Here is a 206,157-nt window from a genome sequence, read left to right as displayed (position 1 = left end):
TACTCATGATGTTCTCCCGTTCATAAATGGTATGGTTAGTATAACGGGGTTTCCAAACATTGAAAATAGAAAAACCCCGAATAGGTCCACTTTTTTTAAAGTGTCCACTATTCGGGGTTCAGTTCAAAATGTCGCAAGAGAGCTTTTTCTCTTAATGAATTTCAACAGATTCTGAAAGTTCTGCTGAAATAAGTGTACCGAGTAACATTGTTATAATGACTACACCTGCTGTTAAAAATAGCATTATGCATGCCTCCCATCTGAATATGAAGAGATTTAATTAACAACAGTTTAGCATTCGTGCGACTTTTAAACTGTGATTTTTCTCACACTAAAAGGCACTCATTTTGACTTTTTTGTGTAGTTTATCTCGCAGATTGGTGAAAACTAATACACAGTGGGATAAAGAAAACTCTGCTGATAATAGACTTTATAACGATTCGATAGCTTTTAGTACTATTTGTGTTGAATGCTTTGCAGCTACTGGTAAAAACTCATCGAAGCTAATATTCGATTCTTTGCCAGCAATATCTGATAAAGCACGAATAACAACAAACGGAGTACCAAATTGGTAACACACTTGTGCAACAGCTGCTGCTTCCATCTCTACTGCCTTCATTTGCGGGAAGTGACGACGGACTGCTTCTACACGAACAGGATCATTCATAAAAGCATCACCTGAGCAAATTAAACCAATACCATATTGGTGCTCTCCAACAGCCTCTACTGCCTCTTCAGCCACTTTCATAAGTTTTTCATCTGATTTATAAGCTGCTGGCATGCCAGCCATTTGGCCCATTTCATAACCGAAAATCGTTACATCTACATCATGATGACGGACTTCATCTGAAATAACTATTGCGCCTACTTCAAGCTTTTCATCATAGCCTCCTGCAGAGCCCGTATTAATGACTACATCAGGTTTGAATTCATGTAATAGAATAGTAGTTGACATTGCAGCATTCACTTTACCAATACCACTTTTTAATAAAACTACCTCGTTCCCTTTGTAAGTTCCTGTTGTATATTCACTTCCTGCAATTGTTGTGCTTTTTGCATTCTCTATAGATGCACGTAAAAGCTCTACTTCCTCTTCCATTGCTCCGATTACTGCGATTTTCATATTTACGTTACTTCCCTTCTTTATGCACTTCAAATCAATTATACCTCGGCATAATTGCGTCCGGGAATCGGATTTGTGCTTAGGCCTGCACGAGGGCCGACACGATGTCGGTCATTTCGGTAATGCCACAGGACGTGGCGTTTTTACCGATGCAGGTCAATTAGCCGTTATCCCATGGATGCGATGATTTTAGGCTAACATCCTTTTTAAGAACTCCTTTCCGATTACCGTGACATCCGCCGGAGGCTTTGGGCCAACATGAAGTTGGTCACTCAGTCGTGTGTTGCTGTCGCTTCGCTTTCACACAGATAAATTGCCACAGGACGTGGCGTTCTTAGACTGAGCTCCTTTATATCAGTGGATGTTTGTACATCTGCTTCTATAAGTTAAAAATAATAAAACGAGTTACTTTCGTCAATAGGCACCATTTAATGTATTTAGTTGCTCAAGTTTGACTGGTAACCAGCCTTCGTTGTCGACCCATTCCATGCTGACACGGTACATTTGTGTCTTATCATTAGTTGAAACTGTTGCAATAGCCGAATTAGCGCCACCGTTATTTTGTATACGCCAAATAATCATATTGTCCTTTTCGATGCCAGTAGCGGCTGTAACTGTGGCCACCTTTTCAGCCCAGTCTACAGATTTATCATCGTAAGAAGACACATGCTGACCTGTTTGTGTTGTAGGTGTAGGCTTCCAGCTTTTATTGGTTACAACCTTATCAACAATTGGGTTGTCTGACGTGGTTTCAGTAGTAGCATCCTGTTCAGATGTTTCAGTTTCATCTGTAGGCTCTTCCTCTGTTTCTTCTTTAGCTGTTTCATCATTATTTTTCTCTTTAGAAGGCTCTTCCTTCACGTCTTCTTTATCGTTCTTCTGCTCCTGTATTGGCTCATCTTTCGCAACTTGCCCTGCATCATCCTGCCATTTAAACACAAATGTGGCTACTATAATAATTAATATCACGACAATACCAATTAATACATTCAATAGTTTATCTAGCTTTTTATTATGAGATGGCTGCAAATGACGACTGCTTCGAGTTTTTCGTTCACTCATGAAGTCTCCCCCTCTCTAGCCAATATTTTATCAAGTTCAACAGCACTTGCAAAATAATTGTGCTCCTATTATATCATAGACAAAACCAAAGACCTCTTAAGGTATTTATTGGATGTTGGCTATTGAATCAATTATGCAACGGCGTTATTGTATACGGAATCGGCTTTTTGCCAACAAGACGTTGGTTATTCAGTCATATGTTGTTGTCGCTTCGCATTCGCACAGTTAAATTGCTACAATACTCCGCATTCATCTCACAACCTATAAAAGTGGGATACTCCTGTATCGTCTGTCGCTACAAATGCCTTTTGCTAAAAGAAGTGTAAAAACTCACATAGATGATAGAATCAAGAACAGTATCGCCTTGGCGGTGCTGTAGATACAATAGATTGTGCTGAATGAAGATAAAAGCAGCTAGCTCTCTTTTACAAAGAAAGCTAACTGCTTGTACAAAAAATTATTTTATTGAAATAATTTTAACTTTCATTTCACCACCAGGTGTTTGTACGACAACCTCTTCGCCTTCAGCACGACCTAGCAAGCCTTTAGCAATTGGTGATTCATTTGAAATACGGAATTCCATTGGATCTGCCTCAGCCGAACCAACAATTGTATACGATTCCTCATCAGTTGATGGTTTTCCATTAATAATTTCTACAAATGTAACCGTTTTCCCTAATGAAACTACACTGTTATCTGATTCGTCCTCAGAAATAATAACTGCGTTACGAATCATTGATTTTAGTGTCGAAATACGACCTTCTAAAAAGGCTTGTTCTTCTTTTGCAGAATCATACTCAGCATTTTCAGAAAGATCCCCGAAATCACGAGCGATTTTAATACGTTCTACGATTTCCTTACGAGTTTCTGTTTCTAATTTCACTAATTCTTCTTCTAATTTTCTTTTACCTTCAGCTGTCATTGGGTACTGTTTTTCGTTTGCCAAAGTTCTTCACTCCTTGTTTTCGTCAATATAAAAACATAAAACTCGATTAAATGCCTTGTAGGATCATTTAATCGAATTTTATTATTTTTAAACGTTTTCAAATTACGCTTTGACCTAATAGTATGCATGCCTTTCTGAAATATGTACAGATATGCATGTAAATATTGTCAATACCACTCTATCTTATTACAATACGTTGTCGGTTTCAAGAATAGTTTTAATCTTCGTTACCATTAAATCGATTGCAACCTCATTATCCCCGCCTTCAGGAATAATAATATCAGCATAACGTTTCGTCGGCTCAATAAATAAATTGTGCATTGGACGCACTGCCGATAAATACTGCTCGATTACAGAATCTGTTGTACGGCCACGCTCTTTTATATCACGCATTATACGACGAATAATACGTAAATCTGAGTCCGTATCTACATATAATTTAATGTCCATTAAATCACGTAAATCTGCATCTTCTAACACTAAAATACCTTCTAGTATAATAACATCTACAGGCTCTACATGAATAACTTCTTTTGCTCTTGTATGCTGCACATAATCATACACAGGCTTTTCAATTGGTTGACGGACCAATAATTTTTTTAAGTGTTCAATTAACAAATCATTATCAAACGCTAACGGATGGTCATAATTTGTACCTAAACGCTCCTCAAACGTTAAATGACTTTGATCTTTATAATAAAAATCTTGTTCAATTACAACTACTGAATGATCGCGGAAAACATCATAAATAGCACGGGTCACACTCGTTTTTCCCGAGCATGAGCCACCAGCGATTCCTATGACGACTGGACGCTTCGCTGCCATTAATTATTCTCCTTTCGCATCATATTATGTGGTTTTAATGGTGTGTCGCATTTAAATTTAACGATTTGTAGTGGATGACGCGCAGCATCTAAGCTATTGCCATCTTCATCCCAAATTTCACCCATTGTAAAACGGAAGTTTTCGATTTCTGGTCCAAAGAATTCTACCTCATCGCCAGGTTTAAAATAGTTACGTTGTTGCATTGTTACCATTTTCGTTTCTGGGTCATGCTCTAAAATTAAACCAGCAAACTCATAAGTCGTTTTACGGCCATGTACACCAAACATTTGCTCCTCGTGACCAGGTGCATCGTGGAAGAATGCTTCTGCAGTGTCACGGTTAGCACATTTATCTAATTCCTCAAGCCATTCACGTTTAATTTTGAAATTGTCAGGGTCCGCACAATAAGCGTCAATCACTTTGCGGTACACTGAAACAACTGTAGCAACATAGTGAATTGATTTCATACGGCCTTCTACTTTTAATGAATCAATCCCAAGCTCAATCATATGTGGAATTGCTTCAATTAACTTTAAGTCTTTCGGACTCATCGCGAAAGGTGCGTGATTATCATCGAAAAGTGCCTTTTCTTCGCCATCCTCTAGCTCATATAAATCATAGTCCCAGCGACAAGATTGACAGCAACCACCACGGTTAGAGTCACGAGCAGTCATATGATTTGAAAGTACACAGCGACCAGAATAGGCGATACACATCGCTCCATGAACGAATGCTTCAATTTCAATATCGACTTTTTCCTTCATCAGCTTCATTTCTTCGCCGCCTACTTCACGTGCTAATACTACACGATGTAAGCCTTCTTCTTTCCAATACTGGACAGCCTTCCAGTTCGATAAAGATTGCTGTGTAGAAAGATGAATTTCAAGCTTTGGTGCAGCTGTACGGCAAGTTTCAATGATCAGAGGGTCCGCTACAATAATGCCTGTAACACCTGCAGATTCAATATCTTTTAAATACTGCTCTAAGCCGTCCATATTTTCATTATGGGCGAAAATATTTGTCGTAACATAGATTTTAGCACCATATTTATTGGCGAATTCAACACCTTCGCGCATTTGTTCAATTGAGAAGTTATCTGCGTTTGAACGTAAACCGAACTCTTGTCCACCGATAAATACAGCATCTGCTCCATAGTGAACTGCTACTTTTAATTTTTCTAAACTACCTGCAGGGGCAAGTAGCTCTGGTTTTTTTGTAATGACACGTTCCCCGTCTACAATCTCACGAATTTTGTCATTTTGTTCTAATGCTAATGCCATGTTCTTGCCACCTCCTAGTAAACTGTTTCCTTGAAGATAAAGCCAGTATCAAGAGGTCTGATGGCAGGCTGAATTTCTTCAATTTTAGCTAGTAAATCATCTTTAATATCTTCATACGCATCTTCTGATTCGTCAAAATATGTGTCAAGTGCTTGACGATAAGCTTCTGTTACTGTGACTACATATTCTGGTGTTTGAAGCACACCTTCAATTTTTAATGCATCTATGCCACCTTCGAATAATTCGCCAAGCTCATCAATAATACACATATCATTTGGACTGAAAATATGCGTACCGTTAGCATCTTCATAAATTGGATATTTATTATTACGCTCATCATCATGAAGGAACATATTGCGATTTTCCTTACGATTTTCAATTTCCATTACTTTATCTTGATATAAGAAATAATGGCCTAGTAATGGGCGTTTTGATTGGAACATACATGTCATTCCATGTACTTGAACCTCAACCTCTATTTCTACATTTTCTTTAATTTCTAGCACTTCATCTAAAGAAAGTTCACGTGAAAGTACTGCGCGAGTTGCTCCGCGTTTCCCCCAATAATTTGCTGTAAACCAGTTCGTTGCAGTCGTTTCTGGATTCCAGTGTAGCGGTATTGTAACACCTTGTTCACGACGGATGATTAATACTGCTGGATCACCATAAATTAAACGGTCAACACCAATACGTTGCATTTCTTTTAAATATTCGGCAAGCGCATCCATTTTATCATTATGGAATAGCGCATTTACCGCAACATAAACCTTTTTACCCGCTGCATGAATCAACTTTGTAGCTTCTTCCACTTCACTAACAGAAAATTCTCCTGCTAGACGAAGACCAAATTGTTGTTCACCAATAACAAAAGCATCTGCTCCAGCCTGTAAAAGTGCTTTTACATGGTCCACTGATTGCGGTGTAACAAGCAATTCAGGTTTTTTCATAATAGTCACCTCTTCAAACATAGTAATAAACCATCACCGACCGGTAAAAATGCACTAGTATAATCAGGGTGCTCCATAATCCAATCGGTAAAGTTTTTTAAATTTCGAATCATTGTACGCTTGCGACGCGGTACATCTTTTAAATCTAAATCTGATAAGCCATGCATATACATATTATCGATATATAGAACTCCGCCAGATTTTACAAGAGGCGCATACTTTTCAAAAAAGCGTTGATATTGTCCCTTTGCAGCATCGATAAAAACTGCATCGAAGGTCGTATGAATTGCTTCATCATTCACCTCTAAGGCGTCTCCTTCAATAACCGTAATACGATCTGAAACTGTAGAACGTTCAATATAAGCCTTTGCTCTCGCAACACGCTCAGTATCTCGCTCAATTGTCACGATATGCACGTTAGGTAAAGCGTCAGCCATTCTTATTGCAGAATAACCAATTGCTGTACCAATCTCTAAAATTTTTGACGGATTTTGAATACGTAGCAGTTGATTTAGTGCATCAATGCCTGCAAGCTGCATAATCGGTACATGATTCTCCTCCGCAAATGCTTCCATTTCTAAAAGCAATTCATTACGTGGTTGAATAAATGATTGAATATATGCATCTGATAATTCCATTTTTAAGTTCACCCTCATATCAATTATGCCTCGGCATAATTGCGTCTGGAATCGGCTTTGTACAAGCACACAGCCGATTTCGTGACATACGCCAGAGGCTTTAACTTCTTTCAGCGGATGCTTGGACATCTGTAGCTGACGCTTCACTTTCGCTACAAAAGACATCTGTAGCTGACGCTTCACTTTCGCTACCAAAGACATCTGCAGCTGACGCTTCACTTTCGCTACCAAAGACATTTGCTGAAAGAAGTTAAAAGGCAACAAGTAATCCTCGTTGTCTGTACTTCATCATTTAACAACAAAAAGAAAAAGACCAAACGTGATGTCTTGGTACTTCGTCATACAAAAATGAGCAATTGTTTTTATAAGCTTTAAACAATTGCCACCACGTATATTTTTCCGCATTAACGGACTGATTGAATTTTTCCCATGCGGATCGATTAAAAATCACAACTTATAATAGCATGAAAATAGAAGGAAAGCTATTTTTCTTTCCTTCTATCCACATTATTACTATTTATTTTTTAATAATATCCAGTATATCTCGGCATAATTACGTTTTTTCGCAGATGTATGGACACCCGCTGAAAAGTAACTTAACATCTCACAAGTTAACAGAAATTACTCTGCATTGCGCAAATATTTTTGCTCTTTCTGTAAGTGTTCATCATATGTTTTCGAGAAGTGATTGACACCCTGTTTATCCGCTAAGAAGAAGAGGTAATCTGTTTCACTTGGATTAAGCACTGCTTCAATTGAAGTTTTCCCAGCACCCGCAATAGGACCTGGTGGTAAGCCTTTATTTTTGTAGGTATTATAGGCATTATCTACTTCTAAATCTTTATAAAGTACACGATCTTTATGAGATCCTAGTGCATATAAAACAGTTGGGTCTGTTTGTAGAGGCATTCCTTGATTGATACGGTTATAGAATACGCTCGCAATTGTTTCTCGATCTGTTTGAGCAGTAGCTTCTTCTTCCAATAATGAAGCAAACGTTATTAATTGATGTACTGACATTTGTTTTTCAGTAAGAACATCGCTGTAATTTTTCACAACCTTGTCCATTGCCCCTACCATTTCATCTACAATCGATTCCAATGTTGGTTTTTCTTCAAAATAAGAATACGTTGCAGGGAATAAATAGCCCTCTAAATCATAACGAATATTATCGGCTAAAACCGCATCCGTTACAAGCTCAGGATATTTAGCCTTCATTTGTTGAACAAATGTATCGCTTGTTACTAAGTCCATAAATTCCTTTTGAGTGTAAGGTGTTTTCTTTTCCACAATATTACCGATTTGTTCAAGTGTTAAGCCTTCAGGAATGGTCATTGCAAAGACTGGCGTACGGTAGACCTTTCCGGTTTTTAAACTTTTGATTAATTCGTCTAATGTCATTGACTGTGATAAATCATATTTGCCCGCTTGGAACTGAGATTCATTTTTAAATTTGGCATAGTATTTAAAAACACGAGCATCTTTAATTAACCCTTTTTCCTCTAATAGAGTCGAAATAGAGCTTAAACCTGAACCGATTGGTACTTCAACCGCTATTGTTTTAGTCGCATCTGGATCTACTGGTTTTAATGCGCTCTTCACATAATTATAGCCAATTAAACCGACTATCCCTAAAATTAGGACTAAAGCAATTGCAACAATAGCAACGATTTTTCTCACAATTTTTACCTCGGATTTTCTTTCTTGCATTTTTGAAAACATTTCTTGTTTTTTTGAACCGTTATTCACGGGTTTCCCCCCTATCACTCCATTATCATACTAGAAATCAACTTTCACGACAAACAGAAATAGATAATTCAGTAGAAAAAGCACACATCAATTATGCCTCGGCATAATTGTGTCCGGAATCGACTTTGTGCTTGCACAAAGAACTCCTTTCCGATTCCGTGACATCCGCCGGAGGCTTTAACTTCTTTCAGCGGGTGTTTGGACAGCCGCTGAAAGAAGTTAAAAATAGCTTGCGACAATAGAATGAGTATAATAAATAAAAGTTGATTCCCTAGAATTAGTAAAAAAAGCTGAGATAAAAACAGTTTTAAAGCATTGATAACATACTAGAGAAAACTAGATAGATAATAATGGGTCGTTTTGATCATTTGGAATGGAAAGCCCCTTTCATAGAAAACAAAAATCTGCCAACAATATTGTTAGCAGACTAGGTAATATTTTTTCCACAATAACGGTTGGAAAACATAAACATAAAGATAAAGTGATACCTATAATTGAAAAGCTCCTTGTTTGACATCGACTAATAATCCCTTTGCAAGCTGTGTTATAACTACATCATCTGCCGGAGGATTAAAGCGACTACATTGAACATCTCGAAATAGTCGCTGTAATTTACTAGTTTTAGACAGACTTCGTCCACCAACAACTTGCATAGCTTTTGTTACGATATCAATGGCATTATTACAAATGACATACTTTGCAATGCTAACATCTTCAGAAAGTCGATCCTTTATCGCAGGATTTTGCTCTACTTGGGCTGCAATACTATACAATGTTCGACGTGCCGTTTGATAAAGTATTTCTATTTCACCAATTTTTTGTTGGACATGACTTGCGTGAGCGATTGTATTTTCTAAACTGTATGAATAAGTATTTTTAGCAAAATCTATTGCATAATCCCTAGCAGCCCCTGCAACCCCTAAGTAAACAGCTGGAATTTCTAATGAATAGACACGACCATCAGCTAAAAAACGGTTTATTTCATTTGGACGATGCTTGTATAGCAATGCCTCTTCCTGAATAAACGTGTCATGAAAAATAATATCATGACTACCTGTTGCACGCATTCCCATTGCATCCCAAGTATTAACAACCTCTACCTGATCATTTTTAGTTACTAAAAATTCTGCTGTTAAATTCTCTTCTTCTATATAGGCGATAATCGTAAATTGTTTTAAAATGGGGGCTAAGGAAGCAAAAGCCTTTTCACCTGTAATGATATAGCCTCCAGGCACTTTTTTTGCAATTGTACCAGGTAAACTTCCACGAGAAATATTACCTTTCCCTCGTTCGCTATTGATAATATTTAATAGAGAACCTTCTTTAACTGCTTTACGACTTAATTCCGCAAATATTGGCTCGGGCCACGTCTTGGCCTCACGAACGTTCAAAAAGGTTAATAAGTGCCAACCAATAGACAATGCAGTAGAACCATCGCCTTTTGCTAATTGTTCCTGTACTAATAACATTTCATAAAGAGAAATTTCCTCACCGCCGTATTTTTTTGGCACGGTTAATTTAAAATAGCCAGCGTCCTCTAAAATTTTAAATTGCTCAAACGGAAATTCTCCACTCTCATCATATTTTCCAGCAGTCTTGTCAATTAGTTGTGCCAATTCACTAGCATATTGAACTAGTTTTTGCTCACGATCGTTACGAATATAAACATCACTCATCAATGAGTCACCTTACTTTTCGTAAATCGATTTTGTGGTTTTTTGAGTCCTAAATGTTCCCTTAGTGTTGAACCTGTATACTCTTTCCGATAAATACCCCGCTCTTGTAAAATAGGCACAACCTTGTTCACAAAGTCTTCTATATCGCGTGGTAATAATGAAAACTGTAACATAAAGCCATCTGCCGCTTCCTCTGTAATCCAGCGCTCCATCTCATCAGCAATTTGTGTTGGTGTTCCAACAAAGGCATCGCGCTTAGCAGGACCAAATAGGCGTGCATATAATTCGCCCACCTTTAAATTTTCTTTTTTGATAATTTCTAAATGCTCATAGAAATGACTTTGAATACTGTTGACTTTAGGAAAATCCACTTCAATTGCAGGTGTATCTAACGAGTATTTAGAAAAATCCACATTTCCCATATAGCCCGAAACAAATTTTAAACTTTCATATGGGTCAACCAACGCCTGTAATTCATTATACTTACGGATAGCCTCTTCCTCAGTATCCCCCACAATTGGCGATATCCCTTGGAACACAAGAAGCTCCTCCTCGGTGCGTCCAAATGGAGCAAGCTGTGCCTTTAAATGACGATAATGCTCCTTGGACTTTTCAATATCGTCCCAATGAACAAAAACGACCTCCGCTGTTCGCGCTGCTAATTTTTGCCCTGGTTTTGAAGCACCAGCTTGAATAATAACAGGCTGCCCCTGAACGGAACGTGCAATATTCAATGGACCTTTCACGGATAAATATTCGCCTTTAAAAGCGGTCTCATGTACTTTATTGCGATCATAAAAAATATTATTATCACGGTCGTAGACAAAAGCATCGTCCTCCCATGAATCCCATAACGATTGAACTACATCGATAAATTCCTCCGCACGTTCGTAACGATGATCGTGCTCCCAATGCTTGTCACGGCTAAAGTTTAAAGCCGTCTCTCCTGTCGCATCTGCTGTTGTCACTAGATTCCAACCTACTCTCCCTTCACTAATATGGTCTACGGACATTAGCTGTCGCGCTAATACATATGGCTCACTATATGTGGTTGATGCAGTGGCACCAAGGCCAATTTTTGTTGTCGCAGCTGCCAAAGCTGTAATCTGTATAAGAGGATCAAAGCGATTTAAAATATGTGGATGTGATTCATGATTGATTGCTAAACTATCCGCAACAAAAGCAATATCAAACTTACCCTTTTCAGCTATTTGCGCCACCTTTTGTAAAGCTTTCATATCGATGCTTGCATTAACTTTTGCTGAAGGATGTTTCCAAGCTGCAACATGCATACCTGCCCCAATTAAATATAATGCAAGCTTTAACTCTTTTTTCTTAGTCATTTTGTCGTCATCTCCCTTTCATATGAATCAATTTCACTATCCATATATAAACAAAGACATTTGGTCAATATAGTGTTGGTCAATGAAGGTAAAATTCCTTCCATGTAGCTAATTCATCTAAAGGCATTTTCACAGGAATATAATTCCCATTGGAAATATCTTTAATGAATTTAGCCGTCTCTTCACGCTGATAAATGCCAATAATTTTTTTCAATGTCTCATTGTCCTTATCTTCAGGTCTTGCCACAATGACATTAATAAAAGGTTTCGCCGTTTCATTTTCATGAATGATTGCATCTTTCAATAGCAGTCCTGCTTCGACAGCAACCCCATTATTAATGATTGCAAAATCGGCATCCTCCATAACCCTCGGTGTCGTCGCACCATCTACTGGTAAAATGTTTAATTTTTTCGGATTATCTTTAATCCGATCCTCTCCACCATTGCCATCAAAATTATCCGTAACCGTCAGTAATCCATTCTCCTGTAACAGCAATAACGCTCTACCCCAGTTAGAAGGATCATTTGGTACAGCAATTTTGGCGCCCTCTTTCATATCATCCAAGGATTTATATTTGTTAGAATATAAGCCTATCGGAGCCATGATCGTTGTGCCAATTGCCTGTAAATCTGTATCGTTACTCGTATTAAATAAATTTAAGTAAGCGATATGCTGAAATGCATTTATATCAACCTCCCCCTCCGCCAATGCTTGGTTCGGGTCATATTGTGCTGAGAATGTCACTAAATCGAGATTTATATCTTCCTTAGCAGCCTGTTTTTTTATATACTCCCATGTTTTCAATTCCGAGCTGCGGATTCCAACCTTCACAGCATCTTTTTCATCTGCTTTTGCACAAGCAACTAGTAGGAATAGTAATGCTATTAAACCGAAAAAATAATTTAGTTTCCTCATATCAATTCTCCTTTATGACACTCTGCGTAATTTTCGTTCAAGACTATTTCCAATACTTTGAATGATTTGTACGAGTACTACTAGAATCACCACTGTGACTAAAATCGTGACATTGTCAAAGCGTTGATAGCCGTAAGTAATGGCTACATCACCAAGGCCACCTCCTCCAACTGCCCCTGCCATTGCAGTCGCCCCAATAAGCCCAATTGTTGCCGTCGTAACACTTAATATTAAAGAGGGGAAAGCTTCAGGTAGTAAAAACTTTTGAATAATTTGAAGTGTAGATGCACCCATTGCCTTTGCTGCTTCAATAATGCCTTCATCCACTTCCAATAATGAATTTTCTATTAATCTTGATATATATGGACCGATATGCAACACGAGTGGCACAATGGCAGCTGTCGTACCTATTGCTGTTCCAACGAGCAAGCGTGTAAATGGAATGATAGCAACAAGCAAAATAATGAACGGAATGGAGCGCAAAGTATTAACGATGGGATTGATGATTGAGAAAATTATTCTATTTTCAAGAATATGCCCTTTTCTCGTCACAACTAAAGTAATCCCTAAAATAAAGCCTAAAATCGCACCAAAAAATAACGAAATACTAACCATGTACAGCGTGTCTAACACTGCGTCGATAATGATTTGTGAGCTCACCTTCATGTGCAATAACCTCCTCTATTTGAATATCTTTCGTTCGAATAAATTGATGTGCCTTTTCTATTTCTTTGTCTACGCCAACTAGTTCAACGATTAAATTACCAAAGGGAATCCCTTGTAGCTCTGTGATATTGCCAAACAATACATTTACATCAACATCAAACTTTTTTGCTACTTGAGAGACAACTGGTTGCCCAACGTCTACACCTATAAATTTCAGGTTATAAATTTTTTTAGAATGATCTATCGTTTTAAGTTGCTCGTAGACAGATTGTGGAATTTCATCTCGAACTACCGATTGTACAAAGTTTTTAGTTGTCCCCTCTTGCGGTGAAGAAAAAACTTCAAGTACATTGCCTGTTTCGATAACTTTTCCATTTTCCATAACAGCTACACGATTGCAAATATCCCTTATGACTTCCATTTCATGTGTAATCATTAAAATGGTAATGCCGTACTCAATATTGACTCGCTTGAGTAACTCCAATATAGATTTAGTCGTTTGTGGATCAAGAGCGGAAGTCGCCTCATCACATAATAAAATAGTAGGCTTTGTGACAAGTGCACGAGCAATGCCCACTCTCTGCTTTTGTCCACCTGACAGTTCATCGATAAAACGCTCGGCTTTGTCCTGTAAACCGACAAATGCCAAAACTTCACTTACTTGATCTTCAATTTTTGATTTTTTTATGCCACTTAATACTAATGGCATCGCTACATTTTCAAAGACGGTTTTAGAACGGAGAAGATTGAAGTGTTGAAAAATCATACCAATGTTTTTCTTTTCCTCGCGAAGCTGCTTTTTACTTAATGTTGTCAGCTCTTTGCCATTCACAAGAACGCGACCAGACGTTGGTTCCTCCAGTAAGTTCACTGTCCGTATTAATGTACTTTTGCCAGCACCGCTAAAGCCGATAACACCAAAAACATCACCCTTTTGAATCGTTAAATTAATATGATTTAATGCCGTTACAACGGTTGTTCCTACCTGAAATTCCTTTGTCGTTTCGATAAATTCAATCATTTCACGTCTACCTCCTTAGCATTTCATTTATTTTTGATACGCCCGACTTAAAATGCTGGAACGACAGCCCCTTTATACTGATCTTCAAAAAAAGTACGCGCCTTTTCGCTCGTCAGCCATTTAACGACTGTTTGAATTGCTGGATCATTTTGCTTTTCTTTTGTCGTCGCAATAATGTTGACATATGGCGATTCGGGTCCTTCGATAATAAGTGCATCTTCCACAGGGTTATAGCCCCCTTCTAAGGCGTAGTTCGTATTAATTGCCGAAGCGTCTACATCATCTAGTGAACGAGCTAATAACTGAGAATCAACACCGATAAATTGAATATTTTTTTTGTTTTTTGTAATATCCTCGATTGTAAAATCATTTTCCTTTGCTTTATTCAATTCGATTAGTCCATTATTCTGAAATAGTAGTAAAGCCCGAGAAAAATTGACGACATCATTTGGAACGGAAACCTTTGCGTTTTGCGGTAAATCATTTATATTTTTGATTTTTTTAGCGTACACACCAAATGGTTCTATATGAATTCCTTTTACACTCACTAAATCTAAATGGCTTTCTTTATTTGTTTGTTCTAAAAACGGAATGTGTTGAAAGTAATTGAAATCTAGTTCACCATCTGCCGTTTGCTGATTTGTTTGAACAGCATCTTTTAAAATGGAAATGTCTAATTTCACGCCATCTTTTTCAAGATCCTTTGCTAAATACTCTAATACTTCCGCATGTGGTACATTGGCTGCCCCTACTTTTAATGTTACTGTTTCGTCTTTACTCGCTTCTCCTTTGTTTGTGCAGCCTACCAACAAACCTATCACTAGTACACCGACTAGCAGTCCCCATATTGTCCTCATTTTCAATTTCCCCCTTTGTAAATAAACTTACTTGGTTTAATGTAAAATAAATCTTATCTGTTTACTTATGATTGGTCAACGTTTGATATCTCACTTTATTTATAGATATTTAAAAATTCAGATAAAATAAAACGCAATAAATTTAATTTTCTCTAGAAAAATATATAAATTAGCTCGAAAATACATAAATTTCATTTTTATATAGAATGTTTTACATAATAGATAGAAATTTTCTATTAATACTTCTCAGGCGTCGCTCCATGTTAATCGTTATTCAATAAAAAAACTCTGAGTAGCAAGTTACTACTCAGAGCTCTAATTACAATTCATTTAATACATCTTCAACAAATGCCCATTCTTCATCTGTTTCAATTGGTAATAAATCTTCAATCGTTCCGTCATTTCCAGATACGTATTGAGAAGCAAAAATATCCCGATCCTCTATTGGCTCGTCCGTTGCTAGAACATAAAGTACATAAGATTTGCCAAATTGTTCTGATGAAAATGTATGAATAACTTCACATACTTGATCTGCCCCATGCTCATCTGTAATTGTAAATTGCTGTGGCCCTTCTTCAAACTCGTCTAGAAGTGTCAGGACTACTTCATTAATCATTTCCCATTCTGCCTCTGTTTCAACAGGCTGTAAATTTGTCATTTCTCCATTGTTATCATCATAATCAAATGTCATAGCAGAAATGTCACCAGGAATTTCATTACCATCTTCGTCGATTAACGAAAACAATACATATGATTTTTCTTCTGCATCGAAGGTGAAAACAACACGACATTTTTGCTCTTTGCCATTCTCTCCAATAATCAGAAATTCTTGCGTTTCTTCGTTCATTTAATTTCCTCCTTAACAGCCTTATGGCTCATTATCATAACGTGTGGTTGATTTCCATTTCGGAACAATATATAGGGCATGTATATAAATGTCCTCCACAACTTTTAGTAATGAGCCAGCTTTATTCTTTCAAAAGTAAAAAAGGAACAAGGAGTGCTTATTGCCATCCTTGTTCCACACTTATCAATTATGCCTCGGCATAATTGCGTCCGGAATCGGCTTTGTGCATGCACAAAAAACTCCTTTCCGATTCCGTGACATCCGCCGGAGGCTTTAACTTCTTTCAGGACACTTGCAGAAAAGTGACTTATAGCCGTATACATCTCTCCACCTATAGAGTTGAGAGATGCATACTGAGAGAAGTTAGTGACTACGATGATGATTATTCTTCGTTTTCATCCTCTAAAGCGTTTAATACGTCTTCTACCATATCCCACTCTGCTTCAGTTTCGATTGGTGTTAACTCACCATCTTCACCATTTTCAGATGGAACAAATGAAGATACGAAGATTTCAACAGAGCCATCCTCATCTTCTTCTGCGCCTACCATAGAGTAAAATACGTATGATTTGCCAAATTCAGCTGATTCATGTACGTGAATCACTTCACAAAGCTGTTCATTTCCGTTCTCATCAATTACTGTAATGTGTTGTACGTGTAGTTCTTCTTCATGGTTATGCTCTTGTGCCATGGCTTGTCACCTCATCAATTAATTTTTGCTATCCAAATAGCCTTGTAAAATCATCACAGCAGCCATTTTATCAATGACTTGCTTACGCTTTTTTCGACTTACGTCTGCTTCGATTAGCATACGCTCAGCAGCCATCGTTGTTAAACGCTCATCCCAAAGCTTAACCGGTAATGAAAATGTTTCTTCTAAAAGCTTTTTATAGTTTTCAGAAGCCTCCCCACGCGGTCCAACCGTATTATTCATGTTTTTCGGGTATCCTACAACAAATTCTGTTATAGCATACTCCTTTACTAGCTCAGCTATTCGCTCAATGCCGAACTCGCCGTTAGCTTCATCAATCTTTACGGTTTCAATACCTTGGGCCGTCCACCCTAAAGCATCACTAACAGCAACGCCAACGGTTTTTGACCCAACGTCTAATCCCATAATTCTCATTTCTAGTCCTCGTTATTCTTTTTAATATAAAACTTAACAAGCTCTTCTAGAATTTCGTCACGCTCAAGCTTGCGAATTAAATTACGAGCATCCTGATGGCGAGGAATATACGCCGGATCACCAGAAAGTAAATAACCGACAATCTGATTGATAGGGTTATATCCCTTTTCCTCTAATGAAGAATGTACTTTCAACATTACCTGCTTGACTTCCTGTTCCATTGATTCTTCTGGAAAATTAAATTTCATAGTTTGATCAAATGAACTCATGACCAGCACCTCGCTTTCAGAAATAAGGAGATGTGCAAAAAAGCTCATCTCCAATTTCTCTTTATTATAACATGTTTTGGCGTATTAATTAAATGGATTTAACATAATCATACACAGAAAGTAGTGCTTCATCAAGTTTTGATGCTTCTTTTGCACCTGCCATCGCCATATCCGGACGACCGCCACCTTTACCACCACATGCTTCTGCTACCATTTTTACGATATTTCCGGCATGGTAATTGCCACCAACTAAATCTTTTGTTACTCCAGCACATAGCATAACTTTTTCGCCATCGACAGCACCAAGAACGATAACAGCCTTAGGCATTTTAGCTTTCAAGTCATCCATCATTTGACGCAGTTGATTGTTGTCCTTCGCTTCAACTTTAGTGGAAAGAACAGTTACATCCCCAAAAGTTTGCGCCGCGTCCACAATAGCTCCTGCTTGTGCGTTGGCAATTTTTTGTGATAATGCTTCATTTTCGCGTTGTAAATCTTTGTAATCAGCTTGCAACGCTTGTACTTTTGTTACAAGATCTTTTGGATTTGCTTTTAATAATGCTGCCGCTTCGTTTAATAAAGCTTCTTCCTCTTTTACGGCTTCATAAGCAACTTTACCTGTCACAGCCTCGATTCGACGAGTACCTGCACCGATACCACCTTCTGAAACAATTTTGAAGAAGCCAATTTCAGAAGAGCGTTTTACGTGTAAACCACCGCAAAGTTCAATAGAGTAATCCCCAATTGATACAACGCGAACGATATCGCCATATTTCTCACCGAATAGTGCCATCGCTCCCATAGCTTTCGCTTCATCGATGCCTTTTTCTTCAATAACGACTTCTATATCATCCCACACTTTTTCATTTACAATACGTTCAATTTGTTGTAATTCCTCTTTTGTCACTTGTCCAAAGTGAGAGAAATCAAAGCGTAAACGGTCTGGTCCTACATATGACCCAGCTTGGCTAACATGGTCGCCTAGTACATCTTTTAATGCACGTTGCATAATATGTGTTGCTGTATGGTTTTTAATAATTAAATTACGTTCATCACGGTTAACTACTGCTTTTACAGCATCTTCAACATGCATTTCTCCTGATTCTACAAGTACAGTATGAAGCGGCTGACCATTTGGAGCTTTTTGTACATCTTTAACAATGGCAGTAAAGCTATCATTAGCAATCACACCGCTATCTGCAATTTGACCACCCATTTCAGCATAGAATGGTGTTTTAGCTAAAATAACTAATGCTTCTTGCCCTTCAGATGCTACTTTTGATACTTGGCCGTTCACAATGATCGCTGCCACTTCTGTTTCTGTCGTTAATGTATCATAGCCTACAAATTCACTTGCAACCGTCAAGTTTGCTAGCACTTCGTTTTGTACTTGCATAGAATCCACATCTTGACGAGCTGCACGTGCGCGTTCACGTTGTGCTTCCATTGCTACCCCAAAGCCTTCATGATCTACCTTCATGCCTACTTCTTCCGCATACTCTTCTGTTAATTCAATTGGGAAACCGTAAGTATCATATAAACGGAATGCATCTGCACCCGGAATATAGTCATGGCCCGCTGCTTTTTGAGCTTCTACCACTTCGTTAAAGATAGCAAGACCACCGTCTAATGTTTCATGGAAGCGAAGTTCTTCATTTTTAATAACACGTTGTATAAACTCGCATTTTTCCGTTACTTCTGGGTAGAAATCATTCATAATTTCACCAACAGTTGGTACTAATTCAAACATAAATGGCTTCTCAATACCAATTTGTTTTGCATAGCGCACAGCACGACGTAGTAAACGACGTAATACATATCCACGACCTTCATTTGAAGGAAGAGCACCATCCCCAATAGCAAACGCCACTGTACGAATATGGTCAGCGATTACTTTAAATGGTGTATTGATATCTTCTTCTGAACCGAAGATTTCACTTAGTGCTACTTCACCTGGACGTTTGTATTTGCGATTTGCTAACTGCTCGATTTTTTCAATAATAGGCATGAATAAATCAGTATCAAAGTTCGTTGGAACATTTTGAACTACCGATACGATACGCTCTAGCCCCATACCAGTATCAATATTTTGCTTCGGAAGTGGTGTATATGTGCCATCAGGATTATGGTTGAATTGAGAGAACACCAAGTTCCAAATTTCTAGATAGCGTTCATTTTCACCACCTGGATACATTTCTGGATCAGTTTCATCTGAACCATATTCTTCCCCACGGTCATAAAAAATTTCTGAGTTAGGACCTGAAGGACCTTCACCGATATCCCAGAAGTTCCCTTCTAGACGGATTAAGCGCTCTTCCGGAATACCAATTTCGTTATGCCAAACGTCATACGCTTCTTGGTCTTCAGGATGGATCGTAATCGATAAAAGTTCTGGATCAAAGCCCATCCATTTTTTATTCGTTAAGAACTCCCAAGCATAATGAATAGCTTCTTTTTTAAAGTAATCACCAATTGAGAAGTTACCTAACATTTCAAAAAACGTATGGTGACGAGCTGTTTTACCTACGTTTTCAATATCGTTTGTACGAATTGATTTTTGGGCATTTGTAATACGTGGATTTTCAGGAATGATACGACCATCGAAATATGGTTTAAGTGTTGCAACACCTGAGTTAATCCAAAGTAATGATGGGTCATTGATCGGCACAAGTGGTGCTGATGGCTCATGATGATGGCCTTTTTCTTTAAAGAATTCTAGATACATGCGGCGAATTTCTACTGCTTTCATTTGAAAAGTTCCTCCCTATATGTTTTGTAAAATTACGAGATGAATCCGCAAATAAACATAAAAAAGCCCTCATCCCCAAAAAGGGACGAGGACTTGTAATTTGTCTCGCGGTACCACCCTAGTTGTAAGTAAAAGTATACTTACCTCTTTAGCACTTGTAACGTAAGTGAACGGCAGGGATTAACTGCACTCTGGAGTAGCTTTCGGTATTCGTTATAGTGAGGATTTTTTCAGCCAAGAAATCCCTTTCTTTTACACGCACAAATACGTACTTATTCCATCATCGTTTTTTACAATTTTCTAACGAGAATTATAAAAAAAATATGTTCTTCTGTCAATTGGCACTATAATTGCTAATCATAACTAAGCAATCATTTTTTTAAAATAAGCCCACATTCCCCAAGTAAAAATGACTAGGAACACACTAATTGTTATTGTTGCTATTGGGGAATCTTGATATGGCAACGGAACATTCATTCCAAAAAAGCTTGTAATTACTGATAAAGGCAACATGATAGTCGAAATGACAGTTAATAAATTGAGCTTTTCAATCGATTTACCACTTATAATAGAAAAATACGTATCTAGCGTACTATTTACCAAATCTCTATAAGTTTCTGTTGATTCTACAATTCGTTCTAGATGGTCATTTAAATCTTTATAGAAAGGTATATTTCCCTCACGAATTTCAAATTTCCACTGACCATTACTATTTGAAAAAATTCTTTTTTGCGGCATAATTGCTTGTCGAATTAAAATAATAGTTCGTTTTAATGCAAGGAATTCTTCTGTAACTTCTTTTGGTTCATATTCATATATTTCTTCTTCAAGCTCATCTATCCGTGCTCTAATTCTTTCTAAAACCGGGAAATATTCATCCGTAATTCCATCGATAATCGTATGCAATAGAAAATCGGAACCCTTATCTAAATACTTTGTACTGTTTAAGCAAACATTCTCTATGTGACCTAGCCATTTAAGTTTCTGTTTATGAACCGTTACAACATAGTTAGGACCCATAAAAATATTTAATTCTACTGTTGTTATTTCATTGCTGCTTTTTTCGTTATAAATTGGTGCATGAAAAACGAAAAATTTATATTCGCCGTAATTATCCATCTTAGGACGTGAGCCTTCATGAAGGCAATCCTCAACTGCTAATGGGTGGAAACCAAATATTTCGGCTATATCATTCAATTCATTGTAGTTGTATGCATATAAATCAACCCATAACAAATCCTCTGTATGAAGGTTATGGTTAAATTTTTTAATATCAAAATTATGCTGTACTGTGTTATTTCCTTTTTTAAAATAATTAATTTTAATCATTGTTCTTCACCTCATGTTTTATTATTTAAGGGAAACAAACAGGTGACGTTATTGATTGTAATTTAGCTTGTTTTAGAAGCATTTCTCATCAATACCCATTTGTTTTGGCGATAAGAAATCGACAATCCTTACTTGTTTACTACTACTTAACATTTTCGTATTCGGTTCAGGGCTACTATCCATTTCTCATCACCTTCCTTAAATAACAAAAACACGCCTTCTACGAATGAAGGCGTGTTGAATACACATAACAAAGAACAGTATCGTTAAAAACACTACTCTGCTTTCTTCCTTCAAACGTTGAGTTTTAGCACTATGCGGCATAGGGATTACACCAGCTACGTTAAAAAACACCTTATTTCGATGATTTCTGTTGACCCATTGGCGTCTCTCGACATTTTTGGGCAGTAGCGTATCTCCAGCATAGGAGCCTCACCTAACGAAGGGATTGCTATTTAGTTATTTTATAGTTCCTGTAAATCATAGTGTAAAGTAAAGTAATTGTCAAACAAATAAGAAAAATAAATAGTATTGCTAGTTCTGACTTCTGGAAAATTAATTGTTATTTTTTAAAAAATTATCTACACGACTAACTAATTCTTCCCTATTGTAAGAATTATAAAGCGCGCTAGCTAAACGGACAGGGTCTCCAAAGAAAAAACGCTCATACAGTGTTTGTCGAGTACCAAAGTTACTCATCGTTAAATCCCACGCTAAACGGAATTTTTCAACGCGCTCCTCTCCACCATCTTGAAAAGACTGCAAATAATGCTCAAGGTCGCTGTCATCCGACGCAAATGCTTTTTCACTTGGAATGGACATTAATCCGCTCGCGCCAAGTAACTGGATAATTTCTGTAAAAGTCGGATACACTTTAGGAAAAATCTGAATAGCTACTTGTACTGTCGCATGGTCAGGTCTTAGAAAACCAAAAGCATCTCTTTTTGCTTCTATTTCAGACTTTAACAGTAAAGCCTTCATCGTTTCTAATGCCACGATAATATCAACAACCTTTTGCTGCACATGTTGGTATTCGCCGATATTTATCGTATTTACAATTGATTGTACAACACCTAAGACAAATTCCGTTTTGGCAATTTGACGTGTAAGAACTTGATGTAAACTATATGTTTGAAAACCACTTACGTTCAAAAAGTTATTGGCAACTTCCACATTCTCATAATAAAAGACGCGGTCCCACGGTACTACAACATTATCAAATACAACGATTGCATCCATTTCCTCGTAACGACTACTTAATGGATAATCAAAAGCCGATTCCCCTCCGACAAATGATTGCCTACATAAAAACTTTAATCCTTTTGTATTACTTGGTATTGAGAAAGCAAATCCTTTACCTTCATCATAGCCATTTGTTGATATAACAAGGAGTTCGTCTGTAATTCCTCCTTGTGTCGCTAGCAGTCTCGCACCTTTAATTACTAACCCTTCACTCGTTTTATCTACAATTTTAGCAGCTATAATAACATCTTCATCTTCATAATAAAATTTTCGGCGATTTACTTGTGGCTCGATGAATGTATGTGTCATAGTTAAATCATTTTCACGGGCATACTCATAAAATTTTAATAAATGCTGAGGGAAACAATTTGGCTTATCTTTTAAATACTCCGCAGCGGATGCTAAAGCCATTAATGTCGTATTCATATAATCCGGACTTCTACCCATAAGGCCATTATTGGATAATGCCCATTGTCGTGCAGCATTACGTCTTTTCACGAGATCTTCGACTGCCATCACCTGAAGAAAAGACATACCAACACGGTTATTACTTGATGGCGAAACAAATGTCATCTCCTCGAACAATGCATCTTCATTCTGTAAATCAAAAAGCCTTGCCTGACTCTTCATAACCCCTTTAAATGCTGGATGCTCCGACACTTTCCCTGTGACAACCTTCCCATCAATCGAAATGTAGGTTTGCAAAGCGTCAATACGGTCAATATATTGCTGTCCTGTAATTACTGGCATGCAGTCACCCCTAAACGTCACAAATGATTTTATACTAATTTAGTATATGAAACTTCCTAATTTAGGTTCCGTCTCAGCAAACTGTATTATATCAGATCTCAAATTTCACAAACTGTACCACTATATAAACACAGTTGAAAATCCGACTTTATTGCATGATTTTTCAGTTACTTTAGAGAAAAACGGTTTCAATCAGCACTTTTTAAACAAGTTCGTTTTTGCGACACATTCACGAAAAAGTCTCCTTTGACTAGTACAGAATTGCTAGATTTTTTATTTATGCAGGTGTAAGATAGCTTCGAAACCAAAACGAAAACATCTTTTAAATAAAAGGAGAATATATATGAATAAACAAATCCTCTCGTACGTAGCTCAAATGGAAGCTGCTTTAATGAACAAAATGGAGGATCATAATGAAGAGAATCTTTTATTTTCTATAGCTTCAGATTTGATTGCCAAAGAAAAAGATCAATTTAAAAATGTGTGCCAAGCATATGAAGTAGTAAAACATCACTTAGTTGGTATTCACTAATCGTACAACAAAACCCGATCAATTCAGAATTGATCGGGTTTTGTATTTTACTCATCTAAGAAATCATATGGTGAGATACCATCCATGCCAATCAATGGATGGATATATGATTCTGTTTCTACAGTTAGCTTGAAATCTATGGCTTGTTTTTCATTTTGTAAATCTTCGTTTACTGGATTCATTTTTACTTCTACAATTTCCTCGGCAATATCCATTGGATTGAGCCTTGCACGTAGAGACGTAAAGCGCTGTAAATCATCTGTACGCTGTAAGCCATCCGCTAGTACATCAGGCTCACCACATAAAATTAAGAAATTTTTCGCACGCGTAATACCTGTATATAGCAAATTACGACGCAGCATTTTAGAATACCCTCGTACAACCGGCATAATAACTGTTTGGAACTCAGATCCTTGGGATTTATGAATAGAACAACAGTAGGCAAGGGTCAATTGATTGAGGTCACTACGTTGATACGTCACTTCAATACCGTCGAATGATACAACAAGTAAATCTTGTTTCTCAATTGTTTCCTTGGCCTTGATAATACTAATTACCTCACCCATATCACCATTAAAAACATTACTTTCAGGTTGATTGACAAGCTGTAAGACTTTATCCTTTATTCGATATGTGACATCCCCAAAGACGAGCTCTTTTCTAGTACCCGTATCGTTTGGATTAATGAGCTCCTGAATCATTTTATTTAAATTATCTATTCCTGCTGGACCTTTGTACATTGGTGCAAGCACTTGGATATTTCTGATTTCTTGACCTTTCGCAACTGCACTTTTCACAACTTGAGTGACAACGCTTGCTACTTGATCTGATGCGGCTTTAATAAATGAACGATCAGACGTTTTTAACGTTAGGTCATTTGTAATATTTCCTCGTTTAATTTGGTGAGCAAGTTCAATAATAGTTGAGCCCTCGGCCTGTCGATAAACATCTGTTAATTCGACAGTAGGTATTTGCTCGGAAGCCAACAAATCCTTTAACACCTGTCCTGGTCCTACTGGCGGAAGCTGATCTTGATCGCCAACAAATACAACTTGTACATCCTCATGCAAGGATTTTAATAATTGATGCGCGAGCCAAGTATCGACCATCGACATTTCGTCAACAATAATGAGTTTCCCTGTAACCTCACGCTCGGTTTCTTCCTCTTTTTCCTGACCAGTAAAGCCTAGCAATCGATGAATCGTCATTGCGGGAAGCTCTGTCGATTCCGATAAACGCTTGGCTGCACGTCCTGTTGGAGCACATAAAATAATCGGAAAAGGCTCTTCTTTTTGTGCATATTCCTTCGGGTTTAATGATAGTCCGTGAAGCTTTGCATACACTTCTACTACTCCCCGAACAACTGTTGTTTTACCTGTACCTGGTCCACCAGTTAAAATCATAACGGCTGAGTTTAGCGCTTGTTGAATAGCATTCGCTTGTGTTTCAGCATATGTAACATTGAGCAGCTCTTCTGTTTCACCAATCGCTTTGCGTATTTCATCCTTACTAAAATGTTCAGCCTTCTTGTTACGTTCGATTAAAGCTACTATTTTTGATGCAATACCTACTTCCGAGAAATATAGGGATGGCAAATAGAGTCTCGTTTCTTCCCCACAGATTTTACTTTCCTCACGCAATTCGATGCAAGCTTTAGAAATAGTCTCAAAGGGAATTTCCTCTCGTTGGCTCTGCTCAAGCATATCTTTTACAAGTGGTAAAACATTTTCTGCATCTAAATACACATGCCCATCCGATAATGCTGCAGTATTGAGAGTATGTAGAATCGCCGCCTTTATACGGTCTGGATGATTGCCTGTAATTCCCAATTTAGAACCTAGTTCATCGGCACGAAAGAAACCTACACCTTCTACATCTTCAATTAAGCGATATGGATTTTCTGTTAATAATTCGATTGCCTCTGTGCGATACGTTTGGTAAATTTTCATGCCGAGCTGTGGTCCGAAACCCCATTCATTAAGTTGAATCATCACTCGTTCTAAACCTAGATTTTGTTCAATCGTCCGATGGATAACCTCTTTTTTTTCAGCAGATAAACGAGGTACAGCATCAAGCGCATTTGGATCCTCTAAAATAAGACGTAACGCATTTGCGCCTAGTTTTTCTACGATTGTTTCAGCAGTTTTTCTTCCGATTCCAACAAACAAATCACTCGATAAGTAATGAATAATTCCTTGCTCAGTTGCTGGCACTTCCTTTGTAAATGTCTCAATTTGAAATTGAACACCATATTTTGGATGTTGTTTCAATAATCCTGTAAAACGATATTGTTCATCCATCTGTAAAGGTGGAAAATATCCAACAACAATTATTTCTTTATCTTCATACTGTAAGTTAGTCTCTTGAATTTTCACACGAATTATCGAGTACATATTTTGTGCATTATGGAAGATAGAGACGATTGGACGTCCGAGTATAAAAAATTTATTTAGTTCAAATAAATCAAGATTATCTGCCATTTTCGGTTCGTCCTTTCCCGTTCATTTCAATCATTATATTTTACCACACCGTAACTTGAAAAATCGTTTAAAAAGAGAATTCACTAAATTTTAATCACGTATGCCTCGATATAATAATTGCTGTCGCTTCGCTTTCGTACAGTAAACAGTGCACCCGAAAGCTTTACTGAAAGAATATTTCGATAACTGACAATTCACAGTTATTATCAACCTATCCATGCTATGATATAGGTGAACTTATTGTACGGAAGGATTGTGAAGCTAATGGAATTTAGACCTTGCATCGATTTACACGATGGCAAAGTAAAACAAATTGTTGGCAGCACACTAGGGCATAAAGATCAAGAAGTTGTCGAGAACTTTATTTCAAATCATGACTCTAGTTATTATGCAAAAATGTTTGCCAAGGATCAATTAACAGGTGGTCACGTCATCATGCTAGGTGATGGAAACGAAGAGGCCGCATTAGCAGCATTAGCAGCATATCCTCAAGGATTGCAGGTTGGCGGCGGCATTACGACAGAAAATGCAAAAAATTTTATCGATGCAGGTGCTACTCACGTTATTGTCACATCATTTATATTCAATGATGGTAAGCTCCATTTAGATCGACTCAAACAATTAGCACAAAATATTGGTAAAAAACATCTTGTCATCGACTTAAGCTGCCGTATGCGCGATGGAAAATGGTTTGTTGTTACTGATAAATGGACAAAGTTTAGTGATTTTGAAGTAAATGCTGAGTCTATTGCATTTATCGAAAATTTCTGTGATGAACTACTTATTCACGCAGTTGATGTGGAAGGAAAAAAAGGCGGTATGCAGGAAAGTTTAGTGCATGATTTAGCTACCTGGACAACGATTCCTACAACATATGCTGGTGGTGTTCGATCTTTAGATGACTTAAAGAGGTTTGAAAATATATCAAATGGTAAACTTCACGTTACAATTGGTAGCGCTCTTTCAATTTTTGGTGGGAATTTACCATATTCAGACGTGGTGGATTATTGCAAAAAAGACGGGGTATTGTGATCAGCTTGATGATGAACAAATGTTACTTAAGTTTTCGAAATCTTTAAATATTGAAATTATCGTTTAACTAAGGGGACTAAACATTCCCCTTTTTTTAATTTTACAATATAAATTTATGAAATAGGAATACTATACATAGATTCAGAGCACTTATTTCTATTTAGTAGTTATTTTTGTTAAGCTAGTATTGAAAATGTTAAATAATATTGCTACTTCATTATGCACATATTATTAAAAGAAAGGATTTTATGAACCATGAGAAATGAACTTGAAGCAACTACTCTAAAAACTTTACAAACAGAATTAACACGCTTCTTTTTAGTCTATAAATTCGCTTTGCAGGAAATAGAAACGAAAATAAATATTTTACAAGAAGAATTTCAGCTAATTCATGAATATAATCCGATCGAGCATCTAACAACTCGAGTAAAATCACCCAAAAGTATATTATTGAAAATGAAGAAAAATAACCTTGAGCCATCTATTGAAACGATTCGTGATAACATTCGTGATATTGCAGGTATCAGAATTACATGCTCCTTTGTAGAAGATATTTATAAAGTGAGTGCGATGATACAGGCACAAAATGATATTGAAGTTGTAGAGGTAAAAGATTATATTGCATCGCCAAAGGGAAATGGTTATCAAAGCTTGCATCTTATAATAAAAATCCCTATTTTTATGTCTGATCGTATGGAGAAGGTATATGCCGAAATTCAAATTCGTACCATTGCAATGGACTTCTGGGCTAGCCTTGAACATAAAATCTATTACAAATACAACAAGGAAGTACCTGAACATATCCGTTTTGAATTGAAGGAAGCTGCTATTCAAGTAGCTGAGCTGGATCGAAAGATGGAAAGACTGAATAAAGAAATTAATATTTTAAAAGCGAACGAAGCAGAACCTTCATTGTTAGATGCTGCCCCAATTGCACATTTAGCACAATATATTTATCAACTACCATTTAATTATCCTCCAAAGGACAATAAAGACTAAAATCAACAAGGATGCTGAAATAATTTTGGCATCCTTTCAATTTATCTACATGGCCACTCCACATTAACGCTTTCCTCGTGCTTGGCTTCGATCTACTCGTCACTCGTTTTGAATTAACATTTCACGTCAGAAGAAACATGCGAATGCACAGAGATAAAAGTTGTTGAATGCTAACTCTGAAAATGCAGTTAACAAATAAATCAAGCAGGTTGTTTTAACGTTGGTGAGAAAACGTTTTTACTTGTTGCAAGGTGAAACTCGTACCGCTAGTTTGCTGCACTCATTTGAAAAAAAAAATAAATAACATCATTATTTTTTAATTCGAAAATTTTTCGTATAAGTATACAGTTCAATACCTAGCATAAAGAGTGTTGCTAGTAAGAATCCAATCATAAAAATTTCATGTACAAGCGCAAAATACGCTATATAAATTACAATAGCAACTAAAAATAAAATTACTAGAAAATGAAACTTTACCGATTTTTCATTATTCACAATTTGCTTTTTTATATTGATGTCACCTTTAATCAAATTATCTAAACTAATATTCATTTCATCGCTTAATAAAATTAAATTTTCAATATCCGGAGCCCCTTTCTCTTGTTCCCATTTTGAAATTGCTTGTCTAGTAACACCAATTTTATTTGCCAATTGTTCTTGGCTTAAATTATTATGTTTACGATAATCTAAAATCGATCTGCTAATTTTCATCTTTATCACTCCTTTTTATATTTGATACCATCACCATACCAAATTTATTTCGATTGCAAAGAAACCAATAGTATCAAGTTGGCAACGCTCCGTTGCAATTCAATTATGCCACGGCAAAATTTCGTCCGCCAGAGGTTTTGGGCCAAAGTGATGTCAGGTCACTCCGTCGTATGTATGTTGCTGCCGCTTCGCTTTCGCACAGACAAAACATGTTGTTGCTGCCGCTTCGCTTTCGCACAGACAAAACATGTTGTTGCTGTCGCTTCGCTTTCGCACAGACAAAACATGTTGTTGCTGTCGCTTCGCTTTCGCACAGACAAAACATGTTGTTGCTGTCGCTTCGCTTTCGCACATAAGCTTCTTACAAAAAAATGTAATTATTATATAATTTAAATAGGAATTAACAAAGTTTATTAAAGGAGCGAAATAATGGATTTCTTCACAATACTTATATTTATGCTTACAATTATTGCTAACATTATAGGATTCGTTGTGTTTATAAAGAAGAAAAGTGTATATTCTGCCGCCTTAACTATATTAGGTTTAGCTATAGCATTTGGTGGAGCAGGAAGTTTATTAGCAATAGCTATTATTAATGATCCTTTTGCAATGTTTTATGGTTTGCAAATAGGGTACATTCTGATGATTAATGGCGTGATTGTATTGTTTATTGCAATTTTAATAACAGTAGTAAAGAAAGTAATAGGGTAAATTTGCGAAGAAATGTACTTATACATTCAGGGGCGTTAGTTGAATAACAGCATTAACTTATTGTTCAGCAACACAAAAGGATGCCAATATATTTTCGGCATCCTTTTCGTGTTTTTAGAACTTTTTTAATTAAAGCGCTGTGCAATCATATCATAAAGATAACGTGCTTGGTCGTATTCTGGCTGTAACGTAAAGGCTTGTTTTAAGTGGTACATAGCATCTTCTGTTTGCTCAGTAGATACCGCATATAGTACACCCAAATTGTAATGTGCATCTGCGTTATTCCAATCCTGTTCGATCAAATAATCTAATTCTTTTTTACCTTCTAGGAACATTTCTAGTGCACATAGCACGATTGCATATGCCAGACGAATTTGTGTGTCTTCCGGTGCAAGCTCTGAAGCTCGTTGTAAATATGGCAGTGCAAGCTTCGGATTTTCCATTCGTTCAAAGCATTTGCCCATCATATAATACACATCTGCGCCTTCAATTTTATGCTTTAGCGCTTGTTCATAAAGCTTTACTGCCTCCGCATATCGTTCAGCGTTATAATATAAATTTGCTAAACCATAATAAGCAGTTGCTGCCGTTTCATCAACAGTGATTGCTTTTTGAAAGAAGCGTTCTGCACGTTCAGTATCCTCTAAGACCGCTAAGAGATTTCCAAAATTCACATAACCAATTGGGTTTCCTGGCTCTGCTTCAATTGCTTGTGTAAAAAGTTGTGCAGCATCCTCGTAGCGCTTTTCTTGAAAGGCTTGAATGCCCTGCTCGTTAAAATTCATCGTTTTTCTTCACCTCTATGTAGCGAAAGACTGCTTTAATTCTATACGCTTTAGAAAAAGTAGTATAAGCAGTCTTTTCGCTAATTAACCTACATATGTTAGTTTTTCGTTATTTTTAAAGACTTCGTCTATTGTACCGCCACCTAAACATTCTTCACCGTCGTATAGTACTACAGCTTGTCCAGGTGTAATCGCACGCACTGGCTCAGCAAACGTAATATGAGTACGTCCATCTTCTAAAATTTCCACTTCTACTGGTGTATCTGTTTGACGATAACGGAATTTTGCAGTGCATGAAAATTTCCCGGGCAATTTTTTTGTCGAAGTATAGCTCATTTTCACAGCAGTCAGCGAAGTAGAAAATAATGAATCATTATTGAAACCTTGTCCAACTAGCAGCACATTGCGCTCCAAATCTTTTCCTAACACGAACCAAGGTTCACCGTCGCCACCAATTCCAAGACCATGACGTTGACCAAGCGTATAGTACATTAATCCATCATGCTGGCCCATTACGACACCATCCATCGTCTCCATTTTACCAGGTTGAGCTGGTAAAAATTGACTTAAGAATTCTTTAAAATTACGCTCTCCAATAAAGCAAATTCCTGTTGAATCTTTTTTCTTCGCTGTAGCTAACCCAGCTTCCTCCGCAATTTTACGGACTTCCTTTTTCTCAATATGTCCAATTGGGAACATTACATGCGACAATTGTTCCTGTGATAATTGGTTTAAGAAATACGTTTGATCTTTATTATTATCAATACCACGAAGCATTTTCACTTCGCCATCACCACTTCGATCAACTCGAGCATAGTGACCTGTCGCTAAATAATCAGCTCCAAGATCCATCGCGTGCTCTAAAAACGCTTTAAATTTAATTTCCTTATTACACATAACATCAGGATTTGGTGTACGTCCTGCTTTATATTCTTCTAAAAAGTAAGTGAAAACCTTATCCCAATATTGCTTTTCAAAATTCACAGCATAGTAAGGAATACCGATTTGATTACATACTTTAATAACATCATCATAGTCTTCTGTAGCTGTACAAACGCCATTTTCGTCTGTATCATCCCAGTTTTTCATAAATATCCCGATTACTTCATATCCTTGTTGTTTCAGTAAATATGCAGCAACCGAAGAATCTACCCCACCCGACATGCCGACAACAACACGAATTTGTGAGGGGTCACGTGTTTCTTTCATTATGGTCACCTTTTCTTTTATTTAAATTCCATTAACAGTGTATTGATTAACCATTCGGATCATCTATTTCCACTAAGGGTTATGCGCTTTCCCGTGGGAAACTTTGCTCTGCGACGAATACGAAGCGACAGGAGCACTCGAGTAGCCCTACGTTACAATCAGTTAAATTGGCCATAAAAAAATCCTTTTATCGCTCAATAATAATCCTATTTTTTCCTAATCAACACGCCTGAATTTTTCTGCAAACTATTTTTTCGCGAGTCTTTTCACAATCGCTGTTGTTTTTTCTGCCGCATGTTGTGCATCAGCTTCTGTTAAACCTTGGCCGAAGCTAAAACGAATCGAGTTACGTAATTCCTCTGTATCTTGACCAAACATCGCAACTAATACGTGTGATGGATCAATGGAGCCAGCAGTACATGCAGAACCGCTAGATACGCAAATACCTGCCATATCCAGATTTACAAGGAATGACTCTACTTCCATACCAGAAAAACTTACATTTAAAACGTGTGGGAGCGTATTTTCTAACTCGCCATTTACATGAAATGCTAGATTTTCCTTCGTGAAAACATCCAGCATAATTTGCTTAAAGCGATTATATAGCGCACGCTTCTCTTCTCGCAACTCATTTGCAATTTGCACTGCAGTTGCAAAGCCAATCACTGCGGGTACATTTTCAGTACCTGCACGACGTTTTTTCTCATGTGCGCCACCTAATGCATAGCTAGTGAATGGTATTCCGGCTTTTTGGTATAGGAAACCAATACCTTTAGGCCCATTAATTTTATGTGCGGAAACACTTAGTAAATCAACATGTAAATCAGCAACATTAATCGACTCTAAACCATATGCTTGAACAGCATCTGTATGGAAAACAGCCTTATGCTCGCGTAGCAAATTACCAATTTCGGCAATCGGTTGAATTGTACCGACTTCATTATTACCGTACATAATCGTTACTAAAATTGTATCCTCACGCAATGCATTTCGCACGTCTTCTACAGACACACGTCCATTTTCATCTACGGGTAAATATGTCACATCAAAGCCATCTCGCTCAAGCTTCTCACAAGTATGTAACACCGCGTGATGTTCAATTTGTGTAGTAATAATGTGCTTTCCTTCAGCAGCCCGTGCATAAACAGTGCCAAAAATAGCCGTATTATCCGCCTCTGTTCCACCACTTGTTATAATAATTTCCCCAGGTTGAGCACCAATAGATTTGGCAAGTATTTCACGTGCATCATCTAAATATTTGCGCGCCTCTCGACCTATCCCATGAATACTTGATGCATTCCCATAAACTTGTTGCATTGCTGTAGTCATAGCGTTTATTACATTGTCATTCATTGGTGAAGACGCAGCATGATCGAGATAAATATATGAATTCATGTTGAAAACTCCTTTGTACGAAAAGCGCTAAAGATTCATCTCCATGCCATTGAGCAAGGAGATGTGCTTTAGCCTAGACATTTTAAATGTAGAACATATAGCCTTCCGCTACATTTTCCTCTGTATATTGTGCTAAATCTTCAATTGTCGTTGTATCTAATACATTTTTCACAGCATCACGAATACGAAGCCATAATTCTCGCTGAGGAGCTTCTTCATTTTCAATACCTTCTACTGGTTGAATAGGACCCTCTAACACACTAATTACATTAGCCGCAGAAATTTCACTTGGTGGATTTGCTAGCATATATCCACCATATGCTCCTCGCACACTTTTCACTAAACCTGAATTACGTAATGGTGAAACTAATTGCTCTAAATATGCCTCAGAAAGCTCCTTTTCTGCAGCAATTTTTCGCAGTGGAATAGGTCCTTCTCCATAATGCTTTGCTAATTCAATCATAATCGTTAGACCATAACGGCCTTTTGTAGAAATTTTCATTTTATCACCCTCAAATAGTCTAGTCAAAATACTACAAACAGTATATCATAATCTCCTCTCGTATAACTCGGAAATACTCTCAGGAGGTTATGATATACTATTAATTGCACCTTAGTATAGTTAGGCAAAATACTATTATCGTTTTATTTTAAGCAAAAAAACATTCAGCAAATCAACTATGCCTCGGCATAATTACATGACACCCGCTGAAATAAGTTGAAAATCAATAAAAACAGTTGAAAGGGGGAATTTTCAATGCATAATGAACCACTCGCTTATCGCATGCGTCCTTTAACCCTTGATGAAATTGTAGGACACCAAGATTTTATCGGTCCTAATACCGCTCTTTATAAAATGATTCAAAATGAGCACGTCCCATCCATGCTACTATTTGGTGAGCCAGGTATCGGCAAAACGTCAATTGCGAATGCCATAGCAGGAAGCTCGAACCTTCCCTTTTTCGCGCTTAATGCTACTCGCGCTGGTAAAAAGGATGTCGAGGATATTGTACAAGAAGCTAGAATCTCAGGAAAAGTCCTTCTTTTTTTAGATGAAATTCATCGTTTTAATAAATTACAGCAGGATGCTTTGTTGCCACATGTGGAAAATGGCTCAATCGTGTTAATTGGAGCTACGACGGAAAATCCATACCATGATGTAAATCCCGCTATCCGCTCACGTTGCGGAGAAATATACCAACTACAACGTTTAACGATAGAAAATATCATCGAACTTATAAAAAATGCACTTTCTGATGAGAAACGCGGGCTAGGTAAACATCATTTTGTCTTAACAGATCCTCAAATTGAACAAATTGCTGAAGCAGCTAATGGTGACGCTCGGAAGGCATTAACTTTGCTTGAATCGCTTTATTATGCAAGTGATGAAGTCGATGGTCGAACAATTGCTGCTGATCATATTCTTAAGCATCTTATCGGGAGAATTGGTGTTTATGGTGATAAAAAGGGATCTCATTTTTATAATTTGCTATCTGCGTTGCAAAAATCTGTTCGCGGAAGTGATACGAATGCAGCATTGTTTTATTTAGCTCATTTATTGGAAATAGGTGATTTAGTAGCTGTTAGTCGACGCTTACTTGTGATGGCTTATGAAGATATAGGCCTTGCCAATCCTGATGTAGGACCACATATGCTTGCGGCTGTACAAGCGGCAGAGCGTTTAGGGCTACCTGAGGCACGTATCCCGCTTGCAAGTGCTGTTATTGAAATGTGCCTTGCATCCAAATCTAATTCTGCAATTGCAGCCATCGATGCCGCTATTGCCAGCATTCATGAAGGAAAAACTGGCGATATTCCTCATCATCTACGCGATGCTCATTATGAGGGAGCAAAAGATTTAGGTCACGTAGGCTATCAATATCCCCACAACAACCCTATTGGCACGTTTGGTGGTTGGGTTGACCAGCAATATTTACCTGATGAGCTAGTAGGCACAGAATTTTATAAACCTGTTATTGCAGGTGAAGAAAAACGAATGGCAGTAATCTACGAAAAGCTTAAATCTTTTCATAAGGATGAAAAGTAATATCTTTACTTGATTATCTTAACTGAAAATCATAATATACTGTTTTTTCATAAAAGTAGGCACCTCAATTTGAACTAGAAGTGCCTTTTTTTATTTCCTTAATTCCTAAAAACAGAAAGAGTCTAAGCAATCATCCTGTAAAAGTCTCCTTATTTGTTGTGTAACGGTTATTGTAAAATCGGTTCAATATATCTTCCATATTTCTAATTGCAGATAATTTAGTCGTCTCTTTCTGCTCATCATGTAAATAATGAAGAAAATTATAAGTTTGATACAGTAGACTAGCAAATTCCTGAGAGTTCTCCCGTACTTCAAAGCGAATTGCTTTTACAGCAATCGCTTGACCTATTGATTGCTCCCTTGTCGGAGAGAGTTGATCCTCCGCATTTTCATCTGTAGTTCTATATAATAATTTTAATGCCTCATTTACTTCCTTGTTATCACTAAACCGTTCCTTTATCCACCGTAAGACAAATTGTACTAGGATAATGGCATAAATAAGTGACAAACTTTCATCACCAATAGATTTTTTCGACAAATGTTTAAAGTACTCAGCTTGTGTCACAAGTTCGAATATGATTAAACGAATTGGATATAGGAGAGCATGTTCACTGTTGATATATAATTTTTCTCCACCTTTATACAATGCCAACCAAAAATCTCTAACTAATGAGATAGATTTTCTTGTCGCGAGAGCTAATTCGCATTGAATAAGCTCATGTTCGAGTGTTTGTTGTATAAGCCGTAGAAATAATAATTCCTCATCCTCACTTACTAATAAGAGTGGATTTTCTAATTTCGCTACATCGATGTCGATACCATTTATTAACATTGAACAGCCCCCTTCCAATCAATTATGCCTCGACATAATTGTGCCGCCACTTCTTTTAACAAAACAATGATGAAAAATCTTACACATAGATTTTCAATTTTTTAACTATATTTCGACAAAAATTTATAAATACCTTTTAAGAAAAAAGTCCTTTTTTTATTTTCATACAACAAAATTTTAACACTTGTATACCATTCTTCTCTCAATAATCTATTAACAGCAACAAAAAAATCTGCAAAACTTTAACAATCAGAAAACCCCATCATCCCTCGCAAAGTAGCGTGCTATAAGGATTAATGGATTAACCGCAAAAAGTAAGCAGATTCTAAACTGTTATTCTATTATCTAAAAGTGATGATAAATCACTCCTATATTATTCTGTAAATTCATGCTCAACAAATAGTTTAAATTGTTGCATACATTGTTTGACTGCACCTTTTTGTTCAAGTACTGCATTTTGCAGTGATACAGTTTTCTCTTCATCTTTTACGACTTCGCTATAAAGTGCGAAAATCGCAGATAATAATTGTTCATTCTCTTCCTGGTCAATACTAGGTAAAGAATAGGCTGCAATTGTTAATAATTGCTCAACTTTTTCAGGTGTTTTTTGTAACTCATTAGAGGAATAATAAGTTGATACCGCTAAAAAATAGCAAAGCTTTGCACAACAATCTATAAACAAATGCCAATATGTATTGGCACTTGGCAATTCTCCTGCCCTATTATCTAAATACTCTTTATAATATGTTGTAACTTGTGTATATAAAGGATTTAGTCCTCTCATAGCCTTTGGATAATTATTAGATGTATCCAAATAGTCAAATACAATATCATTCATTTTCTGCTGAAGTTTTACAATATCTAAATGATCACGAATTACTTGAATCTCCATTTTACCACTCTCCGATGTTCTCATTTGTTTTCTAAACGCCATTTCTACTTCCCTAAGCAGTCGTGTACATTCCAAACAAATTGATCTATTATCTATTGGAATTTATTCAAATTATAGCAATAAACCAAATAGAGAAGTGGTCACATGAAAAAAATAAGACAATTTCGTGAATTAATAGCATTTTAAGCACGTTAGGCGAACTATTCTGGTAAAATTATGTTCTTTGAACATAATCATCAAATAAAGATTGCTCTTCCGTTCGATCAATTATTTCTTTTATACTTCCTTGCGCATATTTTTTTATTCTTTTTTGAGGTATATAAAAATAGGCAGTGTTTGTAATTAACCACTCACTAAGTGTTAGTTCATTACCCGGTTGCTGATTAGTCAATATACGTTTATGTCGGAGTATATCCGCCATTTTGTAAAAACCATCTGATAGCTCGTAAGCCGAAACATCAAAATTAAAAATAGGGCTAACAACCTGTCCAGCATCAAAAATGTGTATTGTTTGCCCTTCTTCATCAATAGCTAATTCTACTGTGCTAATTTCATCGAATAGATTTAAGCCTCTATATTCCATTTGATAGATTTGCTCCATCTTAAAATGCCTCCTTTTATAGGTTCTACAGCAAATATTGGAGGAGTCATAATGTGAAGCTGCCCTAACGTTCAGGCGACCGTCTCTCCCTCATTAACTACCTAACAAATATCTTAGACCTCTTTTTTTACAACGTTCCTATTGTAACATATAAAAAGTAGCTGTCTTCAACAAGACAGCTACTTCCACAAAATGGTTCGTCGGCATAACTAATAGTGATTTTCGTTCTTCCACCGATGCTTAAGGAGATACCATTTTTATTTTTATCGAGAAATTATTTAAGTTTATCGATAGATATTGTTATTTTTACCGATGATCATTTTGAATTTATCAACCAACTATCAAAAGTGCATTAGCCTTGTACACGTGTAATTTTTACATCCTTTACGATTGCATTCACTACCCAGCTCGCTGCAATTAAACCTGCCACTGAAGGAACGAAGGCATTGGAAGATGGCGGCATTTTTGCTTTGCGGATAGCTGCATCCGGTTTTCCGACATGCTCCACTACATCTGGACGAACTACAATCGGACTCTCATCCGAGAAAACAACCGTTACTCCTTTATGAATACCGTCCTTCCGTAATTTCGTACGGATTATTTTAGCCAATGGGTCCGTATGCGTTTTTGAAATATCCGCAATTTGGAAACGAGTAGGATCCATTTTATTGGCCGCACCCATACTAGAAATAATCGGTATATTTCGTTTTAAACATTCCTTCATAAGATGAATTTTATACATCACTGTGTCACTTGCATCAATGACATAATCTATGCCTTGTGCGAAAAATTGCTCATATGTTTCTTCTGTGTAAAACATGTGCATATCAATTACTTCACATTCTGGATTAATATCAGCAATACGCTCTTTCATGACACCTGACTTAGATTTTCCGACCGTTGAAAGGTAGGCAACTAATTGACGATTAACATTTGTAATATCTACATTATCCTTATCTACCAAAATAATGCGACCAATACCACTTCGTGCACATGCCTCAGCAGCAAATGAACCTACACCGCCTACACCAAGAATGGCTACTGTTGTATTTTTTAATTTTTCGAGTCCCTCTGTTCCTATAGCGAGCTCATTACGTGAAAATTGATGTAACATCCTTACACTCTCCGTCTGTTGAATTTTGATTCCGCTTTTAATGAGCACTATATAACTGCCCATAAAAGCACTATTAGTGAAAATGAATAATCAGCGGTAGATAAAGACCTTCCACTGATTACTTCATTAGTAAACCTAGTTATATACTAAGATAAAATCAAACTTATCTTACATTTTATCACGATATTCATCAAGTAAAAATTATAATAAAAAAAATTAAGTATTTCTACTAAATCAATTATGCCTCGGCATAATTGCGTCCAGAATCGGCCTTGTGCTTAGGCCTGCGTGAGGGCCGACACGATGTTGGTCATTTCGGTAATGCCACAGGAAGTGGCGCTTTTACCGATGCAGGTCAGATAGCCGTTATCGCATGGATGCGATGATTTTAGGCTAACATCCTATATTGAACTCCTTTCCGATTCCGTGACATCCGCTGAAGGAAGTTAGAATACTTATTAAGTATGTAAAGTTTGAATTAAGTCCACAAAAATCTATATGTAGGACACGATTTAAAGCTAGATGCCGAAATTTTAAGGCAATTGAACAAAACGTCATTCAATTGCCTTTCATCTTCTCGCTTTTATTCTTGTTCATAATTTTTAGAGAAAGATTCCACAAAATCTGCGCCAAGCTGAACGTTTATTTGCTTGAAAGCCGCAATTACTGCCCCACCAATTGGTTGTAAGATTGGCGCCATAAATTGCAATGGTATTCCGTCTGCTTGTGCAAATTGCTGCAATCCTTGTAAAAAATACGCTTCATTCTTAAAAACGCCTCCCACTAATACAACAGGTACCTCTCCTTCCTTCCAAGCCATATGGGAGTAACATGCTTTTATCGCCACATAATAGTTCTTACAAGCATCCTCCATGATTTTAGTAGCGACACGATCTCCTTTTTCTGCCACTTCAAAAACATATTTACTTAACGGTGCAATCACTGTCCGAGGATGTTCTTCTCCGTATATACACTCTATTAATTGTGGTACTTTTTCCACAGAAAAATATCGTAGTATAACATCTGTCAATGCTGTTGAGTCTCCTCGGCCATCATAGCTTTGAAAAATAGCCTTCAGCACTTGAATACCTAAATCATAGCCACTGCCCTCATCATCAAAAAGATAACCCCAGCCCCCTACTCTATGAAAATGATGCTCATGATCGTAGCCCATTGTGATAGCGCCTGTCCCAGCAATTTGCACAATGCCTGCATGTCCAAGTGTGCCTGCATAAAGTGCAATTAGAGCATCATTATCAACAAAAACATTTGTTGTTTTAGGAACGTATTGGCGTACTATCGTTTCTACAACTTTTTCTGCCTGTAGCTCCTTGACCCCAGCCATGCCAGCAAAACAACTATCGATAGCTGCAAAAACTTGCGAATTTTGTTGTTGTAAATTTTGCAGTATATTATGAATCGTTGACTGAAAATATTGAACATCCATTGCTGTAGGGTTACTTCGAGTCGTTACTACTTTTGTATAAATATTGCCGAGTTCATCACAAATCACTGCTGACGTTTTCGTTCCTCCACCGTCAATCGCTAATACATACATTTTTTTACTCCTTTCTTCTCCATCAATTTCGCCCTGGCTTAATTGTTAGTTGTCACTATCGAAAACATTGTTAATCAAAATAAAAAAGGATCACACCAAAACGTGTGGTTGATTTCCGTTCCGACTGGGCGCTTTATTGTTGCTGTCGCTACGCTTTCGCACAGTTAAAACAATTGTTGCTGTCGCTACGCTTTCGCACAGAGCAAAGCTTCCTGGGGGCGTCGGGGCAACACGATGTTGGTCACGAAGGCGTTATCACAGGATGTGATGCTCTTAGCCTTCGTTCCCCTATCACTCATCCCCTAGGAGTTGCCCAGTCTCCACTCCAATCAACTTATTTTCATAGTATATGTTATAACAAATGTCATCCACGACTTTAGGTGATGAACCATAAAAAAAGAGATTAAGCACTATTAACGAATGGCTTAATCCCTTCTCCTGTAATCATTTCGTAAAGCCAAATGATGCCCATGGCTGAATATGTGCTAATAAAAATTGTTCTTCTTCTACAACTCTAGCCACAACATTTGTTGACCCGGCATTCGGTATTTCCTTTAAAACAATTTGGAGCTCGCCCTTATAACGAACATCTAAATTATTATCGATTGTCACGTCCCCCAATGTTAATGGGCGACTATCGTGTACAGGGAAGTCACCATTTTTATACTTAACACGAGATTGCGTACTACGGATTACGTACTCCGAAACATCACCACGATTAAAATGCGGCTCCTTAAAAAGTATTGCTTCTTCTAAAATTGACGTTTCAACAGACTGTTCAACCTTCAGCTCTAGCTTATGACGATTTAATTGGCCTAATGCACGTAATTCTTCCTCAGAAGCATACATATTGCCAATAATACAATCATCTATTAAGCCAGTGTGCCATAAATCCTTCGCTTGCACAGTAATTGGCAAATGGCGATGTTCTTCTAATGTTGGTAAGCCATGCTCGGTTTCTTCCCAAGGTCCAAACATAGCATGCTGAGATGAGATCATTGCTGCTGTTCGAATATGATTAGCTTTAAATTGTTGAGACGTTTGTAAAAAATGTTGGCGTGATAGACCTGTAAAACGTCTAGGATAAAAATTATGGCAGCCAATAATATTATCTTTATTCGGTTGATAGGATAATATATTTTCTACATATTTAGTACCGTTACTAATATTTAACTCTACTTTCAAATTACTTGCATCGAGGGACATAAACGCTTCTTCCTGGCCCGAAAAACCCATATCTAAGCGCAATGCCGCTAAATGATAATGCTCTTTAAAGTACCCAATATCTTTATACGTTAAGCCTAAACTTTCAAAAACAGCTGGTGCAATATCAGCTGAAATTTCAAAGCCAAGCTGCTGCGCAAATTTGTTTATCTGTTGTAATTTTTGTCGCTCCTGATCGTTATTTAACGACATAAGACATGTAAATATTCGATCAAAACCATTATCATGAGCGAGCCGAACATACCGCTTCATATCTTCTAGTGTACTATGCTGAGGATATAGTGAAATCCCTAATCTTCTCAATTGCAAATACCTCCATTAGTTCACAATTACACTTCTACTTTTTGATTTTCTAATTTTGTAACTTGCTGTTCGTTTTGAGACTCTGATACTGCGACTCGCTGTTCATTCTGCTTTGCGATCCGGTTTGCCATCGAAATAAACGGTAAATAAATACATACTGCGACAATCAGTAAAACAATACTAAGAACAGCTCCTTGCCAAGATTGAGTCGCTAAGAATCCATTAATAATCGGTGGCGTTGTCCACGGAGGAGAAACCGTAGCTGCCGGCACAAAGCCCCACTTCGTTGCAAAGAAAGCAATTGTTACGTTAACCATTGGTGTCAAAATAAACGGTACAAATAACACTGGGTTTAACACGATTGGAAGACCGAAAAGTAATGGTTCATTAATATTGAATAGGCCTGGTGCTGCCGACAATTTTCCGACGGTATTATATTGTTTATTCTTTCTAGCGATAATGAAAATAGCAATTATAAGTGCTATAGTCGTACCTGAACCACCCATATTGATGAAGGCATCAAAGAATGGTTTATTTACGATGTATGGCGCTACTTCTCCAGATGAAATGGCTTTTACATTCGCTTCAATAGCTGGTAAATTGATTGTTTGCATAAATGGTTCGATTATGTTAGCACCGTGAACACCTAATGTCCATAAAAACGTAGGAATGAATGCTAAAACTAAAGCCGCAACCCATGTATTCGTTAAGCCCATAAACGGCTCTTGAATTGCTGTGTAGAATGAACCTACAATATCAGGAATATCAAAGCCTGCCGAAATAATTGTACGAACTAGAGCAAATAAACCAATTGTAATAATTGCAGGTAATAATGCAGCGAATGATTTTGAAACAGCTGGCGGTACACCATTCGGCATTTTAATTAATAGCTTAGGGTTGCCAGACAATCTACAAAATACTTCCGTTGACAGCAAAGCAACAATAATGGCTATAAACAAACCGCCTGTACCTGTTGTTAACCCTGTTAATCCACCTTCAGCAAAAGTTCCAAATGTCATATAACTGGAAAGACTGATGACACCGGCTGATAGTCCATCCTTGTCGTAGCTTTTTGCAAGATTGTAAGCAATGGTAAAGGCTAATAATAGCGAGAGAATTCCAAATGTCGCTCCCCAAATATTGCCGCCCCATTGTGTCCAAGTTTCATGCTTCCAAATAGCATCAAGTGCATTTTGATAAAATTTGATAGGCAAATTATTAACTAGTACCGCAAGTGATCCAACAATTGTCAATGGCATGATTGTAATAAAACCATCTCGAATGGCAACTAAATGACGCTGATTCCCTACCCTAGCTGCAACTGGCACAAATTTTTCTTCTAAAAAACGGAACATTTCACACACTCCCTTTACTTTTTATTGTGACATCAAGGCTTGATGCTACTCCCCTTTGATTCTTTCATACAACTCAATCATTTCTGATGCTAGATCACGAAACGTAATGGCATTCATTAAATGATCTTGCGCATGAATTAACAGCATTGACACTTCTACTTTTTCTCCCCTTGCCTCTTGTGACAGTAAAGCCGTCTGAGAATGATGCGCTTCAATCAATGAATCATTAGCTAGCTGTATTTTTTCCTTTGCTTCCTGAATCTGTCCTTTTTTTGCTAGCTGGATCGCCTCCATACATTCACTTTTCGTATTACCACTGTGCACAATCAGTCCCATAATAGATTCCATCAAAACTGTTTCTTCCATTGCCGCAGCCCCCTTAACCAATCAACTTTAACGCCTGATTTAAAACATTTTCGCCATTCATCATGCCGTAATCCATCATGTTAATAACATCAATAGGAAAATTTTCCTTGTATTTTGTTTCAAATGTTCCTTTTAAGTAACGGACTTGCGGACCTAGTAGCAGCACGTCCGCCATTTTAGTAGCTAATACTTTGTCGACCTCACTTTCAGCAATTGCATAAATATCTGCCTCAATATTTTGTTCTTGCGCTGCTTTCTGCATTTTCGACACTAGCAAACTAGTACTCATTCCCGCTACACACACTAGCATAATGTTTTTCATCTAAACACTCCTCTTTGTAATTTAAGTTCGTCTTTCTAGCGATAATATCTATCAATTACGCCTTGGCATAATTGCGTCCGGAATCGGCCCGAGGCTTGTGCCAACACGACGTTGGTCACTCAGTCTTGTGTTGCTGCCGCTTCGCTTTCGCACAGATAAATTGCCACAGGACGTGGCGTTCTTAGACTGAGTTCCTCTACTTCAGCGAATGTTTGGATTTGCTGAAAGATGTATGAAATCGCTTTCTTAAGTTGAGAATAGCACCTATTGGTATATACCACAATATCCTTTTTACACTATTTTTTTCCTCAAGAAATGGTTTTAAAAACTGGGCTATACCGTTGTTCCAGACTACTGAAAGGATTCATTTAAGTGGTATAGTCCAGAAAAAAGTTTAAAAAAATTTAAATTTTCAGAACCAATTATCCGATAGTTATTCATTCATGAACGCTTTTCTTAAAAGTACTCATAAAATGCTGGTTTAATAGAGGGTAATGCAAGCTGCCATCGATCAATTATGTCTTCAGTCAAATGTTTATTTGTATACATAACCGCATCCTTTACAGTTAAATAGCCAACCATCATTGCTGAAAAAAGATTAATTGTTAATGTTAACATATGCATTTCTGGGATAGAATTAGTCTCTATTATCGAGACATCTCCACTTTTATTTATTTGAAATACGTGTTCATTCCAACTACAAAACGCATCTTCAATTTGAATATATAGCGGCTCCTGAATATCACCCCACGGATAATGTTGCATAAACCTCAAAGCGTCAACGATCCTAACCATCACATCTTGAACGACTTCCTTTTTAAACTGTGGCTCTTTAAAATAGAAGCCAAATTGGTGGTTGTTAGAGGTAACTCCCTTAATGTTACTTACACTCGCCGCATGCGACGTTATAAAACGCCATATCGCTTGTTCTGCAAGTAAATCCTCAGCAATAAAATCATGAATCTCAAACGTCTCATCCTTAATTTTATAACGAATATAACCTGCAATTTTATCATCGTTAAATTATGCCGCAAAATGGCTATCAGGCATCCTTCTCTCTATTCTTTTCCACCACGCATCATTTCGAAGCATACTTCCATTATTGACAAGTGCTTGTGCATTATGAAAATCCTTAATCACCTGAAAAAGATCACGCTCTGGCCATTCAAAGCTCATACGTTTTACAACGTCCAATTGCTTTCCGAAAGCAGGAAACATCGATTGTGGAATCGTGTAATGTAGCTTCTCAAAAAATAATTCCCATCCAAAATAACGATAAAAGGATACAGAAAATGGTGCTAACACAGAAATGCTTTGCCCATTCTCTCGCATTTTCTTCAGTGCCTCTGTCATAAGCTTTTTGATAATCCCCTGTTGCCGATACTCAGGATAGGTTGCAACAAAGCCAATTCCGCCCATATCATAATTTTTACCATTAATTGTCATGTTGAGTGGCAATATTAGGAGCTGTCCAACGACTTTATGTTCATCGTAAGCCCCTAATGTTGTGCTATGCTCAACCCAATAATGAAAATCATCTCGACGCGCACCAGTATACTTATTAGGAAAACAATAATCTCTTAATTGATGTACCTGTAAAAAATCTTTTGGTGGGATTATTTTTATTTCCATAGAAAAAAGACCCCCTTTCCACATTGAATATCTCGCAATTAAAGTTACACTTACAAACTACCGTGATTCTTTATAGTTTGCCCCAAGAGACAACAATGCCTTTAATGTTTAGTATTCTTCTCCAATTCCTTTAGAAATAATTAATTCTGTTACTGTTTGAAAAAGTTTCTCAGCATCAGGCCCATCTGCTGAAATTTCTACAATGCTTCCGGGTGCTACTCCTTGTGCCATAACACCCATAATTGATTTTAAATTGACTGATTTCTCTTTATAAGTTAATTGAACATCACACTCAAATGGTGTGACTGCTGTTACAAGTAAAGCTGCAGGTCTAGCATGTAGTCCCTCCGGCGCTGTTATTTTATATGTTTTCTTCATAGATATCCCTCCGCTTGTCATTTAAATTTTATTCGATGTTGATAATAGGCAATCATAGCCTCATTATGAGACGAATCCGAGTCAACATTATTGCTTTTAAAAACGGGTAATACTTCGTCTGATATAGCTATGATCTCAATGACTTCACTAAATAATATATTTAATATAATTGAACCAATAACTGTAGAGGATGGGGCATACTGTATATCATTGTGATGCAGTAAACCATCTCCTATTGGTATATGCGTATTGATCACTTTATCTACAATTTCCTCTAAGCGCTTCCCACTTTGATGACGTGTCTTTTGCTCGCAATAAGTAAGCGATTGCAGAGACATGACAAGTACTCCCGCTTCTTTCGCTAAAAATGCTACATCTATAGGTGCTTGATTTCTCCCAGATGTTGAAATAACAATGCAAACATCATTTTCATGAAAATCAAAATGATCTTTATACTGTTCAATGATCGTCGGGTCCTTTTCATTTTTTGATGATGTCATTGCTCCTGCATGTAATGTTAGAGGTTCAATAATTATAGGACGTACAGGTACAAGCCCTCCCGCTCGATAAAATGCGTCTTGCGCTAAAAGATGCGAATGGCCACAACCAAATAATTGGACGATTCCTCCGCGTTGAAGCCTTTGTACAATTAATTGTGCGGCTTCTTTTATTTGGGCATATTCTTGCTCTTTAACGATCTGCATTATCTTTTGAATTTCTAGAAAATATGCATCCATAAGATCACCTTTTAATTTCACTAATGAATTTGTATCGATCAGCTCGGTAAGTACTTCGCACAAGCTCAAACGGAACTCCATCAGATAAATAACTTGTACGTTTAATAATTAACACCGGTGCAGTATGATTAATTTGCAAAAATTTACTATCTTCTTTTAGAACAATAGCCGCCTCCATTTGCTGAATAGCGTTTCCAATTTTTTGATGGAACTTTGCCTCAATTAACGCGTATAATGACCCCATTATTTTCTTTTCATCTAATTCAGGATATATTTTTACTGGAATATATGTTCTTTCGATGGCCATTGGCTTGGAATCAGCACTACGAATTCGTACAACGAAGAATACCTCTTCACCAGCCTCTAACATGAGATCTCTAGCAATATCAACTGGTGGTAGGATTTTCTCAAAGCGTAAAACTTTACTGCTTGGTTCCATCCCTCTAGCTCGCATATCCTCTGTGAAACTTGTTAATCCTTTTAACGGTTGTTCTAATTTTGGATTAGCGACATACGTACCTCTGCCTTTTTCACGATACAGCAATCCGCTATTGACTAAATTTGTGATAGATTGACGAACAGTCATTCTACTAACATCAAACTGCGTAGAAAGCTCTCGCTCAGAAGGTATATTTTCACCGATTTTGTATTCTTCTAAATAAATACGTTGTTTAATGATCTCTTCTATTTGTATATAAATAGGTATATGAGAATTTTTATCTAACAAACCTTGTACCATCCTTATCGCCTCTTTACTTTCATTTCTCAAATACAACTTTACCCCGACAAATAGTTTTTTGTACATTTAAATTTTCATCTAGTAATACAAAATCTGCATCATAGCCTTCTGCAATACGACCTTTCGTTGCAAGTTGTAATTGCTTAGCAGCATTCGTAGAGGACATTGCGACAATTTCCTGCAATGAGCAATTGGTGATTGCTTTCATATTTTTTACCGCTTGTTCCATCGTTAGTACACTACCAGCCAAAGCCCCATTAGATAAATGGGCGCCATCCTTAGAAACATGAACGGTTTGACCACCTAAATCATAATCACCGTGATGTAAACCTTTTGCCCGTATCGCATCGGTAATTAAGATAATACCCTTCGCGCCTTTTATACGATACGCTAGCTTAATAGCTTGAGGATGACTATGCACGAAATCTGCAATAATTTCTGTCTTTACTAGATCATTTAAAAGCACTGCACCAACGACACCTGGATTGCGATGATGGAAAGGGCGCATTTGGTTATATAAATGTGTAGCTTGCCTTACTCCCAATACTACTGCCCGATCCACCTCTTCCATGGAAGCGTCAGAATGGCCAATCGAAGCGATAACATTTAAATCCTCTAACGATTCAATAAATGGAAAGCCTCCTTCTACCTCAGGGGCAAAGGTAACTTGTTTAATGCGTTGCTTACTTACTTTATGCCAGTATGCAAATTGCTTCGTAGACGGTAAAATAATATATTCTATTGGTTGTGCGCCTGCCCGTTTTTTCGATATATACGGTCCCTCTACATGTATACCTAATAAGCTTGCCTCATCCTCATTATTTTCAAATTGACCAACATTCTCTAAAGCGCTTTCAATTGCTTCTTTAGATTGCGTCATTGTAGTAGCAAGGAAGCCTGTCACGCCTTCCTGAACTAAAGAGCGTGCCATTTGATGCAGTGCAAATTGCGTAGCATCCATCACGTCATGCCCGGCAGAGCCATGTATGTGCATATCAATATAGCCGGGTAACAGGAACCAATTATTATCTTTGCCATCTATATACCGCTCAGCCTTATCAGACAAATTATGATTTATTTTAATAATCTTACCATCATTAACGTGAATGTCTCCTTTAAACGGCGCTTCATCATGATTGACGATCGTAACATTTGAAATTAAAAGTGTATTCTTCAATAGATCACCCCCTAGCGTTTTTTTGAGGAGCTTGACTGAAGCTACAGGCAACTTCTTTATTCGGTATAGTTGTCTATACCAATTATATGATGCTTTCCTAAAAATAAAAAGTGATTTTTTAATATTTTCCAAATTTTTAATCTAAATCATTATAGCGTGGGGTTGATTTCCGTTCCAGCTGAGGGCGTCCGATGTGCCCCGAGGAGTCGCCCAGCCGCAACGAAGATCAACTTATACACAAAGCATAATGTTTTTTATAAGTATCATTCAATTTTTCTTTCATTAATTGAACAAATCGATTGTACAAATTGCTCTTTATACGATGTATATTCATCTATTCCTTGTAAATTGCTGTTAAGGAAATTTAATTTTAACTTTTCATACTGTCTTTTAATTGATTCCTTTTCATTTAAATAATCTCTAAAAAACAATAAATCACACCATTTTTCTCCTTCATAATTTACTAAGTGTACAAAATGTGTTTTGATTTCGAATGTATCGTCTGTAAATTTTGCAAATACAATTTCTGCCGGTCTTTCTACACGCAGTCTATAAAAACCAGCTTTATTCATTGCTTTTAAAAATGAATCTGAAATAGTATCAATATCATCAACGCCCATTACAATATCAATGACTGGCTTTGCCTGAATTCCCTCAATCGATGTACTACCAATATGTTGAATACGATCAAAATGGATATTTGTATGTTTGATAATCTCGGAACGAGCTCGCATAAATTCATTTTTCCATTCACTATCATATGGTACGATTTTTACTTCATTCTTTTTTAAGCCAAGGATCATCGCCAGTACTCCTCTAATTTTTTTTGTTCTGCTTCTAATTGTTTTTTGAATAACACTAAAAAAGGAGCTATTTAAATGCTCCTTTTTTGCTTAATAACTATGTATGACGAATCCCGATTGTGCCGTTATGCCAAGAAACATTCGTTTTGAACCCGCATTTCGCAGGGGGGTGCCCGCTTTGCAGCTTTAAACGTCCCGCTCCGCATGGGGCTTGTTTGCGACTACAAAATGAAGGCTCCCGATTCTATAGTGTTCGGTCAAAACTGTTAAGTAGAGCTAGCAATTAGACAAACACATCAGGATTCGTATTACAGTTATAATAACACTATATTTCTGATAATTCAAACTATTTTCTTTAAAAAAATCTGTATTCTTGCGAAAACGCAAAAAATACCTAGATTCCCAACAAATTTTGCTAGGGAATCCAGGTATTTAGAAGTACAAATTATTTTCTGAATGGTTTGATGGCTAAGCTTAACTCGCTCAATTGATCAGGAGACACTTCACTAGGTGCGTTTGTCATTAAGCAGCTAGCACTTGCTGTTTTCGGGAATGCAATTGTGTCACGTAAGTTAGTACGGCCAGCAAGTAGCATTACGAAGCGGTCAAGACCAAATGCAAGACCTCCATGTGGTGGTACACCATATTCAAATGCTTCTAATAAGTAGCCAAATTGAGCTCTTGCTTCTTCTTCTGTAAAACCAAGTAAATTAAACATTTTTTCTTGTAATTCACGCTCATAAATACGCAATGAACCTCCACCAAGCTCATAACCGTTTAATACGATATCGTATGCTTGTGCGCGGACTGCAGAAGGATCTGTTTCCATTAATTGAATATCTTCGTCAAATGGACGTGTGAATGGATGGTGTGCTGCTTTATAGCGACCATCTTCTTCAGAGTACTCTAATAATGGCCAATCTGTAATCCATAGGAACGCAAATTGTGATTCATCTATTAAGTCTAATTCTTGACCTAATTTCGTACGTAGGGCACCTAATGAAGCTGCTACAACAGACGCTTGATCAGCTACAAATACTAAAATATCGCCCACTTCCGCTTTCATACGTTCGATTAAAGCAGCTGCTAATGCATCGTCAAAGAATTTTGCAATCGGTCCGTTTAAGCCTTCTTCAGTTACTTTTAACCAAGCAAGACCTTTTGCTCCGTAAATACCAACAAATTTTGTTAGCTCGTCCATGTCTTTACGAGAGTATTTATCTGCTGCACCTTTAATGTTAATACTCTTTACTTGTTTGCCTTGTGCCACTGTATCAGCAAATACTTTGAAATCACAGCCATCAAAAATGTCATTTAAATCAACAAGCTCTAAACCAAAACGTACGTCTGGTTTATCAGAACCGTAACGATCCATTGCTTCTTGATATTTCATTCGTTGGAATGGAGCAGGGATATCAATTCCTTTTACTTCTTTCATAACTGCTTGGATTAAGCGTTCGTTCATTTCAATAATTTCTTCTTGCGTTAAAAAGCTTGTTTCAATGTCAACTTGTGTAAACTCTGGTTGACGGTCAGCACGTAAGTCTTCATCACGGAAGCAACGTGCGATTTGGAAGTATTTTTCAAAACCTGATACCATTAATAATTGCTTAAATAGCTGTGGTGATTGTGGTAATGCATAAAATTCACCTTCATGAACACGTGATGGTACTAAATAGTCACGAGCCCCCTCTGGAGATGATTTTGTTAAAATTGGTGTTTCTACTTCTAAGAAGCCTTCGTTTTGTAAGAAGTTTCGAATTGTACGCGTAACGTCAGAACGCATTTTGAATGTATCAAACATAACCGGACGACGTAGGTCAAGATAACGATATTTTAAACGTAAATCTTCGGATACGTCTGTGCGATCTTCAATTTGGAATGGTGTTGTTTTTGCTGTATTAATGACGATTAATTTTGTTGCTTCAACTTCAATCTTACCATTCGGTACATTTGGGTTGATTTGGTCTTCTGAACGAAGGATTACTGTTCCTTCTACTTCAATTACATATTCACTACGTACTTTATCAGCTAAAGCATGTGCTTCTGCTACATCAGGGCTAAACACTACCTGTGTGATTCCAGTACGGTCACGTAAATCAATGAAAATTAAACCACCTAGGTCACGACGACGTTGTACCCAACCTTTTAATACGACTTTTTCACCTTGTAATACTTCTGAAAGCTCGTTACTAGCATGCGTTCTTGTTGCCATTTATTTAATTCCTCCAAAATTTATTTGCTCATCACCATAACTTAAAGTTGATTTCCGTTCAGACTGGTGCTTTACTGGGGCGTCCAGTTTCAACTTACCCACTTGACATATGTTTTTACAATATGTCATCCCTAACTTTTGATGATGGACCGTTTATTTTAAATATGTAGCATACACTTCCTACTAAGTAGAGAATTAATGCCATGGAAAATTAGCTATCCGTTCATTGTTAAATGAATTAACTGTCCAAAACGACGTAGATATTTGAATCATTTGGACAGTTAATCCTGTAATGATAAAAACGATTTATGTTTTAACAGTTTGTGTTCGTTTATTGTTTTAAAAGGTAATTCACTAATTCTGAGAACGCTACTTTTTGTTGTTCTCCTGATTCCATATGCTTAACAGTAGCTACTTGCTCTTCAAGCTCTGTTTCACCTAAAACAATCGTATATTTTGCACCTAAACGGTCTGCAGATTTCATTTGAGCTTTCATTTTACGATCTAAATAATCCATCTCAGCAGAAATGCCCTTTGCACGGAAGGTACTTGTTAATTCTACTGTTTTTAGCTTCGCATCTTCGCCCATAGCGATCATATAGACATCAAGTCCTGATGCTGTGTCTAATTCAACACCTTCAGCTTCAAGTGCTAGCAACAAGCGTTCAATACTTAATGCGAACCCGATACCTGGTACATCTGGTCCACCAATTTCTTGTACAAGGCCATTGTAGCGCCCACCACCACAAAGTGTAGTAATCGCTCCAAAGCCAGAAGCCGTTGACATAATTTCAAAAGTCGTATGATTGTAATAATCAAGACCTCTTACAAGGTTTGGATCAACCTCATATGAAATTCCCAACGTATCTAAATACGTTTTAACTTGTGCGAAATATGCTGCTGATTCTTCTGTTAGGAAATCAGTTAATGCTGGTGCAGATTTCATTAATGGGTGCTCACGGTCTACCTTACAGTCCAAAATTCGTAGTGGATTTTTTTGCAAACGATTTTGGCAATCCGAACAAAACTCTTGAATTTGTGGTTCGAAGTGTTGTAGCAGTGCTGTACGGTGTGAATCACGTGTTTCTTTGTCGCCAAGTGAATTAATGACTAATTTTAAATCTTTTAAACCAGCTGAACCATAGACATCCATTGCTAGCGCGATTACTTCCGCATCGATAGCTGGATCCGCTGAGCCAATGGCTTCTACTCCAAATTGAACAAATTGACGGTAGCGCCCTGCTTGTTGACGTTCATAGCGGAACATAGGTCCTAAATATGAAAGCTTTACTGGTTGATCAGGTGCACCAAACATTTTATGCTCAACATAAGAACGAACTACTCCAGCTGTATTTTCCGGACGTAATGTTAACGAACGGCCACCGCGATCTTCAAATGTATACATTTCCTTTTGAACAACATCTGTTGTTTCACCGACACCACGTGCAAATAAATCTGTTTGTTCAAAAATTGGTGTACGAATTTCGTTGTAACGATAGACACGGCAAATATCACGGATAACCGCTTCTACCTTCTGCCATTTTTCAGATTGACCTGGCAAAATATCTTGCGTCCCTCGTGGAACTTTAAAACTCATAGAAATACCTCCTTTGTAAATTGCTTATGAGCAAGCTGTCTTCTGGATTTTTATCATTTTAAGTATGAAATCCTTAAAATTTTTCCAATAAAAAAGCCCTCGCCACCTTGCGTAATGCAAGGGACGAGAGCTGTACAAGCTTCCGCGGTTCCACCCTAGTTGACGCATCAAATACATGCGTCCTCCTCCTGATCGGATAACGGCCGATTCCGTTTTTTCCTACTAAGCATTACTTTTCAGAAAAAAGCCTCTCAAGTGTTATTCACGTTATACGTTTTTGTAGGAAAGATTTCAGCCTAGGTCTTTCCCTCTCTTCTCCAATAGAGGTATGCGCTACTTGCTTGGTCATAAGCGGTTAATCATTTTTTGATTACCCTTTATGTTAGTCACTACAAAAGGCAATGTCAACTGTTTTTGTTTTTTTTACATTACATTCGTTAAAATAACAAATTCCGTTACCTTTTTCCCACGAATTCTATTACAAAAGCATGGTAAAATAGAACAAGAATAGGAGGAATCTGATGAGGACAAAACTTTTACATATTCTAATCATCTTCGTACTAGTGCTAACGTTTGCATTTCCAAGTCACTCTGTTCAAAGAGCACTAGCCGACTCCAGTGATTTAAAAGTAACTGGAACGATTCTTCATTTACGTGAGGGACCTGGACTGTCTTATCCAATTATTACGACATTAGATGAGGGTGACCCATTAACCTCTATTAGTCGTGAGGGCGATTGGATACAAGTAAAAGCAGGCAAGTACGAAGGTTGGGTAGCATCCTGGCTAACCGCTTCGATAGACGATAAGCAAGTGGCTAATCAAACGTTGATTTCACAAGTCGATCGTCTAAATATCCGTACTGAGCCTGACATATCTTCAGCAGTTCTTGGACAATTATCAACAGGCGACCAAGCTAACCTTATTGAAAAAAATGGCGAATGGGCGAAAATAGATTGGAACGGGCTAGTTGGTTGGGTATCAACTGATTATGTGACAATCAATGATCTACCTGAAAAAAAGGTAAAAGCTGAAGCTGACGAACCTAAAGTTGAAGTATCCACAAAAAAAGTCAACAAAGATACAACATTTACAGTTTTAGTGGATGCTCTTAATGTGCGCCAAAAGCCAGACTTAAATGCTAGCAAAATAGGAACTGTTTCAAATGGCCAAGCCTTTAAGGTGCTAGCTCAAGAACATAACTGGGTACAAATTCAATATAACAATAAAAAAACAGGCTGGGTTTATAGCTTTTATGGTACTTTTTCAAATATAAAAAGTAAGGCATCAAAATCTTCGTCTGCTTCCTCAGAGCTTGAATCTGTCACAATCATTTATAATGGGACAAACTTACGGACAGATGCATCAACAGTTGCTGATGTTGTTGAACGCGTAGATGCTGGTGAAACCTACCCTATTATTGGCGCTAAAAATGATTTTTATGAAATACAAATAGATGACAAAACTGCTTTTGTAGCGAATTGGGTCGTTACGACTTCTTCGTCGAGCAAAGCTGCTACTCCTACAAAAAAGGAAAAATCGAAACCACGCAAGAAAGGTACTTTAAATGGGTTAACGATTATTGTAGATGCTGGACATGGTGGGAATGATCACGGTACTACGGGACAACGTGGAACCGACGAAAAAGAAATTACGTTGAAAACTGCATCTCTTCTTGCTTCAAAGTTAAGTGCTGCTGGAGCAAATGTTGTCATGACAAGAGAATCAGATGAATATGTCGACCTCCGCAAACGCGTATCAATTGCACACCAATATGAGGCTGATGCTTTTATCAGTATACATTATGACGCAACTGACGATAGCTCCATTAATGGTTTCACCTCATATTATATGAATAGTAATCAACAAGGCCTTGCAGAAGCAATAAATAATGGACTCTCAAATAAAATCGATTTAAAAAATCGTGGTACCCAACAAGGAAATTATTTAGTTCTACGAGAAAATCGTCAAAAAGCTGTCCTTATTGAGCTGGGCTACTTAAGTAATGGTAGTGAGGAACGTGTTATTACAACCGCTAAATACCGGGAACAAGCTACTCTCGGCATCTACCAAGGCGTTTTAGATTACTTTAACGAAAATCAATAAAGTGAAACTTGAATTATTGAGACTGCATAACGTATCGCTTTCGGTACGACTAAATTACTGTCCGTTTGGCAATATAAATAAGCTGCTAAGGAACCTAGAGTTATCATTCCTTTGCAGCTTATTTTTGATTTTCAAACAAATATGACGTTTTCTTTTTAGAAATGTAAATACGCTGATGGAACTGAAGTCGACTAAAAATACGGTGTTTTGGCACTGTATTGTAAATGAATACCGACATTCATTAACTATTAATTACACACTAAAATAAAAAGGGACTCCAACTCATATTTTCTGAGTATAGAGACCTTACTGCGCTTATTTTTTCCTCTTTGCCAACGTAACCCACACAATTTCCTTCATACGAATGAACAACGGAGTACGACTAATCTCTACAACGATATTGTCAGGCAATACAGAGATTAATTTTCCTTGATGGATATTTTTCTCTGTTTGCACTACTATTGCCTGACCAATCATCATATTTAGCGTTTCGAATAAATATGGATTTGATATGCGTTCTCCCTGAGTCACCATTAACACACTTCCCTCCTACAAAACTAACCATACTATTAAATGTATGAAGGAATTATAAGAAATGTACCATTTATTTAGACTCAAGAAGTATCGTAATTGGGCCATCATTTGTAAGTGCAACGTCCATCATTGCACCAAATATTCCCGTTTCCACATGTAAACCGTGTTCGCGTAAGGCATTATTAAAAGCCTCCCATAACGGTTCCGCAACTTCTGGTCTTGCTGCATTTGTAAAACTTGGACGATTCCCCTTTTTTGCATCCCCATACAATGTAAATTGTGAGACGGATAAAATAGCCCCTCCATGCTCTAAAATAGAATGATTCATTTTTCCATCAATATCTTCCCATAGGCGGAGATTAGCTACTTTTTTTGCTAAATATTCAACATTTTCTTGCGTGTCCTCGTGTGTAATGCCCACTAGAAGAACATAACCGCTATCAATAGCTCCCGTTACTTTTCCGTCAACCGTAACAGAGGCTGCTTTACTACGTTGTAAAACTACTTTCATTTTTTAAAACCTCAATTCCTCATTATATGCACCAGAAGTATAATTTTCGGTACATAACAAAGTTGCTACTGCCCAACTATTCATTTAATAAAGAAATCAATTAGTTAATAACCCGTTGTACTGAATATATATCAGGTGTTTGCTTAATACGTTCCACTACTTTATGCAAATGCGAAATATTTGAAATCGAAATCGTTAAATGAATCGTTGCCATTTTATCGCGATCTGCACGACCACTTACTGCTAAAATATTCGTTTTCGTTTCGCTAACAATTTGCATGATTTCATTTAAAATGCCTGGTCGATCGAAAGCTGAAACTTCAATATCAACAGGGTATTCTTTTCTCTCTGGAGTAAGTCCGTGTTCCCACTCTACTTCTATTAAACGCTCCTGCTCATCTTCTACTTGGATATTTGGGCAGTCTGCACGGTGTACTGAAACACCTCTTCCTTTTGTAATGAAGCCTACAATTTCATCTCCAGGAACTGGCGTACAACAACGAGAAAGTCGAATAAGCATATTGTCAATATCTTTTACGATAACGCCCGATTCCGTCCGTTTTTGAGGAATAGGGTTTTTCATTTTTTGTTCAATTTTCTCAAGAGCTTCTTCTTGTTCACGCTCTTTGCGGCGCTTTTCAGCTAGACGATTAGCAACTTGCTGAGCTGTAATTCCATTCATGCCAACAGCAGCATATAAATCTTCTTCATTTGTATAGTTAAATTTTTCGCATACACGCTTCAAATTTTCCGCTGACATTGTTTCTTTCACGTCAAAATCTTGTGCACGGATTTCCTTTTCTATCATCTCTTTGCCCTTGATGATATTTTCTTCACGAAGATGACGTTTGAAAAACTGCTTTATTTTATTTTTGGCCTGTGATGATTGGGCTATTTTCAGCCAATCACGGCTCGGACCAAATGATTGCTTTGAAGTTAAAATTTCAATAATATCTCCCGTTTTTAACGGTGTGTCAAGTGGCACCATTTTACCATTAATTTTCGCGCCAATTGTACGATTTCCGACTTCTGAATGCACACGATATGCGAAGTCGATAGGTACAGAGCCTGCCGGTAATTCAATGACATCTCCTTCAGGTGTGAAGACATAGACCATATCAGAGAATAAATCAAATTTTAAAGATTCCATAAATTCTTCAGCATTCGATGATTCGTTTTGGAATTCTAAAATTTCTCGGAACCATGTTAATTTTTGGTCGACATTTTGTTTTTCATTATCAACTTTTTTACCTTCTTTATATGCCCAATGCGCCGCAATACCGTACTCTGCAATTTTATGCATTTCCTTCGTACGAATTTGTACTTCTAATGGATCACCATAAGGTCCAATTACTGTCGTATGCAGTGATTGGTATAGGTTTTGCTTTGGCATCGCAATATAATCTTTAAAACGGCCAGGCATCGGCTTCCATAATGTATGCACAATCCCAAGTACGGCATAGCAATCTTTAATACTATCGACAAGTACACGAATGGCTAATAAATCATAAATCTCGTTGAATTGTTTCTTTTGTAACACCATTTTACGATAAATACTGTAAATATGTTTTGGGCGACCATAAATATCCGCTTCAATTTCAACCTCTGTAAGTTGTGACTTCATTTCAGTCATGACATTGTCTAAATATGCTTCACGCTCATCACGTTTTTTCTTCATAAGACTGACAATGCGATAATATTGTTGGGGGTTTAAATAACGAAGTGCTGTATCCTCAAGCTCCCATTTAACAGTCGAAATCCCAAGACGATGCGCAAGTGGTGCAAAAATTTCAAGTGTTTCTTTAGAAATACGGCGTTGTTTTTCTGCAGGTAAATGCTTTAATGTGCGCATATTATGTAGACGGTCTGCCAGTTTAATTAAAATGACACGAATATCCTGCGCCATCGCTACAAACATTTTTCGATGATTTTCTGCTTGTTGCGCTTCTTTAGATAAATATTTAATTTTCCCAAGCTTTGTTACACCGTCTACAAGTATTGCAACCTCTTCGCCGAATTCGCGAACTAAGTCGTCGCGCGTAAAATCCGTATCCTCGACAACATCATGTAAAAAACCAGCCGCAACTGTTTCTGGATCCATTTGTAATTCAGCTAAAATACCAGCTACTTGCACTGGGTGAATAATATACGGTTCACCTGAGCTTCGGAATTGCTCAATATGGGCATCCCTTGCTAATTCATATGCTTTTTTCACGAATGCGACATTTTCTACATTCATGTAGGATTTGACTAACTCAAAAACGTCCTCGGGAGTCAAAATTTGCTCTTTCGCCATAACATGTCCACCTTGCTCGTCAAATTTTTCAGATTAGATATAAACTTAATTGTATAAAATTTAATGGGCTATTGTAAAGTAACTGTGTCATTTTGTTTAGTTATTCTCGTGAACAATGTGAAAATTGGAAAAATATACCCTAAAATGAATAAAAAGACCCTTTGCGAATTTTATATTTCGCAAAGAGTCTCTTTTTCTGTACAAAAGTTTATGAGTTTAATTTATTATACGCTACAGCAATTTTCGATCCAACTACTGCATTATTTTTTACTAATGCAATGTTAGCATCAAGGCTTTTACCTTCTGTTAATTCTTTAACTTTTCCAAGTAAGAATGGTGTCACGTTTTTACCTTGAATTCCGTTTTCTTCCGCTTCTACTAGAGCTTTTTCAATGATTTCTGTAATGAATGAGTGCTCAAGCGCTTCAGACTCAGGAATTGGATTAGCAATGACTGCTCCACCTTTTAAGCCTAATTGCCATTTTGCACGTAGCATTTCTGCCACTTCTTCTGGCGTATCAATCTTGAAGTTTACATCAAATCCGCTTTGACGTGTGTAGAATGCTGGCAGTTCATCAGTACCGTATCCAACGACTGGCACACCTTTTGTTTCAAGGTATTCTAAAGTTAAACCAATATCTAAAATGGACTTAGCACCCGCACAAATTACAGCAACATTTGTTTGTGCTAACTCTTCTAAGTCTGCTGAAATATCCATTGTTGTTTCAGCACCACGGTGTACGCCACCGATACCGCCAGTTACAAAAATTTCGATATCAGCTAGCTCCGCACAAATCATTGTTGCAGCTACAGTTGTCGCTCCTAATTTTTTTGTTGCTAAAAGATAGCCTAAGTCACGACGAGATGCTTTTGCTACACCTTGTGAATTACCGAACATTTCAAGTTCTTCATCTGATAAACCGATTTTGATTTTCCCATCAATTAATGCAATAGTTGCAGGTACTGCACCATTATCACGAATTATTTGTTCTACTTCTCGTGCAGTTTTTACATTTTGTGGATATGGCATTCCGTGAGAAATAATTGTTGATTCTAATGCTACGATTGGTAAACCTTTCGCTTGTCCTTCTTTTACTTCTTCTGATAATACGATGAATTCTTTCATGTTGTTATTCCTCCATTTCACTGTTTAACAAATCAACTGATAGCTCAGGTCTTACGGTATATGGCGATGCGAGTGTATTTTTGGCATTTGTTAAGCCTGCATCAATACATGTTGCAAAGGATTTGCCAGTAAGCCAGCTATGGATTACTGCACTGACAAAGGCATCTCCTGCACCTGTCACATCTTCAATTTTTTCTATAGCTTTAGCTGCAAAATGACTTGGCTTCGTTGTAGTGGCAGCTGCATACACACCCTTACTACCAGCTGTAATAATGACATGCTCAGCACCTAATGTAAGAAGTTGCTGTAAAGCCTTTTCGTAGTGTGCAGAGTTTTCGATTTTATGACCTACAATCGTCTCTGCTTCATCTGTGTTGCAAATAAACCATGTTACACCTTGCAACGTATCCGGTAATCGATTCATTTTTGGCGAAGATACCGGTACGATGACAAATGGAATGTCACGAGCAATCGCAACCTGCTGTATGTAAGCCACTGTTTCCTTTGGACAGTTTAAGTCCATAATAAAGCAACCCGCATTCATTAGCATTGCCTCATGTTTTTTTAGCAAACTTGGCAATAAAAGATCATATACTTCCATGTTTGCTACCGCTAATGCTAGCTCGCCCTGCTCATCCATAACAGCAGTATAGGAACCCGTCGAAGCGTCAGGTAACTGCTCTACATAACGTAAATTCATAAATGGCTCTGACGCTTCTTGGATTACTTGCCAATCAGCATCTTTGCCAGCGGTAGTTAGCAATGTTACCTGATGATTTAATCTGCCTAAGTTTTCAGCAATGTTTCGTCCAACACCACCTACACTAAATGAAGAGCTAGCAGGATTGGACGTACCGAATTGGACATTCCCTTTGACATGAAACTTTCGGTCGAGATTGGCTCCACCGATACAAATAACTTCATTTTCCTCAGGCAAAATATATGCACGACCTACAATTTTCCCCTGCTTCGTTAAGCTCGACACTAAATTAGCAAGGACTGGCCGAGATAGTTTCATCTTATCTGCCATCTCTTGCTGAGCCATAAACGGATTCTGGCGAATTAAAGCAAGGACCGCCTGTTCTCTTTCATTCATAGCATCACCTTTTATTATATTTGTTTACATTATAAACTTTTGTTTGAATGTTGTCAAAAAAATTTTTCCATTTTAGATTTATACAAAAAAGTTAAAGCCTATTAAATTTCAACTAATGGTGAAGTTTAGTTGAATATGAGGTTTGTAACATTATTGGATTAGGGTGCAATAGAAAAGTTTGAAAACTTAAATATAAGGAGTGTTAATGATGGGATTTTTCAGAATTCCCATAATGGAGTAACTATGATGAAGAAAAAAATATTGAAGTATATAGATAGCAAATTCCCTAACCTAACTAGTGAATTACGTCTAAGGTTTGAACTAGGTGAGCCATATAAACATGGAACTGAAGATAGATTAAATCAAGTTGTTACAAGAGTTACTACATTATTTGAAGAAGTGTTCAAGCTCGGTGATTCTATTTATATAGATTAGGAAATTACTGATGACTTATGTTTGAAAACACTACTCCTGAATATCTGTATGATCTAATATGTAACCAAAATATAGATGAGGATTATGATGAGGAGGGTACCATTTAATTGTTTTACAACGCTATGCCCATTTTCCTGATGGTACCCCTTTATGCAGTTTTAATTTATTCCCATTCATCAGATTTTTGAAATCTAATTCTATCCTTATTTGTTGGAATCCCATTATTTACTTTTTCCTATATGCCATTTTTAAATATTTCATATTGTTCAAAAGCAAAAGGTAATCCGTTTGCAGTAGCTATATCACTACTATCCATAAGTTGAACATGCAAATGCGGGGCAAAGGAGTTACCTGAATGACCCACTCTACCAATAACTTCACCTTTTTTTATACGCTGACCAACTGAAACTTGAATTGATCCTGTTTGAAGATGAACTAAACCAGCGTATACATTGTTAGTACATTCTATAATGATGTAGTTGTCAGCAACTGATTGAATGTCATCTTTCTTCGGGTCGAAATAATGAGCATTTTTATAAGCTTTTAGACATATCTGAAAGCAATTTCCGTTCTTTATAGCCATCCTCCGCTTGGACAATGACGCCGTCGCAAGGAGCATATACTTCTTGCCCCCAACAATAATAGTCATCTAAGTGAACCCCGAAAAGTAGATATTGCGCCAGACTGACGCGATAGGCGGGCCAGCCCTTTCTTTCCCAATCCACTTGTAAAAAGTCATAAGCATATCTTGATCCTAATTTGTTTGTGCCGTGACTTGGAAAATCTCATATCCCTCCTCTGTCGATTATATTACTGTTTTATAATACATATACTTGTCTACTAAGTAATTGGATTCAACTTTTTAAATTGATTATTGATTTGATTATTAAGTATGTGCTTGATGAGGAGTTTGTTTTTTCACGATGATAACAAATAAACTTGCCAATGCACAGAACATCCCAGCAAGGAAAAAGGCCCAAGTATATGAATTGAAAAACTTATAGATTAGGCCTCCACCAAAAGCGGCAACTGCAGCTCCCGCTTGATGTGAAGCGAAAATCCACCCATAAATAATGCCACTTTTATTTGTACCAAAAATTTGTCTAGAAATACTGATCGTTGGAGGTACTGTGGCAATCCAATCTAATCCATAAAATATTGTAAAGATTGTCAGTAAAGTGAACGACCCTGTCATTAATGCATATGGGAGTAATAGCAGAGACACTCCTCTTAAAAGGTAATACCAAAACAATAACCATCGATTATCAAAACGGTCAGACAACCACCCTGATAAAGTAGTACCTACAAGATTGAACACTCCCATAAAAGAAAGAAAAGTTGCAGCGGTTACTAAAGGAACACCAAAACTTATACAATAAGAAACGAAATGAGTACCAACTAGCCCACTAGTTGAAAGTCCACAAATAAAAAAACTTCCCGCTAATAACCAAAATTCTTTCCTCTTTATAGCCTCAAATAAACCATTAAAAGCAATACTAACCGGATTTTTCTTATGATTCTCTTGTTGGATTTCAAGATTTTCTTCCATTCCATAAGGAAGAATTCCAATATCCTGTGGTGTATTTTTAATAAATATAGAAATAGTGATGAACATAACAAAACTTAGAATGAGAATTAGTCCAATCGCCCATCGCCAAGAATAATGTTCAATAATCATCGCCAATATAGGGAGAAGAATTAACTGCCCTGTTGCAGTACTCGCCGTTAAAATTCCTACTGCCAACCCTCTACTTTTCACAAACCAATTATTAGCTACATAAGGACTTAACACAGTTAAAAAAAGACTTGCTCCTAAGCCAATAATACCGCCCCATATAATGATTAACTGCCATGATTGTGTCATGAAAAGTGTAAGCAACATGCCTATGAATAATGTAGCCATCGCACCTAGCATCATTTTCTTTAAACCGGTTATTTCTAGTAATGCCGCCATAAACGGGCCTGAAAATCCATATAAAAATAGACTCACTGCAAATGCTAAAGCAATTAAAGATCGATCCCAATTAAATTCTTTTTCAAAGGAGTCTATGAACACCCCTGATGATGACATAGTAATTCCTGCAACAATAATCGAGAAAAAGGTTATAATTAAAATAAACCAGCTATAATGAATACGCTTCATCTTAACACCTTCATTTCTTGAAAAATTTTAGATATGCTTTTTAATGAGAAAGATATAATTATATTTACGGCCATTATGTATGTATATGCATATATTTCTTGCGAGAATACCTTTTCAAAATGCATGTATATACATATATTTAATTTTAGGTTCGGCTTTAATTACCGTCAAGAAATATTTTCTAGTTTAACAAAATATATCAATAAGACTACTATAATATTGAACTCACTCAAAAAGGAGTACGGAGCAATGAAGAATATAGATTACACACAAATATGTGTATGTGCAAACCTTCGTAAAAAAACAAGAGTCGTGACACAATTGTATGATAAATTATTACAGCCCACTGGCTTAAAAATTACACAATATTCAATGCTAGCAAATATCGATCATCAACAATCAATCTCCATTAGTCGACTTGGTGAAATTTTGCTGCTCGATCAAACAACTATTACACGTAATATTAACTTGTTAAAGCAAAATGGCTATGTAGATATAACGAAAGATCCGCAAGATGCTCGAACGAAGGTCATTACACTAACTGAAAAAGGGGGTGAAAAATTAAACGAGGCAGCTCCCATCTGGGAAGAAATTCAAGAAAAAATTATTAATGATATTGGCTTAGAGAAGTACGAGGATTTTTACGAAACATTGAAATCTATCCAAAAAATAATTCAATCTTATGATGAAGAATAAAGAAAACCTAAATGTTTTTTTAATTACATTCGGCATAAAGAGGGGGTGATTTTCGTTCCGGCTGGGCTCTTATAAGGTAAGAATTCACCCCTAGCGTAATTCCCCCTATATTATTCAACGAAGCACCCGTTACTTGAAGAACATCTAAAGTGTCCCCTTAAATTTCTCTGGTTTTTCTACATAACTTTCAATTATTAGTCCACATTCAGTACAAATAATATATTCAACATCATACCCAAAGCTTAACTTATTAGATGGATACATAACTGAATAACTACTATGTTGATGACCTTTTCCCAATTCTTTTCCACCACATTTAGGGCATTCTGTTACTTTCATAGTATGTTTCATTTGTAAACCTCCACTTTGGTTTTATATAAATATTATTACGATGTTTCTTATGTAATTATGAATGAACAATAATTTGCTTTCATCTTGAGTGAAATAACAAAAGAACTTTTATAATTAATAAAACCCCATAAAATATACTGACTAAACTGCCACTTTAGCAGTTTAAGGAAAGCCCGTTAAATCCCTATTTTTTTAATAATTAATAGGTAAATGAAGGACTCTAAACAATAATAAACGCTATTTCCAAGGGGAAACTAATAGTTTACACCCTTGCAACGATGCGGTTCTTTAGTTTTTTAGTGCAAATAAATATACTGTGGATAGGAGTTGATCATATGTATTTTTCTTCAAAAATAAAAGAAGAACGTCTAAAGCATAATATGTCACAACAACAGCTTGGAGAAAAACTTAATATTAGTAGACAATCTATTTCCAAATGGGAACGTGGAGAAAGTTATCCTAGTATTGAATTGTTAATTAAGTTAAGTGACATATTTGATATTACTCTTGATGAATTAGTAAAGGAGGATAATTCTTTGAAAGAGAAACTCATAAAAGATAGCCAAAAATTAGTCTATCCACGGTGGAAATTGTTTTTTGATATTCTTCTAATAATTGGATTTTTAATCATACTGGCTAAGATATTCATTATAATAGGTAATAAGTTATTTGATTTAAACATCGTGTTCTTACAGGATTCTCTGTTATTTCAAATTGGACCGTTTTTTATGACTATCATTGGAGCAATTGGCAGCGAATCTCTAGCCAAAAAATACAAATAATCATTTTGGATTTAGAATTATACACTAATATAGGCAAGTCCCTTCAAACTTATCTGAAGGGACTTTTTTCAGTATATATCTTCTTCAACTAATCTCCACCGTCAGTTAAAGAAGAAATTAGTATGATATCAGAAGAGGAGGAACCAAAATTTAGCATGCTCATATGTCTCCCTCATCCTGCCAACTACCTAATAACTCTTCGAAAAAAAATCTCGGTGCAGATTGCTTTTCATTTTGTATATGGCTTTTTGTCACAGCCATAATATTTAACGTAGGAACAATAAATATATATTGTCCAAATAAACCGTTAGCATAGTAATAATCAATCGGGGTGTTAGTGTTAGTATCTTCATAAGTCCATAGCTGATAACCATATCCATATGTTCCGTCTTTTGTAGTATTAACTTGTTTATATGGTCTTTTTACCTGAAGGAGCCAGTTGGATGAAATCACCTGATTTGAATTAAATCGCCCTTCGTTTAAAAATAATAATCCAACCTTCACCATATCCTCTAGATTTAACGAAATGCTGAAACCACCCCCGTGAATTCCTTGTGGGTCCTTTTGCCAAGTGTATTTATTTATCCCTAATGGACGGAATAGATATTTTTCAGCAAATGAAGCGGTAGGAACTCCAGAAATTTTTTGTATTATCGCACTTAGTAAATGAGAGTCTCCTGAATTATACTGAAAAGTTGAACCTGGTTTATGTATAATTGGTTGTCCTAGTATGAATTTAACCCAATTTTTCGATCCTTGGAAATTCCCTACTTTTAAACCCGAAGTCATGGTCAGTAAATGAAATATTGTAATTTCTTTCTTTTGCGGATCATTAGACTCTAATATTTCTGGAAAATAGTTTTGTATAGGTTCGTGAATATTTTTTATTAAACCTTTATCTACCATAATTCCAATTAATATAGAAACGATGCTTTTGGTAATGGAATAAACCTTTGACGGCTTTTCTATAACCTTTTTATTCTTCAAGTATTCGAATATCCGTGTATTCCCGTTATAAATGACAAATGCTTCAATTCTAATACTTTTAAGTTTCTTTTCTAACTCAAAAAAAGATATTTCACTCATATCTCTACCCCCTTCCCAAAACTACACTAAATATTCTCCTTTTATAACTTATTTCCTTCTTTATTACGCTAATTAGTAGAATAGCAACAACCTTTTCGAAAACAGCCCTATAAATAAAAAAACGCCACAAAAATGTGACGCTTTTCATCGCTTTTTTTGCAAAATGAGTTGTTGATTTCTGTTCTGGACAAGAGATTTCCTGGGCATCCAGTGTCTCCATTACAACCAATTCATTTAGCTAGTATCCAATTATTTATTAATATTGAATAAGTGTTTTAATGTCTAGGTCACCAAGTTTTGCACGACCGTTTAGCTCTGTTAATTCGATAAGGAATGCACAACCAACAACTTGACCACCTAATTGTTCTACTAAACGCACTGTTGCTTCAACAGTACCACCAGTCGCAAGTAAGTCATCACAGATTAATACTTTTTGACCTGGTTTAATCGCATCATTGTGCATCGTTAACGTATCTTTACCGTACTCAAGACCGTAGTCAGCACTGATCACTTCACGTGGTAATTTTCCTGGCTTACGAACAGGGGCAAATCCAATTTCAAGCGCATAAGCAACTGGGCATCCGATAATGAAACCACGAGCCTCAGGACCTACCACAATTTCAGCACCTAATTCTTTTGCGTAACTTACGATTTGATCTGTTGCATATTTGTATGCAGTACCGTTATCCATAATTGTCGTAATATCTTTGAAGCTGATACCTTCTTTCGGCCAGTTCTCAACCGTTGTTACGTATTGCTTTAAATCCATGTTATTGTTCCTCCTACGAAACTTTTTCGCATATTAATGTAATCGTTCATCAAACCATTGTTTTAATTCTATATAAGGGGCATATACTAGCTTTTGCTCCATTTCAATCTGTTCTGAACGCTGTTTGTAAGACGGTGCCTCTGTTAATGCCTGTTTTGGTGCATTCACGTTGACAGTCGTCAGTCCACTCTCCATTTTAACAAAATCAAGCTCAAAAAACACCTGTGTCATAAATTTTAATGCATCTAATGGCCAACCTGTATGCTTCGCTAGTTCAGACAAATGCATATTCAGTGGAAAAGCAGGTCGATTTTTTAAAAACTTATAATACCAGGAGAATTGCTCACGCGTAGGCAATCCACTGAAATACTGAGAATCAGGCATGTAAAAATGTGCATAAATACGGGAAGGTACTGTTTTTCGTAAGACATCTTCTAATATTTGAACATTTTCCGGCAAATCTAGTAGTACGATATAATTGGTTTGTTCTACATTTGAAAGCGTAGGATCCACTGCTAGGATTGGCACACCAATTAACGACTGGTAATAGGTCACCGTCTCTGGACGGAAGGCGATGAACGTAGCCTCCTCTTTTGGGACCGTATTTAACCAGCGTGATGTTTGTCGAATACCACGAATATCAAATAATTGCCATTCAGTCGTTTGAACATCCTCTATCATAAATTGTGCTTTTTTACGCCCTTGCCACTCATTTATTTGTAAATCTCCAGTAAATGAAACTTTTATTCCATATGTTAACTCGTCGTGTAAATGTCCTTTATTGAAACCGACGCTATCCAATTTTTCATAGCCATCCGTCAATTCCATTTTTATATGATTTTCTGCTGCTCCAATTTTCCGCATGGAGGATATTTCCACATCCTCGAGCACATAAACAGGCTTCGGAAAATCCGTACCATATGGACCGAGCGTTGAAATTTCTTCAATAGCATCTGCAGAAATCTCATCCATTTTTAGTGGTATATCTATATTGAGAACAGGTGTTAATTGCTCTTCTGATAAACATGCTCTTGCTTGAGTATCTAAGCGTGCTCTTAATTCATCAACATGCTCAATAGGTAACGTCATCCCGGCTGCCATAGGATGCCCACCAAAATGAGGTAATATATCTCGATTTTTCGCTAGTTCATTAAATAAATGGAATCCTTCAATACTACGAGCTGAACCTTTAGCTGTTCCTTTTTCGTAGTCTAGTGACAATACAATGGTTGGACGATAATATAGCTCTACAAGACGAGACGCGACAATCCCTACTACCCCAGCATTCCAGCCTTCTCCAGCAATCACTAAAACGAGTGAATCCCCGATTTTTTTATCTGATTCGATGAGAGCAATGGCCTCATCTGTAATACTCTTTACAATATCTTTGCGCTCACTATTACATGTATTAAGCTGTTTCGCCAATGCTGTTGCTTTAGCATTATCCTCAGCCATTAATAGCTGTACACCTGGTGCCGCTTCTCCAAGTCGACCAACTGCATTTAAACGCGGTCCAAAGTAAAAGCCGATTGTTTCTTCACTGATTTTAGCTTGCTCTGCACTTGCAACTTCACACATCGCTTGTACCCAAGGGCTGAGTGAACGACGCATTTCTTCTATTCCTCGCTTAACTAGGTAACGGTTTTCATCAACTAATGGTACTAAATCCGCTACTGTTCCAACAGCTACATATTCGAATAAATGCGTTGGCAGTTCCCCATATAGAGCATGAGCTAACTTAAACGCTACACCCACACCTGCTAGCTCACCAAATGGATAATGTCCTTCTGGTATACGAGGATGTAAAATAATATCTGCTGGTGGCAATTCATCGCCTGGTTCATGGTGATCTGTAACGATAACATCCATACCTAGTTCCTTCGCGATACGAATCGGTTCCATCCCTGAAATACCATTATCAACTGTAATAATTAATTGAACACCCTCTTCATGTGCTTCACGAAATAGTGCTTCGTGCGGTCCATAACCGTGAATAAAACGATTTGGTATTTTAAACGAAACATCGGCACCGAGATCAAGTAACACATTCAGCATGACTGTCGTACTAGTGACACCATCCGCGTCATAATCGCCAAATACTAAGATTTTCTCTCCGTTTTCAAGCGCTTGCTCTATTCGCGCTACAGCTTCTGCCATACCATGCATTAAAAACGGATCATGAATATTTGCTTCTGTCATATTTAATAAGCTCTCTGCGTCAGCAGTTGTTTCGCAGCCTCGTGCTGCTAAAATTTTTGCTGCAATCGCAGAAAGTTGTAGGTCATTTTGTAATGTTTGGACAAGCTTCGCGTCTGGACGCTCTACTTGCCATCTCTTTTTCGATAGAATCATCTTTTCACTTCCTCACGAAAGCTATTATACCGAAAATCTAGACTATCCGCACTATCTGCTAGAATGATAGTTTTACCTGTAAAGTTGTGGCAATCCGTCGTCGTTCTACTAATCTCTAACAATCTCAAAAGAAAAAAGCCTACTCCGTTAAAGAGTAGACTTCTGAAACGCATCTTTTGAAGCAGATACTAATGCCTCAACCTTCTCCAAATTACCTTCATACAATGCTGTCACGATCGCACTACCAACGATTACACCATCACTAAGTGCCCCCATGCTTACCACCTGCTCAGGAGTTGAAATTCCAAAGCCGGCTAGTACTGGTATTTGGCTTACTTCACGTAAGCGTGCAAAATGATCATGTAAATTATCTGCAAAACTTGCACGGGCCCCTGTTATTCCATTGACTGTCACAGCATAGACAAACCCTTGACTAGCTGCCGCAATACGTGCAATTCGCTCAGGAGGACTTGTTAATGATACAAGCTGAACGATGTCGATACCATGAGGATTTAATGTGTCACGTAAGATCGCACTTTCTTCAAGCGGTACATCAGGAACGATTAACCCTTTAACCCCCCCTGCTACACAAGCTTTAGCAAAAGCCTCTAACCCAAAAGCTAAAACAGGATTAAAATAAGTCATGACAACTAACGGAACTTGAATTTCTCCTCTAAATGAAGCTAATGCTGCAAGCACTTTACGTAATGTTACACCTTCGGCTAAAGCACGTTCACCTGCTTGCTCGATCGTCGGCCCATCCGCTACAGGATCCGTAAACGGTATACCCACTTCAATTCCCGTTACACCCATTTCCTGTAGCTTCAGGATCGTTGGCTTCAAAGTTTCCAGACCCCCATCCCCCGCCATAATATAAGGTACAAATGCTTTATGTCCACCGATTCTCGTTTGTTCAATTACCTGCTGTAGTGTTGTCATTCCACTTCTCCTCCTAATGCTTTTCGGACAGTATGGACATCTTTATCTCCTCGGCCAGATAGGCACACAACAATGATGTCATCTGTAGACATTGTTTTCGCGAGTTTTGCTGTATAAGCAATGGCATGGGAACTTTCTAGTGCAGGTAGTATACCTTCCGTTTTACTCAGTAATTGCAAGCCCTCAAGTGCTTCACTATCTGTAATCGAATCAAATTGAACACGCCCAATATCATGTAAATAACAATGTTCTGGACCTTTCCCTGGATAATCTAGACCAGCTGAAATAGAATGAGCTTCCTGCACAAAGCCATTTTCATCTTGTAATAAATACATGTATGCACCATGTAAAACGCCTAGCTGACCACCGGCAATTGCTGCTGCATGCTTACCTGTCTCAATACCACTGCCTGCTGCCTCTACCCCGTATAGCGCTACAGTCTCGTCGTCAACAAAAGGGTGGAACATACCAATTGCATTACTACCGCCACCTATACAAGCGACGACTGCATCGGGTAAACGTCCTTCCTTTTTTACAATCTGCTCTCTAGTTTCAACACCAATTACACGCTGGAAATCCCTTACTATTTTCGGGAATGGATGTGGCCCTAAAGCCGAGCCTAAAATATAATGAGTATCCTCAACATTTGTCACCCAGTAGCGCAGTGCTGCATTGACAGCATCCTTTAATGTTTTTGAACCTGTTTCTACAGATTCCACTTTTGTACCGAGTAACTCCATGCGAAACACATTCAACTGTTGGCGTTCGATATCCTCTGCGCCCATAAATACAACACATTCAAGATTCAATAATGCGCTTGCTGTGGCCGTTGCTACTCCATGCTGCCCTGCACCTGTTTCTGCGACTATTTTCTTTTTACCCATTCGTTTTGCAAGAAGCGCTTGACCAATGGCATTATTAATCTTATGTGCTCCCGTATGATTCAAATCTTCACGCTTTAAATAAACTTTCGCACCCCCTAGCTCTTTTGTTAAATTTTCTGCGTAATACAACGGCGTCTCACGGCCAACATATTGATGTAAATAATAAGCTAATTCCTCAGTAAACGCTTGATCATTCATCGCCTCGTCATAGGCCGCCTCTAATTCCAACAAAGCTGTCATTAATGTTTCCGGAACAAATTGTCCACCAAATTTCCCATAACGCCCTTCCTTTGTTGGTACACTATTTGCAATTGAGTTTGCCATTATACTCTCCCCTTCTTTACTGCCTGTATAAATGCGGTTATTTTAGCTATATCTTTTACACCGTCTGTCTCCACACCACTTGATACATCTACCATAAATGGCGACACAAGTGATACTGCTTCTCCTATATTTGCAGCTTGCAAACCACCTGCTAACATTAACTTTTCTCGCGGAATCCCTACTTTCTCTAAGAGGGTCCAATCAAACGTATGACCACTACCTCCTTTAAAATCGGTTCCTGGCGCATCAAATAGGTAATAGTCCACATCATAATTAGCAGCAACCTGAACATCTTCAGCACCTCTGACGGACAAAGCTTTAATTGCCGGATAGCCTTGCTGACGAATAAAATCAGGAGATTCCTCCCCATGGTATTGCACATAATCTAGTGGTACACTTTCCATCACAGTTCGTAATTCCTCCGCCCTCGGATTGACAAAAACACCGATTTTTAAAACGCCCTCTGGCACATGTTTGGCTAATTGTTGTGCCTGTTCAATCGTCACTCGTCGTTTACTTGGCGCAAAGACAAAACCAATAGCGTCAGCCCCTGCCTCTACTGCTGCCCGTACATGCTGTTGTTCCTTTAGTCCACAAATTTTCACCCTCGTCATACAGATGCCCCCACCTTATTGACCAGTAAACTTTTTAGTGCAAAACCAGGATCACCACTGCGCATTAATGACTCACCTACAAGAACGCCACTAGCTCCCATAGCCGCCACCGCTTTAGCGTCTTCTTGCGTCCATATCCCACTTTCACTTATTAAAACTTTCTCTTCATCAAGCGGAAAAGCTTCAGCAATTTCACGTGTTCGCTCTAAGCTCACTTCAAACGTACGTAAGTCTCGGTTATTGACGCCAATTAGTTTGGCACCAACTGCAATTGCCCGCTCAAGCTCTTCGAGATCATGCACCTCTACCAATACCTCTAAATTTAAACCTGTTGCATAGCTATACAGATCACGTAATGCTTGATCGGTTAACGCGGCCACAATTAATAAAATAATTGATGCACCCGATGCCTTCGCAAATCGAATTTGCACACGATCGATCATAAAATCCTTACAAAGAAGTGGCGTTTGGACAGCATTTGCAACTGCAGCTAAATCATCAAAGGAGCCTTTAAAAAACTGCTTATCTGTTAAAACGGAAATGGCTGCTGCCCCTGCGTCTGCATAAATTTTTGCTTGTGCTACTGGATCTGTCCCTTCTGCGATTAGCCCTTTTGAGGGGGAAGCACGCTTCATTTCAGAAATAACTTGTAATGTTTCAGTTTTTCTCAATCGCTCAAACAACGATGGACGCGGTTTTTCTGAAAAATTCGCTAATGGGTCGGGCTGTTCAAGTAACGCACCAACTTCCATCTTTTTTTGTTCGAGAATTTTATTTAAAATATTCATTGTTCGACCTCCACTCCTTTAATATGCTCACTATAAGTAACGACTGCCTCTAATTTTTGAAGGGCTCGCCCGCTAAAAATACTATCTTTCGCTATTTCTACACCTTCTTTAACGGTTTCAGCAATTCCATAGCTGAACAACCCAATACCAGCATTCAATAAAACAGTGTCAAAATAAGCACTTTGTTCACCGGCTAATAATGTACGCATAATTGCCGCGTTTTCATCTGCATTACCTCCACGAATAGCCTCTATTGGTGCATAGCTGAGACCCGCTTCCTCTGCAGTTAACGAAAATGGAATTAAGTCACCCTTATCTATTAAAACAAAGGTATTTTGACCAGCTAATGACGCCTCATCTAAACCTAGTGGCCCAGAAACGACCATTGCACGTTCTCGCCCGAGCATTTGTAATACGGATGCATATTCCATGACAAAATTAGGACGATTAATGCCTGTAAATTGCGTCGATAAAGGCACTGGATTTGTAAGAGGACCTACAAGATTAAAAATTGTTGGCTTGCCAAGTGCACGACGAACCTCGCCAATTCGCTTTAATTTCGAATGAACATTTGGAGCATATAAAAAGGCTATTCCTTCTTTCTCTAACAGATCGACAGTTTGTTCAATAGAAATATTCGTATGAATACCGAGTGCTTCCAAAACATCAGAGCTTCCTGATGCCGAAGATATTTTGCGATTGCCGTGCTTCGCCATTTTGACACCGGCCCCCGCTAGTACAAAGGCGCAAGTTGTACTAATATTGAATGTATTAAGTCCATCGCCACCAGTACCGCAATTATCCATATAGACCCCTTCGTTTGCTCGTACGTCTAATGCAAATGAACGCATAGTTGTGGCTAATGCAGCTACTTCATGTGCAGTTTCACCTTTGACAGATAATGCCGTTAAAAAGCTTGCGATTTGATCCTTTGGTGTGTCATCTTGAAACATCCATTTTGCTGCCTGTAGCATTTCCTCATACATTAAATGCTCTCGGCGTTGTACTTTTTCACGAATACCTTCCATTAGTGTGAACCTCCTTCTTTTTCAAGTAGCTGTAAAAATTCCTGTTCATCCCCTTCTACTTGATTCAAAACTTCTTCAACATTTGTATATTTGGTCACCATTACAGTCGATTGCATATGCATCGCTTCATTTTCTATGACAATAGATTTCCCTGTTAAGGCAAAATCAAGATGACCGTTAAAACCAATAAATCCAAGAGCACCTCTAAATATCCCTGTAGTTTGATCAAAATAATCCTTTACCTGACCCTTTGCAACACCTGTTGATGCAAAGGATGGTAATGTCGTAGCTAATACATCAAGTGCATGAAGCATTGGTAGTAGTTGTCCCTCGACTCTCGATGTCATGTGTAATGCATGCTTGGAACGCTCAATTCTCATCGCCTCAATGACTTGAATGGAATCTCGGAAGCATACAGACTGTAGCTCTTGTTGCACAGCAGAAACAAGTACAGCATGCGACTCCCTAATATTTGTGTTTTCATGTAGCTTGCGTTCCTGCTCTAAATCTTCACCTTTTGTGGAACCTCTAGGAAATACCCCCTCTGTTGGTGTGGCAATCACACGCTCACCTTTTACTCGAATTAGACTTTCAGGAGACGTCCCTAAGACAATATGGTCGTCAAATTCTACAAAATACATATAGGGAGCGGGATGTTTTTTACGCAATTGACGATATAAAGCGAAAGCATCTCCTTGTAAATTTGCTAAAATGCACTTTGATAACATAACCCTAGTAATATCTTCATCTAAAGTAGCTTTGATTGATGCAAGGGATGTTGCAAACTGTTCATTCTTAGTCGATTCGAAAGGTTCAAAGCTACAAGCCGTATCCTCATTCTCTCTACCTTTTAAAAGCTGCTCTGCCAACTCTTCTAAATTTGGTTCTTTTTTTTCCGCATCAATATTCGTATAAATTAAAGTAACTTCATCTGTTACATGATCAAACACAATAACTGTCTCATACACATGGAAATGCACATCTGGTAGCTCCGCTTTACCCTTTGCAGTCGAAAATCTTGTCGTTGTACCTTGGCCAACATAGCCAACAGCTCCTCCTGAAAATGGGAATTGTGTCGTATTGGATATACGTGGCATTAATCTTTTCAATAAAACAAACATGTCGCCCTTATGTGTATAGGTGTGTCCAGTCTTATATGAATATTCCTGAATCTCATCTCCAAATCCCTTATATGTTTTTCTTGGATTAGCACCGATAAAAGAAAAGCGTCCCGCTCCTTCATGCTGTGCTGAACTTTCCAGCAAAAATTTATGTTTTCCTTGAAGTCGTCTAAAAATTAAAATAGGTGTTAATGAATCAGCATTAATAGTTTTCATTTTTGTTCTTGAACTCGTTGATAGCATAATGACCAAGCTCCTTTTCTTAAAAATCCACTACCTCTAGACTTACAAATGTTTAGTTACTGAATCAATTCTTGTTGAAAAAAGATCATCATAGCGTAGGGTTGATTTCCATTCCGGCTGGGCGCTTTCCTGGGGGCGTTCGATGGGCCGCTTTTGGTGTTGCTGTCGCTTCGCTTTCGCACAGTTAAAACATTTGCTGCCGCTACGTTACCACTACGCTTTCGCACAGAAAACACCCGCTACACTGCAGGGTCTCGGGCCAGCACGATGCTGGTCACAAAGGTGTTATCATAGGACGTGATGGTTTTAGCCTTCGTTCCTCTAACGCTTATCCCCGAGGAGTCGCCCAGCCTCCATTCCAATCAACTTATATGCAGGGCAGATGGTTTAACAAAATTTCACCCTTAAATTCTGATGATTTAAAAAAAATCACTAGAAATCATTTTGTATGGCAATTTACCAATGTCTGGTATTGATTTCCGTTCCGACAAGATGCTTATCGGAGCCACAGATGTTTTTGGCATGAAAGCGAAGCATTCATCCACCTGCAAATTAAAAACAACAAAAAAAGTCCTCTGCAAAAAGGATTTTTCCTAATTGCAGAGGACGATCATGACCGCGTTGCCACCTCATATTAGAGCATATTTGCTCTCCCTTAAATGCTCAGCTTAGTTCGCCAGATCAATTATGCCTCGGCATAATTGTGTCCGGAATCGGCTTTGTGTTTGCACAAAGAACTCCCTCCAGATTCCGTGACCCTTCAGCGGATGATTGGACATCTGCTGAAAGAAGTTAAATTGACAAATCTTTTGAATTTATGTCAAAAAGATTTGTCTTATCTAAGTCAAAGCGCCCCCTTTAACGTGGGGAATCCGTTCGCTATTATAATTAGCGACTCTCATAAGTCCATTCACATAAGCTGCAAATCAGTTCACACCATCCACTGACTCTCTAAATTGCACACTTATGCTACTACTCTTATTCAACAATTTCTCAGCTATTCTCATCTAAACTAAACTCAGCTCATCTGTTCTAAGGCTGGCCTCGCTCCCGAGACCAACTACCTTGTACCGAACAAAAAAGTTAGCCTTATTCTATGCTAAACTACGATAATTGTCAATCAATTCAGAGAAAAAGGAAAATGTTGAAAGGAGTTTTGAAATTATATAAAAGGGAAAATCGCCTCATAATATACCAATAAAAGGGGATTAAATCACTCGTTTTTATGTATTTATAATGTATTGACCTTGTAAAAATAACAAGTTATAGTAATTCCAGAACATTCATTCTCAAATACATAAAAAAGAAGGTAGGAACGAATATGTCCGTTCGAAAAAAACTAAATATTGGTTTTATTTCTCTCACTTGTATGCTCTTAATATCAAGTATTATTGCATTTTTTCAGTTTAAGTCAGTTGAAGGAGATATAGTTGAGGTACTTGATCATAGAATCGTACAAATTCAATTAACAGAGGAAATACAACAAGAGCTTGCCTCACAAGGGCTATTTTTACGCTCATACGTTCTAAATAGTAAGGATGAGACTACAAAAACAAACTTAGAGCGTTATGAAAAACTATTACCAGAGACGATTCAAGAGCTTTCAGGCATTGTTCGTTCCGATTACACAAAAAATATTGTGAAGCAAGTAAGCGAATTACAACAAGATTTACTAACAAGTTCTAATCAAGCAGTGCAAGCATTAAATAGTGGCAAAACAGATTTAGCTTTATCATACATAAATGGAGAAGTTACTAAAAACAATAATGAAATATATACACTGACAAATGATTTATTAAAATATCATGATGAACAGCTGGAAAAGGTTAAAAGTAATGTTGTCCAAACAGTTGCCAGAGCTATTATAATATCCATTGCCTTACTTGTTTTAAGTGCAATTATTGGTTTCTATTTTATGTATTTTGTAAAACGCTATATCACTCAACCGCTTCGTAAAGTGATTGATGCAGCAGATACATTAGCACATGGTGACTTAACGATTGCTCAGCTTGAACACAACTCAAAAGATGAGATTGGTACGCTTGCCACAGCAGTGAATGCGTTAAAAGAGAACTTATCTGTACTACTTAAAAATGTTCAGGAAAACGCTACACATTTAACTGCTGCTTCTGAAGAGCTTTCCGCAAGCACTGTAGAAGTGACAACTACTTCAAGCGACATTTCCCAGCGAGTACAAGACACGTCAAATCATTTGGCTTCATCAGCTAGTGCCTCTCAGCAAAGCGCTCTAGCAATGGACGAAACAGCTGCTGGTGTACAACGAATTGCTGAAGCTACTCAAAATTTGCATCACAATGCAATAAATATGACACAGCTTTCCAATACGGGCGGGAAAACTATTACTACTGCCAAAGAGCAGATGGATACAATTTCTGAGGCAACTACACGTATTGCTGATTTAACGCAAAAACTAAGTAAGCAATCTGAGGAAATCGGGCAAATTACAAAAGTAATTACTGCTATTACGGAACAAACAAATTTACTGGCACTCAATGCTGCTATCGAAGCGGCACGAGCCGGTGAGCACGGTAAAGGCTTCGCAGTTGTAGCAGATGAAGTACGAAAACTTGCTGAAGAATCCAATCAATCTGCTAGCCAAATTATCGCCCTCACAAAAGAAGTTCAAACGGATACAAGTAATGTAGAAGCTGCCGTATATGAAGGTTTAGCATCTGTCCAGGATGGTGTAACAAAAATACATGAGGCCGGTGATGCATTTGAATCCATTACTGAGTCTGTGCAAGCATTTACTGACCAAATTGAAGATATATCGGCCACTTCTGAACAAATTTCAGCAAGTGCGGAAGAAGTCGCTGCCTCTGTAACTGAAATTGCAAATGGTGCGAGTATTTCAGCGAACAACTCACAAATCATTGCTGAAGCAGTAGAAGAGCAAGCTGCAACCATGCAACAGGTGAATGAGGTAGCAGAGGAATTAAACAATAACGCTCAGCAACTGCAGTCATTACTACTGCAATTTAAACTTTAATGAACGAAAAAAAGAATCTATTTGCTTTCCAAAGAAAGCAAATAGATTCTTTTTTTTAAACAGGGAAAGAAATATTTCCTTCCCTGCTTCATTTTATTGCTTATGATTAATTATGCCTCGGCATAATTGCGTCCGGAATCGGCTTTGTGCTGCACAAAGCACTCCTTTCCGATTCCGTGACATCCGCCGGAGGCTTTAACTTCTGAAAGAAGTTAAACAGTAGGTTCGTCAGTACCCCATTGTTTTTTCTCTTTTTTGTGTATTTGACCATCTGATTTTTTCATTTCACGAACTTTAAGTGAATACCAGATTTGTGCAGCTATACAAATTGAAGAATACATTCCTGTGATTAAACCAACTAATAACGCGATTGAGAAGTTTTGAATCGATGGTGCACCTAAAATAAGAAGTGCCACTGTCACGATAATAACCGTTAACACTGTGTTAACAGATCGACCCATCGTTTGACGTAGTGATTTGTTAACGATATTCGCTAATACTTCACGGTCTTTAATCGTATCATATCGATCTAAGTTTTCACGCATACGGTCAAATGTAACGATCGTATCATTAATAGAATAACCGACAATTGTCAGTACAGCCGCAATAAACGTAATATCAACTTCTAAGCGCATAAAACTAAATACGGCAACAATTAAGAATACGTCATGTAGTAACGAAACAATTGCCCCAATACCCATGCGCCACTCAAAACGAACCGCTACATAGATAATGATACCGATAGCTGCAAGAGATAATGCTTTAATCGCATTTTTCACAAGCTCTTTACCAACGGTCGGAGACACTGTACTTACACCAGGTTCATGACCATATTTTTCGCCTGCTTCTTTTTTGAATTTTATAATTTCTGCTTGCGTTAGGTCATGTTTATAACGGATAACCGCTCCGTTACTCTTTTCACCTGTCAAAACGATATCTTCAGATGAGAAGCCAATACTATCTAGATATTTGGATACTTCTTCTTTATTCAACGTTTGCTCTGATTCAATTTGCACACGTGTACCACTAGAGAAATCAATACCAAGGTTTAAGCGGAAAATACCAAGAACCACTAAACCGGCCACTAAAATAGCTAATGAGAATGTATAAAATTTCTTACGGTTGTGTACAAAGTCAAAACGATCAAATTTCGTTGATAAATCTAATGTTCCGATATTTTCATCCAGGCTATGCTGTTTAGATTTTGGAATACCAAACCATGCTGGATTGTTGAAGTAGCCACTATTTACAAGTATTCCTTGTAATACACGAGACCCCCAAACAGCTGTTAGGAAGCTTAGTAAAATACTAATAATTAATGTTGTTGCAAACCCTTTAACAGAGCTTGTACCCCATTGGAATAATACAGCAGCTGCTAATAATGTAGTTAGCTGTGCATCGACAATGGCTGATAAAGACTCCTTCGAGCCGATTTGGAATGCTTGTTTAACCGAATAACCGACACGTAATTCCTCACGAATACGTTCTGCGGCAAGAATATTTGCATCTACCGCCATCCCTATACCAAGCACGATAGCTGCGATACCTGGAAGCGTTAACACTGCATTAATCCAACTGAATACAACGAGTACTAGGAAAGTGAAAATAGCAAGTGTAATGATGGAAATAAAGCCAGGTAAACGATAGTAGAATAGCATAAATAAGAAAATTATTACTACGCCCACAATACCGGCTAAAATTGTACTTTTCAGTGCTTGGTCACCAAATTGTGCACCAACTGAAGTAGAATAAATTTCATTAAGCTTAACAGGAAGTGCCCCAGCATCTAAAATACCCGCTAGATTTTTCGTTTCTTCAACTGTGAAGTTCCCGCTAATCATAACATCTGTTGTATCTAATCTTTGGCTAACTGTTGCAGCAGATGCATAGCGAGGCTTCGCTTTTTGTGATTCAGTTTTATATGAATCAACACCTTCTTCAAAGTCTAACCATACAACTAGTAAATTTTGGCCTGCTGGTTTAGCAGCAATTTTACTTGTGATATCAGCAAATTTTTCCGCATCCTTTAACGTTAGCGAAACTATAGGTCGATTTTGCTGGTCAAATGACCCTTTAGCGCCACCTGGCTTTAAGTCATTACCATCCAGCAATAAATTGTCATCGACATCACGGAATGTTAAATTTGCAGAAGTAGACAATAATTCACGTGCTGATTCTTGGTCTTCGACACCCGCTAATTGCACACGAATGCGGTTTTTGTCTTCAACCTGAATGCTCGGCTCACTTACCCCGATAGCATTTACACGCTCACCAAGAGCTGTCGCTGTTGCCGATACAACTTCTGGTGTAATTTTTTGTCCCTCTTTTAATTCTTTAACCTCATAAAGAACCTCAAACCCGCCTTGTAAGTCAAGACCTAGCTTAATGTCCTTTAAGACGCCGCCTACAGTCGTACCGATGGTTGCTACAAAAATAACCATTAGTAGTACGAATGCAACTATACGACTTTTAAGTTTCATTTTATAAATCCTCCTCGAATTGGTGTAAGGCAATTCCTTACACTACAAACAAGTATAATAGCAAGTCCTTTTGAAGCGTTTATTCCTCCTTTTCCTATAGAATAATGTTGCCTGTGCTTCAAAAAAGATTGCTCTACTTATTTCGATCGTTCATAACGCGCAAATTTATCCCTGTATTTGAATAGGTGTTTTGCCTCCAAATTTGGAAAAGAACTATTGGGAGGGTTTTGTTAAAAATACTTATACAAATAAAAAAAAGCGCAACACACTCATTATGAAACACGTTGCGCTTGGTGTCAATTCAACACTTTTAGTATTCTATTATTATTTGACAAATTTCACACATTCTTCTTAAGTTTTAACCGGGCCAAGCAGCATTTTTAACTCTTCCGTATTCAATTCTGTAAACCAATCATTACTTTGTAAGAATTCTACTTGATTAAAAGATACGATATCGGACGGTGATACTGCAAAAATAGTGGCGATAACTTCATGTATGCGTAATTGTTCAATATTTTTTCTGCGCCATTTTTTCTCTACACAATAGCGCCATAGTTCTTCTGCTGTAATCGCATTGTATTGATAATATTTAAACTCTTCCATCTTACTATCAATTGCAGGACGGATTTTTTCAAATAGTTGCTCATGCTGCATACTCATTTTGAATCATCTCCAATCAAAGTCGTATCGTAAGACAAGTTTGCATACAAATAGTGTAAATGAATTTTTGTGGCTTGAGAAGGGACGGATGGCATGAGTTCTTTTGTACGTGGAACACTATTTTTAATGTTCGTGATTTTTTTATCGAAACTCTTTGGCTTCTTTTATAGAATGCAATTTATGCGGATCGCTGGTGAAGAGGCAGTCGGCATTTATATGACCGTCTATCCGGCGTTCATTTTCTTCATCTCACTCATTCAACTTGGACTACCTATTGCTGTGGCAAAAATTGTAGCAGAGTTATTAGCAAAAAACAAACGCGAAAGCATCTATGGTGTTATGCGTACGGCTATTTTTTGGTCATTTATTGGAATGATCGTCTTTATGCCAATCGTTGCACTAACTATACCTTATATATCGACTACACTTTTACATAATGAACATACAACATTTACTCTTTGGATTGCACTCTTTGCTGTACCAGTGTCAGTTGGCTCAGGATTATTACGCGCTTATTTACAAGGTATTGCGAAAATCACACCAACAGCTTGGGCTCAAATGATTGAACAAATTATCCGTATTAGCTTTATCACTTTGACGCTGCCTTATGTAGCTGCCTATAATAATGCTGCCGCTACTGCTGCCGCTGCTATGGGTATTACGCTACTAGCAGAAGTCGTTGCTTTCTTGTATTTGTGGATGCATTATATAGTCTCAAAGAAAAAATTATTGACACGAAAAAACAAAATCGAGGGTTATCCTGCCTCCCCAATGTTACGAATTGCCCTTCCTTCTGCAGGAAGCAAGCTATTCGGATCTTTTACTTGGTTTTTAGAGCCTATCATTTTTTTAAAAGCGTTAACTATGGCTGGTTTAACAGCCTCCGCTGCAACAATTTTATATGGGGTTATTTCGGGTGTACTAGTCCCCCTATTATTATTCCCTGCTTTTGTGTCTGCAGCACTTTCAATTGTTCTTATACCAGCTGTTAGTGACGCGGTTGCACGTCAGCATATACCGCTCCTACAGGAACGTATCTCTGTTTCATTGCGACTGTCTTCCTTAGTGGGCTGTGTTGCCGCTACGTACTTTTTCGTTCATGGAGACGAATTAGCTGTGAAGCTCTTTCACTTACAGGAAAATCGTGGTTATGTGAAAATATTAGCTCCTATTTTTTATTTTTATTATATACAAAGTCCATTGCACTCTATATTACAAGCAATTGGTGAAGCACGAGCAGCAATGATGAACTCCATTTATGGTGGTCTTGGTAAGCTCTTTGTCATGTTCGTACTTGCTTCTCAACCGGGTATACAAGAAAAAGGTGCAGTTGTGGCGATCGGCTTTGGCGTTTTACTAACTTCGTTTTTGCATATTGCAACAGTAAGGCAACGTAAAAATTTACGTGCTGGTTTTAGAATGTTTGTTGTTCCTTATGGCTGTTTTATTGCTGTTTGTGTTACCCAGTATTTTCTGATGCAAATAATGCCGCTACCATTTATTTTAAGTAGCTGTGTAACTTTGTTTTTACTATTTACATTCTTACTAGTTTCCAATCAATTACGTATAACTGATTTGCGCTACATTCGTAAATTGGCCAAGAAAGTTTAAGATTCTTTCAGTTGAATATGCAGCCGATCTTCCTCCCAAACACAAAAAAATACAGTATTACTATCCGTAATATTATTTTTAGCAAGCTCTGCCATTAACCAATCAGCATCTTTATGCAATACTTTTAAATGCCTCTCCTGAATATCACCATCAATAATCAATGGGTAAACAAATGCCTTTTCATCTTTTTGGTAGACGGACAAATTGCCAGATGGCTCTAAATAAGCATATGCAATATCTGTCACGGAAGCATTTCCATTTTCGCGTAATTGTTGACACAAATCATCTAGGTTATAGCGTTGCTTGCGCATTTCACTTTCTAAAATGACACCGTCTTTTATAAGTAATACTGGATCACCATCAACTAGATCACGGAATTTTTTATTTTTGAGTGACAAATATGCAGTTGTTATTTGAATTAAAAACAACACGATGATTGGTAAAATCACATTAAATAAAGGACTTTCGAAATCATCAAGTGCAAACGCAGCCACCTCAGCCATTAAAATGGATACAACTAAATCGATTACAGATAATTCGCCAACCTCACGTTTACCCATTAAACGAAAAATTATTAGGATAAACACATATAAAAAGCAGGTTCTTAAAACAATCGCTAAATATTCTTCCATATTGTCACCCCCATACTATTCAAGGTGACCTTACTTATCTTTTTTTATACAGGATGATGTTATATCTTAGCTTTGATTTTTTAACACTTATCGTCTCCTAAAATTTTTCTTTTTTTCGCATGCTAACCTATAAGAAAATCGTGTTTTCAATTAAGACAAAACCTAAAAAACGCACGATTAACATTACAAAACAACAACTCTTAAATTAGGAAATGACACCGTGTAACTTTCGTAAATCAAAAGAATAAACCTTAGTTGTTTGTGTACAATAAAAGAAGCTATAATTCCTGCTTTTGAAGTGGAAAAAACTAAATTTTCTCGGACAGTTAACAGGACGTTTCACAGCTCTCCCAATAATGTAGGTATTGTTTATAAGGTCCTTCTTTTACTTTCGAATTTAGTAAATGATCCACCATTATCCTTTTTAACAAATGAAAACAAGGTGAGAAAATGAAAAGGTTAATAATTTTTCTAGTTATTGTTGCTTATAGTATATTGCTCATTAAACCTTTCCCTATTTATGGATATGAAAATAAGAAGATTCCTGTTCTAATGTACCACCATTTAGATAAACACATAAATAATAATACAATCATTTCCCCAGAGAATTTTGAAAAACAAATTAAAACGCTTAAAGAAAATGGGTACAACTCGATTACAGCCCAAGAATTATATGATTACTTGTACGGTAAAACAGAATTACCTAAAAATCCTGTGTTAATAACTTTTGACGATGGTTATTTAAGTAACTATGAAAAAGCTTATCCAATTTTGAAAAAATACAAAATGCATGCAGAAATTTTTGTAATCACCAGTCACATTCTAGAAAAAAGCGGAAAGAATGTGGATCCAAACGAAATTTCCAAAATGAATTGGGATCAATTAAAAGAAATGAAGGATTATATAACCATCCAAAGCCACACTTGGAATTCACATAATAAATTACAGTCATTCAGCGGCGGAATGAAAGGTGCCATATATGGTCGTAGTTACATTAATGGAAAACTAGAAAAACAAGAAGACTACGAAAAACGGGTTAAAAAAGATTTTATTCATTCTAGGAAAATTATTAAAGAAAAGTTAGGATATGAACCAATTGCCCTTAGCTATCCCTACGGAACTAATTCTGAAGATGCAATGAAATTGGCGAAAGATGCTGGATTTAAAATGGCTTTTGTTATTAAAAATAAAGGTGTCACTATTGGCGATAATGTATTTGCTTTAAGCAGAATAACGGTAAATGGCAATGACACTGGAGCAAAATTAATTAAGAAATTAAAAAATGGTGGCACTTAGCAAAAAGAACATCATGATTATGTCCCGACGTTATTACGTCCTGAATCGGCTTTGCACTTAGGTCTGGATGAGGGTTGATTCAATGACGGATATTCCGGGTGATGCCATAAGGCTTGGAGAAGACTTATCTATTCTTCGCCATCGCTACAAAAACGCAAAAAAAAAGACTTACAACTAATGTAAGTCTTTTTCTCATTATTATTTTAATTGGTCGCCATTTACAACTCGTCCAATTGCTTGACGGTCAAATTTAACGCGCACATTGTCTGCAATTTTTAATGTCACAGCTGTGTCCTCAATTGAGTCAATCTCGCCATGTAAGCCACCGATTGTAATAACTTTATCTCCACGTTGCAAACCACTCTGCATACTTTGTGTTTCCTGCTGTCTCTTTTTAGCAGGGCGGATTAAAATAAACCACATTGCAACGAACATGATTAAAATCATGATTAAGCCAGAATATTGTTCCATCATTCTTGCCCCCTTTCCAATTCTACTTTAGTATAGACTATTCCACCATAAAAAAGCGATGGTCAAGCCCAATTTTTTTCTATATTACTAATATTTTTTCTACGATAGACATTTTTTTGCTAAAAACATTCTTAATTCACACAAATTCGCATGCCCTTTTTACTAAATATTAGAAGTTCTTTGCGTTTGGCCCATTAAAGCCGTATTTCTCGAAAAATTCTTCTCGGAAATCACCAAGACGGTCTTCTCGGATTGCCTCACGTACTTGTTCCATTAGTTTCAATAGGAAGTGTAAGTTATGGTAAGTTGTTAAACGAATACCAAACGTTTCTTCCGTACGAATTAGATGACGAATATAAGCGCGTGAATAGTTTTTACATGTATAGCAATCGCAGTTTGGATCAATTGGTCCGAAGTCACGTGCATATTTTGCATTTTTAACAACTAAACGGCCTTCAGATGTCATTAATGTGCCATTACGGGCAATACGTGTTGGTAATACGCAGTCAAACATATCAATACCTCGAATAGCACCATCAATTAATGAGTCAGGTGAACCTACACCCATTAAATAACGTGGTTTATTTGCTGGCATTAATGGTGTTGTAAACTCCAATACTCGGTTCATAATGTCCTTAGGTTCACCAACAGATAAGCCTCCAATTGCATAACCAGGGAAATCAAGCTCTACCAATGCTTCTGCAGAACGACGACGTAAATCCTCGAATTCTCCCCCTTGAATAATACCGAATAGACCTTGGTCTTCTGGACGTTTATGTGCCTCTTTACAACGTTTAGCCCAACGTGTAGTACGGTCTACTGATTGCAGCATATAGTCATACGTCGCAGGGAAAGGTGGACATTCATCAAAAGCCATCATAATATCCGAACCTAAATCATTTTGAATTTCCATCGCCTTTTCTGGACTTAAAAACAATTTGTCCCCATTTAAATGATTACGGAAATGAACCCCTTCTTCTTCGATTTTACGGAATTGACTTAGTGAGAACACTTGGAAACCACCTGAATCTGTTAAAATCGGGCGATCCCAGTTCATAAATTTATGCAAGCCCCCTGCTTCCTTAACAATATCATTACCAGGTCGTAGCCATAAATGATACGTATTTGACAGAATAATGCCTGCATTCATTTCCTTTAATTCCTCAGGTGACATTGTTTTAACAGTTGCTTGTGTCCCAACAGGCATAAATGCTGGCGTTTCGAAAGAGCCATGCGGTGTATGCACGATACCAAGGCGTGCTCCAGTTTGTTTACAAGTATGAAGTAGCTCATAACGAATTGCTGGTTGTGTCATATTATAAAAATTCCTCTCTTATCTAAAGTAAAAACAGTACTCCGATTTTTTCTTTATTCGCCTTTTGGACGAATAAACATAGCATCTCCAAAGCTAAAGAAACGATATTTTTCTTCTACAGCTTGTTGATATGCACTTAAAATTGTTTCTTTTGTTGCAAGCGTACTAACAAGCATAACAAGGGTAGACTTTGGTAAATGGAAGTTTGTAATTAAACCATCCACAACAGTAAATTCATATCCCGGATAAATGAAAATAGACGTCCAACCTTGTTCTGCCCGTACTTCGCCTCCATATTTAGAGCCGATCGTTTCTAAAGTACGTGTAGAGGTTGTACCAACTGCAATCACTTTACCACCATTACTCTTAACTCGGTTAATGATAGATGCGGTTTCTTCCGTTACACTATAAAATTCAGAATGCATTTCGTGATTTTCAATTGACTCTACACTTACAGGACGGAAAGTTCCAAGTCCCACATGTAAAGTGATAAAAACAACTTCGACCCCTTTTGCTTTCACCTGCTCTAGTAATTCTTCTGTAAAATGCAGGCCTGCTGTTGGTGCTGCTGCTGAACCTCGCTCTTTTGCATAAACAGTTTGGTAGCGATCCTTGTCCTCTAACTTTTCGCGAATATATGGAGGTAGTGGCATCTCACCAAGTTGCTCTAAAATTTCATAAAAAATGCCGTTATATTTAAACTCAAATGTACGTCCACCATGATCAAGCTCTCCTGTACAAGTAGCTGTCAGTAAGCCATCTCCAAATGTTACAACTGTGCCAACTTTTACACGCTTAGCTGGTTTAACAAGTGTTTCCCATTCATCCGTACCCGCCATTTGCTTTAACAGCAGTACCTCTATATGAGCACCTGTTTCCTCTTTTACACCCATTAAACGTGCTGGTAAGACTCTTGTATCATTTAACACAAGACAGTCTCCAGTTTGTAGCTCATCTAAAATATGAGCAAAATGGTGGTGCTCTACATTTGTTGAGCCTGGCGTCACTACCATTAATCGACTAGCTGTACGGTCCAAAAGTGGGGTTTGTGCAATAAGCTCTTCTGGCAATTCAAAATCAAAATCTTCTACACGCATGAAAATACTTCCTTCTTCTAGGTTTGTTGGGGATATTCATATCCAAAATGTTCGTAGGCTAAATGTGTTGCCACACGTCCACGCGGCGTCCGTTGTATAAAGCCGATTTGCATCAAATATGGCTCGTACACATCCTCAATCGTAACGCGTTCTTCACCAATAGATGCTGCCAACGTATCCAAGCCTACTGGGCCACCTCGGAAGCGCTCAATCATATTGGTCACAAGTTTATGGTCAATATGGTCAAGCCCTCTAGGATCAACTTGTAATAGCTCAAGCGCTTGCTTAGCAAGTCCCTCCGTTATCATACCATCTCCAAGCACCTGTGCATAATCTCGTACTCGTTTTAGCAGACGGTTAGCAATACGAGGTGTACCACGTGAGCGCGTTGCCATTTCAAGTGCTGCTATTTGTTCAATATCAACATCAAATAAATGCGCACTACGTACAACAATTTCTGCAAGTGAAGTATTATCATAATACTCCAATCTTAATAATACGCCAAAGCGATCCCTTAAAGGTGCTGATAGTGCACCTGCTCTTGTTGTTGCACCCACAAGTGTAAATGGCGGTAAATCAAGTCGTACAGAGCGCGCTTCAGGGCCTTTACCAACGACAATATCTAAACAAAAATCCTCCATGGCAGGATAAAGCACCTCTTCAATTGCACGAGGCAGGCGATGTATTTCATCAATAAATAGCACATCCCCTGGCTCCAGTGAGCTTAAAATAGCTGCTAAATCGCCAGGACGTTCGATTGCAGGGCCGCTAGTCATGCGCACATTGACATTCATTTCATTAGCAATGACAGCAGCTAATGTAGTTTTCCCAAGTCCGGGTGGTCCATATAACAGCACATGATCTAAACTTTCCTGACGAAGCTTTGCCGCTTCAATGAAAATTTGTAAATTCTCCTTTACCTTATGTTGACCAATATATTGTGCTAATCTTTGTGGGCGTAAAGATAATTCAAAATGTTCATCATAGCTACCTGCCTCACTAGCCATCATACGTTCAGACATGTACTTTCCCCCCTTTCACTATTTTAACTTTAATAGCAATTGTAAAGCTTGTTTCATAAATGCATCTGTTGTTTCAAGCTTGTCGTTATCTTCGAGCTGTGGACGTATTTTTTCTAGTTCTTTTTCAGAATAACCTAGTGCCATTAAGGCAAGAATAGCTTCTTCAAGCTCATGTTTATATGGATTCACACCAAATAATGGTAGCTCATCTTCTGTACTTGGTAGTTCAATAGTATCTAACAATCCGCCAAGTTTACCTTTTAAATCTAGAATCATTTGACGTGCCGTCTTCTTACCCACACCAGGAAACTTTACTAAAAACGATTCATCCTCTCGTTCAATGGCACTGATAACCTGTTGTGGATTCCCAGTAGCTAAAATAGCAAGCGCACCCTTTGGTCCAATCCCTGACACTAAAATAAGTTTACGAAACAACTCTCGTTGGTCTAAATTCGGAAAGCCATATAACACTTGTGCGTCCTCGCGTACATGTAAATGTACATATATTTGTTGTTCGAGTGCTGATGTCCTGAACGCAAATGGATTAGGTGTATTCAACTGCCAGCCTATCCCTTGTTGTTCAAGGACGATATACTCAGGAGTTATACGCTTTATTTGTCCTTTTAAATAATCATACATTCTATAATCCCTCACAATCATCGTCTTCGATTATAGCATATTGCGAACGAATGCTCGACTATAACAAATGCGCTAAAGCGCTGGAGAGCTCGAAGCAAAAGTAAACGATCCACCACTTTTGCCCGAGGAATCGAAGCGACCTCGAGGATGTAGCGCTTTATCCTAGACGAAAACTATGCTCTTGGTTATACACAGTTAAAAATCTATAATTTCCTTATCATTAAGAAATAGTACAAGTAGTCGTTCACAGACAAAAATGACCGCCGAAAGACGGTCATTTCTTTATCATTTTATCAATATCGTACCACAGTTTTGGCCAATATGTGAGAGCTCGTTTTGTAAATGGCACTAAATAATCTAAAAATACCAGCTGCTGATCTAATGGTAAATCTACTGCAAAAAGCCATTCACGTAATAGCTCATTTGGATATTTTAAACGATGAAGCTTTTTTTTATCTAATCGTTTCATCTCTGGTAGCTCTGCAAATATTTTACCAAGGTCATAATTTACAGCTGGCAGTACACGATGCAACCATAAAATATATTCATCATCCGCTTCTCCAAGGTGTGCCAGATCAAAATCGATTAAACGTAATTCGCCATCTGAGCACCATAAAAAATTATGATGTACGACATCTCCATGTAAAAGCGTTATTTCTTTTTCAGGTACATCTTCCTGCGCGATTAACTGTAATGATTTCTCACTATAATGTAAAATTTGATCGATTTCTTCTTTTGTTAAAAATGGCCGAAACTCTTTCCGTCTGCTTTTAAAACGCATAAAACGCATTTGCCATTTTAAAAGCTGTGAATAGGTGTGCAAGCCTGGCACACGTTGCCAAGCAATTTTTTTATGTGTATCATGTAACATATTTAATAACTTCAGTGATTCTTTCCGATCTGTTTTACGAGCAAAATTAGCACCATGACTTCCCTCTTGCCAATCTTGCACGATTAAATACTCGTCATCACTTTTCATTAAAGGCAAAATCAACGAGGGTTCTAGATATCCAAGCTGTCGATGAATAGCCCTTACCTTTTCTGCTATTTCTATCTGCTTTGCCCGTTTCACAAAATAATTATTGGATTGATATTTATACTTCCAAATATTCGGCTTTACTTCTTCAATGATATACGCTTTTTTACCATCGATAAGGCGTCATCCCGCCTGGGAAAAAGTGCGGTGACATCCACGGTCCTACTGACGAATATGGCATTGGGCAATGTGATGGACATGGCGGTGGGCATAGTGGCGGACATGGTGGTTGACAGAAACATGGGTCCATGTGCCAATTTGGCATCATGGCTGGCTGAGCATGACAACCACAAGGCTGTTCCATTTCCGGCATAGCTTCAAATTCTGGTTTCATAGGGAAGAATGGAGATGTACTAGATTCTAAGAAATCCCCTACCCCAGCAACTTTTTCGCATCCCATTCCACATGATGGTTGCTCTGGCATTGTATACGGCTCCATTGGCATTGGCATCTGCATCGGCATTGGCCAATACATATGATGATGCACTGGCTGATGACAGCTTGCACAATGTGGTACTGCTGGCATTTGTGGCATGATAAAAATCGGTTGCGGCATTGGCATTGGTGCTGGCGTCGGTTGGGCTACTGGTTGTGGTGGTGGTTGAATTTGAATTGGTGATACAGTCTGCTCTACACTTGGCATGACAACTTGTTGATTCCAGCTAAGCTCAACTGGCACTTGAGGCATCGGCATCGGCATCGGATAAGGAATTGGAATCATCTGTGGTTCAGGCATTGGTGGTGGTGGTGCAATAATTGGTGGTGGCATTGGTCGTTGTACTTCTTTTTCTTTAAAATGCTTTGTAGGTGACTCCTTATGCATATGTTCTTTGTGCATATGTTCCTTATGCCCCTCTTTATGTGATTCCCTATGCCCCCCCTCTCTATGTCCATCTCTATGCATTCCACGATCTGTTTCTCGATGATGTTCTCTATGTGGTTCTTTGTTTATTTTTTCAGGTAGGATAATTTCCATGCCCGGTACAATATAGTCTGGGTTAGCGAGATGGGCATTAAGCCGCTTCAAATCTTCAAATGAAACTCCGTACTCTTTAGCAATCTTCCACAACGTGTCTCCCTTTTGGACAATATGAATACGCAATTTTTTCCTCCCTTCCTCTCTTCGTATCATATGTTCAATGTTCCATTTGGATACAAAAAATTCACCCATGTTAGAAAGGCTTCATGGTACACTAGTTTTTAAGGAAAACTGCTTCCTTTATTACAAGCAGAGGTGATCTCTTATGAAAAAAATGTTAGGCGAAGAACGCCGACTGCAACTTCTAGCACAACTAAAAAACAGCACAGCACCTATCACAGGGACGGACCTAGCTAAATTCGCTAATGTTTCTAGACAAGTCATTGTCAATGATATGACATTATTAAAAGCTAGGAATGAGCCTATTATTGCTACTAGTCAAGGATATCTTTATATGCATCAGGAACAAATACAGCAGACCGTCGAACGGACAATTCCTTGCTTCCATACAGCAGAGAATGCAGAAGATGAACTAATAACAATAGTTGATTGCGGTGGTACAGTAAAAAATGTTATTGTTGAACATCCTATTTATGGAGAAATTACTGCATCCATTATGGTCTCTAACCGTCATGAGGTAAAAAAATTTATTCAACGTGTCAACGAAACACAAGCAAGTTATTTATCCGAACTAACAGATGGTACGCACCTTCATGTTATTTCCGCACCTTCTGTTGAAATTTTAGATTTAATTGAGCGTACTTTACAAAAAAAAGGCTATTTAGTTGTCGATCAATAAGTCAACAATTTTCCCTTCCATAATGTATAAAATCAAATAATCGATTCAAAGCTGCTAGCCTTCACAGAGACTAGCAGCTTTCTATTTAAATGAATTTATATGATTTACTACAGGTTTATTAATTAACCATTTTTATACATTCTAATTAATTCGAAAGGCTGATTTCCGCTACGGGCTACTCGCTTTGTTGCTGAAGTTCTACTTTCCCACAGATAAAACATTTGTCGCTGACGCTTCGCTTTCCCGCGGGAGTCGAGTAGCCCTACGCTACAATCAGTTAAAATGGGGATATATTAGCAAAATAGCAACAAAAAAAATCCTTATATATCGCTCAAATATAATCCTATTTTTTCTCTATCGACAACCTGATAATATTATTACTTATTTTTTTGAAGCTTATTTCATTAGTTACATAATCATATGGAAAATACTATTGCAATTTCAAAAAAAGAGCTATCCACATTAATTGGATAGCACATGTTGTTGAAAACTATATGTCAATGCATTTCAAAAATGAATGCTATAGTACTTAATCAAACGGAATAAACGTATAACAGTGACACGACTGTAAGACTGCTGTTACTGTATTCTCGACTACGCTTTCGCACAATAAACTTTGCAGAAGTTTGTTGTATGTTTTAAGTGACATGCTAGAATATACATGCTTATGAAATGGTTGATTGGAGTGGAGACTGAGCGACTCCTTGGGGATTAGCGTCACAGATGAGACCCTGCAGCGAGCCTTGCGAGTGAAGCGGGTAGAGGAACGAAGGCTAAAAGCTTCACGTCCTGTGATAACGCCTTCGTGACCAACATCCTGTTGCCCCGACGCCCCCAGGAAAGCGCTCAGTCGGAACGGAAATCAACCCCTCGTTTTGCAGAAGAGCCATACTTTATCTAGCTTTCATCCACATAAATTGGATAGCTTCATAGTTAAAGAAATCTTTTTCGTTGTGAAGGTGTTGGCAATAAACAACTTTCTTTTCGTCCAAAAAGACGATATCTATTTTTAGCAAATAGTCGGTACATTATATTTCGTATAAATGGTGGAATAAGAATGAAAACATAGCAAACAGGCCAAAAACTATTTAATCTCCTACAAATTTTAAGTGCTGCAGTAGATTCAAAATAGACCTTCCCATGCTCAATTAATATGACACTATCTATATTTTCTGGTATTTCGTATTGAGCACGTAACGCCTGCCCTGCATCACTCTGGATGGATGCAAATTGAAAATATGCTGCATGATCATATTTGATAATAAATTGCACACTGCTATCACAAAAATTGCATACTCCGTCAAATAAAATAATGCCGCCCATACAATTTCCTCCTAGCGAAGACAACATTGATTACTCGTCTGATGTTCGATAAGTAAAGTATGTACCAAGTGACTTCACTTTGCAACCAAGTGCAGCTAGTTCTTCCATAGCCCCACGCATCATAGGCTCCTTTTCATCTGCTAAAACATCAATCATAAAGAAATAATCGCCTAAGCCCGTTTTTAATGGGCGTGATTCGATTTTACTTAAATTTAGTTGTCGCCATGCGAAAACTGATAATACTTGATGTAACGCCCCTGAACGATCTATTGGTAATGTAATCATGAAAGTTGTCTTTGCCTGTCCATCTGATAATTCTTGGGGTAATCGTTTATTTTGCTTAGATAATACGAAGAAGCGTGTATGGTTAAAATGGAAATCATGAATATTAGATTGAACGATTTCTAAGCCATATTTTTCTGCTGCCGCTGCATTTCCTACTGCGGCAATGCACTCTTTAGGATTTTCGGATACAAATATTGCCGCTGCTGCCGTTGATGTCGTTTGATGTAACGGAGCATGGCTGAAACGATAAAATAAATATTTATGACATTGGGCTAGAGCATGTGGATGTGAATAAACTCCTATGATTGATTCCCAGTTGTCCTTCTGCGCTTTATTGACCATTAAATGCTGCTGTATTTTTAACTGAAGCTCACCTGTAACATATAAGGTCGCCTCATGAAATAAATAATCAAGCGTTAACGATACCGATCCTTCTAAAGCATTTTCCAGTGGTACAACTGCTAAATCTACCTTTCCCTTTGCTACCGCCTCAATACATTCTGGAATTGTAGAACAAGGGACAAGCCACTCATTCGGAAAAGTTGCCTTTGTTGCTAAGTATGTAAATGATGCCTCAGGTCCTAAATATCCTATTCGTTTTTCCCATTGTTGCTCTGTCATTACATTTCCTCCTGTTCATGGTTTTATTTAATTGGCTCACCACCAAAACGTATGGTTGATTTCCGTTCCGACTGGGCGCTTTGTTGTTGTTGCTGCTGTCGCTTCACTTTCGCACAGATAAAACATTTGCTGCTGTCGCTTCGCTTTCGCGCAGTTAAAACATTTGTTGTTGCTGTCGCTTCGCTTTCGCACAGATAAAACATTTGTTGCTGTCGCTTCGCTTTCGCACAAAGCAGAGCTTCCTGGGGGCGTCCTGCCTTAACGAAGATCAACTTATATAAATGACATACGTTTTAACAAATGTCATCCCTAACTTTTAGCGACAAGCCTCTTTAATTTCACTAATGTAAAAATTCGGAATTTTTAATTCCTGAAAAACTCCTTTTATTCTACATCAAATATTAGGTAAGGCATAATATGAAGCTTCCCAAACGCTCCGGAGCCTCTATGGTCTATCCATTACTCTTCCTATGAATTTTCTCTATCGATATAGAATAAGGAGCTGTCCCATGACGTGATCATTACATCACATGGGACTGCTCCTTTTGAGCTTATTTACATTTTGTCAAAAATTCAAACATGCTGTCAGTCATTACAATGCACCCGAACTAATTACTTCCGCTGACTCTACAAAATCTAACCGTTTAAGTTGCTGTATTAAATCATCAAGTTCACATGTCATACTAGTGACATCTAGCGACAACGTAACATTAGCACGTCCTTGAATCGGTATCGTTTGATGGATAGTCAGCACATTGCAATGCGTAATTGTCACTGTTTCTAAAAGCTTTGCAAGTGTTCCTTTGCGGTCCTGAAGCTGTACAAAGACTGTTAAAATGCGTTCCTGCACAATTGAGTGAAAAGGAAATACAGCATCACGATATTTGTAAAACGCACTACGCGATAAATCCACCTGCTTTACCGCATCCCAAATGGAAGTTACCGTACCACTTGAAAGTAAGTGTTTCGCCTCCAAAGTTTTTTGCATAGCATCCGTTAAAACATCTTCACGAACTAAATAATATCGCTGATTCGCAACATTCTTCATACGCTTCCCCCTAAAACCTATTCTTAGTCGACAAATTCAAATTCGAATTCCAATAAGCGTACAATATCTCCATTTTGAGCACCACGTTCACGTAATGCTTCATCGACGCCCATACCACGTAATTGACGTGCAAAACGACGTACACCGTCCTCGCGGCTGAAGTCTGTCATTTTGAAGATACGCTCAATCGCATATCCACCAAGAATGAATGTACCATCAGGATCACGAGAGATTTCGATTGAATCTGCTTCAGATTGGTGTTTGTAAAGTACCGTTGCATCTGATTCTTCATCTAGATCGTCGAATAATGGGAATTCAGGAGTCACTTCCAGTAAGTCGGCAATTTCAAATAATACCGGCTTTAAACCTTGGCGAGAAACCGCTGATACTGGGAAGATTTTCGCATCTTCGCCCACTTTTTCACGGAAAATTTCTAAGTTTTCCTCTGCATCTGGCATGTCCATTTTATTTGCCACAATAATTTGTGGACGTTCTGTTAAACGAAGATTATATTGTTTTAGCTCATCATTGATTGTTAAGTAATCTTCATAAGGATCGCGCCCTTCCATACCCGACATATCAATTACATGTACGATAACACGTGTACGTTCAATATGACGGAGGAATTGGTGACCTAGACCAACACCTTCGTGCGCACCTTCGATTAAACCTGGTAAATCGGCCATTGCAAAGCTACGATGATCATCCGTTTCAACCATTCCTAAGTTCGGTACGATTGTAGTGAAATGATAAGCACCTATTTTTGGCTTTGCCGCAGAAACAACAGATAATAATGTTGATTTACCTACACTTGGGAAGCCAACTAATCCTACATCTGCTAGTACTTTCAACTCTAATATAACATTTAATTCTTGTCCTGGCTCACCTTTTTCTGAAAGTTCTGGAGCAGGATTGGCTGGTGTTGCAAAGCGGGAATTCCCGCGGCCACCGCGACCAGCTTTTGCGATAATCGCTTGTTGACCATGCTCGACTAGATCCGCAATAACAACGCCTGTTTCTTCGTTCATTACAACTGTGCCCGGTGGTACTTTAACGATTAAATCATCTGCACGTCTACCATGCATCCCTTTACTCATACCATGTTCACCACGGTCAGCCTTGAAGTGGCGTTTGTAGCGGAAATCCATTAACGTTCGCAGACCTTCTTCAACTTGAAAGACAACATTCCCACCGTGACCACCATCGCCACCAGCTGGACCACCATTCGGTACAAATTTTTCACGACGGAAGGCTACCATTCCATCCCCACCGTCGCCACCTTTTACATAAATCTTGACGTGATCGACAAACATTTAATTCACTCCCTGCTTGCACTCAATACATATATCCAAGACGTATTTGTCTCTTCCACTGTTTGAATGTCTAATTGTTTCAAACCTTTTTCGGTGAATGCATCAGCACTCCATAGCCCATTTAACGTGAATGTCACGGCAAATGTATGATCGTCAACACGTACATCGAGCACTAAGCTCTGCTCTGTAAATGGATCTAATGTATCATAAACATGCATAACTGTTTTGTTTAAGTAATCTACAACTTCCGAATCAATAGTATTTGTGACAGGCTTTTTTATATCATTGCTTAGCTTCATTGGTAATGAAGGGTAGCGCCAGCCTGCTGTTTGCAGCCATTCTATTGTTTGGGGTAATTGTAGACGATTAAGGATAGAAAATACTTGTAATTGCTCTGAATACTCTTTAATAAGTTTTTTTGATTCATCAATTCTACCTAAATCTAGATTCATGCGAATAAGCTGAAGCTGATTCACATAATCATGATTTGCAAAACGTATTACTTCACTAATGGTTAGTGATTGATTGTTCATCCCATTCACTCCAATAAAGTTATCCTTACTAGTATAACAAGTTTTGCTGTATTTTTCCCTTAAATCTTCATTGAAATTTAGCCAAAAAAAGGACTGCAATAAATGCAGTCCTCCGCTTTATGTTATCTTATAAAAGATTAAGCTTCTTGTGTTGCTGGGTATACAGATACTTGTTTGCGATCGCGACCTAAACGTTCAAATTTTACAACGCCGTCAACTTTAGCAAATAGTGTATCGTCACCACCACGACCTACGTTTGTACCTGGGTAAATTTTTGTACCGCGTTGACGGTAAAGAATTGAACCACCAGTTACGAATTGGCCATCAGCACGTTTAGCACCAAGTCGTTTAGACTCAGAGTCACGTCCGTTTTTAGTAGAACCTACACCTTTTTTAGATGCGAAAAATTGTAAGTCTAAAGTTAATAATAATTTCATTGTGTTCCACCTCCTACTTGGTTGTAGTTGATTTGGATATATTGTCCATAATTTTGCACCATAGAATACACTTGGGCTGTCATTACTTGGACAATTAACTGTAGTTTTGCATCAATCTCAGGCTCTAAATCTGATGGTAAGACTACCTTAAGATAGCCTCCACCTTCAGCAGCTTGTTCGACTTCTGGCTGTATTTGTAATAGTGCATAAATAGCATTCACCGTACCTATGGCAATGGTAGATGCTCCTGCACATACTAAATCCTTACCAGATTCATCGTATTCCGCATGTCCTGAAAATTCAAATGCTGACACATGTCTATTTTCATTGTGATGAATCGTAACTTGTATCATTCGCTACACCTCATAATTAAGCGTTGATAGCTTCAACAACTAATTTTGTGTAAGGTTGACGGTGACCTTGTTTACGACGGTAGTTCTTTTTAGCTTTCAATTTGAAAACAACGATTTTTTTCGCACGGCCTTCTTTCACAACTTTCGCTGTTACAGTAGCGCCTTCTACGAACGGAGCTCCAACTTTAACGTTTTCGCCACCTACGAATAAAACTTTATCAAAAGTTACAACCTCGTCAGCTTCTACACCTAATTTTTCAACATAGATTTCTTGACCAGCTTCTACTTTGATTTGTTTACCACCAGTTTCAATAATTGCGTACATTTTACTGCACCTCCTCATAGACTCAGACTCGCCTGTTTATAAAGGTGATCATACGATACTTTAACCTTTCCAGAGCGGTTGTAGTAGCACAGGTGCTACAAACAATAACATTAAAATATTACCACGTGATTTCTATCATGTCAATCTTTTCATTACATATTTCTCAAATGCTAAACGATACTTTCGATAATTCCATTCCTTTAACACTTGAAGCCATATAAATAAACATAAAATTGCTATAAAAATAGATTGTGGGAGGTAACATAAAGTTATCATGAATAGTATAAATGCAATTATAAGAGAAAGCCAGTAGTAATATTCAAACGCACGAACACTTGGATTGAATAGATATAGGCACGCTAAAAATATTCTGCCACCGTCCAACGGGATAATCGGTATAACATTGATTGCTAGTAACACAAGTTGCACATTAATAAGCTTGGTCGCAAGCAGCTCTGGCATAAAAAAAGCGAGGCCAATCCCTAATATTGTAGCGATTGGTCCTCCTAAGGCAATCCAAAGGAGTGACGTTGCTGGCACAGCCGCTGGATTTTCAAATTCTATTTCCCCTCCGTAAGGTGTAATAACGCATGATTTTACGCTAACGCCACAAAGCATCGCCATTAACAAATGACCTGCTTCATGCCATAATAACGAAGTTAAAATAATAGCGTAATAAGCAATTTGACCGGTGAAAATCATTAAAAATACGAGAGGGATACATAGAAGATGCAGTTTAATTTTCATTGGACTCCGCTGTTTCAAGCCACTGTACAATCTGCTCCAAATTATATTGTGCCTTGTCTTTCTCAATTGAGATATAGAGTTGCCCCGTCTCTTTCATGCCGATTAAATCGTTTGCCTGCACTGTTGTGTATGGAAGTTGTGCTAAACTATCTAGCATACCATAGGATACAGTTGTACCATCGTCATAGCTGATTGTCATTGTTTTACCAGTATATTTTGTATGACCAGTAAAAACGACAAGACCATTCTTTCCAGCATAAACTGGTAAGCCCATGTCATATTGCAATAAAAAGCCTTCCTTAAAAACTTCCGCATTGGCAAATGTTAATAATTCAGTTTGTCCAACATCACTCGATACTAAAATTGTTGCATCATCTTTATTTAGCCAGCTTTGTCCGAGCTCGCTTAAATAAGTCAAATCAGCTGATGTTGTAACAAGTTTTCGCACCGGTGTTTCCAATACACCTTGATCCTCTAAACGAATGACTAGCATAGTTGCAGCCACGAGCAATATCGCGACCAACCATTTCCATTTTTTAAACAAGCCCTCATCCTTTTTTCACACTATATGAGCTTGCATGTCCATTCATGCACAAAGAAAAAACCTCCTCGTACAAATGCACGAAAAGGTTGATGATTATTTTGAAAATAACGCTTTTAGTTTTGAAAATACACCTTTATGTTCATCTTCAATGGCCATAAGTGGTACAGACTCTCCAAGTATTCTTCGAGCAATATTACGGTAGCCAAGAGATGCTTTATTTGCAGGGTCCATTACTACCGGTTCACCTTTATTGGACGACGAAATAACTCCTTCATTATCTACAATGATTCCTAATAAATCTATAGACAAATGCGTTGTAATTTCATTCACATCCAAAGTATCACCGCTTTTCATCATATGCTGGCGAATACGGTTAATAATTAGTTTAGGTGCCGTAATTTCTTCCTGTTCAAGTAAGCCAATAATTCGATCTGCATCACGCACAGCAGAAATCTCTGGCGTTGTTACTACAATTGCATGATCAGCACCAGCAACCGCATTGCGATAGCCTTGTTCAATTCCCGCTGGACAATCTATTAAAACATAATCATAATCTCTTTTTAATTCTTCTACTAAGCTCTTCATTTGCTCAGGCTTAACAGCATTTTTATCTGTCGTTTGAGCAGCAGGTAATAAAAATAGTTTTTCATCTACACGTTTATCTTTTATTAGCGCTTGATGAATCTTACAGCGCCCTTCAACAACATCTACTAAGTCATAAATAATTCGATTCTCAAGACCTAAAATCACGTCCAAATTACGTAAGCCAATATCTGTATCTACTAAACATACTTTTTTACCTTGTAGAGCCAATGCAGTCCCAAGGTTAGCCGTTGTCGTCGTTTTTCCGACGCCGCCTTTACCTGAAGTTATGACGATCGCTTCTCCCACACTAGCTTCCTCCTTTAGACACATTTAACAATGGTCGAATATTTTTTAACGCGTGAATTTGATCGTACGTAATGCGCCCATCATAGCCAATAAATGCACAAGTCATCTCTTCTTGATTAATCGTTTTTACATGTTCGTCTGACATTGCCTGAACCTGATCAGCAATCATGATATGTGTGGCTTCGAAACAAGATGCTGCAATGATTGCTTCCTTATTACCATGAACACCAGCATGTGCAATTCCTTTAAGTTTACCTAGGACATACACATTGCCAGCTGCTTCTACACGTCCATTCGGATTGACATTCCCTACGATAATTATATCGCCTGGCGAACGTAGAACTTGACCCGATCTGACCACACCTAAATATGTATCTTGTTGACTTTCAATCCTTTTCTGGTTGCTCTCATGGACAGTCAGTACTTCACTTTGCACCTTTGAAACGATTAGTTGCTCTGTTTCCTGAACAATTTTAATAAGCTCTTTGATTTGTTCATCAGAACAGTATCGATAGCCCAAATATAATTGTACATCTACTTTACTATCGATACCGCTCTCTGAAACTTTCTTTTTAAGCTCTTCTACTAAATCGACATACGCACATTGATCGTCTAAATGAAGAACAAATCCATCCTTTGTTCCCTTCATATTAACTAACTGTTTTTTCATGAATGCCTCACCCCACGTTGCTCTTTATTAAGAAACTTCACGTGCTCTCTGTAAGACACGCGCATTAATCAGATACTTGAAGGCCCAACCAAGAATCATTAAAAATAGTGCATTAGCAATGATCGTTGGCAGTAGTCGTGAACGTAAGAAATCCGAAAATGGAATCGTTGTAAAGTCGATAAGATAGAAGAATTGATAAAGTATAAATTCTAAAATTGCTACTAACACAACTGAAATCGTCGTTGTCACAACTAAGTGCTGATGAATAACTTTCACAATTGACCCTGCTAAAAAACATACTAGCGGAAACAGTACTGAATATAATCCAATAATATCAATGTAAAACACATCATACAAGACACCAAAAAAAAGTCCATACATTACCGCTCGTTGACGGCTGTAATAGATGGATATAAATATTAAATATAAGATTAAAAATCTAGGGACCAAATAATAGATATGCCCTTTTACTTCAATCGGTGAAAGCATAGCAAACTCTGGTTCTAGTAAAAATAGTAAAACTGCCACAGAGGGAATAAGAAATCGAATCATTATTCAACCTCCTCGTTACCCTGTTGTGGATGTGTTAAATCTCCGTTCGATGAATTACCATCAGATCCATCTATCACCGTAGAGGAACGTTTAGCAATAACAACATAATCTAAAATTGAAAAATCAGCAGATGGTTCTACATAAGCCATTTTCGTTAAACCATAATCATCTGTACTTACTTCAGTTATTTCTCCGATTGGCACATTTTTTGGGAAAACACCGCCAAGTCCCGATGAAACTACTTGTTGACCTTTTTTAACTGTTAAATCAGAATCGATTCGCTTCATGATGAGTTTATTACGCTCTTTATCATAGCCCTCGATTAAACCGTATGCTTGTTTATCTCCTGGAACCATCGCAGAAACACGATAATTTGGATTATTTGTATATAAAAGCTCTACCTCAGAGGTAAAAGGCGTCACTAAAGTAACTTTACCGATTAAACCTTTCGCTGTCATAACTGCCATATTTTTTTCTACACCGTGTGAAGATCCTTTATCTAAAATAATTTTTTCTTCCCACTGGTCAGGGTTTCTAGCAATAACTGTGGCATGAATCGGATCATATGCTTTTAAGCTTTCCGATTTGTCCATAAGCTCTTGAAACTTTTTAATATCAGATTTCAAATCCGATGCCTCAGCTTGTACAGCAACAAATTCATCTAAGCGTGCTTTTAAACGTTTATTTTCTTCGTACGTGTTTAAGAGGGAATCAATACTATCAAAAACACCCGCAATATAATTCGCCGGCTTCGCAACAATAGATTGTGCGACGCCGACAGTGTCTTTAATAATTTGCTCTGGTAAAGTTGCATTCGTCCGCTCACGTAATGAGAAGCTAATCAATGCCACAAGAAAAACCATGCCCACAAGCAGCAAAATTAATTTCTTATTGAAAAAAAAGTGTGGCATTGCCTAAACCTCCTTACCCTTTAACTTGTTGTTGACGAATTAAGTCAATATGTTCTAGAGCTTTACCTGTACCAATAGCAACACAGTCTAGTGGATCTTCTGCGATAAATACTGGCATATTCGTTTCTTGGCTAATAACTTTGTCTAAGTTTGTTAATAGCGCACCGCCACCTGTTAGAACAATTCCGCGTTCCATTACGTCTGCAGATAATTCAGGAGGTGTTTGCTCAAGCGTTTTTCGAACTCCATCAATAATAGATGCTACCGCTTCACGTAAAGATTCAGAAATTTCCTGTGATGAAATTTCAATCGTTTTCGGTAAACCTGTTAAAAGGTCGCGTCCTCTAATTTCCATTTTTTCTTCTGGACCTTCAGCCAACGCTGTACCAATTTCCATTTTCACTGCTTCCGCAGTACGTTCACCGATTGTTAAGTTATATGTTTTACGAATATACGAAATGATGGATTGGTCCATTGCATCCCCGCCGACACGCACGGATTCACTTGTTACAATACCACCTAATGAAATAACCGCTACCTCCGTTGTACCACCACCGATATCAACGACCATTGACCCTGTTGGATCCCATACTGGTAAGTTTGAACCGATTGCTGCTGCAAATGGCTCTTCAATTGTAAATGCTTCTTTAGCACCTGCTTGGCGAGCAGCATCAATAACCGCACGTTGTTCAACCGATGTAATACCGTATGGCACACAAATCATAACATTCGGCTTTTTCCAATTACCACCAGAATTTTTGCAAGCTTCTTTTAAATAGTATTCTATCATTGCTGTAGTAATATCAAAATCAGCAATAACGCCATCTTTCATAGGACGGATTGCTACGATTGAGCCAGGTGTACGACCAATCATATTTTTTGCATCGTTACCTACTGCAACGATATCTCCAGTTTTTGTATTTTTCGCTACGACTGAAGGTTCGCGTAAAACGATTCCCTTCCCTTTAATAAACACTAATGTATTCGCTGTGCCAAGGTCAATCCCGACATCTTTACTTCCTAATCCAAACAATTTGTGTACTCCCTTTCTATTTAAGCCATACTTTCGTTGACATCAACTTACACCCCGGCGCGTTTACACCCCGAGGTTTTATCTTCATTCACTCGGTGATAGACACCTACTGAAAAAAACTACACACTCAATTATCTCACACCTGTTGGAATGAGAGTCTTTTTCTGAATAAAAATAAAATCATACCGTTCATTATAACGGAAAAACGCAAGAATTTGTAGTGCCACATACCTCATCTCGCTGAAAAGATACTATTTTAATTCCCTCCCAAACAAAAACAGTACGTATAGATTAGCATATAATTTTTATTCTTGTAAGACAACGTGTAATAGGCTACCAATTTTTGTGAATATTATAGACATTTCTACGAATACAATAACGTTTTCTATAAGAAAAGGTTCGTTTTCTTTATTAGCTTTTCGCAAAAAAATACAAAAATTTTTTTTATAAAATAATAAAACGATTTGATTTTTGAGGCAGAAAACATCCGCTTCGCTCCAGGGTCTCGGGCCAACAGGATATTTTATGCGCGAAAGCGTAGTGCTAACGTAGCGACAGCAACGTGTTTTTATCTGTGCGAAAGCGAAGCGACAGCAACACAGCACGATGTTGGTCACGAAGGCGTTATCACAGGATGTGATGCTATTAGACTTCGTTCTTCGATTGTCATCCCCAAGGAGTCGCCCAGTGTAAGAAGATCAACTTATTTACATAGTAGTCGTTTTAATAAAATCTTCTACAACTTTTGGTGATGAACCTGATACTTCAACAAACTCTAAAAATCCCCACAAAAAAACTCTGCAAAATATATTGCAGAGATCCATTATGCCTCGGCATAATTGCGTCCGGAATCGGCTTTGTGCTCAGGCCTGCACGATGCAGGTCAGTTAGCCGTTATCGCATGGATGCGATAATTTTAGGCTAACATCCCCTAAGAACTCATTTCCGATTCCGTGACATCCGCCGGAGGCTTTAATTTCATTCAGCGGATGTTTGGCATCCGCTGAATGAAATTAAAAATATCCTTTTTCTTTCAAACTAATAAACTGATGATCACCGATGATGAGATGATCGATTAAATCAATGCCAATAATATAACCAGCCTCTATAATTCTTCTCGTCACTTCAATATCCTCATCACTAGGTGTTGGTACGCCACTAGGATGATTGTGTGCACAAATTATAGAAGCCGCAGATCTCTTTACAGCCTCGCGAAAAATCTCGCGAGGATGGACAATCGAAGCATTTAGACTGCCTATAAAAATTGTCTTTCTATGAATAATTTGATTTTTCACATTCAAAAAAAGAACGACGAAATGCTCCTGATTCAGTGAGGTCATATCAGGCATTAAATAGGTAGCGGCATCTTGTGGGGAACGAATCGTATATTTTTCATCGCTATGTTTCTGCGCAAGACGTCTACCGAGTTCAATTGCAGCTAATAACTGAATGGCTTTAACCTCACCAATCCCTCTAATAGCAACCATTTCTTCTATTGTTGCATGTTTCAAATGATGTAAACGCTCAAAAACGTTAAGTACGCGATTTGCCAGTACTAGGACAGACTCTTCTTTAGTGCCTGTCCTTAGTAAAATAGCCAGTAGCTCCTGATTCGATAAACTCATAGCTCCTTGTCTACGTAGTCTTTCACGAGGGCGATCTTCTATATGAACGTCTCGTATCATCGTCCCTTGTAAAACATCATTCGTCAAAAAAGCCTCACTCCTTCGCAAATTGGATAATATTGCGTGCTACCAATTGCGTAAACAACGCTGCAAGTGGTAAACCGACAACATTGTTATAATCTCCTTCAATTCGTTTCACTAGGAGGGTTCCAGCAGTTTGAATGCCATAACCGCCTGCTTTATCAAATGGATCTCCTGAATCTACGTATGCTTCGATGAGATCCTGCGATAACTGATGAAAGACAACATTTGTCTCTTCCACAAATGTTGTTTCATGACCGTCAGGCTCAATAATGGCAATAGCTGTCATGACCGCATGACACTTACCTGATAAGCGCAATAAGTGAGAAATTGCCTCCTCACGATTTTTTGGTTTATGGAGTAGCTCATCATCATAAACAACAATCGTATCCGCTCCAATAATCGTTGCATCTGGAGCTTTTTTTGCTACATCACGTGTTTTTAATAGAGCTACGCCTTTTACATAATCTTGCATTGTAGTTGCCTGAACGCTTGTCTCTTCTACTTCACTAGTTATTATGTCGAACGGAAGGGATAGCATAGTTAATAATTCCTTTCGTCGTGGTGAAGCAGAAGCAAGCACTATCTTGTGATTTGTTTTAAACATTGTCTGACCATTCCTCCTTATTAGTTATCATAACGGAGAATTTGGCATTTGAAAATTTTCTAAAAATCAAGATAATGCTTATTTCACTATCTTTTATGCTTAAAATTTCACCTGAAGACAAGCATTTTTCGATTTGTAATGGGCCAAAACTTGTAATCGAATGATGCTGGTATCGCTTGAAATAGACGAGGCTGCTGCTCCAATAGATTGCCAATCAGCAGGTAGCGTAGAATCTTTGGAATTATCCTTAAAATTTAATTTTGTTGCATTTTTGTCAGTTAGCACAGACGGAAGCTCTGCAAGCGTTGCCTCCTTACAACTGTCGCCACTCAAAGTAAATGCTTTTTTAAATGTTGCAGGATCTTTTAAGAAAACAAGTTGACTTTCATCTGTTACTACACTTGTCCAAACGTGAAATTTTCCATCGACCTCGACAATGGCACTTTCTTTTAATGAAGGGTGTTCAGATACAAATGCGCTTGCACTTTCATAATTTGAATAGACCCCTGCTTGACTAGCAAAAAGCATGGGTCCGTTCGTTGCTCCTCCTGCTGTCGTAATGGTTTCCCCTTTGGTATTACTATTACTTTTATTAGCTACCTCATTACTATCATTTTTTATAGAAAATTGATTGCTTGCTTGAAGAATACCTAAAAAAATGCCTACACCAAAAAGCCCTACTACTCCTCCAATAATCATCGCTCGAAATATTTGTTTTCTCATCACTTGACTGACAATTTTCATTCAACCATCACCTCTTTCTTTAACGTATCAAAGTAAATTTAGAAAAGACCAATTTGATATATAAGTATATGTACAAAAGGATGTGTAAATGCGAATTTACTACATTTTGATTTACTAGTTATTTTTGAGGTTTTACTGCAAAATTAAATATTTTTGTAACAAAAGATTTACTAAAAAAAGATGGGTTTTTATTCTACTCTTTTGTATCGCTATCAAAGGAGCCTGCTTTTAACAAAGAAATTTCATCCAAAAAATTTGAGGATGTGCAAGGAAATAGAAAGTAGAACTAGAAATACTATTATTTACAGACAAATATTAATAATGGAGGTAATGAGGTGGAAAATTCCAAAATTATTGGACAAACAAAGACAGTAGGGTTTCAAGTAGGTGTTAGAAGGATGTTCCCGATTTCCCAAGAGGAAGCTTGGAACCTAGTTACTTCACAAGATGGATTAAACGTATGGTTAGGAGAGAGTATGTTCATTATCCTTGAACCAGGACAGAACTATATTACGAAATTAGGGTCAGGAGAAATACGCGTAGTCAAACCTTTACAACAACTTCGCCTAACTTGGCAAAAAGTAGGATGGGAAAAAGCATCAACCGTACAAGTTCGTATTATTCCGGGGGCAAGTAATAAAACTACAATTAGCTTTCATCAAGAAAAACTTTCTGATCAAAATGTACGAGAAGAAATGAAAAAATATTGGGAAAAAGTACTTACGGAACTCAAAGAGAGAATAACCAAATGAAAAAATCAGGTACTCATTTTTTAATGAGTACCTGATTTTTACTGGAAATATACTAACTCATGTTAATTGTTTTTTAATCTACTACGCACTTCCGTTAATAAATACAATGAACCCGATACAATCGTCCTTGATTTACTTGCTGACTGTCGTTTTAAAAATTGCACATAATCTTCTAAAACTGCCTTATAAGAGGCGTTGGACAGCTCAAGCATGTTGTGAGCAGCCATCGCACGGGGATTATCAAAATCAACAAAGTAAAAACAATCACTTACTTGCTCAAATAGTTGCAAAATCTCTTTTACAGCCTTATCTGCAAGAATTCCAATTACAAAAGTAATCTGCTCATCTGGGAACTCCTGCTTAATCGTTTCTATTAATTTCTCAGCACTCGCTGGATTATGCGCACCGTCTAAAACAACATAAGGCATAATTTCTTCAAAACGTCCTAAAATGGTTGCGTTTTTTACAGCTTTTTGAACAGCTTCTTCACTAACTTGTAACTCCAATGAGATTGCTACTTCGAAAAAGGCTGTAATAGCAAGTGCCATATTATTCGCCTGATGTGCTCCCTTTATAGTGCGTGTAAGCTTTGTAATACGGAGGCCATTGTCATTATGCACATAGCACTCTCCATCTTTCTCTTGTTCCACATAAAACTGATGATTTAGCTCAAAAACGGAGGCATGTTTTTTACTGGCTTCCTCGTAGACAATATTTTTCGCTTCTAACGGTAAATCGCCAATAATAACTGGTTGATACGGCTTAATAATTCCGGCTTTATGATAGGCAATACTTTCAATCGTATCTCCTAAAAAATTCGTATGCTCTAATGCGATACTCGGTATGATAGAAGCAATTGGTGTGACCACATTCGTACTATCAAGTAAGCCACCCATACCAGCTTCAATAAGGGCGATATCTACATTACTAGCAACAAAATGTAAAAATGTTGCAACTGTTAAAAGTTCAAAATCTGTTAGTTTGCCACTAAGTCCGGCTACCTGCATTTGTTGGAATACAAGGTTCATTTCAGCTTCTGAAATAGCTTGACCTTCTACTTGAATTTGGTCATGCACGTCCAAAATACAAGGAGACATAAATTTACCAACACGTAAGCCATGTTCCTTAGCAATTGATTCTAAAAAAGTAAGTGTCGAGCCTTTACCGTTAGTCCCTGCTAAATGTACGGTTTGCAATTTATTTTCTGGATTACCTACTCGTGCCAATGCTTCTTCAATCGCAGTTAGACCAGGTTTAATAACATCATCACTCTGAACATTCCATTTTTCCTTATAGCTATTCCATTTCGGGATCATCTTTGTTCCCCCTGTAGCCATTGTCGAACTTCAGCTATAAAATATAAGGAGCCTGTAATGATGATAACATCCTCATCATTTCTTTGATGTAGCATCGTTTGAACCATTTCACACCAATTCGCATTATACATTTTATTCGTATTTGTAGATAATGCAGCTAATTGATCAGCAGGCATAGCATTCGGAAGCTCGATTTGTGTAAATGCAATTGATGTAGCAATACTATCCATTAAAGCAATACTTTTCGCATGATCTTTATCTGATAATGCTGCATATATAAATCGATAGTTTTGTTGCGGATAAACCGTTTTTAGAGTTTGAATTAACGCCGCAGTTCCTTCAGAATTATGTGCGCCATCTAATATAATAGCGCCAGGTAATTGCTCAAAACGGCCTGCCCACTGAGCTTTTGCCAAAGCTTGACGGATTGATGCATCCGAAATATCAACGGCTCCATTCTCTCTTAACGTTAAAATTGCCGAAATCGCAACGCTTGCATTATTTATTTGATGCTGACCAGCCATTTTTAATGGGATAGCTTCCATCTCCACATTTGCTTTACGGTAATTAAAATGTTGCATATCAGTTCCTTGTTCAATATTATCAACCGTAAAATCCTCCCCTAAAACAAAGCATGGGGCATGACGCTTATTTGCTACCTCACGAATTACAGAAAGTGCCTCTTCACTTTTAACACCCACTACAACAGGTACACTTTCTTTAATAATTCCCGCTTTCTCAAACGCTACTTTAGCTAACGTATCTCCTAAAAACGCAGTATGTTCTAATGAAATCGTTGTAATAATTGAAATTAGAGGCGTAACGACATTCGTAGCATCTAAACGTCCACCAAGTCCCGTTTCAATCAACGCAAAATCCACTTCTTCATCCGCGAAATATTGGTACATAATAAGTGTTACCACTTCAAAAAAGCTCGGAAATTCACCTTCATAATGTGTCTCAATAATCTCAACAACTTTGTTCATATAGTGTAAAAATTGTGCATCATTAATTTGCATACCATTAATAGTCATACGTTCATTAACACACTCTAGATGAGGTGAAGTAAAGGCGCCTACTTTGTAGCCAGTAAGTTGCAACATTTCTCTTAGCGCATTCACTGTTGACCCCTTCCCATTTGAGCCTGCTAAATGGATAACACGTAGCTTGTCCTGTGGGTTATTAAGAAAAGCTAATACCTCTCGCATCAAGACGAGCGGAGCACGTTTATGATCAACTGCCTTTAACGTAAAAATAAAATCTGTACATTCTTTCATTGTTTTAAACAAAAGAAACACTCCCTCTTACTACAATTATCTCTATTTTAGTATAAGTAGCGCCTAATACACATACTTTTCGTAAAAACTTACATTTGAATGAAAGAAAAAAACAGCGGATGACGATTACCATCCGCTGTCTTAATCTTACATATTTTTTAGTTCTTCTAAACGTTTTAATACAACCGCATGTTTACTTTCGTAATCGGCTAATTTCTCACGCTCCGCATTAACTAATGCTTCCGGCGCTTTAGAAACGAATTTTTCATTCGATAACTTACCATTCACAAGCTTTACTTCTTTTGCCCATTTTTCTAATTCTTTTTCAAGACGAGCAATTTCTTCTTCTAGATTAATAAGTCCAACAAGTGGTAGGAATAGTTCAGCTCCAGTTACTACTGCTGTCATTGACTGACCAGGTGCTTCTAAGCTTTCTCCGATTGTTAGTGATTCTGGATTACAGAATTTTTCTAAATACGCTTTATTTGCCTCTAGTACTGTAACCGTTGTAGCATCCTTCGCTGAAATATATAGTGGCACTTTTTTGCTCATTGGTGTATTTACTTCCGCACGAATATTACGTACTGAACGTATAATATCCATTAGGAGCTTCATATTGTCTGCTTCCTCTGCAAAATGAAGATCCTCACGAACAGTTGGCCATGCTGCCACTGTAATTGATTCACCTTCATGAGGTAAGTGCTGCCAGATTTCTTCTGTAATGAATGGCATGAATGGATGTAATAGACGCATAGTTTGGTCTAAAACGTAAGCTAAAATAGAACGAGTCGTTTTCTTAGCTACTTCGTCATCACCATATAACGGTAATTTAGCCATTTCAATATACCAAGAACAGAAATCATCCCAAATGAAGTTATACAGCTCACGGCCAACTTCACCAAATTCATAACGTTCTGCAAGAGATGTTACACGTTCAATTGTTTCATTTAAGCGAGTAAGAATCCATTTGTCTGCAACTGATTTTTCACCAGTTAAGTCGATTTCATCATATGTCATACCTTCCATATTCATTAAAGCGAAACGAGAGGCATTCCAAATTTTATTTGCAAAGTTCCATACTGACTCTACTTTTTCAGTTGTATAGCGTAAATCTTGACCAGGTGAAGATCCAGTAGCTAAGAAGTAACGTAATGAATCAGCACCATACTGATCAATAACGTCCATAGGGTCTACACCATTGCCAAGTGATTTACTCATCTTGCGTCCTTCTCCATCACGTACTAAACCGTGAATTAATACATCTTTGAATGGGCGCTGACCTGTAAATTCAAGACCTTGGAAGATCATGCGAGAAACCCAGAAGAAAATAATATCATAACCAGTTACAAGTGTGCTTGTTGGATAGTAACGTTTATATTCTTCGTTCGTCTCATCTGGCCAACCCATTGTAGAAAATGGCCATAGTGCAGACGAGAACCAAGTATCTAATACGTCTTCATCTTGCGTCCAATTTTCTGCATCTGCTGGTGCTTCTTTACCTACGTAAACTTCACCTGTTTCATTGTGATACCAAGCAGGAATTTGATGACCCCACCATAATTGACGAGAGATACACCAGTCACGAATGTTTTCCATCCAGCGAGAATATGTGTTTTCAAAACGAGATGGTACGAAGTTTACTTGCCCTTCTTCATCTTTTTGAAGAGTAAGTGAAGCATCAGCAAGTGGTTGCATTTTTACGAACCATTGTGCAGAAAGATAGGGCTCTACAACAGCACCAGAACGCTCAGAGTGCCCTACTGAATGTGTATGCTCTTCAATACGGATAAGCACGCCAGCTTCTTGTAAATCAGCAACGATTTGCTTACGACATTCAAAACGATCCATACCGTTATACTTGCCAGCAAGCTCGTTCATAGTACCATCTTCATTCATAATAAGAATGCGTTCTAGGTTGTGGCGGTTACCAACCTCAAAGTCATTCGGATCGTGTGCTGGTGTCATTTTTACAACTCCAGTACCGAATTCCAAATCTACGTAGTCATCTGCTACGATTGGAATTTCACGACCTACGATTGGTAAAATAACTGTTTTACCGATTAAGTGTTGATAGCGCTCATCATTCGGGTGAACAGCTACCCCAGAGTCACCTAGCATTGTTTCAGGACGTGTAGTTGCTACTTCCACATATCCTGAGCCATCAGCTAATGGGTATTTCATATGATAGAATGCACCTTGAACATCTTTATAGATAACTTCAATATCTGATAATGCTGTTTTTGCAGCAGGGTCCCAGTTAATAATACGTTCGCCACGATAGATTAGGCCTTTTTCATATAATTGCACGAAAACAGTTTTAACTGCATCAGAAAGACCTTCATCAAGTGTGAAACGCTCGCGAGAGTAATCTAATCCAAGACCAAGCTTCGCCCATTGATCACGAATATGCCCAGCATATTCTTCTTTCCATTCCCATGTTTTTTCGAGGAATTTTTCACGACCTAAATCATAACGTGTAATATTTTCTTCTCGTAATTTTGCTTCTACTTTTGCTTGTGTCGCAATACCTGCATGGTCCATTCCTGGTAACCAAAGTGCATCATAACCTTGCATGCGCTTCATACGAATTAAAATATCTTGCAATGTTGTATCCCAAGCATGGCCAAGGTGTAGTCTACCTGTTACATTCGGTGGTGGAATAACGATAGAATAAGGTTCCTTTTCACTTGTAGGCTGCGCCTCAAAAAATTTCCCTTGTAACCACCATTCATAACGACCTGCTTCAATGGACTGTGGATCATATTTTGTTGGCATTGAAATGTTTTCTGTCATTTTGACTCCTCCTGTTAACTTAATAATTTTTTTAGTGTGAGATAGTACCAATCATCCTTTTTTAAGTCTTAGTAAAAAGACATTAACAAGAAGATTAATAAAAATAAAAAAACTCCTAACGTCAAAAAGGACGAAGGAGTTTAAGTTCGCGGTACCACCTTTAATTCCAGCAGAGGCGAGTTAAGCTATCATACGTTTCATCAGAAAAAAATGTACTACTTGCTTAAGCCTTTACTACTGGCTCTCAATTCAGTAACGGTGTTTAACCGGCTTTAACTACTGTTAGTTCACTAAAGCTGCTCGAGGGCTACATTCAACTAGGTACAAATAGAAACTTTTCAGCTACCGTTTCCTCTCTTAAAATGTACGAATAATTTACTCTTCCCTGTCATAGCATTTGCATTTATATTCAACTTTTTCACATTGTACCCCAAAATCGTGCAATTTTTCAAGTGATTTAGTCATTTTTTAGGAAGCACTACTAGAAAAGGAAGTGAAAATTCAAATGCGACGACGTAAGTATAATCCTTGGCTTTTACCACCATGGCTACGACAATTTCGTTTTTATTGCAAAACGATAATTGTTCCAATTTGTGCTTTTCAGTTTATACGTGTCATCATCATTCCAACATCTGGGGATTTCATCATCTTATTGCTCCTTTTACTTATATGCTATTTACTTTTGAATGAAATCATTTGAAACACGAACCTTTAGCAGTGTATAGTCTTCGGTTAAATCCCAGATCATCGATGGCACTTCATGCCAGGAACTAGATTCACGGACTACAATATTACTTGAGGACTCCCTCAACATTGTTTTTGATGCAGGCTTTTCTTTTTTGTCTGAAGCTATTATTGCTTCAGACTTTTCCTTTTGAACTGCAAATGAAACAGTCTTTGATTTTTCCTCTTGCGCTGAAGCTGCTACAGCTACAGTTTTTTCTTCTTGATTCGAAGCTACTGCAGTTGTAGGTTGTTTTACTTGTGCCGTTTCTTTTGTAAGGTCCCCCTTCTCAATTTGTGCTGAGGCATTGACAGACTGTTTTTCAAAAACGTGCGCTTTTTCTAACGCAAGCTCAGGCTCATTAAAAACACTTGTAACCGTCCACTCGAGCTGACACATCTGATTCCTCAAAACAGGTCGAATATCCTTTACCATTAAATCTTCAATAGCTGCATCCTTTGGTAAATCTACATTTAAAGGAACTGCATACTCAAAATAACCAGTATCTCCTTGAATATCTAGCGTATCGATTTGTACTAATTCATCATCATCCATGTAAGCTTGCATGTCTTGAAAATCAAAGCGAACATGCGCTGTGATATGATAAATACCCATTAATCGTAGAGAGTCTTCTAACTGTGTTGTCTGCCACCGTGGCTTAATTTGTACAGCTGCTATTTCTATTGGGCAGCCATAACCAGGAAAACTAAAAGTTTCACTCATATTCCATGTTTTGTGTTCGATAATAATCCCTCCTCTTGCATCATATGAAGCTCCGAAGGATAGTATGCTATAGGATGATTAATCAATTTCGTCTTGGTGTATATTATGTAGCTGTCTCTTTGATCTCGCGCAAATAAACAATGCAATCGGATTTTGTATAGTGCCAAAGAGAAGCGGCACATCGGGCGCCCCCTAAGAAAGCGCCTGCCGTAACAGAAAAAGGGCATGCTAGAAAAAATTCTCTAGCATGCCTTTTAATGGTGTGCAATTGGTATTATACATTCACCAATTTAATTTTGTTTGCTACACGGTCTGTTAACATTTGTGTTGCTTTTGGTACGATTGGCTTAAAGATTGGATTTAAAACAGGACCAGCTAATCCTCCTGCTGTTACTTCCAAAAAGCCTGTCATTTTTGTATTTTCTGCATCAATACTTTCCGCTAGGAAATAACCGTTTCCTGAAAAGTTATCAGAAATTCCTTTTAATTCGAATGTTACTTTAGAAGGTGCTGTCCATTCTAAAATAGCAATCTCTACTTGTACTGTTTTTTTCAGAACACCAACATTGCCTTTAAACGTCCATGTTGAATGTTTTTCATCAATCATTTCATGTGCATTATAACCTGGGACAAGCTTTGCCCATTTTTCCATATCACTGACGAAATCCCATACATTTTCAATTCCTACAGGTACTTCGACCATATGTGTGCCAGTTGCCATATCAATTCACTACTTTCTTTTACGAATAGCTCTATTATATACGATTTCGCCTACAATTTGGCTATGCTGAAAGTTATAATTTTAATAAAAATTTTTTCAAGCGGTAACGATTCATACATTCTAACGGGCACATAAATATAAGCCTTTACAGATAAAGGGTTCATCACCAAAAGCTGTGACTTTTGTTAAAACATCTAATATGTAAATACGTTGATCTTCGTTACGACTGGGCGACTCCTTGGGGATTAGCGATAGAGGAACGAAAACTAAGAGCATCACATCCTGTGATAACGCCTTCGTGACCAACATCGTGCTGTCGCTGCGCTTTCGCACAAACAAAACCAAAACCTGCTGTTGCTGTCGCTGCGCTTTCGCACAAACAAAACCAAAACCTGCTGTTGCTGTCGCTGCGCTTTCGCACAAACAAAACCAAAACCTGCTGTTGCTACGTTGCAAACACGCTTTCGCGCAAAAGACATCTGTTGGCCCGAGACCCTGGAGCGAGCATCGCGAGTGAAGCGGGTAGAGGAACGAAGGCTAATAGCTTCACGTCCTGTGATAACGCCTTCGTGACCAACATCCTGTTGCCCTGACGCCCCCAGGAAGCTCTGCTCTGTGCGAAAGCGTAGCGACAGCAACAATTGTTTTATCTGTGCGAAAGCAAAGCGACAGCAACAATTGTTTTATCTGTGCGAAAGCAAAGCGACAGCAACAATTGTTTTATCTGTGCGAAAGCAAAGCGACAGCAACAATTGTTTTATCTGTGCGAAAGCAAAGCGACAGCAACAAAGCGCCCAGTCGGAACGGAAATCAACCCCTCGTTTTGCCGAAGAACCAGATAAAGACATATGCATTACTTTAACGATAAAAAAATAGCATGCCAGAAAATACTTCTAGCATGCTATTTTGTAACAGCCTATTATCTTGCTAATTGTGCAAATACTTTATGGAAAGCATCAACTGTTTTTGAAATATGCTCCTCCGTATGTGCAGTAGAAATAAATAAACCTTCAAATTGAGATGGCGGTAGGAAAATACCTTCTTCTGCCATTAGACGGAAGTATTCAGCAAACAATTGCAAATCTGATGTCTTTGCTGAATCAAAATCAATAACATCTTCGTTCGTAAAGAAGAAACCTATCATTGAACCAGCACGATTTACAGTATGCGGAATATTGTATTTCGATGCTGCTTCACGGAAACCAGCTTCTAATTGATCTCCTAGCTTTTTGAAGTATTCATAAGAGCTATGATCTAAGCGAGTTAATGTTTCATAGCCAGCTGTCATCGCTAATGGATTCCCTGACAATGTTCCAGCTTGATAGATTGGACCAGCCGGTGCTACCTGCTCCATAATTTCTTTTTTCCCTGCAAATGCTCCAACAGGAAGTCCACCACCAATAACTTTACCTAATGTTGTCATATCTGGTGTTACATCAAAATAACCTTGTGCACAGCCATAATCAACACGGAAGCCTGTCATAACTTCATCAAAAATTAACAATGTTCCATGTTCCTTTGTTAATTCACGTAAGCCTTGTAGGAAGCCTGGTTGTGGAGGGACAACGCCCATATTCCCTGCGACTGGCTCAACAATTACTGCTGCAAGCTCTGAACCAAACTTTTCGAAAACTAGTTTCGCCCCTTCTAAGTCATTGTACGCTACTGTTAAAGTATTGCGTGCAATATCTGCTGGGACACCAGGGCTATCAGGTAAGCCTAATGTAGCTACCCCAGAGCCAGCCTTAATGAGCAAAGAATCTCCATGACCATGATAAGAGCCCTCAAATTTTAAAATTTTATCGCGCCCTGTAACACCACGAGCTACTCGTAAAGCTGACATCGTAGCCTCTGTCCCAGAAGAAACGAAGCGAATCATTTCCATTCCAGGTAGTCGATCTAATACTAATTTGGCTAATTGGTTTTCTGTGTAGCTTGGTGCTCCAAACGAGGAGCCTTTCGCTGCTGTTTCTGCAATTGCTTGTACAACTTCTGGATGTGAATGACCTAAAATTAGTGGTCCCCATGATAATACATAGTCAATATATTCATTGCCATCAATGTCTTTAATAATAGCACCGTGACCAGATTCCATGAAGATTGGATCCATATTTACGGATTTGAATGCACGTACTGGGCTACTAACACCCCCTGGCATTAGGTTAATTGCTTCAGCATATGCTTGTTTTGATTTTTCATAAGAACGCGTCATTTATTTCTCCTCCAACCAACGTGCAACATCTTTAGCATGATACGTAATGATTAAATCTGAGCCTGCGCGTTTCATGCTAAGTAACGTTTCAAGCACTACATTTTTCTCTTCAATCCAGCCATTAATAGCCGCAGCTTTAATCATTGCATATTCACCAGAAACGTTATATGCAACAATCGGTAATGTATAATTATTTTTCACATCACGAATAATGTCTAAATAACTTAGAGCTGGTTTAACGATTAAGAAATCTGCACCTTCTTCAATATCTGATTCCGCTTCGCGGAATGCCTCCATACGATTCGATGGATCCATTTGGTATGATTTGCGATCACCAAATTGAGGTGCACCATCAGCTGCATCTCGGAATGGACCATAATAGCTAGATGCATATTTTACGGCATATGACATGATTGGAACATTTTCAAAGCCTGCTTCATCTAGACCCGCACGAATAGCTGCTACAAATCCATCCATCATATTAGATGGAGCGATGATATCTGCCCCTGCCTTCGCTTGTGATACTGCTGTACGTGCTAAAACATCTAATGAAGGATCGTTTAAAATTTGATCGCCTTCAATTAAGCCACAATGGCCATGATCTGTAAATTCACATAAGCATGTATCCGCTATGACTAATAGTTCTGGGTAACGAGCTTTAATAAGTCGTGTTGCTTCTTGCACGATACCATGATCATGGAAAGCACCAGTTCCAACTGCATCTTTTTCAGCAGGTAAGCCAAATAAAATAACAGCAGGAATACCTAAAGCAACAACTTCATCAATCTCAGCTTCAAGTTTATCTAATGAAAATTGAAAAACTCCTGGCATAGAAGGGACTTCATTTTTAATATTTTCGCCTTCCATAACAAAAATCGGATAAATTAAATCCTCTTTGTGTAAGTATGTTTCTTTTACCATTGATCGTATAGCAGCATTAGCACGCAAACGACGATGTCTTTGAAATTGTAATTTTGTCATTTTCTTTCTCCTACTTTCGTTATTTCCTCGATGACTGCTTGCATTGTATATACGCTCGGCATAATATCTACAATAGCACCGTGATTTACAATAGCTGCTTCTGTAATATGACCGATTGCTGCTACATGTACTGCCTTCCAACCAATTACCGAAGCTATATCCTTTGCGTATACATCAACAGCAGAAGGACTAGCAAAAATCACTGTGACATCGCTATTTGTACGGATACATTCAATCATTAATTGTTTTTGATCATGTCGCTCAATCGTTTCATAAACTGTCCATTCCTTCAATGTAAAGGGCAGACCTTCCTTTAATGTATTTTTCGCTTTTTCTCCACGAATAAATAGACAAGTAGGATTGCTCCCTGCTACCACATCAGGAAATTCTTGAACAAATACATCTGCACTAAATATGGAAGGCATAAAGCTCACATGGAATCCTAGCTTTTCTAAGGCTGTAGTAGTTTTAGTACCGATAGAAGCAATTTTGCCTTGAAAATACACTGCACTTACATTAAAGCGTTGCATCTTGTTGGCAAAAGCTTCTACAGCATTTTGACTCGTAAAAATGAGCCATTCAAATTGACGGGCAAACTCTAATTGCACATCATCGTTTTTATCGATCAGCTCGCAAGTTTCAATCAATGGGGCAATTACTGCTTGACCACCTAATGCTTTAATGTCATCTATTATGGTTGTCGTCTTAGATGTACCTGTCAAAATAATAGTTTTACCTTCTAAAGGTAAATTATTTTGCATCTTGCTCTGCCTTTACTCGTTGAATTAATTCAAAAGCACCTTGCTTCGTTAAAATCTCAGCAAGTTCTTTCCCTACTGCTTCCGCATCAGAGCCCATAACTGTTTCTTTATAAACAACTGAAGCATCTGGTGCAGCAACAAGGCCAGTTAATGTTATTTTTTCCCCGTTAGACTTTGCATATCCTGCGATAGGCACTTGACAGCCGCCATCCATAGCCGCTAGGAAAGCACGTTCTGCATGCGCTTCTTGCCATGTAATGCTATCTGTTAACTTGCCTAATTCCGTTAATAGTTCTGTATCATCTCCACGGCATTCAATACCCAGAGATCCTTGTGCTACTGCTGGTAGACAATCCTCAACAGATAAAAACTCAGTAACTACATCATCGCTCCAGCCAAGGCGTTTTAGGCCAGCTGCTGCTAAAATAATTGCATCGTATTCTTCAGTTTCAAGTTTAGCTAAGCGTGTATCTACATTTCCACGAATCCATTTAATTTCAATATCTGGACGGACAGTTAAAAGTTGAGCACTGCGACGAAGAGAACTTGTCCCAACAACAGCTCCTGCTGGAAGATCGGCAAATTTCACATGTCCTTTTGAAATAAAAGCATCACGCGCATCTTCACGTGGTGGAATACAGCCAATGACTAATCCTTCAGGCAATACTGCAGGCATATCCTTCATAGAATGGACAGCAAAGTCAATTTCTTTGTCGTAAAGCGCTTGTTCAATTTCTTTTACAAAAAGCCCTTTACCACCTACTTTAGATAGTTGCACGTCTAAAATTTGGTCACCTTTCGTGACAATTTCTTTCACTTCAAATTCAAATGGTACACCAGCTGCTTTTAACTCATTGATAAACCAATTTGTTTGTGTTAAAGCTAGCTTACTTCTCCTAGAACCTACAATAATTTTTCTCAACAGTCTCCAACCTCTCTTCTAATACCATAAATGGAATCGTGATAAACTGCTTCCTAAAAAGAAGTTAACAACAACTAATAGATAAGCGTATATATGTACCCACGCATATGTTGTCCCTGTCAGCTTACTTTTACGATTCGCATACAATATAAAGCAATACAAAATTAAAATAATAAAGGACCCAATAATCTTCGCATCAAAAATCGAAAGACTCTCTAGCGTTAGTAGTGCCCATTCAAACCCTAAAACTAAACTTACAGACAACACTGGAATACCAATGTAAAATGAAACATTCATCCAGTTGCTCGTCTGCTGTAGTGATGGCAACCTTGTCCAGACATGTGACCATTTTTTCTTTTTCAGCAAACGATATAATACTAAGTACAATATCGCAAAAACAAATGTTAAAGAAAACGCTGCGTACGATAAAATGGCAAATGATATATGAATAAAAAGCAATTCCGAAATTAAAGTATCGCTTACTATTCCTGTCGGCCGTTTCGGCATAAAAGTAAAGATACTAGCGAATAAAAATCCTAGTATATTAATAATAAATACCGGTAAATCAACTCGTGCAATACAGTGCAATATAATAGATAGTGTCACGAGCAGCCAAGAATAAAAGAGAATCCCTTCTGACAAGGATAAAATCGGAAAACGCTTCGTTTCCACAAAAGTTAATAAAATAATGGCACTTTGAATTACCCATACGAATGAAACAAGCCAAAAAGCAACTCGCCTTGCTCGTATTTGCTTATAAAAGTAATCAGTAAAGTAAAATACTAGACTGATCGCATACAAGACGATCATTACTTCATAGAGCCTTGTCATCGTCAAATCAGCCAATAGACATCCCTTCTTTATATTGAAAGTACTAAAGTAGTGTACTTTAGCCTAGAACTAGAAAAAAAACGTTTTCGTATCCTTAGTTTACCATACAGATACGAAAACGCCTCATTTAATATCAGTAGAAAATCTCGCTCGCGGGAAAAAGCTCGAAGGACAACATTTCTAAAGTTGCACCGCGAACACATAGACATCTTTAGAAAGAATACTTTGGTTCAGTGGAAGATTGTGACGACTGTAAACGTTCTTTGCGTTCAAGCTCTTGTTCTGTCATCGCAGTAACTTCAGCTTCCACAGCATCCTCAATACCGAAAATTTGTTGGAATAAACGTAACTGTTCATTTGCTTTTGGTGAATTTGCCATTTCTTTAGCTTGTAAAATTGGTTCTTTTAACAATTGATTAATAATAGACTTTGTATGCTTACTTAAAATTTTACGTTCTCGATCCGTTAAATCTGGCATTTTATTCTCGATACTAATCATTGTCTCTTCTTGAATATGATTCGCTTTTTTACGTAAAGCCGAGATGACAGGGACAACGCCAAGAGTCGCAACCCAATCTTTAAATTGCACAATCTCTTTGCCAATCATCAAAGAAATATCAGCAGCAGCACGTTCACGTTCTGCTAAATTTGCTTCGACGATGCCTTGTAAATCATCTATATCATATAAGAAAACATTCGGTAAATCTCCAACACGTGGATCAATATCACGAGGAACCGCAATATCTACCATAAATAATGGTTTACCTTTACGCAAACGTTCAACAAATTGCATCAATTCATAGTCAATCACATAATCTGTTGCACCCGTAGACGTAATTAAAATATCTGCTTCCAGTAACGAACATTGTAGTTCCTTCATGGATTTTGCTTCACCGTCAAATTTAGCTGCTAGGCTTTCTGCTTTTTCGAACGTACGGTTAATTACGGTTACTTTTCCTACACCGCTACCGTAAAGATTCTCAATAGCAAGTTCCCCCATTTTTCCTGCACCTAAAATGGCTACATGCTTACGTTGTAAAGATCCGAATATTTTCTTTGCTAATTCAACTGCTGCATAAGAGACAGATACCGCGTTCTCACCGATAGCCGTTTCATTATGTGCTCGCTTCGCAAATGTCACTGCTTGTTTAAATAGCTGATTGTATACCGTTCCTGTCGTTCCAATCTCTTGTCCATTTAAGAAGCTTTTTCTAACTTGTCCTAAAATTTGAGTCTCGCCAAGTACCATCGAATCAATACCAGCTGTCACTTTGAATAAATGCTCGATTGCCTCATCTTCTTCACGAATTGTTAAATACGAAGAAAATGTCTCCACAGGCAGGTCGAACCAATTTGCTAAAAATTGTTTAACAAAATGTCGTCCAGTATGCACTTGGTCAACTACTGCATATATTTCTGTACGGTTACATGTCGAAACAATAACGTTTTCTAATATACTTTTTTCCTTTTGCAGCGCTTCCATTGCCTGTGGTAGTTCACTCTCTATGAATGATAACTTTTCACGAATCTCAACTGGCGCCGTTTTATAATTCAAGCCTACTACGATGGTATGCATGAATAACACCTCTCACGTTCTAATTAACAAATCTCATTATAGCACAGTTCGACAAGAGTTCATCAATAATTTGTGAACATGTCATGAAGAACTGAAATTCGTCATCTACATTAGAATTATTATAAACTAAGTGTAACAAATTATACGAGCTGTTTCAAATTTAATGTTTACCAGGAGTTTTTAAAAAGAATTCGAACGACCATTTTCATCCACTACTATATACTATGAAACAATGATTTCCGCTACAGGCTACACGCTTCCTACGGGCGAGCGCCGAGCCGCTTCCTACGCTCCGTGCAGGGTCTCGTCTGTCTCGCTTTCCCGCGGGAGTCGAGTAGCCTTCCGCTACAATCATAAAAATGGGCATAACATAAACAAAATAGCTATTTGATAAAGGTCACTTCAAATTGTGTCATTGACTACATACTTCGAATCGGTAAATCGTCCAAAATGAAACGAAGAAAAGATAAACGGTTCTGTTTATTTGTCTTCACCACAAAAGTATCTTTACGGTTAATATTTCCAAGTTTAATATATTTATCAAATAAACGGTTCATTTAGAAGGTTAGTATAAAAATTTTTTTGAAATATATAATGAAGATACGTTGATTGGATTGGAGTGGAGGCTGGGCGACTCCTTGGAGATTAGCGTTAGAGGAACGAATGCTAAAACCATCACGTCCTGTGATAACGCCTTTGTGACCAGCATCGTGCTGGCCCGAGACCCTGCAGCGCAGCGGGTGTTTTCTGTGCGAAAGCGTAGTGGTAATGTAGCGGCAGCAAATGTTTTAACTGTGCGAAAGCGAAGCGACAGCAACACCAAAAGCGGCTCATCGGACGCGCCCAGCCGGAACGGAAATCAACAACACGTTATGCGAATACTATATAAATATTTCACAAAAAAGCTGAACTAATTTTGTCTATTAGTTCAGCTTAATTTTGAGTATTAATCTTTTAATTTGTAATTGTCGTAGTTTTTGTAGCTATGATTTTACCGTCTTTATCATATGCTATAAATTCTATCTCATTATTAACTTTGAAGTCCTGCATTGTTTGCACTGTTTTTGTTAGCATGTAGACATTATCACTACGCTTTTTCAATTCAAACTGCGCATCTCCACTTAAAGAAGGGAATCGTACATTAACCTTTGCAACATTTGAGCAATTACCATCGATTCTTGCATTCATTGTAATATTGCCTTTGCGTAGAGTTACTGTCGCTTCTTCAAATAGATCTTCTGGATTCACGCAACTTGAAGGCGAAGTTTTACATAAAATTGCATCAATAATTTTTTGGAAAACTTGATGTAATTGTAAGTTATCGATTGCGTGGTAATAAATACCACCCGTTTCAGCAGCCAATTGCGTTAAAATTGCATCATTGACTTGTGATTTTTTACCCATACTTACAGTGTAAACCTTAACCCCTTTATTTTTTGCCTCGTTCAACACTTTTGTCATTTTAGATTTACTTGTTTTACCATCTGACACGACAATAATAGCTTTTGACGTTTTTGAGTCATTTGAGAATTTAGACAGTGCCATTTCAATACCTGCAAAAATATCTGTGGCACCTTTCTCTTTCGATGCTTTATACAGATCTTTTTTCAATACATTGTCTGTCGTTCCCTCTCCAAGAACAGTAGCTTTTGTATTCGTTTCAATCACAATATTATTTTTTGCCTTAATTTGATTGATGACTTCCATCATTTTCTTACCACGGTAATTGGTTTGATCAGAAGCTTTCATCGAAGCAGAGTAATCAACTACGTAAGCGACTTCTGTTGCTAAAGAACAAGAATTTTTACTAAAGTAAGGATTTGTAAAAATTTCCTTCGTAAATGTTTTATCCTTTAGATCCTTCAATATTGTTGCATAACGAGGATCTATTTTATTTACCAATGTTGCTTCAGCTTTTGATTTCCCATAAATAACGGAGTCAAAGTACGCAACGGCTGTCCCTGGGCTTCCTGTATTATTTAAGTAATCCGAAGTATTTGTAACAAATGAAGCTGTTTTCTCAACTCCATCAAATTTAATTTTTACTGTTCCTTGATAGTCAGTAATAATTTCTCCACCTGGTCTTACTAAAGTAACCATTACTTTCGTGTAACGATCTTTACCAGATGGTCTTGATGCCGCTTCTTCGCTTTCCTTTAATGCTTCCACTCGTTTTTTATAGGCTTCTACTTGACCTAGTAATTTACCACCTTGGTATTTTAATAATACTGTTCGATCATAGTTACTCAAGCTTGTAAAAATAGCATAAATTTTCATGACACTATCATAGTGCTCGAGTGTCAGTTTTTTTTCATCTGGCATATAGCCCATAAGTTGAATAATAGCACCGACTGGGTTAATATTCTCAACCTGTGAGGCAATCGCATCATCAATTCCTTGAATTCGATAAATTGGACGCCCATCATCTGAAATCATATACATAATTTCAATCGTATCATTAATTGAATCCTTCAAACGTTTTTCAATAATCTCTTCGAATAACCATACGGAAATATTATAGTTTTCAAATTGTAAAATGGCATTTTCATATCCTAATGCAGGGTATTTTTTATCATTTCCACCATATTGTAAATAAATATTTTCAACATTTCCTAGAGCATTCGTTACATTTGTTTGTTGTCCAATACTAAATAGCTTTTCTTCTCTATCAATCCAATGGACGTTCACAATATTTTCTTTAAAGAACTCTGGTAATTTTTCATACGGTACATATGGAGGTGTTACATTTCCATTTTCATCATCCGTATTTGCTGGATCATACACTTGATAATCAATGCGCATTTCCGGCTGAGGTGAGTAACGGACATGTGCATTCAGTTTTTCACCTACAAGACATTTCATACCAGGATCCGTGTTATTAATAAGCTCAAATGAAATTGTATCACGGACAGATTTTGTTAATTTTGGTGCTATAACAATTGCAGAGACAGTAGAACCATCTGATTGTACATTTCGAACAGCTTCACCTGATGTGTCAACGATTTTGGCACCATATGATGAAGTTACACGGAATGTATAAGATTTATCATCAGGTATTGGATCACCGTTACAAGCTTTTAAAGATACAGTAATGAGCGTTGAATCTTGGTCATTTGCGATTAAATCTGGTTTTTCAACATCAATACTTTGTAGAGCATTATTAACATATTCCGGTCCAGTAAAATCATTATTATTATCCTTTGGCTCTTCAAATTCCGTATTGCTAGAGCCCATGAAGCCCGGAGGTAATGTAATTTTGTCGTTATCACGTCCTGCAGCCGTCCGTTTTAATCCTAGTACAGCAAAGTTGCCGTTTTGTACACTTCGGTATAATAATTCAGCACTATCTCCTCGAGTTAGCTTTGTAGAAGGTTGGAAATCAGCAAACGTCTTTTTACCAGTATTTCCTGTTGAAATATCATTCGTGTATAAATATTGAACCGCCTGAGGCTCATCTAAATCTAAACCTCTAAATGCAGCATATATACGTGCAAATTGTCCACGTGTAACAGCTTTAGAACGATTGGCTGTTGTATAGGTACCATTAAACGGTAAATAAAAATCACTATAGAAGTTATAAGCTACACTGTCGTTATATGATAATGCATAGTTTCGATCTAACTTTGCAAACAAGACAACAAGCTCTTGCTCAGTTAGCTGTTCGTTAGGTGAAAAATTATTAGCGCTATCCAATTTGAATAAATCATTATCGACTGCCCATGAAATAGCTTTGTATTTACTATTAGTAGTTGGTACATCCCTAATTGTCGTAGCTGCCTGAGTCACAGCTGGAGTTGCTGTCATCAGGACTAGCACGATACATAGCAGGGATAGAAATGCTTTTTTAGCATACGTCATTTATTGCTCAGTCCTTTCTTTAATTAAAGAACAATATGTCATCTCGATAGTTTTGTTTTAAGTCACTTTCCAAATAATTTAAAAAACGTTCTAATACTACTGATGCTTCTGCACGCGTTAATGGTTGATTCGGATTAAATCGACCTGTAGGGTCACCAGTCATTAAGCCTAACTCATTGACAATGTAAATACCGTCTCTTGCGTAAACTGGAATTTGAGCATCATCCTTAAACTTTGTTAAATAGCCAGGATCTGGCGCCTTATTCTCAAGCCCTAAAGCACGAACATAAATCGTAGCGGCTTGTGCTCGAGTAATTGGATGATCAGGCTTGAAATACTCTGGTGATACACCTTTAATAATTCCTTTATTAACCGCAGACTCAATATAAGCATAATCTTTTACTGTACGTTTAATATCTTTAAAAATACTTGTAGTAGTTTTCGATTTTTTCGTTTTCGATTCTGCCATAACACGCAAGTCAACTGCCTTACCAATCGCAGTCGAGAAGTCAATACGCTTCATAGGGGTATTCGGTGAGAAGAAATTACTTGCATCAGTATAAATACCTAAAGAGTATAATTTTTCAATAGCTTGCTTCGCATAATGATTTGATAAATCACGGAACTTAGGAATAATTAAACGTTCAATTGTCGGCATGTATTCTGTATCTAAGTCAAGAGTACCTTTTTGTCCAGAGGCTAAATCATATGTATATTCAGAAATAACATCCTTTTCACTTACCACCGCATATCCACCATCAAAGCTTCCTAAGCTCCCAAGGTTTTCTTCATAGTTTAGTACACGTGATTTACTTGTAGATAATCGATTTTTCACATGGCTTGTCTTACCATCGCTATAATTATATACAGCTTCGGTAATTTGTGTTTCTGTTGCTCCCCAGAAGTTTTCATAGCCAGCATGACGACTATCAGTATCAATTGTCACAGTATTTTGGACTGCATTTTTTCCAGTCCCAGTTTGATAGGAATACGTTTTTCTCGAAATCACATTACCTGAGAAATAATCAGAGGCTACACGATTGTCCGTTACAGTCCCTTGTGAAAATTGGTAATCAACTAATGTATAGGTAATTTTCCCAGCAACAATTTTCTCTGTATACTTTTTCACAACACCATTCGATGTTTTTTGACCAATCGTAGCATAATCTACAACATCAGATTCATAGGCAATATTTCGTGTCAATGTAGCACCGTTACTTGCTGTTAGCTTTAAACTATATGTTTCAGTTAATCTTCCTTTAGATTCTTTTTGCGTAATTTTAATGTCTTTACTAGTGCCTTTAAATATAATAGGTGTTCCTGTAATGAAAACAGCTTCCTCATATGTATATTCATTTTTTACAGCACCCGTTGTTTCTAATGAAGACGCTGATGCATTTTCTGGGATAGTAGCCCCAACAATCAATACAGCAAGAACTACTAACATTATTTTATATAAATGTTTTCGCATTCTTTTTCTGTTCCTCTCTTTCATTCCATGCATATCCGCATCTGGAGCTGTCAATTATTTAAGATTACAAAATAATCAGGTGTGTTGATGTAAGCAAAATGATAGGAAAACACTCGTAACAAATAATGCTAATTCCCCCCATTCAACGGATCATCACCAAAACGTGTGGTTGAATTCCGTTCCGGCTGGGCGCTTTGTTACTAACGCTTTGGTGATGGACCTAATCAACACACCTAAAAAATTCAAGGTTAAGACTGAATACCTTCGCGGTAAATATACTTGCAGAAAACTCACAGATTTTAATCATTTTGCCTCGGCATAATTTCGTTTTCACAGGATGTGAAGTTCTTAGCCTGAGTTCCTCTATTTCAGCGGGTGTTTGAACACTCGCTGAAAGAAGTTAATCAACTAATATTAAATGAGCTTTGATAAAACGGTCTGATAATACTACTAAACGATCAGAAGGTTTTAAATCAGATGCTTGAATAACTTTACCGGCTTTAATAATTGTTGCTTGGTCAATATTCATATCAATCATTTCTCCAGCTTCATACCATCGACCATTTTGCCATTGACTAACGCTCTTCACATTGATTACAGCTGGGAATTTCGATTTAACTGACTGTAGTTTACCTGTTAACATTAATGGTGCAACAGGTTTCGCTTTATTCAAAATATGAAGTGCCTGTACATGTCCATCCTTCACATAGAAGTATCCATATTGACCTTCATATAAATGAAGTTCAATATCAGGAACAACACTGTATGTTTTGTTCCCATCATCTACTATTGCTTTTGTTGAATTACTAACAGATAGTACAGTACGATCTGTTTTCTTGAAGACATTTGACTCGATCTTCATTGCATCATCAATTTCGATTAAATAGCCATCTGCTTGTGATAAACGTCCATAATATAACTCATGACCTGCTAAGTTTGGTGACATAAAACTATCACTTGTTACTTGCACAACTTGAGCATAATGATCACGTGCAGCACCATCCGAAATAACAAAGGCTGTACCATAAGCTAATAGACCAGTAGGTTCGATTAAACGACCATTTCGAATTAATATCGTTCCATCGTGGAAGTATATTGTACCTGCAGATTTAAGTTTAAATAATTGATATTTAGTATCTACAGAAAGCATAGGCTCGTAGTAAGTTCGCTCGTTGTTTTTCAATACAACAATCTTTTCAATCACTTCTTTGCCAAATTGTTTAACTGTTGCATAATATGCTTCACTGCCAATGTAATTTTTCAACTGATCTTTATTAATTTTTGTGTTTCCAACATATACTGGAACTTTCGATGAAAAATTCATCGTTGATAAAGCCTTTGTTGTATCAGAACCAAACTGCCAATTTATAAAAGCATGTTGGTTTTTTACAGTTAATTTATTTGCATTGGCATTAACCGTTTGTATCTCACCTTTATATAGGTTTTCAACTAATGTACCTGTGTCACTAATTTCGATTTTTGTGACAATGGATGCATTTTGATTTTTAAGACTTAGCTTAACGCGATCCCCTACATATAATGCGCTAATATCGGCTGCAGAGGAGTTTTTTTGGTAGTTTGTATCTTTATTTATATAATAGGTTGTTTCTTTTCCAAAATCCGACTTCAGCATAATGAATAGTCCATTTGGATCGATACTTGTCACTACCCCGGCAAGTGTTTTCGTATTGTGTGCAACTGTTGGAGATTCTGTTTCCTTTGTAGAATCAGAAGTACCTCGAAGCTCAACAACACTTCTAAGGGAAATGTCCGCTTCTACTTTCATCCCCATCTTAAAGCCTTCAATTGTTGTCTCTGTCTTATTAATATACAGGCGGGCATTATTATTTATATTGTATGTAACTTGACGACCGCTATCATTTTGCAAAGTAATTTTACTAAGCTTTTTTTCTATTACTCCATTTGAATTTTCATATTCTGAAAATGTTACATCCACAAAAGTTCCAGTCACCATTTGGGTAGCGTGTGCTGTTTGATTTGATGAAAACCCGAGAACCGCTAGTAACAAAATCATTAGTATGTATGGAATTTTCTTCAACAAATCCCACCTCCTAAAAAAATGTTATTAATTATTAATAAATAGTATATCGTACTATTGGTAGTTTTTACTATCTAAAAAGATACATTTTAGTACTTTTAATTTACTTTATCAATTATGCCTCGGCATAATTGCGTCCGGAATCGGCCGGAGGCTTTAGGCAACACGATGTTGGTCACTCAGTCGTTGCCACAGGACGTGGCGTTCTTAGACTGAGTTCTTCTATTTCAGCAGGTGCCCATCCATCCGCTGAAAGAAGTTAAATCTACCGTTAGACACAAAGATAGAGGTAGCTTCCAATTTCAAGCTACCTTCCTTCATCAAACTTGAACGTCAATTGTATGTCCAGCTGTTGGATGTGGAGCATCTAACATTTCAACTAATTGTTCTGAATTTTGCTGTTGCATCTCCATAGCCTGTTTCGTTACAGCTAGAGATACATTTTGCATTAATGTTGCTTGATTCATTGCCATTGATAAAGCTGCGATATCCATTAAGTCCACCTCCTATTTAATTTATCGGTCAGTTATTTCATTCATCAAGCAATTCCATCCATTTTAATAAAAAAAACATCTACTGTCCTAAATAATAGACGCAATAGATGTTTTCTTATTACATTTTATTTTCAATAGTACGCCAAGCTTCTTCAAAACCAAGTCCTGTTTCTGAAGAAAAGACAATAATAGGATCGTTTTTATCCATGTCTAGCGTTTCTTTCACAATTTTTTTGTGCTTATCCCATTTACCTTTTGGAATTTTATCTGCTTTTGTTGCAATGACAATACAAGGAATATTGTAATGCTTCAAAAAATCATACATCATGCGATCATCAGCTGTAGGTGGATGACGTAAGTCAATAATTTGAACGACTGCCTTTAATTCCTGACGCCCAGTTAAGTAACGCTCAATCATTTTTCCCCATGCTTCACGCTCAGTCTTTGAAACCTTTGCATAACCATAACCCGGAACATCTACGAAAAACAATTGCTCTTCAATTTTGTAAAAATTAAGCGTTTGTGTTTTTCCGGGCTTAGAAGAAATACGTGCTAAAGCTTTACGACCGATCATTCGGTTAATAAATGAGGATTTCCCCACATTTGAACGACCGGCTAGTGCAAATTCTGGCAGTCCATCTTCTGGATATTGGTCTGGTCTTACAGCACTTATGACCATTTCGACGTTATGGACTTTCATTTTCTTAAATACCTCCGTCCAGTGCAATGGCTAATACTTCATCAGCCGATGACACTAGTTTAAATGTTAGTTGTTCGCGTACACTTTCAGGAATATCCTCAATATCGCGCTCATTATCTTTCGGACAAATAATTGTCGTTAAGCCTGCTCGATGCGCACTGAGAGTCTTTTCCTTTAAGCCCCCAATTGGGAGTACACGCCCACGTAAAGTAATTTCACCTGTCATGCCGACCTCACGGCGTATCGGACGGTGTAAAATTGCGGATACAATTGCAGTTGCCATTGTAATACCTGCGGAAGGTCCATCTTTCGGAACAGCTCCTTCAGGAACGTGAATATGAATATCATGTGTTTCAAAATATTCTGCATCCACTTTTAGCTCATCCATTTTTGAGCGGACATACGATAAGGCGGTTTGAGCAGATTCCTTCATGACATCGCCCAGCTTCCCAGTTAGCTGCAATTTTCCTTTACCAGGTGTTAATGATACCTCAATTTGTAATGTATCACCACCCACAGTTGTATAAGCAAGTCCAGTAGCTACACCGATTTGATTTTCCTCCTCGGCTTGTCCATATCGGAAACGATGTTTACCGAGTAATTCCTCTAACGATTTCGAGCTTACTGTTACTCGTTTTTTCTCACCAGAAACAATGATCTTAGCGATTTTACGACATAGGGTTGCGATTTGACGCTCTAATCCGCGAACGCCCGCTTCACGAGTATAGTAACGGATGATATCCACTACTGCTTCGTCTTTCATAATAACTTGTGTTTTTTTCAAGCCATGCTCTTTTAACTGTTTTGGTATTAAATGATTTTTCGTAATTTGCTCTTTTTCAATTTCTGTATAACCAGCAATTGAAATCACTTCCATACGATCTAGTAATGGTCCAGGAATTGTACTTAAATCATTAGCAGTTGCTATAAATAATACATTTGATAAATCATAAGGTTCTTCAATGTAATGATCACTAAATGTATTATTTTGAGCCGGATCTAAAACTTCAAGCATTGCTGCTGCTGGATCTCCCCTGAAGTCATTAGACATTTTATCTATTTCATCTAAAAGGAACACAGGATTAATTGTCCCTGCCTTTTTCATCCCTTGGATAATACGCCCTGGCATTGCCCCAACATACGTACGGCGATGACCACGAATTTCCGATTCGTCTCGTACCCCACCTAATGAAATACGTATAAATTTGCGATCCAAGCTTTCTGCAATCGATCTTGCTAATGACGTCTTACCTACACCCGGAGGGCCAGCCAAACACAAAATAGGTCCACGTAATGATGCTTTCAATTGACGAACAGCTAAATATTCTAATATACGTTCTTTTACTTTTTCTAAACCATCATGATCACGATTTAAAATATTCTCTGCATGTGCGATATTCATGCGATCTTCTGTCGCATTTGTCCATGGTAGTGCTACAATCCAATCAATATAGTTTCGAATTACGCCACTCTCTGCACTAGCTGCCGGTATCTTCTCATAGCGATCCAACTCTTTAAGTACTACTTCTTTCGTTGATTCAGGCATTCCTGTTGCGTCAATACGTTTACGCAATTCAGCGACTTCGCCAGTTTTCCCTTCACGGTCCCCTAGCTCAGTTTGAATAGCTTTCATTTGTTCACGTAAATAATATTCTTTTTGAGTACGCTCCATCGATTGCTTAACTTTTGTATTAATTTTCTTCTCTAGATCAAGTACTTCTTGTTCATCATGTAAACGAATAATTAAATGGTCTAAACGCTTTTTTACACTGAGCATTTCTAATACTTCTTGTTTATCTGCAATCTTGAATGGCAAGTGTGAAGCAATGATGTCCGCTAAACGACCTGGCTCTTCAATGTCTGCCACAGTACTGATGGTTTCGGAAGTAATCTTATTAGAGGCTTTCGCGTATCTTTCAAAATACGTTAACAGCGTCCGCATTAAAGCCTGTGTTTCAATATCCTTATCGATTGTTTCTTCCTTATCATCGATGTCAACAACCGTATATTTTTCTAACGCCCGATAGTTAGACCATGTTGCACGCGCTACACCTTCCACTAAAACACGCAGAGTTCCATTTGGTAATTTAAGCATCTGTTTAACATATGCCATCGTACCAACTGAGTAGAGATCTTGCTCATCAGGCTGTTCATCATGCATTTCTTTTTGTGTTACTAATAATATCAGTTGGTCCTCTAACATCGCTTGTTCTAGCGCCGCTACAGAACGATTTCTACCCACATCAATATGTAACACCATCGACGGGTATACTAAAAGTCCACGTAAAGGCAATAATGGTACATTTGTTGTTTTTTGTATTGTCACCATGCGGGTATTCACCTCCGTCAAAATTTTCTTATTCACTCCCACGCTACTAGTATGTGTCTAAAAAGCTGATTCACACTAGTTAATCAATTGAGCCAAAAATTTCATTTAATTACAGTTGGCTTTATGTATGAATGAATAAAAAGCTGACTGTCGAATGTGCGAATATTGCACAATCGAAGTCAGCTAAATTACTCTTTATCTCATAACAATAGACAGCCACGTCTGTTCGTTATGCTGAAGTTTTTGTGTCGCTACCTTCATCGAGTTCAGTGCCATCTTCAAGAAGCAATTTCGGTTTTTCTTTATCCGTAATTGTTTTTGCCGTAATGATACATTTTTTCACGTCTTCACGTGAAGGTAATTCGTACATTACATCAAGCATTGTTGACTCAATAATTGAACGAAGACCGCGTGCACCTGTTTTTCGCTCAATTGCTTCTTTTGCAATTTCAGAAAGGGCACCTTCATCAAACTCAAGCTCAACACCATCTAATTCAAGCATTTTTTGATATTGCTTAGCTAGTGCATTTTTAGGCTCTGTTAAAATTTGTACAAGCGCAGCCTCGTTTAATTGCTCTAGGCTTGCAAGTACCGGTAATCGACCGATGAACTCTGGAATTAAGCCAAATTTCAATAAATCCTCTGGAATCAGCTTTGCCATAATTGAGCCTTCTTCCACATCAATTTTGTTAGGATCTGAACCGAAGCCAATTACTTTTTCACCCTGACGACGTTTAATAATGGACTCTATTCCATCAAACGCTCCACCCACAATAAATAAGATGTTCGTAGTATCGATTTGTAAGAACTCCTGATGAGGATGCTTACGGCCACCTTGTGGTGGGACACTCGCAACTGTACCTTCTAAGATTTTAAGAAGTGCTTGTTGTACACCTTCACCCGATACATCACGTGTAATGGATGGATTTTCAGATTTACGTGCAACTTTATCGATTTCATCAATATAGATGATCCCTTTTTCAGCACGCTCAATATCGTAATCTGCTGATTGAATTAATTTTAATAAGATATTCTCAACGTCCTCACCAACATAGCCGGCTTCAGTTAGTGAAGTAGCGTCAGCAATAGCAAAAGGAACGTTTAATATACGCGCCAATGTTTGGGCTAATAAAGTTTTACCGCTACCAGTTGGGCCGATTAACACAATGTTCGATTTCGCTAATTCTACATCATCAATTTTACTATTTGTATTAATGCGTTTGTAGTGATTGTAAACCGCAACTGCTAAAGCTTTTTTAGCACGTTCTTGACCTATTACATACTCATCTAAAATCGTTAAGATTTCTTTCGGTTTTGGAATATCTTGGAATTCAATTTCTTCTTCAACGCCCAGTTCCTCTACAACGATTTCTGAACAAAGTTCGATACATTCATCACAAATATAAACACCAGGACCCGCAACTAGTTTACGTACCTGTTCTTGTGGTTTCCCACAGAATGAGCATTTTAAATTGCCTTTTTCATCATTAAATTTGAACAATATGTTTCACCCCTATTCAAGCAACAATCTTACAAGATTATTGAATCATTATCAAATAAATTGTCTGCATCCATTTACACCACGGCGTTTATGGTTCAAGATTTTTGACACTCATTGTACAAAAAACATGAATATTGCCACAAAGTTTCCATTTCATTAACTTAATAAATTCCAGCTCACCATCATAGCGAGTAGTTTAACAAATGTTATCCACTACTTAGGATGAGTCTAAATTCTACTAATCATACCTTTTATTACCACATAAGTGTAAGTAACTGATTCTTCAGATAGCTCTAGTGACCAGAGACCTTACGTTTAGCCAAACTACCTGACCTTCTTCAGTTGGTATTGACTCGTGACTTCACGTTTATACTTAGTAGTACAAGTTACAATTTTTTTAAAATCTATTACATTCGCCAGAGGCTTAACTTCATTCAGAAGAGGATGTATTTCGTTGTTCCTCATTTGGAAGAATTGAGACATCAATCAATTAAACCCTATCTCTGCTGAATAAAGTCAAATTTTAGCATCGTGTGATAAGTCAAACAACACTATGTATTAGAGAAATGTAAAGGCTTTGCCTATCCCTCTTCAAAAAAGCACTCCTTTTGGAGGATGCTTTTGCAGTGAAAGTAGTCGTAAAACTAAACCTAACGTGGAATCTAGCTACACCTAAACACACAATATGTGATAAAACAAGGCACGGTTTAATGCCGTACCTTGTTTTCATTTTTCTATCCAGTTACAAAAAAATCCTATTCAGTAATTTTAGCGTTTTCTACTAAAAATTCAACTGTTTTTTGAATTTTAATGTCGTTTTCAAGAACTGCTGTGCCACCTAAAGCACCAGTAATTTGCTCTTTTGTCATGTTAAATTGAGCAGTCATTTTTTCTAATTCAGCTTCGATATCAGCTTCAGTAGCTTCAACTTTTTCAGCTTCTGCAATTGCTTCAAGAGTTAAAGATACACGTACACGGCTTTCTGCTTCTTCTTTCATTTGTCCGCGTAAATCTTCTTCTGATTGACCTGAGAATTGATAGTAAAGGTCTAAGTTCATACCTTGCATTTGTAAACGTTGACCAAATTCTTGTAACATACGATCAGTTTCAGAGTTAATCATACCAGCAGGTACTTCAAAATCAGCATTTCCAGCTGCTTTTTCAACTAATTCGTCACGAAGTGCTGCATTTGATTCAGCTAGTTTTTGTTCAGCAGTTTGCTCTTTGATTTTAGCGCGTAAAGCTTCTACACCTTCAACTTCTGGGTCTAATTCTTTAGCGAATTCATCGTTTAGTTCTGGAAGAACTTTTGTTTTAACTTCTTTTACTGTTACTTTGAAAGTAGCTTCTTTACCAGCTAATTCAGCTGCATGGTATTCTTCTGGGAAAGTAACAACTACGTCTTTAGATTCGCCAGTTTTAATACCTACAAGTTGCTCTTCGAAGCCAGGGATGAATGAACCTGAACCGATTTCTAGTGGGTAGTCTTCACCTTTGCCACCTTCAAACGCATCTTCACCTACGAAACCTTCAAAGTCGATAACAGCTGTATCGCCTTCTACGATTGCTTCGTCTTCTTTAATTTCTAGCTCTGCTTTACGAGCTAATTGTTCTTGAATTTGTGCTTCTACTTCTTCATCAGTAACTTCTACTGGAAGTTTTGTAACTTCTAAACCTTTGTACTCACCAAGTTTTGGCTCTGGTTTCACTGTTACTTGAGCAGTAAATGTAAAATCTTTACCATGTGCGAAGTTTTCTGTACCAGAAATTTCTGGGTAATCTACTGGCATAATACCAGCTTCATCGATAGCTTTTGAATAAGATTCAGGAACGATGATTTCTAATGCATCTTGGTATAAAGATTCAATACCAAAGCGTTGTTCAAACATATTACGAGGCATTTTCCCTTTACGGAAACCTGGTACGTTAATTTGTTTTACAACTTTTTTGAACGCTTGGTCCATTGCTGCGTCTACTTCTGCAGCAGGTACTTCAATTGTAAGAGTACCGATATTACCTTCTTGTTTTTCCCATTTTGCTGACATGTATAAATACCTCCAAATAAATAATCAAGTTTATTGTTAGACAATTCATTCGTAACTACGATTTTGACAACCATTTTAGTATAACATAGATGCGTATAGTTTCAACTTATTTCATACTTCATGTAGTTCCGTCATTTTTTCTAACATTTGTAAAAAGTCAATGATTTCATAGTTCATTTCCTGTACTTTTCCGAGCATAGATTGTACAAAGTCAATATAACTATAGGCAATATCATCAGCTTCATACTGGTGCCATTCAAACGGATACGTCACAATGGCATGCTTCGCCATTAAATATTGTACCATTTCCAACGTCGATGGGTCTTGCTCTAATTTATTTTCGATTATTTTTTTTACTTCCCTATACTGAGGCAACTGATTTGGTAAGACTAAATTGATAGGGTTAATAATCTTTGTTCCATTAAATTTTGAAACAGTAATCTCAATTGACACTTCTTGTTCCACTAATAGAATTAACGCTAAACTCTGAACAAATGGATGGATTGTAGGACATTCAATAATATCTTTCAATGCTGTCTTTAATTGCCTTACATTCGTCTCCATTAAACGATGCAGTCGAATAGATTGTTCATTTGCCGTTAAGGCACTAAATACCGAAAGTTCATATTCTTGCTCTTCTAACAATCGTTTTGCATCTTCTTTTTTTTGGAGATTCCTTGCAACATCTTGATTCAAGCTTCTTAAGCGTTCAAATTTCTCAAGCTGATCTTCCGGAAGTACATTTTCTTCTATTAATGTCGAAATTAACGACTCTACTTGATGGTATTCCTTTAATTGCATACATACAGTAATATACAGCTCCATTACTTCCACATATAAAGTCGTACCCATAGCGAACAATTGCTCACAAACATTTTTAACTTTATCGTATGCTTTTAATTCATATAAAGCATATGCATAAGCACTTAATGCCATTTCATCCCCATCTTCATATAAAAATGCTTTTTCAAAGCTGGCCACTGCCTCTTCATATTGATAATTTTCCGCATACATATGTCCTTCACGTATTAATGTCTGAACAGCACCAGGAAAAACAACAATATTGTCATGTTTTATAACATGTCGTTTTCGCTTTGTCATTTTTCTCACCTCTTTACGACTATTTAACTTATTAGTTTCTATATGAATCATCAACATATCATGGAGTTGATTTACGAATTTGACCGTGGGCTTAATGAGGAGTTGCGATGAGCTACTGGGGGTTAGTCACAAAAGCGTTATCACTGATCTTTGCGCGTTCCTCTAATGATTCCAACCGTAGTCTCATCTGTAATGCTCCCCTCATTTACTCCAAATCTCATTAGATGATATACGTTTTACATATGTCATTTTTAACTTTCAACGATGACCATATTAATTTACTCCCTACTTATTAAAAAAAATCATTGCTTTAGCATTACATATTTTGTAATAAATTGTATTATAATTAATAATATCTTTCATTTATTACTTTTTACAGGCATTCAGCATTCAGCTAACTACAGACAAAACATGTGTCGCTGTCGCTTTGCTTTCGCACAAAAAACATCTGTTGCTGTCGCTTTGCTTTCGCACAAAAAACATCTGCAGGAATGCACAGAGCTGATTCCTGACGCAATTATGCCGTAGCATAATTGCTGGCAAAAGTTCTTCACAAGGAGTGGAATACATGCAATTAATAGATACAGTTAGTGAATTTGGTAGTAGCATCTCTCCTATGTTTGAGGCACTACCAATTAAAGTTGTTTCGTTTTCTACAGCGGACAATCCTTATCAGAAGGATTACCCGATCGAATTTGAAATACTCACACGAACAAAGATTGATTTATACACGCAAGAAGCAAATACACATATTATAAGTATCCAAGGTTACATTCCTGGCTCCATTTCAATCGGACACCAACATGAGTCACTTTTTATTATTCCCCAAAGTGTACACATTGAATGCAACTATAAACTTCTAAGTATCGACCAAAAAGATATGCAACGAATCTTACAGCACGCCGAACCGAATCTTCATTATAGCGAATGGCTAATCGAAACCATTAAAAATGCAAATATTCTTGTTGAATTAAAAACCAATCAAAATACTTATACTGAATGGCCGCTCGGTATAAAGTCAGCCCTTATATCATAACTAAGATGAGACATACTTAAATAGGTATGTCTTTTTTTGTGCTCCTTGAATAAGTCTTTCCCTTTTTGTTGCTTGTCTATCATATCAACTTTTTGTTGTTTCTGGAATTCCCATTGCGAATATACTTCTATATCACTAGAAAACTTTACAAATCAACAAATTCATCGTTGAAGCGTTATAATAAAAAGACCTAGCTCCATATAAGCATTTTTACTATGTTCTACTAACACTTCGAAAAGAATGCTCTTATAGAGAATTAATTTAACCTCGGGGGAATTACAGATGGATATTAAAAATACATTACAATCATTCTCAACCATGACATCTTCAGAACGACAAGAATTTATGTTACAAAAGGGCGATTGGTTGTTACAAGAAATGTTAACGCACATTGGTTCACCAGATGCCGAATTACGAGACAAATTAATTTATCGAACTTTTATTGATCTACTTAGCGACAATTTACTGAGCAATGAACAGCTACAATATTTATTTGATACTGTAATAGGCGACGATTATTTATTTTTAAACATAGGCGAAGAAATGACAGATAGTGTCTTCACTCGTTCGTTTTCTGCTTTACTTGTAGCAAGTATTCTCGCAAAAGATGCTGAACTACTAATTTTAAAGGATGAGCGTTTACAAATTTTCTTTAAAAAGATCGGTCGCTATTTATTATTGGAAAAAGATACGAGAGGACATGTTCAAGATAAAGGTTGGGCGCATAGCATTGCACATGGTGCAGATTTAGCGGCTATGACAATTAAACACCCCAAATTTGATTTACAACATGCGCCTTTAATCTTGCATGCTTTGAAACTTGTTACTTGGAAAGATACTGTTTTTGTCAACGACGAGGAGGAACGCTTAGTTAATATTATTGAAGCGTTACTAGCTCGAGACTACTCTGAGGAAGCATTAATAGAATTTGCCGAACAGGCATTTGATAAATTTGAAATGCATTTAGTGACTCAAGGTTATAACGAAGCCTTTTTCAGCGGACGAACATGTACATTAAATTTAATGAAAACATTGTATTTTGCTTTAAAGATGCAAAACCTAGCCCCAAATCTTCAAAATACTATTTATGGACAAGTCGCAAAATGGCTAAAACTAGGTGCATAAAATATCTGGCGTAATTAGACGAGCTAAAGCGAATTTCACTTTCTTTCTGCTTCAAACATTTAATTTCGTTCCCATACCAAATTTAGCAAACTAAGAATCCCCTTAGTTTGCTTTTTTTACTTTTCAAGTAAAATATCAAGAATACAATAAATGGAAGTTAGTAATTATATTAACATAATTTATATTCGTTTCCGAAATACCCCTTTCCAATCATCCCTTACATTGAAAGTTTATCCTTATATATCCATAATATTTCTTTTTGTTTACTCACATTTTTTAAAAACGCAACAATAAAGCATTCAATAACCTAATTTAACGGCGATTTTATTACAAAATGACGTCTGAAATGTGAAATGACATTTTCACAAAAAAAACTATTTACATAGTTAAGGATAAGAAACTCAGTGTTTTCAACGTTTGAACAGTGTTTATTATATTAAACACAAAAATACTAATATTGAAATAACGATTTTTGTTCAAAAAATGTTCATATTTATCCCCGGTTTACTATTAAAAATATAAAAAAATAATTTTTTTTCTTTCAAACGGGGCGTATAATCCTATATGCAAACGACGACATTTGTGTCGATCGATTATGACATATTGTTTGAAAATCGATTACACAGATTAATGACTTTGTGAACGCTTGCAATAGACCAATCAAATACTAAATTCAATGTTTCATAGTGAACCATGCCATTGTTAGTATTTCTGATTATTTGATTGGTACAACAATTAAAAGAGGTGACCGTATTACCCACTATTTATAATTTCGAATCTATATATAAACACATGAAATTTATGAATAGCCGTTTTATAGAAAGGAGTCAAACATGAAGAAAAAGTTAAGCTTAATGTTTGTTGCATTTAGTGCGCTAGCAATTCTTGCTGGCTGTGAACCCCTAACAATTTTTGATCCTAAAGGGCCTAATGCCAAAACATTATCAGACACAATTATTTTATCCATTATTACAATGGCCTTTATATTACTAGTCGTGTATGTGCTTTTAGCATTTATGCTAACTAAATATCGTGCTTCAAAATCATCTGCCGATTATGAGCCTCCTCACGAAGAGGGTAGTCATCTACTTGAAATAATATGGACAGTTATCCCTATTATCATAGTGGCATTCTTGGCAGTTGTTACTGTAAGAACAACAAGTACAGTCGAGACAACACCAGAAGGTTATGACAATAAAGAGCCACTTGTTATTTACGCATCATCTTCTAACTGGAAATGGCATTTTAGCTATCCAGAGCAAGGTGTTGAAACTGTAAACTATGTAAATATTCCAACTGACCGTCCAATCGAGTTTAAACTTTACTCTTTCGGACCAATCACAAGTTTCTGGATTCCACAATTAGCTGGTCAAAAATACGCGATGAGTGACATGTTAACAACTATTCACCTTGCTGCAGATGTGCCTGGTTCATACATGGGCCGTAACTCTAACTTTAACGGTCGCGGTTTTGCTGAAATGGAATTTGAAGCAGAAGCTATGACACAAGAAAAATTCGACGAATGGGTTTCTGATGTGAAATCAAAAGAAAAACCATTAACAGAAGAAAAATTTGATGAACTATTAAAAGCAGAACACGTTGGTCGTTCAAGCTATTCATCTACACACTTAGAATTTAGACCTGCTCCAATGGAACACAGTGAACACATGAAAATGGGCGGCATGGATCATAGTGATATGGACATGTCCGAAGATGAAATGGATCACTCTAAAATGGAGCATGGGAATCACTGATTCACAAAAAAATTTTGAAGCAACACATTCACATTAATTTTTACACCTGAAAGGAGCGCATCCAATGAGTATGGAAGAAGTATTCCATCCTATGCAAGAACCGATGATTTTAGCGGCAGCTATTAGTATCGTAGTTGGAGCCGTTGTTATCGTAGCTGGCCTTACATATTTCAAAAAATGGGGCTATTTCTACAAAAACTGGCTATCAACTGTTGACCATAAAAAAATCGGTATTATGTATATCGCTACAGCACTTTTGATGCTATTCCGCGGCGGTATCGATGCACTATTAATGCGTGCACAAACGGCAGTTCCAGATAATGGACTTCTTGATGCACAACACTATAATGAGATTTTCACAACACACGGTTTATTAATGATTTTATTCATGGCTATGCCATTCGTAATTGGTTTAATGAACATTGTAATCCCACTGCAAATTGGTGCTCGTGACGTTGCCTTCCCACGTCTGAATGCAGTCAGCTTCTGGTTATTTGCAGCTGGTTGTGGTTTATTAAACCTATCATTTATCATTGGTGGTTCACCTGATGCTGGTTGGACAGCATACTTCCCATTAGCTGGGACAGAATTCAGTCCAACTGTTGGGAACAACTACTATTCTTTAGCTTTACAATTATCAGGGATTGGTACGTTAATGACTGGTGTTAACTTCATCGCAACAATCATTAAAATGCGTGCACCTGGTATGACATTAATGAAAATGCCAATGTTCACTTGGTCAATTTTAATTACAAACATTATTATCGTATTTGCATTCCCAGTATTAACTGTAGCACTTGCATTAATGATGCTTGACCGTCAATTCGGTACACAATTCTTTGCAATGCAAAATGGTGGTATGGATATGCTTTGGGCCAACCTATTCTGGGTTTGGGGACATCCTGAGGTTTATATCGTTATCCTACCTGCTTTCGGTATCTTCTCTGAAATCATTGCGACATTTGCACGTAAAAACTTATACGGCTATAAATCAATGGTTATGAGTATGGTCGTTATTTCGTTACTTTCATTCTTAGTATGGGCCCACCACTTCTATACAATGGGTCACGGTGTAATGGTAAACAGCGTATTCTCTATTACAACAATGGCAATCGCTGTTCCGACAGGGGTTAAAATATTTAACTGGTTGCTCACAATGAGACACGGTAAAATTCAATTTACAACTCCTATGCTTTATGCTCTTGGCTTTATTCCTATCTTCACAATTGGTGGGGTTACAGGGGTAATGCTTGCAATGGCAAGTGCTGACTATCAATATCATAATACGATGTTCTTAGTTGCCCACTTCCACTATGTATTAATTCCAGGTACAGTATTCGGTGTACTTGCAGGTTACCACTACTGGTGGCCAAAAATGTTCGGTTTCCGTTTAAATGAAAAACTAGGTAAAGCAGCTTTCTGGTTTATCGCAGTATGCTTTAACGTAACATTCTTCCCTCTATTCATTTTAGGTTTAGATGGTTACGCTCGTCGTATGTACACTTACTCTGAGTCAACTGGCTACGGTCCATTGAACATGCTATCGTTCATCGGTGGTATTGGTCTTGCTGTCGGCTTTGCGTTAATCGTATATAACATTTACTACAGCTGGAAACATATGCCACGTAATGAAAAAGCAGATGTTTGGGATGGTCGTACGCTAGAATGGGCTACTCATTCTCCAGTACCAGAGTATAACTTTGCAGTAGTTCCAACGGTTACACGTTTAGATGAATACTGGTTCGCGAAAAAAGAAGGTCGCGATATTACAGCCGGTAAAATTGAAAAAATTCACATGCCTAACAACACTGGCACTCCATTCTGGATGAGCGGATTCTTCTTCCTTGCAGCATTCTTTGCTGTATTCAATCTATGGGTTCCAGCAATCATTAGTATGATTGGTGTATTTGGCTTTATGATTCATCGTTCATTCGAAAAGGATCATGGTCGATACATTTCAGTTGAAGAAGTTATGGCAACTGAAAAAAGCTTGAGAGGTGATAAATAATATGAAAATCGATTCTTCACTTCCATTAGAATATAGTACAGAAGAAAATCGCCTGAAAATTTTCGGTTTCTGGATTTTCCTTGGTGCCGAAATCGTATTATTCGCCACACTATTTACAGTGTATTTCACACTTCAAACACGTACAGGTAGTGGCCCAAATGGCGCTGAGATTTTCGAACTAACACCAGTATTATGGGAAACATTCTTATTATTAACAAGTAGTTTCACAATTGGTCTTGGTGTTCATGCAATGCGCATTGGCAATAAAAAAGCGATGATGGCATTTTTCATCATCACACTTCTATTAGGTCTTGGCTTCTTAGCCATTGAGATCGATGAATTTGTCACATATGTTAATGAAGGTGCAACAATTCGAACAAGTGCATTTTTATCGGCATTAATGACTTTACTTGGTACGCACGGTCTCCACGTAACATTTGGTTTCTTCTGGGGCGTTGCCATTTTAATGCAAGTAGCTAGCCGTGGTTTAAACCCACAAACGGCTAACAAAGCGTTTATCTTCTCACTGTACTGGCACTTCTTAGACGTTGTTTGGATTTTCATCTTCAGCTTCGTCTACTTGAAAGGACTGATTAGCTGATGAAGGAATTATTCCCAAAACAACATGTGATGGGCTTCGGCTTCTCACTATTACTAACAGTTGTAGCTTTAGCTGTTGTTAAATTCGATATGTCTCTTAACATGGCATTTGGTGTTTTACTAGTAACTGCTCTTGCACAAGCAACAGTACAATTAGTATTATTCATGCACATCGGTGAATCTGAAGACAAGAAAACGTTATATACAACGATTTTATATTCAGTATTCGTAGGTGTTGTCACAATCATTGGTACATTATTCGCAATGATCTGGGGCTATAATTGATAAACAGAGCCGAGAAAATGATATCATTTTCTCGGCTCTTTCTTTTTGTCTTACTAATTTCTCAACTCAAAAATACCAATCCTTCTTATGTCTTGCCCCTCACTTACTTATTTACAAACATAGTTGGCATTGATCTGTTAAAAGTTTGTATAGCAGTCTCAAATTTTGAAGAACTCCCATTTACCAAAAAAGCTTTCTGGCTCAGCATGCTCACCTATATGAAACTACTAGCTACAATAGTCCCTTGCTATAACACAAAACCATTAGAAACCTCTATTCAATAACTAATCCACTAATGTTCGCTTATTGCCCCCTAGCACCATTGCTATTTAAATTTAATAACAAAAATATATATGGCGTAAATCTACTTTTTATTTCATATATAAAAGAGATAGCTATATCCTTTAATTAATATTCAAGCACCACTTTTTTTGCGACTTAGGCTAAGTAAGAAGGCTTATAAACAGTAGCATACGTTGGGCATTTACTATTATTTTAATATTAAATTAGTAAATTTTAAAAAATAACGAAACTTTTCCTTTTATAGTCATGTATACTAGTAGATATTGTTTTTACCAAGAATAGGAGATGAAAGTAATGAACAAATTTTTTAAAGTTTTAAGTGTTGGAGCACTAGCACTAACACTGGCAGCTTGTAACAGTAGCGCTACCCCTAAGAAAGACACAACTAATACAAGTAAACTCACTTTAGAGCAAGTGTATGAAAAAGCGGTAGAGCGCCAATCAGACATTAAAAGTACAACTGCAAAAATGGAGTTGACTCAAGATTCCAAAGTTGAAGCAGGCGAACAATCTATGGAGTTTTCCATCAAATCAAATATGGATATGGATGTAGTTACCGATCCAATTGCTATGCACTTATCAGGTTCAATGACAATGCCAGATATGGCTAGTGCAGATCAAAAAAGTACAGAAATACCGATTGATATGTACATGAAGAAAGATCAAGGCTTTTTCATGAAGGATGAAGCAACTAATAGTTGGTTCAAATTACCAAGCGAGCAATTTGATGACATTATGGAACAAACTGCATCATCTGCGGATGCTAAGGCACAATTAGAACAGCTTAAAAACTATATTAAAGATTTCAAATTCGAACAAACTGATAATGCATATATCTTAACTTTAGACGCTAAGGGCGATGAATTTAAAGAACTGATCGATTCTGAAATTAGCAAATCAATGAAAGATATGGGTCTTGAAGAAAATCCACTTGATAACTTAACGATTGATAAAATACACTACGTTCTAGAAATCGATAAAAAGACTTTCGATACAACTAAAATGGATATGAATTTCGATTTGAAAATGAAGATTGAAAATCAAGAACTAGAAACGAAAACAAAATCAGTTGTGACATTCACTGAGTTCAATCACCTAAAAACAATCGATATCCCACAAGAAATTATCGATAACGCACAATCTACCCCTCAATAATAAACATAAAAAGGAATCTGCATACTTTAATGTACGTAGATTCCTTTTACTTTAGGTACTGCTTCAATTAGAACAGCACATTTACCTTATCAGACGAGTCTCTCCGCAATAAACTAATCACTTCACTAAAGGCAATTGGCCACGTTTAAAGCTTATCAACATCGGAAGGATTATCTATAGCATAATGAAGTAATCCTTCAAAATCCTTCAGTTCCGGATTAAGATTTATATACGTATATTCATAGTTCATTCCTAGTTTAGCTACAATTCGTAAAGAGGCCACGTTTTCAGGATGAACGACTGCAATAACCTTAAGTAAACCAATCTTATTGAACGCATAATTCAGTAAAGCTTGTGCAGCCTCATACGCAATTCCTTTCCCTCTATAAGCTTTCGAAATACCATAATAAATTTCGACCTCAGTTTCTTTTACATCATCTGGACCAAGGCCACAATAGCCAATTAACGTTTGCCTCTCCCTATCTACTATGGCTAGATTCAATTTATGTATTTTGGAAAGCGTATTTTTTTTGTTGCATTGAATGGACCACTCTATTATCCGCTGAACATCACCTCGACTAGGTACATCCTCTGGAATAAATCGATAAAAATCAGGCTCAGAAACTACTGCATACAATTCATCCAAATCAGTTAAAGCATATGGCCGAATGATCAGCCTCTCGGTTTCAATATGTAGATTTAAAAACATATTGTTTACTCCTTCAATTAAATTGAAATTAAAAAATCTTCATTCCTTTTGTGTACATATACTAATCCCAATAATTCTTCATTAAATCAGTTGCCCAACTTGGCTGCTTTAATTCACCTTTTGGTAAAAACTCTTTCATGACAGGTTTAATATCAATAATTGGCGTTCCATCAATAGCATCGAGGCCGCTAACGATTAATGTTCTATCTTTTAATTCTAGTAATTCTACAACCGTTACACCTATTTTGTTAGGTCTATTTTTGCCTCTCTGAGCGAAAATACCGACTTCCGGATAATCCTTATTATTTCTCGGATGTCTCGCTTCATATTGAATTTTCTCATCTACAACTTTATCAAAATAAAAAATTATTTCTAAATGAGAAAAATCATCAATCCCTTTTAAAGACGATGCATGTATATCTTTTGTCAATTCAACAGTAGAAATGACGTTACCCCAATTGTCATCTTCAATCATTTTTCGACTATTGCTCACTACAGCTATTGGTTTAATACTGTATACCATACAAAATGACCTCATCTATCGTTGTTTTCACTTGCATATCTTCCGTTTAATTCCAGTATACTCCAACGATTACCGATGTCAATTTTGGGAGAGAATACCTGCTTTTATTCTTTATCTACAGTTTTTTGGGGATTAAGTGTTAGTATACCGAACTTAATCCCTTTTATATTTCCTAGCATTGTAAATACTTCACTACCATGTCCATTTATTATCCTTCATAAAATGAAATCATTTTTATTCCCCTGACGTCCCATAGTCTTTTATCGTTATTTTTACCTCACACTGAATCGGTATCTCGCTAAATGTTTGATCCCAATCTTTTTTTAGCTTTTTCCATACTTTTGGATACTCTATTCTCAATCTTGTTCCAAACCCTGATACGTCCGTTTGATATTCTTTTTGTATCTTCTCTAAAACATTTTTCACAAGACGCTCTACCTCTTTTTCAGTAGCCCTTTCTGCTTTTTTCAAAAACTTATTATCAAATGTTTTCTCAGAAAGTACCCAATGCTCAGCAATTCGCCCTTCAGATTCGATTTTTACATTAAATGAGATATTGTCTCCATCAACATGGGGTGTAATTTTACTTTTCATTGACAATATCTCGTATATAATCGGCTGATCAGTCCCTTCATAAAAACTTGTTACTAAACCACCTTTGCCCTTTCCAGTTATCCACGTAATCCCCTCTAATTCTTTTCCCGTAAGAAAACCTCGCAGTTTTTTTGTGCTACCTTTTATCACAGCTGCTCCGGCAAATCTAATTTCTCCATTTTCTGAAGTTACACTTTGCAACAAAAAACTTGCTCTAGAATTTAATTTTCCTTGTAACTTTGCAAATGTCATCGGTGGTAGTATCTTTGTCGTTCTTTTATGTCCTTTCATCATCTCAACAAGTTGAAACGCAGGAATTTTAGTTGGTTCGTTCGATTCAAGAATATTACTTGCATGATTTTTAGCGATTAGAAGAAGCGCACTTGGTCTCATTTCCAGTTCCCTAAGAAAAAAATCCATTGTTTGTGTTAGATTGAATGCACTTGCAAAATCCTCTCCTAGGACAATGACCTTTGAATGTTCTGCAAAGGCTCGTTTGTCGTTTTTTAACATCATATTACGCAAAGTAGGAAGAATAGCATCTCCGGTTTCTGAAACGTTTTTGTAAGCTTTTTGTTGTTTTTTACCTTCTTTCGCACCGGAACCAGTTGTCTCTGAGTTAACGAATTGATTGGTAATTGTAATCAGCTCTTTATTAGAGTTTCTAGCTTCTTGTTCCTCCAATGCCTCCCTAGAACTACTATCTGTTTCTACATCTAACGAGGTACCTACAACAAGACCTAAGTCTTCAATTTCTTTACTGCTCCAACAACCTGTAAGAATTAAAAGTATAAGAGATAATAGCAAACCTAAACGAAATCGCACCATCATATTGTTTAGTTTCATGTCTTTCCACCCTTCAACCTCGAAATAAAAAGTAAGAGTACTGGAAAAACACCAAATAAGAATAATGCAGCATTCCCAATCATATCACCGAACTTAAAGAGGTCATTGATATTTTTAGGCGTCATAGAAATAATGTAAATAATCGGTAACAAACCAAATATAAAGGGCTGTATGTTCTTTTTAAAGAGTTGAGCTAATCCTAAAGCAGCGGCAAAATAGGTAATAGAAAAGGTGGCGAATATTTGCATAATCCAAATCACGAGTAAAAAAGACTCAAATCGTTCAAAGATTAACCCCGGAATTTCAAAACTTCGCATAAGTTCTAATGTAGGCCATGTTCTCGTGACAACTCCATCGATTGATAAAGCACCTATTACCATTACAACTGTTATGACATAAAAGAATAAGGGAATCGTTAAGCCAACAAGGACGACTTTTACTGCTTTCGTTTTCTCCGACTGCTTCATTAATGCGACAAGCAACAGCATAATTTCAGGACCTAAAAATGCAAGGGTTGCTGTCTTTACTCCTTTTAATACTGGCATGACTCCCAATCCTAATACCGGACGTAGATTATCTATTTCAAATATGCCCAAGCTCATAAAAGCTACCAATAAAAAGAGGACAAACGTAATAGGAAAGATGATTTCAAATAGTCGAGCAATCGAATTGATTCCGCTACTAATCAAATAAAGCCCTATCCACATAAAGGGCAAAATGATAGCCCAAGTTGGCGTACCTTCGAGCAGAAAGAGTGAGGTTACTTCAGCCATTATCCTGACTTCAAATGCTGAAATTGTAAAGAAATAGACTATTATAAGCAAACTCAAAAACCAACCTACCCATTTCCCTACAATATCTTGGCTATATTGATAGAAGGTTTTTTCAGGATATTTTTGGCTTAATTTCACGATAATCACGGCTGCGATTATCGCAATGACGCCTCCTAAAAAAACACTAATCCATACATCCGGTGATTTGACCTTTTCAACAGATGTTCTTGGCAAGGTAAGTATTCCTGTAGCCAAAATATAATTAGCGAGGACAACAACTGCTTGTGAAGCCGTAATTTTGTCTTGTGAATTAATCATCATGCCAGTTTATTTCCTTTCCTAGTGACTAATCTTGACGGCTAGAATCTTTTGTATGCAACATCTTCGGACGACGTTTCATCATCATAAGTGGCATACGAACCATAAAGTCTTTCCAATCGTTTGCTCTATAAGGAACCGTCGGACTAACAAAAGGGATGCCAAAACTCTTCAACTTCACCAAATGACTGCAAAGAAGTAAGAAAAACAGGATAACCCCATATAAACCAAATAAAGCAGCAAAAAACATTGCTACGAAACGAAGCATGCGCAATGAAATTCCCGCATTATATTGCGGAATAGCAAAAGAAGAAATAGCTGTTAACGCAACAACAATTACCATAATGGGGCTAACAATCCCTGCTTGTACAGCAGCTTCCCCAATAACAAGCCCTCCGACTATTCCCATTGTAGGACCAATAGGCTTAGGCAAACGAAGCCCAGCTTCTCGTAAAATTTCAATAGCTACTTCCATAATTAGTGCCTCAATTATTGCAGGAAATGGAACACCTTCCCTCGTTCCCATCATAGACAATGCTAGCTTAGTTGGAATTAAGCCCTGATGAAACGAGACAAACGATATATAGATGGATGGTGCAAAAAGCGTAATAGTTGCAGCTAAATAACGTAATAGACGAATGAGCGTACTTGGCAACCATCGTTCATAATAGTCTTCTGGTGATTGCAATAACATACTAAATGTCACTGGCACGATTAATGCAAAAGGTGTCCCATCTAATAAAATTGCCACTCTTCCTTCCATCAAGGCAGCAAAAACACGATCTGGGCGTTCCGTATTCTGAACTTGTGTAAAAGGGCTGAGATAATTATCTTCGATTAGTTGCTCTACGTAGCCCGATTCCGCAACATCATCAATATTTATTGTTTCAATTCTTTTCTTAACCTCTTCGACCAAGTTCGGGTCTGCAATCTCATTAACATAGGCGATAACCAATTCTTTTTTTGTACGTTTACCTACTTGGAAATTGATAATTGATAAATCACTATTTTCACCATGTTGTCTCAATAGAGCCGTATTATCACTTAACGTTTCTGTAAAGCCTAATCTCGGACCTCGAACCAATGCTTCTGATACCGGTTCTTCAATATTGCGCGATTTTCCTTTGACTGTCCCGAGCATTAATACATTTGGCATTCCATCAATTATCAAGGCGGTCGTCCCTGCTAATATTTTGCCTACAGATTGCTTTACATCATACTCTTCTGTTATGTCACTAACGGAAAGAACTTCATTTTTAATAAATGTCTGTAAAAAGTCTCCTTTTTCATATAAAGACTCCAGATCATCTTTTTGTGAAAAATCCCCCATAAGAGATGTCAAAATATGTTTATCAATCAGTTCTTTATCTGACAGCCCATCAAGAAAAATAATCGTTGCACGTATGTCTGTGTTACTTATGTGAAACTCCCTAAAATGCACATCCCAGTTATGACCAATCTCTTTCTTAACAAGTTCAACATCTAAGTTGTAATTACCCGTATAATAATCAAATGACTCTTGGGAAGATTTCACTGTTTGGTGTTCAAGCTCATCTTTTGGTTTCGCCTGACCTTTTATTTTCACCATGTCATCGTCATTCATCTCTTGTTTAGATACTATCCCATTAAACAATTTGAAAATAATATAGGGAATGAAAAATACAATAAAACCTTGCATAAATACTTTCCATTCTGGAATGTAGGCTAAGATCTTTTCCCACATATTCATCACCCTCTTAAGCTGATAATAAAGCGAATTACAGCTTCACGTTTTATATAGTTCCATCATTATCTAAGCAACAGCATTTTAAACTTATTTCATTCAACATTATTCGCAAGATATGAATAAGGTTGTAATTATGTTGAAAATCTTTTTTGTGTAAAAAAAATCTTTTGCAATTGTTGTGCAAAAGATTTCAGTTACATGGTGATCACTATTAATTTTTAACTACTAATAAAATACATTAAAATATTGTCCTATATATGATATGGTATATTATCTACAATGCTATTTTAGAAGGTGGAAAACATGCTAGAAGTAAGTGAAAGTAAGTTAGCACAATATATTATACATTTTATTGACGATGCACTCGTGTTAGGTGAAGAATCATTAACACAACCAGAGGTCATGCTAGAGGCAGCTTTTACACAGCTAGCGTTTAGCAAAATTGATTTGGAACAGCAATTTGAATTTTTTCATGAAACAAATATTGGGTTAAATGAGGTTTACACATATGTGAGAGCAATTTTTGAGCAGGAAAATAGTTTCCTTGAACAATCAATAAACATTGCTAAACACTTACATAGTGTATCTCAGCACCCTAACATTAAAAGTGGCGAATTGTTTATTGGATTATTTGACAATTGTTTTCTGTCTACAGAAGCTAAAAAAATAATCGCCATCGTTAAAATTGATGAAAAAGAAATGTTTTTAGATGTAAAAAACGACCAAAATAAAATGGTTATCAACGGTATTGATGGCATCAATGTAAAGAAAGTCAACAATATGGCCATCATCGTAGATATGGGGCCGGAACAGACACCTGCTGTCTTTATGAAAACGAAAAGGAAAGAAGATATTATCTATTGGCAAGAACGTTTTTTAAAGATTAAAGCTGCAGATGAACATTATTATAAAACGAATTTAGCCTTAACAGAATGCAAAAAATATATCTTAAAAGAAGAAAGCTTTACAAATACTGAAAAACTAGGTCTTTTAAATAAAACGCTTGATTATTTTAGAAATGAAGATGAATTTCAAGTAAATAATTATATTGAAACGGTGTTTGAAAATGCGGAGCCAACACAAAAAGACATTATCATCAATTCGGTAAAACCTTATGAAACTGTTATTTCTGAGAGCGCACTTGAAAAGGCTGAAAAAAAATATAAACGTAAAATTAAACTCGACTCCAATATTGAAATCCAGGTAAACGTACAGGATATCGAAAAAGTAGATGAACTAATTGAAGTAGGCTACGATGAATCTACAAATCGAAAGTTCTACAAAATTTATTTCCAGGAAGAACTATAAATCAATTAGGCCTTGGCGTAGTTGCGTCCAGAATCGGCTTAAAGAAGTTAAATTCTAAGAGACTTCCCTAGTATACAAAGGAAGCTCCTTACCATAGCGTATGGTTGATTTCCGTTCCGACTGGGCGCTTTGCCGCTGCCGCTTTGCTTTCGCTACAGAAAACATTTGTTGTTGCTGTCGCTACGCTTTCGCACAGTTAAAACATTTGCCGCTGACGCTTCGCTTTCGCACAGTTAAAACATTTTGCCGCTGTCGCTTCGCTTTCGCGCAGTTAAAACATTTTGCCGCTGTCGCTTCGCTTTCGCGCAGTTAAAACATTTTGCCGCTGTCGCTTCGCTTTCGCGCAGTTAAAACATTTTGCCGCTGTCGTTTCGCTTTCGCGCAGTTAAAACATTTTGCCGCTGTCGCTTCGCTGAAGGCAATTATATTAATTACCAATGATTTCGTATTACCTAAAATCCACGGCTTTAAATAGCTCAATAGCTCTTCCATCACCCTAATATCCCCTATTATTAGCTATACATCGAATTTGTTAATATGTTACAATTGAGTTAAATATTTTTATAGATATAGGGGGATCTTTTTAATATGTCCTATGTAAACGATTTACAGTATTATATTGATAGTGCTTCAATCGGAATTTTACTCGAACTTCTTTTGGTGACAACTTGTATTTCAACTATTATTTATTTAGTAACTAAAAACCAATATATTTCGTACCTTTCGTCTGCACCAACATTTTATTTTCTTTCAATAATTTTGTACCACAATTCACACTTCATTCTCCTTGTCTTAGCAATGACAATACAAGCCTTAGTTATTTTATTTATCCAGAAGAAGAATCTACTAAAGGTAATAACAATGAAAGACAAAGCTCACGACAGTATTTAACATGATAAAAAAGGACTTGTTTGTTATGATTTATCAACAAGTCCTTTTACTTACCTTATACTCTTCCATGTTTTAATGCTCTGGTCCCTCATCCTCATTTATTTCATTTTACATTTCCGGAGCGTCCATACCGAAATTTGCCCATTCCTCTTTAGCCGGACCATAAATGCCGGGAACAGTTAACCCCGCCTGTCGCATAAGAACCGTCATTTGTCCCCGATGGTGATTCTGATGTTGAATCAAGAACATTAAAAGTGTACCAATTTGCATGTCTTGACCGAAAAATTGAATGTGCTCGTGAAGGGTTTGATCAGTCCAATTTGTTTTTACCGCTTGCATAAACGCATTATTAGCTTGAGAATAGCTATTTGCAATAAATTGCGCTGAAGTAGGAACAGGATAATCTTTAATTGGAGCATCAAATGTTAAACTTGTATTCGAAGTAATAATGCGAATTGCAGTGACCGTATGCCAAGCAATACGTCCTAAAGTCCAATTTTCAGACGTTATTTCCTGCTTAAGTGATTCATCAGTTAGATTATTCAATAACTTCTGTGTACAATCGGCTTCAAACTCCCAAGACTTAAAAAAACCATTTAATGTCTGATACATAATAATCCTCCTCTTTCTTGCGTTAATAATTTCCTTAAAAATGACGCCAACATATAAATGCTCCCATCGTAAAGGAAGTGATTAATTTACAAATTATTAGAGTTTATCAATATAATCATTTAATTGTTTTTGATTCATCGATCCCTTTATCTTGTTCTTTAATATACCTTTAGAATCGAAAATAAAAGTTGTTGGATATGCCACTACTCCAAATGATTTTTGAAGTGTACCATCTAAATCAAGAAATATAGGGAAATTCAAATTGTATGACTCTTGAAATTCAATGGCATTTTCAATACTATCAACAGAAGTTGTATTAATCGCTAACAGCTCAACATTTTCAGATTTATTATTATAAAAATCCCTAAATTCAGAAGCCTCTTCTTGACAAGGTCCACACCAAGATGCCCAAAAGTTAACGATTAAGACCTTTCCCTTGTATTCTTTAAACGTTGTTGTTGATTCGTCTAATCGTGTTAACTTTGCATCAAAAGCAAGCTGTTTTGTTCCATCTTCATTTTCTACTAATGGGTTAACTGTTGTTTCTTTTAGGAATACATCTTTCAAAACAATTCCAACAAGTAATACGATTAATAAAGCTGAGAAATATAAACCTAAACGCTTTTTAAATTGCATAAATGATCACCTACATTACCCTTTAAATATTATTTTTCTTCAAGCATACCTAGATTGAATTTTGATAAGATACTATTAACTTTTCTTTGGCATTTTGACCAGCTAATCCTGTTTTAAATAATTCAGTAGCATTTTGATGATCTACTATTTTTGTAAATTGTTGTTTTAATAAGTTTTCTATTAAAACATCGAGCATCTCGCCTGCGCTTTGTTCTGTGTCTTGTCCCTTTGGTAATTTGATTTCTTTAATCATTACTCTTTCACCATTTAAATTTGTGACATAATGACGAATATAATCATCTTCTTTTTTAATTTCATATTTCGCTTTACTCTGTTTATTTTTATCTAAAAATAAATTTGGAGATAGTCCATTTAGTTCATCTTTTTTTATTGTATTTATGTAATTATTATTTGTAGATGGGATCATCATTCTATTTACCTCCTTCATTAATTATTATAGAGGATACCCCTTTTATTTGAGTATCAATTATTACTTACTTTTACCATTATATAAATTATTTACCACATTAATCAATTCCATAAATTCGCTCTACTCTATAACCGCAACGAACCCTTTAAAGACCATTTACGCCTCATTATGTAACAATACGAAAAAATTCCCACACTAATATTGACTTCATTTTTTTCTGGTGGTACATTTACTAAACTAAATTTAAATATTTTCCAAGGGGTTGAAATTGATGAAAATAACTAAACATTAAAGGCAAGCATAAGGAAGCTTATCGCTACGAACATTTTTATGATGAAACCCCGTTTTTGGCTTATAGGGGATGCAATGACATCGGAAGTCATGTACAGAAAACGAACGGATATTAAGATCTCTAATCAAGTTTTAAGTGCGGATGGTGGGCTAATTGACCAACGCCTGCGCAAGCTATCACATATTTAAAAGGAAATGGGTTATTAAAACCCAAGAGGGCATAAAAATGGACCAACAAATTTTACATGATGATAAAAAGCTACAGAAAGCTTTTTTTAATTTTCTAATACCTGTAATGCTAGCGAATGTGCTGCAATCTTTAGGGCAAGTCTTTGGCATGTTTATAGTTGGACGTAATTTAGGAGTTGATGCGCTAGCGGCGATTTCAGCATTTTTCCCATTCTTCTTCTTTTTAATGGCATTTGCTATTGGGATTGGCTCTGGTAGCTCGATTTTAGTAGGGCAAACATATGGGGCAGGCAATCATGAGAAGATGAAGGAAGTTGTTGGGGTAACACTAGCCTTCACGACGATTATATCAATTGTCGTCGCAATTTTTGGTGGCTTTTTCATTGAATGGATTTTACGTTTTATGCAAACACCTGCAAACATTTTAGATATGAGTATTAGCTATGCTCAAATTTTATTTTTCACCCTACCGATTATGTTTTGGTATATGGTGTACACTACCTTTATGCGTGGTGTAGGTGACTCTAAAACACCTTTTCTATTTTTAGTTATAAGCGTTATTTTAAATATTGCATTCCTACCACCATTAGTTTTTGGTTGGCTTGGTCTACCTGAATTTGGCTTAAACGGTGCTGCTTATGCCTCTGTTTTATCCAATCTAGTAACGATGTTATTATTATTTGCCTACTTGCATAGAACAAAGCATATTTTGCGCCTAGACAAATCGATATTACAGCATTTTAAATTAAAGAAGGATATTTTAGCTTCATTATTAAAGTTAGCCATTCCAGCCAGCATTAGTATGGTTGCAATCTCTGTAGCAGAAATTGCTGTAATAGGCTTCGTTAATGTTTACGGCTCCAATGCTACTGCCGCTTACGGTGTTGTCAATCAAGTGGCTAGCTATGCACAGGTGCCTGCGATGAGTATCGCGATTGCGACATCTGTATTTGTGGCGCAAGCTTTAGGAGCTAACTCTACAGAAATGATTAAAAAAATTCGTCAACTAGGTGTGCTGATTAACTATATTTTAGGTGGCACGATTATTTTAATTATGTATTTATTTGCGGAGCCTATTTTATCTTTCTTTATTGATCAACAGAATACGGTACTGATTGCAAAAAATTATCTATATATTGCATTTTGGAGCTATTTAATTTTTGGCCATACACAAACAGTTTCGGCTACAATGCGAGCTACAGGTGTTGTCTTATGGCCTACAATTTTCCTAGTTATCGCGATTTGGGTAGTCGAGGTGCCATTAGCGTTTGTTTTATCGCACTACACTACATTCGAGCTAAATGGTGTTTGGTTAGCTTACCCTGCTGCCTTCTGTGTACATTTTGTATTACAATACGCTTACTTCAAGCTAGGCTGGCAAAAACGAACATTAAAAGCAATGCTAAGCGATTAATCATTAAAATTACTGTAGACAAAGCTATACATTACTTTGTCTACAGCAATTTTATAAGTATTTCAAACTTCCACAGGAGGAATTATTCCCCAAACTAATAAGAGAAAGAGTACTAAACCAATTAAAAAGAATATAACTGACGTAATAAATATCGGACCTAGTTGATAAGTGAACTTTTCCCTTTTCTGAATTATACCTGTTTGCCCACTAACTTGAGATGTAAATAACCTAGTCATAGCTCCACCACTACTCGAAAAGTAAAAACTACCCCCAGCAAAAGCTATACCAGTGAAAAACATTATCTCGATAAACCTTACGGAGAAAAATGAAGCAATAAAATACGAAATTAAAACTTCTACAATAAATGCCACTATCATAATAATTAAATTTTTACTACGCATATAAACTCTCCCCCTAAATTTTATACCCCCTATTACTTTGTATACGATCAAACAGGAATTAAGTTCCATTTTTAGTTAAATTTAATTACTATTTTTGTGCATTCTTTTTCCGTTAATAGGAAATAAATTAAATTAATGTTCGATGAGTTGAATTTTGAGATGGAATAAAAATAGGTAGTACTACCCCACTTTTCCACTTTTCCACTTTTCCACTTTTCCACTTTTCCACTTTTCCACTTTCCATCACTTCCTTTTATGCATAAAAAAAAGGCACCCTACTGAAAGGATGCCTTTTTTATGGTTACATCATTAAAATTAAAGTTTTACGATGTTTGTAGCTTGAGGTCCACGTTGACCTTCTTCTACTGAAAATTCAACTTTTTGACCTTCTTCAAGAGTTTTGAAGCCGTCACCTTGGATAGCTGAGAAGTGAGCGAATACGTCATTTCCACCTTCTACTTCGATGAAACCGAAACCTTTTTCTGAGTTAAACCATTTTACTGTACCTTGTGTCATTTGAATGACCTCCATTAATTGTATTAATTAAAATCATATTACCAAAAGAAAATTCACATATTACAAAAAGCATCAAATAAAACACGATTACTCTTTGTAATATGTGAATTTATTGTTCTCTTGAAAACGATTTTATTAATTATACTATATATAAAAAAATCGTATTTGTCTAGTGCAAAAGCTAATTTTTTTAAAATCTATTCTCAAACCAACTTACTACGATACAAAAATCAGTTCAACAAACGCATTGAAGTTGCCATTTAACACCTTTGAAGACGTTCAGCGCGAGCGTTGAATCACCTAGATTAATGAATGCTGATTCCTCTTTGAACTACTTAGCTTCTTTTTAAGATTTTGTACTGCTTTAACATCTCTATCATAATGTGTGCCACAAGAATATGTTACAATGACTTTTGTTTTAGTTATCATTTGAAATGAGGTTTAACAAATGAGTTTTATTAAGCTAATGCATGTCGAAAAAGCATACAATGCCCAGCCACCTGTATTAAAAGATATTAACATAACGATTGAAAAAGGTGAATTCTTTGTATTAGTAGGTCCGTCTGGTTCAGGTAAAAGTACACTTCTGCGCCTTATTGCTGGCTTAGATAAAATGACGACTGGCACAATACAAATAAATGGGGAAACATTAGATATGGCTTCCCCTCAAGAACGAAATTTATCAATGGTTTTCCAAAATTACGCACTATACCCACATCTAACAGTGGAGCAAAATATTTTATTTGGTTTAAAAAGAAAAGGTGTTCATAAACAAGAGCAGCAGAAACGTTTGCAAGAAAGTGTTGAATTGCTAAAGCTGACAGATTATTTACATCGAAAACCAAAAGCTTTATCCGGAGGTCAACGTCAACGTGTTGCTCTTGCACGTGCTATCGTTAGCCAATCTCCACTGTGCCTGATGGATGAGCCTTTATCCAATTTAGATGCACAATTACGAACACAAATGCGGACAGAAATCAAACAACTACAAAAAAAATTGGGCTTAACAACTATTTATGTAACCCACGATCAAACAGAAGCAATGACCATGGGGGATCGAATAATGGTTTTACATAAAGGATGTATTCAGCAAATTGGAACACCTCTAGAATTGTATAATCAACCAAAAAATTTATTTGTCGCAAGCTTTATAGGCTCTCCAGCTATAAACATGGCAAGTGCAGTTTTAGAAGATTCTACGCTCATTATTGAAAATCAATTTTATCTGAAGCTTCCAACCGATGTTTATGCACGTTTACCTCAACATACACCATTATCAGTCTGCGTTCGGCCAGAGCATCTCCAAAAAGGAGACGTTTTGCATCTTCCTATAGTAAATATTGAACAGCTAGGACATGAAACGCATATCATTGTTCGATTGGCAGATCAAACATGGACGATTAAATGGAGTGGCCAACATAGCTTTAAAATCGGAGAAACACTTTCTCTCCAGCCTCAACACCTACTATTTTTTGATGCAGAAACAGAAGTATTATTATAACTATTCCGATCAATGTAAAAAAACTTGCCTTTTCGGCAAGTTTTTTTCATTATTAAAGAGTTTCATATATTACTTGTCCCATTTGACTGACATCATAATCTCCTAAGGCGACTATTTCTGATTGGAAATCTGGTGAATTTAAAATCTCTTTTACCGTTTCAATCAGCAGTTGGTTTTCGGGAGTTTTTAATAGGACAATATCATACCGTTCTCTAACAAGTGGTATAAAGTCTACATCTATAAGTTTTGATATTTTTTCAATGCCTATTCCAATGTCTGCATTTCCATTTGCGACAGCAGAAGCTACATCGATATGGCTCATTTCTTCCTCGTTATACCCTTCAATAGAGGATGGTGATATGTGATGAATGCGTAATTGCTCATCTAGGAAAGTACGAGCACCTGAACCTTTTTCACGATTCATCAATTTGAGTGATTTAGTCTTAAAATCATCGATTGATTGAATTTGCAATGGATTTCCTTTTTTTACATAGAAACCTGCTCGGCGTGAAATCAGATTGATAAGAATATAAGAGTGACTTACAAAAATCTTTTTCAAATAAGGTGTATTATAATCCCCTGTATCACCATCGTACAAATGTAAACTAGCAATATCACTTTCCCCATTATATAGCGCCATAACACCATTAAAGCTACCTTCATGAGAGCGCAATATTTTATTGGATTGTTTTTTCTCTATATATTTTCCTAATAAGTCTAAAGCTAAGTCTTGTCCGCTAATAATAACTTTTTTGTTTGTAGAAGGAATAGTCGAGGTAGTAGTTGCTCCTGACTTGCTCTTTTGTATATATAATTGTAAATCGGTTCTATCTACGCGCATTTGTCGACCTACACGAAAAACAGGTAAATCTCCCTTTTTCACTAAATCGTAGATCGTTAATTTTGAAACCTTTAATAATTGAGCAACCTCTTCAATCGTATAGGAATGTTCATGTGACATGTAAAAAATCTCCCCTTATGATTCTATTGATTCTATAGTAACGTAATTATAATATTTTTGAACCATTACCAAAACGTGTGGTTGATTTCCGTTGCGACTGGACGCTTCGTTGCTGCCGCTTCGCAGCACGATGTTGGTCACGAAGGCGTTATCACAGGATGTGATGGTTTTAGCCTTCGTTCCTTTATTACTAATCCCCAAGGAGTCGCCCAGCCGGAACGAAGATCAACTTATTTACATAGTATACGTTTAACAAAACTCATCCACAACTTTTGGTGATGAACCATATTATTAATATCTTGAATGTTTCTAACGATTTGGTATTCCTTTTTTAGACATAACTAATTATAATTAGTTATGTCTTGTTATAACGAGTTATAAAAGGAGTATAAAAAAGTGAAAAAGTTTTATAGTTTGATAGCTTCATTGCTACTACTGGTCGGCATTTTAGCAGGCTGCGGTAACCAAGAAAGCAACAATAAAACAAAAGAACCTGTTGAATTAACGATTTCCGCAGCAGCTAGTTTACAAGAATCGTTAGAAGAGCTTCAAAAAGCCTATGAAAATGAGCACGATGCTATTAAAATTACATTTAACTTTGGTGGCTCTGGTGCTTTACAACAACAAATTTTAGAAGGTGCTCCTGTTGATCTTTTCTTTTCAGCAGCCGAAGATAAATTTGATGAGCTAGTTCAAGAAGATTTAATCAATAAAAAACAAGGAACAGATCTTTTAACGAACGAATTAGTATTAATTGTTCCTAAGAAAAATGAAAAACAGATTCAATCATTTGAAGACTTAACGAAAGCCGATAAGATAGCCATTGGTACACCAGAAACGGTTCCTGCTGGCAAGTACGGTATAGAAACATTGAAAAACATGAATCTTCTGGAACATGTAGAATCAAAAGTAGTGTATACAAAAGACGTACGACAAGTTCTTACATATACAGAAACTGAAAATGTCGATGCAGGTCTAGTTTATAAAACAGATGCTCTTGTATCAGAAAAAGTCGATGTCGTTGCTACAGCCAAAGAAGATATGCATACACCTATTATTTATCCTGTAGGTGTTATCAAAGATAGTAAGCATGCAAAAGAAGCGGAAGATTTTTATCACTATTTACAAAGTGATGAAGCGATGAACGTATTTAAAAAATATGGGTTTCAAGGGACTCATTAATAGATGAGTACTGATTTCTGGTCACCTCTAAAACTTTCTGTCGAAATAGCTCTTGTGTCAGGAATAATTGTGATAGTAACTGGTATTCTATTTGGTAAATGGATGGCAAAACGTAATTTCAAAGGAAAATTATTTCTAGAAACAGTGTTACTTTTACCACTAGTATTGCCCCCTACTGTAATAGGGTTTCTTCTAATTATTATTTTTGGTAAAAACAGTGTGCTAGGTAACTTAATAACATGGTTTTTTAACCAACCCGTTATGTTCACATGGTGGGCGGCAGTCATAGCCTCTACTGTTGTTGCATTTCCTTTAATGTATCAATCAGCAAAGACCGGCTTTGAATCTGTTGATGAGGACATTGAGAACGCTGCACGTGTTGATGGTGCAAAAGAATGGCAAATCTTTTTCTTTATTTCTATCCCTCTTGCATTAAAATCAATTGTCTCAGGTGGAATTTTAAGTTTCACACGAGCTTTAGGTGAATTCGGTGCAACCTTAATGTTTGCTGGTAACCTCCCAGGCAAAACGCAAACGACGCCACTTGCTATTTACATGGCGATTGGTTCAGGTAACATGTCACTTGCTTGGTCGTGGGTGATTTGTATGATAGGCATTTCCTTCCTTATGCTTCTGAGCGTTCATCTCATAAAGGCATAAAGTAAAACTTTAACCAGTAGAGTGTCTTCCCCTACTGACGAGCTTTTTCTGGATCAATATAATAAAAGATGTAGTCGGTTCACTAAACTGGACCAACTACATCTTTTCTTTTTATCCTCCACTAATGGGTGGAATAAACGCGACTGTATCCCCTTTTTTTACAACCGTTGCATCTGTTGCGAATTCCTCATTTACCGCTGTCATAACATGCTGTAAAGAAACTAGTGGATATTGTATTTTCATCCATTCTTTAATTTGTCCAATTGTTCTATCTGACAGGTCTACACATAATTTTGACTCGCCTATACTTTCTTGTAAGTGAGCAAATAATAATATGTTAATCACAAGATTCCTCCTCACTGATTGATGGATTTCCTTTTGGATAAGGGACATTTTCTAATTGATCACCAATCCATTCGGTCCCATCTTCCCAATACTCTTTTTTCCAAATAGGCACAATTTGTTTTATACGATCAATAGCATATTCATTTGCTTCATAGGCTATTTTACGATGTGGTGATGAAACCGCAATGACTACGGCAATATCCGAAATTTCTAAATGGCCAACACGATGTGTAATGGCTATTTTCGCTTCTGGCCATTGCTCTTGTATTTCTTTAGATATTTGTTCAAACATTTTAATAGCCATAGATGGATAGGCTTGATATTCCAAATGCAGTGTTTTCTTGCCTTTCGTCATTTCACGTACTGTTCCGATGAAAACAGTGATTGCACCAGCATTTCGATCTGTAACTTTTTGTCTAACTTCTTCAACATCAATCGGTTTATCAACGATGTCAAACAACGGTATAGTCATGAATTTCTCCTCATTTCATGTAATCAATTATGCCTCGGCATAATTGCGTCCGGAATCGGCTTTGTGCTTAGGCCTGCACGAAGCAGGTCAGTTAGCCGTTATCGCATGAATGCGATGATTTTAGGCTAACATCCCCTAAGCACTCCTTTCCGATTCTGTGACATCCGCCGGAGGCTTTGGGCCAACGTGATGTTGGTCACTCAGTCGTTGCCACAGGACGTGGCGTTCTTAAACTGAGTTCCTATATTTCAGCAGGTATATGGTTACCCGTTGAAAAATAACTTAAATCCACATTTATCTCATCACTATAAAGGTGGGAGACTTCTGATGAAAGAAATTAAAAATTCCATATATTGTGCTTTATCCTGAATTGAAAAAGTTGGATAATCTAAAGGTTTATTTAGTGGATATGTCGGCCAATAAAGAACACAGATGATATTGCTTACTTTTTGTAGCAAAGATTCATCTTCCGCCTGGCGCAAAAGAACAACCTTCGGAAAGTCTTCATTTTTATAGCCTTCTATGAAAATGATATCCATATTAAATGTTTCATAAATAGCTAGTATATCAGCAAGCTGCCAGTTACTTTGGTGAATACTCATGCGCAAAGTACCTTCTCCCTCAACTGCTGTGACACTTGCACCAGCCTTCTCATGACGAACACTATCTTTTGAACTTTCGATCATAGGGATACCACCATGACCATGGTGCTTGATTGTTCCTACACGAAAACCCTCTGTTGTGGCTTGTGTAATGAGCTGTTCCATTAACGTCGTCTTACCACTATTTTGATAGCCTACGATTTGTAGGATTTTTCGATGTTGTCCCATGGCCACTCACTTCCCTGCAAATCTTCTAACATTAAGACAACAACTTGCATTCCTTTTTCGTATCCACGTGATCCACCTGGTAATACAATAAAGGCATTAGCTTCCGCTAAAGAAGAAACCGCACTAGATTTATCAAAACCAGAAGGAACTGCAACTAATTGACCGTTTTCGAACGAAGCATTAGCACGTACAAAACGAGTAAACGGATTCGGTTTTTTAAAGTCCGCACCTAAAACAGCCTGTTCTCTTCGTAAATGTGGTTGCTTATTACCGAATGCTGTTCGAATAATAGGTCTTATAAATAGTTCAAACCCAACATAGCAAGCTGATGGATTACCTGAAAGTCCAAATAATAATGTACCATTTCGAGCCGCAACAGTTGTTACACTACCTGGTCGCATCGCCACTTTATTAAACAGTACTTGTGCGTCAATGGCTTCATAAATGGCAGGTAAGTAATCGTAATCACCTACTGATACCCCTCCTGTTGTAATCAATATATCTACTTCCTGAAGAGCTTTTTCCACAGCTTGTATACATAAATTTAACTCATCGCTAAATTTACCAAAATATTTGACGGTTGCCCCAGCACGTTCAATTTGAGCCATTATCATATAGGCATTACTATTACGAATTTTCCCTGGCTGCAAAGCATCACTTGGTTCTAACAATTCACTTCCTGTTGCAATAACGCCTACGATTGGTTTTCGAAAAACAGGTACTTGATCATAACCAAAAGTAGCAAGTAATGCGACAACGCCTGGATTGATGTATTGCCCTTTTTCAATAAGGATTGCGCCTTTTTGAACGTCCTCACCCTTATAGGAAATATTTGTTCCTGCTTCATAAGAGCGTTTAATTGACATATAGCGTTGATCGTCTTCTTCAAAAGTTTGCGTTAATTCTAGCATTACGACTGCATCACATCCGCGAGGGATAGGAGCTCCTGTCATAATGCGTACCGCTTCTCGATCACCTACTAAGCCCTCAAATACATAGCCCGCACCAATTTCCCCCACTACTTTAAAGGTTACTGGATTTTCTGAACAGGCTTCCTGACTATCGACCGAGCGAATAGCATAACCATCATATGGTGAGCGATCAAAGGCTGGTACATCTTGGTCTGCAGCAATATCTTCTGCTAAAAAACGTCCGTGTGCTTGCTGTAGTGATACGGTTTCTACTTTTTCTTGGAATGCAAACTGCATGATACGTTGAACAGCTTCCGGAACAGCAATTGGTTTTCTTTTTTCTAACATTTTAGAACACTCCTTTATCCGAATAAACGATAATAAATGGTTTTAGCCTTTTGCATATCTTTTACACCGTGAATAACAACTCGTCCATCTTGGAAAATCACTAGTCGATAATCTTCTGCTTGGCAAGATAATAAATAGGGATTTTGTTGAATATCACCATAAGGACGAAGTTGGATAGCGAGCTGATCCAAATTATAGTGAAGCGGTTTAGGTGGACGTATTTGAATAGCATCCCGACCACATAATACATTTAATTTTGTTTGATTTTCATATGACAAATACGGATAAGTCGGATTTTTCCCACAAGATGGGCAATCATGATTACGAATTTTTTCAACGTTTATTTCATAGTGTTGATTTTGCCAAACATCAAAAGTTAAATAACTTTTTCGTAATGCTTCTTCATTGCCTACTAAATACTTTAATACCTCAGCTACTTGATAAGCTGCTACGATTTGAACAGTCGGACTGATAATTCCTACAGTATCGCATGTCATTCCCGTATTGGGTATCGCTGCTAGCAAACAATGTAAACAAGGTGTTTTACCTGGTACAATCGTATAAGTAGCGCCATAACTACCAATACAAGAACCATAAACCCAAGGAGTTTGATATTTTTGTGCAAGATCGTTCATCATAAAGCGAATATCAAAGTTATCTGTTGCATCTACCATCATATCTACATCTTCAAGCAGTGAAATTAATTGCTCTGTACACGCATCAACTATATATTCGTTGATTTCTACCTCAGAGTTAATGCTTTGTAGTCTTTTTTTTGCAGCGATGACTTTAGGGACTTTTTCTTGTGCATCTTGCTCAGTATATAGTTGTTGTCTTTGTAGATTACTCCACTCTACATAATCACGATCAATAATCGTCAATTTTCCGATGCCTGCCCTTACTAGAGCCTCTGCGCTAGCACTTCCTAAAGCACCAACTCCTATCATTAGGACATGCTTTTGTTTTAGTAATAGCTGCCCTTGTTCTCCGATTGGGCTGAATAATTGTTGTCTAGAATATCTATTATGCATAAACGTTTTTGCCTTTCTTTCTATGAATTTTAGTTTGACCTTTTCATTTATAGCTTTATAATAAAAGCAATGTTTTTCAGCAAAAACAATATCAACTCTTTAAAAAGGAGGCCTTTTATCTTGCATCCTACACATAGTCAACTTCCTATACGAGCTGCCATTTTAACAGTAAGTGACACACGCACGAAGGCGGATGATCATGGTGGTCAGCGTATACAAACATTGCTTCAAGAAGCTTCATTTGAATTAGCAGACTATCAAATATCAAAAGATGAACCATTTGAAATCTCAAACCATGTACAAAAATGGTGCGCTGATTCTACCATTAATACCATTATCGTAACAGGTGGAACAGGGTTTACACCTAGAGACCAAACTTATGACACGATTCTCCCTCTTTTCGAAAAAGAAATGATGGGATTTGGTGAGTTATTTCGAACACTAAGCTATGAAGAAATCGGCCCAAAAGCTATGTTTAGTCGTGCAACAGCAGGTAGTCTCGATAAAACGGCTATCTATGTGCTACCAGGTTCCACGAATGCCGTGACACTTGCCATGACAAAACTGATTCTTCCTACTGTGCAACATTTTGTCGGTGAGTTGAATCGCATATGAAAATAGCTGGTGTTGTCTTAGCTGGCGGTCAATCTTCTCGGTATGGTCAACCGAAAATGTTTGAATTATTTGCTGGTCTGCCTTTATATAAGCAAAGTCTCATAGCCTTCAAAAAAAATCAACTACATCCTTTAATTATTGCTACGAATGCTAGCTTGCAATCGAAGTTTGTAGAAGAAGATGTCCAATGGAGCATCGAAAAACAGCCTCATCAAGGACCTCTATTTGCTTTGCATCATATCATGACAAACTTCCCAGAAGTAGAGTGGTTTTTCGTAATAGCAAGTGATATGCCTTTTATTAATGCAGAATTTGTCCAAACTATGCTAACATTTATCGATGATCGTTATGAGGCTATTGTTCCTAAACAAGCTTCGAGATTACAACCTCTTGCTGCTTTATATCGACGCAGTGCTTTACCAAAAGCACATCAATTAGTTCACCAAAACAAGCGAAGTATGAAAGCCTTGTTAGAGCAACTTCAAGTGTGTTATGTTCCCTTTGAAGACGACAGCTCAACATTTATCAATATCAATTCACAACAAGATTGGCTACAAACATTTGAAAGGAAATCTAATAATGAGTAATTTTACACACTGGAATGAAGAAGGTCGTCCTAAAATGGTCGACATTTCAGAAAAAACAAGCACAAACCGTACAGCGATCGCTCGCAGTAAAATCACGTTATCTGATGAGGTTTATGAAGCCATCCAACAAGGAGGCATAAAAAAAGGCGACCCAACTCAAGTGGCACAAATTGCTGGGATTATAGGTGCTAAAAAAACGGCTGATATTATCCCAATGTGCCATCCGATTATGTTACAAGGAACCGACCTTCAATTTGACTATACAAAAGCAGATGTTGGTTACGAACTACACATTCAAGCTACAGTGAAATGTAGTGGTAAAACAGGTGTTGAAATGGAAGCACTAACTGCTGTATCTATTGCTGCACTGACTTTTTATGATATGTGTAAAGCAGTCGACAAGTCTATGGTCATTAAAGAAACTTACCTTGTTCAAAAAACAGGCGGAAAAAGTGGTGACTTTGTGCATAAATAAACAGAAAAAATCCGGCATTGTGCCGTTTTTTTCTGCTCTTTAACTATAAGCCACTAATACTAACAAGCTAGTACCAACTAATACCACTCTATTTCGTCTAACCACCGATGTGTGACATTTCAATTTTTGAGTTTCTCCGTTTTTCCATCGTCTGTTCGTTTCGTTCATCGGAATAGCGATCTTTTCTATTTTCCCAAACATCCGAAATGCATTGGGTGATAGTTTCATCATCTTCCCCAGACCTTAACAATTCTCGTAAACTCGTTCCCTCTGTTGCAAATAAACACGTATATAAAGTTCCTTCTGCCGAAATACGGGCACGCGAACAAGTTGAGCAGAAAGAATCTGTTACAGATGATATCACGCCAATTTCACCCTTGGCATCCTCATATTGATAACGTGTAGCTACTTCCCCTTTATAATTAGGGTCGACAGGATGGAGTGGAGAAAATTGATGGACTTGGTCAACGATTTCTTTCTTCGACAGAACGTCATCTAGCCGCCAACCATTTGAATTACCGACATCCATATATTCAATAAAGCGAAGAATATGCTGTTTCTCTTTAAAATATTCTGCCATCGCAACGATATCTTGGTCATTTTTTCCTTTTTGAACAACCATATTGATCTTAACTTGTAAACCTGCTTCTGCCGCTTTTTCTATACCTTCTAATACCGCTTTCACTTTTCCGCGATGACCGTTCATCTCGAAAAAACGTTCCTCGTTTAGAGAATCTAAGCTAATAGCTACTCGTGATAAACCAGCTCTCGCCAATTCATTTGCATATTTTTTCAACAATGTGCCATTAGTCGTTAAAGCAATATCCTCTACTCCAACTATGCGATGTATACGTTCAATTAATTTTGGCAGATCACGACGTAGTAAAGGCTCACCACCAGTAATACGCACTTTTTTCACACCTAATGAAACGAAAATCTTTACTAATCGTTCGATTTCTTCAAAACTCAATATTTTATCGGACGGTAAAAAAGCATAATCAGGACCAAATACTTCTGCAGGCATGCAATATTGACAACGAAAATTACAACGGTCTGTTACTGATATCCTTAAATCTCTTAATGGTCTTTGTAGTTGGTCTCTTAGATTAGTAATTTTAATCTCTTCCTTTCATTTTGATCAATTTCGCCTTGGCGTAATTGTTTCCGGGGGCTCTAACTCATTTGGAGGTAAATGAATACGTTCCTTATGTGTATAAATATTAAGTGTATTTTGGCGAATAAAGCCTACCGTCGTAATACCGAGTTGCTCTGCCAATTGCAATGCCAATTCTGTAGGAGCAGATTTAGACAAAACAATTTCACAGCCAATTTTCGATACTTTAAGTAAAATTTCTGATGAAATCCTTCCGCTAAACACGATAATTTTGTCCTGAATGCTAATATTGTTTTTTAGGCAATAACCATAAATTTTATCTAAGGCATTATGGCGCCCAATATCCATTCGGCTTAATAAAACTCCATTCGTATCACATAGTGCTGCATTATGAACACCACCAGTTTGTTTGAAGATTTCAGCCAAATCTTGCATATCTCGCATTAAACGAAAACAATCATCTGTTGTAATACGCACATGAATACCTTCCATTGTTTTTGCTACTAATGCATCATTAGCAAAAACAAAACCTTGGCGGCTCATGCCACAACAAGAAGTTATGTAACGTTTATTTTGAATTTGTTGAAAGTAAGGATTCACACGCTTTGTTTTAACATGCACAAAGCCTTCTTTTTCTTGGTGCCAAATTTCTTCAATATCTTCGTAATTACGAATAATTCGTTCAGAAGCCAAATAGCCAATAACCATATCTTCTACATACTCTGGTGTGCAAACCATCGTCACAAATTCTTGCTCATTAATCTTCACTGTAACAGCATATTCTGTGACAACAGTATCTTTTACTTCTTTGATTTGATTACCTTCAACACGTATTATGTCTCTTACTACTGCTCGTTCCATATGGCATCCCCTTTATTCACTAATATTATTTTCAAAAACAAATACGGAAATAGCAAAATCTTCTTCAATTTTGATATCTGAAAATAAATGGAGTAACTTAGTGCCCATCAATTCTTCCATGCCTTCTGGAGGTGATTTAGTATACAAATCTTGAATCATCCTAGTACGTGCAGCATGGACCATTTTTAACCCTTCAGGTGTACTCGCAATAAACTTTTCTGTCGGTGTGATATTACCATATAAAGTTGACACGGCCATATTCTCGATGAAAACCGTATGAATACGCTCCGGTCCTTTTCCAAATATATCTTTGCGTAGTTTTCGAATAATGTCGTTGAATTCATGCACTTTTTTTGACATTTTAACGATTCTCCCAACGTAATTAATCTTTTTATCCTATGTTCATGGGGGTCACCCTTATAGTTTGTTAATAATATAGCAACTTAAATAAAAATTAAAGAGAAAATATTCAATGATAATTATTCTCAATCAATAATTTTTATTATAATTATTGTCCATTTTAGCTGAAAAGGCTATAATAAGTGATATTATGTATGGAATGAAAGTATTTTGATTCTTATGTCATGGTTTTATACAAATAGGTTTGAACTTTTGGCATGGTGGTTTTAATATTTATATTCTATAGTTATATTGAATAAAAAATAAAAGTAGATTGAATTTTTAGCAAGGCCTGTTAAGAATTTTATCCACCATGACTAATCAGCATGTTTTAACGTGCCTTTTCATGGTGGATTTTTTTATTTTTCAGCAATATCAACATTGACAACTCGTAATACATGTTCCTACATCTATTTTAATGTAGAAAATGGATAAATCGGGAAATGACATTATAACAAGACCATTTTTTTAAATGAACAAGACATTCAACATAAAAAACTCGTAGTCCTATTCTCGGTATATCCCCAGTATTAACCTGTTGCCAAAAAAGTCTCAAAGAACAAAAGGAGGAAATCACCTTGACTAAAATTAACATTAATGGCCAATCGTATAATGTAGCAGAGGGAGCTACAATACTTGATACCATTAATCAAAATGGCATCGCCCACCCACAAATTTGTCATGTACCATCTGTTGACCCTATCAAAACCTGTGATACATGTATCGTTGAAGTAAACGGACAGTTAGTTCGCTCCTGTTCAACAAAAGCTATAGACGGCATGGATATCCAACTTACTTCTGATAAAGCGAAAGCTGCACAAACAGAAGCGATGGATCGTCTACTAGAAAACCATCTGCTGTATTGTACAGTTTGTGATAATAACAACGGCAATTGTACATTACATAACACAGCAGAATTAATGGAAATTGAACATCAAAAATATCCTTATCAACCAAAAGTTGAACCTCACGAAGTAGACATGTCGCACCCATTTTATCGATATGATCCAAACCAATGTATCGCATGTGGACAGTGTGTAGAGGTTTGTCAAAACTTACAAGTTAACGAAACATTATCTCTTGACTGGGAAGCTGAAAGACCAAAAGTAGTTTGGGATGAAGGCGTTGCCATTAACGATTCTTCATGTGTAGGCTGCGGACAATGTGTTACCGTTTGTCCATGTAACGCATTAATGGAAAAATCAATGCTTGGTGAAGCTGGTTTTATGACTGGACTGAAGCAAGAAACATTAGATCCGATGATTAGTTTAATTAAAGAAGTCGAGCCTGGCTATAGCGGTATCTTCGCTGTTTCTGAAGTCGAAGCTGCTATGCGTAGTAAACGTACGAAGAAAACAAAAACAGTTTGTACTTTCTGTGGAGTAGGTTGTTCGTTCGAAGTGTGGACAAAAGACCGCAAAATTTTAAAAGTGCAACCTTCTGAAGGTCCTGTAAATGCTATTTCTACTTGTGTAAAAGGAAAATTCGGTTGGGACTTCATCAACTCTGAAGAACGAATTACAAAACCATTGATTCGTAAAAATGATGCATTTGTAGAATCTTCATGGGATGAAGCTCTTGACTTAATTGCTACTAAACTAGGTGGCATTCAAAAAGAACACGGTTCTGGTTCTGTCGGCTTTATTTCTTCTTCAAAAATTACAAACGAAGAAAACTACTTAATTCAAAAAATGGCTCGTCAATTATTCGAAACAAACGACGTTGATAACTGCTCACGCTATTGTCAATCTCCAGCTACAGATGGCCTACTACGCACAGTTGGTATAGGTGGCGACGCTGGAACGATCAAAGATATCGCAAAAGCTGGCCTTGTTATTATTGTTGGGGCAAACCCTGCAGAAGGTCACCCTGTTTTAGCTACTCGTGTAAAACGTGCCCATAAGTTACACGGTCAAAAATTAATTGTTGCCGACGTTCGTAAACATGAAATGGCTGAGCGTTCTGATATTTTCATGCGCCCAAAACAAGGAACAGACCAAGTATGGTTAATGGCCGTTACAAAATATATGATCGATCAAGGTTGGCACGATGAAGCCTTCATTAAAGAGAACGTGCACTTCTTTGATGATTTTAAAGATGTACTTGAAACATACACACTAGAATATGCAGAAAAAGAAACGGGCATTTCAAAAGAAACGTTGATAAATGTTGCTGAAATGATTCGTGATGCTGACGGTACATGTGTACTTTGGGGTATGGGTGTTACACAAAATACAGGTGGCTCATATACATCAGCTGCAATCTCTAACCTACTTCTAGCTACTGGTAACTATCGTCGTCCAGGTGCAGGTGCCTACCCTCTTCGTGGTCACAACAATGTTCAAGGTGCTTGTGATATGGGGACACTACCAAATCTATTACCAGGTAATCAAAAAGTAATAGACGACGAAGCACGTAAGAAATTTGAAGAAGCATATGGCGTGAAAATCAAACCTGAACCAGGTCGTACGAATATGGCAATGTTAGATGCTATCATGGAAGGTAAAATGAAAGCAATGTATTTAGTTGGGGAAGATATGGCACTTGTAGATTGCGATGCTAACCATGTAGATAAAGTACTTTCACAATTAGACTTCTTTGTTGTACAAGATTGCTTCCTTTCACGTACAGCACAATATGCGGATGTTATTTTACCAGCAGCACCTTCTCTTGAAAAAGAAGGTACTTTCACGAATACAGAGCGTCGTGTACAACGACTATATCAAGTATTACCAACACTTGGTGAATCAAAAGCCGATTGGGAAATCCTTCAATTAGTAGCCCGTCGCCTAGGTGCTGATTGGAATTACAGTCACCCAAGTGAAATCTTTGCTGAAATGGCTAGTCTTGCTCCATTCTTCTCGCAAGCGAACTATGATGTATTAGAAAATTGGGGTAGCTTCTGTTGGGGTAGCCATGATGGTAAAGACACACCTTTACTATATGAAGATGGCTTTAACTTCCCTGACAAAAAAGCTCGCTTTGCTTTAAATGATTGGATCAGACCGGTTGAATATGAAGCGCAATATGATTGCCATATTAACAACGGTCGTATGCTTGAACACTTCCATGAAGGAAATATGACAAATAAATCAAAAGGTATTCAATCGAAAGTACCTGAAATTTTTGTTGAAGTATCACCAGAACTAGCAAAAGAACGCGGCATTGAAGATGGAGCTCTTCTTCGTTTAGTGTCTCCTCAAGGCGCATTAAAATTAAATGCCCTAGTAACAGATCGCGTACAAGGAAATGAACTTTTCTTACCTATGAACTCTGTTAGCAAAGATTCGGCGATTAATTTCTTAACGGGCCCAGCAGGAGATATCAATACATCGACACCAGCGTACAAACAAACAAAAGTACGCGTAGAAGTATTGAAACAAAAAGGAAAATCTCCACTTCCTAGAACAAACCCGCGTTATAAAAAACGTCATCCACAAAATGGTGTTGAGGTAGAACGCAAATGGAATCGTCCTGGCTACGTTCACTTAACAACTAACGAAAGGGAGTGATTTCATGGCAGCACCAATTACGACAATTAAAAAAGCGCAAGTAACAGAAGAACAACTAAAGGAAGAAAAGTTAGAGAATTTAAAGCAACTTCTTTCTGAGAATGAAGAAATGGTTAACCAGGTCTTTACGATCATGGCAGAACTAAATGATATCGGAGCACTAGAAGCAGCTACGAAACTACTAGAAGCAAAAGAAGAGGTTACCCATATTGCTCTTGGTCAATTAACTCGTAAGCCTGTTACGAATATCATCAACAACTTAATGGGTGTTGCGGGAGCATTAACCGAACTGAACCCAGAAACAACAACAAAGCTAATTGAAGGCTTAAATTCTGGCTTAGATGAAGCGAACAAAGCTGTTGAATCTGATGAAAAAGTTAGTGCCTTTAAGCTGTTTAAAATGCTTAACGATCCTGATGTTAATCGTGCTGTAAATTTTGGCGCTCACTTCTTAAAAGGGCTAGGCAAAGGCCTAAAATAGGAGGATGGTTATATGCTAACGAACGAGCACATTTTAAAAACTTTGCAGAAAGTTGATGACCCAGAACTTCATAAAAGCATCGTTGACTTGAATATGGTACGTAATATTCAAGTTAACGGTACGGATATCTCACTAGATATTATTTTGACTATTCAAGGTTGTCCTTTAAAAGCAAAAATCCAACAAGATGTTGAAGAAGCGTTGAAAGAGATCGGTGCATCAAAAATCTCCATTACATTTGGTTCTATGACTGATGAAGAACGTCGAAGTTTAACAGCTTCTTTAAAATCAGAAAAAGTTACGGATAAAGGTATGCCTACAATGCTTCTACCCGATTCCGGTGTCAAATTTATTGCAATTACTAGTGGTAAAGGGGGCGTCGGTAAGTCTACTGTGACGATTAACTTAGCAGTAGCCCTTGCCCGTCTTGGCAAACGTGTTGGTATTTTAGATGCAGACATCTATGGATTTAGTATTCCAGCTATGATGAAGATCCATCAAAAGCCAACAATGCTTGACCAAACAGCTATTCCAGTAATAAGCCATGGTGTAAAAATCATGTCGATGGGTTTTTTCACAAACGAAAACCAACCTGTCATGTGGCGTGGTCCAATGCTCAACAAATGGATTCGTAATTTCCTTGTTAATACACATTGGGATGAATTAGATTATCTCCTCATCGATTTACCACCTGGTACAGGAGATGTAGCCATTGACATGGCAGCAATGATTCCACAAGCACAGGAAATCATTGTCACAACACCACACCTTGCAGCTTCTCATGTTGCTTCTCGTGCAGGTCTGATGGCTCAACATACGAAACACACAATTCTTGGTGTTGTTGAAAACATGGCTTATTTCGAAAATTCAAATGGTGAAAAGAACTATTTATTCGGTCAAGGTGGCGCAGAAAAATTAGCAGATGAGCTTCAGACAAGTATCATCGCTCAAATTCCATTTGCGCAACCTGAGGAAAATACAGGTTCTTCCGTTTACGACGAAGACTCTATTATCGGTGAAGTATTTACCCACCTTGCAGAAGATTTGATGTATCAATAAAGTGAAATTTTCATCAGTAGGCGTTTTCTTCATCCCCTACTGATGAATAGTCTTCACCAAGCAGGCTTTTACAGGCAGTTAATCTTCCGCCTAAGAGCATGATAAAACACAAAAATCCTTGTCTCGCTTTTAACATGAGACAAGGATTTTTTTATGGAGCCATGTTCAAATTTGAAATACTCCCTACTATTTAGTTCAATAGCCAGCCTTCTTTAAAACCTGCATAAAATAAAAACGGTACGTATTTTTAACGAAAGAATCTAAAGGCAGCCCAACATTTAATTGATACTTTGTAAAAATAAAATAAAAACGTTTATCCCATTTTAACCGTAATAACTCCCCAGCATCTTCACCGTATTTCTCCGTAAACTCCTCAATTAAAGGTTCAATCATATAGTAGCAATAGTCTTTTAAGTTTGCGAGAGCTTCTATATCTTTCTCCTTTTGAAAACGTGTAATCCAATCTACTAATTGTTCATTCATTTTAAAATCCATCTTTCTATCTTGAGTTTCTTCCTATTATATTATATCTCTTTTTATAAGATTTCTCTTCTCTCGTTTCTTAGACATTTGGATTATTAAAGTCTTTAACTAAATTTGAAAAAAGCCTTGCATAAGCAAGACTTTTTAGGACTTTACTTTTTATTTAACTTCTTTCCATAAAGACAATGCGAAAATCCAATTCGGATCTCCATATCCTTGATAGCTTTGAACCGCTTCATATACTTTACCTTGGTGCTCTACTTTATCACCTTTTGTGTACGCCTTACTTGGGCTCCATTGCTCATAAGACGACCCTTGCTCTTTTGTAGTTACAGTAAAAATAGAACTTTTAATAGATTCATTTCCAGCTGCATCAACGGCTGTGACCGCATACTTATAAGCTGTATTTGATTGAAGATTCTTGTCCATAAAGGATGTAGTTTTCGATGTTCCAACTACAGTCATTTGTCCTTCTGATGTCCCTCTATAGATAACATAATGGTCAACTGCTACATTATCCTCTGATGCGCTCCACATTAAGTCTACACTTGATGATGTAACTCCCATCGTATGCAATGCAGTTGGTTGAGTTGGTGCTTCTGTATCTAGAGTTGCTTTCATTGTCTCTACAACTGTAGACTCACTTTCTTTAGAAACATTTCCAGCTGCATCCACTGCCTTTACTGTATATGTATATTTTGTTTCTGCTTTTAAATTTTTATCTGTGAATGTAGTTCCCACCACATTTCCAACTACTTTACCATCACGTAATACTTGATATTCTTTTACACCGACATTGTCTGTAGAAGGATTCCATTTTAGCTCAGCGCTGTTAGAAGTAACTTTCGTTGCTTGTAATCCAGTTGCTTGAGATGGAGCTTCCTTATCTATTTCCACATTATTCATCAAATTAACATCAATGACATTATAGAAAGCATTTGCAGTATTCGCTACATCCCAAACAGCTAAAATAACGTGGTAGCCACTACGATCCGTAGGTACGTTAATTGTATGCGTTAAATTAGTTGATGCTTCAGTACCGTTATGTTCAACAGTTCCAATTGGCTCAAGATCAGCACGGGTTAATGGCTTATTAGGATCCCATCCTTTTTTCGTAATATAATAGTGCCATTTGCTTGTTAAATGTGATGCAGTGTACTTCCATGTAAAGGTATTCGGTCCCCCTGTAATCGTATTCTTAAACCAGCGAGTTGCAGTTTGTTGGTCTAGGATGCCATCAAACTGACCTCCTGCAGAAGCAATTTTACCATCAACTGGTCCACCTTGTGGAAATCCTTTTTTTGCCTCTAAGCTCTGTGGCTCATACATAACCCTTCCACAACTCAAGTTAAGCGCGCCATAACTTTGGCTACATAAAGCAGCACGGCTAGCTGGTTTTTCAACAAACCCATGGGCAGATGCATTTGGTGCCATTGCAATCCCCATGATTCCCGCTGCTAATAATGCAGCACTTATCCCTTTTGTACTCTTACTTAGTTTTGTGAATTTAATGTTCATATTACTAATCTCCTTATTTTGAAATTGTGTTTCTATTGGTATAATAGCTACTAATGTACTAATAAGCAAACTGTAAATAAACATGATAAAAGGTATATTAGTTGATTATGTTTTTCCTTAAAACATATAGAGAAATAGTACTAAATATAATAAATACATTATCATTTTGTTATATTTCATTTAGAAGTGCTACGGATTTTATCAAAATGTTCATAAAGTGTTCAAGTTAAATTTGTCATTTTCACAATTTCGACAAATAAATAAAGACTAAAAAAGCTCTTGCTTCCTAGGCATGAGCTATTTTCACAAGAAAGACTTTCAATTCCAAACTGACTCTTTTGCTTCTTTACTATCTATCTAAAATATATATAAACTATTAGTAATAAGATTAGCAATACTTATTCTTATTCGAACGAGGAAAACTAGCCTTATTCTAATTTGCGAGCCCTTTATTATATTCAATCCACTTTTCCATTTCTCTCTCCACCGCTCGATTTTGCCATTCAAACCAAATACCAGAACATTCACTACAATGACTGTCTACCCCACTTTTATTATTCATATCTTTACGTGTAAATACAGTTTTTTTACGGCAGCTGTAGCAGTAAACTTCTTTTTCTTTATCAAATTGCATACCTATCAACCCCAACATTTTTACACCAATTCTTTCCGTTTTTTATATAAATTATTCTAATTTTATAAAAGAATCGTTGTGGGGAGAGAAAGCATTAAAAATAGTTTAGTGTGAACTTACTTATTACATGTGAATAATTGCATTTAACCAAATAGCAGTTAAGTGCTACAAATATATTTTCTTCGTTAAATAGCGATGACTTCGGATTAACAACGATCGAGTTCTAACTTACCTCCACGCTAATTATTCTGTTTATATCCGTATTACATTTAAACCATCTTTTTTAGACCACGCAAGAAAACCTCCTAACGGTTAGTTAAAAGGCGTTTCAATTTCTGCAGTTAGACCGCTTCATTACGTATATATGTACCCTTGAAGGGTGCGAACACTAATCGCATCCTTGGAGGATCTGAATAATGTTCACACCCTTGGGAGAACATTATGCACATCCTTAAGTTAATGGCAAAAATGCCACAAACTTTCTAACAAAAATGTTAAGAAGTTTATACGGTAACCACTGTTCCTCTTAATGTTGCCGAATTTTAACCAACTAAAAATTGAGTTGGTTAAATATCCATTGAACCTCGCCTTAATTTTCTGTTATTATTATCCTAATTACATAATTTAATCCAATATATAATTACATAATGATAAAAAATTACTGAGGGGTAATAACATGAAGAGAAAAACAAAATCGGTTATCAGTATCATTGTAATTTTAATCATTTTCGGTGGAGCATTTAGTTACTTCAAATTCACCGAACAAGTGGAGAAACCTACACCCGAGGAAGAAAAAGTAAAAGCAGTTGTTGTTGGAAATGATGGAGAAATTCTTGAAAGTAAAACAAAAGCAGAATTGCTTTATCCTGATAATTTAGTAGAAAGCCAAGTGAGCGAAGCCATTCACAGCATGTCTCACCAAAAAGTTCAATCTGGTGCCCAATGGGGTCGTGAGCAAATAACACAAGAAAAAATTGAACGATTGCTGATTGTATGTAAAATGAACGATTATAAATATAATGAGATTTACATCTCAATATTGGAAAGATGGTCGAAAGGTGATTTTTCTAAAGCAGTTGAAGATCATAATGCAGTTTGGGAAATTCATGGCGGAGATGAAGAAGCTCCAGGAAAAGCAAGTCGTTTGTCCACACCAGAGGAAGAAATGTACTATATAAAAGAATACTTCACAGATAAACCTGACAATCAAGACGAATCAAATAATAGCTCTCAGCAATGAGTGCTATTTTTTATTCATCTTTAGAACCAACCATATGAAAATATTAAAATATTTTATGTTAGTAGGTTTACAAATTTGAAGAAATACAATATATAGAACATCATTTTACGGACAAAAAATAGGAGATTTTTTTAATTGAACCCCATTACGTCAATCTGTTATTATCAATTTATTTACTTAAAATCTACCCTAATTACTAATGAAAACAAAATTTAAAGGTGGAGTTTTCATTATGGAAATATCAAAGTTAAGCATCGCGGAAAAAAGGGAGCGAATTTTATTATTTTGTTCGATTAGCACTTTATATAGATCCATAAGTTGTTCATCTAATGGCAGTTTTAACAGTTTATGATTTTTCATTATACTGCCAGGCAAAGTTAATACCTTTTCTTCAAAATCAATGTGGCTGCTTTCAATCATGCCTAAGGTTTTTACACGGACACCTGTTTTATACATTGTAAGAACTGCTATGGCATCACGTAAACCAATAAACGTTGAGGTATCCAATAGTGAAAGCAAAATATTCAAACCATCTGCAGTAGCACCCTTTTTAACAACTTTATCGACTTTGATTTGAATGTTTAACCAGAATTTAATAGGTAACCAACCGTTATTGTGACATTTACCCAATACTGCCTTTAGACATTTTAATCGAGTTAATTTTGTAGAATCTGTTACGTTCAAGCTTTCAAACCATTTGTAAATTGTATTCACATTGATTTCTTCAACGTATTTAATTCCAGCTGCTTCAACGAATTGATTAAAAATTAATTTATAATCTTTTAATGTACGTCCCGATAACCATTCAACTCCATTTGAAGAGCAACAATTTCAAGAGCATTTTCCGTAGTCATTCCTTTTGGTTCTGGTGCTACTTCTTTCGGTTTTAGAACATCAATGTCGATAGCAACATCAAATATACCTTTTTTCTTTGTCAAAACAAAAAACCTCCAATAATTATATTGGAAGTTGATTGTAACGATTTATTGGGAATTTTTACGTTAGGTTCGAAAACCTTTAGTAATACCTACACTCGACAAACCGTTAGTACTATTGAGTTTTTCAAAGTTTTGTGACGTCCCAGGAGGGATTCGAACCCCCGACCGACGGCTTAGAAGGCCGTTGCTCTATCCTGCTGAGCTACTGAGACATGATGTTATTTTATGTAGTCCATATCAAGGACAATATTTATTATATGTCCTTTTCACGATAAAGTCAACATTAATTTTACTATGAAGGCAAGGTTTCCCTCATTAATAATATTATATGATTTCCTGTACCTCATTATGCCATCTCTCTACCCTACTTTTGCTAAATAAAAAAAGCAACAAAACTGGTGGAAGCTATGTAGTAGTCGTCGTAACTGGCGGTAATACAAATTTGATCATTTCGGTACTATTCATATTTTAATTAATATGGCGGGTAAATTTCAACATAAATCTTTTTATGATGTAACGTTGGGTGAATAGAATGATTTGATTCAAACAAATAATTTTTTTCAGGCATTAATCTAATAGTTGATGGTGGGATGACAAAGAAAAAGATGTATGAAAAATAGCCATATTCACTCTTTATAACATTGTTTTTTCATATATGGAAATACCGCAGAGTATTCTACAGTAGAAGGAAAAACTAGAGGGAGTGGATATACATTGTACCCATATTCAAGTGGATATTACGTTAGTCCTTTAAGTGCGTTATATAAAGCTACTTCCACGCAATATACTGCACCTATTCGCCACTTTTTAAAGCCGCAGAACGATCCTCGTCGCTATATCAGTAGGGCTGAAGCAGATTTTATGGCTATGAATCGTTTATTATGGATGGAGCATGTCAATTGGACGAGGATGACGATTATTAGTATAGTGTTTGGCTTACCTGATTTACCCTTTGTGCAGAAGCGATTGTTACAAAATGCGACGGACTTAGGCAATTGTCTACGTCCTTTTTACGGCGACCAAATTGCTGATCGTTATGCTGAGCTGATTAAAGAACATCTTCTTATTGCTGCGCAGCTAGTAACTGCAGCTGCCAAAGGAAATACAGCAACAGCGGATGCAAAGGAAAAAGAATGGTATCGTAATGCTGACGACATTGCCATATTTTTAAGTGAAATTAATCCATACTTGAGTATGGAGGAAGTGCAAAAAATGTTCTATACACATCTAGCTTTAACCAAAAAAGAAGCCGTGACTATGATTCAGAAAAACTATCAAGAAGATGTTGAAGTTTTTGATGACATTGAAGCAGAGGCACTTGCTATGTCGGATATGATTGCAAGCGCCATTGTTAAGCAATTTTATTACCTCTTTTATTAACGTCAATAAATCGGTTATTTCTTTTCCAAAGTTGGCGAGAAAATTTTAGCCTGTTTACTCTTTGAATAATGAGCAATCGGTTGAATGCCTTGTATTGATTCCTTCACAAATGGCGCTATTGTATTTCTTTCAATATTTATGTGGACTCGTTGTAGCTGCCATGGCAGATGCTCTATATCTATGCGAAATAAAGAATTTTTCCATTTCGACCAAGAATGATAACGTTCCACTAACCATTTATCAAAGGTAGAACTAATTATTTCACTGGCAATCGGTTGATATGAAATTTTCAACCTTTCTGCCAGTGCACCGTAAAATAAACTTGTAAACGAAAAATTGTTCTCTTTTTGTTTGATAGATATTTTAGAATGACGATATGTTAAACCGCCCTTTGTAGCTATTTGTACAATAAAACGATTCGTAATATCGGAATTTAAAAAATAGACTCCCTTCATGCCGTTATATGTAACATATGTCCGTACATTAAGCTGCAAATAGGAATCCACTCCTGGTAATGGTGGTAGGAATCTTAGTCGTTGTCCATTAACTTTAAAAAGGACAGCACTAAGCCAAGCGTTATTTTCATAGAGATCCAATTGTAACTCTTGCGGAATGTACTGCTCTAAATCCTTAGGTGATACCGGCCAATGTAAGAACAACACATCTTGCCAAATTTGCGTCAAAACCCACGATTTACTCCACATAAAATAACTCCTTTCTGTAGTTAAATTATTTCCTACGAAGGAGTTATTCAAACGAACATGATTATTTTTGTTCTGAATCTAACGTTTCCGTTTCTTTTTCAACATATCGGTAATATAAATTGCGCAGTTCGGATTCTTTATAATTGCCTAAATGACTTTTAAATTGTGGATGCACCAAAATACCATGATCTCGAAGTTGCTTTACAAACCAACCTTTTGAATACTTATGCACTGTACACATTCCCCTTCACTACTATTCATACATAGCGTATGCTCAGGAATTTATGTAGTGACAATTTTTTCAAAATAAAAAAACGAAGAAATTATCCTTCGTTTCAACTGTTAAAAACATAATTGGTCAAGTTAATTTTAGTGAATGTTATGCTCTTTTAATGAGGATAATTTCCGTTCCAGGCTACTCGCTTTGTTGCTGTCGCTACGCTTTCGCACAGATAAAACATTTGCCGCTGACGCGCAGAACAGAGCTTCCTGTGGGCAAGCGTCGAGCCACTTCCTACGCTAAAGGAACGAAGGCTAAATGCGTCACGTCCTGTGACAATGCCTTCGTGGACCAACATCATGTTGGCCTCAGGGTCTCGTCTATCTCGCTTTCCCACGGGAGTCGAATAGCCTTCCACTCCAATCAGCAATACCGTAGAACTTTATAAATTTTATACATTTCAAAGGTGAACCCTATTGCTTCTCACCATAATTAAAAGAAAAGACTAATTACAGTGACGCAATTGTACACCTGTTAACTCTAACGCTTTGCTCCAGCACATAAATTGCTGCCACTACGTTAGAACTACACTTTCGCACAAAAACCTCCATTACCAAAATTCCTTTTATAGCCACAAATTAGAGAGTGTCCTATGCTTTGTGAAATGGTTGATTGGAGTTGAGGATGGGCGACTCCTTGATCAGCGAAAGAGGAACGAAGGCTAAGCGCATCACGTCCTGCGATAACGCCTTTGTGACCAACATCGTGCAGCTGCCGCTTCGTTAGCACTACGCCTTTCGCACAACACAAATAACTCTGTTGGCCCGAGTCCCTGCAGCGAAGCGAAGCGGCTCATCGGACGCCCCAGGAAGCTTTGCTCTGTGCGAAAAGCAACAATAAATGTTTTCTGTAGCAAAAGCGAAGCGGCAGCTACAAATGTTTTATCTGTGCGAAAGCGAAGCGGCAGCAACAAAGCGCCCAGCCGGAACGGAAATCAACCACTCATTTTGCCGAAGAGCCATACTTTATCTAATATGCTCTATTCCCTCATTCTCCACTTATGTGCCACAAAACGTTCGATATGGTTGGTTAGATGGTGTTGGTAATGTCGCGTATTCCTGCTGCTCTTGAGTATGTGCAAAAGGTTGAGCAAGAGCTTCTAGTAATAGTTCCATTACACTATAGTCTTCTCGTTCTACAGCAGCCTCTAATGCTTCTTCTACACGGTGATTTCGTGGAATAACCGCTGGATTATGCTCACGCATTAATTGCTGAGTCATGTCTTTTGTTTCTTGCTGTCTTTCTAGTCTTGCAAGCCAATTTTTATGCCATTTTTTAAATTCTTCTGTACTGAATAACGCTGATTCAGTGAATTTTTCAAAGGTTAATGCGATAAATGTATTCGTATAGTCTGCTTGATGTTGTTGCATTAACTTTAGAAGCTCTTCAATTAGGGCCACGTCCTGATCTTCTTCGTTGAATATCCCTAGCTTTGCTCGCATACCTGCTACCCAGTTTGCATAATACAATTGAGGATATTGCTTTAGAGCCTCTTGAGCTACTTGTATAGCTTCTTCCTCATTTTCATGGATTAACGGTATCAATGATTCGGCAAATCGTGTTAAATTCCATCCTCCGATATTAGGCTGGTTACCATATGCATAACGACCTTGTCGATCAATCGAGCTAAATACTGTCGCTGGATCATAAGTATCCATGAAAGCGCATGGACCATAATCAATTGTCTCTCCACTAATGGCCATATTATCTGTATTCATGACCCCATGAATAAAACCAACTAGCTGCCATTTTGCAATAAGAGACGCTTGTTTCTTTATAACTTCCTGTAGTAGGGTTAAATAACGGTTTTGAGCTTTATCAGCATTAGGAAAGTGCCGTTCTAAAGCATAATCTGCCAATTCTTTTAGCTCCTCCTCCGTTCCAAAATTCGCTCCATATTGGAAAGTTCCAACACGCAAATGACTGCTTGCAATACGCGTTAAAACTGCGCCTAGAAGCTCTGTTTCGCGGAGAATCGTTTCGCCTGTAGTCACGACAGCTAAACTTCGAGTAGTTGGAATGCCAAGTGCATACATAGCTTCGCTCATAATATATTCACGTAGCATTGGACCAAGTGCTGCTCTGCCATCTCCGCCGCGGGAATAAGGCGTTCTTCCTGAGCCTTTTAGTGCAATATCAAAGCGTTCATGAGCTGGTGTTAGTTGTTCACCTAATAACAGTGCTCTGCCGTCTCCTAGCATATTAAAATGACCAAATTGATGCCCTGCATAAGCTTGTGCAATAGGTGTGCCTCCTGCTGGATTGTTGTTACCAGCAAAAATTGCTACCGCTTCTTCGCTTTTCAGAGCATTACTGTTTAATCCAAGTGAATTGGCTACTGATTCATTTAATAATATTAACTTTGGTGAGCGAACTGGATTTAAATTGATTGTTGTATAATAAATGCTTGGTAGGCGGGTATAGCTATTATCAAAATTCCATGCCATTGTATTTTCCATGTTATCTCCTTTGTTTCGTTTATATTTATTTTTTCTACTTCATCATAAACAATTCATAGCCATTTTTACCATTTGCATTGGAATAAAACAAAAAACGCTTAGAGTTTCTATAACTTAAGCGTTTTTGTTGCATCATTTTCGCATAAACTTGTGGGTGGAAATACAGCTATTATCATCCGTAAAGAACTTTACTTCAAAATAAGTATCTTCAACCTCTACAAGGGCAAAGCTTTTTTCTTTACGACCTCGTGGTTTTAATAAGCTCCCCGGATTTAAAAATAATACATCATCAATCATTTCCGCCCCAAGAACATGAGAGTGACCAAAGCACGCAATTTGCGCGTTTACTTCTTTGGCACGATAGGATAAAGACAAGATAGAAGTTTTAACATTGAATAAATGGCCATGTGTGGCAAAGATTGTAGCATCCTCTAAATCGAATACTACTTCATCAGGGAAAGCATTATCAATGTCACAATTCCCTCGGACCTTCTTCATTCCCTCCAATGCTTTATGGGAGAAAGGAAGTTCACTATCTCCACAATGAATGACTGCATCGACATTTGTGTAAAAGCCACGAACTTTTTCAATCACATTACTATCGCCATGTGTATCACTCATGACAAGTATTTGCATGGATATCACCTCTTATTTTATAAGATTAGGTAATTGTTCCTTTAACTTACGAATCGCATTCCCACGGTGGGAAATCGCTCCTTTTTCATCGGCTGTAAGCTCTGCCATCATACGGTTTAAGCTTGGGACAAAGAAGACTGGATCATAACCAAATCCGTTTGTGCCACGTTTTTCGTGAGCAATAACACCTTCACAAGTACCAAAAACTGTTGTCGTCTCAAAACCAGGCCCTGCAATAGCAATGCAACAGCAGAAGCGTGCTGTACGCTTTTCATCTTCGACATTTTTTAAGTTTTCTAGTAGTTTAACCATGTTTGCTTCATCATCATGATCACCAGCGTAACGTGCAGAATACACACCTGGTTCACCATTTAATGCATCAACAGCTAAACCACTATCATCAGCAATAACAATTGTACCAAGCTCTTTTGCTAATGTTTCTGCCTTTATAATAGCATTTTCCTCAAAGGTAGTACCTGTTTCGTCTATTTCCATCTCTGGGGCTACATCAAACATCGTTACAACTTCATAGCCAAGCGGTCCAAATAACGCTTCGAAATCTTTTGCTTTTCCTTTATTTTTTGTCGCAATTACTACTTGTTTCATGTTATTCATTACCTCCCACTTTGTTAGCTAATTCACCTAGTGTCTCTTTTTGAAGTGCAATCAATTGTTGAATGCCCTTTTCACCTAACTCTAGTAGTTCATTTAACTCTTCACGAGAAAAAGTTGCTTCTTCACCTGTACCTTGAAGCTCAACAAATCGTCCTGCTCCCGTCATGACGATATTCATATCTACAGCAGCAGCGACATCTTCAACATAGTTTAAGTCTAAAACGGCTCCATGATCCTCTACAATACCAACACTTGTTGCAGCTAAATAGTCCGTTACTGGGAATTTTTTAAATTGTTTTTCTTCAGCAAACTTAGCAATTGCTTGTGTCATCGCTACAAATGCTCCTGTAATTGAAGCTGTACGTGTCCCGCCATCTGCTTGAATCACATCACAGTCAATCCATACAGTTCGTTCACCAAGTGCTTCTAAATCCACGACTGCACGTAATGCACGACCGATTAATCGTTGAATTTCCATTGTGCGGCCATTGACTTTACCACGAGATGATTCGCGTGCTGTACGCTGCGCTGTTGCACGAGGCAGCATCGAGTATTCTGCAGTGATCCACCCTTTGCCTTGTCCACGTAAAAAACCAGGAACCTTATCTTCAATCGTTGCTGTACAAATTACTTTCGTATTACCTACTTGAATTAAAACTGAGCCTTCTGGGTGCAATAAATACTCACTATCTATTTTCACCGGACGCAGTGCATCTACATTTCTTCCATCAAATCTTGTCATATTTTTCGTTCCTCCTAAATACTTTCGCGCACTCATCTTAACATAATTTTGATCTTCAAAAAAGTGCTCATTCTTTATGTACTATGCTAAAAAACGTCAAAAATCAGCCTAGCTCATAGCTAAGCTGATTTTTTATTTTAATGTCATACGTTTTATTTGAAGAGTACCTTGCTCAAGCCAATTTTCAGCAATTGAACGGAAAATTGGCACAGAACCCGTTGCATAAAATTTATGAGCAGGCACAGCGTCTGGGTCAGCCAAAGTGCCATTATAAGCAAGCATTTCTTGAACATCCTTCGCTGTTTCCTCTGCGGAAGATAGTACAAAAACTTCTTCTCCCACAACAGCTTCAATTTGTTTTTGCAAAATTGGATAATGCGTACATCCTAGTATGACCGTATCAAATTGTTCATTTTTCAGTGGCTTTAAGCCTTCCGCAATTAAATTATTTGCAAATTTACCTTTATATTCGCCACTTTCTACAAGTGGTACGAATGTTGGACAAGCAAGTGGAATTATATGAGTTGACGTATTCAGTGATAATAAGGCTTCCTCATACGCCCCACTTTTAATTGTTCCTTCAGTTGCAAGCACAACGACTTCATGTCGCTTCGTTTTCTTTACAGCTGCACGTGCGCCAGCATTAATAACGCCTAGTACCGGAAAAGGCATATTTCTTTGTAAACTTTCGAGTGCTACTGCAGTCGCTGTATTACAAGCAATGACGAGCATTTTGATATTCATTTTTTCTAGTGCTTTTGCCATTTGCCAAGTAAAATTCCGCACTTCTTGTCGAGTTCTTGGACCATACGGACATCTTGCTGTATCACCAATGTAATAGATCGTTTCATTTGGTAATCGCTTCATTATTTCTTTTGCTACGGTTAAACCGCCTACTCCTGAGTCAATAACGCCTATCGGGGCATTCATACTTTCCGCCTCAATCCTGTTTCATGTGTACATGTAGTTTTTCTAAATAGCTTGATAATTGCGCGACTTCTTGTTCGTTAAAACCAACAAGCTTCTCTTGCAAATATTGCTGTCTTTTTTCAATAACCTCTTGAATAATACGTTCGCCTTTTTCGAGAAGATGAACAACAACGACACGACGATCATTTTCGTCACGCACTCGCTTAACTAATTCATTTTTCTCCATACGGTCCACTAAATCTGTTGTTGTACTAAAAGCTAAGTATAGTCGATTTGACAGGTCGCCAATTGTTATATCGCCAAGCTCTTCTAACCACTGTAATGCAACAAATTGTGGCGGCGTAATCGCATATTGTGAAACAATCTCTCTTCCTTTTTGCTTCACAATCGCCGCTATATAGCGTAATTCCTTTTCAACCGTTGCAACGGTTTCAGGTGAGTGTTTTGTTACTTCATCCGACATATAACTATTTCACTCCTAAAAATACGTTGAATAGTTCTATTTTGTCGTTTTTTTTCTAAAATAGCAAGTGTCCTTTTAGTCTAATTTAAATTCTTCTAAGCGTAACAGCTCAATTAACGCTTGAGATCGATTTGTTACACCTAACTTTTGAATTGTATTGGAAATGTGATTTCGCACTGTTTTTTCACTAATACCAAGTTGCTCTGCAATATCCCTCGTTGTTTTTTCAGCTAATAAAAGCGCAAATATTTCACGTTCTCGGTTTGTTAAAAGAGAACGATGATGAGAGCCATTCATTTTCAGTTACACCCTCCTCCCCCGCACGTATTGTAACTTATGTTAAGGAATGAGGAGCGGTGACGGCTATTTTCATTAATATCTCGTGTTTCCTAAAAAAAATCGGAAATTGCTTCCATAAAAGAATAAATTCAATGAGAAAATGCAATTTCAACCGTCGAGAGATCATTATATGATCACTAAGCTTGCTAGCTGAGTTTTTGTCTCTTCAGATAAGGGTACACTCTTCCCAGTTCGAGGATTCATTTGCACTACCGTCCCCCTACCTGTAAAGCAAACCTCATCATGCTGATTTTTCGCTAAATAATGAATATCCATTGATGAGTTCCCTACTGTCGCTACTTTCGTATAAATTCTGAGCACATCATCAAAGAAAACTTGCTTCACGTAATCACACTGTAAGTCAGCTACAATCGGAATCCCCTCTATATTTTCATCCATTGCTGATGGCATGAGAACACCTAAATGGCGGAAATAATCGATTCGTGCCTGTTCAAAATATGTAAAGCTAACTGTATTATTCATATGACCGTACATATCCGTTTCTGAAAAACGTACACGGATCTCAATATAAAATGCAAAATCCTTAGTCCATTCCTGAAAATTTCCGATATAATTTACTTTCATCTTAGCCATCCCCCTAATTTTCATTCGCCTCTTCCCAAACAGTAGATAGAATTAGCGATTGATAAATGAATATGCATTCATTATAAAGCAAAATACTATTTTATCATAGAAAATTTACATTTTAGCTCGTTATATTTAAAAATCCCTTATTTTATGCAACAAAGTCTTTCTATACTGTACTTAAAACATCCTATTTAGTTTTTCTTAAAAATGCCCCTATTGAAAACTCCCTATCATGCGAAACATTAGTCAGCGGGCGTTTTATCAGTCTTTGCCAATCGAGCATTTACAAGTAGTAAATCTATAAATTTATTTAATATTTTCCATAGAAAAAAACTCCCTCACACATTATGTGTAAGGGAGTTTTTGAGTAAAAGCTTGTACTATTAGTCAACGTAGTGGTCAGAACCGAAGAAGTTACGGAACATTTGCACTGTAGTTGCACGGTTTAATGATGCGATAGATGTTGTTAAAGGAATACCTTTTGGACAAGCAGCTACACAGTTTTGTGAGTTACCGCAGTTTGCAAGGCCTCCATCACCCATGATCGCATTTAAACGCTCGTCTTTAATCATTGCACCAGTTGGGTGAGTATTGAAAAGACGTACTTGTGATAATGGTGCAGGTCCGATGAATGAAGCTTTTTCAGACACGTTTGGACATGCTTCCATACATACACCACAAGTCATACATTTAGATAATTCATAAGCCCATTGACGTTTACCTTCTGGCATACGTGGACCTTCACCTAAATCATAAGTACCATCGATTGGAACCCATGCTTTAACTTTTTTTAGTGCATTGAACATACGTTCACGGTCAACTTGTAAGTCACGAATAACTGGGAAAGTTTTCATAGGCTCAAGTTTAATTGGCTCAGTCAATTGGTCAACAAGCGTTGAACAAGATTGACGTGGGCGTCCATTGATAACCATTGAACATGCACCACAAACTTCTTCAAGACAGTTCATATCCCATGCAACTGGTGTTGTTTTTTCACCATTTGACATAACTGGATTCTTTTGAATTTCCATTAATACAGAAATAACGTTCATACCATGACGGTAAGGAATTTCGAATTTCTGCCAGTAGCCATTGCCACCTTGTGTATCTTGACGTAAAATTTCAACTTTGACCATTCTTCCAGTATTAGCTGCGATATTCATAATTCTTAGTCTCCTTTCGCAGAGTAATCACGTTTACGTGGTGGAATTAATGAAACGTCGACTTCTTGGTATGTGATGATTGGATTACCAGTAGTTGGGTCAAATTTCGCCATTGTAGTTTTTAAGAACTGCTCATCATCACGGTTCGGGAAATCTGGTTTATAGTGTGCACCACGAGATTCGTCACGTAATAACGCACCTTTTGTCATTACTTTCGCAAGGTAAATCATATTTTTCAACTGACGCGTAAAGTGAGCACCTTGGTTACTCCATTTTTGTGTATCGTTGATGTTAATGTTTTCCCAACGTTTTTGGAATTCATCAAGTTTGTTTAATGTATCTTCAAGTTGGTCGTTATAACGTACTACTGTCATAGTAGCTGTCATCATTTCACCAAGCTCTTTATGAAGTAAGTAAGCGTTTTCTGTGCCGTCCATTTTCATGATAGCATCCCACTTAGCTTGTTCTTCTTTAACGCGAGCATCGAAAATCTCTTGTGGAAGATCTTCAGCATGCTTTTTAAGATGTTTAACATAATCTACTGCGTTTGGACCAGCAACCATACCACCATAGATAGCAGATAATAATGAGTTCGCACCAAGACGGTTTGCACCATGTTGAGAGTAATCACATTCACCCGCTGCAAATAAACCAGGAATTTCAGTCATTTGGTTGTAGTCAACCCATAATCCACCCATTGAATAGTGAACTGCTGGGAAAATTTTCATTGGTAATTTACGTGGATCATCCCCTACGAATTTTTCGTAGATTTCAATAATACCACCAAGTTTTACATCTAACTCATGTGGATCTTTATGAGAAAGATCTAGGTATACCATGTTTTCACCGTTGATACCAAGTTTTTGGTTTACACAAACGTCGAAAATTTCACGTGTTGCAATATCACGAGGTACTAAGTTACCATATGCAGGGTATTTCTCTTCCAAGAAGTACCAAGGTTTACCGTCTTTATAAGTCCAAATACGGCCACCTTCACCACGAGCTGATTCTGACATTAGACGGTTTTTGTCATCTCCAGGAATAGCTGTTGGGTGAATTTGAATGAACTCACCATTCGCGTAAGAAGCACCTTGTTGATAAACGATAGAAGCAGCAGAACCTGTATTAATTACAGAGTTTGTTGTTTTACCGAAGATAATACCAGGGCCACCAGTCGCCATAATAACAGCGTCTGCACGGAATGATTTAATTTCTTCTGTACGCATATCTTGCGCTACGATACCACGACAAACGCCGTCAGGATCGACGATTGCACCAAGGAATTCCCAGTGCTCATATTTGTTAACTAAACCAGCTACTTCGTGAGAACGAACTTGCTCGTCTAGTGCGTATAGTAATTGTTGACCAGTCGTCGCACCAGAGAATGCTGTACGGTGGTGTAATGTACCACCAAAACGACGGAAATCAAGAAGACCTTCTGGTGTACGGTTGAACATAACACCCATACGGTCCATTAAATGTATAATACCAGGGGCTGCATCACACATACCCTTAACTGGTGGTTGGTTCGCTAAGAAGTCCCCACCGTATACTGTATCATCAAAGTGGATCCAAGGAGAATCCCCTTCACCTTTTGTATTTACCGCACCATTAATTCCGCCCTGCGCACATACGGAGTGTGAGCGTTTTACAGGAACTAATGAGAATAAATCAACTTCAGTACCAACTTCAGCTGCTTTAATCGTTGCCATCAGACCAGCTAGACCGCCGCCAACAACAATTATTTTGCTTTTCGCCATGATTATTTCTCACTCCTCTTAAAAAATTGCAATGATTGCCATGTATTCTATAGTAGCTTCTATTACATTAAACGAAAGCTAAAATAGCAGCTACACCAACTACACTTAGAATTACGAAAATAATGTTTGTTACATAAGTAGCAACCTTTTGAGACTGAGGAGATTGTGTAATACCCCAGCTTACTAGGAATGCCCATAAACCGTTAGATAGGTGGAAAGTTGCTGATATAATACCAACAATGTAGAATCCAAGCATGAATGGATTCGATACGATATCTGCTATCATATTGTATTCAACTTCTGAACCTAACGCTTTTTGGATACGTGTTTGGAAAATATGCCATGCAATGAAAATCACTAAGAATACACCAGTGAAACGTTGTAATGAGAACATCCAGTTACGGTATGTGCTGAAACGCCCTGTGTTTGGTGAAGCTGTGAATGCAATGAATACACCATAGAATGCGTGGAACAGTAATGGGATATAAATAACTACCCATTCAATTACTAACAGAAGATTGTGTGGAATTAAATCCATCTTACCTATTGCATTATTGTAAGCTTGTTCACCACCAACAGCAGTGAAGTTCATTGACAAGTGGAACATCAGAAACAGACCTACTGGAATCACACCAAGTAGAGAATGTAAACGACGCCATAAAAACTCTCGATCTTTCGACAAGACTGTTACCCCCCTTAGTACTTAAAATATCACATCAAAAGAAGTCATCATTTTGTAACTGATACTTCATTGACTGTGTATTTCATCATGGTACAATATTATGACATGTTTATTGTACTCTCAAGAGCTACGAGCGTCAAGGTAACTAAGAGTTTTTCGTATTCCTTATTAAAGAAACAATCTAGTACATGATGCGTCGTTTTTTCTCGAAAAACCTATCTTTACTTTATCAGTGTCGAATTATAAGAAAATTCTAAGAAAGAAGGATTTAAATGTTAAACACTTCATCACCTACAATCTCAGCTTTTGGCTATGAGATAATTCGCGATTATATTTTATCTTCCATTCTTGGTAAACATGAAGGTGATGTTCTTTACTGGGCAGGAAAAGACCTAGCTCGGAAGTTCCCATGTAAAAGTCAAGATGAACTTATCGCATTTTTCGCAGATGCCTGCTGGGGTAATTTAGAGCTTGTCAAGGAATCGAAGGATGGACGTACATTCCAGTTGACAAATGATTCAGAACTGTTACAAATCGGTCTTCGTAGCTTTAGACTCGAAGCAGGATTTATAGCTGAACAAATCCAGCAAGCAAAAGGTTACTTAACTGAATGCTATGATGAAAAACGTGAAAAGCAACAGAATGTTACATTTACAGTTAAATGGGACGTCAAGGAACGAATCATGAACACCGTTCCTTCAGAATAAAACGAAAAGGATTGTCATTCCAAATTTATGGATGACAATCCTTTTAATATTTATAGGTGGGCATGTCTTTCTTTTAAAAGTACATCTATTAACGAAATAAACGCTTCCAAAATATTTAGTGAGTATTGAATCATTTCCTCTAAATTTTTGATTGACAGTTCATTCACTAATTTTTGTGCAGCCATATGTACTAATTCATGAGGTTGTTCTATATGAAGATATTCTGGCAAATTCCGATATTCCTCAAAATGGCCATAATACCATTCCCCAAACTTACATTCATGATGCGTTTTTATAATTTCTTTTAGGCCAGCCTTTTGTAAAGCATTTCTTAAAAAGCTTGCATGATCCATTAACCTTGCTGCCAATTGGCTAACTACCGTTTGCTCTTTAGGCTTACGGATTGTAGGAGCAATAGCTTTTAACATTTCAGATACTTGATTTTGTATTATATCCGAGAAGTCACTAGTATGAGATAATTCCGTCGTTGTTTCCGCTAAACGTCCTACAGCTATTACATTTTCTTCTGATGCGACTGTCATTTGATCAATGCCATGTGCTGCTTCTTCAATATTTTTACTTGTTACAGTCAAATTAGTAATATTGCTCTTCATGATACTTAAAAAGTCAGTTAAATAATGTTCGACTTCTTTAATATTTGTTATTGTATTATGTAATTTCTTATCAATGACTGATCGAATCTTCGTCATTTCTTGCAATGAACCTTTCGAGCTGTTAGCTAACTTCCCTACCTCCATCGCAACAACATTAAATCCTTTTCCATGTTCACCAGCACGTGCAGCTTCTATAGAAGCATTTAAGGATAGTAGTTGTGTTTGATCAGCAATCCCAGTCACACCTTTACCGATATCATCCATTTTAGTTATTTCATTATACAACTGCTCTGTTGAATGAGCTCCTTTAGACAACAACTCCTGAACCAGTTCACCTTTTGTAATGGACGCTTCCATTTCCTCTACAAGGAGTAATGAATGCTGTTTGATTTCTTGAATGTTTGCATTAACATTTTGCTCAACTGCAAGTATCTCTTCTGTATTTGACGACATTTCTTCACTCATTGCTGAAATATCCCCTACACTTGTTGAGACATTTTGAACCTTTAGCGCCGTTTGAAAATTAATTAACTCCATATGCGCTAGTACAAAGTCTAAAATCGCATTTTTCACATCAATACTGTCATGCTCAAGTTCTAATTCCAAAATTCGCTTTTTTAATATTTGTATTTCTAAATCGTTGTGTTGCTCAACGCTTTCATCCACTGGCTTTTGAAATAAACCGAATAACACCATATTAATTCCCACCTTCCATTTGGAAAAACATGTCACATTTTATTATATAACAACTAAATTGGATAAAGTATGAAATTAATGTAAACAAAAATAGATGTGCCATTTAATGACACACCCTATTCATATTATATGTAAAGCGCTTGTTCTAAATTAAATTCGTCATGTAATGCATTTGCTGCACGAATCATTTCGTCCTGAGGAACAACGACAGACACTTTTATTTCAGATGTACTTACCATTTTCACAGGGATATCTTCACGACGTAATCGCTCAAACATACGGGCTGCCACTCCTGGGTTAGATGCCATTCCTGAGCCAATAATAGAGACTTTCGCTAAACCGATTTCAAAATCAGCAAAACTAAACCCAAGTGATACTTTACTATCTTCTAGGACACGTAATGCATCAGCGAACTCCTCTTTTAAAATAGTAAATGATACAGTCGGCTTTAAGCCATCAATTATTGCTTGTACGATTATATCAACGTTTATGCGATTTTCTGCAAGTATTGTGAACATATCTGCTAGCGAAGCATTAGAATAAGCATCATACCCTACCGTTAGGCGAATTACGTCTGACTCATAGGCAACACTACGTACAATTAAATTTTTCTCCATTTCAACTTCCTCCTTCAATAAAGTACCTTCTGTATCTTTTTCGCTTGACCGAATGATAACTGGGATTTGAAACTTCTTTGCTATTTCTACAGCCCGTGGGTGTAAAATTTGTGATCCTAAGTTTGATAGCTCTAGCATTTCATCATAGGAAATTTCTTTTACCTTTTGTGCCCCAGCAATCTGACTTGGATCAGCTGTATAGACTCCATCCACATTCGTATAAATATCTACGCGCTCTGCCTCTAATGCTGCAGCAATAGCTAAAGCCGTCGTCTCCGCACCACCTTTACCAAGCGTCGTAATATTCCGTGAATTACAGATCCCCTGTTCCCCTGCAACGACGACGATTTTCCCCTGAGTAAAATACTCTTCTATTCGACTAGCTTCTATCACATCAATTCGTGCATTGCCATACACAGCATCGGTTTGAATACCTGCCTGCCAGCCTGTTAATGACACTGCATCATAACCTTCTTCCTGCAAAGCAATTGCCACTAATGCACTTGATAGTTGTGAGCTTGTTGACAATAGTGCGTCTAGTTCACGTTTAGACGCATTGTCTGATAGATTACAAGCCATCTTTGCTAATTCTTTAGACGTCCCTCTCATTGCTGTAGTGACAACGACAATATCAAAACCACTTTCCTTTTCTGCAATTACCTTTTTTGCAACATCTTGAATGTGTTCAGTTGATGCTAATGCAGCACCACCAAATTTCATCACAATTCTCTCCATTCTTTTCATTCTCCTTCGTATTTAATCATTTCGCTGATTATAAAGTAGCTAAAATTTTGCAGCTTTCACAAAAAAACATCGCAAAAGCAAATAACATCCTTCAACTCTTAGGTAAAAGTAACAGCCTTGAAAAAATGTCGTTTCGAGAAATCTAAAAAGGCAGCTCTCACATAACGTGAAAGCCGCCTATAACATGTACAATAAAAGTAACTTGCGCATGTGTGATAGCTCTCCGAAACGTTTAGAATCGACAGTCTTACATCTCTTAAATGTAAAACCAGCACAGCATCGGAAACAACGATGCTCCACTTCGGCAAGTTCCCCTTTCATACATTTTCCCTGGACTTGTTCGTCCTCGTATGTACTACTCTTGAACCTTGCACCTCTATCATCACTAAATAGTGATTGTATTTAATTGAATCTTAGCGGAGAAATTTCCAATTTAATAAGTAGAAACTACTTATAAACTAAGATGCTGTGTATGACATTGCTATATTGAATAGCTATGTTATATATAAACCTTAGCATACGTCTAATCCTTTGACAATGTCTCTTGATTAAAATCAATTTCACCTTGGCGTAATTGCCGCTGCCGCTTTGCTTTCGCTACAGATGAACAATGCGTCCAAAATCGGCTTTGTGCTTAGGTCTGCAGATATTTTTTGTACGAAAGCGCAGTGCTAACGTAGCGACAGCGACACGAGGGCCGACACGAAATCGGTCATTTCGAAAATACCACAGGACGTGGCGTTTTTACCGATGCAAGTCAGTTAGCCGTTATCACATGGATGCGATAGTTTTAGGCTAACATCCCCTCAGAACTCCTTTCCGATTCCATGACATCCGTCGGAGGCTCTATTTTCATTCAGCAAATGTCTTTTGTACCAAAAGCGTAGCGACAGGTACAGGTGTTTGGACACGCACCGAAAAGGAATTCCATTTACACTCATCTCACTTACCCTTCAGAGGTAGTATTTTCTGCAGAATGAAAATAAGTATGGATATTGCTAGCTAGACTAGCTGGCATCCCAGCTTCCTGTAATGCTTGCACACTTGCCTCACGAATTTTTTTGACAGAGCCAAAATGCTTAAGTAATTGCTGTTTTCGCTTTGGACCAACTCCCTCTATTTGATCGAGGACAGATTGTATAGCATGCTTCTCGTGCTGCTGTCGTAAGAAAGTAATAGCAAAGCGGTGTACTTCGTCTTGAATTCGTTGCAGTAAATAGAAACCATCACTTGTGCGCTTTAATGCAATTACTTCAGGTGGATCACCAAATAGAAGCTGAGACGTATTATGCTTGTCATCTTTTGCTAATCCGGCAATTGGAATGACAAGGCCGAGCTCATCCTCTAATACTTCCCGTGCGACTTCCATTTGCCCCTTCCCGCCATCAATTAGTACTAAATCTGGTAAAGGTAGACCTTCTTTTAATACGCGTGTGTAACGACGACGGATCACTTCCTGCATTGCCCCGTAATCATCGTGCTTGGCAGCTGTACGTGTTTTGTATTTTCGATACTCCTTCTTTGCAGGTTTTCCATCGATAAATACAACCATTGCAGATACAGCATCTGTTCCATGCATATGACTATTATCGAAAGCTTCGATCCGTAAAGGCACAGAAATGCCCATAGCTTCACCGAGCGCCTCACATGCTCCTATTGTGCGTTCTTCCTGACGTTCAATAAGCTGGAACTTCGCTGCTACAGCAATTTCAGCATTTTTAATCGCTAAATCAACAAGCTCTTTTTTTTGCCCACGTTTTGGTGTTAGTACCTTTACTTCTAATAATTCCGTTAAAATATCCGCATCAATAGATTGGGGGATAAAAATTTCTTTAGGCTTAATATGCTCTAGCTTGTCATAAAAGCGCCCAACGAATGTTAAAAATTCCTCTTCTGCATCTTGATAAATCGGAAATATCGAGACATCACGCTCAATGAGCTTTCCTTGACGGACAAAGAAAACTTGCACACACATCCAGCCCTTCTCGACTGCATAACCGAATACATCGCGGTTTGTTGTATCACTTGATACAATTTTTTGCTTTTGCATGACTGTATCAATATGTGCAATTTGATCGCGAAATTCCTTTGCACGTTCAAACTCTAAATTTCCTGCCGCCGCTAGCATCTTTACCTCTAACTCTTTTTTAACTTCTTCAACCCCACCATTTAAAAATTTTGTCATATCTTCAATCATATCGTTGTAAGTGTCAACATCAATCTCTTTCACACAAGGAGCTAGACATTGCCCCATGTGATAATACAAACAAACCTTTGAAGGAAGTTGTACACATTTTCGAAGAGGATATAAACGATCTAGCAGCTTTTTCGTCTCACTTGCTGCATACGCATTTGGGTATGGACCAAAATATTTTGCCTTATCCTTTTTCACTTTTCGTGTTGTAATAAGTCGTGGATGTTTTTCATTTGTAATTTTTAAATACGGATACGTTTTATCATCCGTCAACATAACATTGTATTTCGGGTCATGTAGTTTTATAAGATTAAGCTCTAAAATTAATGCTTCGATATTGGAGGATGTTACAATGTACTCAAAATCTTCTATTTCGCTTACAAGTCTCTGTGTTTTCCCTTCATGCGTACCAGTAAAATACGAGCGAACTCGATTTTTCAACACTTTTGCTTTCCCGACATAAATAATAGTACCTTGTCGATCTTTCATCAAATAGCAGCCAGGCTGATCTGGTAAAATTTCAAGCTTTCGTTTAATTAAATCATTCATCGCCTACCTGCCCCCCTTTTTATAGAGCTTTGCATACCACATTGCCCTATCCATAGCTCTCTTTTTATTATATAACGAAAAAAAGCCAAGCACATCTATTGATGGCTCGACTCTTTTTTTCTTACAGAATCAATTATGCCTCGGCATAATTGCGGCCGGTATCGGCTTTGTGCTTAGGCCTGCACGAGGGCCGACACGATGTCGGTCATTTCGGTAATGCCACAGGACGTGGCGTTCTTAGACTGGGTTCCTCAATTTCAGCGGGTGTTTGGACACCCCTGAAAAGAAGCTAAAATTCGCATTCATCTCACCAACTGTAGAGGTGAGAGACTTCGCTGAAAGAAGTTAAGCATGTTTTGCGATAAATGCTTCTAACGCTTCTTTTGGTTGGAAACCAACAGTTTTGTCTACTAATTCACCGTCTTTGAAAAGTAGTAAAGATGGGATAGACATAATTTGATATTGCGCTGCAGTACCTTGGTTGTTATCTACATCTACTTTTACAATTTTAGCCGCACTACCTGCAGCATCCATTTCTTCAAGAACTGGTCCAATCATTTTACAAGGTCCGCACCAAGCAGCCCAAAAGTCTACTAGTACTAACCCTTCTTTAATATCATCTTGGAAAGTTGCATCTGTTGCATGTACAATTGCCATTTGAAATCCTCCTTAAACTTACTATGTTTGTAGTATAGCATGGATAAATTCTCTTGAGCGAACAATCTGCCTAGTATGCATAATTTATGAAAATTCAGGTCGATTAAGGCATTAAGTTCATTTTTAGTGTTTCCTAATTTTCTTGAAAACGACCTTTAAAGACATAGGTTAACGTAATAAAGAGATAAATAGCTAAAGTAATACCTGTTACGATAATAGATGTTGTAAAAATAATACCAATTAGGATTGCACTTAACGCAATAATAGCTATCCAAGTTGTGTAAGGGAACCATTTTACTGCATAAGTACTTGTTTTTTCTGACTGTTTTTTACGCGATTTCAGATGTGCAATCGCAATAATTAGCCAAATAAATAACACGGTATATCCAAGTGAACCCATTAGGAAATCAAAAGTTCTGCTGCCCGCAAATAAAGAAAATATTACAGCTATATATAAAGCGAAGGTACACATTAATATGGCATATACCGGAACTTTTCGTTTTGATAAATATGCAAAGATTTTAGGAACACGCCCGTCTACAGCTTGTGTATACAGAACTCGCGATGAACCATAAAGCCCTGAGTTCATTGACGAAATAATTGCGAGTATAACAACAGCGTTCATAATATGGTCAGCACCAGGAATCCCAACCATTTTAAAGACCATCACAAACGGACTTTCCGGCACCCCATTTACTTCATTCCAAGGAATCAAGCTAACGATAATAAAGAAAGGAACTAAATAAAAGGTTACAATACGTACTAATGTACTACGAACAGCTTTTGGCACTACTTTTTCAGGATTCTTCGTTTCAGCTAATGTAATACCAATAATTTCAGTACCACCATAAGAGTAAATAACTACAAGCATTGCAGAAATCAATCCCATTGATCCGTTCGGGAAGAAACCACCATGTTCCGTTAAATTAGAAAAACCAACAGCTGTATGATTACCAAAAGTAACAAGCAATAAAATTAATCCCGCTATAATGAACACCACAATAACGGTAATTTTAATTAACGCCAGCCAATATTCAGTTTCAGCAAAGACTTTCACTGATAACAAGTTTACGGCTGTAACTAACACTGAAACAGATAATGCAAGTATCCAAATCGGGTAATCTGGCAACCAATATTGAATAAAAATGGCCGCAACTATAGATTCTGCAGCAATATTCAACACCCACATTTTCCAATAAATCCAATCTAGGAAATAAGCTGGATACTTTCCTAAAACGGCTTGCACTAGATCTCTAAATGTTCTGGCTTCGCTATTACGGACTGCCATTTCTGCTAAACCTTGCATAACAAACAGCAGGATTATCCCACCAATTAAGTACGCAATAAGTACTGATGGCCCTGCCATATCAATAGCTGCACTACTTCCTTTAAATAACCCTGCACCAATGGCACCACCTAAAGCCATCATCGTAATATGCCGTGAGGTCATCGTTCTTTTTAATTTCTGATTGCCGTTTTCCATTTCCTTACCTCCTAAAATCAACAAATGCGCTAAAGAGCTCGTTTACATCCGACAAGCGCTGGAGAGCCCGAAGCAAAAGTAAACGTTCCTCCACTTTTGCCCAAGGGATCGAAGCGACCTCGAGGATGTAGCGCTTTAGCCTAGACGAAAAAAAGGCATATCGTCTGTTCCTTCATTAACAAATGAAAGAAGAGACGATATGCCATAAGCAAACCGCGGTACCACTCTAATTGGTTCTTTAAGAACCCTACTTAAAAACCTAGTAACGAAGGTTAACCGTTCAACAAATAGAATATTATGAAAATTCCATTTATTTCACCGCTCATAGGCAAGTTCAAAGTCTTATTGGACTGCGTTGCACCAACCCGCAGCTCTCTTCACCAAATAATGGGCTTTTACTACTCCTAATCTTTGCGTTTCTTTTTTGAATAAAAATCAATTATGCCTCGACATAATTGCGTCTGGAATCAGCTTTGTGCTTGCACAAAGAACTCCTTCCTGATTCCGTGACATCCGCCGGAGGCTTTGGGCCTACAGGATGTCGGTCACTCAGTCGTTGCCACAGGACGTGGCGTTCTTAGACTGAGTTCCTCTATTTCAGTGAGTGTTTGATCCGCTGAAATAAGTTAATTTAATATTCATCACTATACGTTCAAAAATTAATTATGTCAACATTTTATTTTGCAATAACTTTAAAAAGTCAAAAAATTCAACAAAAAAAGCAGGGAAGATACATCCTCCCTGCACATTTATTATGCGTTCACTTTTAACGCTTTAAATTCTTCGATTAGAAGAGGCACTACTTCAAATAAATCGCCTACGATACCGTAGTCCGCAACTTTGAAAATATTTGCCTCTGGATCCTTATTAATCGCAACAATTACTTTTGAATTTGACATTCCCGCTAAGTGCTGAATTGCTCCAGAAATACCCGCTGCAATGTAAAGGTCCGGTGTTACTACCTTACCTGTTTGACCAATTTGAAGTGAGTAGTCACAATATTCAGCATCACATGCACCACGTGAAGCTCCAACTGCACCTCCAAGTAAATCTGCTAGCTCTTTTAATGGTTCGAAGCCATCCTCTGACTTTACGCCACGACCACCTGCTACAACAACTTTTGCCTCTGAAAGATCGACACCCTCTGAAGATTTACGTACAACCTCTTTAATAATTGTTCGAAGGTTTGTAATATCTACAGTAAGAGAAGTGATGTCACCAGATTTTCCTGCTACTTTTTCTAACGGCGCAATATTATTTGGACGAACTGAAGCTAAAACTAAGCCGTCTTTTACTTTCACTTTTTCAAAAGCTTTACCAGAGTAAATTGGACGGATGAATACAACATCATCACCAGCACCTTCCATAGACGTTACATCAGATACAAGACCCGCTTGTAATTTACTTGCAATTTTTGGTGATAAATCTTTACCGTTTGCAGTATGACCAAACACGATACCTGTTGGCTTTTCTTCCTCAATTACAGCTAATAAAGCTTGGCCATAGCCATCAGATGTATATTGTTTTAAATGTGGATGCTCTACCGTTACAACACGGTCAGCACCATATTCAAATAATGGACCCGTTAAACCTGCTACAGCATCTCCTAAAAGAACACCAACAACCTCACCGCCATCAGCGATTTGCTTTGCAGCCGCAATTGCTTCGAAAGAAACATTACGTAAGCTTCCTTCACGAACTTCACCTAATACTAATACTTTTTTTGACATAGTATATTCCCTCCGTTACCCTTTAAGATTCGATTTGTGTCATCAGATGACTTAAACTACTTTTGCCTCTGTATGAAGTAGGTTTACTAGCTCTTTTACTTGAGCAGAAAGTTCGCCCTCAAGAATACGACCTGCAGCCTTTTGAGCTGGTAAGAAAATATCAACTGTTTCTACCTTAACTTCTACATCATCTTCATCGATATCTAAATCATCTAACTCAAGTTCTGCAAGCGGTTTCTTCTTCGCTTTCATGATCCCTGGTAAAGATGGGTAACGTGGCTCGTTTAAACCTTGCTGAGCTGTTACTAAAAGTGGTAAAGATGTCTCGATTACTTCTGAGTCACCTTCAATATCACGTACAATTTTCGCAGATGTTCCATCAATTTCAAGCTTTGTAATTGTTGTAACATAGTTAATGCCTAGTAAATCTGCAACACGAGGTCCTACTTGACCAGAGCCTCCGTCAATTGCAACGTTTCCTGATAAAATTAAATCAGCGTCTTTATCTTTTAAATATTCAGCCAAAATATATGCTGCTGCATTTTGATCCAATTCATCTAGATCGTCTTCTGTATTAATCAGAACCGCTTCATCAGCTCCCATTGCAAGTGCTGTGCGTAATTGCTTCTCTGCATCTTCGCCACCAATTGAAACAACTGTTACTTTACCGCCTGCAGCGTCTCGTACTTGAATAGCTTCTTCAATGGCATATTCATCGTAAGGATTGATGATGAATTCTGCGCCATCCTCTTGGATTTTACCACCCGACACAACGATTTTTTCTTCTGTATCAAACGTACGTTTAATTAATGCAAAAATATTCATATATCCATACCCCCTGAAACGATTTTTATTTCTAAGTAAACTTATAAATATTATATATTTTCAGTGTCGATAACGTCGATAACACTCTTTCAAGTCGCTATCGACACTGATGGAATATTATTTACCAGTAAACACAGGCTCGCGTTTTGCAATAAATGCTTGAATTCCCTCTTTTGCATCTTCTGAAACGAATACTGTACCAAAGGATTTTGCTTCCGCCTCAATCCCTTCATAGAATGAAGCATGCTTTGCATATTGCAATGTTTGAATAGCAGCTTTTAAAGCTACCGGACTCTTCTTCGCAATTTTCTTTGCTACCTTTAACGTTTCTTCTAGTAATGCTTCATCTGTAAATGCACGATTTGCTAAACCCCATTGTACAGCTTCTGTACCAGAAATCGGCTCACTTGTGAACATCATTTCTGCAGCTTTTGCAACTCCTACATATCGTGGTAGACGTTGTGTACCCCCAAAACCTGGAATAAGACCTAATTGTAATTCAGGTAGTCCTAATTTCGCAGACTCTGTCACAAAGCGTAGATGACAACTCATCGCTAATTCTAAGCCCCCGCCTAGTGCAGCACCATGAATTGCAGCAATAATAGGTTTAGAGAACGTTTCAACTCGCTCAAAAACTTGTTGACCATTGCTCGCTAGCTTTGAAAATTCATCACCAGAAACAACCTCTGTAAACTCTTTAATGTCTGCACCTGCTGAGAAGAAACGACCTTCGCCATGAAGTACAAGGACACGTACAGTGTCATCATTTTCTACTTCATCTAGCACAGCATTTACTTCGGAGATGATTCCACGAGATAATGCATTTGCTGGTGGGCGTGCAATTGTAATAATCGCTACTCCATCCTCTGCTTTCCAACTTAGAAATTCCATTTCTCCACATCCTTTTAAGCTTTAATACCGTTCAAGATTAATGCCTGAACTTTTGGAACCTGTTCTATCAAATCATATCGATATTCATTCATAACCCACGACGTAATAGTTTCGTCAATGGTTCCAAACACCATTTGACGCGCCAAGCGCACATCCATCGTTTGATTGAACTCACCTGATAGCATACCTTCGATTAAAATTTGATCCAGTAATTTTAAATACTCTCTTAACACCGAATTAATCTTTAGTCGTAAATCTTTATTCGATTGTCGTAGTTCCAATTGTGTGACGGTCGCTAGGTATCGATCTGTCGCTAGAACATTAAAATGATTTGCGATCATTCGTGAAAGTTTGTCCTTAGACGTACTTCCATTTTCTATTATATCTTGTAATGACTCTACAAAAACAGCCATTTTTTCATTAAAGACAGAAATTAATATATCTTCTTTATTTTTAAAATATAAATAGATTGTTCCATCGGCCACCCCTGCCTGTTTAGCAATCTTCGATACTTGTGCTTGGTGATACCCATTTTCTGCAATAACGATGACAGCTGCATCAATAATTTGCTTATATTTTGGCTTATCACGTTTCACCTTTATATCACCACCTAAAAAAACTTGCACACGCCCCATTCATGCTGATCTATTGCGAAGGATGTGACGTGGTAACCTAAAAAAATATGAAAATATGAATGGTCATTCATTCATATTTTCATATTATAATTTAAAACTTTGCTTGTCAATACTTTACCACGTATTTATTTTGCTTCTTTATTCACCATTTTTGTTTTTTCCTCGTCTACTAACGAGCGACGCAAAATTTTCCCAACAGCCGTTTTCGGTAGCGCATCTCTAAACTCATAATAGCGCGGAACTTTGAAAGCGGCTAAGTTTTGACGGCAATATTTATTTAATTCGTCTTCCGTAATCGAATATCCTT

196 protein-coding genes, 1 tRNA gene, 1 other RNA gene, 2 riboswitches and 6 other annotated features (1 of these 206 cut by a window edge) are annotated in these 206,157 nt (G+C 37.3%); of the genes, 36 read left to right on the top strand and 162 right to left on the bottom strand.

Features of this window, described 5'->3' with window-relative positions:
- Positions 1-430: 430 nt before the first annotated feature.
- The 21 genes from mtnN to hpaB form a co-directional block, all read right to left on the bottom strand.
- Positions 431-1,123, bottom strand: a complete 693-nt coding sequence (mtnN, locus tag ACVYAD_RS07265) for a 5'-methylthioadenosine/S-adenosylhomocysteine nucleosidase (RefSeq protein ID WP_079562864.1) — start codon at positions 1,121-1,123, stop codon at positions 431-433.
- A gap of 414 nt (positions 1,124-1,537) precedes the next feature.
- Positions 1,538-2,185: a YrrS family protein gene (locus ACVYAD_RS07260; RefSeq protein ID WP_476425489.1), complete on the bottom strand. Its 648-nt coding sequence runs from the start codon at positions 2,183-2,185 to the stop codon at positions 1,538-1,540.
- 457 nt (positions 2,186-2,642) lie between these two features.
- A complete protein-coding gene (gene greA / locus ACVYAD_RS07255) occupies positions 2,643-3,131 on the bottom strand; it encodes a transcription elongation factor GreA (protein ID WP_079562862.1) in 489 nt (162 codons plus the stop codon).
- A gap of 186 nt (positions 3,132-3,317) precedes the next feature.
- Complete coding sequence (gene udk / locus ACVYAD_RS07250) at positions 3,318-3,956, bottom strand: uridine kinase (RefSeq protein ID WP_349660063.1); 639 nt, start codon at positions 3,954-3,956, stop codon at positions 3,318-3,320.
- Complete coding sequence (locus tag ACVYAD_RS07245) at positions 3,956-5,236, bottom strand: peptidase U32 family protein (protein WP_476425487.1); 1,281 nt, start codon at positions 5,234-5,236, stop codon at positions 3,956-3,958. The genes udk and ACVYAD_RS07245 overlap by 1 nt, the downstream gene beginning before the upstream one ends.
- Before the next feature lie 14 nt (positions 5,237-5,250).
- Positions 5,251-6,183 carry a peptidase U32 family protein gene (locus ACVYAD_RS07240; protein WP_476425485.1) on the bottom strand — a complete coding sequence of 311 codons (933 nt, stop codon included), beginning with the start codon at positions 6,181-6,183 and terminating at the stop codon, positions 5,251-5,253.
- A gap of 5 nt (positions 6,184-6,188) precedes the next feature.
- On the bottom strand, positions 6,189-6,821 hold the full coding sequence (locus ACVYAD_RS07235; protein ID WP_349660149.1) for an O-methyltransferase: 633 nt from the start codon (positions 6,819-6,821) through the stop codon (positions 6,189-6,191).
- Positions 6,822-7,442: 621 nt separating this feature from the next.
- A complete protein-coding gene (gene mltG / locus ACVYAD_RS07230) occupies positions 7,443-8,570 on the bottom strand; it encodes an endolytic transglycosylase MltG (protein WP_349660060.1) in 1,128 nt (375 codons plus the stop codon).
- 488 nt (positions 8,571-9,058) lie between these two features.
- Positions 9,059-10,246, bottom strand: a complete 1,188-nt coding sequence (locus tag ACVYAD_RS07225; protein ID WP_476425483.1) for an acyl-CoA dehydrogenase family protein — start codon at positions 10,244-10,246, stop codon at positions 9,059-9,061.
- A complete protein-coding gene (locus ACVYAD_RS07220) occupies positions 10,246-11,589 on the bottom strand; it encodes an LLM class flavin-dependent oxidoreductase (RefSeq protein ID WP_476425481.1) in 1,344 nt (447 codons plus the stop codon). The genes ACVYAD_RS07225 and ACVYAD_RS07220 overlap by 1 nt, the downstream gene beginning before the upstream one ends.
- Positions 11,590-11,668: 79 nt before the next feature.
- Positions 11,669-12,505, bottom strand: a complete 837-nt coding sequence (locus tag ACVYAD_RS07215) for a MetQ/NlpA family ABC transporter substrate-binding protein (protein WP_476425479.1) — start codon at positions 12,503-12,505, stop codon at positions 11,669-11,671.
- 12 nt (positions 12,506-12,517) lie between these two features.
- Entirely contained in the window at positions 12,518-13,171 is a 654-nt protein-coding gene (locus ACVYAD_RS07210; protein WP_476425477.1) for a methionine ABC transporter permease, read from the bottom strand.
- A complete protein-coding gene (locus ACVYAD_RS07205) occupies positions 13,113-14,192 on the bottom strand; it encodes a methionine ABC transporter ATP-binding protein (RefSeq protein WP_476425475.1) in 1,080 nt (359 codons plus the stop codon). Before ACVYAD_RS07205 ends, ACVYAD_RS07210 begins: the two co-directional genes overlap by 59 nt.
- Positions 14,193-14,239: 47 nt before the next feature.
- Positions 14,240-15,049 carry a MetQ/NlpA family ABC transporter substrate-binding protein gene (locus tag ACVYAD_RS07200; RefSeq protein WP_476425473.1) on the bottom strand — a complete coding sequence of 270 codons (810 nt, stop codon included), beginning with the start codon at positions 15,047-15,049 and terminating at the stop codon, positions 14,240-14,242.
- Positions 15,050-15,368: 319 nt separating this feature from the next.
- Complete coding sequence (locus ACVYAD_RS07195) at positions 15,369-15,896, bottom strand: DUF1292 domain-containing protein (RefSeq protein ID WP_386827623.1); 528 nt, start codon at positions 15,894-15,896, stop codon at positions 15,369-15,371.
- A 382-nt stretch (positions 15,897-16,278) separates the two neighbouring features.
- A complete protein-coding gene (locus ACVYAD_RS07190; RefSeq protein ID WP_049667728.1) occupies positions 16,279-16,587 on the bottom strand; it encodes a DUF1292 domain-containing protein in 309 nt (102 codons plus the stop codon).
- Positions 16,588-16,605: 18 nt separating this feature from the next.
- On the bottom strand, positions 16,606-17,022 hold the full coding sequence (gene ruvX / locus ACVYAD_RS07185; protein ID WP_197145001.1) for a Holliday junction resolvase RuvX: 417 nt from the start codon (positions 17,020-17,022) through the stop codon (positions 16,606-16,608).
- A gap of 2 nt (positions 17,023-17,024) precedes the next feature.
- On the bottom strand, positions 17,025-17,291 hold the full coding sequence (locus ACVYAD_RS07180) for an IreB family regulatory phosphoprotein (protein ID WP_004226839.1): 267 nt from the start codon (positions 17,289-17,291) through the stop codon (positions 17,025-17,027).
- A gap of 88 nt (positions 17,292-17,379) precedes the next feature.
- Positions 17,380-20,040: an alanine--tRNA ligase gene (alaS, locus tag ACVYAD_RS07175; RefSeq protein ID WP_476425470.1), complete on the bottom strand. Its 2,661-nt coding sequence runs from the start codon at positions 20,038-20,040 to the stop codon at positions 17,380-17,382.
- Positions 20,041-20,118: 78 nt separating this feature from the next.
- Positions 20,119-20,333: a binding site (T-box leader), on the bottom strand.
- 70 nt (positions 20,334-20,403) lie between these two features.
- Positions 20,404-21,369, bottom strand: a complete 966-nt coding sequence (locus tag ACVYAD_RS07170; protein ID WP_349660052.1) for a magnesium transporter CorA family protein — start codon at positions 21,367-21,369, stop codon at positions 20,404-20,406.
- Positions 21,370-21,654: 285 nt separating this feature from the next.
- Positions 21,655-21,820, bottom strand: a riboswitch (M-box (ykoK) riboswitch).
- Positions 21,821-21,924: 104 nt separating this feature from the next.
- The gene (gene hpaB / locus ACVYAD_RS07165) at positions 21,925-23,361 is read right to left on the bottom strand and encodes a 4-hydroxyphenylacetate 3-monooxygenase, oxygenase component (protein ID WP_476425467.1); all 1,437 of its coding nucleotides are present in this window, start codon (positions 23,359-23,361) and stop codon (positions 21,925-21,927) included.
- Between the two features lie 343 nt (positions 23,362-23,704).
- Here hpaB and ACVYAD_RS07160 point away from each other — a divergent pair, with 343 nt between their 5' ends.
- A complete protein-coding gene (locus ACVYAD_RS07160; protein WP_079562842.1) occupies positions 23,705-23,893 on the top strand; it encodes a hypothetical protein in 189 nt (62 codons plus the stop codon).
- Between the two features lie 47 nt (positions 23,894-23,940).
- Here the strand turns inward: ACVYAD_RS07160 and recD2 are convergent, their stop codons facing one another.
- Complete coding sequence (gene recD2 / locus ACVYAD_RS07155) at positions 23,941-26,373, bottom strand: SF1B family DNA helicase RecD2 (RefSeq protein ID WP_476425466.1); 2,433 nt, start codon at positions 26,371-26,373, stop codon at positions 23,941-23,943.
- 264 nt (positions 26,374-26,637) lie between these two features.
- Here recD2 and hisA point away from each other — a divergent pair, with 264 nt between their 5' ends.
- Positions 26,638-27,405 (top strand): phosphoribosylformimino-5-aminoimidazole carboxamide ribotide isomerase, encoded by a 768-nt coding sequence (gene hisA / locus ACVYAD_RS07150; protein ID WP_476425464.1) that lies wholly within the window; start codon positions 26,638-26,640, stop codon positions 27,403-27,405.
- A gap of 255 nt (positions 27,406-27,660) precedes the next feature.
- On the top strand, positions 27,661-28,404 hold the full coding sequence (locus ACVYAD_RS07145) for a GTP pyrophosphokinase (RefSeq protein ID WP_349660048.1): 744 nt from the start codon (positions 27,661-27,663) through the stop codon (positions 28,402-28,404).
- A gap of 309 nt (positions 28,405-28,713) precedes the next feature.
- On the opposite strand, the gene ACVYAD_RS07140 is transcribed toward ACVYAD_RS07145, so the two are convergent.
- A complete protein-coding gene (locus ACVYAD_RS07140) occupies positions 28,714-29,115 on the bottom strand; it encodes a helix-turn-helix domain-containing protein (protein WP_476425462.1) in 402 nt (133 codons plus the stop codon).
- A gap of 429 nt (positions 29,116-29,544) precedes the next feature.
- Between ACVYAD_RS07140 and ACVYAD_RS07135 the strand changes: the two genes are divergently transcribed.
- The gene (locus ACVYAD_RS07135; RefSeq protein WP_349660046.1) at positions 29,545-29,826 is read left to right on the top strand and encodes a 3-isopropylmalate dehydrogenase; all 282 of its coding nucleotides are present in this window, start codon (positions 29,545-29,547) and stop codon (positions 29,824-29,826) included.
- Positions 29,827-29,951: 125 nt separating this feature from the next.
- On the opposite strand, the gene ACVYAD_RS07130 is transcribed toward ACVYAD_RS07135, so the two are convergent.
- The 4 genes from ACVYAD_RS07130 to cymR all read right to left on the bottom strand — a co-directional run bounded on the left by ACVYAD_RS07130 (position 29,952) and on the right by cymR (position 33,717).
- Complete coding sequence (locus ACVYAD_RS07130) at positions 29,952-30,611, bottom strand: tetratricopeptide repeat protein (RefSeq protein ID WP_476425460.1); 660 nt, start codon at positions 30,609-30,611, stop codon at positions 29,952-29,954.
- Positions 30,612-30,695: 84 nt separating this feature from the next.
- Positions 30,696-31,820, bottom strand: coding sequence for a tRNA 2-thiouridine(34) synthase MnmA (gene mnmA / locus ACVYAD_RS07125; protein ID WP_349660044.1), 1,125 nt, complete (start codon positions 31,818-31,820; stop codon positions 30,696-30,698).
- Between the two features lie 246 nt (positions 31,821-32,066).
- Positions 32,067-33,215 carry a cysteine desulfurase family protein gene (locus ACVYAD_RS07120; RefSeq protein ID WP_349660043.1) on the bottom strand — a complete coding sequence of 383 codons (1,149 nt, stop codon included), beginning with the start codon at positions 33,213-33,215 and terminating at the stop codon, positions 32,067-32,069.
- Positions 33,216-33,297: 82 nt separating this feature from the next.
- The gene (cymR, locus tag ACVYAD_RS07115) at positions 33,298-33,717 is read right to left on the bottom strand and encodes a cysteine metabolism transcriptional regulator CymR (protein WP_053484768.1); all 420 of its coding nucleotides are present in this window, start codon (positions 33,715-33,717) and stop codon (positions 33,298-33,300) included.
- Between the two features lie 255 nt (positions 33,718-33,972).
- Between cymR and ACVYAD_RS07110 the strand changes: the two genes are divergently transcribed.
- Positions 33,973-35,262: a replication-associated recombination protein A gene (locus ACVYAD_RS07110; RefSeq protein ID WP_476425457.1), complete on the top strand. Its 1,290-nt coding sequence runs from the start codon at positions 33,973-33,975 to the stop codon at positions 35,260-35,262.
- Positions 35,263-35,392: 130 nt separating this feature from the next.
- On the opposite strand, the gene ACVYAD_RS07105 is transcribed toward ACVYAD_RS07110, so the two are convergent.
- The 19 genes from ACVYAD_RS07105 to hisS form a co-directional block, all read right to left on the bottom strand.
- Positions 35,393-36,094, bottom strand: a complete 702-nt coding sequence (locus ACVYAD_RS07105; RefSeq protein WP_349660041.1) for a hypothetical protein — start codon at positions 36,092-36,094, stop codon at positions 35,393-35,395.
- Between the two features lie 373 nt (positions 36,095-36,467).
- Complete coding sequence (locus ACVYAD_RS07100; protein ID WP_476425455.1) at positions 36,468-36,986, bottom strand: hypothetical protein; 519 nt, start codon at positions 36,984-36,986, stop codon at positions 36,468-36,470.
- Positions 36,987-37,200: 214 nt separating this feature from the next.
- Positions 37,201-37,587, bottom strand: a complete 387-nt coding sequence (locus ACVYAD_RS07095) for a hypothetical protein (RefSeq protein ID WP_349660039.1) — start codon at positions 37,585-37,587, stop codon at positions 37,201-37,203.
- Between the two features lie 352 nt (positions 37,588-37,939).
- Positions 37,940-38,701, bottom strand: coding sequence for a tRNA threonylcarbamoyladenosine dehydratase (locus tag ACVYAD_RS07090; protein ID WP_349660038.1), 762 nt, complete (start codon positions 38,699-38,701; stop codon positions 37,940-37,942).
- A gap of 583 nt (positions 38,702-39,284) precedes the next feature.
- Positions 39,285-40,259, bottom strand: coding sequence for an N-acetylglucosamine kinase (locus ACVYAD_RS07085; protein WP_476425454.1), 975 nt, complete (start codon positions 40,257-40,259; stop codon positions 39,285-39,287).
- Between the two features lie 444 nt (positions 40,260-40,703).
- The gene (locus ACVYAD_RS07080) at positions 40,704-41,786 is read right to left on the bottom strand and encodes a DUF871 domain-containing protein (RefSeq protein WP_349660036.1); all 1,083 of its coding nucleotides are present in this window, start codon (positions 41,784-41,786) and stop codon (positions 40,704-40,706) included.
- Between the two features lie 26 nt (positions 41,787-41,812).
- Positions 41,813-43,141 (bottom strand): PTS sugar transporter subunit IIC, encoded by a 1,329-nt coding sequence (locus tag ACVYAD_RS07075; protein WP_476425452.1) that lies wholly within the window; start codon positions 43,139-43,141, stop codon positions 41,813-41,815.
- A 45-nt stretch (positions 43,142-43,186) separates the two neighbouring features.
- Positions 43,187-43,507 carry a PTS lactose/cellobiose transporter subunit IIA gene (locus ACVYAD_RS07070; protein ID WP_197145022.1) on the bottom strand — a complete coding sequence of 107 codons (321 nt, stop codon included), beginning with the start codon at positions 43,505-43,507 and terminating at the stop codon, positions 43,187-43,189.
- Positions 43,508-43,520: 13 nt separating this feature from the next.
- The gene (locus ACVYAD_RS07065) at positions 43,521-43,829 is read right to left on the bottom strand and encodes a PTS sugar transporter subunit IIB (protein WP_197145023.1); all 309 of its coding nucleotides are present in this window, start codon (positions 43,827-43,829) and stop codon (positions 43,521-43,523) included.
- A 456-nt stretch (positions 43,830-44,285) separates the two neighbouring features.
- On the bottom strand, positions 44,286-44,837 hold the full coding sequence (locus ACVYAD_RS07060; protein ID WP_476425503.1) for a GNAT family N-acetyltransferase: 552 nt from the start codon (positions 44,835-44,837) through the stop codon (positions 44,286-44,288).
- Positions 44,838-44,852: 15 nt separating this feature from the next.
- Positions 44,853-45,461 carry a GNAT family N-acetyltransferase gene (locus ACVYAD_RS07055; protein ID WP_476425449.1) on the bottom strand — a complete coding sequence of 203 codons (609 nt, stop codon included), beginning with the start codon at positions 45,459-45,461 and terminating at the stop codon, positions 44,853-44,855.
- A gap of 108 nt (positions 45,462-45,569) precedes the next feature.
- On the bottom strand, positions 45,570-45,839 hold the full coding sequence (locus ACVYAD_RS07050) for an HPr family phosphocarrier protein (RefSeq protein WP_349660033.1): 270 nt from the start codon (positions 45,837-45,839) through the stop codon (positions 45,570-45,572).
- 17 nt (positions 45,840-45,856) lie between these two features.
- On the bottom strand, positions 45,857-46,576 hold the full coding sequence (locus ACVYAD_RS07045) for a sugar isomerase domain-containing protein (RefSeq protein ID WP_476425501.1): 720 nt from the start codon (positions 46,574-46,576) through the stop codon (positions 45,857-45,859).
- A gap of 4 nt (positions 46,577-46,580) precedes the next feature.
- Positions 46,581-47,303 carry a GntR family transcriptional regulator gene (locus tag ACVYAD_RS07040; RefSeq protein ID WP_476425500.1) on the bottom strand — a complete coding sequence of 241 codons (723 nt, stop codon included), beginning with the start codon at positions 47,301-47,303 and terminating at the stop codon, positions 46,581-46,583.
- A 31-nt stretch (positions 47,304-47,334) separates the two neighbouring features.
- Positions 47,335-48,492 (bottom strand): N-acetylglucosamine-6-phosphate deacetylase, encoded by a 1,158-nt coding sequence (gene nagA / locus ACVYAD_RS07035; RefSeq protein WP_476425448.1) that lies wholly within the window; start codon positions 48,490-48,492, stop codon positions 47,335-47,337.
- Positions 48,493-48,755: 263 nt separating this feature from the next.
- On the bottom strand, positions 48,756-49,295 hold the full coding sequence (locus ACVYAD_RS07030; protein WP_476425447.1) for a GrpB family protein: 540 nt from the start codon (positions 49,293-49,295) through the stop codon (positions 48,756-48,758).
- 106 nt (positions 49,296-49,401) lie between these two features.
- A non-coding RNA gene (gene ssrS, locus ACVYAD_RS07025) (6S RNA) lies at positions 49,402-49,601 on the bottom strand.
- A gap of 139 nt (positions 49,602-49,740) precedes the next feature.
- Entirely contained in the window at positions 49,741-51,510 is a 1,770-nt protein-coding gene (gene aspS, locus ACVYAD_RS07020) for an aspartate--tRNA ligase (RefSeq protein ID WP_349660029.1), read from the bottom strand.
- Positions 51,511-51,841: 331 nt separating this feature from the next.
- Positions 51,842-53,107 (bottom strand): histidine--tRNA ligase, encoded by a 1,266-nt coding sequence (gene hisS / locus ACVYAD_RS07015; RefSeq protein WP_476425445.1) that lies wholly within the window; start codon positions 53,105-53,107, stop codon positions 51,842-51,844.
- 116 nt (positions 53,108-53,223) lie between these two features.
- Positions 53,224-53,465: a binding site (T-box leader), on the bottom strand.
- A gap of 163 nt (positions 53,466-53,628) precedes the next feature.
- Between hisS and ACVYAD_RS07010 the strand changes: the two genes are divergently transcribed.
- The gene (locus ACVYAD_RS07010; protein WP_476425443.1) at positions 53,629-55,212 is read left to right on the top strand and encodes an SH3 domain-containing protein; all 1,584 of its coding nucleotides are present in this window, start codon (positions 53,629-53,631) and stop codon (positions 55,210-55,212) included.
- A gap of 315 nt (positions 55,213-55,527) precedes the next feature.
- Here ACVYAD_RS07010 and ACVYAD_RS07005 read toward each other — a convergent pair whose 3' ends face one another.
- The 5 genes from ACVYAD_RS07005 to ACVYAD_RS06985 all read right to left on the bottom strand — a co-directional run bounded on the left by ACVYAD_RS07005 (position 55,528) and on the right by ACVYAD_RS06985 (position 60,775).
- Entirely contained in the window at positions 55,528-55,746 is a 219-nt protein-coding gene (locus ACVYAD_RS07005; RefSeq protein ID WP_476425442.1) for a DUF2642 domain-containing protein, read from the bottom strand.
- A 70-nt stretch (positions 55,747-55,816) separates the two neighbouring features.
- Entirely contained in the window at positions 55,817-56,257 is a 441-nt protein-coding gene (gene dtd, locus ACVYAD_RS07000) for a D-aminoacyl-tRNA deacylase (RefSeq protein ID WP_079562820.1), read from the bottom strand.
- Between the two features lie 100 nt (positions 56,258-56,357).
- The gene (locus tag ACVYAD_RS06995) at positions 56,358-58,553 is read right to left on the bottom strand and encodes a RelA/SpoT family protein (protein ID WP_349660025.1); all 2,196 of its coding nucleotides are present in this window, start codon (positions 58,551-58,553) and stop codon (positions 56,358-56,360) included.
- A 208-nt stretch (positions 58,554-58,761) separates the two neighbouring features.
- Positions 58,762-59,679, bottom strand: coding sequence for a pseudouridine-5'-phosphate glycosidase (locus ACVYAD_RS06990; RefSeq protein WP_349660024.1), 918 nt, complete (start codon positions 59,677-59,679; stop codon positions 58,762-58,764).
- A 4-nt stretch (positions 59,680-59,683) separates the two neighbouring features.
- A complete protein-coding gene (locus ACVYAD_RS06985; protein ID WP_349660023.1) occupies positions 59,684-60,775 on the bottom strand; it encodes a carbohydrate kinase in 1,092 nt (363 codons plus the stop codon).
- A gap of 243 nt (positions 60,776-61,018) precedes the next feature.
- On the opposite strand from ACVYAD_RS06985, the gene ACVYAD_RS06980 reads away from it, so the two are divergent.
- Positions 61,019-61,210, top strand: coding sequence for a DUF3885 domain-containing protein (locus tag ACVYAD_RS06980; protein WP_476425438.1), 192 nt, complete (start codon positions 61,019-61,021; stop codon positions 61,208-61,210).
- Between the two features lie 235 nt (positions 61,211-61,445).
- On the opposite strand, the gene ACVYAD_RS06975 is transcribed toward ACVYAD_RS06980, so the two are convergent.
- A complete protein-coding gene (locus ACVYAD_RS06975) occupies positions 61,446-61,859 on the bottom strand; it encodes a M23 family metallopeptidase (RefSeq protein WP_476425437.1) in 414 nt (137 codons plus the stop codon).
- A gap of 237 nt (positions 61,860-62,096) precedes the next feature.
- Positions 62,097-63,353 (bottom strand): MFS transporter, encoded by a 1,257-nt coding sequence (locus tag ACVYAD_RS06970; RefSeq protein ID WP_476425435.1) that lies wholly within the window; start codon positions 63,351-63,353, stop codon positions 62,097-62,099.
- A gap of 249 nt (positions 63,354-63,602) precedes the next feature.
- Between ACVYAD_RS06970 and ACVYAD_RS06965 the strand changes: the two genes are divergently transcribed.
- Positions 63,603-64,049 (top strand): MarR family winged helix-turn-helix transcriptional regulator, encoded by a 447-nt coding sequence (locus ACVYAD_RS06965; RefSeq protein WP_476425433.1) that lies wholly within the window; start codon positions 63,603-63,605, stop codon positions 64,047-64,049.
- A 144-nt stretch (positions 64,050-64,193) separates the two neighbouring features.
- Here ACVYAD_RS06965 and ACVYAD_RS06960 read toward each other — a convergent pair whose 3' ends face one another.
- The gene (locus ACVYAD_RS06960; protein ID WP_476425432.1) at positions 64,194-64,400 is read right to left on the bottom strand and encodes a transcription initiation factor TFIIIB; all 207 of its coding nucleotides are present in this window, start codon (positions 64,398-64,400) and stop codon (positions 64,194-64,196) included.
- Positions 64,401-64,735: 335 nt separating this feature from the next.
- Here ACVYAD_RS06960 and ACVYAD_RS06955 point away from each other — a divergent pair, with 335 nt between their 5' ends.
- Entirely contained in the window at positions 64,736-65,182 is a 447-nt protein-coding gene (locus ACVYAD_RS06955; protein ID WP_349660019.1) for a helix-turn-helix domain-containing protein, read from the top strand.
- Positions 65,183-65,341: 159 nt separating this feature from the next.
- Here ACVYAD_RS06955 and ACVYAD_RS06950 read toward each other — a convergent pair whose 3' ends face one another.
- From ACVYAD_RS06950 to ACVYAD_RS06910, 9 genes are all read right to left on the bottom strand, one after another.
- A complete protein-coding gene (locus ACVYAD_RS06950) occupies positions 65,342-66,268 on the bottom strand; it encodes a serine hydrolase domain-containing protein (RefSeq protein WP_476425431.1) in 927 nt (308 codons plus the stop codon).
- Between the two features lie 256 nt (positions 66,269-66,524).
- Positions 66,525-67,037, bottom strand: a complete 513-nt coding sequence (locus ACVYAD_RS06945) for an adenine phosphoribosyltransferase (RefSeq protein ID WP_079563600.1) — start codon at positions 67,035-67,037, stop codon at positions 66,525-66,527.
- A 33-nt stretch (positions 67,038-67,070) separates the two neighbouring features.
- Entirely contained in the window at positions 67,071-69,389 is a 2,319-nt protein-coding gene (recJ, locus tag ACVYAD_RS06940) for a single-stranded-DNA-specific exonuclease RecJ (RefSeq protein WP_476425429.1), read from the bottom strand.
- A gap of 147 nt (positions 69,390-69,536) precedes the next feature.
- The gene (gene trpA / locus ACVYAD_RS06935) at positions 69,537-70,328 is read right to left on the bottom strand and encodes a tryptophan synthase subunit alpha (RefSeq protein WP_476425427.1); all 792 of its coding nucleotides are present in this window, start codon (positions 70,326-70,328) and stop codon (positions 69,537-69,539) included.
- Positions 70,325-71,536 carry a tryptophan synthase subunit beta gene (gene trpB / locus ACVYAD_RS06930; protein WP_476425426.1) on the bottom strand — a complete coding sequence of 404 codons (1,212 nt, stop codon included), beginning with the start codon at positions 71,534-71,536 and terminating at the stop codon, positions 70,325-70,327. Before trpB ends, trpA begins: the two co-directional genes overlap by 4 nt.
- Entirely contained in the window at positions 71,536-72,150 is a 615-nt protein-coding gene (locus tag ACVYAD_RS06925) for a phosphoribosylanthranilate isomerase (protein WP_476425424.1), read from the bottom strand. The genes trpB and ACVYAD_RS06925 overlap by 1 nt, the downstream gene beginning before the upstream one ends.
- Complete coding sequence (gene trpC / locus ACVYAD_RS06920) at positions 72,147-72,938, bottom strand: indole-3-glycerol phosphate synthase TrpC (RefSeq protein ID WP_476425422.1); 792 nt, start codon at positions 72,936-72,938, stop codon at positions 72,147-72,149. The genes ACVYAD_RS06925 and trpC overlap by 4 nt, the downstream gene beginning before the upstream one ends.
- Positions 72,935-73,966: an anthranilate phosphoribosyltransferase gene (gene trpD, locus ACVYAD_RS06915; RefSeq protein ID WP_476425420.1), complete on the bottom strand. Its 1,032-nt coding sequence runs from the start codon at positions 73,964-73,966 to the stop codon at positions 72,935-72,937. The genes trpC and trpD overlap by 4 nt, the downstream gene beginning before the upstream one ends.
- A complete protein-coding gene (locus ACVYAD_RS06910) occupies positions 73,966-75,330 on the bottom strand; it encodes a chorismate-binding protein (protein ID WP_476425418.1) in 1,365 nt (454 codons plus the stop codon). Before ACVYAD_RS06910 ends, trpD begins: the two co-directional genes overlap by 1 nt.
- Positions 75,331-75,929: 599 nt before the next feature.
- Positions 75,930-76,325, bottom strand: a binding site (T-box leader).
- Between the two features lie 326 nt (positions 76,326-76,651).
- Between ACVYAD_RS06910 and ACVYAD_RS06905 the strand changes: the two genes are divergently transcribed.
- Positions 76,652-78,340: a methyl-accepting chemotaxis protein gene (locus tag ACVYAD_RS06905; RefSeq protein WP_476425416.1), complete on the top strand. Its 1,689-nt coding sequence runs from the start codon at positions 76,652-76,654 to the stop codon at positions 78,338-78,340.
- A 212-nt stretch (positions 78,341-78,552) separates the two neighbouring features.
- Here the strand turns inward: ACVYAD_RS06905 and secDF are convergent, their stop codons facing one another.
- Positions 78,553-80,820, bottom strand: a complete 2,268-nt coding sequence (gene secDF / locus ACVYAD_RS06900; RefSeq protein ID WP_476425414.1) for a protein translocase subunit SecDF — start codon at positions 80,818-80,820, stop codon at positions 78,553-78,555.
- Between the two features lie 351 nt (positions 80,821-81,171).
- Positions 81,172-81,480, bottom strand: a complete 309-nt coding sequence (locus tag ACVYAD_RS06895; protein ID WP_349660007.1) for a post-transcriptional regulator — start codon at positions 81,478-81,480, stop codon at positions 81,172-81,174.
- Between the two features lie 93 nt (positions 81,481-81,573).
- Between ACVYAD_RS06895 and ACVYAD_RS06890 the strand changes: the two genes are divergently transcribed.
- Positions 81,574-83,091 (top strand): putative polysaccharide biosynthesis protein, encoded by a 1,518-nt coding sequence (locus ACVYAD_RS06890; protein ID WP_349660006.1) that lies wholly within the window; start codon positions 81,574-81,576, stop codon positions 83,089-83,091.
- Here ACVYAD_RS06890 and ACVYAD_RS06885 read toward each other — a convergent pair.
- A complete protein-coding gene (locus ACVYAD_RS06885) occupies positions 83,088-83,723 on the bottom strand; it encodes a DUF421 domain-containing protein (protein WP_349660005.1) in 636 nt (211 codons plus the stop codon). The genes ACVYAD_RS06890 and ACVYAD_RS06885 overlap by 4 nt on opposite strands.
- Positions 83,724-84,173: 450 nt before the next feature.
- Between ACVYAD_RS06885 and ACVYAD_RS06880 the strand changes: the two genes are divergently transcribed.
- Entirely contained in the window at positions 84,174-85,019 is an 846-nt protein-coding gene (locus ACVYAD_RS06880; RefSeq protein ID WP_476425411.1) for a polysaccharide deacetylase family protein, read from the top strand.
- A gap of 198 nt (positions 85,020-85,217) precedes the next feature.
- On the opposite strand, the gene yajC is transcribed toward ACVYAD_RS06880, so the two are convergent.
- The 7 genes from yajC to ACVYAD_RS06845 form a co-directional block, all read right to left on the bottom strand.
- Complete coding sequence (gene yajC, locus ACVYAD_RS06875; protein WP_349660148.1) at positions 85,218-85,490, bottom strand: preprotein translocase subunit YajC; 273 nt, start codon at positions 85,488-85,490, stop codon at positions 85,218-85,220.
- A gap of 169 nt (positions 85,491-85,659) precedes the next feature.
- The gene (tgt, locus tag ACVYAD_RS06870; protein ID WP_079563586.1) at positions 85,660-86,805 is read right to left on the bottom strand and encodes a tRNA guanosine(34) transglycosylase Tgt; all 1,146 of its coding nucleotides are present in this window, start codon (positions 86,803-86,805) and stop codon (positions 85,660-85,662) included.
- Positions 86,806-86,858: 53 nt separating this feature from the next.
- Positions 86,859-87,902 (bottom strand): tRNA preQ1(34) S-adenosylmethionine ribosyltransferase-isomerase QueA, encoded by a 1,044-nt coding sequence (queA, locus tag ACVYAD_RS06865; RefSeq protein WP_349660003.1) that lies wholly within the window; start codon positions 87,900-87,902, stop codon positions 86,859-86,861.
- A 17-nt stretch (positions 87,903-87,919) separates the two neighbouring features.
- Positions 87,920-88,924 carry a Holliday junction branch migration DNA helicase RuvB gene (gene ruvB, locus ACVYAD_RS06860; protein ID WP_197144844.1) on the bottom strand — a complete coding sequence of 335 codons (1,005 nt, stop codon included), beginning with the start codon at positions 88,922-88,924 and terminating at the stop codon, positions 87,920-87,922.
- A gap of 18 nt (positions 88,925-88,942) precedes the next feature.
- Entirely contained in the window at positions 88,943-89,563 is a 621-nt protein-coding gene (gene ruvA, locus ACVYAD_RS06855; protein WP_476425408.1) for a Holliday junction branch migration protein RuvA, read from the bottom strand.
- Positions 89,564-89,837: 274 nt separating this feature from the next.
- On the bottom strand, positions 89,838-90,635 hold the full coding sequence (locus ACVYAD_RS06850) for a phosphotransferase (protein WP_349660002.1): 798 nt from the start codon (positions 90,633-90,635) through the stop codon (positions 89,838-89,840).
- A gap of 70 nt (positions 90,636-90,705) precedes the next feature.
- Complete coding sequence (locus ACVYAD_RS06845; protein ID WP_476425405.1) at positions 90,706-91,701, bottom strand: LysM peptidoglycan-binding domain-containing protein; 996 nt, start codon at positions 91,699-91,701, stop codon at positions 90,706-90,708.
- A 142-nt stretch (positions 91,702-91,843) separates the two neighbouring features.
- Between ACVYAD_RS06845 and ACVYAD_RS06840 the strand changes: the two genes are divergently transcribed.
- Positions 91,844-92,377, top strand: coding sequence for a 3H domain-containing protein (locus ACVYAD_RS06840; protein ID WP_476425403.1), 534 nt, complete (start codon positions 91,844-91,846; stop codon positions 92,375-92,377).
- A 933-nt stretch (positions 92,378-93,310) separates the two neighbouring features.
- Here the strand turns inward: ACVYAD_RS06840 and ACVYAD_RS06835 are convergent.
- The 19 genes from ACVYAD_RS06835 to ACVYAD_RS06745 all read right to left on the bottom strand — a co-directional run bounded on the left by ACVYAD_RS06835 (position 93,311) and on the right by ACVYAD_RS06745 (position 107,020).
- Positions 93,311-93,700 carry a thiol-disulfide oxidoreductase DCC family protein gene (locus ACVYAD_RS06835; RefSeq protein WP_349659999.1) on the bottom strand — a complete coding sequence of 130 codons (390 nt, stop codon included), beginning with the start codon at positions 93,698-93,700 and terminating at the stop codon, positions 93,311-93,313.
- A gap of 30 nt (positions 93,701-93,730) precedes the next feature.
- Positions 93,731-94,606 (bottom strand): prephenate dehydratase, encoded by an 876-nt coding sequence (pheA, locus tag ACVYAD_RS06830; protein WP_476425400.1) that lies wholly within the window; start codon positions 94,604-94,606, stop codon positions 93,731-93,733.
- 36 nt (positions 94,607-94,642) lie between these two features.
- Positions 94,643-94,837: a hypothetical protein gene (locus tag ACVYAD_RS06825; protein WP_476425399.1), complete on the bottom strand. Its 195-nt coding sequence runs from the start codon at positions 94,835-94,837 to the stop codon at positions 94,643-94,645.
- A 361-nt stretch (positions 94,838-95,198) separates the two neighbouring features.
- The gene (locus ACVYAD_RS06820; RefSeq protein ID WP_079563577.1) at positions 95,199-95,654 is read right to left on the bottom strand and encodes an ACT domain-containing protein; all 456 of its coding nucleotides are present in this window, start codon (positions 95,652-95,654) and stop codon (positions 95,199-95,201) included.
- A gap of 23 nt (positions 95,655-95,677) precedes the next feature.
- Positions 95,678-96,967: a GTPase ObgE gene (gene obgE / locus ACVYAD_RS06815; RefSeq protein ID WP_349659997.1), complete on the bottom strand. Its 1,290-nt coding sequence runs from the start codon at positions 96,965-96,967 to the stop codon at positions 95,678-95,680.
- Positions 96,968-96,972: 5 nt separating this feature from the next.
- Positions 96,973-97,500 carry a Spo0B domain-containing protein gene (locus ACVYAD_RS06810; RefSeq protein ID WP_349659996.1) on the bottom strand — a complete coding sequence of 176 codons (528 nt, stop codon included), beginning with the start codon at positions 97,498-97,500 and terminating at the stop codon, positions 96,973-96,975.
- A 137-nt stretch (positions 97,501-97,637) separates the two neighbouring features.
- A complete protein-coding gene (gene rpmA / locus ACVYAD_RS06805; RefSeq protein WP_079563575.1) occupies positions 97,638-97,937 on the bottom strand; it encodes a 50S ribosomal protein L27 in 300 nt (99 codons plus the stop codon).
- Positions 97,934-98,290, bottom strand: coding sequence for a ribosomal-processing cysteine protease Prp (locus tag ACVYAD_RS06800; RefSeq protein WP_476425395.1), 357 nt, complete (start codon positions 98,288-98,290; stop codon positions 97,934-97,936). The genes rpmA and ACVYAD_RS06800 overlap by 4 nt, the downstream gene beginning before the upstream one ends.
- Before the next feature lie 16 nt (positions 98,291-98,306).
- Complete coding sequence (gene rplU / locus ACVYAD_RS06795) at positions 98,307-98,615, bottom strand: 50S ribosomal protein L21 (RefSeq protein ID WP_036124117.1); 309 nt, start codon at positions 98,613-98,615, stop codon at positions 98,307-98,309.
- A 14-nt stretch (positions 98,616-98,629) separates the two neighbouring features.
- Positions 98,630-98,705: a sequence feature (ribosomal protein L21 leader region), on the bottom strand.
- Positions 98,706-98,750: 45 nt separating this feature from the next.
- Positions 98,751-99,362, bottom strand: coding sequence for a zinc metalloprotease (locus tag ACVYAD_RS06790; RefSeq protein ID WP_476425393.1), 612 nt, complete (start codon positions 99,360-99,362; stop codon positions 98,751-98,753).
- Positions 99,352-99,906 carry a M23 family metallopeptidase gene (locus ACVYAD_RS06785; RefSeq protein WP_349659993.1) on the bottom strand — a complete coding sequence of 185 codons (555 nt, stop codon included), beginning with the start codon at positions 99,904-99,906 and terminating at the stop codon, positions 99,352-99,354. Before ACVYAD_RS06785 ends, ACVYAD_RS06790 begins: the two co-directional genes overlap by 11 nt.
- 93 nt (positions 99,907-99,999) lie before the next feature.
- Positions 100,000-100,797 (bottom strand): septum site-determining protein MinD, encoded by a 798-nt coding sequence (minD, locus tag ACVYAD_RS06780; protein ID WP_079563571.1) that lies wholly within the window; start codon positions 100,795-100,797, stop codon positions 100,000-100,002.
- A 1-nt stretch (position 100,798) separates the two neighbouring features.
- On the bottom strand, positions 100,799-101,467 hold the full coding sequence (minC, locus tag ACVYAD_RS06775) for a septum site-determining protein MinC (RefSeq protein ID WP_079563570.1): 669 nt from the start codon (positions 101,465-101,467) through the stop codon (positions 100,799-100,801).
- A 27-nt stretch (positions 101,468-101,494) separates the two neighbouring features.
- Positions 101,495-102,019 (bottom strand): rod shape-determining protein MreD, encoded by a 525-nt coding sequence (gene mreD, locus ACVYAD_RS06770; protein ID WP_349659992.1) that lies wholly within the window; start codon positions 102,017-102,019, stop codon positions 101,495-101,497.
- Complete coding sequence (gene mreC / locus ACVYAD_RS06765) at positions 102,019-102,930, bottom strand: rod shape-determining protein MreC (protein WP_476425391.1); 912 nt, start codon at positions 102,928-102,930, stop codon at positions 102,019-102,021. The genes mreD and mreC overlap by 1 nt, the downstream gene beginning before the upstream one ends.
- A gap of 13 nt (positions 102,931-102,943) precedes the next feature.
- Complete coding sequence (locus ACVYAD_RS06760; protein ID WP_197144832.1) at positions 102,944-103,963, bottom strand: rod shape-determining protein; 1,020 nt, start codon at positions 103,961-103,963, stop codon at positions 102,944-102,946.
- A gap of 1,013 nt (positions 103,964-104,976) precedes the next feature.
- Positions 104,977-105,648, bottom strand: a complete 672-nt coding sequence (gene radC / locus ACVYAD_RS06755) for a RadC family protein (protein WP_349660147.1) — start codon at positions 105,646-105,648, stop codon at positions 104,977-104,979.
- 34 nt (positions 105,649-105,682) lie between these two features.
- Positions 105,683-106,276 (bottom strand): Maf family protein, encoded by a 594-nt coding sequence (locus ACVYAD_RS06750; protein WP_476425388.1) that lies wholly within the window; start codon positions 106,274-106,276, stop codon positions 105,683-105,685.
- 99 nt (positions 106,277-106,375) lie between these two features.
- A complete protein-coding gene (locus ACVYAD_RS06745; RefSeq protein WP_476425386.1) occupies positions 106,376-107,020 on the bottom strand; it encodes a hypothetical protein in 645 nt (214 codons plus the stop codon).
- A 335-nt stretch (positions 107,021-107,355) separates the two neighbouring features.
- On the opposite strand from ACVYAD_RS06745, the gene ACVYAD_RS06740 reads away from it, so the two are divergent.
- Entirely contained in the window at positions 107,356-107,772 is a 417-nt protein-coding gene (locus ACVYAD_RS06740; protein WP_476425384.1) for an SRPBCC domain-containing protein, read from the top strand.
- A gap of 62 nt (positions 107,773-107,834) precedes the next feature.
- Here ACVYAD_RS06740 and ACVYAD_RS06735 read toward each other — a convergent pair whose 3' ends face one another.
- From ACVYAD_RS06735 to ACVYAD_RS06635, 21 genes are all read right to left on the bottom strand, one after another.
- On the bottom strand, positions 107,835-109,088 hold the full coding sequence (locus tag ACVYAD_RS06735) for a bifunctional folylpolyglutamate synthase/dihydrofolate synthase (RefSeq protein ID WP_476425382.1): 1,254 nt from the start codon (positions 109,086-109,088) through the stop codon (positions 107,835-107,837).
- On the bottom strand, positions 109,085-110,377 hold the full coding sequence (locus tag ACVYAD_RS06730; RefSeq protein ID WP_476425381.1) for a bifunctional folylpolyglutamate synthase/dihydrofolate synthase: 1,293 nt from the start codon (positions 110,375-110,377) through the stop codon (positions 109,085-109,087). The genes ACVYAD_RS06735 and ACVYAD_RS06730 overlap by 4 nt, the downstream gene beginning before the upstream one ends.
- A gap of 135 nt (positions 110,378-110,512) precedes the next feature.
- Complete coding sequence (locus ACVYAD_RS06725) at positions 110,513-113,158, bottom strand: valine--tRNA ligase (RefSeq protein ID WP_349659985.1); 2,646 nt, start codon at positions 113,156-113,158, stop codon at positions 110,513-110,515.
- Between the two features lie 123 nt (positions 113,159-113,281).
- Positions 113,282-113,559, bottom strand: a binding site (T-box leader).
- A 275-nt stretch (positions 113,560-113,834) separates the two neighbouring features.
- The gene (locus tag ACVYAD_RS06720; RefSeq protein WP_476425378.1) at positions 113,835-114,605 is read right to left on the bottom strand and encodes a valyl-tRNA synthetase; all 771 of its coding nucleotides are present in this window, start codon (positions 114,603-114,605) and stop codon (positions 113,835-113,837) included.
- A 274-nt stretch (positions 114,606-114,879) separates the two neighbouring features.
- Positions 114,880-115,326, bottom strand: coding sequence for a CoxG family protein (locus ACVYAD_RS06715; RefSeq protein WP_349659983.1), 447 nt, complete (start codon positions 115,324-115,326; stop codon positions 114,880-114,882).
- A gap of 120 nt (positions 115,327-115,446) precedes the next feature.
- Positions 115,447-115,749, bottom strand: coding sequence for a hypothetical protein (locus ACVYAD_RS06710; RefSeq protein WP_476425376.1), 303 nt, complete (start codon positions 115,747-115,749; stop codon positions 115,447-115,449).
- Positions 115,750-116,245: 496 nt separating this feature from the next.
- Positions 116,246-117,538 carry a glutamate-1-semialdehyde 2,1-aminomutase gene (gene hemL / locus ACVYAD_RS06705; RefSeq protein WP_476425374.1) on the bottom strand — a complete coding sequence of 431 codons (1,293 nt, stop codon included), beginning with the start codon at positions 117,536-117,538 and terminating at the stop codon, positions 116,246-116,248.
- Entirely contained in the window at positions 117,539-118,519 is a 981-nt protein-coding gene (hemB, locus tag ACVYAD_RS06700; RefSeq protein WP_386827682.1) for a porphobilinogen synthase, read from the bottom strand.
- Positions 118,516-119,280, bottom strand: coding sequence for a uroporphyrinogen-III synthase (locus tag ACVYAD_RS06695; protein WP_476425373.1), 765 nt, complete (start codon positions 119,278-119,280; stop codon positions 118,516-118,518). The genes hemB and ACVYAD_RS06695 overlap by 4 nt, the downstream gene beginning before the upstream one ends.
- Positions 119,270-120,202: a hydroxymethylbilane synthase gene (gene hemC / locus ACVYAD_RS06690; RefSeq protein ID WP_349661984.1), complete on the bottom strand. Its 933-nt coding sequence runs from the start codon at positions 120,200-120,202 to the stop codon at positions 119,270-119,272. The genes ACVYAD_RS06695 and hemC overlap by 11 nt, the downstream gene beginning before the upstream one ends.
- 18 nt (positions 120,203-120,220) lie before the next feature.
- Positions 120,221-121,048 (bottom strand): cytochrome C assembly family protein, encoded by an 828-nt coding sequence (locus ACVYAD_RS06685; protein ID WP_079563123.1) that lies wholly within the window; start codon positions 121,046-121,048, stop codon positions 120,221-120,223.
- A gap of 196 nt (positions 121,049-121,244) precedes the next feature.
- Positions 121,245-122,609, bottom strand: coding sequence for a glutamyl-tRNA reductase (gene hemA, locus ACVYAD_RS06680; protein ID WP_476425372.1), 1,365 nt, complete (start codon positions 122,607-122,609; stop codon positions 121,245-121,247).
- A 954-nt stretch (positions 122,610-123,563) separates the two neighbouring features.
- Positions 123,564-126,467 carry a VWA domain-containing protein gene (locus ACVYAD_RS06675; protein WP_349661986.1) on the bottom strand — a complete coding sequence of 968 codons (2,904 nt, stop codon included), beginning with the start codon at positions 126,465-126,467 and terminating at the stop codon, positions 123,564-123,566.
- A gap of 19 nt (positions 126,468-126,486) precedes the next feature.
- The gene (locus ACVYAD_RS06670; RefSeq protein ID WP_476425370.1) at positions 126,487-127,938 is read right to left on the bottom strand and encodes an S-layer homology domain-containing protein; all 1,452 of its coding nucleotides are present in this window, start codon (positions 127,936-127,938) and stop codon (positions 126,487-126,489) included.
- 400 nt (positions 127,939-128,338) lie between these two features.
- Positions 128,339-130,000, bottom strand: coding sequence for a hypothetical protein (locus ACVYAD_RS06665; RefSeq protein ID WP_476425368.1), 1,662 nt, complete (start codon positions 129,998-130,000; stop codon positions 128,339-128,341).
- A 317-nt stretch (positions 130,001-130,317) separates the two neighbouring features.
- Complete coding sequence (locus ACVYAD_RS06660) at positions 130,318-130,491, bottom strand: YjfB family protein (protein ID WP_079563116.1); 174 nt, start codon at positions 130,489-130,491, stop codon at positions 130,318-130,320.
- 118 nt (positions 130,492-130,609) lie between these two features.
- Positions 130,610-131,191: a ribosome biogenesis GTP-binding protein YihA/YsxC gene (gene yihA / locus ACVYAD_RS06655; RefSeq protein ID WP_079563115.1), complete on the bottom strand. Its 582-nt coding sequence runs from the start codon at positions 131,189-131,191 to the stop codon at positions 130,610-130,612.
- Between the two features lie 4 nt (positions 131,192-131,195).
- Complete coding sequence (gene lon / locus ACVYAD_RS06650; RefSeq protein ID WP_349661990.1) at positions 131,196-133,520, bottom strand: endopeptidase La; 2,325 nt, start codon at positions 133,518-133,520, stop codon at positions 131,196-131,198.
- 229 nt (positions 133,521-133,749) lie between these two features.
- Positions 133,750-135,021, bottom strand: coding sequence for an ATP-dependent protease ATP-binding subunit ClpX (gene clpX / locus ACVYAD_RS06645; RefSeq protein ID WP_349661991.1), 1,272 nt, complete (start codon positions 135,019-135,021; stop codon positions 133,750-133,752).
- A gap of 755 nt (positions 135,022-135,776) precedes the next feature.
- Positions 135,777-137,066 carry a trigger factor gene (gene tig, locus ACVYAD_RS06640; RefSeq protein WP_476425365.1) on the bottom strand — a complete coding sequence of 430 codons (1,290 nt, stop codon included), beginning with the start codon at positions 137,064-137,066 and terminating at the stop codon, positions 135,777-135,779.
- Between the two features lie 111 nt (positions 137,067-137,177).
- Positions 137,178-138,167 (bottom strand): hypothetical protein, encoded by a 990-nt coding sequence (locus tag ACVYAD_RS06635; protein WP_476425364.1) that lies wholly within the window; start codon positions 138,165-138,167, stop codon positions 137,178-137,180.
- A 568-nt stretch (positions 138,168-138,735) separates the two neighbouring features.
- On the opposite strand from ACVYAD_RS06635, the gene ACVYAD_RS06630 reads away from it, so the two are divergent.
- The 7 genes from ACVYAD_RS06630 (at position 138,736) to ACVYAD_RS06600 (ending at position 146,433) form a co-directional block, all read left to right on the top strand.
- On the top strand, positions 138,736-139,203 hold the full coding sequence (locus ACVYAD_RS06630) for a hypothetical protein (protein ID WP_349661994.1): 468 nt from the start codon (positions 138,736-138,738) through the stop codon (positions 139,201-139,203).
- Between the two features lie 282 nt (positions 139,204-139,485).
- On the top strand, positions 139,486-140,328 hold the full coding sequence (locus tag ACVYAD_RS06625; protein WP_476425362.1) for a DUF2785 domain-containing protein: 843 nt from the start codon (positions 139,486-139,488) through the stop codon (positions 140,326-140,328).
- Between the two features lie 833 nt (positions 140,329-141,161).
- Positions 141,162-142,082, top strand: a complete 921-nt coding sequence (gene qoxA, locus ACVYAD_RS06620; RefSeq protein WP_476425360.1) for a cytochrome aa3 quinol oxidase subunit II — start codon at positions 141,162-141,164, stop codon at positions 142,080-142,082.
- A 64-nt stretch (positions 142,083-142,146) separates the two neighbouring features.
- A complete protein-coding gene (gene qoxB, locus ACVYAD_RS06615) occupies positions 142,147-144,090 on the top strand; it encodes a cytochrome aa3 quinol oxidase subunit I (protein ID WP_349661997.1) in 1,944 nt (647 codons plus the stop codon).
- Between the two features lies 1 nt (position 144,091).
- The gene (gene qoxC / locus ACVYAD_RS06610; protein WP_349661998.1) at positions 144,092-144,691 is read left to right on the top strand and encodes a cytochrome aa3 quinol oxidase subunit III; all 600 of its coding nucleotides are present in this window, start codon (positions 144,092-144,094) and stop codon (positions 144,689-144,691) included.
- Positions 144,691-144,975, top strand: coding sequence for a cytochrome aa3 quinol oxidase subunit IV (gene qoxD / locus ACVYAD_RS06605; RefSeq protein ID WP_323647659.1), 285 nt, complete (start codon positions 144,691-144,693; stop codon positions 144,973-144,975). The genes qoxC and qoxD overlap by 1 nt, the downstream gene beginning before the upstream one ends.
- A 597-nt stretch (positions 144,976-145,572) precedes the next feature.
- Positions 145,573-146,433, top strand: a complete 861-nt coding sequence (locus ACVYAD_RS06600) for a DUF6612 family protein (protein ID WP_476425357.1) — start codon at positions 145,573-145,575, stop codon at positions 146,431-146,433.
- Positions 146,434-146,578: 145 nt separating this feature from the next.
- Here ACVYAD_RS06600 and ACVYAD_RS06595 read toward each other — a convergent pair whose 3' ends face one another.
- From ACVYAD_RS06595 to ACVYAD_RS06575, 5 genes are all read right to left on the bottom strand, one after another.
- On the bottom strand, positions 146,579-147,142 hold the full coding sequence (locus ACVYAD_RS06595) for a GNAT family N-acetyltransferase (RefSeq protein WP_476425355.1): 564 nt from the start codon (positions 147,140-147,142) through the stop codon (positions 146,579-146,581).
- Between the two features lie 61 nt (positions 147,143-147,203).
- Positions 147,204-147,665: a tRNA (N6-threonylcarbamoyladenosine(37)-N6)-methyltransferase TrmO gene (tsaA, locus tag ACVYAD_RS06590; RefSeq protein ID WP_476425353.1), complete on the bottom strand. Its 462-nt coding sequence runs from the start codon at positions 147,663-147,665 to the stop codon at positions 147,204-147,206.
- Positions 147,666-147,899: 234 nt separating this feature from the next.
- On the bottom strand, positions 147,900-149,105 hold the full coding sequence (locus ACVYAD_RS06585) for a Ger(x)C family spore germination protein (RefSeq protein WP_476425351.1): 1,206 nt from the start codon (positions 149,103-149,105) through the stop codon (positions 147,900-147,902).
- Positions 149,102-150,199 (bottom strand): spore germination protein, encoded by a 1,098-nt coding sequence (locus ACVYAD_RS06580; RefSeq protein ID WP_349662002.1) that lies wholly within the window; start codon positions 150,197-150,199, stop codon positions 149,102-149,104. The genes ACVYAD_RS06585 and ACVYAD_RS06580 overlap by 4 nt, the downstream gene beginning before the upstream one ends.
- A 25-nt stretch (positions 150,200-150,224) precedes the next feature.
- Complete coding sequence (locus ACVYAD_RS06575; protein ID WP_476425498.1) at positions 150,225-151,784, bottom strand: spore germination protein; 1,560 nt, start codon at positions 151,782-151,784, stop codon at positions 150,225-150,227.
- Between the two features lie 441 nt (positions 151,785-152,225).
- Between ACVYAD_RS06575 and ACVYAD_RS06570 the strand changes: the two genes are divergently transcribed.
- Positions 152,226-153,230 carry a nucleoid-associated protein gene (locus tag ACVYAD_RS06570; protein ID WP_476425349.1) on the top strand — a complete coding sequence of 335 codons (1,005 nt, stop codon included), beginning with the start codon at positions 152,226-152,228 and terminating at the stop codon, positions 153,228-153,230.
- Positions 153,231-153,539: 309 nt separating this feature from the next.
- Here ACVYAD_RS06570 and ACVYAD_RS06565 read toward each other — a convergent pair whose 3' ends face one another.
- Positions 153,540-153,725 carry a hypothetical protein gene (locus ACVYAD_RS06565; protein ID WP_476425348.1) on the bottom strand — a complete coding sequence of 62 codons (186 nt, stop codon included), beginning with the start codon at positions 153,723-153,725 and terminating at the stop codon, positions 153,540-153,542.
- 93 nt (positions 153,726-153,818) lie between these two features.
- On the opposite strand from ACVYAD_RS06565, the gene ACVYAD_RS06560 reads away from it, so the two are divergent.
- Complete coding sequence (locus ACVYAD_RS06560) at positions 153,819-154,121, top strand: hypothetical protein (protein WP_476425347.1); 303 nt, start codon at positions 153,819-153,821, stop codon at positions 154,119-154,121.
- Positions 154,122-154,229: 108 nt separating this feature from the next.
- Here ACVYAD_RS06560 and ACVYAD_RS06555 read toward each other — a convergent pair whose 3' ends face one another.
- The 3 genes from ACVYAD_RS06555 to ACVYAD_RS06545 all read right to left on the bottom strand — a co-directional run bounded on the left by ACVYAD_RS06555 (position 154,230) and on the right by ACVYAD_RS06545 (position 155,799).
- Entirely contained in the window at positions 154,230-154,733 is a 504-nt protein-coding gene (locus tag ACVYAD_RS06555; protein ID WP_476425345.1) for a DinB family protein, read from the bottom strand.
- A gap of 96 nt (positions 154,734-154,829) precedes the next feature.
- Positions 154,830-155,369 carry a TlpA family protein disulfide reductase gene (locus ACVYAD_RS06550; protein ID WP_349659304.1) on the bottom strand — a complete coding sequence of 180 codons (540 nt, stop codon included), beginning with the start codon at positions 155,367-155,369 and terminating at the stop codon, positions 154,830-154,832.
- A gap of 49 nt (positions 155,370-155,418) precedes the next feature.
- Positions 155,419-155,799: a hypothetical protein gene (locus ACVYAD_RS06545; RefSeq protein ID WP_476425344.1), complete on the bottom strand. Its 381-nt coding sequence runs from the start codon at positions 155,797-155,799 to the stop codon at positions 155,419-155,421.
- Between the two features lie 517 nt (positions 155,800-156,316).
- Between ACVYAD_RS06545 and ACVYAD_RS06540 the strand changes: the two genes are divergently transcribed.
- Complete coding sequence (locus tag ACVYAD_RS06540) at positions 156,317-157,693, top strand: MATE family efflux transporter (RefSeq protein WP_386827703.1); 1,377 nt, start codon at positions 156,317-156,319, stop codon at positions 157,691-157,693.
- Between the two features lie 62 nt (positions 157,694-157,755).
- Here the strand turns inward: ACVYAD_RS06540 and ACVYAD_RS06535 are convergent, their stop codons facing one another.
- On the bottom strand, positions 157,756-158,094 hold the full coding sequence (locus ACVYAD_RS06535) for a hypothetical protein (protein ID WP_349659301.1): 339 nt from the start codon (positions 158,092-158,094) through the stop codon (positions 157,756-157,758).
- Positions 158,095-158,409: 315 nt separating this feature from the next.
- Positions 158,410-158,610 (bottom strand): cold-shock protein, encoded by a 201-nt coding sequence (locus ACVYAD_RS06530; RefSeq protein WP_053484870.1) that lies wholly within the window; start codon positions 158,608-158,610, stop codon positions 158,410-158,412.
- A 448-nt stretch (positions 158,611-159,058) separates the two neighbouring features.
- On the opposite strand from ACVYAD_RS06530, the gene ACVYAD_RS06525 reads away from it, so the two are divergent.
- On the top strand, positions 159,059-160,111 hold the full coding sequence (locus ACVYAD_RS06525) for an ABC transporter ATP-binding protein (protein ID WP_476425341.1): 1,053 nt from the start codon (positions 159,059-159,061) through the stop codon (positions 160,109-160,111).
- A 52-nt stretch (positions 160,112-160,163) separates the two neighbouring features.
- Here the strand turns inward: ACVYAD_RS06525 and ACVYAD_RS06520 are convergent, their stop codons facing one another.
- Complete coding sequence (locus ACVYAD_RS06520) at positions 160,164-161,072, bottom strand: substrate-binding domain-containing protein (protein WP_476425339.1); 909 nt, start codon at positions 161,070-161,072, stop codon at positions 160,164-160,166.
- Between the two features lie 396 nt (positions 161,073-161,468).
- Here ACVYAD_RS06520 and modA point away from each other — a divergent pair, with 396 nt between their 5' ends.
- The gene (modA, locus tag ACVYAD_RS06515) at positions 161,469-162,254 is read left to right on the top strand and encodes a molybdate ABC transporter substrate-binding protein (protein ID WP_476425338.1); all 786 of its coding nucleotides are present in this window, start codon (positions 161,469-161,471) and stop codon (positions 162,252-162,254) included.
- Positions 162,255-162,257: 3 nt separating this feature from the next.
- Positions 162,258-162,914 carry a molybdate ABC transporter permease subunit gene (gene modB / locus ACVYAD_RS06510; protein WP_476425336.1) on the top strand — a complete coding sequence of 219 codons (657 nt, stop codon included), beginning with the start codon at positions 162,258-162,260 and terminating at the stop codon, positions 162,912-162,914.
- A gap of 111 nt (positions 162,915-163,025) precedes the next feature.
- Here the strand turns inward: modB and moaD are convergent, their stop codons facing one another.
- The 5 genes from moaD to ACVYAD_RS06485 all read right to left on the bottom strand — a co-directional run bounded on the left by moaD (position 163,026) and on the right by ACVYAD_RS06485 (position 166,851).
- Positions 163,026-163,259 carry a molybdopterin converting factor subunit 1 gene (gene moaD / locus ACVYAD_RS06505; protein WP_349659296.1) on the bottom strand — a complete coding sequence of 78 codons (234 nt, stop codon included), beginning with the start codon at positions 163,257-163,259 and terminating at the stop codon, positions 163,026-163,028.
- Entirely contained in the window at positions 163,252-163,731 is a 480-nt protein-coding gene (locus tag ACVYAD_RS06500) for a molybdenum cofactor biosynthesis protein MoaE (RefSeq protein ID WP_476425335.1), read from the bottom strand. The genes moaD and ACVYAD_RS06500 overlap by 8 nt, the downstream gene beginning before the upstream one ends.
- Positions 163,732-164,036: 305 nt before the next feature.
- Positions 164,037-164,567 carry a molybdopterin-guanine dinucleotide biosynthesis protein B gene (gene mobB / locus ACVYAD_RS06495; protein WP_476425334.1) on the bottom strand — a complete coding sequence of 177 codons (531 nt, stop codon included), beginning with the start codon at positions 164,565-164,567 and terminating at the stop codon, positions 164,037-164,039.
- Positions 164,528-165,820, bottom strand: a complete 1,293-nt coding sequence (locus ACVYAD_RS06490) for a molybdopterin molybdotransferase MoeA (RefSeq protein ID WP_476425333.1) — start codon at positions 165,818-165,820, stop codon at positions 164,528-164,530. Before ACVYAD_RS06490 ends, mobB begins: the two co-directional genes overlap by 40 nt.
- A 14-nt stretch (positions 165,821-165,834) precedes the next feature.
- Positions 165,835-166,851, bottom strand: a complete 1,017-nt coding sequence (locus tag ACVYAD_RS06485; RefSeq protein ID WP_476425332.1) for a thiazole biosynthesis adenylyltransferase ThiF — start codon at positions 166,849-166,851, stop codon at positions 165,835-165,837.
- Positions 166,852-166,971: 120 nt separating this feature from the next.
- On the opposite strand from ACVYAD_RS06485, the gene ACVYAD_RS06480 reads away from it, so the two are divergent.
- Genes ACVYAD_RS06480 through moaC form a run of 3 tightly spaced genes read left to right on the top strand, consistent with a single transcriptional unit; the run spans position 166,972 to position 168,528 of the window.
- Positions 166,972-167,466 carry a MogA/MoaB family molybdenum cofactor biosynthesis protein gene (locus tag ACVYAD_RS06480; protein WP_476425331.1) on the top strand — a complete coding sequence of 165 codons (495 nt, stop codon included), beginning with the start codon at positions 166,972-166,974 and terminating at the stop codon, positions 167,464-167,466.
- Positions 167,463-168,053, top strand: coding sequence for a molybdenum cofactor guanylyltransferase (locus tag ACVYAD_RS06475; RefSeq protein ID WP_476425330.1), 591 nt, complete (start codon positions 167,463-167,465; stop codon positions 168,051-168,053). The genes ACVYAD_RS06480 and ACVYAD_RS06475 overlap by 4 nt, the downstream gene beginning before the upstream one ends.
- Complete coding sequence (gene moaC / locus ACVYAD_RS06470) at positions 168,046-168,528, top strand: cyclic pyranopterin monophosphate synthase MoaC (protein WP_349659289.1); 483 nt, start codon at positions 168,046-168,048, stop codon at positions 168,526-168,528. The genes ACVYAD_RS06475 and moaC overlap by 8 nt, the downstream gene beginning before the upstream one ends.
- Positions 168,529-168,625: 97 nt before the next feature.
- Here moaC and moaA read toward each other — a convergent pair whose 3' ends face one another.
- From moaA to ACVYAD_RS06455, 3 genes are read right to left on the bottom strand one after another with little or no spacing between them, the layout of a single operon-like run.
- On the bottom strand, positions 168,626-169,642 hold the full coding sequence (moaA, locus tag ACVYAD_RS06465) for a GTP 3',8-cyclase MoaA (protein WP_476425496.1): 1,017 nt from the start codon (positions 169,640-169,642) through the stop codon (positions 168,626-168,628).
- A gap of 24 nt (positions 169,643-169,666) precedes the next feature.
- Complete coding sequence (gene fdhD, locus ACVYAD_RS06460; protein ID WP_476425329.1) at positions 169,667-170,503, bottom strand: formate dehydrogenase accessory sulfurtransferase FdhD; 837 nt, start codon at positions 170,501-170,503, stop codon at positions 169,667-169,669.
- 12 nt (positions 170,504-170,515) lie between these two features.
- Positions 170,516-170,863, bottom strand: a complete 348-nt coding sequence (locus ACVYAD_RS06455; protein ID WP_079563076.1) for a Na-translocating system protein MpsC family protein — start codon at positions 170,861-170,863, stop codon at positions 170,516-170,518.
- 617 nt (positions 170,864-171,480) lie between these two features.
- On the opposite strand from ACVYAD_RS06455, the gene fdhF reads away from it, so the two are divergent.
- From fdhF to ACVYAD_RS06440, 3 genes are read left to right on the top strand one after another with little or no spacing between them, the layout of a single operon-like run.
- Positions 171,481-174,414 (top strand): formate dehydrogenase subunit alpha, encoded by a 2,934-nt coding sequence (gene fdhF, locus ACVYAD_RS06450; protein WP_476425327.1) that lies wholly within the window; start codon positions 171,481-171,483, stop codon positions 174,412-174,414.
- A 4-nt stretch (positions 174,415-174,418) separates the two neighbouring features.
- Positions 174,419-174,895, top strand: coding sequence for a helical membrane plugin domain-containing protein (locus ACVYAD_RS06445; protein ID WP_337989154.1), 477 nt, complete (start codon positions 174,419-174,421; stop codon positions 174,893-174,895).
- A gap of 12 nt (positions 174,896-174,907) precedes the next feature.
- Positions 174,908-175,954 (top strand): Mrp/NBP35 family ATP-binding protein, encoded by a 1,047-nt coding sequence (locus tag ACVYAD_RS06440; RefSeq protein ID WP_349659286.1) that lies wholly within the window; start codon positions 174,908-174,910, stop codon positions 175,952-175,954.
- 195 nt (positions 175,955-176,149) lie between these two features.
- Here the strand turns inward: ACVYAD_RS06440 and ACVYAD_RS06435 are convergent, their stop codons facing one another.
- The 3 genes from ACVYAD_RS06435 to ACVYAD_RS06425 all read right to left on the bottom strand — a co-directional run bounded on the left by ACVYAD_RS06435 (position 176,150) and on the right by ACVYAD_RS06425 (position 178,589).
- The gene (locus tag ACVYAD_RS06435) at positions 176,150-176,437 is read right to left on the bottom strand and encodes a hypothetical protein (protein WP_049667586.1); all 288 of its coding nucleotides are present in this window, start codon (positions 176,435-176,437) and stop codon (positions 176,150-176,152) included.
- Positions 176,438-176,596: 159 nt separating this feature from the next.
- Positions 176,597-177,955, bottom strand: coding sequence for a lytic polysaccharide monooxygenase (locus ACVYAD_RS06430; RefSeq protein ID WP_476425325.1), 1,359 nt, complete (start codon positions 177,953-177,955; stop codon positions 176,597-176,599).
- A 433-nt stretch (positions 177,956-178,388) separates the two neighbouring features.
- On the bottom strand, positions 178,389-178,589 hold the full coding sequence (locus tag ACVYAD_RS06425; protein ID WP_349659284.1) for a hypothetical protein: 201 nt from the start codon (positions 178,587-178,589) through the stop codon (positions 178,389-178,391).
- 676 nt (positions 178,590-179,265) lie between these two features.
- Between ACVYAD_RS06425 and ACVYAD_RS06420 the strand changes: the two genes are divergently transcribed.
- Positions 179,266-179,829, top strand: a complete 564-nt coding sequence (locus ACVYAD_RS06420; protein WP_349659283.1) for a DUF6241 domain-containing protein — start codon at positions 179,266-179,268, stop codon at positions 179,827-179,829.
- Between the two features lie 189 nt (positions 179,830-180,018).
- Here the strand turns inward: ACVYAD_RS06420 and ACVYAD_RS06415 are convergent, their stop codons facing one another.
- From ACVYAD_RS06415 to ACVYAD_RS06405, 3 genes are all read right to left on the bottom strand, one after another.
- On the bottom strand, positions 180,019-180,543 hold the full coding sequence (locus ACVYAD_RS06415; RefSeq protein WP_476425324.1) for a tyrosine-type recombinase/integrase: 525 nt from the start codon (positions 180,541-180,543) through the stop codon (positions 180,019-180,021).
- A 68-nt stretch (positions 180,544-180,611) separates the two neighbouring features.
- Positions 180,612-180,767, bottom strand: coding sequence for a hypothetical protein (locus ACVYAD_RS06410; RefSeq protein WP_386827724.1), 156 nt, complete (start codon positions 180,765-180,767; stop codon positions 180,612-180,614).
- A 138-nt stretch (positions 180,768-180,905) separates the two neighbouring features.
- A tRNA-Arg gene (locus ACVYAD_RS06405) sits at positions 180,906-180,979 on the bottom strand.
- A 502-nt stretch (positions 180,980-181,481) separates the two neighbouring features.
- On the opposite strand from ACVYAD_RS06405, the gene ACVYAD_RS06400 reads away from it, so the two are divergent.
- Positions 181,482-182,147: a hypothetical protein gene (locus ACVYAD_RS06400; RefSeq protein WP_476425322.1), complete on the top strand. Its 666-nt coding sequence runs from the start codon at positions 181,482-181,484 to the stop codon at positions 182,145-182,147.
- A gap of 14 nt (positions 182,148-182,161) precedes the next feature.
- Here the strand turns inward: ACVYAD_RS06400 and ACVYAD_RS06395 are convergent, their stop codons facing one another.
- From ACVYAD_RS06395 to ACVYAD_RS06335, 13 genes are all read right to left on the bottom strand, one after another.
- Complete coding sequence (locus tag ACVYAD_RS06395; RefSeq protein WP_476425320.1) at positions 182,162-182,851, bottom strand: YqjF family protein; 690 nt, start codon at positions 182,849-182,851, stop codon at positions 182,162-182,164.
- Positions 182,852-182,912: 61 nt separating this feature from the next.
- Positions 182,913-183,092: a DUF2639 domain-containing protein gene (locus ACVYAD_RS06390; protein ID WP_349659277.1), complete on the bottom strand. Its 180-nt coding sequence runs from the start codon at positions 183,090-183,092 to the stop codon at positions 182,913-182,915.
- 1,037 nt (positions 183,093-184,129) lie between these two features.
- Positions 184,130-185,590: a protein adenylyltransferase SelO gene (locus ACVYAD_RS06385; RefSeq protein ID WP_476425318.1), complete on the bottom strand. Its 1,461-nt coding sequence runs from the start codon at positions 185,588-185,590 to the stop codon at positions 184,130-184,132.
- Positions 185,591-185,722: 132 nt separating this feature from the next.
- Positions 185,723-186,226 carry a metallophosphoesterase gene (locus ACVYAD_RS06380; RefSeq protein ID WP_476425317.1) on the bottom strand — a complete coding sequence of 168 codons (504 nt, stop codon included), beginning with the start codon at positions 186,224-186,226 and terminating at the stop codon, positions 185,723-185,725.
- A 12-nt stretch (positions 186,227-186,238) separates the two neighbouring features.
- On the bottom strand, positions 186,239-186,832 hold the full coding sequence (locus ACVYAD_RS06375) for an XTP/dITP diphosphatase (RefSeq protein WP_349659274.1): 594 nt from the start codon (positions 186,830-186,832) through the stop codon (positions 186,239-186,241).
- A 1-nt stretch (position 186,833) separates the two neighbouring features.
- Positions 186,834-187,583 carry a ribonuclease PH gene (gene rph / locus ACVYAD_RS06370; protein WP_386827730.1) on the bottom strand — a complete coding sequence of 250 codons (750 nt, stop codon included), beginning with the start codon at positions 187,581-187,583 and terminating at the stop codon, positions 186,834-186,836.
- 132 nt (positions 187,584-187,715) lie between these two features.
- Positions 187,716-188,513, bottom strand: coding sequence for a glutamate racemase (gene racE / locus ACVYAD_RS06365; RefSeq protein WP_476425315.1), 798 nt, complete (start codon positions 188,511-188,513; stop codon positions 187,716-187,718).
- Between the two features lie 10 nt (positions 188,514-188,523).
- On the bottom strand, positions 188,524-188,976 hold the full coding sequence (locus ACVYAD_RS06360; RefSeq protein ID WP_053484913.1) for a MarR family winged helix-turn-helix transcriptional regulator: 453 nt from the start codon (positions 188,974-188,976) through the stop codon (positions 188,524-188,526).
- 75 nt (positions 188,977-189,051) lie between these two features.
- Positions 189,052-189,273 carry a helix-turn-helix domain-containing protein gene (locus ACVYAD_RS06355; RefSeq protein WP_004226437.1) on the bottom strand — a complete coding sequence of 74 codons (222 nt, stop codon included), beginning with the start codon at positions 189,271-189,273 and terminating at the stop codon, positions 189,052-189,054.
- 168 nt (positions 189,274-189,441) lie between these two features.
- Entirely contained in the window at positions 189,442-189,900 is a 459-nt protein-coding gene (locus ACVYAD_RS06350; RefSeq protein WP_476425312.1) for an acyl-CoA thioesterase, read from the bottom strand.
- Positions 189,901-190,286: 386 nt separating this feature from the next.
- A complete protein-coding gene (gene sdhB / locus ACVYAD_RS06345; RefSeq protein WP_132357129.1) occupies positions 190,287-191,066 on the bottom strand; it encodes a succinate dehydrogenase iron-sulfur subunit in 780 nt (259 codons plus the stop codon).
- Between the two features lie 5 nt (positions 191,067-191,071).
- Positions 191,072-192,826 carry a succinate dehydrogenase flavoprotein subunit gene (sdhA, locus tag ACVYAD_RS06340; RefSeq protein WP_349659270.1) on the bottom strand — a complete coding sequence of 585 codons (1,755 nt, stop codon included), beginning with the start codon at positions 192,824-192,826 and terminating at the stop codon, positions 191,072-191,074.
- A 67-nt stretch (positions 192,827-192,893) separates the two neighbouring features.
- A complete protein-coding gene (locus tag ACVYAD_RS06335; protein WP_197144751.1) occupies positions 192,894-193,508 on the bottom strand; it encodes a succinate dehydrogenase cytochrome b558 subunit in 615 nt (204 codons plus the stop codon).
- 272 nt (positions 193,509-193,780) lie between these two features.
- On the opposite strand from ACVYAD_RS06335, the gene ACVYAD_RS06330 reads away from it, so the two are divergent.
- The gene (locus ACVYAD_RS06330) at positions 193,781-194,215 is read left to right on the top strand and encodes a YslB family protein (RefSeq protein ID WP_349659269.1); all 435 of its coding nucleotides are present in this window, start codon (positions 193,781-193,783) and stop codon (positions 194,213-194,215) included.
- Positions 194,216-194,265: 50 nt separating this feature from the next.
- Here ACVYAD_RS06330 and ACVYAD_RS06325 read toward each other — a convergent pair whose 3' ends face one another.
- From ACVYAD_RS06325 to ACVYAD_RS06280, 10 genes are all read right to left on the bottom strand, one after another.
- The gene (locus tag ACVYAD_RS06325; RefSeq protein WP_349659268.1) at positions 194,266-195,525 is read right to left on the bottom strand and encodes a methyl-accepting chemotaxis protein; all 1,260 of its coding nucleotides are present in this window, start codon (positions 195,523-195,525) and stop codon (positions 194,266-194,268) included.
- 125 nt (positions 195,526-195,650) lie between these two features.
- Positions 195,651-196,877: an aspartate kinase gene (locus ACVYAD_RS06320; RefSeq protein ID WP_476425310.1), complete on the bottom strand. Its 1,227-nt coding sequence runs from the start codon at positions 196,875-196,877 to the stop codon at positions 195,651-195,653.
- 217 nt (positions 196,878-197,094) lie between these two features.
- Positions 197,095-197,273, bottom strand: a riboswitch (Lysine riboswitch).
- A gap of 559 nt (positions 197,274-197,832) precedes the next feature.
- Positions 197,833-199,629 carry an excinuclease ABC subunit UvrC gene (gene uvrC / locus ACVYAD_RS06315; RefSeq protein WP_386827735.1) on the bottom strand — a complete coding sequence of 599 codons (1,797 nt, stop codon included), beginning with the start codon at positions 199,627-199,629 and terminating at the stop codon, positions 197,833-197,835.
- Positions 199,630-199,974: 345 nt separating this feature from the next.
- Positions 199,975-200,286: a thioredoxin gene (gene trxA, locus ACVYAD_RS06310; protein ID WP_004226420.1), complete on the bottom strand. Its 312-nt coding sequence runs from the start codon at positions 200,284-200,286 to the stop codon at positions 199,975-199,977.
- A 133-nt stretch (positions 200,287-200,419) separates the two neighbouring features.
- On the bottom strand, positions 200,420-201,769 hold the full coding sequence (locus ACVYAD_RS06305; RefSeq protein ID WP_197144747.1) for an amino acid permease: 1,350 nt from the start codon (positions 201,767-201,769) through the stop codon (positions 200,420-200,422).
- A gap of 187 nt (positions 201,770-201,956) precedes the next feature.
- Positions 201,957-202,190: a binding site (T-box leader), on the bottom strand.
- A gap of 331 nt (positions 202,191-202,521) precedes the next feature.
- Positions 202,522-203,499, bottom strand: a complete 978-nt coding sequence (locus ACVYAD_RS06300; protein ID WP_197144746.1) for an electron transfer flavoprotein subunit alpha/FixB family protein — start codon at positions 203,497-203,499, stop codon at positions 202,522-202,524.
- A gap of 51 nt (positions 203,500-203,550) precedes the next feature.
- Entirely contained in the window at positions 203,551-204,324 is a 774-nt protein-coding gene (locus ACVYAD_RS06295) for an electron transfer flavoprotein subunit beta/FixA family protein (RefSeq protein WP_197144745.1), read from the bottom strand.
- Positions 204,325-204,441: 117 nt separating this feature from the next.
- Positions 204,442-205,215, bottom strand: a complete 774-nt coding sequence (locus ACVYAD_RS06290) for an enoyl-CoA hydratase (RefSeq protein ID WP_197144744.1) — start codon at positions 205,213-205,215, stop codon at positions 204,442-204,444.
- 14 nt (positions 205,216-205,229) lie between these two features.
- Entirely contained in the window at positions 205,230-205,811 is a 582-nt protein-coding gene (locus ACVYAD_RS06285; protein WP_079563171.1) for a TetR/AcrR family transcriptional regulator, read from the bottom strand.
- 164 nt (positions 205,812-205,975) lie between these two features.
- Positions 205,976-206,157: the end of an AMP-binding protein gene (locus tag ACVYAD_RS06280; RefSeq protein ID WP_476425308.1), read on the bottom strand. It continues 1,510 nt past the right edge of the window; only the last 182 of its 1,692 coding nucleotides appear in the window; the start codon falls outside the window, past its right edge — the gene reads right to left on this strand; it ends in the stop codon at positions 205,976-205,978.

It is taken from the genome of Lysinibacillus sp. G1-3 (genome assembly GCF_056322905.1).
The sequence above is the reverse complement of the archived record's forward strand: the minus strand, read 5'-3'. Positions and strand labels throughout refer to the sequence as shown.

Bases quoted from the DNA above. Each gene is read 5' to 3' on its own strand.
- mtnN (WP_079562864.1), bottom strand. From the start codon at position 1,123: ATGAAAATCGCAGTAATCGGAGCAATGGAAGAGGAAGTAGAGCTTTTA.
- ACVYAD_RS07260 (WP_476425489.1), bottom strand. From the start codon at position 2,185: ATGAGTGAACGAAAAACTCGAAGCAGTCGTCATTTGCAGCCATCTCAT.
- udk (WP_349660063.1), bottom strand. From the start codon at position 3,956: ATGGCAGCGAAGCGTCCAGTCGTCATAGGAATCGCTGGTGGCTCATGC.
- ACVYAD_RS07245 (WP_476425487.1), bottom strand. From the start codon at position 5,236: ATGGCATTAGCATTAGAACAAAATGACAAAATTCGTGAGATTGTAGAC.
- ACVYAD_RS07240 (WP_476425485.1), bottom strand. From the start codon at position 6,183: ATGAAAAAACCTGAATTGCTTGTTACACCGCAATCAGTGGACCATGTA.
- ACVYAD_RS07235 (WP_349660149.1), bottom strand. From the start codon at position 6,821: ATGGAATTATCAGATGCATATATTCAATCATTTATTCAACCACGTAAT.
- ACVYAD_RS07225 (WP_476425483.1), bottom strand. From the start codon at position 10,246: ATGAGTGATGTTTATATTCGTAACGATCGTGAGCAAAAACTAGTTCAA.
- ACVYAD_RS07220 (WP_476425481.1), bottom strand. From the start codon at position 11,589: ATGACTAAGAAAAAAGAGTTAAAGCTTGCATTATATTTAATTGGGGCA.
- ACVYAD_RS07215 (WP_476425479.1), bottom strand. From the start codon at position 12,505: ATGAGGAAACTAAATTATTTTTTCGGTTTAATAGCATTACTATTCCTA.
- ACVYAD_RS07210 (WP_476425477.1), bottom strand. From the start codon at position 13,171: ATGAAGGTGAGCTCACAAATCATTATCGACGCAGTGTTAGACACGCTG.
- ACVYAD_RS07205 (WP_476425475.1), bottom strand. From the start codon at position 14,192: ATGATTGAATTTATCGAAACGACAAAGGAATTTCAGGTAGGAACAACC.
- ACVYAD_RS07200 (WP_476425473.1), bottom strand. From the start codon at position 15,049: ATGAGGACAATATGGGGACTGCTAGTCGGTGTACTAGTGATAGGTTTG.
- ACVYAD_RS07195 (WP_386827623.1), bottom strand. From the start codon at position 15,896: ATGAACGAAGAAACGCAAGAATTTCTGATTATTGGAGAGAATGGCAAA.
- ACVYAD_RS07190 (WP_049667728.1), bottom strand. From the start codon at position 16,587: ATGGCACAAGAGCATAACCATGAAGAAGAACTACACGTACAACACATT.
- ruvX (WP_197145001.1), bottom strand. From the start codon at position 17,022: ATGAGAATTATGGGATTAGACGTTGGGTCAAAAACCGTTGGCGTTGCT.
- ACVYAD_RS07180 (WP_004226839.1), bottom strand. From the start codon at position 17,291: ATGAGTTCATTTGATCAAACTATGAAATTTAATTTTCCAGAAGAATCA.
- alaS (WP_476425470.1), bottom strand. From the start codon at position 20,040: ATGAAAGCAGTAGAAATTCGCCGCATGTATCTAGAATTCTTTAAAGAA.
- ACVYAD_RS07170 (WP_349660052.1), bottom strand. From the start codon at position 21,369: ATGATTAAAATTAATTATTTTAAAAAAGGAAATAACACAGTACAGCAT.
- hpaB (WP_476425467.1), bottom strand. From the start codon at position 23,361: ATGCCAGTAATTACAGGACAGCAATATATTGACCGTATTGACGCTTTG.
- ACVYAD_RS07160 (WP_079562842.1), top strand. From the start codon at position 23,705: ATGAATAAACAAATCCTCTCGTACGTAGCTCAAATGGAAGCTGCTTTA.
- recD2 (WP_476425466.1), bottom strand. From the start codon at position 26,373: ATGGCAGATAATCTTGATTTATTTGAACTAAATAAATTTTTTATACTC.
- hisA (WP_476425464.1), top strand. From the start codon at position 26,638: ATGGAATTTAGACCTTGCATCGATTTACACGATGGCAAAGTAAAACAA.
- ACVYAD_RS07145 (WP_349660048.1), top strand. From the start codon at position 27,661: ATGAGAAATGAACTTGAAGCAACTACTCTAAAAACTTTACAAACAGAA.
- ACVYAD_RS07140 (WP_476425462.1), bottom strand. From the start codon at position 29,115: ATGAAAATTAGCAGATCGATTTTAGATTATCGTAAACATAATAATTTA.
- ACVYAD_RS07135 (WP_349660046.1), top strand. From the start codon at position 29,545: ATGGATTTCTTCACAATACTTATATTTATGCTTACAATTATTGCTAAC.
- ACVYAD_RS07130 (WP_476425460.1), bottom strand. From the start codon at position 30,611: ATGAATTTTAACGAGCAGGGCATTCAAGCCTTTCAAGAAAAGCGCTAC.
- mnmA (WP_349660044.1), bottom strand. From the start codon at position 31,820: ATGAAAGAAACACGTGACCCCTCACAAATTCGTGTTGTTGTCGGCATG.
- ACVYAD_RS07120 (WP_349660043.1), bottom strand. From the start codon at position 33,215: ATGAATTCATATATTTATCTCGATCATGCTGCGTCTTCACCAATGAAT.
- cymR (WP_053484768.1), bottom strand. From the start codon at position 33,717: ATGAAAATTTCTACAAAAGGCCGTTATGGTCTAACGATTATGATTGAA.
- ACVYAD_RS07110 (WP_476425457.1), top strand. From the start codon at position 33,973: ATGCATAATGAACCACTCGCTTATCGCATGCGTCCTTTAACCCTTGAT.
- ACVYAD_RS07105 (WP_349660041.1), bottom strand. From the start codon at position 36,094: ATGTTAATAAATGGTATCGACATCGATGTAGCGAAATTAGAAAATCCA.
- ACVYAD_RS07100 (WP_476425455.1), bottom strand. From the start codon at position 36,986: ATGGAGATTCAAGTAATTCGTGATCATTTAGATATTGTAAAACTTCAG.
- ACVYAD_RS07095 (WP_349660039.1), bottom strand. From the start codon at position 37,587: ATGGAGCAAATCTATCAAATGGAATATAGAGGCTTAAATCTATTCGAT.
- ACVYAD_RS07090 (WP_349660038.1), bottom strand. From the start codon at position 38,701: ATGTTACATCAATTTTCACGTAATGAGCTCGCTATAGGAACAGAGGGA.
- ACVYAD_RS07085 (WP_476425454.1), bottom strand. From the start codon at position 40,259: ATGTATGTATTAGCGATTGACGGTGGAGGAACGAAAACGTCAGCAGTG.
- ACVYAD_RS07075 (WP_476425452.1), bottom strand. From the start codon at position 43,141: ATGTTCCGTTTTTTAGAAGAAAAATTTGTGCCAGTTGCAGCTAGGGTA.
- ACVYAD_RS07070 (WP_197145022.1), bottom strand. From the start codon at position 43,507: ATGGAAGAAACAGTTTTGATGGAATCTATTATGGGACTGATTGTGCAC.
- ACVYAD_RS07065 (WP_197145023.1), bottom strand. From the start codon at position 43,829: ATGAAAAACATTATGCTAGTGTGTGTAGCGGGAATGAGTACTAGTTTG.
- ACVYAD_RS07055 (WP_476425449.1), bottom strand. From the start codon at position 45,461: ATGGAAATAAAAATAATCCCACCAAAAGATTTTTTACAGGTACATCAA.
- ACVYAD_RS07050 (WP_349660033.1), bottom strand. From the start codon at position 45,839: ATGAAGAAAACATATAAAATAACAGCGCCGGAGGGACTACATGCTAGA.
- ACVYAD_RS07045 (WP_476425501.1), bottom strand. From the start codon at position 46,576: ATGGATGCATATTTTCTAGAAATTCAAAAGATAATGCAGATCGTTAAA.
- ACVYAD_RS07030 (WP_476425447.1), bottom strand. From the start codon at position 49,295: ATGATCCTTGGCTTAAAAAAGAATGAAGTAAAAATCGTACCATATGAT.
- aspS (WP_349660029.1), bottom strand. From the start codon at position 51,510: ATGGCAACAAGAACGCATGCTAGTAACGAGCTTTCAGAAGTATTACAA.
- hisS (WP_476425445.1), bottom strand. From the start codon at position 53,107: ATGAGTTTTAAAGTTCCACGAGGGACGCAAGATATTTTGCCAGGTCAA.
- ACVYAD_RS07010 (WP_476425443.1), top strand. From the start codon at position 53,629: ATGAGGACAAAACTTTTACATATTCTAATCATCTTCGTACTAGTGCTA.
- ACVYAD_RS07005 (WP_476425442.1), bottom strand. From the start codon at position 55,746: ATGGTGACTCAGGGAGAACGCATATCAAATCCATATTTATTCGAAACG.
- dtd (WP_079562820.1), bottom strand. From the start codon at position 56,257: ATGAAAGTAGTTTTACAACGTAGTAAAGCAGCCTCTGTTACGGTTGAC.
- ACVYAD_RS06995 (WP_349660025.1), bottom strand. From the start codon at position 58,553: ATGGCGAAAGAGCAAATTTTGACTCCCGAGGACGTTTTTGAGTTAGTC.
- ACVYAD_RS06990 (WP_349660024.1), bottom strand. From the start codon at position 59,679: ATGAAAGAATTCATCGTATTATCAGAAGAAGTAAAAGAAGGACAAGCG.
- ACVYAD_RS06985 (WP_349660023.1), bottom strand. From the start codon at position 60,775: ATGAATGAAAGAGAACAGGCGGTCCTTGCTTTAATTCGCCAGAATCCG.
- ACVYAD_RS06980 (WP_476425438.1), top strand. From the start codon at position 61,019: ATGATGAAGAAAAAAATATTGAAGTATATAGATAGCAAATTCCCTAAC.
- ACVYAD_RS06975 (WP_476425437.1), bottom strand. From the start codon at position 61,859: ATGACTATTATTGTTGGGGGCAAGAAGTATATGCTCCTTGCGACGGCG.
- ACVYAD_RS06970 (WP_476425435.1), bottom strand. From the start codon at position 63,353: ATGAAGCGTATTCATTATAGCTGGTTTATTTTAATTATAACCTTTTTC.
- ACVYAD_RS06965 (WP_476425433.1), top strand. From the start codon at position 63,603: ATGAAGAATATAGATTACACACAAATATGTGTATGTGCAAACCTTCGT.
- ACVYAD_RS06960 (WP_476425432.1), bottom strand. From the start codon at position 64,400: ATGAAACATACTATGAAAGTAACAGAATGCCCTAAATGTGGTGGAAAA.
- ACVYAD_RS06955 (WP_349660019.1), top strand. From the start codon at position 64,736: ATGTATTTTTCTTCAAAAATAAAAGAAGAACGTCTAAAGCATAATATG.
- ACVYAD_RS06950 (WP_476425431.1), bottom strand. From the start codon at position 66,268: ATGAGTGAAATATCTTTTTTTGAGTTAGAAAAGAAACTTAAAAGTATT.
- ACVYAD_RS06945 (WP_079563600.1), bottom strand. From the start codon at position 67,037: ATGGATTTAAAGCAATACGTAACAACGGTTGAGAACTGGCCGAAAGAA.
- recJ (WP_476425429.1), bottom strand. From the start codon at position 69,389: ATGATTCTATCGAAAAAGAGATGGCAAGTAGAGCGTCCAGACGCGAAG.
- trpA (WP_476425427.1), bottom strand. From the start codon at position 70,328: ATGACAACACTACAGCAGGTAATTGAACAAACGAGAATCGGTGGACAT.
- trpB (WP_476425426.1), bottom strand. From the start codon at position 71,536: ATGGCAAACTCAATTGCAAATAGTGTACCAACAAAGGAAGGGCGTTAT.
- ACVYAD_RS06925 (WP_476425424.1), bottom strand. From the start codon at position 72,150: ATGACGAGGGTGAAAATTTGTGGACTAAAGGAACAACAGCATGTACGG.
- trpC (WP_476425422.1), bottom strand. From the start codon at position 72,938: ATGAATATTTTAAATAAAATTCTCGAACAAAAAAAGATGGAAGTTGGT.
- trpD (WP_476425420.1), bottom strand. From the start codon at position 73,966: ATGGAAGGTATTCGTGAAAAAGTACAACGCCGAGAGCATTTAATGTAT.
- ACVYAD_RS06910 (WP_476425418.1), bottom strand. From the start codon at position 75,330: ATGCTATCAACGAGTTCAAGAACAAAAATGAAAACTATTAATGCTGAT.
- ACVYAD_RS06905 (WP_476425416.1), top strand. From the start codon at position 76,652: ATGTCCGTTCGAAAAAAACTAAATATTGGTTTTATTTCTCTCACTTGT.
- secDF (WP_476425414.1), bottom strand. From the start codon at position 80,820: ATGAAACTTAAAAGTCGTATAGTTGCATTCGTACTACTAATGGTTATT.
- ACVYAD_RS06895 (WP_349660007.1), bottom strand. From the start codon at position 81,480: ATGAGTATGCAGCATGAGCAACTATTTGAAAAAATCCGTCCTGCAATT.
- ACVYAD_RS06890 (WP_349660006.1), top strand. From the start codon at position 81,574: ATGAGTTCTTTTGTACGTGGAACACTATTTTTAATGTTCGTGATTTTT.
- ACVYAD_RS06885 (WP_349660005.1), bottom strand. From the start codon at position 83,723: ATGGAAGAATATTTAGCGATTGTTTTAAGAACCTGCTTTTTATATGTG.
- ACVYAD_RS06880 (WP_476425411.1), top strand. From the start codon at position 84,174: ATGAAAAGGTTAATAATTTTTCTAGTTATTGTTGCTTATAGTATATTG.
- yajC (WP_349660148.1), bottom strand. From the start codon at position 85,490: ATGGAACAATATTCTGGCTTAATCATGATTTTAATCATGTTCGTTGCA.
- tgt (WP_079563586.1), bottom strand. From the start codon at position 86,805: ATGACACAACCAGCAATTCGTTATGAGCTACTTCATACTTGTAAACAA.
- queA (WP_349660003.1), bottom strand. From the start codon at position 87,902: ATGCGTGTAGAAGATTTTGATTTTGAATTGCCAGAAGAGCTTATTGCA.
- ruvB (WP_197144844.1), bottom strand. From the start codon at position 88,924: ATGTCTGAACGTATGATGGCTAGTGAGGCAGGTAGCTATGATGAACAT.
- ruvA (WP_476425408.1), bottom strand. From the start codon at position 89,563: ATGTATGATTATTTAAAAGGACAAATAAAGCGTATAACTCCTGAGTAT.
- ACVYAD_RS06840 (WP_476425403.1), top strand. From the start codon at position 91,844: ATGAAAAAAATGTTAGGCGAAGAACGCCGACTGCAACTTCTAGCACAA.
- ACVYAD_RS06835 (WP_349659999.1), bottom strand. From the start codon at position 93,700: ATGGGCGGCATTATTTTATTTGACGGAGTATGCAATTTTTGTGATAGC.
- pheA (WP_476425400.1), bottom strand. From the start codon at position 94,606: ATGACAGAGCAACAATGGGAAAAACGAATAGGATATTTAGGACCTGAG.
- ACVYAD_RS06820 (WP_079563577.1), bottom strand. From the start codon at position 95,654: ATGAAGAATGTTGCGAATCAGCGATATTATTTAGTTCGTGAAGATGTT.
- obgE (WP_349659997.1), bottom strand. From the start codon at position 96,967: ATGTTTGTCGATCACGTCAAGATTTATGTAAAAGGTGGCGACGGTGGG.
- ACVYAD_RS06810 (WP_349659996.1), bottom strand. From the start codon at position 97,500: ATGAACAATCAATCACTAACCATTAGTGAAGTAATACGTTTTGCAAAT.
- rpmA (WP_079563575.1), bottom strand. From the start codon at position 97,937: ATGAAATTATTATTAACTTTAGACTTACAATTTTTCGCATCTAAAAAA.
- ACVYAD_RS06800 (WP_476425395.1), bottom strand. From the start codon at position 98,290: ATGATACAAGTTACGATTCATCACAATGAAAATAGACATGTGTCAGCA.
- rplU (WP_036124117.1), bottom strand. From the start codon at position 98,615: ATGTACGCAATTATTGAAACTGGTGGTAAACAAATCAAAGTAGAAGCT.
- ACVYAD_RS06790 (WP_476425393.1), bottom strand. From the start codon at position 99,362: ATGAAAATTAAACTGCATCTTCTATGTATCCCTCTCGTATTTTTAATG.
- minC (WP_079563570.1), bottom strand. From the start codon at position 101,467: ATGAAAAAACAGTTAGTTAATATGAAGGGAACAAAGGATGGATTTGTT.
- mreD (WP_349659992.1), bottom strand. From the start codon at position 102,019: ATGATTCGATTTCTTATTCCCTCTGTGGCAGTTTTACTATTTTTACTA.
- mreC (WP_476425391.1), bottom strand. From the start codon at position 102,930: ATGCCACACTTTTTTTTCAATAAGAAATTAATTTTGCTGCTTGTGGGC.
- radC (WP_349660147.1), bottom strand. From the start codon at position 105,648: ATGATACGAGACGTTCATATAGAAGATCGCCCTCGTGAAAGACTACGT.
- ACVYAD_RS06750 (WP_476425388.1), bottom strand. From the start codon at position 106,276: ATGTTTAAAACAAATCACAAGATAGTGCTTGCTTCTGCTTCACCACGA.
- ACVYAD_RS06745 (WP_476425386.1), bottom strand. From the start codon at position 107,020: ATGAAAATTGTCAGTCAAGTGATGAGAAAACAAATATTTCGAGCGATG.
- ACVYAD_RS06735 (WP_476425382.1), bottom strand. From the start codon at position 109,088: ATGATCCCGAAATGGAATAGCTATAAGGAAAAATGGAATGTTCAGAGT.
- ACVYAD_RS06725 (WP_349659985.1), bottom strand. From the start codon at position 113,158: ATGACAGAAAACATTTCAATGCCAACAAAATATGATCCACAGTCCATT.
- ACVYAD_RS06720 (WP_476425378.1), bottom strand. From the start codon at position 114,605: ATGAGTGAAACTTTTAGTTTTCCTGGTTATGGCTGCCCAATAGAAATA.
- ACVYAD_RS06715 (WP_349659983.1), bottom strand. From the start codon at position 115,326: ATGGCAACTGGCACACATATGGTCGAAGTACCTGTAGGAATTGAAAAT.
- hemL (WP_476425374.1), bottom strand. From the start codon at position 117,538: ATGACGCGTTCTTATGAAAAATCAAAACAAGCATATGCTGAAGCAATT.
- hemB (WP_386827682.1), bottom strand. From the start codon at position 118,519: ATGACAAAATTACAATTTCAAAGACATCGTCGTTTGCGTGCTAATGCT.
- ACVYAD_RS06695 (WP_476425373.1), bottom strand. From the start codon at position 119,280: ATGCAAAATAATTTACCTTTAGAAGGTAAAACTATTATTTTGACAGGT.
- hemA (WP_476425372.1), bottom strand. From the start codon at position 122,609: ATGCATACCATCGTAGTAGGCTTGAATTATAAAACGGCGCCAGTTGAG.
- ACVYAD_RS06675 (WP_349661986.1), bottom strand. From the start codon at position 126,467: ATGACGTATGCTAAAAAAGCATTTCTATCCCTGCTATGTATCGTGCTA.
- ACVYAD_RS06670 (WP_476425370.1), bottom strand. From the start codon at position 127,938: ATGCGAAAACATTTATATAAAATAATGTTAGTAGTTCTTGCTGTATTG.
- ACVYAD_RS06660 (WP_079563116.1), bottom strand. From the start codon at position 130,491: ATGGATATCGCAGCTTTATCAATGGCAATGAATCAAGCAACATTAATG.
- yihA (WP_079563115.1), bottom strand. From the start codon at position 131,191: ATGAAAGTCCATAACGTCGAAATGGTCATAAGTGCTGTAAGACCAGAC.
- lon (WP_349661990.1), bottom strand. From the start codon at position 133,520: ATGGTGACAATACAAAAAACAACAAATGTACCATTATTGCCTTTACGT.
- tig (WP_476425365.1), bottom strand. From the start codon at position 137,066: ATGTCAGCAAAATGGGAAAAACAAGAAGGTAATATCGGTACTCTTACA.
- ACVYAD_RS06635 (WP_476425364.1), bottom strand. From the start codon at position 138,167: ATGACAAAGCGAAAACGACATGTTATAAAACATGACAATATTGTTGTT.
- ACVYAD_RS06630 (WP_349661994.1), top strand. From the start codon at position 138,736: ATGCAATTAATAGATACAGTTAGTGAATTTGGTAGTAGCATCTCTCCT.
- ACVYAD_RS06625 (WP_476425362.1), top strand. From the start codon at position 139,486: ATGGATATTAAAAATACATTACAATCATTCTCAACCATGACATCTTCA.
- qoxA (WP_476425360.1), top strand. From the start codon at position 141,162: ATGAAGAAAAAGTTAAGCTTAATGTTTGTTGCATTTAGTGCGCTAGCA.
- qoxB (WP_349661997.1), top strand. From the start codon at position 142,147: ATGAGTATGGAAGAAGTATTCCATCCTATGCAAGAACCGATGATTTTA.
- qoxC (WP_349661998.1), top strand. From the start codon at position 144,092: ATGAAAATCGATTCTTCACTTCCATTAGAATATAGTACAGAAGAAAAT.
- qoxD (WP_323647659.1), top strand. From the start codon at position 144,691: ATGAAGGAATTATTCCCAAAACAACATGTGATGGGCTTCGGCTTCTCA.
- ACVYAD_RS06600 (WP_476425357.1), top strand. From the start codon at position 145,573: ATGAACAAATTTTTTAAAGTTTTAAGTGTTGGAGCACTAGCACTAACA.
- ACVYAD_RS06595 (WP_476425355.1), bottom strand. From the start codon at position 147,142: ATGTTTTTAAATCTACATATTGAAACCGAGAGGCTGATCATTCGGCCA.
- tsaA (WP_476425353.1), bottom strand. From the start codon at position 147,665: ATGGTATACAGTATTAAACCAATAGCTGTAGTGAGCAATAGTCGAAAA.
- ACVYAD_RS06585 (WP_476425351.1), bottom strand. From the start codon at position 149,105: ATGAAACTAAACAATATGATGGTGCGATTTCGTTTAGGTTTGCTATTA.
- ACVYAD_RS06580 (WP_349662002.1), bottom strand. From the start codon at position 150,199: ATGATGATTAATTCACAAGACAAAATTACGGCTTCACAAGCAGTTGTT.
- ACVYAD_RS06575 (WP_476425498.1), bottom strand. From the start codon at position 151,784: ATGGTGAAAATAAAAGGTCAGGCGAAACCAAAAGATGAGCTTGAACAC.
- ACVYAD_RS06570 (WP_476425349.1), top strand. From the start codon at position 152,226: ATGCTAGAAGTAAGTGAAAGTAAGTTAGCACAATATATTATACATTTT.
- ACVYAD_RS06560 (WP_476425347.1), top strand. From the start codon at position 153,819: ATGTCCTATGTAAACGATTTACAGTATTATATTGATAGTGCTTCAATC.
- ACVYAD_RS06555 (WP_476425345.1), bottom strand. From the start codon at position 154,733: ATGTATCAGACATTAAATGGTTTTTTTAAGTCTTGGGAGTTTGAAGCC.
- ACVYAD_RS06550 (WP_349659304.1), bottom strand. From the start codon at position 155,369: ATGCAATTTAAAAAGCGTTTAGGTTTATATTTCTCAGCTTTATTAATC.
- ACVYAD_RS06545 (WP_476425344.1), bottom strand. From the start codon at position 155,799: ATGATGATCCCATCTACAAATAATAATTACATAAATACAATAAAAAAA.
- ACVYAD_RS06540 (WP_386827703.1), top strand. From the start codon at position 156,317: ATGGACCAACAAATTTTACATGATGATAAAAAGCTACAGAAAGCTTTT.
- ACVYAD_RS06535 (WP_349659301.1), bottom strand. From the start codon at position 158,094: ATGCGTAGTAAAAATTTAATTATTATGATAGTGGCATTTATTGTAGAA.
- ACVYAD_RS06530 (WP_053484870.1), bottom strand. From the start codon at position 158,610: ATGACACAAGGTACAGTAAAATGGTTTAACTCAGAAAAAGGTTTCGGT.
- ACVYAD_RS06525 (WP_476425341.1), top strand. From the start codon at position 159,059: ATGAGTTTTATTAAGCTAATGCATGTCGAAAAAGCATACAATGCCCAG.
- ACVYAD_RS06520 (WP_476425339.1), bottom strand. From the start codon at position 161,072: ATGTCACATGAACATTCCTATACGATTGAAGAGGTTGCTCAATTATTA.
- modB (WP_476425336.1), top strand. From the start codon at position 162,258: ATGAGTACTGATTTCTGGTCACCTCTAAAACTTTCTGTCGAAATAGCT.
- ACVYAD_RS06500 (WP_476425335.1), bottom strand. From the start codon at position 163,731: ATGACTATACCGTTGTTTGACATCGTTGATAAACCGATTGATGTTGAA.
- ACVYAD_RS06490 (WP_476425333.1), bottom strand. From the start codon at position 165,820: ATGTTAGAAAAAAGAAAACCAATTGCTGTTCCGGAAGCTGTTCAACGT.
- ACVYAD_RS06485 (WP_476425332.1), bottom strand. From the start codon at position 166,851: ATGCATAATAGATATTCTAGACAACAATTATTCAGCCCAATCGGAGAA.
- ACVYAD_RS06475 (WP_476425330.1), top strand. From the start codon at position 167,463: ATGAAAATAGCTGGTGTTGTCTTAGCTGGCGGTCAATCTTCTCGGTAT.
- moaC (WP_349659289.1), top strand. From the start codon at position 168,046: ATGAGTAATTTTACACACTGGAATGAAGAAGGTCGTCCTAAAATGGTC.
- fdhD (WP_476425329.1), bottom strand. From the start codon at position 170,503: ATGGAACGAGCAGTAGTAAGAGACATAATACGTGTTGAAGGTAATCAA.
- ACVYAD_RS06455 (WP_079563076.1), bottom strand. From the start codon at position 170,863: ATGTCAAAAAAAGTGCATGAATTCAACGACATTATTCGAAAACTACGC.
- ACVYAD_RS06445 (WP_337989154.1), top strand. From the start codon at position 174,419: ATGGCAGCACCAATTACGACAATTAAAAAAGCGCAAGTAACAGAAGAA.
- ACVYAD_RS06440 (WP_349659286.1), top strand. From the start codon at position 174,908: ATGCTAACGAACGAGCACATTTTAAAAACTTTGCAGAAAGTTGATGAC.
- ACVYAD_RS06435 (WP_049667586.1), bottom strand. From the start codon at position 176,437: ATGAATGAACAATTAGTAGATTGGATTACACGTTTTCAAAAGGAGAAA.
- ACVYAD_RS06430 (WP_476425325.1), bottom strand. From the start codon at position 177,955: ATGAACATTAAATTCACAAAACTAAGTAAGAGTACAAAAGGGATAAGT.
- ACVYAD_RS06425 (WP_349659284.1), bottom strand. From the start codon at position 178,589: ATGCAATTTGATAAAGAAAAAGAAGTTTACTGCTACAGCTGCCGTAAA.
- ACVYAD_RS06420 (WP_349659283.1), top strand. From the start codon at position 179,266: ATGAAGAGAAAAACAAAATCGGTTATCAGTATCATTGTAATTTTAATC.
- ACVYAD_RS06395 (WP_476425320.1), bottom strand. From the start codon at position 182,851: ATGTGGAGTAAATCGTGGGTTTTGACGCAAATTTGGCAAGATGTGTTG.
- ACVYAD_RS06390 (WP_349659277.1), bottom strand. From the start codon at position 183,092: ATGTGTACAGTGCATAAGTATTCAAAAGGTTGGTTTGTAAAGCAACTT.
- ACVYAD_RS06385 (WP_476425318.1), bottom strand. From the start codon at position 185,590: ATGGAAAATACAATGGCATGGAATTTTGATAATAGCTATACCCGCCTA.
- ACVYAD_RS06380 (WP_476425317.1), bottom strand. From the start codon at position 186,226: ATGCAAATACTTGTCATGAGTGATACACATGGCGATAGTAATGTGATT.
- ACVYAD_RS06375 (WP_349659274.1), bottom strand. From the start codon at position 186,832: ATGAAACAAGTAGTAATTGCGACAAAAAATAAAGGAAAAGCAAAAGAT.
- rph (WP_386827730.1), bottom strand. From the start codon at position 187,583: ATGACAAGATTTGATGGAAGAAATGTAGATGCACTGCGTCCGGTGAAA.
- racE (WP_476425315.1), bottom strand. From the start codon at position 188,513: ATGAATGCCCCGATAGGCGTTATTGACTCAGGAGTAGGCGGTTTAACC.
- ACVYAD_RS06360 (WP_053484913.1), bottom strand. From the start codon at position 188,976: ATGTCGGATGAAGTAACAAAACACTCACCTGAAACCGTTGCAACGGTT.
- ACVYAD_RS06355 (WP_004226437.1), bottom strand. From the start codon at position 189,273: ATGAATGGCTCTCATCATCGTTCTCTTTTAACAAACCGAGAACGTGAA.
- ACVYAD_RS06350 (WP_476425312.1), bottom strand. From the start codon at position 189,900: ATGAAAGTAAATTATATCGGAAATTTTCAGGAATGGACTAAGGATTTT.
- sdhB (WP_132357129.1), bottom strand. From the start codon at position 191,066: ATGAATATCGCAGCTAATACTGGAAGAATGGTCAAAGTTGAAATTTTA.
- sdhA (WP_349659270.1), bottom strand. From the start codon at position 192,826: ATGGCGAAAAGCAAAATAATTGTTGTTGGCGGCGGTCTAGCTGGTCTG.
- ACVYAD_RS06330 (WP_349659269.1), top strand. From the start codon at position 193,781: ATGTTAAACACTTCATCACCTACAATCTCAGCTTTTGGCTATGAGATA.
- ACVYAD_RS06325 (WP_349659268.1), bottom strand. From the start codon at position 195,525: ATGGTGTTATTCGGTTTATTTCAAAAGCCAGTGGATGAAAGCGTTGAG.
- ACVYAD_RS06320 (WP_476425310.1), bottom strand. From the start codon at position 196,877: ATGGAGAGAATTGTGATGAAATTTGGTGGTGCTGCATTAGCATCAACT.
- uvrC (WP_386827735.1), bottom strand. From the start codon at position 199,629: ATGAATGATTTAATTAAACGAAAGCTTGAAATTTTACCAGATCAGCCT.
- trxA (WP_004226420.1), bottom strand. From the start codon at position 200,286: ATGGCAATTGTACATGCAACAGATGCAACTTTCCAAGATGATATTAAA.
- ACVYAD_RS06305 (WP_197144747.1), bottom strand. From the start codon at position 201,769: ATGGAAAACGGCAATCAGAAATTAAAAAGAACGATGACCTCACGGCAT.
- ACVYAD_RS06300 (WP_197144746.1), bottom strand. From the start codon at position 203,499: ATGTCAAAAAAAGTATTAGTATTAGGTGAAGTTCGTGAAGGAAGCTTA.
- ACVYAD_RS06295 (WP_197144745.1), bottom strand. From the start codon at position 204,324: ATGAATATTTTTGCATTAATTAAACGTACGTTTGATACAGAAGAAAAA.
- ACVYAD_RS06290 (WP_197144744.1), bottom strand. From the start codon at position 205,215: ATGGAATTTCTAAGTTGGAAAGCAGAGGATGGAGTAGCGATTATTACA.